Genomic DNA, 226,911 nt, shown 5'->3' with positions numbered 1-226,911 from the left:
TAGCAAGACATCGCCTCTACGAAAACCAGGGCTATCAGCGAGCCCTGGGGGTCGGCTGTAACTTGCGCTTCATACGCTGGCAGGCATTTCGCTGCGCTTGATGTGCGCCAGAATAGCAGGTGCCAGTCTTTTGGCAGCATAGAAAGTCTGAACGTGATCGGCATTGTCGATACGTACCAGGCGTGCCTCGGGAAGCTCACTGGAGAAACGCTCCACCTGCGGCAAGAGGGGATCGTTCTCGCCAACGAACATCAGGCAAGGGCAGTGCAGCTTGCTGGCGATACCCGCAAGCGCTGGCCGGTCGTATGCCACCGCGGCGGCGAGTGCTTGTGGATCGTTGGCTTGAATTCTCCGTATGCCACTATCCGTCATGTGGCCTCCCGCGGCCTGCTGCACGAGCCTTGCCCAGCGAGACATGCCGCCGGCGACGCCGATTCGGTAATGGCTCATGTCCTGGCCATAGGGATGGATGCCGCCAAGGGCCATGGAAAGCAGCCTGTGCGGTGCCGCATCGGCCAGGCCAAGGCCGATCCAGCCGCCCATCGAGTAGCCGAGGTAGTGCACGCGTTCGAGTCCAAGCGTGTCGATGACGGTCAGTATGTCAGCAACGCGATGGGCGAGCTCGTAGGCCGTCGGCGAATGCGGCTTGTCACTGAAACCGTGCCCGCGAGCATCGATCATGATCAGGCGGAAATGACGTCCGAGCCGTTTTACCCAGCCCGCTTCATACCAGCCGGAAATGCTGTCGCTGAAACCGTGCTGAAGGACCAGCGGCGGACCCTCTCCAATTTGCTGAAAGTGAATCTTGACGGGGTGATTGACGACATAAGGCATGGGGAGACTCCGTTTCATGGGTCAGGAGTCTTGGGATATAAAACCTGTGGCGTCCCCTGGTCGTCCTTTCAGGTGTTGCGGCGCGTTCCTGCCAGAGTCCCTAGAAAAACGTCCAGGTGGTGCAGGAGCGCACTGGTATCTCCGACCCACCACCAGTGATCGTCACCGGGGAGTTCCACCCATTGTGCATTGGGGATAGCGCTGGCCAGGAAACGGCCGTGCTCGACCGGGACCGCCTTGTCGTCGCGTCGATGCAGCACCAGGGTGGGGCAATCGATCTCTACGAGCAGAGGCCGCACGTCGATCGTCTTCAGCGCCTCGAAGACCTGTCTTACCGTGGCAGGGCTGGCAGCGAGCCGAAGCGCTCGCGCCCACCAGGCGCGCCGTTCGACATCGTGTGCCCAGCCGGGGGCGAAGCGTTCGATGCAGGCGGGCCCGCCCCAGTCGTCGATCAGTGCGTCGACGTGGGCATCGTAGCTCTCCTGTGGGTAGCCCCATGGGTAGTCGTCCGCTCGTAGAGCGCGGGCCAAGGTGCCGTAGAGAACCAATCCAGTGACTCGTGCCGGTGAGGATGCGGCCAGGGCAAGGGCAGCCGGGCCGCCCTCCGAAACGCCCAGCAATACCGCCTCCTCGATGCTCTCCGCATCAAGGATGGTCAGGAGGTCCACCGCCGTATGCTGCGGTGTCGCCGCATAGTCGACACGGTCGGATAGCCCCACGCCACGCTTGTCGAAGCACACCACCCGGGCCATGCGCCCGAGCGCCTGCATGAAGCTGGCAAGCTCCGGCTGGTCCCAATAGAAATCGAGATGCGATACAAAGCCAGGTAGGGCCACGAGGGTCAGCGGACCCGCCCCATGCAACCGATAGGCAACATGGACGCCGTCGCTGACCACATATCTGACCGGCGTCGGTGCGCTCATCGGCACGATGGCGAGGGGAAAGTCGCCATGCGCAATGGCCTGACGGATGTTCTCGGTGCTCGCCTGTGGCCTGACCCCGAGTTCCCGCATGAGTATTTCGCGACACTCTTCGTACCGGCGTAGGGCGGCTGCCGGTTGCCCTGATTCCGCATGTAGCCGCATGAGCAATTGGTAAGTTGGCTCGTGCAGGGAGTCGAGCGACAGCCTTCGATTTGCCTGGGCGATGGCCGCCTCGTAGTCGTCGGCCGCGGCTGCGGCATGCGCCAATTATGTCAGCGCTTCGCCGAATGCTTGGCGCAGCTCCTCGGCTACCCGGTCCTGCCAGTCTGCGAAGTCCTGACACTCGGGGATATGGAAGCCCAGGAGAAAGTCGTCGGCATACAGTGAGCTCGCATGACGTAACGCGACGAGCGCCTCTTTCGTGGATAATCGACCGCCGTGCCGTTCGAGCAATTCGCGAAAGGCGACGGCATCGGTCGAGGCCACGATTCTGGGCGCAAGAGCTATGGTTTGCGGTGTCGTGATGAACATGCCGTCGCCGAGCTGACGTACCAGTCGATGCAGGGTGCGACGCAAGCAGGCCCGACCGTCTCCGGCGGGTGCCTCGGGCCATAACAGCTCCGCCAGCCGGTCGCGACTGAGAGGCTTGCCGACCATGGCGAGATAGGCCAGCAGCGCCAGCCCCTTGCGCAACTTGATCGGCACGGTTTGGCCCTGTTGTTCCAACCGAGGATAGCCAAACAGGAAAAGGTTCAGCGGCACACTTTCGTCCTCTCAAGATGGCAGCCTGTGGGGCATGGCCAGGAGACGTACAGGCGACGCCAGCCAGGCAAGCTGATGCAGAGTCAGGAGTGGCAGGGCAGGGGTGGCGTCGTTGCGCAGCGATTCATCTCGAGTTTAAACAGTAAACGGCCCTATCGCGATCCGACTCTCCCATCCTCCAAGGATGCCAATCCATACCAACCAGGAGATGACAATGCGTTGGATAACGATGTTTTATGCAGCAGGAGCCTATCTATTGTTCTGGCTGTGCTCCGCCTATTTGATTGGCTTTACGGCCGATTTCCTTGTACCTCGAACGATGAATCGTGGCCCCGTCAGCGAAACGGGGTTGGCACTGCTGATCAATGCCGGTCTCATCCTGCTGTTCGGCGCGCAGCATTCGTTCATGGCGCGCCAAGGCTTCAAGCGCTGGTGTCGGCGCTGGCTGCCGGAACCGATGGAGCGCAGTACCTATGTGCTGCTGTCGTCCCTCATGCTTGGCCTGTTGTACTGGGGCTGGCGGCCGTTGCCGCAAACGCTGTGGTTGGTTGAAGGCGGCGGAGCCGTGGCACTGTGGCTCCTGTTCGGCCTGGGGTGGGCTCTGGTGGTACATGCCACCTTCCTGATCAGCCATGGGGAGCTGCTGGGTGTCAGTCAGGCCTATCGACATCTTCGTGGCAAAGCCTTCTGCGAGGTAGGGTTTCGCACGCCAGGGTTGCACCGTATCGTGCGTCATCCGCTGATGCTGGGGCTCCTGTTAGCGTTCTGGGCGACCCCGCACATGACCGCTGGCCATTTGCTGTTTGCGGCCGGCATGACACTCTACATATTCATCGGCATCCACTTCGAGGAACGTAGCCTGGTCAGGGCCTTTGGTGATCGCTATCTCGCTTATCGGGCCGCGACGCCAATGCTGCTGCCTAGCTTGAAAACACTGCATCGCTGGCGAGCGTCTCGCTCATAGGCCCCTTTGGGCCGAGGCACTCGGGACAGGGCTTTTTGCCATGCTCTCCATTCGCTGTTAGCGTTGGAAAGCAGTAGAACCAAGCAAAGGAGCGAAGGACATGGATTCAGCCGTCAATACCATCGTCGGCCAGTCGCTGGTCATGCAGCAGGCCCAGGCCGCGCAGCAGGTGCAGTTGGAGGTCTACAAGGAAGCTCTGGACATGCAGAAGGATCAGGTCGCCGCCCTGATGGCCTCGGCTTCGGTGGCACCGCAGTTGGCCAATGATGGCATGGTGGGCACCCACATCAACACCTACGCCTAGGCTTGGCCGAAAAGTGTCTGCGCTTGGCCATACGGCGTTAAAAATCAGCTCAAAGTACTCATTTACAACTTGTAAACTCCGTCTTTTCCCTGATTTTTGCCTTGTCTGGCCTTCGCTCGAAGACTTTTCAGCTCAAGCCTATCTCTGTAGTGCCCACTTCACCGATTCCTCGGCGTGAATGGCCGTGGTGTCGTAGAGCGGCACCGCGGTATGGCTCTGCTGCACCAGCAGGGCGATCTCGGTACAGCCGAGGATCACCGCCTCGGCACCCTGCTCGCGTAGCGACTCGATGATTTCCAGATAGTCCTGCCGCGACGCCTCCTTTACCTGGCCCAGGCACAGCTCGTGGTAGATCACCTCGTGTACGAGGTCGCGCTGAGCCTCGTCGGGCACCAGCACCTCGATGTCGAATCCTTCGGCGATACGCCCCTTGTAGAAGTCCTGCTCCATGGTGAAGCGGGTGCCGAGCAGGCCGACGCGACGAATGCCGTCGCCGGCCAGGCGCTGTGCCGTGGCGTCGGCGATGTGCAGCAGCGGAATCGAGACCGCTTCGGCAACCTGCGGAGCGACCTTGTGCATGGTGTTGGTGCCGATCAGCAGGAAGTCCGCACCGCCGGCCTCCACGCTGCGGGCAGCCTGGCTCAGGATCTCGGCGGTGGCGTCCCAGTCGCCGGCGTGCTGCAGCCGCTCGATCTCGGCGAAGTCGACGCTGTACAGGCACAACTTGGCTGAGTGCAGCCCGCCCAGGGCGGCTTTAACGCCCTCGTTGAGCGCGCGATAGTAGCTGGCGGTGGATTCCCAGCTCATGCCGCCGAGCAGGCCGATGGTCTTCATGGCGTTTCCGTGCTCCTCATCATTCCTCGATTTCCCAGACAGGGTTCCAGGCCACTTCCCACAGCTGGTAGTCGGGGCCCTGGAAATAACCGGCATAGCCGCCCCAGAAGGTCTCGTGAGCGGGTTTGGTGATCGTGGCGCCGGCGCTTGTCGCCTGCTCCACCCCGGTGAGGTGAAATTCAGGGTAGATCAAGTTGTCCCTGCGGGTAGTGCTCGGCTGCCTTCTCATCGTGCAGCCATGATACATCGTGTGAGCACCAGATATGCTGGACCGGCTTCGACCCGGGATCGTTATCGAGGGTAGCAACACGCAAGATGACATGCGGCTGACCGGGGCGTTCGGCCATCAAATGGGAGCCACAGTGCGAGCAGAAGTGACGCAGTTTGCCTGGTGAAGACTCGAAGGCGGCGAGTGCGTCGTTCCCCTTCAACCAGCGGAAGTGAGTGCGCAGCACGCCAGCGGTGGCAGCAAACGGAGCCGCATGGGCTTTCTGGCAGGTGCGGCAGTGGCAATGGATGATTGGCATGTCGAGCTGATCCACTTCGTACTCAACGGCGCCGCACAGGCAGCTTCCTTTCACAAGTTCTCCTTTTGAGTCCAGGATTGGCATGAGCGTGAGAAAGATGGCAACTCATGAGGGACGATCATCCGGCTTATCCGGGGTGCGCAGGTAAGCGAGCCAATACACGCCGGCGACCAGCAGGGTACCACCGACGATATTGCCGGCACTGACCACCACGAGATTGACGAGCGAGCCTGTGAGCGTCACCGTCGCTTGCCCATCCAGGGCGAGTCCGAGCGGCAGGAAGAACCAGTTGGCGATCGAATGCTCGAATCCCAGGGTCACGAAGGCGCTGATCGGCAGCAGAATGGCCAGGATCTTGTCGGTGACGCTGTGGCCACCCATAGCCAGCCATACCGCCAGGCATACCAGCACGTTGCACAGGATGCCTCGAGCGAAGGCCTCGCTAAAGGAGAGCGCTGCCTTTCCGCGGGCGATCTGAAGCGCTGTTTCCCCCACGTTGCCCCCGCCAAGGCTGGCAATGTCGGCCCACACCACCAGGAGCACCGTACCCAGGCAGCCGATCACGTTGCCTAAATAGACCAGCCCCCAGTTCCTCAGCACCTCGCGGGTAGTGATCAACTGGCTCGCCCAGGCCATGGCCAGCAGATTGTTGCCGGTGAACAGCTCGGCGCCGCCAATCACCACCAGTACGAGGCCGAGGCAGAATCCCAGTCCACCGAGCAGGCGGGTCACACCGAAACCCAGACCGGAATCAGTCATGATGACGGTGAACAGGAGGGCGCCGAGAGAAATGAAGGCACCGGCGAGCACGGCCAGTACCAGCAGGGTCAGGGCGTCCGCGCGGGCCTTGGCCACGCCCATGCTTTCCACGCGTCGTGCGATCTGGCTTGGCTGATAGGCGTCGCCAAACAGGTATCCTTTATCCATTGAGTCGACCCACCCATGTCAGGATATCGTGTGCCCTCACTATAGCGGGTCACGTCTCATACTCGTCGTGGCGACGGTTCCACACGTAGGGCGGCGTTTGCGGCCATCCTGGCGGTGAGACCTCCCAGCTCTCCTGGCGACCGTAGGGCGTCAGGTCCAGGTAGGTCCACAGGCTGCCGAGGTATTCCACGCCGCGTTTGCCGCTGAAGTAGGTCCGGTAGATACGCTCGCCGTCGCGCAGAAAGACGCTGATGCCATGGCGCTCGCCGCGATCGGTGTCGGGAGCATGACAGTTGCAGCTCGTCACGCCCATGTCCTGGTTGAAATCGCTACCGAGCGATGAGTACCACGTCGGGTGCTGCCAGCCCATGCGAGCCTGATAGCGTAGAAGCTTTTCCCTCGATGCACGGGAGACCAGCACCAGGGTGGTGTCGCGGGCGTGCAGGTGGGCGGGGTGGGTCATGGCGTCCACCACCCAGGAGCAGCCGTCGCAGCCGGCCTCCCAGTCGGGGCCGAACATGAAATGGTAGACGATCAGCTGGCGGCGCCCCTCGAACAGGTCGAGCAGGGTAGTTTGACCCTGTGGCCCGTCGAACATGTAGTCGGCGCGCACCTCGACCATCGGCAGGCGTCGGCGGGCGGCGCTGAGCCTGTCGCGTTCCCTTGTGTGAGCCTTCTCGCGGGCGATTTGCGCTTCCAGGGCGGCGCGCCATTCGCTCTCGGAGACGATCGGAGGCAGGGGCGAGGTCGTCATCGTGCCGCTCCTTCAAGCCAGGTTGAGCTGCCACGACACGCCGAAACGGTCGTTGAGCCAGGTGAAGCGCGTGCTGAAGCCGTAGTCGTCGGGTGGCATCAGCGTCTGGCCCTGTTCCGACAGCTGCTCGAGAAGCCGCTCGAACTCTCCGGCGCTTTCGCACTCGACGAACAGCGATATCGAAGGCGTAAACGTGAAATCGTGCTTAACCGGGCTGTCGATACAGGTGTAGCGCCGGCCCGCCAGGGTGAATTCGGCCTGCTTGATGCTGCCTTCCCTGCCCGGTTCCTCGGGGCCGTAGCGCTCGAGCCGGACGATGTCGGAATCGTCGAACAGCGAGACATAGAAGCGCATGGCCTGCTCGGCATTGCCTTCGAACATCAGCTGCGGGGCGACATGATGTGGCATCGGTACTCCTCCTCCAGGCGCTCGAAGGTGGGCCAGAAAGGGGCGGGGCGGCGGCCCTGCAGCACGCCTTCCAGCACGGTGAGGTGGGTATGCCAGCCGCTGGCCACGTTGACCATGGTGTCGTCATCGGCGAGGCGACGATGGGTCACCACCAGGCGTACCTGATCGCCGGCCTCGCTGAGTTCGAAGGTCACCTCCGATGGGGCTTCGTTGCCCCCGCCCCAGGTCCAGGCAAGCATGTGGGGCGGCTCGCAGCGCAGCACCTGGTGGTGCGTCGTGAAGCTGCCGTCGTACTGGCGAAACCGCTCGCTTGGTGGCGTCCTGTCGGGCGTCAGTTCGGTATTGTGGAAGTGCAGAGTGAAGGCGCTGCCTGCACGCGCTTCCATGGCGCCGGGGGCGAGCCACTGGCCACGCTTGTCGGATTCTGTGAGATAGGCCCACACCCGCTCGATGGGTCCCGGCAGCAGGCGCTCGAAGCGGATGCTGTCCTCGGTGATTGGCCGGCCGTGGTTAGCGTCGTTCATCTGCCTTTTCCTCCTCTGGCGGCTTGCCATCGGGTGCAGCCTTCAGCGCCGCTTCCAGCGCATTCAAGCGCTGGCTCCAGAAGCCTTCGTAGAAGCTTAGCCACTGTTCCGCCGCAGCCAACGGCTCCGGTTGCAGCCGACAGTAGTGGGCGCGTCCTTCGATGCGCCGCTCCACCAGGCCAGCCTGCTCCAGCACGCGAACGTGCTTGGAAACGGCAGCCAGTGACATGGGGAACGGCTCGGCCAGCTCGCCGACCTTGCGCTCACCGGCTGCCAGCCGCTCCAGCAGCAGGCGGCGGGTGGGGTCGGCCAGGGCGTGAAAGACCCGGTCCAGGACGATTGTCTGTTGTTCAACCATATGGTTTAAATAGATCATCGGTGAAGGCTTGTCAACCAACTGGTTGAGCATTGAGTGGTCATTGACGAGGGGGAGGCGATGTCGGTCGACTTCCTCGTGGGATGTGGCTTCGTGGCCCGCTATTCTGGAGTGGATAAATGGTGTCTCCTGCTTCACAAGCACTGTGTCAGTTAGTGTCGACTGAGGCGACCAAGAGAAACCCGAAAAAGCATGGCAGACCCTCGTTCCTGCATGGCATTGGGAGCAGCGAGGGCACGCTCCTCGCGGTGATGATGTGTAACCAGAGGCAGACATGATGGTAGCCGACAAAAAGACATACGGAAAAATCATCCGGGTGGGAATGCTGATGATGGCGGCGTTGATTACCCTGGCCACGAGCAAGGCCTGGGCCAATGCGGAGCCATATGTGGCCACGCCCGACGGCGACGGTGTACAACGTATCCGCCTCGTCGGTGGCAGTTATTTCTTCGAGCCCGAGCATATTCAGGTCAAGGTGGGCGTCCCGGTGGAACTGGTGGTGAGCCGGGAGCGCGGCCTTGCGCCGCATGACCTGGTGATCCAGTCGGAGGCCTTGGGGCTCGATATCGAAGAGGAGCTGGAGCGTGAGGAGAAGGTCATCCGCTTTACTCCCCAAGTGCCGGGTCGGGTGGTCTTCCATTGCGGGAAAAAGTTGCCGTTCCTGCCCAGCCACCGCAACAGGGGAATGTCCGGTGTGCTGGAGGTGGTGGAGTGAGCCGGTGACGGACAAGCCCCCCGGCGACGGTTCGCCAGAGGGCCTTGGGGTCTCAACCAAGCAGGGAGAAATGGCCCTGCCGGGCCTTGCGTAGCGCCCGGCGCTTCACCAGCGCCTGCTCCGCGTCTTCCTTCAGCGGCAGGCGCGATGCCCACAGGATGTCGTCGCGGTGATGGCCCATGTCCTCGAGGATATGGTCGTCATGGGCCAGCAGCGGCAGGAAGCGCTGGTGAAACTGCCGCCGGCGCCGGTATTCCCACCACTTGGTTTCGAGCTTGTGGATCAACCCCAGCGGGGGCATGGCCGGCATGAAGAAATCCGGCTGGGGCGGTGGGGTGGGGCGCTGCTTGTTGGCCACCGAGTTGGGCTGGCGAAGCGGTTCGTACTGGCTCATGTCGCACCTCCTGGCAGGCAGCCGCCATATGGGACGGTTGCCATGCACTCTTATGGATTAAGGGAGGGTCGCGACCTCTGGGGATAGCTTGGCTTGGCGAGTTTGATCAGGCAAACGAAAAGGTCTACATTGTGCTATAAGAAAAATTGAAAGGTTGCCCCATGACAGCTGTCACCCTGCCGAACGGCAATAGCGCCCTGCCGCTACTCGACTCGGATGTGTTGCGCACCTTCGTCGCCATTGCCGAATGCGGCAGCTTCACCCGAGCCGCCCGCCAGGTGTTTCGCACGCCCTCGGCGCTCAGCATGCAGATCAAGCGTCTGGAAGAGACGCTGGGCCAGGCGCTATTCGTACGCGAGGCCCGTCAGGTCAGACTCACGCCGGAAGGGGAGATACTGCTCGGCTACGGGCGGCGTCTGCTCAGGCTCAATGAGGAAGCAGTGACCCAGTTTCTGTCCCCTTCCTTGGAAGGGCGCATCGGTTTCGGCACGACCGATGATGTGGGCACACGAATCCTGCCAGGCGTGCTGGGTCAGTTCGCCCGCTCGCACCCGGCTGTGCAGGTCGATGTGGTCGTGGGCAGCAGTCGGGAGATGCTCGCCCGCCTGGACGCTGGCGACCTTGACCTGGTGTTGGTTACCGCCGGCAATCCGGGGCAGGAAGTACGCGGCGAGATCGTGCACAGCGAGGCGCTGGTATGGGCGGGGCGGGAAGGCGGTATCGCTGCACAGCGCTCGCCGCTACCGGTAGCCCTGGCACATCATGGCTGTGCCTGGCGGGGGATGGCTCTCGACGCGCTGGACCATGCCGGTATGAGCTATCGGATCGCTTATACCTGCGAGCATTGTGCCGGTCATGAGGCAGCCATGCTCGCCGACCTGGCCGTGTCGCCTTTTCCGCTCAGCTTGATTCGTCCACCGCTGCGACGGATCGACTCTAGCCTGCTTCCGCCGCTGGGTGACTACCAATTGGAGCTGGTCAAACGACCCGGTGCGGGCCAGGCCAGTGAGGCTCTGGTGGGGTATGTGATGGACGCCTTCCGCAAGACCTGAGCGTTCTCCCGTGGGTTGCCCTCAGTTGGCGGAGGCGACGTCAGGTCGGTAGAAGATGAAGGCCTCGGTTTCGATAGTGACCAGGAACTCGTTCGCCCAGTGGGGATGCACGGTGCGGTCGTGGAAATAGAGCGCTCCGTCCGTGTGGTCGGGTAGCTCCTGATTGAGAGCCAGGCGCGCCACCTCCTTGGCCACTTCGTAGGCGTCGCCCTCCACCACTTCATCGGGTCGGCCGTCACACCACCAGGAAAACTGGCAGGGGGGCTGCTCCGAGCCCTGTTTCACCACGTCGCAGATGGTGTTGGGGAAGGCCTCGTCAGCGAGCCGGTTCATCACCACATTGGCCACCGATTCCATATCGCGTCCCGGCACGCCCTTGGCCTCCCAGTAGATGGAGCGTGCCAGGCAGGTGAGGGGTTCTTCCAAGGGATCGATGCCCTCCGGATCGACGACCTGGGCCTCCTGCTCGCTTAGCGGTTCCGTGGGCTCGGTGACTTCCACATCGGGGGCCACCACCTGCTCCAGCACCTCGGCCTTGCGCACCGCCTCGTCTGCCTGCGGTGGAGGATTGACGACGGCGATTGCCGCTACGGGCAGGGCAAGGAGCAACCAGCCGAACAGCCGGGAAGAGATCATGGGGGAGAACCTTTTTACTATCGTTATGATCCGGTTCTATTGCGTGTCGCAGTTGTGCATATCGTAGCGAGTATAGCTGCCCGTGAGTCCTTGCATGGTACCAATGCGGCCGTGTATTCGGCTGTCAGCAGGCATCAGGCATTGCTACGAAAGAGTCGCTGTGGCACCCACCACAGGAAGATTGCCATGCCGATCAGCTCGACCAGTGACTGGAACACGATGGCCACCACCGCCAGCTCGTAGGAAGCGGGAAGAGAGAGTGCCAGGGGCAGCACGACGAAGGAGTTTCGCGTGCCCAGACTGAAGGCCAGCACGCGCCCTTGGGCAGGAGGAAGTTGCGCCACCTGTGCCAACAGTCGGGCCAGCAGCGCTGCGACGAGCAGAAAGCAGGCAAAGGCCAGCAGCAGCCCGCCGAGCAGAGGCAGTGAGCCGACGACGACATTGACCTGGGTGGCGGCGATGGAGAACACCACCAGGGCCAGCAGCGGCACCGGCAGCCAGGCTAGCCGCTCGATGTGCCGTTCCCGGGCGCGGTGGCGCTGCGTCCATTTCTGGGTGGCGAATGCCAGCAGCAAAGGCAGCAGAATCAGCCCCGCAAAAGCCATCAGCAGCTCCCGCTGCACCACGGCGACCAGCAGGCTCTGATCGAGGAACAGCCAGAGGTAAAAGGGCAGCAGCGCAAGCTGAAGCAGCAGGCTGATCGGCGAGAAGGCAATGGCATACTGCGCCCTGCCGCCGCCCAGATGGGAAAAGGTAATGAACCAGTCCGTGCAGGGCACCAGCAGCACCAGCAGCATGCCCAGGCGAACCGCCGGCTCGGCGGCGAAAAGGCTCGCCAACCCCCAGGCGACGAGGGGCAACAGCAAGAAGTTGCCGACCACCGCCGCGGTAAGAAAACGCGTGTCGCGCCATGCCGCGCGCAGCTGCGTCAGCGGTACCTGAGTGAAGGTGACGTAGAGCAGCGCCCCCAACAGCGGCCACAGCACTGCTTCCAGCACGCCAACCCGCCCCGGCAGGGCCGTGCCGAGTGCCAGGCCTGACGCGATCGCCGCCAGATAGGCCAGTACCTGGTATTTCTCGAGCGCCTGGCGTGTCAAGGCAGTGAACTCCGGAGATTTGGCGGCCCAGCATCGCGCAGCCGCTTCGTGTCTGTAAAGCGACTAGGAGAAAGGAGCATGATCTACCTTGACCTAAATTTTGCTTGTTTTTGCCTTGTCTTACCATCGCTCGCCGACTTTTCAGACAATGCCTAGGCTCCGACTGTGTAGCCACACAAAGGAGAACAGCCATGCGCCACGTTCAACCGGATATCTGGGAAACCGACGTGGAAAGCCCTTTCGCCGGGCTGACCGTTCACGCCTACCTGCTGACGCGAGACGAAGGCAACGTGCTCTTCTACAACACCGGTCATCAACATGAGATCGACAGGATGGCGGAGCTGGGCGGCGTGGCCTACCAGTACCTGAGCCACCGGGACGAACTGGGGGCAACGCTCGAGACGATCCACCAGCGATTCGGGGCCAAGCTGGGCGGCCACCGCGCCGAGCTTGACGACTTTGCCCGCTACCGCACGCCGGAGATTTTGTTCGAGCGGCGCGAGATGCACCTGGGCAACGTCGAGGTGATCCCCACTCCGGGGCACAGTCCCGGCAGTACCTGCTTCCTGGTGCACTCGCCCCACGGCAAGCGCTACCTGTTCACCGGGGATACGCTCTACCGTGGTGAGAGGGGCGACTGGCACGCCGGCTTCATTTCCGGCCACAACGACGAAAAGGACCGGGAACAACTGGCCGAGAGCCTCAGGCTCCTGCGTGAACTCGAGCCGGACGTGGTGTTCGGCAGCGCCTTCCTCGGCGACACGGGCTTTCAGGAAATGTCGCCGGGCGACTGGGCAGGCCATGTGGATGGTGCCCTGGCGCGCCTGCTGGGCTGAACCTTGGCAGGGGGCGACGTCGCAGGCCCCCTGTCCTTACCTGACCGCTCTTCGGCGCAGCTCGGGTACGACCAGCACGGCGAGGGTCAGGGCGGTGATCGGCAGCACGAAATAGAGCATCAGCGCGCTGAATCCGGCCTGGGCGTCATGGTGGGTGGCGGCCAGCACCAGGTAGGCGGTGTAGGCCACGTAGTAGCCCAGCAGTACGGTGCCCTCCCAGCGGCTGATGGCACTGGCGGTGAAGCAGATCGGCAGGCAGGCGATGGCCACGGCGATCATCACCGGCAGGTCCAGGCTGAGCATGGCCTCGGTCACGGCGATGCCGGCGGGGGCGAGCAGGCTGGTGAGGCCAAGCACGCCAAGCAAGTTGAAGATATTGCTGCCCACTACGTTGCCCACGGCAATGTCCCGCTGCCCACGCAGGGCAGCCAGGATCGAGGTCACCACCTCGGGTAGCGAGGTCCCCGCCGCCACCAGCGTCAGGCCGATCACCTGATCGCTGACGCCGAACCAGGTCGCCAGCACCACGGCCGAGTCGACGAACAGGCGTGAACCGGCCACCAGCATGGCGAGCCCGCCCGCGACGAACAGCGCATCGCGCCCCCAGTGACGGTTTTTTTTCTCATCCCCGGGCGTCGGCTCGGCGGCCGGTGCCTGGCGCCGCCCTTGCCACAGCAGAAAACCCGTGTAGGCGACCAGCCCCAGCACCAGCAGCCCACCCTCGTACCGGCCGATATGCCCATCGGTCGCCATCAGGAAGACGATCAGCGAGAGCCCGATCATCAGCGGGATATCCAGACGAATCAGCTGGTGGGCCACCGCGAGCGGCACGATCAGTGCCGAGACCCCCAGGATGAACAGCACATTGAAAATATTGCTGCCCACCACGTTGCCCATGGCGATGCCCGCCTGGCCGGCAAAGGCCGCCTTGAGGCTGACGACGAGTTCCGGGGCACTGGTGCCGAAAGCCACCACGGTAAGGCCGACGATCAACGGCGAGATGCCCAGGCGAGCAGCCAGGCGAGAAGCACCCTGCACGAGGCCCTCTGCACCGGCAATCAGCAGCGCAAGGCCGATCAACAACATCAGCAGTGTCAGCATTGAAGGAGTTCCAAGCATTCAAGATAGGGATGAAACACGTCTTCGACCGGGAGGCGTGGGCCTTCAAACCCCTGCTAGGCTGCCGGTGGCGCCGGGGCCAGCACGCGGGTGGCCAGGGTGGCCGTATCGAGCATCAGCATGGCTTCCTGTTCGTCTGCCAGGCTGGCGATACGCTTGCCGCGGTCGATCCAGGCCGCCGAGCGGCCCCCGCCAGATTCTCCGTCGCAGGGGCCCACGCAGTTGGCCATCAGGATCGTCATGGCTCGCTCGCGGGCGAAGGTGGCATAACAGGCATAGGCCTCATCCATCCCCGGTGCCAGCTTGGCCAGGCTGGCCAGGTACACATCCGCGCCGAGGCTTGCCGCCGTGGCGATATGATCGGGCTGCAGCGACTCATAGCAGATCGCCAGCGCCAGGCGGTGCTGGCGGGTCTCGATGAGCATCGGCCTCTCCCCGGAAGAGAAGTAGGGCAGCTCGTCGTCGTGCAGGTGCTGCTTGGCATAGGCTTGGCGCCCCGCGCGGGGCTGGAACACCACCATGCCGATCCGCGGCATTTGTGAGGTGACCAGCGGCAGCCCGGCACCGATCACGATGCCATGGGCATCGCTCAGGTGCTGGAACACATCCAGTCGCGGGTCCTCCTCGTGGGTGGCCAGGCTATTGGCCAGCGTCGGCTCGTAGCCGGTCAGCGAGAGCTCGGGGAAGAAAATCAGCTCGGCGCCATGCGTCGCCGCCAGTTCGACGAACTCGACATGGCGTGCCACGTTCCCTTCGATATCGCCCGTTGTCGAGGCGTACTGCACGGCACACAGCTTCATCGGTTCGCTCCCTCTCGCTGGCCCTCGGTAAGCGTACGACATTTTTCGTTGGGAGAGTGACGGTTGGCATCATGACGGAACAAGGCGCTGAGCTAGACTTCATTCAGGCACCGACGCGTCGAGGAGGAAGCCCACCATGCACACGCCCGTGCTCTCCGTTACCCGCACGCCGCTGGTGGCCGTGTACGGCACCCTGAAACGCGGCCTGCGCAATCATCACTGGCTGGAGGGTGCCGACTTCCTCGGCAGCGACCGGCTGACCAGCGCTACCCTCTACGATCTCGGGCCTTTTCCCGGCGCCAAGCCCGAAACCTCCCGTGGGGTAGAGGTGGAGGTGTTTCGCGTCGACGCCACTCTGCTTGCCGAACTGGACAGGCTAGAGGATTTTCGCCCGCGCCAGCCGCATGCCGGGCTCTATCGTCGGGCCATTCACGCCACCGCCTTCGGTCCCGCCTGGCTCTATCTCTACAACCCCGAAGTGGTCGGCTGCGTGGCGATCCGGCAGGGTGGGTGGTGACCAGTGCAGTATTCGAATGGGATGCGGCGGAAGCGACAGGTTGGTATGTCCTGTGGGTGTGATGTAAAGCTCAGCCCGTTGCGGGTTTGCGAGCAACCGACAGCGCAGGCGGATGCGCCAGCGTTTGGTAAACAACACAGTACCGCTCCGTCAAGCGCAGGAGAGTGTCGAGCTGCTCTTCCGAGGCATCCGTGTCGAGGGTGACTTGCAGCCGAATACTCTGGAAGCCGACGGGAACTTCCTTTGATACGCCAAGGGTTCCGCGGAAGTCGAGATCACCTTCCGCCTGGAGCGAGGCATCTCGCAACTCAATGCCGAGTGACGTGGCCACGGCGTTCAGCGTCACCCCCGCGCAGGCCACCAAGGCTTCGAGCAGCATGTCGCCCGAACACGCGCTCTGACCGCTCCCGCCCGTGGCGGGATGCAGCCCGGCCTCAACCAGCGCTTTGCCTGTCTCGACTCTGCAACTGACACCTTCACCGAGACGCCCTTGCGCGCGCAGAGTGATCAGCGCGGCATCCGGTGCTTCGCGATAACGCTCTTTCAGAGGCGTCTGGACGGACCGCAACTCTTCAGCCTTCATGGCACTCTCCTCATGATTGTTTTGGCGCCTCATGATTTTTTATAGCGCTCGGCAGGGATTGGACAGCACACTCTGAAATGGATGAACGCGCACGCGCTTTTGGCGGCGCGGCCGCGTTAGGTCGTGAGCTTTCTCGAGCATCTCATCAGGATAGGCGAAAAGTTCGCCAGCCAGGATCTTTGATACATTTTCCCCTGACGACAAATCGCATCGACAACCCGGAGCCCGCTCATGTCTCGCGCTATCGAAATCCCCGCTGCCGACGGCACCATCGACGCCTACGTATTCACGCCCGGGAGCGCCGAAGGCCCCCTTCCGGCCGTGGTGCTGTTCACCGATATCGGCGGCCTGCGCCCCTGCTATCACGAGAAGGCCCAGCAAATCGCGGACAGCGGCTATGCCGTGTTGATGCCCAACGTCTACTACCGCAATGCGAGCGGCTCCGTCGTGCCGGAGGGCAGATCCTTCCGCGATCCGGACGTGCGATCGAAGCTGTTCGAGTATGCCGGCCAGCTTACGCCCGAGGCACAATCCCGCGACTTCGCCGCGCTGCTGAAATGCATCGATAACGAGCCCGAGTTCGCGGACGGCAAGATAGGCGTGGTGGGCTACTGCATGACCGGCGCCTTCGCGCTGCGCATGGCAGCCGAACACCCCGACCGCGTCGCCGCTGCGGCAGGCTTCCACTCGGCCAACCTGGCCACGGCCGGCGACCCGAACAGCCTCGTGCACGTGGTCGGCACCATCGAAGGGCGCGTCTATCTCGGCCACGCCGACAAGGACGAGCTGCTGCCCCCCGAGCAGATCGCCCGCATGGATGAGGCGTTGGCCAAGGCCGGCGTGCATTTCACCACCGAGCTCTACAAGGGCGCAGCCCACGGCTTCACGGCCAAGGACGCCCCCAGCTACGACGCAGCCGCCGATGCGCTGCATCACAAGCGGTTGGCGATGTTGTTGGAAGAGACGCTGTAGCGGAAGCGGTGTCGTTTCTCAGCGCCTCCGGCATGATGCCTTGCCCCCAGTATTGGCGTGCCAGGACATATCCCATATCGACCATGTGGCCCCGAGGACGTGCATCGACCATCCCGATAGGTTCGTGCTCGTCATTGGTCAACGAAATGATATAGGGATATCGGATGTGCTCTTTTCAGGCCTGGATGCAGGCATCCACGTATTGCTGCGTCTCGGATGGTGCCTGATGAGGATGCCAGACCAGGTGGCGTGTCACTTCCGGGTCTATCGTGTATGCGCGATACAGGAGCGGCCCATCTGTGGGGCGTGGTTCTCGCAGGAGAAGCCGCTCTGTTTCGATACGTGGGGGGAGCATGGTTTGGCATTGCTTGCCAGGATGTTCACTCATCATACGGCTCATCTGACCGTGGTGCCTTGGGCGCCTGCTCATCCAGCGATTGCCGATACTTGATGCAGCCCCTGATGAATTCCGGCCATTCCGGTACCACGGGAACCGGATCGGACTTGTCGGGCAGCAACCCCCACAGGGCAGGATGATGCCAGCAGAGATCGTGTCCGCTGCAGTCGCGGTGTTCTCGGATACCCTGGCGTAGCCGCTTGGCTTCTTCAATCAGTTCCTCGCGGGTCATTCTCTCGAGGTCTTCGTCCATGAGGCGCTCCATGTTTTTCTCGTCTGGTTTGGCCGCACCATCCGCTGCAGTATGGCCTAGCTATCGGCAGCGGGCATACATGAAGCATGCTCTGGGCTCTGGACCGATATTCGGATGCAAGGCGTACCGCTCGAGCCGTCCTTCTCTCGAGAAGCCCGCTTTTTCCAATAGGCGAGCGGAAGCCAGGTTCTCGACATCGCATGTGGCCTGAACCCGATAATACTCGGGCTGTGCCAGGCAGCGCTCGGTCAGCTCGGCCAGCGCTTCTGTCATGATGCCTTGCCCCCAGAATTGGCGCGCCAGGACATAGCCCATATCGACCGTATGGCCCTTGGGGTGTGCCTCCACCATGCCGATGGGCTCTTGCTCATTACCGGCGAGAGTGACGACGTAGGGAAAATGCGTGCGATCTCCCCAGGCTTCGATGCAGGTGGCGATGAATTCCTCGGCTTCGGTTATCGCCTTGTGCGGGCGCCATACCAAGAAGCGCGTAACTTCCGTATCCGTGGTGTATGCGCGAAAGAGGCGGGAGGCGTCGGAGACGCGCGGTTCACGGAGGGAAAGCCGTGTCGTTACTATGTTGGTGGGCAACATCGCTTCAGCCTTTCATGTACAGATATCACGGACTATGGACATGAGCTCAGGGCTCAATAGGCTGATAATTCGCGATGTCGGCCTCGATTCCAAGTCGAGCCAGACAGGTGATGCCTGCCTGAGTGAGTTCGCTTACTCATGCTGCAAGACGTTGATGAGCTTGCCGAACGGGTCGCGGACATAGAATCGCCGCACGCCCCAGGGCTCGCTGGCAGGGCCGTACTCAATGGGCACGTTCGCCTTCTCGAAGCGAGCCAGCGCCGCTTCGATATCGTCGACTTCGATGGAGAGATCGGGCACCGGCGTGCCGGAGCCACCCTCGGTGCCGAAGCTCAACTGTACGGTCATCTTTTCATCAGAGCCGTATGTTCGAAACCAGCCGTGATCCATGAGCAGCTCGAGGCCCAGGATTTCCCCATAGAAGGCTGCAGCCTTGTCGATATCCGATGTCGCCGTGTTGGCCATGATGCGTTTGACTTTCATGGGTCACCCAATTTTTGGTTTGTTCTGGCTTCAGAAATTACTTTTTGGCAAAGCCCTTCTCAGTAGTGCTTGGCGCTTCGGTCGGGAGATGTTTAAACGTAGACGTCGTTCTTGTTGCCTGCCAAATAACCAGGCTAAATCTCAACTTGGAGCGCTAAGGAAACACTGCATAAATGTCTGCGCGATCGAATCACGGCGTTGCGCGGTGCTCGAAATCCTCACCTATACCCCATAGGCTCCGGTTTCTGTGCTCCGTGCGCCTTGTGCTTCATCCCGCTCGCCGATTTATTCAGCGCTTCCCTAAGTGTAATTGTTTATTCAACTATCGTGATCAATCGGCCATTACTTCGGTGATAAGTGAGGTGAGTCCTGTTCTGTCCCTCTTTTTCAAACCACAATGTCAGGCAACCACATGAACTCAAGGAGCTTCCCATGAGCGGCACTCTCTATCGCCTGGCGGCTTTTACCGATGCCCCCAGCGGCGGCAACCCCGCCGGGGTGTGGCTGGGCGATGTGTTGCCCGAGCCGGCCGAGATGCAGCGTATCGCTGCAGAGGTGGGCTATTCCGAAACCGCCTTCATTGCCCCGGCCAAGGGTGCGCGTCGGACGGTGCGCTACTACAGCCCCGAGGCGGAGGTGAGCTTCTGCGGTCATGCCACGGTGGCCGGCGGCGTGCAGATGGGCCGGCTGAGCGGGGCGGGCAGCTACCTGCTCGATACGGCGGTGGGCGAGGTGAGCGTCACCGTCAACCAGGTGGAAGGGGAGTGGCGGGCTTCGCTGGTATCGGTCGCGCCGGACTATCGTCCCGCCGAGCCTGAATTGGTCGAGACGGTGTGCGAACTGCTTGGCTGGCAGGTGGACGAACTCGATCTCGAGATTCCGCCGGCGCGGGCCTATGCCGGGGCCTGGCACCTGGTGCTGGCATGCAAGACGCAGCAGCGCCTCGAACGGCTCGAGTACGATTTCGAGCGTCTCAAGGCGCTGATGCTGCGTGAAGGGCTGACCACGCTGCAGCTGGTATGGCGCGAGAGCGAAGGGCACTTCCACGCCCGTGATCCGTTCCCGGTGGGCGGTGTGGTGGAAGACCCCGCCACCGGTGCGGCCGCCGCGGCGCTGGGTGGCTACCTGCGCGATGCCGGCCTGCTACAGGCGCCTGCCCAGTTGACGATCCGGCAGGGCGAGGCCATGGGCCGGCCCAGCCGCCTGCAGGTGGATGTCCCGCTTACTGGCGGCATCGTCGTCACCGGCCAGGCGGTGGGCCTGGAGCATTGAGCCGGGGCCGCAGAGCCAAACAGGGCCTTGTTGTCGGCGAACGGCTCAAGGCCTGAGCACCCAGTAGTCGTTCTGGATATCGTGGGGCAACTGGTGCACCTCGATGTTGCCAAAGCCGGCCTTGCCGAAATACTCCCGTGCCTTCTCCCGGCCCCACATCGTGCCCAGCCCTTCGCCGCCCTGGGCGAGGGAGACGCTCATGCAGTGCATGATCGACAGGGTGTAGAGCAGCGTGCCCATGGGGTGGTCGCGGTCGCCGTGGTGGTGGCTGGACGAGTGGATATCCTGGGCCAGGTAGACGCCATCCTCGCGCAGGGTGCGGCGGACACCCTTGAGCAGGTTCAGCGGGTGGGCCTGGTCATGGATGGCATCGAAGGTGGTAACCAGATCGTAGCGCTGTGCCGGAGCCGTGCGGTCGAAGTCGCTCAGGTCGCGCTCCTCGAAGCGCAGGTTGGCCAGGCCCAGGCGAGCGGCACGCTCCGTCGCCCAGCCGATGGCCTCCGCAGAGAGGTCGTAGCCCATAAACCGGCTGTTGGGGAAGCGTTCGGCGAGCTTCATCAGCGCCAGGCCGCGGCCGCAGCCCAGGTCGAGTACGTCGATGCCTTGCGCCAGCCTGTCCGGCAGCTCCGGTGCCAGGGGCAGGATGGCATCCAGCAGCACGGGCAGCACGGTCTGGCCGCTGTCCTGGGCCATGACCTCATGGAAACGGGCATAGCGCGAGTACGGCACGCCGCCACCGTGGCGGAAGCAGGCCAGCACGTCGTCTTCCACCTGGCCCATCAGTGGCAGGTACTGGGAGAACACGGCGAGATTGGCCTCGCCGCCGTCGGTCAGCAGCGTGGCGTGTTCGGGGGGAAGGCGATAGGTCATGGCCTGCGGGTTGTGCTCGACCAGGGCGGCGACCGTCGCGCCGCCCAACCACTCGCGCACGTAGCGCTCATCGAGCTTGGCCTTGGCGGCAAGTTCGCTGCTGGTCACTGGCTCGCCGTCGGCCAGGTGGCCAAGCAGGCCGCTGCGGTGGGCCAATGAAATCAGCTGCAGCATGGCGCCCTCGTTGAGGGCTCGAACAAAGCGGTTCTCGAAGTCGGCGGCGCGGGAGGCGTCGAAGGCGTCGTTAACGGAAGGTTTGGCTTGGGCAGTCATGGCGGTTCTCCACAGGTCTTGTTGTGTGCATTGGCGCATCCATTCTGGCGCTCCCGGCTGGGCTACACTGAAGTCCCTACGGACAAAAACCGGCGGTTTCCGCCATGTCGATGCAGAAACCCACCATCGCATTGCTGGCAATTCCTGAAGTGGCGGCTTCCACCCTGTACGGGGTTTACGATGTCTTCGCCGCGGCGGGACGCGACTGGCCCGCCCTGATCGAGGGCAAGGCCGGTGAGCCGCTGTTCGTGCCGCAGGTGGTCGCTCGTACCGGCAATCGTGAATTGACCATCGCCAATGGCGTGCGCATCGTTCCCGACGCCGGCCTGGATTGGGTGCCCGACGTGGTGTGCATCCCCGAGATCATGCTGCCGCCCGAGGCGGTGCTCGAGGGCCGCTATGCCGAGGAGGTCGAGTGGCTCAAGCGCTGCCATGCCAACGGCACCATCCTGGCGACCGCCTGTTCCGGCGCCCTGTTGCTGGCCGAGTCGGGGCTGCTGCGGGGCGAGGATGCCACCACGCACTGGGCCTACTGCGATGTGCTGGGTCGCTATCCGGACGTGCGGGTGCATCCGCATCGAGCCCTGGTGATCGGCGGCACCGGGAGTCGCCTGGTCATGGCGGGGGGCGGCACCTCCTGGAGCGACCTGGCGCTCTATCTCGTCGCGCGCCTGGCGAGTGTCGATGAGGCGATGCATCTCGCCAAGCTGTTCCTGATCGACTGGCATGCGGCCGGCCAGCTTCCCTTCGCCATGCTGGCGCGCACCCGCCAGGCCGAGGATGCCGTCATCGCGCGCTGCCAGACGTGGATCGCCGAACACTACGACGAGCCTTCGCCGGTGGCTGCCTTGATCGAGGTTTCCGGCCTCAGCGAGCGCAGCTTCCATCGTCGCTTCAGGAAGGCCACCGGCCTGACGCCCATGGAATACGTGCATACCCTGCGCCTGGAAGAGGCCAAGCAGATGCTGGAGACCGAGAAGACGCCGGTGGATGCCATCGCCGAGGCGGTGGGCTATGAGGACGGCGCCTTCTTCGGCCGGCTATTCCGGCGCAAGGTCGGCCTGACCCCGGCCCAGTACCGGCGACGCTTCGGGGGGCTGCGCAAGGCCCTGGTGGGTTGAGTTCTCGCGAGCGAGACATGGCATTGTGCCGCTCACAGGTAACGGTGCTGCAATGGAGTGATCATCATGCACGGTCATTGAGCGAGGCATTAACGGCCGCTATGGGGGCGATAGGACGATGCGGTATTGATATCAACTTAACTTGAGGTATTAGGCTCCGGATAATCGCCCGGCCTTGAATGGGCTGGCCAGGCATCGCCATCAGCGACGTGGTGTCGCGGGCATAAGGAGTCTTGGAACATGACAGCTACTACTCTTCTGCAATCCGATCTTCACGACACGGCCCAATGGGAGACATCGCCGCTCGACCTCGACGCCTACCTGGCGCGTATCGACTATCGCGGTTCGCTAGCGCCGACGTTGGATACGCTGCGCGATCTGCAGCGGGCGCATCTCGCGGCGGTGCCCTTCGAAAATCTGGAGATCGCCACCGGCGGCGAGATTCGCCTCGACCTGGAGAGCCTGCAGGACAAGCTGGTGCGGCGGCGGCGCGGTGGCTACTGCCACGAACAGAACACCCTGTTCGGGACAGTGCTGGACCGACTCGGCTTCGTCGTCGAGGGGCGCAGTGCGCGGATACTGATGGGCGATGCTGCGAGCAAGGTGACACCCCTTGGGCACACGATCCTCAACGTGACCGTGGCGGGGCGTCAGTGGCTGGTCGATGTCGGGGTCGGCAACGTTGGGCCGCGTGAGCCGATATCGCTCGAGGAGGGTGTCGAAGTACGCCATGGCCGCTGGGAATACCGTTTGGAGCGTTCACCGCTGGGGTACTGGCTGCTGCGTCACCGTCGTCATGACGGCTGGTTCAACCTCTACCAGTTCAGCGACGAGCCCTACTATCGTGCCGACTTTGAAGAGCAAAACTATCTCGTCTCCCATCATCCGGCCTCGCCGTTCGTGCGGCGCATCGTGGCCCAGCACAACGGGGCAGAGGAGCGCCTGGCGTTAACGGACCTGGAGTTGAAGGTATTTCGTCCGGGTGAGGCGCCGGAACTGCGTCGGATCGATGCAGACGCACTGCCCCAGGTACTGCGCGAGCGGTTCGGACTGGTGCTCGCACCGGAGCAGGAGACCGCGTTGCTGCGGCGGGCCAAGTCGCTCGCCGAGATGTCATCTGAAGGCGAGCAACTCGGTACCTGAGGTCGATCAGGGCATGGAGCGGCATACCACCGCTGTGTACAGCGAGGTATGCCTCTAAGTGTTACAGCGCCGATTGAGGACGTTTACCGACGAGCCGAATGGCGAGCAGGCTGTGAGCCTGGTGTACTGAGCCGATGGCGTAGGGTAACTCGCGACCAAATCGTCATGCGGGTTGGTAGTTGCCGGCATCGGCGGCAAAGCCGATGGCCAGACGGTTCCAGGCATTGATGGTACAGATGGCGAGGGTGAGGTCGGTCAGGCCCTTCTCGGAGAAGTGCTCGCGGGTAGCCTCGAACAGCGCCTCGTCGATGCCGCGGCCGGCGATGAGGGTATGGGCCTCGGCCCAGGCCAGGGCGATACGCTCGCGTTCGGTGTAGAAGGGCGTTTCGCGCCAGGCGCTCAGGGCATAGAGCCGCTGCTCGGTTTCACCGGCCTTGCGTGCGTCCTTGGTGTGCATGTCGATGCAGTAGGCGCAGCCGTTGATCTGCGAAACCCGGGTATAGACCAGCGCCAGCAGGCCATCGCTGAGTTCGCCATCTGCCGCTGTCTTGTGAACATGGTTCTGCAGGTCGAGCATGGCCTTGAGGCCGGCGGGGCTGGCGGCGAAATAATTCATGCGCATGGGTGGGGCTCCAGAAATGAATGGAGTCCCACCCTAGTCCGGCCGCTAGCGGCAGAATTGTAGTTTTTCGACCTGCTGGATCAGTGCAGCTTCATGCGCGGGCGAATGAAGCGGTTGAGCCCGTCCGAGAGCAGGATCAGCGCGGTCTTGGCCGTGCCGTGGATGGCGCGCTGGTGCATGCGATAGAGCGAGGCGTAGAAGAACTTGGCCAGACGCCCCTCGATGAACAGGCTGCGCGCCGAGGCGCCACGCATCAGGCTGCCGATCGCCTCGAAGTGGGCCAGTGAGATGAGCGAGCCGCGGTCGCGGTAGCGGAACGGCTTGAGCGTACCGCTCTCGAGCCGGGCGACCAGGTTCTTGTAGAGCCGTTGGGCCTGCTGGTGGGCGGCCTGGGCTCGCGGCGGCACCATGGAGCCGTCCGGCTGCGGGCAGCTGGCACAGTCGCCGAAGACGAAGATATTGGGGTCGTCGACGCTCTGCAGCGTCGGCTCCACCTTGATGCGCTGGTTGCGGTCCAGGGTCAGGCCCAGATCGCGCAGAACCTCGGGTGCCTTGATGCCCGCGGCCCACACGTTGAGGTCTGTCTCGATGCGCTGATCGTCGGCGGTGACGATGGCACCCTCCTCGACGGACACCACCCGGGTGCCGGTATGCACCTGCACGCCCAGGCGTTCAAGCTCGGTACGCACGGCCTCGCGAATGCGCTCGGGCAGGGCCGGGAGCACGTCCGGCGCCGCCTCGATCAGGTGGACTTCAAGGTGGCGGCTGTCCATCTCGGTGAAGCCGTAGCTGTGCAGCATGCGCGAGGCATCGTAGAGTTCCGCCGAGAGCTCTACGCCGGTGGCGCCGGCGCCGACGATACCGACGGTGAGCCGGGGGTGCAGGCGCCGTTCGGGGTCGCTATAGCGCAGGAAGGTATTGAGCATGTCGTGGCGGAAGGCTTCGGCCTGGGCCGGGCTGTCGAGAAAATGGCAGTGCTCGGCGACGCCGGGCGTGCCGAAGTCGTTGCTCACGCTGCCCAGTGCCAGCACCAGCAGGTCGTACTCCAGGGTGCGCGCCGGGAGCACCTCCTCGCCGTGGTCGTCGAGCACCGGCGCCAGGCGCAGCTGGCGGGCATCGCGGTCGAGGCCATGGAGCGTGCCTCGTTGGAAGCGATAACCATTGAGCTGAGCATGGCTCTGATAGGAGATCTCGTCGATGCTGGAATCCAGCGCCCCGGTGGCGACCTCGTGCAGCAGCGGTTTCCAGATATGCGTGGAATTGCGGTCGATGAGCGTGATCTCTGCCTTGCCGCGTCGTCCCAGGCGCCGGCCGAGGCGAGTCACCAGCTCGAGTCCGCCGGCGCCACCGCCGACCACCACCATTCGCGTTTTGTCCATGTATTGCTCCGTCAGGATGAGAGATTATGCAATTGAAAAAGGGGCCTCTACTTTACCGCTGGAATATGAGAATCGTTGTACATTTTTTCCCGATGTCAGGGACAGCGCCAGGTACGCTTCGATTGGCCGGCCCCGGACGGCACTCCCTTACGCTGAAAGGCTTCGAACATGAATGGAGTTCCCCGGTCTCACCTGACTGACAGCCTCGGGCATTTTGGGTCTGCGCCGCAGGTGTCCGCCTCTCTTGTGCTCCGGTGTTTCACGCCCAGTGCAGCGCTGCGCCCCTACGTGCAGTGCTACTGGCTGGCCAGGGGGAGGGGCGGCGACGAGCTGCTGCATCCGGACGGTGCCGCGGGGTTGCTGTTCAACTTCGGCGGTGCGCTCGAACGCGATGGCAAGCGGGTGGGAGGCGGTTGCTGGGTCGACGGCCCCAAGCAGCGCACGGCGCGGCTGGCGGTGGGGGAAACGCTCGACCTGCTCGGCGTGCACTTCCTGCCGGGCATGGCATATCCCTTTGTCGGCGAAGCGCTTGCAGCCCTGGCCGGTGGGGAACTGACACCGGGCGATGCCTTGCGCCGGCTCGAGCTCGAAGCGCTGCACGAGCAACTGCATGAGACGCCCGATCTGGCGGGTCGCATCGCGCTGCTGGAGGGCTACCTGCTTGAACGCCTACGGCGGCACGAAGCACCGGAGGTGCCGGCCCTGGTGGCATCGCTTGGCTGGCTGCAGCGTCGTCATGGCCAGGCCAGTATCGCTGAGCTGGTGACCGAACTGCCGTTCGGCCAGCGCCGGCTGGAGCGGCTGTTCCAGCACCACGTGGGGCTCTCGCCCAAGCGCTACGCCCGGCTGCTGCGCGTCGCCCACAGCCGCGAGCTGATCAAGCAGGGCGGGGCAGCCAGCTCACTGACCGATACCGCCTTTACTGCCGGCTACTTCGACCAGTCGCACTTCATTCATGACTTCAAGGCCGTCACCGGCTTTACCCCGGGCGGCTATCTCGACCATGTGCGGCGGCGCTATGGCTAGCCGCCTGGCCCGAATCGAGGGCAGTGCACTATGGCGCCTTGGCGGGTATGTGTAGTGCAACGCCGGCCATGACCAAGGCGATGCCGAGCATATCCTGACGGGTCGGAATCTGGGCGAGCATGATCGCCGCGATGAGGGTGGCGGTCGCCGGTAGGATGGCCAGGTAGAGGGCGAAGGTGGACCGCGGCAGGCGAGACATGGCGAGCTGGTCGGAGACGTAGGGAATGACGGAGGAGCATATGCCGACGGCGATGCCCGCGAGCACTAGTTCGATCGCGCCGAAAGCCCTGACGGCTTCGGCAAGGCCGATGGGAACGAGGATGACGAAGGCGATCGCCATGGCAGCGCCGAGTCGCTCGACGCCACCACTGGCACCGTCTCTGGCCGCCTTGTGCCCGAGCATCAGGTAGCCGACGAAAAGTGCCCCGTTCAGGCTGGCCCAGAACAGCCCCAGTGGGTCGGTCGCCCATTTGAGGTCGATCAACACGAAGACACCGATCACCGCCAGGCCGAGTGCCAGCAGGTTCCGGCATGTGCGCAGGCCGTAGAGAGCAACGGCGATGGTGCCGACGAATTCCATGGCCGCCACCAGGCTCATCGGCAGGCGTTCGAGGGCGAGATAGAACGAGGTGTTCATGATCGCCAGGCAAGCGCCGAGCCCCAACAGCAGCAGCCGTGTTCGGGCATCGGCCTGTCGAATCGTTCGCCATGGCCGGGTGAGAGGTGCGAAGAAGATGGCCGCCGTTGCGATCCGAAACCAAGCGACGCCGAGCACGCCGACGGCAGGAAAGAGCAGCACGGCGAAGGAGGGGCCGAGATAGTGGAAGATGGCGCTCACCCCGAACCAGGCATGGGGTGGGACGGCCTCGGCGAGTCGGTTGAGGGTAATATTCGGCAACGGCATGGCAACTCCTTTTCTCTTATTATGTAAAGAGCAAGAGCGGCAATGGCATGCATGAGATAAGAGAAAGGTGGGCTGATTCCTACGAATAAAAGGGGAGTTGCATGAAGCGCCTTCGATATGAAAATGGAGTGCCGGACGCGACGGATCGGAGGTTGTTGCAGGCGCTCGTCGCCGACGCGCGCATCAGTATTGCGGAGTTGGCGCGTCTCGTCGGCCTGTCGCCACCCAGCGTATCGGAGCGGATCAAGCGTCTGGAGGAGGCGGGGATAATCGAGGGCTATACCGTCAGGATCAATGCTCGGGCGCTTGGTTTGCCGCTCACCGCGTGGCTGCGCATCCGGCCAATACCGGGTCAGTTGCAGAGGGTCGCCGAGCAACTGAAGAAACTTCCGGAAATCACCGAGTGCGACCGTATCACGGGCGATGATTGCTTCATCGCCCGAGCGCATCTGGCATCGGTCGAGCACCTGGAGCGATTGATCGACGAAATCATTCCCTATGCGATGACCAACACCGCAATCGTCCAGTCCTCCCCGGTTGAACGTCGCTTGCCTCCTTGGAGCGGCTCCGAGGCGGGCGGCACTCTCTAAGTTGCCGATTCGTATTCGTCGTGGCGTTTCACCCAGTCCATCAGGTTGCGGTGAGGCCCCGTCTCGTTGCGGCCCTTGGGCGTCATGTCGAGCAGCATGTAGGTGCTATCGACGAGTTCGTCGCCGCGCCCGTAGGTTGAGTAGGTGTGGAACACATCACCCTTGTCGTTCCGGTAGAACACGCTGAGGCCGGACAGGTCCTCGATCGAGACGTTAGCCGTGGCGTAGTTGTAGGTGACCGTTCCCTGGACGATCGCTTCGGGGGTGAACGAGACCTGGTAGTCATAGTTGAAGTCGCTGCCGTGCGAGGAGACCCACTTCACCTGCCAGCCCATGCGCCGTCGGTAAGCCTCGATCTCGTCGAGCGGGGCGCGGGAGACCCGAACCAGGCTCACATCATGATGCTCGAGATGCACTCGCGTACCTTCGATGTGGTCGGCCGTGAAGGAGCAGCCGATACATCCCGCCCCCCAGCGGGGGCCGAACATGAAATGGTGAACGATCAACTGGCTGCGCCCATTGAACAACTCGGCGAGCGTCTTGCGGCCTTCTGGCGTATCGAAGACATATTCCTTATCGACCTTCACCCACGGCAAGGCGCGGCGCTTGGCGTTCAGGTCGTCGCGCAGGCGGGTGAGCTCCTTTTCCCTTGCCAGAAGCTCCTTGCGGGCGGTTAGCCATTTTTCACGGGATACGACGGGGTGGGACATTTTATCGTGCGCTGACATGAGGAGTTCTCCTGTTGCAGTCGTTGCACGAGGTAGTCGTCCTGGTGGGGGGCGGATTCGACAGGAGGGCAAGTGCGGCGCACGGGCTATTGACATATTTGCTTCAAGCAACTAATTATTTGCTTGAGGCAAGTTTAAGGGCTTTTTCCATGAGAACAGATCAGCTTCTTGAAGAGCGCGCCGGGGTCGTACGAAGCTTCAATCGCTTCTACACGCGGCAGATCGGGGTACTCCATGAGCACCTCCTGGAAAGTCAGTTTTCGCTGACGGAGGTTCGCATCCTGTATGAACTGGCGAACCGGTCATCGCTTACCAGTACCGACCTTTGCCGGGAGTTGGGCCTCAACGCTGGCTATGTGAGCCGAGTGCTGAAGGGCTTCGAAAAGAAAGGGCTCATTACCAAGACTCCCTCGCCCTCTGACAGGCGGGCGGCGCAACTGCAACTGACAAATCAGGGCCGAGCGACTTTCAAGCCGCTGGACGAAGCCTCGCAGAGCGAAGTCATTGCGATGTTGAAGCGGCTGTCGGAGGCTGAGCAGCATCACTTGGTCGAGGCGATGAACCAGATCCGGCGGCTGCTCGGCGAAGTCGGCACGAGCTATGTTCTGCGTGATCCGCAGCCGGGTGACATGGGGTGGATCGTCCATCGGCAGGCAGTGCTCTACGCGCAGGAGTACGGATGGAACGCAGAGTACGAAGCGCTGATCGCAGAAATCGTCGCCAAGTACCTGCGCGATTTCGATCCACGTTGGGAGCGGTGCTGGATCGCCGAAAAGGATGGAAATGTCGTTGGGTCGGTGTTCGTCGTTCGGGAAGACGAAGCGACCGCAAAGCTGCGGCTGCTTTATGTCGACCCCTGTGCCCGTGGCCTTGGAATAGGGCGCCGCCTCGTGGATGAATGCCTGAGATTCGCCCGCCAGGTCGGCTACCAAAAAATGGTCTTGTGGACCAACAGCGTTTTGACCGATGCGCGCAAGATCTATGAAAGGGCAGAGTTCGAGCTGGTGGAGGAAACGCCACATCACAGCTTCGGGAAGGATCTTGTCGGCCAAGTCTGGAGCCGAGATCTGTAACGCTCTTTCAGGCCATGCGGCGTAGAGCGGGCTGACGTGTCGGCTCGCACGATGCCGGTCGCTGCTTGACGCCTCGATCATCGAGGTATAAGTTTCAGCCATGACCCAAGCAAAGACCGAACCGGCCACCGGCCGCAGGATCCCCGACTACAGCGAGCCATCGTACTGGCGCGGCACGATCAAGATGTCGCTGTCGAAGTTCTTCGTGCTCAGCGTGCTGCACCGCAAGCCGATGCACGGCTACGAGGTGGTTCAGGCGGTGGAGAAGAGCACCAAGGGTTGCTGCAGCCCCTCGGAGGGAACGGTCTACCCGATGCTCAACGAGTTCGAGGCGGGCGGTTACCTGAGTTCGTCCGCGGAGGTGGTGCAGGGGCGCTCGCGCAAGGTCTACGCGCTGACGGAGAAAGGGCGGGAGGCCTTCCAGGTGGCGGTGGATGCCTGGCTGGAAGCCACGGACTGCATCCTCGAGAGCCGTCGCATGGCGGGCGGGGCGGCAGCGAATCGGGTGAATCAGGAGGAGCCGGAAGGATGAGGGCAAGGTGCTTTTCCAGGTCTCGATACCTCGTTGATCGAGGTATAAGATGAACAGCCGCACCCGCGTGGTCGTTGCCCTGGGCGTTTCCCAGACCCTGGCATGGGGCTCGACCTACTATCTGCCGGCGATTCTCGCCGTGCCCATGGCGCAGGATCTCGGCCTTTCCACCGGCACGGTATTCGCGGCGTTCTCCTCGGCGCTGGTGGTCTCGGCGGTACTGGGGCCTGCGGTGGGGCGGCGCATCGACGGCTTCGGTGGGCGCGACGTGCTGACGGTTTCCAGCCTGGTGTTCGCAGTGGGGCTGGTGCTGCTGGGGCTGGCCGCTGGGCCCATGATGCTGTGGGCGGGGTGGCTGGTGATCGGCGTCGGCATGGGCATGGGACTGTACGAATCGGCTTTCTCGACCCTGGCCGGGCTCTACGGCCGCGAGGCGCGTGGCCCCATTACCGGTATTACGCTGCTGGCGGGCTTTGCCAGCACCGTGTGCTGGCCGATCACCGGTTGGCTCAACGCCGAATTCGGCTGGCAGAACGCCTGCTTCACCTGGGCGGCGGTGCACCTGCTGCTGGGCCTGCCGCTCAACCGCCTGCTGGTTCCCTTCGGCATCCAGCCGCCCGCTCCCCATGCCGAGACGGCAACGGCCGAGGGAGAGACGACCTGGCTGCCCATGGCGCTGCTGGCCTTCGTCTTCGCCGTGACCTGGTTCGTCAGTACCGGCATGGCGGCGCACCTGCCGTGGCTGCTGCAGATCGCAGGCCTGTCGCCAGCCGGCGCCATTGCCGCCGCGGCGCTGGTGGGGCCGGCCCAGGTGGCGGCGCGTCTGCTTGAGTTTTCGCTGCTGCAGCGCTTCCATCCGCTGCTCTCGGCAAAGCTGGCGGTCATAGCCCACCCCATCGGGGCGCTCGGCGTGATAACGCTTGGAGCGCCCTTTGCCACGCTGTTTGTGCTGCTTCACGGCGCCGGCAACGGCATTCTCACCATCGCCAAGGGCACGCTGCCGTTGGCGATCTTCGGCCCGCACGGCTATGGCCTGCGCCAGGGCGTGCTGATGGTGCCGGCACGCTTCGGCCAGGCGCTGGCACCGCTGGCCTTTGCCCTGCTGATCGAGCGCTTCGGTACCCATGCGCTGCTGTTCTCCTCCGCCCTGGGGCTAGCGGCCCTGGTGGCGCTGTTCGTTCTGCAAACCCACGCCATGAAGGAGGCGACATGAGGCTTCGCATGCTGTCTGACCCTGACCATCTGCCGGCGCTCGATGAGCGCTTCGCTCGCCAGCCCCCTGGCCAGGGCCTGCCCGATCCGCTGGGGCATCCGCCGCGCATCCTGCTGCTCTACGGTTCGTTGCGCGAGCGCTCCTTCTCGCGCCTGGCGGTGGAGGAGGCGGCACGGCTGCTGCGCCACTTCGGCGCCGAGACGCGCATCTTCGACCCTTCCGACCTGCCGCTGCCGGACCAAGTGGCCGGCGACGATCACCCTGCCGTGCGCGAACTTCGCGAGCTGGCCATCTGGTCGGAAGGGCAGGTGTGGTGCAGCCCCGAGCGCCACGGCCAGATCACCGGCGTGATGAAGGCGCAGATCGACCACCTGCCGCTGAGCATGGGGGCGGTACGCCCCACCCAGGGGCGCACACTTGCGGTCATGCAGGTCAGCGGCGGCTCGCAGTCGTTCAATGCGGTGAACACCCTGCGCCTGCTGGGTCGCTGGATGCGTATGGTCACCATCCCCAACCAGTCCAGCGTGCCCAAGGCGTATCAGGAGTTCGACGAGGCCGGTCGCATGCGGCCCTCGCCGCTCTACGACCGCATCGTCGACGTGATGGAGGAGTTGGTGCGTTTCACCCTGCTGCTTCGCCCCCACGCCGAAACGCTGGTGGACCGCTACTCGGAGCGACGCGAAGCGGCCGGGGCCAAGGCCGACCCGGTGACGGACAAGGCGGCAGTGGGTCAGGCCTCATAGCGAATGGCAAAAGGCGGGGCGCTTTGCGCCCCGGTGTTCAGCTACCTCGAAGGGCAGTCATCAGGCCGGCTGCGATAGCCGCGGCACAGCCATTTCGCTGTGCAAGCGCTCCACCAACCGGTCGATACGCGCCAGGGCGCTTTCGGTCGAGGCGGCCAGTACGTCACCGCCTTCCTCCTGGTGCTCGATGGCGATGTCGTGGAAGCCGCCGATGCCGATGAACTGCAGGGCGGTGCGTACGCTCGGCTCCAGGTGGTTGAGCGCGGCAAGGGGGCGCCCCGGGTCGAAGTCGAAACCGCCGCGGGAAGAGAGCAGCACCGCGTGGCGTGAACGGTCGGCCAGCAACGGTACGTAGCCCTCCAGCGGCAGGTGGGGGTGGGCGCCGTACTGTGGATCGAAGTCGACGGTGCGATTTATGCGGATGATGTTGTCGATCCAGGCCTTGAAGACGGCCGGTGGCCCGAAGTTGTACATGGGCACGCCGAGCACCAGGATGTCGGCTCGTTCGACCTCGTCGACCAGCGCATCGCTCTCGGTGAGCAGTTCTCTCATCGGTTCGGTTTGCTGCTCGATGGGCGTGAAGGCGGCTTCGATCCATTCGACGCTGGTCAGCTGTGGCGAGGACAAGCCGATGTCGCGATAAATGATTTCGACATCCGGTTCCAAAGTGCGCCATCGGGAAACGAAGTGGTGGGTCAGCCGGCGGGTATGTGAACCGTGATCATGGCTACCGGCGCGGCCGGGTCGTGGGCTGGCATCGAGATGGAGTAGGCGGGTCATGGGATTTTTCCTTTGCTGGGTGTAGGATCGCTTGAATGAGTTGGTTTCAGTTGTGTTTGCTTGCTTAGGCCATCAAGCCAGAAGCCCAGTGGGGCGACAAACGACGATTCTTTTCCGCTAATGCAAAATTAAACTCAGCCATGACGCCACGCCGACTACCCTCTCTCTCCGCCCTGCGCGCCTTCGAGGCCGCGGCGCGCCACCTCAGTGCCAAGCGGGCGGCCGAGGAACTTTCGGTGACGCCGACGGCGATCAGTCACCAGATTCGTCAGCTTGAGGAGAGCTTGGGTATCGCCCTGTTCGTGCGCAGGCCACGGCAGCTGATACTGACGGCCCAGGGACAGACGCTGCTGGCGGTGCTGAGCGACTCCTTCGATGCCATCGCCGAGACGGTGACCAAGCTGCGACGGCCTCCCTCGCGCCATGGCGTGAAGCTCTCGACTACGCCGGCCGTGGCTGCGCGCTGGCTGTTGCCCTGGGTGTGTCTGCTGCGCGACGCCCACCCGCAGATCGACCTGAGCATCCAGGTCTCCCACGAGGCGGTCGCTCTGGACGGCATCGTCGCCGACATGGCGATTCGCTATGGCGTGGGCCCCTGGCCCGGGCTGGTCGCAGAGAAGCTGTTCGACAATGTCTTCGTACCCGTCTGCAGCCCCATGCTGAAGCTGCGTGAACCGGCCGAGCTGGTGCGCCATACGCTGCTCCACTTCTCGTCGCCCGCGCCGTTGGACTGGGCGGCCTGGCAGCGCCAGGTCCAGGTGCCAGGGCTCGACGTCAGCGCCGGGCTGATGTTCTCCGACGAAACCCACGGCATCACCGCTGCGCTAGATGGCCAGGGCATAGCCTTGATGAGCCGGTACCTGATCGAGGAGGAGCTGCGTCAGGGGAGCCTGGTACAGCCATTCGGTCCCGAGATACAGGCCGCTCCCTTCCAGCTCGTCTACCCGCCTGAGCGACTCGAGGAGCCGGCCATCGCTGCCGTGCGCGACTGGATCATGGGGTTGTTGGACTCTCCGTCTAGAGAGAGCGCCTGCCGTTCTATCGTCGAGCGCCACTCATAACGTAAGCCGTGCCAGCTTGTCGGGATTGCGCACGATGAAGATATCCGTGGTCTGCCCTGAGCGGTCGTAGCCGAAGGTAACCGTGGCGACGACGTTTTCTTCTCGATGCATCACGAAGCCGGGGCCGCCGTTGATATCGGTTTCGCGCCATTGGTAGTTGGACCAGTAGCCGCGTAGCCGACTCACCAGGAAGGCCAGCACTTCCTCCAGGCCGTGCAGCGGCTCGAGCAGGGTGGGCACCTTGCCGCCGCCGTCGGCGCTGAGGCGCACCTCGGCCGAAAGCAGGTTCGCAAGCCGCGTCGTGGCGCCCTCTGTGATGGCGAGCCGGAACGCTTCCAGCAGCGCCTGCTGGCGTTCCCGCGGTGGAGCATGGCGTTCCTCGACTGCCTGCAGATTGGCTCGCGCCCGGGAAACCAGCTTGCGACAGGCTGGCTCCTTGAGTTCGAGCATGGTGGCGATCTCGGCATACGGCGTGTCGAAGATTTCGTGCAGCAGATAGGCTGCTCGCTCCTTCGGCGACAGCCGTTCCAGCAGCAGCAGGAAGGCGGTGGAGAGCGAGTCGGCGATCAGGGCGCCATCCTCGGCGGCGGCAACGGCGAGCGTCGGGATGGGTTCGGGTAGCCAGGCGCCGACATAGTCGACCCTGGCCCGATGGGCGTTGCCCAGCAGATCGAGGCAGCGCCGCGTGCAGGTCGTGGTCAGCCAGGCGTTGGGTGCCTCGATCGCTTCCCGATCCACCGCTTGCCACTTGAGAAAGGTGTCCTGCACCGCATCCTCGGCGTCGGCGCGTGAGCCGAGGATGCGATAGGCCAGCCCCAACAGCATGGGGCGGGCCTCCTCGAAGCGAAGCAAGTCGGCGGAAGGCATCAGGCTGTCTCGGTTACCGGAGCCGCTTTGTCCTTGGCCCAGGCCACCGTGGCGGCGTGGATCACGGGCGGATGGGCAAGCAGGGGCGACACCGCGGCAATATAGGCGTCGTAGCCCGGTCCCTGCATGAAGGCTTGCGAATCCGCGCCGTCTGCATAGCGCTGGAAGACGCGGATCGTATCGGGGTCGCTGTCATCGTAGCAGTAGAAATAAGCGTCGTGGACCTGGCGCGCCTGGATGCTGGGCGCCAGGTGGGTCTCCCAGGCGCGCCGCACCTCGTCGCGCGTGCCGGGCAGTGCCTTGTGAGTGATGAAAAGCGTGCTCTGGCTCATGTTGTGGCTCCTGAATCGGTCGAGAATGAAGGCCGAGCGGCCGTCACTGTCATGACGATTCAGGAGGGCGTTGTGTGACACGTCAAAGGCGCTTACTGGCGAGGAGGTCAGGGCGGCCGTGTGCCCGTGCATCGGGAGGGTAGCCGCCCAGCGGCCAATGTATGTACCTTCTGCTCGCCGATCGGCTCAGGAGGGAAGCGGTACTGCGCTAGGCGGCAGCCTGCTCCTCCTTGTCGTAGTTGATCATCCAGGCGACGCCGAATCGGTCCACCAGCATGCCGAAGCGGTGCGCCCAGAAGGTCTCTTCGAGCGGCATCTGCACGGTGCCGTTGTCGGTCAGCGCACTGAAGAGGCGTTCGGCCTCTTCTATCGAGTCGACGCCGATCGCAATGCTCGCACCCTTGATGCCTTCGTAGGGCGCAGGGCTGCAGGGGGAGTTGTCCGACGCCATCAACAACTGGTCACCGATACGCAGTCGTGCATGCATGACAAGATTGCTGGCTTCTTCGGGTATCTCCATGCCTTCGCTGGCAGGCATTTCGGCGTAGGTAGCCATAGCCTCGAGCTTGGCGTCGAAGCAGCGCTGGTAGAACTCGAAGGCTTCGCGGCAGTTGTCGTTGAAGATCAGGTAGGTGGAAAGCTGCATGGTGGGTCTCCAGGAGAGTTATTTGTTGGTGATACTCCCTTCGTCGATTCAACGTAGACGATTTCGACACGCACCGATCAGTTTTCTTTCTGCCAGACGTTGGAGGCGAGCGGCCTGCTGGGCAAGAGCGTCGCAAAGCTCGGATGGGGCGAGGATTTCGAAGTCGTAGGGCTGATGGGCGAGCTGGCGAGCGAACCAGCTCAGGCTGTCGGTACGGGCATGCAGCATCACCCCGCTTTCGTCGGGGGTGAACACGCCGATATTGCGCCCCAGCTCTTCAACGGCATGGGTAAGGTCGGTGTGCAAGCGCACGCTGACGGCGGTGGCGCGGGGCAGGCTGGCGATGCTGCGGGCCAGATGCTCGGCCGGGTCGAAGTCGTCCGGCCTGTCGAAGCTGGCCTCGAGCGGTGTGGCCTCGGCGATGCGGTCCAAGCGGAAGCTGCGCAGGTCGCGACGCAGATGGCACCAGCCGCTGACGTACCAGCGCCCGCCGCGGAAGACGAGGCCGTAGGGGTTGAGCACGCGCCGGGTGGCTTGGTTGCGGTCGTCCCGGTAGTCGAGCCGGACCCGCTGGCGGGCCTGGGTGGCGGTGGCGAACAATAGCAGCAGGCGCTCGTCGCCCGGCGCCCTGGCCGAGGGCAATTCCAGCCGTGCGCTGTCGCTCAGGGCCTGTGCCTGCTGCTGCAACCTGGCGGGCATGACCCGCTCCAGCTTGGCCCGCGCGGTTTCCAACGCCGGGGCCGTCTCGGCGATGCCCAGCCCCTGGGCGGCGAGCAACCCCAGCGAGACGGCCAGTGCCTCTTCGCTGGTAAACATCAGCGGTGGCAGCTTGAAGCCCGGCATCAGGCGATAGCCGCCGTGCCGCCCCCGCTCGGTGGTGACGGGAATGCCGAGATCTTCCAGGACCTGGATGTAGCGCCGAAGTGTGCGGCGGTCGACGCCTAGCCGCTCGGCCAGCTCCCGGCCGCCCATGTGGCGGTGGGCCTGCAGCAGTTCCAGCAGCGTCAGCACGCGAACGGTGGGATTGGCCACGCTGAATTTTCCCGTTTTAAATAGGGCGTGATATGTCCTATTTAGCCATTACCTTGCTGACAAGGCCAGGCGCAGAGGGCGCTGGCTTTCACACCCGAATCAGCAAGGAGCAAGGCAATGGAACCCGTACTCTTCTATGGCGTACCGCAAGGCTGTTCGTTCGGCTCTGTCATGGCGCTCGAGTGGCTGGGGCAACCCTACCGGCTGTGCCGCATCGAGATGATGGAGCAGCCCTGGGACCCGCTCTATGCCAAGGTCAACTCGCTGTTCAAGACGCCGGCGCTGCTACTCGAAGATGGGGAGCCGCTTACCGAGAGCCTGGCGATCCTGCAGCACCTGGCGGCACGCGACCTCAGCACGCGGCTGGGCTTTGAACAGGGCAGCCGGGAACATGATCGCTTGAACCAGATGCTGGCCTACCTCACCACGGACTTCTTCGCCGCCTTCGGGCCACTCTGGACGCTCTATGACACCCAAGGAATGAGCGGCGTGGAGCAGGAGTTGCTGCGCCGGCTGGGCCGTGAGCAGGTCGCGGAGGGTTGCGCCTACCTCGACGGACTGCTGGCCAAGCGCGAGTGGCTGCTGGGCAATGCGCGCAGCATGGCGGATGCCTATGTCATGGGTATCGCTCGCTGGGCCGAATATCACCGGCTATTCGATCTCGGGAGTGACTATCCGAACCTGGCCCGGCACCTGGCGAAGCTCAGGGACGATCCGGCCGTGCGGTTCGCCGAGGCCATCGAGCGCGGCGAGCAGCCGGCGGGGCAGGGGCACTTCAAGGGGCATGTAAGCTTGCAGGAATTGGAGCCGCGCCTGGCCGCCTAAGGGGGTACGAACGGAGGAAGTCGATCGCCGCCGGGCGCGCTAAGATCAGCCAATGCCCTGGCGGCGACTCGACACCAAGGAGAATCGACATGTATCTATCGGCGCAGGATATCGAAGCCATGGAGGGCGTGAGGAAGGTGCACTTCCTCAATGCCAATGCCGTGCGCATCAACAAGTCGCTGGGCGATGCCGTCGGCATGACCCAGCTCGGGATCCACCAGATCAGCGTGCCACCCGGCCATTTCTCGACCGAGTACCACTGCCATCGCTACGAGGAGGAGGCCATCTACGTCCTTTCGGGGCGTGGCGTGGCCACCCTGGGTGAGTTCAGTCAGCCGATCGGCCCCGGCGACTTCATCGGCTGTCCCACCAACGGCGTGGCCCATGAGATGTTCAACGACGGTGACGAGCCGCTGGTGTGCCTGGTGGTGGGCCAGCGGCTGGCCCAGGACGTATGCAACTACCCGCGCCAGGGCAAGCGGCTGTATCGCAACAGTGGAGAACGAACCCTTGTCGATCATGACGATATCGAGTAAGTATCCCGCTAGCCGTGCATCGAGAAACTGTTGTGATCGAGCTTTTGCGGTTAGTAAGGGCTTACCGGGGCGCTACTGTTTTGGGGTTGCAGGGCGGTCGTGGCGCTCGCGGCTGTCCGCAGGCGCCTGCTCGCGTTCGTGCATGCCGTAGTCGCGCATCACCGTGGCGACGCGCAGGCGATAGTCGTCAAACACCACGTCACGACCCTGGGCCTGGGCGCTGCGGTGGCGCTCTAGCTGGCGCCATTGGGCGACGGCCTCCTCATCGCGCCAGAAGGAGAGCGAGAGTACCTTGCCCGGCTGAGTCAGGCTCTCGAAGCGTTCGATGGAGACGAAGCCATCGATCTCGTCGAGCAGCGGGCGCAGGCTGGCGGCGATGTCGAGGTACTGCTCGCGGCGGCCGGACTTGGGAATGACTTCAAAGATAACGGCGATCATTGGGAATTCCGTGTAGTCGTTGTGTGCTTCAGTTAGCGATCTCATCGTAACCCCGATTCAGAAACTGCACGAAACAGAAACCATGGCCGAAAGGGTCGGCCATAAGTGCGAGCTTGCCCCAATTATCGGTGACGATGGGCTGCTCCTGTATGGCACCGACCGCAAGGGCCCGCTCCACCGCGGCATCGATATCCTCTACTACCACGTCCAGATGCACCGGGGTCCAGTGGCGGGTGTAGTGGCGTTGAGCGCCGGGTGTGATCCCACCCGCTGCGTAAGCCGGCGATCCGGAGGTCTTGGCCAACAGATAGATGGGCGCCGGCCCACCGATCAGCTCGACGCCGTCGTTGCCGAAGCGGCGCCCGACTTCGAGGCCGAAAGCCTGTACATAGAAGTCGATGCCACGCTCGAGATCGTCCACGTCCAGGTTGACGAGAAAATTCATGCCGCCTCCTGTCTATGATTCACACAGATTCCGAACACTAGCGAAATAACCAGGCGCTACCCGGTAAGTAAGTGCTTGCGGGGGTAGTCGTTTGGAAAGAGTAGCAGCCTCCCAAGGGCAGCCGTTTAGGCTTACGTGCGATGCTATGCTGCGAATGTTGCGACGAGGCGGGTCCACTTTGAAAGCAAGGGACGGAGTGTGCCAGGCGGGTCCAGGGCGCATCCTGAACTCACGGAGAACGCCGAACCCACAGCGGAGGCCCGCCATGAACGAGACATCCACCCATTCATTTGCCACCTTCGATTCCGATGAGGCGAAGTGGGCAGCGGTATTGGCCCGCGATGCTGCGGCGGACGACGCCTTCGTCTATGCGGTGCGTACCACCGGGGTCTATTGCCGTCCTACCTGCCCATCGCGCCGGCCGCGCCGCGAGAATGCCGAGTTCCATTCCGACGCCGCGGCAGCCGAGCGGGCCGGCTATCGGCCGTGCCAGCGCTGCCGCCCCAAGGAGCTACCCTTGGCCCAGCGACACGCCCAGAGCGTTGCCAGGGCTTGCCGTCTCATCGAAACATCCGACGAACTCCCCTCGCTCGACGAATTGGCGCAAGCCGCGGGGCTGAGCCGCTTCCACTTTCATCGCGTCTTCAAGTCGGTCACGGGGTTGACGCCCAAGGCATATGCGGTCGCCTGCCGGGCGGAACGTGCTCGCCAGGCGCTGGCGCACCGAGCAACCGTCACCGAGGCGATCTATGAGGCAGGCTTCAATTCCAGCGGGCGCTTCTATGCCGGTTCCAATCGCATGCTCGGCATGACGCCGAAACGTTACCGTTCGGGAGGGAAAGGCATGGAGATTCACTTCGCCCTGGGAGAATGCTCGCTGGGCAACATTCTAGTCGCGACCAGCGAAAAAGGGATTTGCGCCATTTCCCTGGGCAGCGACCCGGAGCAGCTATTGCAGGAGTTCCAGGATCGTTTCGCCAACGCCAACCTGATCCCGGGGGGAAAGGATTTCGACGCTTGGGTGGCCAAGGTGGTGGGCTTCGTCGAGGCGCCTGGCGTCGGGCTGTCGCTGCCGCTGGACATTCGTGGTACCGCCTTCCAGCAACGGGTCTGGCAGGCGCTGATCGAGATTCCCGTGGGCACCACGATCAGCTATGCGGAGTTGGCGCAGCGGATCGGCTCACCCAAGTCGGTGCGTGCCGTGGCCAGGGCCTGTGCCGCCAATACCATTGCGCTGGCCATTCCCTGCCACCGGGTCGTGCGCAGCGACGGGGCGCTTTCAGGGTACCGCTGGGGCGTGGAGCGAAAGCGCACGCTGATCGAGCGGGAGCAGACTTACGAACTCGTCGATGGCTCGTAATGCTCTTCCTCCAGCGCTTCGGTAATGCCTGCCTGGGGCGTGCGCTCCAGATAGGTGGAGAGCACCACATAGCTACGCGTACCTTTGACACCGGGGATGGCATAGAGACGGGCGAGCAGGCCTTCCAGTGCTCGGCTGCTGGCGCAGCGCACCTTGAGTAGGGTGCAGGTGTCGCCGGCCACCGAATGAATCTCCTCCAGTTCGGGTAATTCGGACAGTGCCTTGAAGGTACGGCTCTTGCTGCCGCCGCTGGTATCGACATGCACAAAGGCCAGGAAGGGCTTGCCGGTGGCAGGGCCATCCAGCATTGCCACGGTACCGCGAATGCGCCCCGTGGCACGCAGCCGTTTCACCCGTTCATGCACGGCCGGCGCCGAGAGACCGGCACGATTACCCAGCTCGGCGTAGCTGAGCCCGGCATCCACGGCCAGTTCGCCTAATATTTTTCGGTCGAAGGCGTCCAGGGGGCGTGCCGCCTGGACTTTGTCCCGAACGGCTTCTGTTTTTTCAGGGTTCGGCATTATGGCGATTGCTCCGAATGACATTCCTTTCTTCAATGGTAGTGTCGAACCTCATCAGGAGCTAGCCGTGATCACTCGTCGCCTTCTGCTGCTGACCGCCGCCATTGCCGTGATCGGGGCCAATTCGCTGGCGCTGAGCCCTATCGCCGCAACGGTGGCGGTGTCCTTTCCGGGTCGCAGCGCCGCCGATGTGGTGACGGCCGCGGCGCTCTATGGCCTGGCCACGGCGGGAAGTGCCTTGCTGCTGGCTTCGCTGGCCGATCGTATCGGAGCCGAACGCGCACTGATGCGGGCGCTGTTGGTGCTGTCCGTGGGGCTGGGCCTCGCTGCGCTCTCGCCTGTACTTTGGACTCTGCTTGCCGCCCAGGCGCTGGCCGGCCTGGCGGCGGGCGTGGCATTGCCGGCGATCTATACCCTCACCGCCCAGGTAGCGGCGAAAGGGCGCGAGAGCCAGACGCTGAGCTTCGTGCTGACGGGGTGGACGCTGAGCCTGGTGGTCGGGGTCGGTCTTGCGGCGCTGCTGGCCGACCTGCTGCACTGGCGTGCCGTCTTCACGGTACTGGCGCTGGCTGCCGTGGTATTGGCATTGGGAATATCGCGCTGCCACGACTGGGGAACGAGAGCGGGCGGTGCGACACCGAGCTCCTCCCTCACGGCCTTGCGAATCCCCGGCATTCGTTCGGTGCTACTGAATGTCGCTGCCTACATGACCGCGTTCTACGGCCTGTACACCTATCTCGGCCCGCACCTGGGCGAGGCCCTGCAATTGCCCGCTTCCTTCGCGGGGCTGGCCATTGCCATTTATGGACTGGGCTTCGGTGCCGCGGCACCGCTGGGCCGGCTGGTCGATCGGCATGGTGCGAGCGCCGCCGCCTGTGTGACCTTTGCCGGCCTGATGCTTGTCTACCTGGGGCTGATGGGTGCCGCGATGCTTCCGCTGGTACTGCTGGCGCTCTGTCTTGTCTGGGGGGTGGGCAATCACCTGGGCCTGAACCTGCTCATGCGACAGCTTGCCGAGCTAGACCCGGCGCAGCGCGGTGCCATCATGGGGCTCTACAGTGCCATTACCTACCTGTGCGTCTTCGCCGGGGCGCTGCTCTACCGGCCGATCTTCATGCACTTTGGTTTTGCCGCCTGCGCCTGGGCGTCGGCGATGCTCGTACTGCCGGCCCTGGGCTGGGCGCTGGGGCAGTGGCGCAGGAAACAGGCTGCGCTACGCTGCCACTCGGAGACATGATGAATTCGGAAAGGAGGTGCACCAGTATGATTGCTTACACGATGGTGGGTACGCAGAATCTTGCTAAAGCACTGCAGCTCTATGACCCCCTTTTTACTGAAATGGGCTGGGATGTCTGCTGGAAAGATGATTCCTGCGTTTCCTATGGAAAGGAAGGTGATCTCGACTTTCCTCGCTTCTTCGTCGGTTATCCCTTCGATGGCCAGGCAGCCAGTGTAGGCAATGGCACCATGACAGCGTTCCAGTTCGTGGCCCCTGAACAGGTCGACAAGCTGTATGAAATAGCCATCAGCAATGGAGGCAGTGACGAGGGCGCTCCAGGTTATCGGCCGCAATACGCCGAAGGTTTCTACGCGGCCTATGTTCGTGATTGCGATGGCAATAAATTGGCGTTTGTCGTTTATCCGAGAAAGGCTGAGTGACTCAGTGACGTTACCCTTGTGCTGGAAGCCCTTCGCTTGCGCAGATGTCCGTACTCTCTGCCAGATAACGAACCGCCGCTCCTGGAGCGGCGGTTCGTTCGAGAGCGGAGTTTGGGTTCTCCCTCAGCCGAACAGCAAAGGATCGATCAGTCCGCTTGGGTATGTCAGGGTCAGCAGTTTCGCCATGCTTACCAGGAAGATCGCCACTCCGGCAGACATGGTGATGGCCCCCCACGGCTTGAGACGTGCGATGAACAACAGGAAGACCAAGCAGAACAGCGTTGCGGTGGTGATGAGGCCGAACATCAGGATCGCGCCAACCAGGGCGAAGAAGCCTACCAACCAGACAACTTGCTGAAGCAGAGGCTGGTGTTGCCACGTTGGCTTACGGATCAGGCTGCGAACGATTTCCAGTAGGCAGGCGATGCCCATGATCGCCAGGGCCAGGCGGGGCATCAGGCCACCAAGCAGGGTAAGGTCGGCAAGGTGGAACCAGCCATAGATGGCAATCCCCAGCAGAGCGGCGAAGATCACCAGGTCGATGCCACTAATGGTGATGGGCTTGCTGCCAGCCGCAGGGGCTTCTCCGGCACCAGCCGCAGGCGCTTGCTCGGTATCGTTCGACCGGAGCTTACGCCACAGCTGACGAAACATGGGCAAGAACAGGGCGGCGAGGATCATGGCGCCGATGATCAATACACCTGGGCGCATGAAGGCAGCGCTGCCTTGGAACTGTACGGCCTGATAGAAGTAGGCTTCGGCGCCAGGCGCCAGAACGAAGCCGATCAGGAAAGCGGGGCGTGACCAGCCGGCCTGCTTGAACAGGACGCCAAGGGCACCGATCACGCCGAGGGCCAGGAGGTCTCCCGGAGAGCGCGTGGCCTGGAAAGCCGCGAACATGATCAGCACCGTGATCAGGGGTGCCAGGATGACAAAGGGCACACGGGTCAGGCTGGCAACCGGCCGGGCCAGACCCAGGCAGAACGCTGCACCGATGATGTTGGCCAGGGCCAGCGACCAGATGATGGTATAGGTCAGGTCGAGATTGGTCTCGATCATGCTGACCCCAGGCTGCAGGCCGAGCAGTAGCAGGCCACCGAGGAAGACGGCGGCGGTGCCCGAACCAGGCACGCCGAACAGCAGGGTGGGCACCATGGCGCCAGAGGCGCAGGCATTGTTGGCGGCTTCCGGCGCGATGACGCCGCGGATGTCGCCCTGGCCAAACTGGGACTTGTCCTTGGCGCTTTGCACGGCATGGCCATAGGTCATCCAGTCCACCACCGAGCCGGCGAGGCCGGGAATCGTGCCCAGCAGGCTACCGATGCCTGCGCAACGCGCCACGAGTCCACGATTCTTGCCGACATCCTGGATGCCCTGCCGCCAGCCCTTGCCGAGCCGAGTGGGCTCTCCGGCGATGGCGCCGCGCTTGACCAGCAGATCGATGATCTCAGGGAGTGCAAAGATACCCAGGCCGATCACTACCAGCGGTATGCCATCGAAGAGATAGTTGATTTCGAAGTTGAGACGGAACTCCCCGGTGGCGGGCGCCATACCGATGGTACCGACCAGCAGACCCAGGCCGCAGGCGGCGAGTCCCTTGAGCAGGTCACGTCCGGAGAGTACCGCTACCATCGACAGCCCGAGCAGGGTGAGCATGAAGAGCTCGGAGGAGGAGAACGACAGCACCACCGGTCGGGCAATCAGAATGAATCCCGTCAACACGGCGGCGCCGATCAGACCGCCGATCATCGAGGAGAGGAAAGCACTGGACAGAGCCCGTGCGGCCTGGCCGCGCTTGGCCAGGGAGAAACCGTCGATGACGGTGGCCTGCGAGGCGCTGGAGCCGGGAATGCCCAGCAGCACCGAGGCGAAGGTATCGCCGGTGGGAATCACGGCGACCAGGCCCATCAGCATGCCGAGAGCGACACTCGGCTCCATGCCGTAGAGGAAGGGCAGCAGCAGCGCCATTCCGGCGATGCCACCGAGGCCGGGAATGATACCGACCACCAGGCCGACGAGCACGCCGAGGACCATGTAGAGCAGATGATCCAGGGTGAACAGCTGCCCTAGACTGGAAAGAAGAATGTCGAACATGAAATGCGGCTCTCGTGTTGTTCGGTGAGTTGAGCCCGAAGGCATCGGTCCTTGTTGCCAAGGGGCCGATGCCCGTTCTCACGCGTCAGATACTTGCGCCGTGCTTCGTTTTCAGCCAGTCAGCCAGCCACTCGCGAAGATCGTCATCCAGCGCCATGGCTTGTTCGAGATGTCTCTGTACGACATCGCCAACGATCGGGGTGTAGGGACCCAGATGGGCGTCAGCCTCCTGCTTGAACTGCTCGGTGTCGACGAACTGGAGGGCCGCTTCCCGGTAGGTCTTGACGAGTTCCTCGGGCGTGCCTTTGGGTACCATGATCAGCTTCTGCAGCGTGAAGCCCGAGGCGAAGAACTTAGCGTAGGCTTCGTTGGCGGTGCCGCTCGGGGCCTCACCGTTGAGGTTCTCATAGACTTCGGTGAAGGTAGGAAGGTCGGGGAACGCCGGGTCGCGCTCGATCTGACCTTCGTCGTTCAGTACGCCGAGCGAGAAGAGCGGGACGGCGCGGCCCGACGCCACCAGGGGTGCCACACTGCTCAGATAGGCGGAGGTGGTCTGGAAGTCGATGTCCGCTTCGCCGCGCTCGAAGGCCAGGCGACCCTCGCCACGGCCCTGCATGCCGGAGACTGCCTGAACATCGACACCCAGCATGTCAAGGGCGATCAGTACTGGCAGCTCGAGTCCGGTGTGACTCTGGATCGCCAGCTTGACCCGATTTTCCAGCAGGCCGGCGATTGCGCTCTCGGTGTCCTTACCCAAGCTGGGTTGTGCGTAGACGACACCTCCGGTCGGGGTAGCCAGGATCGGTGTCCAGTCGGCGTAGTCGTAGCGTACTCGCCTGTCCCCCAGCATGGCGGGGAACTGGGTCGAGGCCGAGGTGCCCAGCCAGTCGCTACCGTCGCTCCTGGCCCGCGAGGCAAAGAGGTTGGCACCGTTGATGGAGCCACCTCCCGGTACGTTGTCGATCATGATGGTTGGCTCGCCTGGAATGTGCTCGTTGAGCCAGGGAGAGAAGAAGCGGGCCCAGACATCGGTACCGCCACCGACGCCGAAGGGAATGGTCCACTTGATGTTACTGGGCACGTCCGCGTTCTGTGCGTGCAAGGGGGCGGTGGCCGTCAAACCGAGCCCGGCGATCACCAGGCCGAAGGCGGCTGCTTTTTTCAGGCGACTGAGTGATGTCGTGGCCTTGTGAGTGTTCATGGCATGCTCCTGGGTTGTTGTCGTTAGCGGGTGTCAGGTCACCCGATGGTAGCGATGATCAATTGGTCTGCAGTGCAGGCATTGTCTCACCGGGTGTCGTTGAGGCGGTGTAGAAGATCGTGCCGCTCATGATTTTCCTGGCGGTACGAATCAGCGAAACACGCGCGATATCGCAGGGCTTACCGTGGCGGTGTTCGACATCGAGGTCGATGAAGCCGGAGGGATGCTCCAGCCTCACCTGTGCCAGACATTCTCCTTCGGACATCCGTCCGCTTTCCACTGCGATGCGGTGGGCGATGGTGCCGGGAACGCTGACCGCCGAGGCGACGGCTATGGCACCGGTGACGGCGATGGCTTTGTGGCAGCGGTGGGGTACGAAGTAACGTGCGCAGAGGGTGCTGAGTCTGTCACGCGCTGCGGAGACCAGCACCGGCTTGGGCAAGACACTGTTGCTGACGTCGCCCAGTCCCATGCTCTGTCCTGCCGTGCGACGAATGATCTCAAGCCGCTCGAGAAAGGCGCTATTGCCATCCAGTTCGGCGGGGGACTCATCTCCGCTCAAGCCGAGGTCCGCAGCGTCGAGCATGATGATCGGAGTCGCTGCGTCGAGGCAGGTGACGTCGACACCTTCGATCAAGTCGCACGCCTTTCCGGTTGGCAGCAACGCGCCGGTCTTGGCGCCAACGATATCCAGGAAGCTGAGTTGAATGCCGGAGGCACGCCCGGGCACGCCGCTGATGGACGTATTGCCCTCATAGCAGACCTGGCGGCCCGGCGTTGGTACGTGACACTCAATCAGGCGCTGGGTGTTGAGGTTGCGTACCCGCACGACGGTCTTGCCGTCCTGCGGCTCCACCAGTCCCGTCTCGATCGCGTAGGGGCCGACCGCCGAGAGCATGTTGCCGCAGTTCGGGGTGAAGTCGACACGGCGATTGAGAACATCGACCTGTGCAAACAGGTAATCGACATCGGCGTCGGCATGAGTAGAGCGCTCCACGATGGCGATCTTGCTGGTCAGCGGATCCCCGCCGCCGATGCCGTCGATCTGCAGGGCGTGGCCCGAGCCCATCAGGCTAAGCAGGATCTCGGCTTGGGCGTCCTGGCCGCTGGGAAGATCGCTCATGCGCAGGAAGGGGCCTCGGGAGGTGCCGCCGCGCATGATCATGCAGGGAATGCTGTTTATCATCGTCATGCCACATCGCGTTGGGAAGTCGTGATGTGAGCATGTCAGCGGACAACTGATGCTTCAAATGCAAATAATTGCCATGATTGATGCGCTTATCGGATTAATGCACTATGTTTATCAATACTTATCACATCATGCAAGAGTGCATCCATGCTACATCGGCTCGAATTCCTTGATCTTCAAGCGTTTATACTGGTCGCAGAGCTGAGTTCTTTCCATGAAGCAGCGCAACGTCTGCATCTTTCTCAGCCGGCTCTATCGCGACGAATTCAGAAGCTCGAGGAGCTTTTGGAAGTGGAGTTGCTTGAACGAACCACGCGAAGAACGCAGTTGACGCCTATCGGGGCGGATTTCCTGCCACGCGCCAGGCGCATGATCGAGGAATACGAGTCATCGATTCTGAACATACGAGAGCTGGCGACGCACCAGAAGGGCACGGTCACGATCGCCTGCCTGCCCACCGCCGCTTTTTACTTCCTGCCAAGCGTGATTCGCGGCTTCAGCGAGGCTTGGCCGGGTATCCGCATACGCATCCTCGACGTCAGCGCCAACGAGGGGCTGCAGCGGGTCATCAATGGCGAGGCCGACTTCGGCATCAACATGTTCAGCGCACAAAGCCCGGAGGTTTCCTTTACACCACTATTACGAGATCCCTTCGTACTGGCCCTGAGGTCGGATCATCCCCTGGCGGCAAAGGAGATTATCGAATGGGCGGATCTCGAACAGGTCAGGCTGATCACCGTCAGTCGCGATAGCGGCAATCGCACCTTGCTGGACAATGCCCTCTCTGCCGAAGGCATCCGGCTGAACAGCTTCTACGAAGTTCAACACCTTTCCACCTCACTTGGCCTGGTCGAATCCGGATTGGGCGTGGCGATCTTGCCCAAGATGACGATGCCCGGCCCGGACCATGACACGCTCTGCTCACGTGAGCTTCCCGAACCGCGCATTCAGCGAACCATCGGTCTGGTCAGAAGCAGTTCGCACAGTATCTCCAGCACAGCCCAGTTGTTTATCGATATGCTCCTTGAGCATTGGGGAAGTACACCACCATCCTGAGATGCCGATGCTCGTCCACCAGCAGTGTGGCGTGTTCGTACTCCCTCGGAATCGATTCGGCGTCGAGAAGCGTGCCGATGCCGTAGCGGTAGGCCTCCAGGTTGGGTTGCTCCCACCAGCGACGAAAGTCCGGCGAGAGCTTGGCGAGCGTGTCGGTCAGCTCCTGCATGGCCGGGTCCTCGGGCGCGGCTGCCAGGTCGCAGCGGAACTGGGCGAGCAGGCGGGGGGCGTCCTGACGCCAATCGGGGAGCTTCCTGCGCAGCGCCGGGTCGGCAAACAGCAGGCGCATCATGTTGCGTTCGCCGGGCTCCCTGTCGCTGAAGCCGAGCAGGGCATCGGCCACGGCGTTCCAGGCGATGACGTCCCAGCGCAGGTTCATCACGTAGGCGGGCCTTGGCATGTCGTCCATCAGCGTCTGAACCAGGGGCGGTATTTCCTGCCATTGGTAGGCCTCCACCGGCGGCGGTCGGCGGTGGGCGAGCAGGAACAGATGACAGCACTCGGCGTCGTCGAGCTTGAGCGCCTTGGAAACGCTGAGCAGGAAGCTCTCCGAGACGTTGATGTCGCGCCCCTGCTCGAACCAGGTGTACCAGGTCAACCCCACGCCAGCGAGGGTGGCCACTTCCTCACGGCGAAGCCCCGGGGTGCGCCGGCGGCCGGTGCTGGGCAGGCCGACGTCGGCCGGCGTCAGCTTGTTGCGGTGAAGGATCAGGAAGTCGGTGAGTTCGCTGCGGGTTCTGTCGAGGCTGCGTCCGGCCATGGCTTTGTCCCAGATAGTGCTGCTGGTAATAGGATAACTGGCTATATTGTAACCCTATCAAGATGAGCCAAGACTACCATGCCAACCCTATGGAACAGGAGGCATGGCATGGTTTCCCTCAATGAAGCGTCAGGCTCGCGGCTCACCCGGCAGCAGGCGGGGATCAAGGCGTGGGCCGGCCTGGCGGTATTGGCACTGCCCACGGCATTGCTCGGCCTCGATGTCACCATCCTCTACCTGGCGTTGCCCGCCCTGGCGGCGGATCTGCAGCCGAGCAGTACCCAGGCGCTGTGGATCATGGATGCCTACGGCTTCATGATCGCCGGCTTTCTGATCACCATGGGTACCCTGGGCGACCGCATCGGCCGCCGCCGGCTATTGATGATCGGCGCCGTGGCCTTTGGCATTACCTCGGTGATTGCCGCCTATTCCACCAGCGCCGCCATGCTGATCGCCGCCCGCGCAGTACTCGGTGTGGCCGGCGCGACACTGATGCCGTCGACCCTGGCGTTGATCAGCAACATGTTCGGCGATGTGCGTCAGCGTGCCCTGGCCATCGGCGTGTGGGCCACCATGTTCGCCCTGGGCATGGCGCTGGGGCCGGTGGTGGGCGGCGTGTTGCTGGAGCGCTTCTGGTGGGGCTCGGCCTTCCTGGTGGCGGTGCCGGTGGTGGCCGTGCTGCTGATCGCGGCGCCGTTTCTGCTGCCGGAGTATCGTGCTTCTCGCAGTGGCCCGCTGGATCTCGCCAGCGTAGCGCTCTCGCTGGCTGCCGTGCTGCCGGCGGTCTATGCCGTGAAGGAGCTGGCCAAGTTAGGTCTTGAACCCGTTCCGGTACTGGCGTTGGCGCTGGGGGCGCTGATGGCGCTTGTCTTCGTGCGTCGGCAGCGTCGCCTGGCTGATCCACTGCTCGACATGCGGCTGTTCGGCAGCCGCACGTTCAGCGCAGCCCTGATCGTATTGCTGGTTGGCCTGGTTGGGGTTTCCGGCGTCATGCTGCTGGTGACCCAGTACTTGCAGCTGGTGGCAGGGCTCACGCCATTGGCAGCGGGGCTATGGATGGGGCCGCCGGCGCTGATGATGGTGCTGGCGGGCATCATGGCGCCGCTGATTGCCCGGCGTATTCGTCCCGGTTACGTGGTGGGCGCCGCGCTCACGCTCTCGACGCTGGGGTACTGGCTGCTGGCCAGCGTCGAAGTGAATTCCAGCGGAGTGGGCATGGCGATCGCCGGGTTCTCGCTGGTCTATCTCGGCCTGGGCACTATCGCCGCCTTGGGGACGGACCTGGTGGTGGGTGCCGCGCCTGCGGAAAAGGCCGGCTCGGCTTCGGCCATGTCGGAGATGGTGCAGGAGCTGGGCGTGGCGCTAGGCGTGGCGCTGTTGGGTAGCCTGGCCACCTTCGTTTATCGCGCACAGGTCAGCGCTACGATGGCCGATGGCGAAGCCGCCGAGGTGGCGGGCATCGTGGAGGAAAGCCTATGGGCCACCGTTGCGGCCGGCGAAAGCCTTCCTTCGGGCGTATTGCTGGAAGCCCAGCAGGCCTTCACCGCGGGGCTGAATGTGACCGCCACCGTGGGCGGCATCGCCATCCTGGCGCTGGCGGTGATCTCCATCGTCAGCCTGCGCCATGTCGGGGCCATTGGCGGAGAAGCTCAGGAGCGATCGGACGAGAAAGGTGAGCCCTGCTCGCTCTCTAGGCCCGGTTCCTGTTGAGCGAGTCAGGGCTTCCCAGCCCGTCATGGCGCAGTCGGCAATGGCCAGCAGCGTCTCGCGCGAGGCGCTGCCGGGGGGCTGGGTCGACAGGCCGTGCATGCGTTTATCAAGCAGGATCGGGAAGGCGGGTTGTCGTACCCAGGCTCGTCGCCAACTCTTCCACCAGCGCCTCGATGCGCCGCTCGGCCTGGGCCAGCGAGGCCTTCAGACGTTCGTCGCCGAACTCGTCGTACTCCACGGCGATACCGTGCACGTTCTCGATGCCCAGGTAGCCGAACACGGTGCGGATGTGCGGCTCGACATGGTTGGCGTGCGCGATGCGTTCTCCCGCCTCGTAACCGTAATCGCCGCGGGCCCCGAGAATGACCAAGCGCTTGTGCATATCGGTCAGCATCGGCCAGTAGGGCAGCCCCTGGCGCGAGCGGTCGAAGCCGAAGGTGCGCCCGACCCGCACGATGTTGTCGATATAGGCCTTGAAGCCGGCCGGGACGCCGAAGTTGTACATCGGCACGCCAGCGACGATCACATCGGCCTCCAGCAGTTCATCGACCAGCGCGTCGCTCTCAGCCAGGACGTTGCGCATCCAGGGTTCGCGTACCTCCGGCTTGGTGAAGGCCGCATGGATCCATTCGCCGGTGACGGGGTGGGGTGGGTGTTGGCCCACGTCACGATAGACGATGCGATCGCCAGGGCGTGCCTTTTGCCATTGCTCGACGAAACGAGCGCTTAGACGACGGGAATGGGAGCCGTGCGGATCGGTTCCGGAACGGCCGGAGCGGGCACTGGCATCGATGTGAAGTAGCGTGGTCATGAGCGTCTCCTGGCAAGTAGAATTCATCTTTGGTTGGTGCGTGGGAGACAGCATCTATCCATGGAGCATGGCTGACAAACGACCATTTCTTGTGAAATGGAATAGCTGAACTTGTCTATGATGGGCTTGGCCATGGCTGGGTTCTCAACCAGGAGACGTCAGTGAATCGACGCACGCTGCCACTATCGCAATTGCGCGCCTTCGAGGCGGCGGCGCGCCACCGTAGCTTCAAGCAGGCCGCCGAGGAACTGGCCGTGACACCGGCGGCCATCAGCCATCAGGTGCGCGAGCTGGAGGCGCTGCTGGGCGTGGCGCTATTCGAGCGGCGTATACGCCAGGTGGTACCGACGGCAGCCGCGGAGCATCTGTTCCCGGTGTTGCGCCGCGGTTTCGATGCCTTCGGCGAAGCGCTGGAAACGCTGCGCGAGCAGGGCGACGGTGGGAATGTCACGCTCTCCTGCACCTCGGCCTTCGCCAGCCAGTGGCTGTTGCCGCGACTGGCCGATTTCCATGCTAGGCACCCCGATATCGACTTGCGCATTCACGCCAGCGAAGCGCCTCTGGACCTGTCACGCGGTGCCTCGCTGGCGATTCGCTACGGCATGGGGCCCTACCCGGAGCATGAGGCCGAGGTGCTGGCCAATGACACCTTCGCCCTGGTGGCAAGCCCGCAGCTGGGGCTTAGCGGGTATGAGGATCTGCAGAGGGTCCGGCATATCGACTTCGACTGGTACAGCCCGGCGCTGGGGTTGCCCGCGTGGCAGCACTGGTGCCAAGCGGCGGGAGGCACCACTGCCGATCTGGGCGCGAGCCTGACCTTCTCCGAGGAGAGCCATGCGATCCAGGCCGCCATCGCCGGCCAGGGCGTGGCGCTGCTGAGCCTGACCCTGGTGAAGGCGGAACTCGAGCGCGGCATTCTGCTGGTGCCTTTCGGTCCGAGGCTGCCAGGGCTGCGTTACCACTTGATCCGACACCGCCGCTTCGCCGGCCATGCTGCCCTTGAGCGGGTGGCCGAGTGGTTGCGGGGGGCTTTTGCACAGGCGAACGACAGCGCCTGAATATCGCGTTTCGCCCATCCCTCGATTACGTTGTAGGAAAGCGATATCCCGGAGCGCCCATGCCGCTCGATGTCTTTCATCCCGCCGTCAGCCAGTGGTTCGAACACGACCTTGGTGCGCCCACCGAGGTGCAGGCGCGCGCCTGGCCGGCCATCGGCGAGGGCGACCATGTGCTGATCGCCGCGCCTACCGGCTCGGGCAAGACGCTGGCGGCATTCCTCGCCGCCATCGATGCCCTGGTGCGCCGTGGGCTCGAGCATGAGCTGCCCGACGAGACCGTGGTGCTCTACGTCTCGCCGCTGCGGGCGCTCTCCAACGACATCCAGCGCAACCTGCAGCTGCCCATCGCCGGTATTGGCGAGACACTGGCGGCCGCGGGGCAGCAGGCGCCGGAGATTCGCGCCTGGGTGCGTACCGGCGATACCACGTCATCGGAGCGCGAGCGCATGCGCAAGCGCCCGCCGCATATCGTCGTGACCACGCCGGAATCGCTCTACGTGCTGCTCACTTCCGAGTCGGGACGCCGCATGCTGTCGACCGTACGCACGGTGATCGTCGACGAGATTCATGCGGTGGCCGGTACCAAGCGCGGCTCGCACCTGGCGCTGTCGCTGGCGCGCCTGGCGGGACTGACCTCGCAGCCGCCGCAGCGCATCGGGCTCTCGGCCACGCAGAAGCCGGTCGAGGCGATGGCGGCATTTCTCGCCGGTGGCGCCGACTGCACGATCATCGACACCGGCCACGCGCGCGAGCGCGACCTGGCCATCGAGGTGACCGGCTCGCCGCTCACCGCGATCATGGCCAACGAGGTGTGGGAGGAGGTCTACGACCGCCTGGCGACGCTGGTGCGCGAGCATCGCACCACGCTGATCTTCGCCAATACCCGGCGGGTGTGCGAGCGGGTGGCGCGCCATCTCGCCGACCGCCTGGGCGAGGAGTGGGTGACGTCGCACCACGGCAGCCTGGCTCGCGAGCACCGCCTGGACGCCGAGCAGCGCTTGAAGCAGGGCGAACTGCGCGCGCTGGTGGCCACCGCCTCGCTGGAACTGGGCATCGATATCGGCGAGGTGGACCTGGTCTGCCAGCTCGGTTCGCCACGCTCCATGTCGGCCTTCCTGCAGCGGGTGGGGCGTTCCGGCCATGGCGTGGGGCGCGTGCCCAAGGGGCGGCTGTTCCCGCTGACCCGCGACGACCTGGTGGAGAGCACGGCACTGATGGGCGCGGTACAGGCCGGCGAGCTAGACCGGCTGCACATCCCCGAGGGGCCGCTCGACGTGCTGGCCCAGCAGATCGTCGCCGAGGTCGCCGGCGCGGGGGAGACCGACGAGATAGAGCTGCTCGGGCGAATCCGTCAAGCCTGGCCCTACCGGGCGCTGACGCAGGAGAGCTTCGACGCGGTGGTGCAGATGCTCGCCGACGGCTATACCACCCGGCGCGGGCGGCGCGGCGCCTACCTGCATCGCGACCGGGTCAACGGCCGCCTGCGCCCGCGGCGCAACGCGCGGCTCGTCGCTCTGACCAACGGCGGGGCGATTCCCGACCACTTCGACTACGACGTGATCCTGCAGCCCGAGGAGATACGCGTCGGCACCGTCAACGAGGACTTCGCCTTCGAGAGCATGCCGGGGGACATCTTCCAGCTCGGCAACCAGGCCTACCGTATCTTGAAGCTCGCCACCGGCAAGCTCTACGTCGAGGACGCCCGCGGTGCGCCGCCGAGCATTCCGTTCTGGTTCGGCGAGGCGCCGGCGCGCACCGCGGAGCTTTCCGAGGCGGTGTCGCGGCTGCGCGAGGGGATCGACCGGCAACTGGCCGAGGGCGATGAGAGCGATGCCCAGCAGTGGCTGGAAACCGAGTACGGCCTCACGCCCGCCGCGTCCGAGCAGCTGGTGCGCTATCTCGCCGTGGCGCGGGCGGCACTCGGCGTGATTCCCACCCAGCACCACCTGGTGCTGGAGCGTTTCTTCGACGAGGCCGGCGACATGCACCTGGTGCTGCATGCGCCGTTCGGCTCCAAGCTCAACCGTGCCTGGGGGCTGGCACTGCGCAAGCGCTTCTGCCGCAAGTTCAACTTCGAGCTGCAGGCGGCGGCGCTGGAGGACTCCATCGTGCTGTCGCTGGGGCCGACCCACAGCTTCCCTCTCGACGAGGTATGGGGCTATCTGAATACCAGGACGGTACGCGAGGTGCTGATCCAGGCGCTGCTCGACGCGCCGATGTTCGGCCTGCGCTGGCGCTGGAACGCCTCGGTGGGGCTTGCCGTGCCGCGCACCCGCAACGGTAAGCGGCGCCCGCCGCAGCTGCAGCGCCAGGATTCCGAGGACCTGCTCTCGGTGGTCTTTCCCGACCAGCTCGCCTGTGCCGAGAACCTGGCCGGCGCGCGGGAGCTACCCGATCACCCGTTGGTCAACCAGACCCTGCACGACTGCCTGACCGACGCCATGGACATCGACGCCCTGGAGCGGCTGCTGGCGCGTCTGGAAGCCGGTGAAGTCGCCGTCAGCGGGCGCGACCTGGCGGTGCCATCGCCGCTCTCCGAGGAGGTGGTCAACGCGCGGCCCTACGCCTTCCTCGACGACGGCGCCCAGGAGGAGCGGCGCACGCTCAGCGTTCGCACCGGCGACGCGCTCGACGTGGCGGAGGCCGCCGCCTCGGCGCGCTACGCCCCCGAGGTGATGGCGCGCGTGCGCGAGGAGGCCTGGCCGGCACCGCGCGATGCCTACGAGCTGCACGACGCCCTGGTCATGAGCGGCTTCATTGTCGAGGCGGAAGTCGGGTCTGACTGGTTCCTTTGGTTCGGTACGCTCACCGCAGCCCGGCGTGCTACTGCAGTCACCCCACCCGGCGGCAACACGCTGTGGGTGGCGGCGGAGCGCCTGGGCGAGCTGCTGGCGATCCATCCCGAGGCCGTGTTCGATCCGCCCATCGCGGCGGTGGGCGAGGTGCCGCAAACGCCCGACGAGGCGCTGATCGAGCTGCTGCGCTCGCGCCTGGAAACGCTGGGGCCGGTGACTGCCATACAGCTGGGCGCACCGCTCGGCACATCGCTGGACCTCACCATGGCGGCGCTTTCTCGCTTGGAGGTCGAGGGCTTCGTGTTGCAGGGCGCTTTCCTGGGTGGCAGCGAGGTGGCCTGGTGCGAGCGGCGCCTGCTGGCGCGCATGCATCGCTATGCCATCGACCGCCGCCGCGCCGAGATCGAGCCGGTAAGCATCCAGCACTACCTGCGTTTCCTGCTCGACTGGCACGGCCTTACCGAGCGGCCGGAGGGCCATGAGGCGCTGGCCGGGGCGGTGGAGCGTCTGGAGGGATTCCCCGTTGCTGCGGGCGCCTGGGAGAGCGACGTGCTGCCGGCGCGGGTGGCCGATTTCACCCCGCACATGCTCGATCAACTGCTCGCCAGCGGGCGCTTCATCTGGCTGCGCTTGCTGCCGCCCCGAGTCGCAGAGGGCGACGAGCGGCAGCGCCCCGGGCCGCTGCGCAATACCCCGGTCGCGCTGATCGATCGCCAGGCGTTGCCCGACTGGCGCCAGTCGGCACCGGCACCCGAACTCGATGGTTTGCCGCTCTCCGGCGGCGCGCGCCGGGTGCTGGAGGCGTTGCAGGGCGGCGGGGCGATGTTCTTTGCCGACCTGCTCGGCCCGACGCGCATGCTGCGCACCCAGGTCGAGGAGGCGCTGGGTGAGCTGGCTTCCTGGGGCTTGGTCACCTCCGACAGCTTCACCGGCCTGCGGGCGCTGATCGCCCCGGCCAGCAAGCGCCCGCCCATCGCGGCGAGTGGGCGAAGACGTCGGCGTCATGCTCCTGGGGTGGACGCCGCCGGGCGCTGGTCATGGCTGCCGGCACCCGAGCGCGAGCCCTCCGCCGAGAAGCGGCGCATCACGACCGACATGGAGAGCCTGGAGCATATCGCCTGGGTGCTGCTTGAGCGCTACGGCGTGGTGTTCCGTCGCGTGATCGAACGGGAGCCGGCGCTGCCGCCGTGGCGCGAGCTGCTCTACGTCTACCGTAGGCTGGAGGCCCGCGGCGAAATCCGCGGCGGGCGCTTCGTGCAGCAGTTTTCCGGCGAGCAGTTCGCCCTGGCCGAGGCGGTGGGGGGACTCAAGGCCATGCGCCGGCGCGAGCCGGACGATACGCGAGTCGTGGTGGCCGCCGCCGACCCGCTCAACCTGATGGGCATTCTCACCCCCGGTACGCGATTGCCGGCCGTCTCGGGCAATCGCCTGCTCTATCGCGACGGCGTGCCGGAGGCGGTGCTGCAGAACGGCGAGGTGCACTTCCTCGAGACGCTGCCCGCCGAGGAGAAGTGGCAGGTGCAGCAATTGCTTCGGCGTGGGCCGGGGCATGAAAAACCCCCGGCACCAGAGGTGCCGGGGGCTGCGATATCGATGCGTTGACGATCAGCCGCGCCGCGTGCGATCCCGATACGGGTCGCGCTCATCCTTCTCGATACGCACTTCCTTGCGAATGGGGTGCCTCTGCTTCTCGCTCATGGCGTAGGTCAATAGCGCCACTGCGGCCACGCTCAAGGTCAGCATTGTGATGATACCCATGTGCATGTCCTCCTGCGGGTGAATGGGGCGACCCTCGGGACTTCGCTGTCCCTACGAGAGGTGTGCCTACCCAATGGAGGATGGCAGTTTTCTCGCTGGCCGACAAAGGCTTTGACTCGATGTCAGCGACTAAGTTTTCACGCTTCGCGAGAAACCCTTCTTTATCGCTTCGCCATAAGGGTCCACGACCTTGCCGAATGGCCCGCCGCCGAGTCGCTTCTGGCCTGGCTGCCCGCTTGGCCTCATTGGTATTGCTTTTTTAATGGGTTTAGTGAAATATATTTCCAGGTATATACTTCTGGCTGATGCCCTAGGTGGTTTTACGTAGTTCTACGGATGCCCTGTCCGTAATAACGACTAAGAAATATCACTAGGGTGAATTGCGCAGTCTCTCGGATTTATTTTCTCCCTCACCAGTTTATTCTCCCCAAGGTCAGCTTTCTGACCAGTTCACGATTCAATCATTAAAATAAACAAGAGCGCTGCTTGGTAGTGCGCTTGATGCTATCAAGCACGCCGGGAGAAGGCACTTTCATGAGCGTCAACAGGCGTAATTTCCTCAAGTATGGTGGTGCTGCCGCGGTGGGTACCGTAATGGCACCGAGCATCGTCAAGGCCCAGGAAACTTTCAACTGGCGCATGACAACCAGTTGGCCCTCCGGCTTTCCGTTCTTCCAATCCGGCCCCGGCTCCGCGACGGATTTCGCCAAGCGTGTCGAAGAGATGTCGGGCGGGCGCATCAAGATTCGCGTCTATGGTGCCGGCGAACTGATTCCGGCATTCGACGGCTTCGATGCCGTTTCGCGGGGCCAGCAGGTCCAGCTGAACCATGCCTGCTCCTACTACTGGGCCGGGGAGTCGTTTGCCGCCCAGTATTTCACCACCGTGCCGTTCGGCATGACCTTCCAGGGCTTCAATGCCTGGCTGGCGCATGGCGGCGGCTACGAACTGTGGAAGGAAACCTACGAACCCTACAACCTGATCCCGCTGGCGGTGGGCTGTACCGGCGCGCAGCCGGTGGGCTGGTTCCGTGAACCCGTCACCAGCGTCGCGGATTTCCGCGGCCTGAACATCCGCATGCCGGGGCTGGCCGGCGACGTCTACAACGCCATCGGCGCCAATGCCCGCCTGCTGCCCGGAGGAGAGATATTCTCGGCCCTGGAGCGCGGCGCCATCGATGCGGCGGAGTGGGTGGGGCCCTACCTCGACCGTGCCCTGGGCCTGCACAATGCGGCCAAGCACTACTACTCCTCGGGCTGGCACGAGCCCTCCACCACCACCGAGGTCATCGTCAACAAGGACGCCTACGACTCCTTGCCCAGCGACCTGCAGGCGGTGCTTCACAACGCGGCCGCAGCCTGCAATATCACCTCCCATACCTGGATCGAAGCCCAGAACGGCGACGCCCTGGATGATCTGGTCAACAACCATGGCGTGGCGTTCGAGACCCTCCCCGACGACGTCATTCGGGCACTGTTCGAGGCCACGCGCGATATTCTCGCGACAGAGGCCGACAAGGACCCGTTGGTGAAGCGGATCAACGACAGCTTCTGGGCGTTCAAGAAGAAGCACGATGGCTGGCATGCCAACAGCGAGGCTGTGTTTGCCAACACCATCAGCCGCTACGGTCAGGGCATGATCTGACGTTGCCCCGGCGCTCGGCTGCGGTCTAGTCGTCAGCGAAGCCGGGCGCTTTCCTTCCAGGCCCTTCCGGGTCGCGCCTACCCCACCTTTGACGTCCGCTGGGTACCTGCCCAGAGGGGGAGTTGAGATGCTGCGTTTCTGTACCTCGCTCGAGCGTTTGCTCGAGCGTCTAACCGGCCTTGCCGGCTTCATTGGCTGTACGGCCATGCTTGTCATGGTCGCGCTGATCTTCGGCAACATGCTGAGTCGCTATGCTTTCGGCCTGGGAGCGGTGTGGGCCCAGGAGCTGGAGTGGTACCTGCTGTCGGTCATGGCGATGATGGGCATTGCCTATGCCATGAAGTTCGACGATCACGTGCGGGTGGATATCCTGTCGAGCCGCTTCAGCCCCGTTGGCATGCTGTGGCTGAACCTCATCACCGCACTGCTGGTGGCGCTGCCCTGTGCGCTGCTCATCATCCATTACAGCTTTCCTTTTGCCGAGACCTCCCTCATCCGCGGTGAGCGCTCGCCGAATTCCTCTGGCCTGCCCTGGCGCTGGATTCCCAAGTCGTTGGTGGTGGTCGGCTTCGTCTTCGTGGCGACCGAGTCGGTTCGCCAGGCGCTGGAGAACGGCAGGCGCCTCGTTCAACACTACGCCGGGAGTGCCTGAGTCATGGCCTTGGAATATTATGCGCTGGCCATGATCGTGGCCTTCTTCGTCCTGGTGATGACCGGCATTCCGGTTGGATTCGTGGTGGCCTTCGTCGGCTTCGTCTTCGGCTTCATCGGCTTCGATGGCTGGCTGTTCGAGCTGCTGCCTTCGCGGATCTACGGTGTCGTCTCCAACTACACCCTGCTGGCCATACCGCTGTTCGTCTTCATGGGCGTGATGCTGGAGCGCTCGAAGATCGCCGAGCGCATGCTCGACGTGATCGGCCACCTGTGTGGCGGCCTGCCGGGGGGCATGGCCCTGGCGGTGATCATCGTGGGCGTGCTGCTGGGGGCGGCGACGGGCATCGTCGGCGCGGCCATCGTCACCCTGACCCTGATGGCGCTGCCTACCCTGGTGCGGCGCGGCTACAAGAAGACGGTGGCCTGCGGCACCATCTGTGCCGCAGGCACCCTGGGGCAGATCATCCCGCCCAGCCTGGTGTTGCTGGTGCTCGCCGATATCATGAATCTCTCCGTCGGCAGCCTGTTCGCCGCGGCACTGGTGCCCGGCCTGCTGCTGGCCGGCATGTACCTGGCTTACCTGCTGGTACTGGCCTTCTTCTTTTCCGCCGATGTGCCCGCCATCGATGAGCAGGAGCGTGCCGCCGTCAGCAAGCGGGAGCTGTGCAAGGACTTCGCCAAGGTCGTGGTGCCGCCGCTGCTGCTGATCTTCGCCGTACTCGGCTCGATCATCGGCGGGGTGGCCGCTCCCACGGAGGCGGCATCGGTGGGGGCCGTGGGCGCCTTGCTGTTGACGATCGTCTCCGGTCGCATGTCGCTCCCGGTACTCTCCGATACCGTGAAGACCTCCCTGCGCATCAGCTGCATGATCTTCTTTGTGCTGATCGCCTCGCAGGTCTTCGCCCTGGCCTTCAGGGGCCTGGACGGCGAGTTCCTGATCGAGGCGATGTTCGAGTGGGTGCCGGGCGGCATGTACGGCACGCTGATCTTCATGCTGCTGCTGATCTTCTTCCTGGGGTTCTTCCTCGAGTGGATCCAGATCTCCTACATTGCCGTGCCACTGTTCTTGCCCTTCCTGGCAAGCCAAGGCGACATGTCCATGGTCTGGGTGGCCATCCTGATCGCCATGAACCTCCAGACGTCGTTCCTCACGCCGCCCTTCGGCTGGTCGTTGCTGTTCATGAAGGGCGTGGCGCCGCCGGGGATCACCACGGGTGATATCTACAAGGGTGCCATTCCCTTCGTGCTGATCCAGATCCTTGCCCTGGCGCTGATCATCGTCTTCCCCGGTGTGGTTCTGTGGTTGCCGGCGGTGGTAGGATGGTGAGTTGCCGCAAGCGTTAGTTACGAGTCTGAAAATCAGGCCCTGCCAATCCTTGTCCGGTAATTGAGGTTGGCGGGGCTGGTGGCTCGACAATAACTGTGGCTCAACAATAATAAGTAAACAGGTATACGCCAGTGTTCACGTTCAGAACCAAGCTGACACTGCTTACCTTGCTCCCGCTGTTGGTTCTCATCGTCGGCATGACTTTCCTGGCCATCCATCAGAGCGCGCGGTTGAGTGGGGTGCAGTCGGAAATCCTCAAGGACGGATTGCTGCAAGCCAAGAAGGCTGAACTGAAGAACTACATGGAACTCGCCTATACGGCGATCCGCGATATCTACGAAGACACTTCCCTGCCTGGAGACGTGGCTCAACGCCGGGTCGCGGATGCTTTCCATCGAATGGAGTATGGCTCCGATGGGTATTTCTTCGTCTACGACTACGAAGGACTGAGTATCGTCCATCCCCGGCTGGAGCATCTGGTAGGACAGGACCTGTGGAATTTTCGCGATGAGGATGGAAAATTCCTGATCCAGCGACTCGTCCAGCGCGCCCAGGAAGGGGGTGGTTTTACCGAATACCGCTGGGACAAGCCTTCCGGGGGGGAGTCGGTGCTCAAGCTGGGTTACTCCATTGGCCTGGATGAGTGGGGCTGGATGGTTGGCACCGGTCTTTACCTGGATGACATCGAGCAGGTCGTCAGCCAGATGGAGCACCATATGGTGGAGAACGCGCGCAAGACCATACTGCTGATGGCGTTCTTTACCGTCTCCTGCCTGCTCGTCATCGCCGTGATCGGCCTTGCGGTCAACATAAGCGAAGCACGAGTGGCGAATCGCAAGCTGGTCAAGATGGCGCAGAAGACCTTCAGTTTCCTGGAAAAGGAGCGGCGGCGGATTTCCCGTGAACTGCACGATGGCATCAACCAGCTACTGGTATCGGCACGCTTCAAGCTGGAGCGCATCGATGATGCCCTGGGCCGGGGCGACCATGTTGACGCCTCCTCCTCCCTGGCCGCGACCGATCGTATCCTTGAAACCGCAATTCAGGATCTCAGGCGGCTGGCCTATGACCTGCGCCCGAGCGTGCTCGACGACCTGGGGCTGGTCGCGGCTCTGGAGAGTCTCTGCTCGGACCTGGTGGAGCGCAAGCCGGTTCGGATCCATTTCGAGTCGAATATCGACAGCCGGCAGTGTCAGCCGGTGCTGGCAACGGCGCTGTATCGCATCACCCAGGAGAGCCTGCATAACATCGAGAAGCACGCCGGCGGGGCCCGCCAGGTCAAGGTGAAACTGGTGCGCCGCCGAAGCTGGGTCTACCTGGAAATTGCCGATGATGGCGAGGGCTTCGCCTGGCGTGCCGATCAGAGCCATGAGCAGGGGGGAACCGGCCTGGGGTTGCGCAACATTCAGGACCGGGTGGATCTGCTGGGCGGGCGCCTGACGATCGAGGCGGCGCCCGGCAGGGGCGTGTGTATCAGGCTCAAGGTGCCGTTTCACCGTGTTGCCGGCAAGACAAGCGGGGAGAGAGTCGATGGAAGGGTCTATACGCGTACTTTTGGCGGACGACCATCCGCTGGTGCTGGAAGGGTTGCGCTACCGGCTGGAGGCGCAGCAGGGCGTTGATCTCGTCGGAGTGGCCAGTTCAGGCCAAGAGTTGCTGGAGCGCGCCCGGGAGTTGCAGCCGGACGTGGTGGTGACGGACATCACCATGCCCGGTCTGTCTGGCCTCGAAGCGTGCAAGATTCTGAAGGAAACCTGTCCGGACATCCGGGTGCTGGTGCTGACCATGCACGACAACGAGGAGTACATCAGGCGCGCGGTGGCCTGCGGGGCGGCGGGCTACGTGCTCAAGGATGCGTCGGCGGAGCAGATGGTCTTTGCCCTGCGGGAGGTGGCAAGTGGGCGCAGCCATTTCGGCTCCGGCGTTTCCCGTGTGCTCCTCGAGGAGAAGCAGGATCGCCTGACGCCTCGCGAGACCGCCATCCTGAAGCTGATGTTCGAAGGCATGAGCAGCCGCGACATCGGTGAAGCACTCTCCATCAGTACCCGCACGGTGGAGTCGCATCGCAGCAATATCTATCGCAAGCTCAATACCAACTCCCTGGCGGGCCTGTTTCGCTATGCGATGCGGCATGGCCTGGTCGAGCTCGAGTAATCCCCGGACCACGGCTTCAAGCGGTTCTGCGGTCACCCATCGACCACCTGAGCGCGCAGCCAGGCGATCTCCTCGGCCCAGATCTCCGGCTCGATGGTCTCCAGCACCATGGGGATCTCGTCGATGCGCGGGTCTCGCATGATGGTGGCGAAGGCGTCTAGCCCGATATTGCCCCGGCCCAGGCTGTGATGGCGGTCGACCCGGCTGGCGTACTCGCTCTTGGCGTCGTTGAGGTGCATGCCGCGCAGGTACTCGAAGCCGACCACCTTGCCGAACTCGTCGAGGGTGGCGGTGCAGGCCTCGGGGGTGCGCAGGTCGTAGCCGGCGGCGAAGGCGTGGCAGGTGTCGATGCATACGCCGACCCGCGATTTGTCGTCGACCTGCTCGATGATTTCGGCCAGGTGTTCGAAGCGCCAACCCAGGTTGGTGCCCTGGCCGGCGGTGTTCTCGATCACTGCAACGACGCCGCGGGTCTCGGCCAGGGCATGGTTGATCGAGTCGGCAATGCGGGTCAGGCATTCACTCTCGCTGATCTTCTTCAGATGACTGCCGGGGTGGAAGTTGAGCAGGGTCAGGCCGAGCTGCTCGCAGCGCTGCATCTCGTCGAGAAAGGCGGCGCGGGACTTCTCGAGCCCCGCCCTGTCCGGGTGGCCGAGATTGATCAGGTAGCTGTCATGGGGAAGGATCTGCCCGGGCCCGAAGCCGTGCTGCTTGCAGGCGCTGCGAAAGGCCTCGATGGCGGTGTCCTCGAGGGGCTTGGCGCGCCACTGGCGCTGGTTCTTGGTGAACAGGGCGAAGGCGTCGGCACCGATCTCGACGGCGCGTAACACGGCCTGGTCGGGCCCGCCTGCGGCACTGACATGGGCGCCGAGGTATTTCATCTGACCTCTCCGTGGGTTGGGCAACGCCAATACGATAGCATGCACCCGCCATGGCCCTGCTAATATCAAAGGCAGGAGCCCGAGGAAACGTCTATGTTGCTGCTCGTTCTGGTGGCGATGAGCGCCTCTTTCGAGGAAGACCCTATCGCTGCGGCGCTGACACATGTCGATGCACTGTCGGGGTATCGTCTCACGCTGCGCAGCCAGGGCAGCGGTGGCGAGGAGGTCATCCGCTACAGCTATCAGCACCCCGGCTACATACGCATGGACATGGAAACGCCGTATCGTGGAGCGGTGCTGATCTATCGCCCCGATACCGGCAAGGTCCAGCTGTGGCCCTTCGGTTCGCCGGGCAGGCGGCCGGGGCTCTCCCTGCGCCCCACCAACCGCATGGTACGCAGCTCACGCGGGCATCGCGTGGACCAGTCCGACGTGGGCACGCTGCTGCGCAATGTGCAGCAGTTGCAGCAGCACGGCAGCGCACGCTTGCTCGAGCCGATGACGCTTGATGGACACTTGGTCAAGCATGTGGTGGTGGAGGCCGAACCCGGCCGAACGGTGCACGAGGTGGCGCGCTACGACCTGTGGCTTGACGAGGAGACGCTGTTCCCGCTCAGGGTGATCAGCTACGACCGGCGCGGCGAGCGCCTGGAAAGCGTGCACCTGGAAGACGTCGAGCTCGACCCTGCCTTCCCCCTCAATCATTTCTCGCCCTGACGTTCGTGCTGAGCAGCGCCCATGGCAAGTTTCGACTTCGATACCACCTGGCACATCGAGGCGCCGATCGGCGAGGTATTCAACGCCCTGACCGATTCGCTGCACTGGCCCGACTGGTGGCCTGGCCTGATCGACGTGCAGCCGCTCGTGGCCGGCAACGAGTACGGTATTGGGCGCACCCAGCACTTCGTCTGGAAGAGCCGGTTGGGCTATCATCTGCGCTTCGATATTCGCATCACCCGTGTATTCGAACCCTGCTTGATCGAGGGCATGGCGAGTGGCGATGTGGCTGGTCTTGGGAGTTGGCAGCTGCATGAGGAGAATCTTGGTACCCGGGTACGTTATCTCTGGCAGGTGCGTACGGTGCGTCCCTGGATGGGACTGCTGGCTCGGGTGGCGCGGCCGTTGGTCGTCTGGAATCATCAGGCCATGATGCGCGAAGGCCATGCGGGGCTGATACGACACCTGGCCAGGCTTGCGCCGCACCCGGACGGGGAGGTCGGGAGCTTGCCGCCGAGGGAGGGTTGGTAGCCATCAAGGCAAAAAGGTATGCTGCGTTCCACTCATTGAAGTGGCGATAGAGACGTCATGAAGGCCTCGCATAACAATAGCAAGCATGAGCGCCCGATAGGAGAGACCCATGATGGCGGCTCTCCCGCTGCCCCCTGTGAGCAGGTCCGGCGCGAACTCGAGGAGGCGCGCGCGGAGGTCGCACACCTCAAGCGCACCCTGCATCGTATTGAACAGGTCGCCCGGCTGGGTTATTGGCGAGCCAGCCTCAAGGCCAATGAGCTGTTCTGGTCCGAGGTGATTTACGACATCTTTGGCGTCGACCCCAAGACCTTCATGCCGAGTATTCATGCCTTCAAGGCCATGGTGCATCCCGAGGACCTGGAGAGTATCGAAGCCAGCATGGCTCGAGCCCAGGAGCATGGACACCATGATGTCGTGCATCGCATCATCCGTCCTGATGGCGAAATCCGCTGGGTGCACGAGCTGGCCGACTATGTGCCCGAGGGGGATGATCGGATTCTCATTGGCACGGTGCGTGACATCACCGAGCAGAAGAAACTCGAGCTGCGTCTGCGCCAGCTGTCGCGCACCGACGAGCTCACCGGACTATTCAACCGCCGATATTTCATGCAGCGGCTGGTGCAGGAGCTGGCTCGCTATCGCCGATACGACAGACCGACAGCGGTGGTGCTGTTCGACTTCGACCACTTCAAGCGTATCAACGATACCCATGGCCATCCCGCAGGCGATCAGGTGCTGGTGAGCGTGGGTAATCTGCTGCGCGAAAAGCTGCGAACGAACGATATCCCGGCACGGCTTGGCGGAGAAGAGTTTGCCCTCCTGCTGCCCGAAACCGATCTCGAGGAAGCCGTCGGTGTGGCGGAAAAAGTGCGCCAGCTGGTGCTTGCGCAAGCGTTCACCTCGGAGGAAGGGCACTGTTTCGGTGCATCGATTACCTGTGGCGTGTCGGCATTCCACGGCACCGAGGAGACGTTGGAGGCTATCCTGCATCGCGCCGACCAGAATCTCTATGAAGGCAAGCGAGCTGGGCGCAACCGGGTCGTTGCGGATGAGCGGGATCGTTAAGGGCGTGCCGTCCCGCGGATCTGCTCTCCTGGAACAGGCTGACGGACTGTCCGATGCGTTGGGCCTGGCGCTGGACAATCCATCGACACAACCCTTGACCTCGCGCCTCTATCACGCCATGCGCGAATGGATTCAGACGGGGCGACTGGGCAGCGGCCAGCGGTTGCCCTCCACCCGGCAGCTGGCCCAGGAGCTGGGCCTGGGGCGCAATACGGTACTGGCCGCCTTCGACCAGCTGCTGGCCGAAGGTTTCCTGGTAACCCGTCATGGTTCGGGCACATTCGTTGCCGACCTGCCGTTCCAGCATGAGACAACGGCTGACACCGCGTCATCGCCATCGGTAGTGGATGGCGACATGAGCCTCTCCGCACGTGGCACGGCGTTGCTTGCCTACTGTCCTACCCAGCAAGGGCGCCACCCGGCCTTCGTGCCCGGCGTGCCGGCGCTGGACCGCTTTCCCCATGCCCAGTGGCAGCGTTTGGTGCGCCGTCACCTGCAACACATGCCCATGGATTGGCTCGCCTATCAGATTCAGGGCGGTGTTCCGGCGCTGCGCGAGGCGCTGGCCGACTATCTGCAGCTGTCACGCTCGGTGCGCTGTCGCCCCGAGCAGATCCTGATCGTGCAGGGGGCCCAGCAGGGCTTCGAACTGATCGTGCGACTGTTGAGCGACAGCGGCGATGAAGTATGGCTCGAGGAGCCGGGCTACCATGGCGCCCAGGCCTGTTTCGCGGCGGCGGGGCTCGATATGCAGCCGGTGCCGGTAGACGATGAGGGCATGCAGATCGAGGCCCTCGACGATCCGGGGCATCCGCGGCTGATCTACGTGACACCCTCGCACCAGTATCCCAGCGGCGTGACCATGAGTCTCGCCCGGCGGCTGGCGTTGCTGGAAGCCGCTGAGCGACACGGGGCCTGGATCGTGGAAGACGACTACGACAGTGAATTTCGCTATGGCCAGCGGCCTGTTGCCGCCCTGCAGGGGCTGGTGGAAGACGCGCGGGTCATCTACGTGGGCACCTTCAGCAAGGTGATGTACCCCGGCCTGAGGTTGGGCTACCTGGTGCTGCCGGAGCCGCTGGTCGAGCCGTTTCGGCGGGCCAATGCCCGGCTCCATCGCGAGGGGCAGTACGCCGTGCAGGCCGCCCTGGCCGAGTTCATTGCTCGAGGCCATTTTTCTCGCCATGTGCGTCGTATGCGCGACTGCTACCGCAGGCGCCAGGCCCTGCTGCGCGAGGCCTTGGCGCCGGCCGTGGCACGGGGCCTGCGGTTATCCGAAGGGCAGGCCGGTATGCACCTGGTCGCCTGGCTCGACGATGCCGAACATGAGCGCAACCTGGTCGATCGGGCGGCGGGCGAGGGCATCTCACTGTCGCCGCTGTCGAGCTACTACCTGATCGCACCCGGCAGGCCTGGGCTGGTGTTGGGCTACGCCGGCACTATTGAGGCGGAGATCGAACGGGCAGGGCAGTGGCTGGCCCGAGAGTGGCTGAAACTGACGGATAATACCTAGCCTGCCATCAGCTTTGACAGCGAGCTCAGCTGCCTTCCCTCCGCATCGAAGTTCTCCGGCGCTAGCCAGCGCTCCAGGCGGGCCACGACGGCTGGCCATTCACTGTCGAGCAGGGAGAACCAGGCGGTATCGCGGCTATGCCCGTTCTCCACCCGATGCTGGCGGAAGATACCCTCGAAGCGAAAGCCCAGGCGCTCGGCGGCACGTCGCGAGGCGGCGTTGAGCGCATTGCACTTCCATTCGTAGCGCCGGTAGCCCAGTGCGAAGGCGTGGCGCATCATCAGCAGCATGGCTTCGGTGGCCGCCGGCGTGCGTCGTAGGGCTGGCGTGAAGTGAATGTGGCCGACCTCTATGCTGCCGTGCTCCGGAACGATATTGAGGTAGCTGGCCAGGCCCAGCGCCCGGCCGGGTGTCCGCTCGTCAGCCGTCTCGACGATGGCCTCAGTCGTCTCGACGATGGCATAGAACAGCGGGTCGTCGCTTTCCGACCTGGCCTCCAGCCAGGTGCGGTACTGGCCGGCATCGGCGAACGGCATGCCGCCGGAGTAGGTCCAGCGCGCCTCGGGGGCGTCGTGCGGGCCTTCGCCGGGGGCCAGGAAGGCGGCATGCAGCGAATCGGCATGACGTTCCGGCGCCAGTGGCTCGAGGCGAACCCGGCGACCCTGCAGCGCCATACGATCGGGCCGGCGTACCGGCTGCCAGGCGGGCAGGGCGGCGCCGACCGGTTGGCCATGCTCGTTGCGCTGCACATCGCTCGGGCTCATGTACCTTGCCCCTCTTTCGTCAGCTTCTGCATATGGCGCCATAGCTGGCGTGCCTGCGGATCGCGGCTTTCGGCCAGGGCCGCTTCGACGCCTTCCTGGTCGGCCCGGGAGCGCTGCAGGCCGAGCTTGGCCTTGCCCGTGAGCGTCTCGATGCGAAGGCGAAAGCCGACCACGCCGGCCTGCATCTTGGTCAGATACTCGTGCTCGCGGCCCAGCGAATCGAGCAGTGCGGGCTCGTAGTGCGCCAGGCTGCGGTCGAGCAGTGTCCGCGTGTCCTCTGTCCCCAGCAGTTCGAGGGTGCCTGTGGCATGCACGGCCAGGTAATTCCAGGTGGGCACGGCGGGCTGGCTGGCGTACCAGGACGGTGATATGTAGGCATGGGGGCCGCTGAAGATCGCCAGTGCCCGGTTGCCATCCAGCGTACGCCACTGGGGATTGGCCCGGGCGAAGTGGCCGTAAAGCGTGCCGAGTTCGCCTTCGCTGCGCTCCAGCATCAGGGGCAGGTGAGTGGCCGACAGCTCGGCATCGACCAGGGCGGCGAAGCCGTGCCGGTCGATCAGCTCCCAGGCCTGTTCGCGGTCGAGACGCATCGATGGGGGAACGTACATGGCGCCTCCGCTCAGCCCTGGTCTGCTTGCGTGTCGAACAGCAGGCCGTAGTGATAGAAGGTGGTATCGCGCTGCCAGCCCAATGACTCGTAGAGCGCCTGGGCGGTTCGATTGTCGATCTCGGTGGCGAGCTTGAGATGGCCGACGCCATGAGAACTGGCAAGCTCCCTGGCGGCCAGCATCAAGGCTCGGCCGACACCGCTGCTGCGTGCCTGGGGTGCGACGAACAGGTCGTTGAGCAGCCACAGCGGCGCCAGGCGCACGGTGGAAAGCAGCGGGTAGAGCTGAACGAAGCCCTGCAGCTCTCCCGCGGGGCTCTCGTGGACCAGGATGTACGAGTCGCCAAGCTCCAGGCGTGCCTGAAGGAATTGCCGGGCGCCCGCGAGGTCCGGTTTCTGGCGATAGAACTGCCGGTAGCCGTCGAGCAGTTCGCTGAGCGGGGCAAGGTCTTCGAGGGTGGCATGGCGGATGGACATGAATGGCTCCTCTCGTTTTCTGATGGGTGCCACCCAGTGTGAGGCGAAGTTGGCTCCTTGCTAAGGGCCAGTTCGAGGAGATTCTGGAGAGCCACTTAGCGTTGACATGCATATCTGAAAACCGCCAGCCATCCGCTGCGCTCGGGCTAGAATGGAGCCATGAATCTCTCGACCGAAACCGGGCGCCCCGGTGAAGCTTCCCACCTGCCCGAGCTGACGCTGCACTTGCCGTACCGGCCACCCTATGACTGGCAGGCGATACTGGCCTTTCTGGCGCGCCGGACCATTCCAGGGCTCGAGCGCATCGACGGGGAGTGCTATCACCGGGTCTTCCGGATGGGCGAGGTGGTCGGTAGCGTAAGCGTAAGCCATGTTCCCGCCGACAACGCCTTGCACGCTTCGATCCGGCTGCCCGAGGTCGCGGCCCTGTCGGGCGTCACGGTCCGGCTGCAGCGGCTCTTCGACCTGGAGGCCGATCCCGAGGCGATATGCCTGGGACTTGGCCACGATGTCACGCTGGCGCCGCTCGTGGCGAGCCGCCCCGGGCTGCGCGTGCCGGGCGGTTGGGACCCTTTCGAAGTCGCCGTACGGGCGATCCTCGGCCAGCAGGTCAGCGTCGATGCTGCTACGCGGCTGGCCGGGCGCCTGGTCGAACGTCTGGGTGAACGTTTGGCGGATCAGACGGAAACCGGCCTGGACCGACTGTTCCCATTGCCCGAACGCTTTACCTTCGACGAAATCAAGGCGCTCGGCATGCCTGGCGCGCGAGCCAATGCCCTGGTGGGGTTGGCGTCGGCCTACCGTGAGCGGCCGCAGCTGTTCGAGCGGCGGGATCTCGACGACACCGTGGCCCACCTGTGCGCCTTGCCCGGCATCGGCGCATGGACGGCCCACTACATCGCCATGCGCGGACTGCAGGAGAGCGATGCCTTCCTGCCTTCGGACGTGGCGCTGCAGCGGGCGCTGGCGGAACAGGGCCGGCGGCCCACACCGCGTGAGCTGCTTGCGCGTGCCGAGGCCTGGCGGCCCTGGCGCGCCTACGCCGTGATGCACCTATGGCACGCCGATGCGGGTACCACGGCAGCGCACCCACAACAGGAGATAAGCGATGCGACTCTGGCTTGACCTATTGCCGTCCCCCGTGGGCGAGCTGCGCCTGGTCGGCGACGACCAGGGCGCACTGCGAGCGCTGGAATTCGATAGCCACGATGAGCGACTGCACCGCCTGCTGGGTCGCCACTACCGCCACTACGAGCTCGTCAAGGGCACGGCGCCTGAAGCCATCCGACAGGCGCTGGAGGCCTACTTTGCCGGCGACCCGTCCCACCTCGATGCGCTGCCGGTGGCCACCGGCGGCACCGAGTTCCAGCGCCAGGTATGGCAGGCGTTGCGCGGCATTCCGGCCGGCACCACGATCAGCTATGGCGAGCTGGCCGCACGAATTGGTCGCCCCGGTGCCAGCCGCGCCGTGGGCCTGGCCAACGGCGCCAATCCGGTGGCCATCGTGGTGCCGTGCCATCGAGTGATCGGCGCCAACGGTACCCTGACCGGCTATGGCGGCGGGTTGCCGCGCAAGCGCTGGCTGGTGGAGCATGAGCGGGGGCTGGTGCAGGGGGAGCTGGCACTCGTCTAGCTCGGCCGCTCAGGTTTCATCGGCCAACCCTTCCAGCAGCTTGCCCAGCAGCTCACTCAAGGCTCGCTGTTCCTCGTGGCTGAGAGCGGCGAGCATCCTGGCTTCGTTCTCCACGTGACGTGGGACCATTCGGTTCATCAGCTCGAGCCCTTCCTCGGTCAGAGAGACCAAGGTGCCGCGCCGATCCTCGGGATTCGGCGAGCGCCGGATCAGACCCGCCTTCTCCAGCCGATCCAGCCGGCTGGTCATGCCCCCGGACGAGATCATCAGCGTCTCGAACAGCTGCGTCGGTCCCAGGCGATAGGGGGCTCCCGAACGCCGCAGCGTGGCCAGCACGTCGAACTCCCCCGCCTGTAGGCCGTACTCCTTGAAGAAGGACTGTAGCCGCTCCTGGGTGAGCGACTGCATGGTCTTCAAATACCCCACCACCTCCATCGGCAGCAGGTCGAGCTCGGGCATTTCCTGTTGCCATTGAGCAATGGCTTGCTTGACACGGTTCATAGGTGCGTTTATCTTTCCATCAAGATACTTTTTGGCAAGATTCTTTTTGCCGTTCTATAGGAGCCCATCATGGCGAACTCCACGACACCAAGCAACCGTACCGGCTGGTACGCCCTGGCCTGCCTGCTGCTGGTCGGCAGCCTGTTGGCTCTCTCGCTGGTCGTGGCCAAGCTCGCTGACAATGCCGGCGCGCCGCGCTTGAGCTTCCTGATGGTGGCGGTGGCCGGTGCCGGTCTACTGCTACTGGCGCTGGCTGCCGTACAGCGCCAGCCGATGAAGCTCAACCGACGCATCCTGGAGTACGGGGTGGTCTCGGGAGCGCTGTTCGCCCTGCCCAATGCGTTGGTCTTCCTGGCGGTACGCCACGTGGGTGCCGGCTTCATCTCCCTCAGCTTTGCCTTTCCGATTCTCCTGACCTGGATGCTGGCGGTAGGACTGGGCATGGAGCGCGTCAATGCGCTGCGGTTGCTGGGTGTCATGTTGGGTCTGACTGGCGGAGTGCTGCTGGCATGGGCCAAGGCGGGCGGTATGCAGGGCGCCCAGGGTTGGGCCGCCCTGGTTCTGGCGATTCCCTTGATCCTTGCGCTGGGCAATATCTATCGCACCCTGCGCTGGCCCGGTGAGACAGGGGCGGTGTACCTGGCGGCGCTGATGCTGCTGGGTGGAGCGCTGACGCTCGCCCCCTTCGTGCTGGTGTTCGAATCAGGGCAAGTACGGCAGCTGCTCGGCTGGGAAGTGATTCGTCTGCTGCTGGCGGAAGCCATGGTCTTCACCGTGCTCTACGTCTTCTACTTCGTGCTGCAGAAGATCGCCGGCCCCGTCTACCTCAGCCAGATCGGCATGGTGGCTGCCCTGGTCGGTACGCTGATCGCCGTCACGCTGCTTGGGGAGGCGGTACCTCCTTACCTGAGCCTGGCGGCGGCGCTGGTGGTCCTCGGCGCCTTCCTGTTTCACCGTGGCGCCTCGCGCCGCGACACCACTCCGCCTGCCACGGCGGACGCCTGACCCCTGGAGAAAATATTGCGAGGAAACTCATCCAGTGAACACGCTCTCTGAAGCGAGCTGTTGCTGACGAAGCACGGTGCTTCTTTATTTATCTGCTATCTTTCATTTCCAGTCGGGATGCGTGTTTAGTTGATACATAATAAACACAATCCCTTATTTATAGCGGATTATTATAATGCTTGATCTATTGCTGCTCCGTAGTTTCGTAACGATCGTCGAGGAGGGCAGTTTCACTGCCGCGGCCAACCGATTGCATCTTACCCAGCCTGCGATCAGTGGGCATCTGCGCCGCCTGGAATCACAGCTGGGCAAGCCGCTGCTGCAGCGAACGACGCGAAGTTTCCAACTGACCCCGGATGGAGAGAGTCTGCTGAGCTATGCCCGAGCAATGCTGACCCTCAATCGAGATGCCATAGCGCAGCTTGCGAGTTCGTCCTTTCATGGCTGCCTGCGTCTGGGAGTGGCTGAGGATCTTGCCCATGAGCGGCTAATGAAGACACTGAAGCGCTTTACGCAGCGTCACTCTCTGGCAAGCATCGAGGTGCGCGTTGGCATTCCATCGGACTTGCTGGCCTCTATGCGCCAAGGACATCTCGATATGGTACTGGGGGCGCAGTGCGGAGAGCAGGAGGCTGGCATCTGTCTTTGGCGGGAGCCGCTGGTCTGGGCCTGGGCCAAGGATGAGTCTTGGGAGCTTCCTTCGCCGCTGCCCCTGGCACTTTTCCCCGAGCCATGCCCGTATCGGGAAATCGCCCTGGCGCAATTGGCGATGGCGGGAATCGTCCAGCACACCGTCGTGCTGTGCATGAGTGGTGCTGGCATGCGCGCCGCCGCCGCCAGCGGTTTTGCCATTGCTCCCATGCCGCTCAGCCAGCTGGGGCCGGGGCTGGTCGCTCTTTCATCCGAACATGGACTGCCATCGCTGCCGGATGCCGAGGTCAGGCTGATCACTGAGGGTAGCGCCGATGAGCAGGGGTTGCTGGCGGCATTGACGGATGCCCTGGTCACCGAGCTGGCTCCGGCGCGGATGGTCGAGACGGCCTGAAGTCATCACCTGCGAGTCGCCTGGCCTGTCGATTCATCGTGCCGCCGTTCGATCTCTCATCAGGCAGCCATGAGGCTGCGCTTACCAGGAGACAATGCCATGCAATACATGCTGATGTGCTGTATCGACGAGGCGCTGTGGAACGGCCTGCCCGATGCCGAGCGAGACTCCGTCATGAACGATTACCACGCCCTGATCCAGGAGATGGTCACCAGTGGCCACTACCGTGGCGGCGCTCGGCTGCAGTCGGTGGATTCGGCCACCACCCTGCGCGAGCAGAACGGCAAGGTGGTGACGCTGGACGGCCCCTTCGCCGAGAGCCGCGAACAGCTGGGCGGCTTCCATGTGGTGGAGTGTCGCGACCTGGACGAGGCCCTGGCGCTGGCCCGGCGCATTCCGCCGCTGCGGGTCGGCGGTTCGGTCGAGGTAAGACCGGTGGACCCCGCCTATCGACTATGAGGGGCTTGAGTGACCCTGGACGATCTCTATCGCCGTGAGTATGGCCGTGTGTTGGCCAGCCTGATTCGCCGGTTCGGTCACTTCGAACTGGCGGAGGATGCCGTGCAGGCGGCCTTCGAGGCGGCGATGGTGCAGTGGCCGGCGCAGGGCTGGCCACCGAACCCGACCTCGTGGTTGATCTCCACGGCCCGCCACAAGGTGGTCGACCAGTTGCGTCATCAGCAGATGCGCGAGCGCAAGGGCGATGAACTGCGCCAGCACCTGGCGCTGCTGCTCGAGCGCGACCTCGAGGCCGAGCCGCTCGACAGCCTGCGCCTGATCTTCGCCTGCTGCCATCCGGCCCTCGCACGACCGGCCCAGGTAGCATTGACGCTGCATACCCTGGGCGGATTGCGTACCGAGGAAATCGCCCGCGCCTTCATGGTGCCGGTGCCGACCCTGGCCCAGCGGCTGGTGCGGGCCAAGGCCAAGATTCGCGACGCCGGCATTCCCTTCGAGGTGCCCGACGACACGGCCCTGGGCGAGCGCCTGGAGTCGGTACTGGCGGTGATCTACCTGATCTTCAACGAAGGCTACGCGTCCAGCTTCGGCGACGACTGGGTGCGTGGCGACCTCTGCGCCGAAGCGATTCGCCTGGGACGAATGCTGGTGCGGCTGCTGCCGGCGGAGCGCGAGGCGCGCGGCCTGTTGGCGCTGATGCTGCTGCACCATTCCCGGCGCGACGCCCGTACCGACGATAGCGGTGACATCGTGCTGCTGGAGGAGCAGGATCGCGCGCGCTGGTACCTCGATGAGATCGAGGAGGGGAGTGCCCATGTCCAGATAGCGCTGCGCGGTGGCGTGCCCGGCGGCTATGCGGTGCAGGCCGCCATTGCCGCGCTGCACGCTCAGGCGCTGACGCCGGCAGAGACCGACTGGCGGCGCATCGCCTCGCTCTACAGCCTGCTTTATGCCATCCAGCCCACACCGGTAGTGGCACTCAACCGGGCCGTGGCGATCGCCATGGCCGATGGGCTGGAAGCGGGCCTGGAACAACTCGAGAAGATCCACCTGCCCGATTATCACCTGTTGCCCGCGACACGCGCCGACCTGCTGCGACGGCTGGGCCGCCATGATGAGGCGGCGGCGCATTACCGCCAGGCGCTGAAACTCGTGACCCACGGTGCCGAGCGGCGTTTCCTCGAGCGCCGCCTGCGCGAGGTGCTGGCGAACGCCGCCGATGTCGATTCGTCGCTGGCTGGTTCGAAAGGGGGGTGAGTCTTCTTTTGGCTCATCCCAGACATCACTCAGGAGACATTCCCATGAGCTACGTCGATGGTTTCGTATTGCCGGTTCCTGAAGGTAACCTCGAGGCGTATCTGGACATGGCCCGGCGGGCCGGCGAGGTCTGGCGCGAGCATGGTGCGCTGGAGTACGTGGAGTGTGTGGCCGACGACGTCAAGCCGGGGGAGCACACTTCCTTCCCCCAGAGCGTCAAGCTGGAGCCGGGAGAGACGGTGATCTTCTCCTGGATCCTCTACGCCTCGCGGGAGGAGCGCGATCGCATCAATGCCAAGGTGATGGAGGACCCGCGCATGGCGGACATGATGGATCCGGCCAACCACCCCTTCGATGGCAAGCGCATGATCTGGGGCGGCTTCACGGAAATATTGCGGCTTCCCTGAGCCTGACCTGTAGCCGCCATGCCTGGAATCAAGGGTGGAAGGCGAAACCGATGGAAAAGTCGGCTGGAGGTCACTCCTCGTCTCTTAGATGCTGGCGGGCCTCCTGGGCGCTCTCGTAGATATGAGGAGCTACGGCGCGCTCCTCCAGGGCATGGCCGAGCTTCCTGCGCATGAAGCTGCTGGTGGTATAGCGGGTGACCCGATGATAGAAGCGATGCTCGAGGTCGCTGACCATGGCCGTGTACTCAGCGAGCAGGGATTCGTCGATACGGAAGTGGTCATAGTTGACGACGGCATACACCTTTCGACCCAGTGGCGCCAGACAGGCTTCCACGGTATCGCGGATCGTGGCGATATCTTCCCGAGACGTGACCTTGAGGTTCTCGAAGTTGATGAACAGCACGTCGGCGGCCTCGTCGAAGTGGAAGCGTTGCGCCAAGGGTAGCTCCAGCAGCAGCTCCCGAAGGCCCATGGGGGCGGTGCGAAAGATGCGTTCATCCATCATCCTGGGTGGCGTGGGCATCAGCGGCTTGAAATCCATCAAGGCCAGGATGTCACGTTCCATGTCGACGCCTGGAGCGATCTCGATCAGTTGGATGCCAGCCGTGGTGAGTTCAAAGACACAGCGTTCGGTGACGTAGCGCACCGGCTTGCCGTCCGCTGCGGCAAGCTGGCCGCTGAAGGTGCGATGCTCCACCTCAGTGACGAACTTGTGCATGCCGCCCTCGGGAAGCCGCAGCGCGCCGTCGATGATGGCGAGCGCTTCCTTCGTGGCCACGAAGGTGCCCATGAACACCACCTTGCGGGCATTCTGGCTGATATTGATGAAGCCTCCGGCGCCGGCCAGGCGAGTGCCGAACTTCGAGACATTGACGTTGCCTGCGGCATCGACCTGGGCCATGCCCAGGAAGGCGATATCCAGGCCACCACCGTCATAGAAGTCGAACTGGGCCGGCTGGTCGATGATCGCCTGGGTATTGAGCGCGGCGCCGAAGTTGAGCCCGCCGGCGGGCAGGCCGCCGATTACGCCGGGTTCGGCGGTCAGGGTCAGCAGTTCCAGGATGCGCTCTTCGCTGGCCACCGAGCTGATGCCCTCGGGCATGCCGATGCCCAGGTTCACCACGCTGTTGGGAATCAGTTCGAAGGCCGCGCGCCGGGCGATGATCTTTCGGGTAGAGAGCGCCAGCGTTTCGGGAACGGCCATGGGGGCCTTGATTTCGCCTGAGAAGGCCGGGTTATACGCGGTACTGAAGGTTTGCCAGTGATGTTCCGGCACATCGCAGATTACGATGCAGTCCACCAGGATGCCGGGTATACGTACGTCCTTGGGGTGCAGGGTGCCGCGCTCGGCGACTCTCTCCACCTGGACGATCACCACGCCTCCCGAGTTGCGCACCGCCGTGGCGATGGCCAGCGACTCCAGCACCAGGGCCTCACGTTCCATGGTCACGTTGCCCAGGGTATCGGCGGTCGTGCCGCGCAGCAGTGCGACCTGCAGCGGCAGGGCCGGATAGAAAAGGTATTCCTCGCCATTGATGGGCAATAGCGTGACCCGCTCCTCCACGGTCGCGTCGTTGATCTTGCCGCCGCCCAGGCGCGGGTCGACGAAGGTGCCGAGACCAACCCGCGTCAGGGTGCCGGGCTTGCCGGCGGCGATGTCGCGGAACAGGTGCGAGATCACGCCCTGGGGCAGGTTCCAGGCCTGGATGCTCCCCTTGATGGCGAGCTTCTGTAGCTTGGGTACCAATCCCCAGTGCCCACCGATCACCTTGGCCACCAGCCCTTCATGGCCAAGGTGATTGAGCCCTCGGGTCTTGCCATCTCCCTGACCCGCCGCATACATCAGCGTGAGGTCCCGTGGCTGACCGGTCTTGAGAAAGCGTTGTTCCAGGGCCACGGCCAGATGCTCGGCAAAGCCGATGCCGACGAAGCCCCCGGTGGCCACGGCATCGCCATCGCGGATCAGCTCGACGGCCTCCTCTGCGGTGACGACCTTGCCTTTCTCGTTGAAGGGGCGACGGGACAGCAGCGGGTGAGTCTGGCGGTTCATGGGCTTGGCTCCTGTTGTTGTCCCGATACGTTATCACCGGAGGTTGTCTTGTGGTGATAGCCTCATGGCAGAGATCGGGGTCGGGTGCCATCCTGAGGGAGACACCCCTATAGCCGAATGCCGGTAATCGAGGAGGCTTATGAGACTGCCACTGTTCTGGCGCTACCTGGCGTCACTGTGCCTGGGTGGCCTGCTGCTGCTTGGCGCGCACGCGGCCGGTGCCCGCGAACTCGCCGCCGAGCCCGAAGACATGGTCGAGGTCGAGATCGCCACCGTAGGCATGGCCGGCTTCGGTGGGCCGCCGGTGGTGCTCCTGCGCGAGCCGGGCAGCCAGGATGTCATACCGATATTCATCGGCCCCAACGAGGCCGGTGCCATCCTGCGTGGCCTGGGCGGGGAGCGCGCCCCGCGTCCCATGACCCATGAGCTGCTCGGTGACGTCCTCTCGGGCGTCGAGGTGACGCTGGAGCGGATCTATGTCGATGCCATCGTCGACAATACCTTCCTCGGCATGCTGGAGCTGCGCGTTCAGGGCCGCGAGGAGCCGGTACTGATCGACAGCCGTCCCAGCGATGCCATCGCCCTGGCGCTGTATGCGGGAGCGAGCATTCATGTCGCGCCCCAGGTGCTGGAGGCGGCGCGGCAGATCGAGTACGAAGGGTTGGACGATCAGGTGGTGGCCGCGCTGGGTATCACGGTAACGCCGGCGGACGATGATCTGCGCGAAGCGCTCGGCCTCCCCGATAGAGAGGGCGTGCTGGTCAGCGACACTCACGGCCCAGCCGCAGAGGCCGGTATGGAGCCCGGTGCCTTCATACTCGAAGTGAATGGCGAAGTGCCGACCACGCCCATGCAGTTTCTCGAACTGGTGCGCGACACCCCGCGGGGCGAAGATGCCCGGCTGCGCTACTGGCAGGCAGGGGAGGAGCATGAGCTGGAACTCTCCACCGACGTGCCGACCCCCCGCGCGGTGCCCCGCGAGCGCCCGGAGGAGCTTGGTATCCAGGCTTGATTCGACAACGTCACCGGGCCGCCTCCGCTCCCTTTGCAGGCGGCCCGGCTCCATGGCCGGTCATGAGCGCAAGCGAGTCAGGCCCTCCTGGGCGGTAGAGGCGACCAGCCGGCCGCTGCGGTCGAAGATGTTGCCGCGGGCCAGGCCGCGTGCGCCACCCGCCCAGGGGCTCTCCATGTCGTAAAGCAGCCAGTCGTTGATCTTCATGTCGTGATGAAACCACAGTGCGTGGTCGAGGCTGGCGATCTGAAGCCTGGGGTCGCGGAAGGTGATGCCGTGGGGCACCAGGGCCGTGGTCAACAGATTGAAATCCGAGCTGTAGGCCAGCAGGTAGCGGTGCAGGGCAGGGTCGTCGGGCAGTTTGCCGGTGAGGCGGAACCACAGCCGCTTGCGCGAGGGCTGGCCAGGTTCGGCTGCGTCACCCAGGTGCAGGAACTCGATGGGATGGCCGGGAAAGCGCTCCAGGCGAGCGTTCGGGTCCTGGACCAGTGCTTCGGGAAGGGTGACTTCGGGCATGGCCATCTGGTGGGCCATGCTCTCTTCGTTGCCATGGAAGGAAGCGCTGCAGAAGAAGATCGGGCGCCCCTTCTGGATGGCGGTGACGCGTCGCGTGGTAAAGCTGGCGCCATCGCGTACGGCATCGACCTGATAGACTACCGGGCGATGGGGGTCGCCGGGCCGCAGGAAGTAGCCGTGCAGTGAATGAACCTGTCGCTCGGCATCCACTGTCTGCGTGGCGGCCGAGAGCGCCTGGCCGAGTACCTGGCCACCGAACAGCTGGGGCAGGCCAAGGTCCTGGCTGTGGCCGCGAAACAGGTTTTCCTCGATCTCTTCCAGGCCGAGCAAGGCAACGAGAGCATTCAGGGCGTCGCTCATGGGCATCCTCAGGGGTGTATCATACGATTGTTTAATAGTATCAGCATACACGGAGTCCGAACCGATGCGCAGTGACGAATTCTACATGCATCGGGCGCTGGACCAGGCGCGGGAAGGGCTGGCTGCCGGCGAGGTGCCGGTGGGTGCGGTGGTGGTGGATGCGGCCGGCGAGATCGTTGGAGCCGGCTACAATGCGCCGGTGTCGTGCCATGATCCCAGCGCCCATGCCGAGGTTCGCGCACTGCGTGACGCGGGAGCCCGACTGGGCAACTATCGGCTCGACGGCTGCACGCTGTACGTTACCCTCGAACCCTGCCTGATGTGCACCGGGGCGATCATCCATGCCCGTATCGCGCGGTTGGTCTATGGTGCTGCGGAGCCACGTACCGGCATGGTGGAATCCAAGGCCAACCTCTTCGTCCAGCCCTGGCACAACCATCGGGTCGCGGTGGAAGGCGGGGTGTTGGCCACGCGTGCCGCCCGGCTGCTCAAGGACTTCTTCGAGGCCCGGCGCGAGAAGGGCACGGCCTCTTCAGGCTTTCTCGATGACGGTTAAGGCTGGGGCGACCCTGACCCGATTGCGTCCTTCGGCCTTGGCGCGGTAGAGCGCGTCGTCGGCGGCCTGCATGAGAGTGGCGACGTCAAGCGGGCCGTCGGCCAGGGTGACGACGCCGAAACTGGCCGTCAGGGGCTTGCCATCGTGATGCCGTAGCTCGGCGTCCTGCAGGCGTTGACGCAGTGTTTCGGCAATCTCCCGTGCCTGCGCAGGGGCGGTCAGCGGTAGGCAGGCAACGAACTCTTCTCCACCGTAGCGGGCGAACAATCCGCCGTGCGGTTCGAGCACTTCGCGTCCGATCCGGCCCAGTTGATCCAGGTAGCGGTCACCGATCAGGTGGCCCTGGTGGTCGTTGATGCGCTTGAAATGGTCGACGTCGCAGATCAGCACGCTCAGCGGACGCTGCGTGGCGTTGGCATCGAGTGTTTCCATGAACAGGCGGCGGTTGGGTAACTGGGTCAGTTCATCATGCCGGGCCAGCCACTCGACCTCTTGCTGGAGCTGGCTGCGGGTGCGAATTTCGCGTCGCAACTCGGTGTTGGCAGAGTGAACCTTGCGATGCTGGCGTGCGAGACGTGTGTAGCCGTGCAGTACCAGATAGAGAAGGTAGGCCAGGGTCAGTCCGATGACGAGAGTGACGACAGGATGCCGAGGCAGCTGCTGCAACAGGCGGGAGTGGCTGGGCTGAACGCTCAGGCCCAGCGGTGTGCCGGCCACGTCGAGCTGTACCTCGTGCTGCCAGGGGCCGAGGCGAGTCTCGGGCATGAGGCTGGCCAGGACCTGATCGTCCTGGGTGAGCAGAAGGCTGGTGTGTTGCTTGTCCACCTTGCTGAACAGCATTTCGGCCAGCATCGGCAGGCTGATGACCATGGCCACGGCCCCCAGGGTGCGCTGTTCATCCAGCGGGATCGGCAGATAGTGAATGATCCCGGGAACGCCCTGCAGCAGCATGATGACGTCCGTGCGCCCGATGCGCTGCTCGAGGAGTGCACGACTGACCGCTTCGCGCCCGGCAGGCTGGGCATCGAACAGGCGGGCGCCCAAGGCCCGGTGATTGATGTCGTTGAACGGGTAGATTCGCGTGAGGCGGCTGTCGGGGTCGACGAAGGCGATATTGAGCAGGTAGCGAAAGTCGCGGTGGTAGAGCGCCGCCTGCTTGGCCCACTCGGCCTGGCTGGGCGGGGTGTCGAACAGGGTCCAGATGTTGGCGAAGCGCTCCACGGCGGCCAGGTGGTCCTGGATATCACGCGTCAAGCGGTCGCCGAGCTGGCGGGCTTCCGTTTCGACGGTGGCATGCAGCTCACGCTCGGTGACGGCCTTCTGGTGATGCCACAGCAACAGCACGGCCAGGACGAGAATCAGTGACGGTGCCAGCGCGCGCCTGAGGGCGGCAGCATGAGCCCGCCAGCCCGGCAGGGCCGCCATGCCCAGGCCGACCAGCAGCGTTGCCATGGCCAGCGTGGGCCATGGCCCGGCCGCTGACCGCAGCAGTTGAGTCTCGAGGCCCGTTCTGCCAAGCAGGCCCTGTACGCCCAGCAGGAGCGCGGCCATGATCAGCAGCAGCGGGCCGCCCAGCGTGGAGCGGGTACGCGTGGTGATCAGTATGGCAAGCAGGATCAGGCTCAGGGTCGTCAGCAGCGACGGGCGCCAGGCCTCCAGCGTCAGCTCTGCGGCCAGGCCGCGACTCATGTCGTCCCAGCGCGACAGCGGCACCCAGTACTCCGGCAACGCATAGCTGGCCAGTGCCAGGGTCAACGGCAGCAGGCTGAACCCTACCAGTGTCTTCGCTGGCGCATGCCAGCCTCGCAGCCGCATCAGCTTGGCCAGGACGAGCATGCCGGTGAGCCCGAGTGCGACGCGCTCATGCAATGGTTGCCCATCATCTTCGAGCACGACACCGAAGACGAGGGGCACGATGGCCAGGCAGGTAAAGAAGGCGGCATGGCGATACATGGTCACGCTCTTCTAGAGAAGGGGGGAAATGATGTCGAACAGCGGGGCATCATCGTCCTCGCCGTTCGACAGTTCGTTGAGCTGAAGGTACTGCTGCTGGCTGCGATCGACGTAGGTCAGGATCTCGTAATAGCGTCGAATATTGCGTACGTAGATGACCGGCTCGCCACCACGGGCATAGCCGTGACGGGTCTGGCTGTGCCATTCACGTTTCTGCAGCAGAGGCAGGGCTTCGCGGACGTCTTCCCAGCGGTCGGGGTCGCCCTCGAGCTGCTCGACAATCCGGCGGGCATCGTAGAGGTGGCCCAGGCCGACATTGTAGGCGGCCATGGCCATGAACAGCCGGTCTTCACCCTGAATCGAGTCGGGCAAGCGATCCTTGATGTGTCGCAGGTAGCGGGCGCCGCCATCGATGCTCTGGGCCGGGTCCAGGCGGTCATCGACGCCCATCTCGCCGGCGGTGGGCAGGGTCAGCATCATCAGGCCGCGCACGCCGGTGGGGGAGGTGGCCTCGGGGTCCCAGTGCGACTCCTGGTAGCCCAGCGCCGCCAGCAGTTTCCAGTCGAAGCCGGTGTTGCGGGCGGCCTCTCGAAACAGCGTCGTATAGCCGGGCAGGCGTTCATGCAGGTGGGCGATGAAGACCCGGGCGCCGACGTACTCGAGGTAGTCGTCGTGACCGAAGTGGCGGTCGACCAGGTCGCCGAGAATGCCATCGTGTTGCAACTGCTGGAGGAACCGGTTGGCCTCCTGCTGCAGGCGCAGGCCGCCCAGTGCGGGGAAGGCCCAGGCCATGGAGAGAGGCTCGCCGATCGTGAAGCCGCGCTCGACGCCGGGAAAGAAGATGCGGTTGATCCGGAACTGATGGTCGTACACCACGGCGGCATCGAGGTTGCCGCTCTCCACCCGGCTGAGCAGTTCGGGGACCTCGACTTCCGGCGACTCACGCCAGCCAAGCTCGGGATATTCTGCCTGCAGTTCGCGTAGCGCCCGGTCGGCGCCCGAGCCGCGGATGGTGCCGATTTCCAGGCCGGCCAGCCCTTCCGGCCCCTTGACCGGCTGCAGGCCGCGCCGATAGACCAGCACCGGCTGCAGGTCGAGAATCGCCCGGCTGAAGATCAGGTCCTCCTGTGCCGGATCCAGGGGCAGAGTGGCGGCGCCCAGGTCCCCCTCCCTGCGCACGGCGTCGACCACGCTCATGATGTGGTGGCTGGCGTCCAGGGTCAGGCTGACGTCGAGGTGGTCGGCAAAGCGCCGCATCAGCTCGTACTCGAAGCCGGTCGGGCCATGACGCCCTTCGTAGTAGGTGGTCGGCGTGTTACGCGTGTGCACGCTGAGAAAGTCACGCTCGCGCACGGCCTCGAGGAGGTCGTCTGGCGGGGTGAAATGCCGGTAGGGCAGCAAGTACAGCACGACCCCCAGCAGCAGCAGGGCGGAAAGGCGCAGACGGTGCTGCGCGAGTCGACTCATGGGTGCAGGCATTTAGGCCACGATCGGCGATGAGGGCTTCACGATAACGTTACAAGGGGCATGTGTCATCCGCCGGATTTCGTCCCGCCCCCGCTTTCCAGTATCATGTCGGCTTTCTGCGCCGCGTATGCGGCCCCTTCCTACGCTTGCTTCAGAGGCTCCAAAGACATGCTCGAACTTCGAGGCGCGCCTGCCCTTTCCGCTTTCCGTCACGACAAGCTGCTGGCTGCCCTGCGCGCGCGGGTTCCCGAGGTCGAGTCCCTGCACGCCACCTACGTGCATTTCGTCGATCATGACGGTGAGCTGTCCGACGATGAGCGACAGGTGCTCGACCGTCTGCTCGACTATGGCATCCAGAGCGATGGACCGAGTGACACCAGCGCCGAGGGGCAGCTGTTTCTGGTGGTGCCGCGTATCGGCACCCAGTCGCCCTGGTCGTCCAAGGCCACCGATATCGTGCACAACTGTGGCCTGGCGCAGATCCGTCGCCTGGAGCGGGGCATCGCCTACCGTGTCGTGCTCAGGGCGCCGATGTCCGAGACCGCCTTTTCCACCATCGTGGAGACCCTGCACGACCGCATGACCGAAAACGTGCTGGCCGATGCATCCGATGCCGCCAAGCTCTTTGCCCATCATGAGCCGGCACCGCTGGGCCAGGTGAATGTCCTCGAGGGCGGCCGCGGCGCCCTGGAGGCGGCCAACGGCGAGCTGGGACTGGCCCTGGCCGACGACGAGATCGACTACCTGCTGGCCGCTTTCCAGGAGCTGGCGCGCAATCCCACCGACGTCGAGCTGATGATGTTCGCCCAGGCGAACTCCGAGCATTGTCGCCACAAGATCTTCAATGCCGACTGGGTGGTGGATGGCGAGGCGCAGTCGCACTCGCTGTTCAAGATGATCAAGAACACCTTCAATGCCTCGCCGGACGACATCCTCTCGGCCTACAGCGACAATGCCGCCGTGATCCGGGGCAGCGAGGCGGGGCGATTCTTTCCGGCGCCGCTGACCGGCAAGGCTGCCGAGCGTGCCGTCTACGGCGCGCAGCACGAGCCGATCCACATCCTGATGAAGGTGGAAACGCACAACCATCCCACGGCCATCGCGCCCTATCCCGGGGCCGCTACCGGTGCCGGTGGCGAGATCCGTGACGAAGGCGCCACGGGCATCGGCGGCAAGCCCAAGGCGGGTCTCACCGGCTTCACCGTTTCCAACCTGCGCATCCCCGAGTTCGTGCAGCCCTGGGAAGCCTTCGATTACGGCAAGCCGGACCGGATGCAGTCGGCGCTTTCGATCATGCTCGAGGGCCCCATCGGCGGCGCCTCCTTCAACAACGAGTTCGGGCGCCCCAACCTTGCCGGTTACTTCCGCACCTTCGAGCAGGATGCCATGGGCGCCGGGGGCATCGAGCGGCGTGGCTACCACAAGCCGATCATGATCGCCGGCGGCTATGGCAACATTCGCGATGGCCATGTCCAGAAGGGCGAGATTCCCGTCGGTGGCAAGCTGATCGTCATGGGTGGCCCGGCCATGCTGATCGGCCTGGGCGGCGGCGCCGCTTCCTCCATGGCCTCCGGCACCTCGAGTGCCGATCTCGACTTCGCCTCGGTACAGCGCGAGAATCCCGAGATCGAGCGCCGCGCCCAGGAGGTGATCGATCGCTGCTGGGCCCTGGGCGAGGCCAACCCCATTTGCTTCTTCCACGACGTGGGCGCAGGCGGCCTCTCCAATGCCTTGCCGGAGCTGGTCAAGGACGGCAACCGTGGCGGGCGCTTCGATCTGCGTGCCGTGCCCAATGCCGAGCCGGGCATGAGCCCGCTGGAGATCTGGTGCAACGAGGCCCAGGAGCGCTATGTGCTGGCGGTGGCGCCGGAGGATCTGGAGACCTTCGAGGCGCTCTGTGCCCGGGAGCGCTGCCCCTATGCGGTGGTCGGCGAGGCCATCGAGGCCCATCACCTGGAAGTGCGCGACGGCCATTTCGAAAGCCAACCGGTCGACCTGCCCATGAGCGTGCTGTTCGGCAAGCCACCGAAGATGCAGCGCGAATTCGAGCGGGAAAGCCGGGAACTGTCGGGCGTGATGCTCGACAACCTGGACCTGCGCGAGGCGATGGAGCGCGTGCTGCGCTTGCCCACCGTCGCTTCCAAGGGCTTCCTGATCACCATCGGCGACCGCTCCATCACCGGCATGGTGGCCCGCGACCAGATGGTCGGCCCCTGGCAGGTGCCCGTGGCCGACGTGGCGGTGACCACCGCCAGCTACGATACCCATGCCGGGGAGGCGATGGCCATGGGCGAGCGGCCGCCGGTGGCGTTGATCGATCCCGCCGCCAGCGCACGACTGGCGGTCGCCGAGGCGATCACCAACCTGGCGGCGGCGCCCATCGCCAAGCTGAGTGATATCAAGCTCTCCGCCAACTGGATGAGCGCCGCCGACCACGTCGGCGAAAACCAGGCGTTGTTTGATGCCGTCCATGCCGTGGGTATGGAACTCTGCCCGGCGCTGGGCATTGCGATTCCGGTGGGCAAGGACTCCATGTCGATGCGTACCGCCTGGACGACGCAGGACGACAAGGGCGAACCGGAAGAGCGAAGTGTCACCTCGCCGCTCTCCCTGGTCGTTACCGGCTTTGCCCCGGTCACCGATGCCATGGCCACCCTGACACCGCAGATCAATCTGGAGCAGGACGAATCCGACCTGATCCTGATCGACCTGGGGGCGGGCAAGAACCGCCTGGGCGGTTCGGCCCTGGCCCAGGTCTATGGCCAGGTGGGTGACGCCTGCCCCGACCTGGACGACCCGGAGGATCTCAAGGCGTTCTTCGCGGTGATCCAGGGCCTCAACCGCGACGGCAAGCTGCTGGCCTACCATGACCGCAGTGACGGCGGGCTTCTGGTGACCCTGCTGGAGATGGCCTTTGCCGCCCACGCGGGCCTCGAGATCAAGCTCGACTGGCTGATCGACGAGCCGGCCGACGCCGTGGATGCGCTGTTTGCCGAGGAGCTCGGTGCGGTGATCCAGGTCAATCGCCAGTACACGGAGGAGGTGCTGGCCCAGTTCACCGGCGCGGGTATCGAGACCTGTGGCGTCATTGCCCGGCCGCGCTACGACGATCAGGTCCGCGTGACCCTCTTCGAGGAACCGCTGCTGGAGACCACACGGCTGCTGGCCCAGCGCACCTGGGCCGAGACCAGCTACCGGCTGCAGGCACTGCGCGACAACCCGGAGTGCGCCAAGAGCGAGTTCGATGGCCTGCTCGACAGCCGCGACCCGGGTCTTTCCGCCAGCCCTACCTTTGACGTGGACGAGGATATCGCCGCGCCTTACGTCAACACGGCTCGGCCGGCGGTGGCAGTCCTGCGCGAACAGGGCGTGAATGGCCAGCTGGAAATGGCCTGGGCCTTCGACCGTGCGGGTTTCGAGGCCGTTGACGTGCACATGAGCGATATCCTCGAGGGGCGCGTCGGCCTCGAGTCGTTCAAGGGCCTGGTCGCCTGCGGCGGCTTCTCCTATGGCGATGTGCTGGGCGCCGGCGGCGGCTGGGCCAAGTCGGTACTGTTCAACGAGCGGGCACGCGAGGAGTTTGCCGCCTTCTTCGCCCGGGACGATAGCTTCGGCCTGGGCGTCTGCAACGGCTGCCAGATGTTCGCCCAGCTGCGGGAGCTGATCCCCGGCACCGAGAACTGGCCGCGCTTCGTGCGCAATGAGTCCGAGCAGTTCGAGGCGCGCGTGGCCATGGTCCAGGTGGAGAAGAGCCCCTCGATCCTGCTGGCTGGCATGGAGGGCTCACGCCTGCCGATCGCCGTGGCCCACGGCGAGGGGCGTGCCGAGTTCCGCGACAGCGCCCACCTGCGCAGCATGCAGGTCGGTACCCAGGTGGCGCTGCGCTACGTGGACAACTACGGCCAGGTGACCAGCCACTATCCGGCCAATCCCAACGGCTCACCCTCCGGCATTACCGGGCTGACGACGCCGGATGGCAGGGTGACGATCATGATGCCGCATCCGGAGCGGGTGGTGCGCGCCGTCACCAACTCCTGGCGTCCGGCGGAGTGGAGCCAGGACGGCGCCTGGATGCGGCTGTTCCGCAACGCTCGGGTCTGGCTGGGCTGACAGGCCACGTTGCGAAAGCACATGAGGCGACCGTCAGGTCGCCTCATTCGTTCCGGGTGGCTCGTTTCTCGCGAATCAGGACGCTTTCTTGGCCAGGTCCAGGCAGCTGCGAGTGTTCATGAAGCCCTCGAGAACGGCGTGTTCCGCCTGCTTCTGCTTGATGATCACCGACATGGCGGGATAGAGCGCCGGTATGGCGCTTGCCTCGCGAAGGTGCCGGTGGAACCGCAGCGAGTACTCCGCATCGATGATGGCCTGGGCCAAGACATCGCTCGCCATATCCGGGCTGCAGATGAAGTAGGGTTGGGCGGCCTCGACCTTTTCGCTGCTGGTGGGCAGGTCTGTCAGCCCAAACTGACGGGAAACACGCTGCAACTCTTCGATGCGCATCTCGCACTGGATGCCCAGGGATGCCATCAGGCGGCTCACCGAGGTATCGAAGGTCAGGAAGCTGAAGGCAAGCTGGCGGTAGCGGGACAGCTCGGTTTTTTCATGGGCCTCGGCTAAGGCCAATAATTCATCCAGCACCAAAACGAGCCTGGCGATCTTCGTATTGTTTTCAGGCATGGCAGTGTCCTCTAAACGGGAGCGAAGGGACAGCGGCCTCCCCACGAGAGAGACTGACGATCTCATCACCCGTTTTACATGATCTATGTCAAGCGCTGCGACGTTTCAAGCGGCTGCAGCGACGATTCCATTCGCTGAGCATGACGAAAATCACTAGTACCATTCCCCTAAGCGGGGTGAGTGGCTTACGGCTTTCGTCTGACACGGCATTGAATGCTCACTATAGACGAACGTTGGAAAAGCTGCCTGCAAAGGAAATAAAACAGATGTTTGAATATTTGCCTGGATGCCGCCAAACTGCATAAAAGCCCTTGAATGGAAAGGCGGTATGAAAAAGGAAATTTTTTGTGACCGAGTGATGCTCACCTTCGCGAGTCATGTGGCCGAGGTGACCCTGAAGCGCGCGCGAGAGCACAATGGGCTCGACTGGGCGATGATCGACGGCCTGCTCGCGGCGCAGCAGCGCCTGACCGAGCTCGACGGCCTGCGTGCCGTGGTGCTGGCTGGAGAGGGCAAGAGTTTCTGCGCAGGGCTCGACATGGCGGCCATCATGACGCAGCCACAGCGATTGCCCTCGCTACTGGCAGCCGATGAGCAGGGGATCAATCCGGTACAGCGCCTGGCGCTGGGCTGGCGTGACGCCGGGGTGCCGGTGATCGCCGCCCTGCATGGCCATGTCTACGGCGGCGGTCTGCAGATTGCGCTGGGGGCGGACATCCGGGTGGCGCATCCCGACGCCAGCCTGGCGCTGTTGGAAATCGTCTGGGGCATCATCCCCGATATGGCCATCAGTGTGACGGCGAGTGACATCCGCCATGACGTCCTGTGTGAGCTGGCCTGGACGGGGCGTAAGCTGGATGGAGCCGAAGGCCTGGCGCTCGGCATCGTGACCCGGCTTGCCGATGATCCGCAGGAAACCGCCCGGACTATCGCGGCTTCGGTCGCGGCGCGCTCGCCAAAGGCGGTGGCTGCCGCCCGCGAGCTTTTCACGCTTGCCCCCGGGCTTCCTCAGCGGGAGCGGCTGGCCCTGGAGGCGCGCCTGCAGGGTGGCCTGCTGGGCGGCGAGGAGCAGGTGGAGGCCGTGGCCGCCCGAATGGAGGGCAGGGAGCCCCATTTCCCCTGAGGCCCCGTCAAGCCTGACGATGGCTGCGTTGACCGGGTAAGATGGCGGCTTCGTGCCGCCATGCCTGACCTGCCCATGTCTGATCTGCCAATGACGTTGTCGCCCACTGTTTCGCTGCCTGTCCGTCAACCTGCGTTGCGCCCCTACCAGCAGGAGGCGGTGAAGCGGGTCGTCGAGTACTTTCGCGCCGGCCACGAGCCGGCCGTGGTGGTATTGCCCACCGGCAGCGGCAAGTCGCTGGTGATCGCCGAGCTGGCGAGGCTGGCCCGGGGGCGGGTGCTGGTGCTCGCCCACGTGCGTGAACTCGTCGAACAGAACCATGCCAAGTATCTCGACTACGGGCTCGAGGCCGATATCTTCAGCGCCGGCCTCGGACTCAAGGAGAGTGCCCGCCAGGTGGTGTTCGGCTCGGTGCAGTCGGTGGTGCGCAACCTCGACCGTTTCGCCGCCGGCGATCACCCCCGTGGCGCCTTCACCCTGCTGGTGATCGACGAGTGTCATCGTGTCTCCGCGGACGAGGATTCGAGCTACCGCCGGGTGATAGACCGGCTGCGCCAGCACAATCCGAGCCTCAAGATCCTGGGCCTCACGGCGACGCCCTACCGGCTGGGACAGGGGTTCATCTACCACCGTCACCATCACGGCATGGTGCGTGGTGACGATGACTGCTTCTTTCGCGATTGCGTCTTCGAGCAACCGCTGCGGCTGATGGTCAAGCAGGGCTACCTGGCTCCACCGACACGCATCGATGCGGCGCTTTTCAAGGATGGTAAAGAGCTGCGTTATGATTTCTCGGCGCTTCGGCCTGCCGACGGCGGGCTGTATCGGGAAGACGAGCTGAATCGAGTGGTGGCGGCCAGCCGCGCGACCCCGGGCATCGTCGCCGAAGTCATCGAGCGTGCCCGGGGGCGGCAAGGCGTGATGCTGTTCGCGGCCACGGTGGCCCACGCCGAGGAGGTGCTCGGCTATCTGCCGGCCGGTGAGGCGGCGCTGATTACCGGCGAGACGGCATCGCAGCAGCGCGAGGCGGTCATCGCCGCGTTCAAGGCCCGACGGCTCAAGTTCCTGGTCAACGTCGCGGTGCTGACCACCGGTTTCGATGCGCCCCACGTCGACCTGATCGCCATCCTGCGGCCCACCGAGTCGGTGAGCCTCTATCAGCAGATCGTCGGTCGCGGCCTGCGGCCTTCGCCGGGCAAGCGCGACTGTCTCATTCTCGACTACGCCGGCAATCCCTGGGACCTCTACGCCCCCGAGGTGGGTAGCCCCCGCCCGGCCTCGGATACCGAACCGGTACAGGTCGAATGTCCCGCCTGCGGCCACGCCAACCTCTACTGGGGGCGGCGCGACGGCGAGCTGGTCATCGAGCACTTCGGCCGCCGCTGCCAGGGGCTGATCGACAACCAGCAGTGCGACTTCCGCTTTCGCTTCAAGGTATGTGGCGACTGCGGCGCGGAGAACGACATCGCCGCCCGGCGCTGCCATGGCTGCGACACCCTGCTGGTGGACGCCGACGACAAGCTGAAGGAGGCGCTTCGCCTGAAGGATGCCCGGGTGCTTCGCGTCAGCGGGATGCAGCTCGAGGCGACCGTGAACGGCCGTGGCCTGCCGCGGCTCAAGGTGACCTACCACGACGAGGACGGGGCGAGTCTGAGTGAATGGTTCGCCCTGGAGACGCCTGCCCAGCGCGCCGCCTTCGGCGCCGTGTTCCTGCGCGACCACCTGCGCGCCCCGGGGGTGCCGTGGCGTCCGACTTCCCCGGATGAGGTGGTGGCCGAGCAGCGTCGCCTGCGGGCACCGGACTTCGTGGTGGGGCGCAAGATGGGCCGCCACTGGCAGGTGCGTGAGAAGCTGTTCGACTACACCGGGCGCTATCGCAAGGCTGAGGCGGCGGAATAAAGCTAGACACATGTCGGGGCAGCGCTGCTCGGGGCTACTCCGGCGGCAGGCTTACGAGGAGGCGCTGTGAACCCCTCCCTGGGCGCTACCGATTCCATCCCTGGAATCGGACCTCCTCTTCAGCCTGCCCCCGGCGCCCCTCGTTGCAGCTGGCGCCATGGCGCTGTTTCTCGATCCACCATCTTGCTAGACTGCCCCGTTGATCGACTCTTTCCCCGAGAGGCCAGCCCCGCGTGAGCGAGACGCCCCAGACGGACGCGCCTGAGCAGCGTGACATGCCGGATGCCGCCGTTCCAGCGGAGGCCCTGGCGCGGTTGTTCGACGAGCCGATCACCGAGCTGCCGGACGATCTCTACATTCCGCCGGAGGCGCTGCGGATATTCCTCGAGGCCTTCGAAGGCCCGCTGGACCTGCTGCTCTACCTGATCCGCCGCCAGAACCTGGATATCCTGGCCATCAACGTGGCCGCCATCACCCATCAGTACATCGAGTACGTGGAGCTGATGAAGGCCATGGAGATCGAACTGGCCGGGGAGTACCTGCTGATGGCCGCGATGCTGGCCGAGATCAAGTCGCGCACCCTGCTGCCGCGCCCGCCCAAGGCGAACGGCGACGACGAGGAGGACGACCCGCGGGCCGAGCTGATCCGTCGCCTGCAGGAGTACGAGCAGCTCAAGAGTGCCGCCGAGGCGTTGGCCGAGCTGCCGCGGGTGGGGCGCGACTGGTTCCCGGCTCGCGCCGCGTTGCCGCCGCTGCAGGCCCGGGTGCTCCATCCCGACGTGGAACTCGATGAGCTGCTCGGTGCCCTGGCCGGCATCCTGCGGCGCGCCGAACTCAATCAGGCGCACCATATCGGTCGCGAGACGCTCTCCACCCGAGAGCGGATGCTGGCGATCATGGAGCGGCTGACCCACGAGCACTACACGCCCTTCGAAGCGCTGTTCACGCTGGAGGAGGGCAGGGCCGGGGTGATCGTCACTTTCATGGCGATCCTGGAGCTGGCCAAGGAAGCCATGATCGAGATCGTTCAGAATGCACCGCTCTCGCCGATCCATGTGCGCGCGCGAGCGCCGCGAGAGGAGGCGGGTGAGGCGGCCTTCGACGATGAGGGAGCCGATGTCGAAAGCCCCTATGATGTCGAGAGCCCCTTTGAAGAGGAGGTCGACATGCCGCCGGAGGGAGAGGCATGAGCGCCATGGAGCTGCCGGACAGCCTCGACGAGATTCTCGAGGCGGCCCTGCTGGCGGCAGCGGAACCGCTGTCGCTGGAGCGTCTCGAGAGCCTGTTCGACGACAACGAACGGCCGCCGCGTCGCGCACTGCGTGAAGCGCTGGTGCGCGTCGAGGGGCGCCACGAGACGGGAGCCATGGAGCTGATCGAGACCGCTTCCGGCTACCAGCTGCGTATCCGGCCGCGTCTCTCCCCCTGGGTCTCCCGCCTGTGGGACGAGCGGCCTCAGCGCTATTCGCGGGCGCTGCTCGAGACCCTGGCGCTGATCGCCTATCGGCAACCGGTGACCCGAGGCGATATCGAAGAGGTGCGGGGCGTGGCGGTGAGCAGCTCGATCATGCGCACGCTGGCCGAGCGGGGCTGGATTCGCGTGGTCGGCCATCGGGATGTGCCTGGCCGGCCGGCGGTCTACGCCACCACCCGTTCGTTCCTCGACGATTTCGGTCTCAAGACCCTGGATGAGCTGCCGCCCATGCACGAACTGAAAGGGGTGGCGGAGCCCTTCTTCGAGGACGAGGCGCCGCCACCGCCCAGCCCCGTGCTGGCCCAGGCCGACGAGCCGGTCGAAGAGGACGAGGAGGGCCCCGGCGACGGGGGCGAAGCGGGTGCTGGCGCGGTGAGCGGCGAAGCGCACGAAAGCCAGGAGGAGACAGCGCTGGCGGCCACGCGGGAAAGTGGCGAGAATCACGACACGACGGCCGGGATGGCCGACGCGACACACGCCGGGAAGGCGTCCGACAGGCCCGGGCTGAGCTTTGCCGATCTGGAAGCCCGCCTGGCCGAACGTGCCCGCACCAGCGTCGATGATGACGGCGGGGCGGGGGCGGAATTCACACCTGATGAGACATCTGACGAACCATGACGACCACCACGGAAAAACTGCAGAAGGTACTGGCCCGCGCCGGGCTGGGTTCGCGTCGCGAAATGGAAACCGCCATCGCGGCGGGTCGCGTCAAGATCAACGGCAAGCTGGCCACCCTGGGCGACCGCATCGAGATGCGCGACCGGGTCAGCTTCGACGACCGCCCCGTCACCCTGCGTGGCGTCGAGGAGACTCCCCGGCGGGTGATCATGTACAACAAGCCGGAAGGCGAGCTGTGCACCCGCAAGGACCCGGAAGGGCGGCGTACCGTGTTCGAGCGCCTGCCACGCCTGAAAGGCGAGCGCTGGGTCGCCATAGGGCGCCTGGACATCAACACCAGCGGCCTGTTGCTGTTCACCACCGACGGCGAGCTGGCCAACCGCCTCATGCACCCTTCCACGCAGGTGGAGCGTGAGTACGCCGTGCGGGTCATGGGCGAGGTGAAGAAGGAGCAGATCGTGGCCATGGTCCAGGGCGTCATGCTCGAGGATGGCCCGGCACGCTTCACCGATGTGCAGGAGTTCGGCGGCGAAGGTATCAACACCTGGTTCCATGTGGTGATCACCGAAGGCCGCAATCGGGAAGTGCGGCGTCTGTGGGAGTCCCAGGGGCTGACGGTGAGCCGCCTGAAGCGTGTGCGCTACGGCAATATCTTCCTCGACAAGCGGGCCAAGGCCGGTGAGTGGGTGGAGCTCACCCAGGCCGAGATCGACGACCTGGCCGAGAGTGCGGGCCTGGCCTCGCGCAAGGTGCCGGAGTTGACGCCGGATGAGAAGAACCGCTGGAGCCGCGACAAGAACAAGCGTCGGCCGGTACAGGCGATGCGCAAGCCGAAGAGTCCTCGCGGTCGCTGAACCGGTCGGCGGGAAGCCGTTGGACAGGCTGCCAAAAATCCCTTGCTTTCAGGGGGCTGGATGGGTAATATCTGCCCCCGTTCGGACGGGTCGTTAGCTCAGTTGGTAGAGCAGTTGGCTTTTAACCAATTGGTCGTAGGTTCGAATCCTACACGACCCACCATCCGAACCTGTATGCTTGCACGCGAGCACCGGGTCGTTAGCTCAGTTGGTAGAGCAGTTGGCTTTTAACCAATTGGTCGTAGGTTCGAATCCTACACGACCCACCAGACATCGGTTTCAGTGAATCACTGGAACCCAACAAGAAAGGGCCCTGATGGGCCCTTTCTTGTTTGCTGACGTTTGTTTGCTGACGGTTGTGCTGCGCTCTCCTCAATCCTCCACTCGTATCCGGCCAAGGCTATAGTCGCCGCCATGATTGGCAAGTACGAAGCCCTGGAAGCGCTCGCGAAAACTGGTGTCCCGTGCCTGGATGACACGACGCCCGTCGACGCTGATTCGCATCTGACCGTCCTCGTCGCGGGTCCAGGTCAGGATATGGAAGCTGTCGTCCTCGAGGTGGATTGCCCCATCGCTGCTGGCGATCACGTCGCTTCCGTCGCTGGTGACCCTTATCAGGCTCAGCCCGGGGCGCGCACCGGGGCGATAGACCAGCCGGTAGCCGCTGCCCGGACGGCTGCCCTGAAAGACCCCCATCTCGAGACTACCCATATTTTGGCGGGAAGCCAGTTCCAGCTCCATTTCGAAGGCGTTACGGATCGGCGAGGAGACGAAGATCCTGGCGGATTCTGCGGCTGCCGGCGCCGCTTCGGGTCGAACATTGCCCCTCTGTTCGAGGAACAGTTTCAGCATGGCCAGGCCAATGTCCTCGGGCCGGTCGGAGTGCAGGCTCGGCCCCGTCGAGGCTCCCTCTTCCGGAATCTCGACCACGCTGCGCAAGCCGTTGCGATCGATGCTGAAGTCGCCGCTGAGCACCGTCCAGGCAGGATTGCGACGGTAGTCGCCATCGCTGAAGTCGTCGTCCAGGGCAATACGAGGTGAGGCCGTGGGTGCTGGCGGCGCGGTAGCCGTGACCGCTACCCTCTCCGTCTGGCGCAACCGTCTCAGCAGGTCAGCCGTGGCGTGGCCGTCCTGGGCCATGTCCATGTCGGCCTGGTACGCGTGTATCGCGTTGCGGGTCCGGCGCCCCATGACGCCATCCGCCGGGCCGGCGTCATAGCCGAGTCGATTGAGCTCGCGCTGTATTTCGGCCACGCCTTGCCGGCCCGACAGGGTCTCGATGTCGGGCCGCGATGGGGGTGTCGCCTGTGCGGAAGGTGCCTCTTCCGGCTGCCAGGCGCGGGCTGTCTGTTGAGCCTCGCTGATCTGCTGCGCGGTCATCCGTGCCGCCACTGCATCCCGCGCGGCGGCGGCACGGCGGTGCCCGCGAGCCGCCGCGAGGTTGTACCATTTGTGCGCTTCCACGAAGTCCTGAAGCGTCCCATGGCCGGCCTCGTGCATTTGCCCCAGCATGTACTGGGCTTCGGGGTCGCCGCTGGTGGCAAGCCGGTCGAACATCTGCAAGGCCTGGCGGTACTCCTGCCGCTCGTAGGTCTGCAGGGCCTCGGGGTAGCGGTAATCGGCACTGGCCAGCGCGATGTGGCTTACCAACAAGAGCAGGAGCACGCTTGCTTTGATCATCACGGGGGTCTCCAGTGAAAGGAGTCTGTGACCTGCAGCCGCCAGGTCTCACCGTGCTGCCTTGCCATTCCACTCGGTCCTGGCTTGTCTCAACGAAGGCCGAGGACGGATAGAATCACCAGCACGATGACGATGGCGCCGACGATGTAAACGATGTTGTTCATAATGGATTCCTCTGCGGCGCATGTTCCTGTTTCAGGATGCTGCGGGATGGTTCGTGTCCTGATGGCGTCGCAGTCCTTGCGACGCGTAGTGTAACTCCCTGTACCGGCTGTTCCTTGCCTCACTCACACCAAGGATATGTCTTAAGCAGACCTCGGTCTGTGCGCTGGCGTACACTCGACTAAAAATCGAAAAAGAGTTGCGACGCGTCGAGTGCCCGATGCACGCCCGGTTCGGTTCGTCTCCGCTGGAAGGGCAGGGTATTCATCTCGGCGGTGAAGCACTGGTGCCCATTTCGGCCATTCCGCTTGGTGTGATACATGGCCATGTCGGCATTGTGCATGAGGGCTTCGGCATCGTCGGCGTCATCCGGGTAGAGGCTGATGCCGATGCTGAGCGTGATGAGGAGTTCATGACCCTCGATACGGTAGGGCCTGCTCAGGACGGCAAGCAGTTTTTTCGCGACCTTGGTGGCGTCTTCTGGCTTCCTGATCTCGGCAAGCAGGATGGCGAATTCGTCGCCACCCTGACGGCAGACGGTGTCGATGTCGCGCATGCAATCGCGAAGACGGCCCGCAACAGCCTGGAGCAGGCTGTCACCCACGGCATGGCCGAGTGAGTCATTGATGGGCTTGAAGGCATCGAGGTCAAGATAGAGCAGGGCGACCAGGTGCCGGTGTCGTCGGGCTAGGCCTATGGCTTGGGAGAGACGTTCCGTCATCAGCGCGCGATTGGCCAGGCCGGTTAGCGCATCATGCTGCGCCAGGTAGGCCATCCTATCCAGCATGACCTGCGACATGGAAGCGTCGCGGAACACGATCACGGCGCCGGTGACGCGGCCGTCTCGGTCATGGATCGGCGCCGCTGAATCCTCGATCTCCAGCTCGCTGCCATCCTGGCGGACCAGCGCGCAATCCAGGGAGAGGCCTACCGCTCTGTTCTCTTCGATGGCCCGACGCCCGGAGGTGATGGTTGTTTGATGTGTCTTGCTGTCGACAAGGAGGAGCACACGGGAAAGTGGCTTGCCGATCGCCTCCGGTTCCGACCAGCCTGTCAGAATTTCAGCCATTCGGTTCATGTAGGTGATCGCGCCCTGAAGGTCGATGGTCAGGACAGCATCGCCAACGGTGTTGAGGGCCACGCGCGCCCATGCCCGCTCGGCGTCCAGGGCTGCTGCGACGTCCCGCCTCGAGGCGTGGATCTGGGTGTGTCCTAGCCGCACCGGATCCTGGGGGTGTAACGAGTGCAAGGAGGCTGAGGGTTGCTGTGGAACCAGCGATTCGTCCCTCATGCCGTCGGCCCGGGAGCTGGCAAAGTCCATGGCACGCGCGCCCAGACGGTGGGCAAGGTCGGCGTGGCCCAATGTGGCACTCGAGCCCGAGAGGCAGGAGACGAGATCATCAGAAACGTTGGCGTTGCCATGAGTCGATTTCCTTTTCCGCCTGCATATGAGCCCCGGTGGGGCGGCATGGCCTGACCGGGCGCGCGGCTTGGCCAGTATCCCGAGAGCGTAGTGGCGTGACGGCGTCGCTTCCGTTCGCTGGCGTACATAGCAATTGCTTGTTGTTCGCTATAACGTATGCGCCAGGACCACTATTTCTCCCGCGCTCGGGGAGCTTTCCCGATACAGGAGTGTCAGTCATGGCCCTGCAACAAGACCCGCGCCAGAATCACTTGCTGGCGGCCCTGCCGAAGGATGAATACCAGCGCCTGGCGCCCCACCTCAAGCGAGTAGAATTGACGCTGGGGGATTCGCTGGCCGAGTCGGGAAAGGTGATGCGCCATGTCTATTTTCCCGTGGATTGCATCGTATCGCTGCTGTGCGTCATGGACGATGGTGACTCGACGGAAATAGCCGTCGTCGGTAGCGAGGGTATCGTCGGCATCGCGCTGTTCATGGGAGGTGAGTCGACGCCGAGCCGTGCCATCGTGCAGAGTGCCGGCAGCGCCTATCGCCTCGATGGGCAGCTGCTGAAGGACGAGTTCGATCGCGCGTCAACGTTCCAGTATCTGTTATTGCGTTACACCCAGGCCCTGATCACCCAGATGGCTCAGACTGCAGTGTGCAACCGGCATCACAGCCTGGATCAACAGCTGTGTCGCTGGCTGTTGCTGAGCCTGGATCGCTTGCCGGTCAACGAGCTGGTCATGACCCAGGAACTGATCGCCAACATGCTTGGCGTCCGCCGAGAAGGCGTCACCGAGGCGGCCGGCAAGCTGCAGCGGGCCGGACTGATTTCCTACCGCCGCGGGCACATCAGCATTCTCGACAGGCCTGGCCTGGAAGCGCGTGTCTGCGAGTGCTACACGGTCGTCAGGAAGGAGTACGACCGCCTGCTGAGCTTCCATCGCCCCGGCTGAAGGCCCCTTTCCTTGTCGGGCCGGGTGGATTCTCGCGCAGTGCCCGTCCAGCGTATGTATCCTGGCGCACCGACGGCCTGATGAAGGACATGCCAGTGTTCTCTCAGCGGTCTATTGGTAATTTCTTGATCCCTTGCTTGCCATGTGCCCATTGCCGATGTTTCCACCGGGAGCGCGCCCATGAAGCCTTCACCCCCAAGCCCGATGACCAATCACCTTATCGACAGGTTGCCGCAACGGGAGAGGGCATCTTTCCTTGCCGATTGCCAGGCCATTGACCTGGTGTTCGGTGAAGTGATTACCGAGCACGGTGGGCGGATTTCGCATGTCCATTTTCCCCTCGACAGCTTCATCTCCCAGATTGCCAACCTGAGTAGTGACCGGGAGCAGCTGGAAGTGGCGATGGTCGGCAGTGAAGGGATGTTGGGAACGCCCCTGATTCTGGGGGTCGATGAGTCACCCTGGCTCGCCCTGGTACAGGGTGCAGGGCCGGCGCTGCGCATGCCGGCGGTTGTCTTTGGTCGCCACCTGGCGCAGAGCCCCACGCTTCAGGCGCTGCTCAAGCGCTATCTCTATGTGGTCATGCACCAGCTATCCCGGGTGGCGGCATGTACCCACTTCCATCAGGTCGAGGCCCGTCTGGCGCGCTGGCTGCTGATGACCCAGGATCGTGCGCACTCGGATGAGCTGCATCTTACCCACGAGTTCCTGGCCATGATGCTGGGGGTGCGTCGCGCAGGCATCACCCTGGCCGCCATGGCACTTCAGTCGCGCCGGCTGATTCGCTATCAGCGAGGAGACATCGTGGTGCTGGACCGAACGGGTCTGATCGAGGCTTCCTGCGGCTGCTATGCCTCCGATCGCAGCCTTTACCGTCGGTACATTACCTAAGGACGCGCATCATGAGATCGGCTGGCGCGCCCTGGGGTGCGCGCCCGCCGAAAAATCATGAGGTGACGATCGTGTTGAGATCCAGGCTCAGCCGAGACTGTCGCCGCCGGCGGCATGCCCGGCCGTTTCGTCGCCCCGCCGGTTTTGGCATCCTGCAGGCCGAGGATTACCGGCGTCGCCTCAGTGAGGAGTACAGCGCGCCAGCGATAAAGGCGATGCCAATGGACATCAGCGGGTTTTCGCGGACGTGGGTGCTCACGCGTTCGAGCACATCATCGGCCCGCTGGCGCCCATGGACGGCCACCTCGCGAACGCGCTCTTCGGCGCGGGATGCCTGCTCCCGAGTGTACTCCTCGGCCTTGCCAGCGGTCTCGGCTGCCCTGTCCACCGCTTCATGAGCCTTGCCCGCGACCTGATCGATGGTCTCGTGTCCGCTTGCTTTCATAGTCATGATCGTATCTTCCTTGTGGCTGTGTCGACGGGTGAAGATGACCTGTCAGGTAAGACGCTCATCGTCGCCAATGGTTTCTCTGACTATCTGCTGGTCGAGGGTATCAGGCCGGGTCGTGGTGGTTAGCCTGCTTTTCATGTGCTCCCCGAGGGTGAGGAGAAACGCTGTCAGGGGAACGGCGAGTATCATGCCGACGACCCCACCCAGCACCGTTCCCCAGAACAGGATGGAGATCACGACCAGGGCCGGGTGCAGGCCTGAGCGGTCGGCCATGATCTTGGGTGTGAGCAGCATGCTCTCCACCAGCTGTGTGACAGCGATGACCGCCAGCACCAGCATGACGAGCTGTGAGCCCCCTCCTGGCTGAAAATAGGCGATGGGTAGCACGGTGACAACGCCAACAATGAAGCCAAGGTAGGGCACGATGTTCAGCAGCCCCAGGGCGAGGCCCAGGAAAATGGCGGCCTCGAGGCCGATGACGGTAAAACCGACTGCCATCATCACGCCCATGATCAAGGCGATGGTCAGCTGTCCGCGGAAGAACGCGGTGACGTAATTGATAAAGAGCTGAACCAGGTACACGACTTCATTCTGCCGCTGCTTTGTGAACAGAAACAGCATCCCCTTGGCATGCTGTTTCATGCGGCCACCGGAGAGTAGCGCAAAGAAGAGGTACAGAGGCACGAAACCGAGGCCTACCAGGAAACCGATGTATTTCATGGTGCGGTCAGTGGCCTCCTCTGCATCCGGAAGCATCGATTGGATCTCCATTTCGGCTATGGCGTCTTCCACCATCGGCAATGCTCTCGGGAACCGGGCTGACAGGCTGGCGTGTCCGCGTTCGGCGATCTCAGGCACAGACTGGAAGAATTGGCTGCCCTGATGGATAGCCGTCGGCAGGACCAGCACCATCACCGTTAGAAACAGGCCGAACAGGATCACAAACAGGGAGATCACGGCGCCGAGCCGGTTCATACGTAGGTGGCGTTCGAAGAGTTCTACGATCGGGAGCAAGATCAAGGCCATCACCCCCGCAATGGCAAGGGGGAAGACCAAGGAGTGCAGGGCGCCGATGATTTGCCCAAGAACCCAGATGATGAACACGACGGTGCCAACCAGAGTAACGGCGCTGAGGGCGACAATGGTGTAGCGAAGCAGCCGTTGTTCGCCGGGTGCAAAGTCGATTTGCGTTCTCTTTTCGAAGCTCATGGGTTTCCTCTACCCTCTATATGCGGTCCTGGCACCCCTTGATCCATTTATGGATAGCGGTGTATGGGCACGAGATGTCGGCCCTCTTGGGTCTGGAGATCATGAAAAGAAAAGATATTTCAGCTTAGGCGCAAGCGGGCGATCCTTCGGTGCGCTACCACACAAAGCGTAGCCGTCCGGTGATGCAGCAACTCGCGGACCTGTCTAAAAATGGCTTCTCATAAGTTAGGCACCGCACAGACCAAGCCTGGATCAGCAACTATTTTCTCATTATCACCCTGTTTTTACATGCGTTCATGGTGAGATGAAGAGCTTAAATTTAACGAGCGTCTGGAGTGCAGGTCATGAACAAGGATCAGGTCAAAGATAGTTCGAGTAAGGATAAGGCTACGGAAGTTGCCGACGACACGCGCACGGAGAAGAAGGGTAAAGTCGAAAATCATGGCGACAAGGGGGGCTCCGTGTTGGGAAAAATCAATGACGATGCCAAGGAGGAAAAGAAATGAACGATCCAACAGTGCTATCAAGGGGAAGGCCTTGAAGCTCGATACGAAGAACAGACGGTTCATGCTTGATGTAGATGGCGAGCGCCTGAAGAACGCACCGGGCTTCGACAAGGATCAATGGCCGAACATGGCTGACGCTACCTGGAATTCGACCATTGAGTCCTACTACGCAGGTGATCGGATTTCTCAGTAGGCATAGTGCGGAAGGTCCGGGTAGTAGTATCTACCCGGATCCATCGTGCCGACGAGATTATTCTGGCCTTACCGTCACGATTGCAAATCCTTGCGCAGGGACTGTTCCAACTCCTTGGTCGCGGTGATATCCAAAAGGGTGATCACCACGCCGTCTATGACATTGTCTAGCCGGCGATAGGGCATGATCCGTACCGTAAACCAGCGGTCGTCAGTGGTAGTGATCTGCTTCTCGGAGAAGGCCAGGGTGCTCAAGGTGTTAAGGGCGTCGTCGTTAAGTTCCGGGTACTTCAGGGTGGTGGTAAGATCGCTAAGGGGGCGGCCGATGTCGCTTTCGCGAATGCTGATGATCTTTGATGCCCGGTCGGTGAAGCGACGGAGGTTCAAGTTCTGGTCGAGAAACAGAATGGCTATCTCGATGCTGTTGAGCAGGTTTTTCATATCGCTCTGAGCGAGGGCGAGATCGTCGAGCTTGGTCTGCATTTCCGCGTTGATGGTTTGCAGCTCCTCATTCATGGACTGCATCTCTTCCTTCGAGGTGGTCAGCTCTTCGTTGGTGGACTGCAATTCCTCATTGGTCGATTGCAATTCCTCGTTGGCTGACTGCAACTCTTCCCGGGAAGCCCGGTTTTCCTCACGCAGGGTCTGGATTTCATCCTGGCACTGTTGCAACTCGGCGGCATGGGCCCGCTGCGCGGCTGTTGTCGACTTGCTTTTGGTGGCCGGGTCGGCATGAGTCTGGGCGATGTCGCGGAATACGATCATCTTCATCCCGCGCAGGGCGGTGGGCTCTCGTAGTGCCTGCACGGTGATATCGACGCTCTGCATGCCACCGCCGGGCAGTTGCACCTGAAGACCTGGCAATTGCAGCGGCTCGCTCTGCTCCGCAGCCTGGCGCAGGGCGCTGCCGATGGGCGTCCGCAGACCTTCCCGCACCATGGCGTGAAAATTCCAGTTGGCCTTGCCGGCGGCAGGCTCCAGGTACTTTCCTGTGCGCCCGCTGATGTAGACGATATCACCCTCATCGTTGACCACCACCGCGGCGGGGGCGTAGACCTGCAGTAACACCTGGTCGGCCGCCGCTTGCAGGTTATCCTTTGGCTGGGAGGATGAGTGATTGGCGGGCACGGGAAGCTCCTTGGCTATCCAGGACAGGGGGGGGAACGCCTTCACCGGCAATCGGGTGTCACCGCTCTGGGCATTATCCTGGCGCCGATAAAGCCGTAGCTTGGGTTGAATGGGAGAAAACAGCTGAGTGTTGCGCCCTACCGTCTCCGAGCTCCCCAGTAACAGTACACCCCCAGCGCGCAAGCTGTAGTGAAACAGGGGAATGAGTCTGCTTTGCAGGCTATGATCGAAGTAGATCAGCAGGTTGCGACAGGAAATGAGGTCGAGGCGGGTGAAGGGGGGGTCAAGTACCACATCCTGCTGGGCGAACAGCACCAGATCGCGGATATGGCTGTTGATGCGGTAGCCATTCTGATGGGCGCTGAAAAAACGCGCCAAGCGTTCCCTCGAGACGCTGGTTTCGATATCGGCGGTGTAGTGCCCGCGGCGTGCGGTGGCAATGGCGTCCGGGCTCAGGTCGGAGGCGAATATCTGCAGGGTAATGTCATGGGCTTGTGGCAGCTTTTCCAGCACCTCGGTAAAGACCATTGCCAGGGAGTAGGCCTCTTCACCGGTTGAGCAGCCGACCACCCAGGCACGCAGCTGGGGCTCCCTGGGCTGTCGCGTCAGCAATTCTGGCAGGGTGGTTTCCGCCAGATGCTGCCAGACCGCGGCATCGCGGAAAAAACTGGTGACTCCGATGAGCACTTCCTTGAACAGCAGGTCGATCTCCTGGGGGTTGTGCTTGAGATAATCCGCGTAAAGCGACAGGGTGGCGATTTCGTGGATCGCCATGCGCCGCTCCATGCGGCGGTGCAGGGTGCTTGGCTTGTAGAGGGAGAAATCGTGTCGGGTGCGCTGTTGAAGCAGACGGAGAATGCGCTTCAAGGGCGTCGATTCGAGCTCGGGTTCTACCGCCTCCACGCCGGAGTTGCCTGGGGTGGACGCCTGGGTAACGCAGGCCAGTATACGGGTGGGCAAGTCGCCTGGCGGGGCAATGATATCGGCACAGTTTGCAGCGATGGCACTGTTGGGCATGGCATCGAACTGAGCCGAGTCGGGCTGTTGCGCTGCCGTGATACCGCCCACGGCCTTGATCGCCTGTAAGCCCAGGGTGCCGTCAGAACCCATGCCGGACAGCACTACCCCGATGGCTTGCTCCCCCTGGGCGATGGCCAGGGAAGAAAACAGCACGTTGATGGGCAGGCGCAGTCCCCTGGGTTCCATGGGCGCTGCGAGCTTCAGCAAGCCGTCGACAACGCTGATTTCCGCATTCGGCGGAATCACATACACGCAGTCGGGCTCGATGGGCATGCCGTGGGTGGCTTCCCGCACGGGCATCGGGGTGACGCGCTGGAGTAATTCCGGGAGCAACGCCTTATGGGTGGGATCGAGATGCTGCACCACCACATAGGCCATTTGGCTGTGGGGCGGGATCCGGGCCAGAAACTGTTCCAGCGGCGCCAGGCCACCGGCGGAGGCGCCAATACCCAGAATTCGCGTGGTCACCGGAGCGTCGCCGGTGGCTTGGCAGGTGTCGCAGCGTCCACAGCGAAGAACGGTAGGCCGGGGCTACTCTGCATTGGCGCACTCGCGGCAGACCAACAGAATATGCTTGCGTTCTGGTGAGAGGGATGCAAGGCACTGCATGTGCCGGGCACCCTGTGTGCTCCCGGCTGTCTCGGCTACGCAGGAACCCCTGGCGCCGCTCTGTGCGACCTGCTGCAGCAGGCCAAGCAGCTTTGGCCGGCTCTCGGCGAGCAGGAGAGTGCCGATGGAATGTCCCTCAAGCTCGTCTTGCCCAATGCCAAAAAGCTCCGCGGCGGCAAAGTTACCCTGAATAACGTTACCCTCGAGGTCGACGAGCAAGTAGCCAAGGGGGGCGGAGTCGAAAAGTGTCCGGTAAAGGCTCAAATCCTCGACAAGCGCACGTTCATTGGCGGCAATTTCCTCGTTCTGCAAGTCAAGCTCCACCTGGTGAACCTGCAATTCATGGAGCAGCTTGAGGGCGTCTGCCGCGTTGTCGGGATTACTGGACAGGCGATGGAGCAGGCGCAGGGCGTCAACGCCCACCGACCCGTGACTCGCTGCCGGTGTCGTGCCCGCCTGCAGCTGCGCTTCAGCCTTGTCTCGCAGCTGTATATAGGCATTGCATTCATTAATGGTTGAGGGCATGCCAGACTCCAATATTCCTCTCCGGATGTAGTTCTCATGGTAGCTTATCGTGACAGGGATTAGTATGGGGATTTCGGTCACCTTCGGGATGCGCGGCGGCCGTCGACAGGCTCCTGGGTTGACGATTTTCGTCACGCCGCCTAATTTTCTGCTCCTTGTTAAATATGTTAGTGAACTGATTGAACAGCTTCCGTTGCGTACTTTGGAGTCCCCTCTTTAATTCCAGGAATTCTGATGGTTCAGTTTTTCGTTAGTGATTCCGGAGAAATATTTCATGAGGAAATTGAATTGACTATTTTGTTCAGGTGGCAGGCCGGTTTGTAGGGGGCATATAAGCTACTTTCGTTTATATGCGTAGCCGTTGGCTGGGTAACGTAACCACATCATGCACTTCTGAGGAGCCGGAGCTGCGATTCGCTCCGTTCTCGCTCTCCGTGTGGTAGCGCACCGACGCGGCTAGCGTCCCGGCTGACACTGCCGGGTCTACACTCCAGGAATGATGCGGCAGGAGTTGCCGGTGGACTTGAAAAGCGGCTATCCGTTCTGGGCGGTCAAGAATGGCCTGATGTATGCCTTCCCGCAGGTTGATGCTGATCTGAGCTGCGATGTCGCGGTGGTGGGCGCTGGCATCACCGGCGCGCTGATCGCTGATGAGCTGGCTGGCCATGGCCACGATGTCGTCGTGCTCGATCAGCGCGACGTGTGCTGGGGCAGCACATCGGCCAGCACCGCCTTGTTGCAGTATGAAATCGATACCCATGCGATAGATCTCGCCAGGCGCTTCGACCAAGCCTCAGCACTGCTGGCTTATCAGTCCAGTTTGCGTGCGATCAGCATGATCGAAGCAGTCGCGCATGGGGTCGGCGATGTCGATTTCGCCAAGTGTGAAAGCCTCTACTACGCCAGTAATCGCGCCGATCATCCACGCCTGGCTGACGAATTTGCCTGGCGGAAACGGCACGGATTTCCGGTTCGCTGGCTGAGCCGTGCTGCGCTCAAGGATGAGTACGAACTGACGGCGCCATCTGCCATCCTCAGCTCGGTGGCCGCCAGGGTTGATCCCTACCGGCTCGCCTCGCGACTGCTGCGCAGAATGCAGCGACAGGGCACGCGCGTGTTCGATCGCACGCAGGTGAAAGCCATCACAGCGACGACGCGTTCGGTACAGCTCACTACAGCCAGTGGCGTGTCGATCAGGGCGAAGCACGCCGTGATTGCCAGCGGTTACGAAGCGCAATGCTGGTTGCGCCAGCGTGTCGCGACGAATCTCAGCAGCTACGCTTACATCAGCGACCCCGTCGATTCAGCCGAGCTGGGCTGGTTGGCAAACACGATGCTGTGGGAGTCCGCGCGACCGTATCTGTATCTGCGTAGCACCGGCGATGGACGGCTGTTGGTCGGCGGCGAAGACGACGACCGCGACATCCCGGCTCGGCGTGATCGATCGGTCGACCGCAAGGCGGCGACGCTGCGGCGCAAGGTCTCCCGTTTGTTCCCCCACCTTCATGCACGACCGGCGTTTGCCTGGGCAGGTACGTTCGCTGAAACCAGCGACGGGCTGCCGCTGTTTGGCGGCCATCCGCAGTACGGCACCCGTGTTCTGTTCGCGCTGGCATATGGGGGTAACGGCATCACTTACAGCATGCTCGGTGCCGAATTGCTGCGCGCGCAAATCGAACGCCGCCGGCATCCATTGACTGCGCTGTTCTCCTTTGCACGGTTGGAACGTCATTGACAGGGGGGCGAAAATCTATGCTCTGGGTTATCGGAGCCACTATTCTGGCCACCGGCCTGACACTGGTGTTGCTGCAGAATTTCATGACACCCGGGGATGTGATGGAGCGCAAGATCGAACACCGCCACGCTGTCTCGGATCCGCAGTTTCGGCGCGAGATGTCCGTCCTGCTGGGCCCGGCGATAGTGCACGGCAATCAAGTGACCGCGCTGCAAAACGGCGACGAGATTTTTCCGGCGATGCTGGAGGCCATTCGCTCGGCGCAGACTTCAATCACGTTCGAGACCTTCATTTACTGGTCAGGTGATATTGGTGAAGCCTTCTCGAAAGCGCTCTCTGAACGTGCCCGTGCGGGCGTGCCGGTTCGCGTCACCATCGACTGGGTCGGCAGCAACAAGATGGAGCAGTCGCTTCTGGACTCCATGCAGGCCGCCGGTGTGCAGCTGTATCGCTATCGGCCGCTGCACTGGTACAACCTGGGCCGCATGAACAACCGCACCCATCGCAAGCTGCTGGTGGTCGATGGCCGTATCGGGTTCACCGGAGGGGTAGGCATCGCGGATCTGTGGACTGGCGACGGAGGCGATCCCGAAAGCTGGCGGGACACGCACTTCCGGATTGAAGGGCCGGTGGTGGCGCAATTGCAAGCGGCCTTCAACGACAACTGGATCAAGACCACTGGCCAGGTGCTGAACGGCCCGAGCTATTTTCCGCCCCTACAGGAGGCGGGTAAGAAGGACGCGCATGTCTTCGTTGCCTCGCCATCCGGCGGGAGCGAGAGCATGCATCTGATGTTTCTGCTGGCCATCGCGGCGGCCGAGGCGACTATCGACCTGGCGGCATCCTACTTCGTGCCCGACAGCATGTTAATCGAAGCCCTGATCGCAGCCCGCGGTCGTGAGGTTCGCGTTCGCATCCTGTTGCCTGGGCCGCACATCGATGCGATGACGGTAAAGATCGCTTCCAAGTCGGATTGGGGCGCGCTGCTTGGCGCCGGTGCCGAGATCCACGTCTATCAGCCGACCATGCTGCACACGAAACTGCTGGTCATCGATAACGAGTTTGTTTCGGTGGGTTCAACCAATTTTGACATGCGTTCGATTCGGCTCAATGACGAAGCCAGCCTGAATATCTACAGCAACGATTTCGCCACTCAGATGACCGCAGTGTTCGAGGCCGATCTGCTGTCGGCTGAACCGTATTCCCTTGCTGACTGGAAGAGTCGTCCATGGCGCGAAAAGTTGTCAGAAAAGATTCTCATACCCATTAGATCGCAGCTTTGAAAACAGGGGGAAATTCAGTCCGGCGCCGATGTGCTGAGGTGTTTGTTGTCGGAGATTAATCTGAACAAAATCACCTCCCTTAAGTTAGCCGCCGCACGGACTATGCCTGGGGCTGTAACTATATTAAGAACCTCACCCTGCATCGCCATGAGTCCATGGTGAGAGGGAGAGCCCAAGTGCAGCGATCATCTGGAGGTCAGCTCATGAACAAGAATCAGGTCAAGGGCCATGCAAAAGAGGCGAAGGGAAAGGCCAAGGAGGTTGCTGGCAAGGTGACGGGCAACAAAAGCACGGAGTACAAGGGTAAAGCCGAAAAGCAGGGCGGCAAGGCTGAAGCAAAGTACGGCGATATCAAGAGTGAAATCAAGAAGTCAAAGAAATGAACGATTAATGGCACAATTGAAGCCCGGCTTGGCGGTCTCGGCCCGTAACCGCTGGCGTGACTGATCGGGGCCTGTTGTGTGTCAAAGGCCTACCATCGCGTCACTACCGTAGGAGGCACTCCGATGAAATCGGCTGGCGCGCCCGTTGAGGACGCGTCAGCCGAAGAATCATGAGGGTGCGTAGGGCACTGTCGCAAGCGGTGCTCCTCGCGCGCCGAGCCGATCTGGCAAAAGATCACGGCTTACCGGTCTGGTTTGCTGATCTCGTGGCCTATCACGCCGCCCACCGCCGCGCCTCCCACGGTGCCGATAGCGGAGCCGCCGGTGAGTACTGAGCCGCCAACGGCCCCCACGCCTGCACCCGCTACGGTGCCCTTGTCCTGTGTCGACATGCCGGAGCAGGCAGCGAGTGACAGCAGTGCCAAGGAAAAGGCAGTGCCAAGAATGAGATGTTTGATGTGTTTCATGATGGTGTCACTCGGGTTAAGAGGTCTTGCTCGCAGCGGGAGTTACCTGGGAAGCGGCGCGGCTACGACGGACCGCTATCCTCAGCATAAGGCAGAACGAGAGTGTCATCCGTTTGGTGGCGCACATAGTCCCCCGCCGCTGGAGGACAAGGGCCACGAGTCCCCTTGATCCTGACGGACGAAGCCCGCATTCTATTCGCATGCCATTTTAATCTGGCCGGAACTGGTCAATACCCCACTGTTCTGGTCTAGAATAAGTGAATGGGTCGAGATAGCGAGAGACGCAATCTGGGCCCCAGGCGCATCGCCTGCACGGATCGTGCAATTCGCGATGTACCCGATACATGCAGGGGGAGCCCCTGCCAGTCACAGTGGTAGACACGATGACGATCATGACTTCAAGAGCCGAGGTGCGTAGCCACCTCGCTCGCGCCTATTGCCCCACCCGGATTCCCGCCGAGGACGACGCTCGCGTCGCCGAGATCAAGCGGCTGCTCCAGGAGCAGAATGCCGTGCTGGTGGCCCACTACTATACCGACGATGCCATCCAGCAGCTGGCCGAAGAGACCGGCGGCTGCGTTGCCGACTCACTGGAAATGGCCCGTTTCGGCGCGCGTCACGAAGCCGACACCCTGGTGGTGGCCGGAGTGCGCTTCATGGGCGAGACCGCCAAGATCCTCTCTCCCGAGAAGCGGGTGTTGATGCCGAGCCTGGAGGCGACCTGCTCGCTCGACATCGGCTGTCCCGCCGACGAGTTCGGTGCCTTCTGCGATGCACACCCTGATCGCACCGTGGTGGTCTATGCCAACACCTCGGCGGCGGTGAAGGCGCGTGCCGACTGGGTGGTGACCTCCTCCATCGCGGTGGACGTCATCGAACACCTGCAGGCCCGCGGCGAGAAAATACTCTGGGCACCGGACAAGCACCTGGGTGGCTATATCCAGCAGAAGACCGGTGCCGACATGCTGCTGTGGGACGGTGCCTGTATCGTCCACGAGGAGTTCAAGGCCAAGGGTATCGAGGACTTGAAGGCGCTCTACCCGGAAGCGGCAGTCCTGGTGCACCCCGAGTCGCCGGCCGCGGTGGTCGAGCTTGCCGATGTGACGGGGTCGACGTCGCAGCTGATCAAGGCGGCCAAGGAGCTGCCCCATGACAAGCTGATCGTGGCCACCGACCGTGGCATCTTCTTCAAGATGCAGCAGGCGGTGCCCGGCAAGACCCTGTTCGAGGCGCCCACCGCCGGCAGCGGTGCGACCTGCAAGAGTTGCGCCCACTGCCCCTGGATGGCGATGAATGCGCTGGACAACATGGCCGGCGCCCTGCGCGAGGGCAGCGGCGAGATCTTCGTCGATGACGCCTTGCGTCACGCCGCCCTCAAGCCACTGGAGCGCATGCTCAACTTCCAGAAGTAGGGGCTCCAATTCCCAGTACGGCCCTGCAGCTGCCTCTGAGCCTGCGGCGCCGGGGACAGACAAAAGCGGAGGTCATCCTTCAGGGATGAAGGATGTAGCGCCCATGGATGGGTTCACAGCGCCTCCGCGATTGTCTGTCGACGGATAAGCCGCAGTCCTCGCTAGAACTTCTCCAGCGTTTCGCGGTAGCCCACGAAGTCCTCACGCCGCTGCGCGATGCGCGCCGCGGCGTTGCCATCGCTGTTTCGCTCGGCGACCTGCTTGGCTACGTCGAGCTGGCGAATGGCCTGGTCGATGCTGCCGGTCAGCTGCATATGCTCGGCCCGGGCGAGATGTCCCCAGGCCTCGCGATCGCTGCGGCCGGCGGCTTCGGCGAGCAGGGTGAAGACCTGGGGATCCTCCGGGCGCCGTTCGGCCAGGTCGCGGAGGAGGCGATACGCCTCGTTGGGGTCCCGTTGCAGCAGTGCTTCGCCCATGATGCGGGTGGCAGGCATGTAGCCAGGCATCAGCCGCAGCTGGCGTCGGCTCCGCTCGATGGCATCATCATAGCGGCCGGCATCGAAGGCGACCTCCGCGGCGCTGGCGGGAATCAGGGCGAGGTCGGGCAGCTCGCGAGCGAGGCCATCCAGGGTGCCGAGGGCGCTGTCGGCATTGCCCCGCTGGGCCTCGATCAGGGCGTCGAGGTAGCGTCTGGCCGCATCCGGGGCGCCGTCCTGTGCCAGGCGATTGACCGCTTGCTGCGGATCGCGTTGATGGATCGTCAGCAGGGCACGGGCGCGAATCAGGTGATAGGTTGGCTCACTGTTGCGTGAGTCGGCGGCTTCCAGCTGCGAGGCTCGTGATTCCGCGTCGCTGATGCGGGATTCGGTCAGCGGGTGGGTGAGCAGGAACTCCGGTGGGTTGCCGCCCTGGAGGCTGGCCTGTCGCTGCATGGCGCGGAACATGCGGACCATGGCCTGGGGGTCGAATCCGGCCTGTGACATGGCTTGCAGGCCGATGCGATCGGCCTCCTGCTCGAAGCGCCGGGAGTAGGTCAACTGATCCTGGATAAAGGCCGCCTGTGAGCCCATGGCGGCGGCGATGCCGGCGTCGCCGCCGCCGCTGGCGGCGATCAGCATGCCGGCCAGCATGGCCGCCATGGCGGGGATCTGGGTCTGGTCGGCGCGGGCCTGGCCGCGTGCATAGTGGCGTTGAGAGAGGTGGCCCAGTTCGTGGGCCAGTACCGAGGCCACCGCGTCCTCTTCGTCGGCGAAGGCGAACAGGCCGGCGTTCAGGCCAATGACGCCGCCCGGTACGGCGAAGGCATTGAGGGTGCGACTATCGACCAGGGTCACGACCGTGCGGGAGCCATCAACACCGCTGTGGGGAACCAGGCGTGACAGCAGCGACTCCACATAGTCCTGGGCGATGGGGTCCTGCCACTGAGGCGCACGGGCGCGGAACTGGCGCAGCCAGGCGCGGCCCAGGCGATACTCTTCACCGCTTATGGCCTGGCTGCCGGTGGTCAGGCTGGGCAAGCCATAGTCATCCGTGGCGCTAGCCGGACCGGTCAGGCCGAGTGCCAGCACCATGGCACTGCCGGTCAGGAAGTTGCGGATGTTACGCAGCATGGCCAACCTCGTCATAATGGGCAGTCGAATGCCTATCCGACATTGATTCGACCTGTAAAGTGCCTTTAAATCTCAAGGGTTTTGACGTTCGTTGCAAGAGCGTTACCCATTTTGCGTCAACCAGCATTCTCCCGGGAGTTACCATGGCTGTGCAACCAGATGACGTGCTCGATGCCTGCGGCCTGCCGTGTCCGCTGCCGCTGCTGAAGGCGAAGCAGGCCCTGGCGAGGCTCGAGGCCGGCCAACTGCTCGAGGTCATCGCCACCGATGCAGGGTCCTGGCGCGATTTCGAGACCTTTGCCGATCAGAGCATCCACGAGCTGGTGGAGCGTGAAGAGCGGGGCGAGGTCTTTCACTACTGGATTCGAAAGGGCGAGGAGCCTGGTTCATGACCCTGCGCCAGGTTTTCAAGGGCTGGATAGATCACTATTTCTCCGATGAGGAGGCAGTGATCCTGCTGGTGGTGCTGATACTGGGCTTCGCGGTGGTGATCCTGTTCGGTCGCATGTTGGCGCCTTTTCTCACCGCCCTGGTGATTGCCTTTCTGCTGCAGGGCGGCGTCAATGCCATGACCCGCCGAGGCGTGCCCCACCTGCTGGCCGTAGTCGTGGTGTTCCTTGGCTTCATCGGCATACTGTTGGCGTTGGCCTTTATCCTGATGCCGCTGATTTGGAATCAGCTGGTGGGGCTGGTCCAGGAGACGCCGCGCATGTTCGCCAGCAGCCAGCGCTGGCTGGGTGACCTGCAGGAGCGCTATCCCAACCTGGTGACGCCGGATCAGGTGCAGGAGTGGATCGGCGTTGCCGGGCGCGAGATGACCCAGTTCGGCCAGCGGATGCTGACGCTGTCACTGGCCTCGCTGGGCAATGTCCTGTCGTTGATCATCTACCTGGTTCTGGTACCCATCCTGGTCTTCTTCTTGCTCAAGGATCGCGATCAACTGGTCGCTTTCTCCCTCTCGCTGCTGCCGCGTAAGCGTCACCTGATGACGCGCATCTGGCATGAGATGGACGCCCAGATCGCCAACTACGTCCGTGGCAAGTTCATCGAGATCATCATCGTCGGCACCGTGGCCTTCTTCACCTTCGCCTTCTTCGGTCTGCCCTATTCGGCACTGCTGGCGGTGCTGGTGGGCTTCTCGGTGCTGGTGCCCTATATCGGTGCCGCCGTGGCGACGCTGCCGGTGGCGGCGGTGGCCGGCTTTCATTTCGGGCTCAGCGATCAGTTCCTCTATGTCCTGATTGCCTATGGCATCATCCAGGCACTGGATGGCAATGTGCTGGTACCGATCCTGTTCTCCGAGGCGGTCAACCTGCACCCGGTGTCGATCATCGTGGCGGTACTCTTCTTCGGCGGCATCTGGGGTTTCTGGGGCATCTTCTTTGCCATTCCGCTCGCCACCCTGCTCAAGGCGCTGGTCTATGCCTGGCCGCGTGGCATCCGGCACTATCAAGCAGAAGAGAAGGACGTTGAAGAGTGGGTCGAGGAGTGAGATGAGAGTGTGATGAGGCATCCGCCCGGCAGGCCGGACGGATGCTGCGGTTCAAGCGTCGGCATGAAGGGCCTGGGCGGCCTGGAGCACGTCATCGACATGTCCCGGGACCTTGACGCCACGCCACTCCCTTGCCAGCTTGCCTTCGGCATCGATCAGTAAGGTGCTGCGCTCGATGCCCATGTGCTCCTTGCCGTAGAGCTTCTTGAGCTTGATCACATCGAACAGCCGGCAGACGGTTTCATCCTTGTCGGATATCAGGTCGAAGTTGAAGGCCTGCTTGGCCTTGAAGTTCTCCTGGGCACGAAGGCCGTCACGGGACACGCCAAGGACGACCGTATTGGCGGCCTCGAAGTCGCTCATGCGGTCGCGAAAGTCGCCGCCCTCGGTGGTGCAGCCGGGCGTGCTGGCCTTGGGATAGAAAAAGAGGACCACCTGCCGCCCCTTGAGGTCGGATAGGGTGACGGTCGTATCGCCGGTGGCGGTGGCGGTGAAGTCCGGAGCGGGTTGGCCGATGGCAAGCGTCATGTGAGGGATCCTTGGCTTTGGTAAGGTCCTGATTACACGCAACCGAGCCACGTCTGTCAAAGTCTCCGGTGCGTGCCGCTGTACAGTCTTCGACCGCCTGAGTACCATTTACCCTTTGCATCGAGGGGTCTGCTGACATTCGGCGCCCGAGAGCGGCATGAGCGGAGAGGAACGAGAGGATGATCACTGGCAGTATCGTCGCCCTGGCGACGCCGATGAAGGTCAATGGCGACATCGACTGGGAGGCGCTGCGCCGCTTGGTGAACTTCCACCTCGACAATGGCACCGATGGCATTGTCGCGGCCGGCACCACCGGTGAGCCCACCACCATGTCGTTTGCCGAACATTTCGACGTGATACGCACCGTGGTGGAAGAGGTCGACGGCCGCATCCCGGTCATCGCGGGCACCGGGGCCAACGCGACCTCCGAGGCCGTCGAGCTGGCCCGCTATGCCAGCGAGGTGGGAGCCGACTACTGCCTCTCGGTGTGCCCCTACTACAACAAGCCGACTCAGGAAGGGCTGTATCAGCACTTCAAGGCGGTGGCCGAAGGCAGCCAGCTGCCGGTCATTCTCTACAATGTGCCGGGTCGTACCTGTTCGGATCTCTACAACGAGACCGTGCTGCGCCTGGCCGAAGTCGACAATATCATTGGTCTGAAGGATGCCACCGGCAACCTGGAGCGCGCCGAGGATCTGATCGGTCGTCTCAAGGGCAGCGGGTTCATGCTCTATTCCGGCGACGACGCCACCGCTTGCGATTTCATGCTGATGGGTGGCAATGGCGATATCTCGGTGACCGCCAACGTCGCGCCAAGGGCCATGCACGAGCTGTGCTTTGCCGCCGTGGCTGGCGATGCCGACAAGGCGCACCAGATCAATACACGGCTGATGCCGCTGCATACCAACCTGGGTATCGAGTCCAATCCGATTCCCGTCAAATGGGCCCTGCACCGCATGGGGCTGCTGGAGCCGGGTATTCGGCTGCCGCTGACATGGCTGTCCGAGAAGTACCACTCGACCGTGGGCGAGGCCCTGCAACTGGCAGGGGTGACAGACGACTGACGCTGCGCCCGGATCCGATAACCCGACGCCCCGACTAACACGATGCAAGGTGGACGCATGAATTCTGCGCTGAAATGGATGCCGCTGGCGGCGGTGATCGCCCTGGCGACTGCTGGCTGCGCACGCGATGGCTTCTATGATGACCGTAATATCGACTATGTGGAGGCCCAGCGCAGTGCGCCCCTGGCCCTGCCGGAAGGTCGCAATGTACAGCGCTATCGGGATGCCATGCCGGTGCCGGAGGCCAGTGGCACGCTACGCTCCAGCGAGCGCTTCAGTGCACCCAGCCCCGAGCGCCTGGTTTCCGGGCGTGCGACGGAGCGGGACTATGTCGAGCGCCGGGAAATCGGCAGCGACCGCTGGCTGGTGGTGGGGGCCGACCCCGGTGTGGTCTGGCCGCAGCTGCAGGACTTCGCCCGTGCCCGTGGCTTGCAGGTCCAGGCCAGTGACGATGCGCGGGGGGCGCTGGAGACCGATCAGGGCCGCTTGAGCGTGCGGCAAGGGCTGCGAGCCGGTGACAGCGAGGTGCGCTGCGACCGGGCGGGTCGTCCGGTCGCCGCCTGCCTGGACGCCTTGGAGCAGCACTTCAGTGCACGTACGGCAACAGCCAGTGCCGCCTCTCTGGCCGGCCAGCAGATCGCCGGTGAGGACCGCCTGCGCCTGGAACAGCGTGGAGATGACTGGGTCGTTCAGATTCCGTTGGATATCGATCGGGTCTGGGCCGAGCTCAATCACCAGCTTGAAGCCGACTTTACCGTGGAGGACCGCCGCGAGCTGCTCGAGCAGAACCCGCAGAGCCATGATTTCCTGGTCAGCTACATGACCGTGTCCGAGCGCGATCGTAACCCGCTGCAGATCATCTTCAGCCCCGACGTGCGACAGATGCCGCAGCAGATTCGCCTGGTGCTGGAGTCCGCCGGCCCCGAACGGACCGTGCTGCGGGCCGAGAACGCCAGCGAGCGCGCCTTCACCCCCGAGGATCAGCGCGAGCTGCTCGAGCGGGTGTCGGGCCTGCTGCGCTGATGGTGAGCCGGGTGGCCGAGTCACGCCCACCCGCCGGTACGCTGCGCTTTGCCTCCTTGGGCAGCGGCAGCAAGGGCAATGCCACCCTGGTCAGCGATGGCGAGGCCTGGGTGCTGGTCGACTGCGGCTTCGGCCTGCGCGAGACAGAGCGTCGACTGGCGCGGCTGGATATCCATCCGCGCCAGTTGGATGCCGTGCTGGTGACCCACGAGCATGGCGACCACTTGCGCGGCGTGGGGCCGCTGGCGCGACGCCATGGCGTGCCGGTCTATCTGACGCCGGGCACCTGGCTCTCCGGGCGCCTGGGGGAGGTGCCGCAGCTGCACTGGATCACACCCCAGTCGCGCTTCGCGATCAAGGGCTTGGTCGTCGATCCAATCACGGTGCCCCATGACGCACGCGAGCCGGTCCAGTTCCGCTTCGAATCTCGCGGCCGCCATCTCGGGGTGCTGACCGACCTGGGCTATCCCAGCGACCATGTGGCAGAAGCCTTCCATGGCTGCGATGCGCTGATACTCGAATGCAATCACGACCCGCACCTGCTGCAGACGGGACCCTATCCGCCGACGCTCAAGCGTCGCGTGGGCGGCAACTGGGGGCACCTGGCCAATGGCCAGGCAGCCACGCTGCTTGCCCGGCTGGGGCTGGATCGCCTGCAGCATATCGTCTGTTCGCACCTTTCCGAACACAACAACCGCCCCGAGCTGGCGCTCGAGGCCTTGACCCCACTGCTCGATGGCGATGCCTCTCGTCTGACGATTGCCGCTCAGGATCACGGGCTGCAGTGGCAGACGATCAGTTGAGAGCCACCCCTTTCGTCTTGCGATAACCCTTTCTGGAGACCCCCATGGAAAAGCGCCAAGAACTCTATGCCGGCAAGGCCAAGTCGGTCTTTGCCACCGATGATCCGGATCGTGTGGTCTTGCAGTTCCGCGACGACACCAGCGCCTTCGACGGCGAGCGCATGGAGTCGCTGGCGCGCAAGGGCATGGTCAACAATCGCTTCAACGCCTTCATCATGGGCAAGCTCGAGGCGGCAGGTATTCCGACCCACTTCGAGCGCTGCCTCTCCGACACCGAGAGCCTGGTCAAGACGCTCACGATGATCCCGGTGGAGTGCGTGGTGCGCAATATCGCCGCCGGTGGCCTGGTCAAGCGCCTCGGCGTGGAGGAGGGGCGCGAGCTCTCGCCGCCCACCTTCGAGCTGTTTCTCAAGAACGACGCCCTGCATGACCCGATGATCAACGAGTCGCTGGCCGAGACCTTCGGCTGGGCCACGCCGGAGCAGCTGGCCGAGATGAAGGCACTGACCTTCAAGGTCAATGCGGTGCTCAAGCAGCTCTTCGCTGACGGCGGCCTGCTGCTGGTGGACTACAAGCTGGAGTTCGGCCTGTTCAAGGGGCAGATCGTGCTGGGCGACGAGTTCTCACCGGATGGCTGCCGCCTGTGGGACGCCAAGACGCGGGACAAGATGGACAAGGACCGCTTCCGCCAAGGGCTGGGTGGCGTGATCGAGGCCTACGAGGAAGTGGGGCGGCGGATTGGTGTCGACTTCGACTGAGTCAGCCAGCTGCTGAAGAAACATTCCAGCATTATGACAGGAAGGCGGCCCCAGGGCCGCCTTCCTGTATTCGGGAGGCGCGTATCTGCTCTGCTGACGGCTCCTTATCCTTTGGTAGCAATTCAGACTCTCGGGTAAATCAGCCGATGCCAGGGCCAAACTCCAGCCCGCCGGGCAAGGCCGAGCGATGCATCGCTCCATAGACTCCTCTCTAGATGGCAACTGATTCCGACACGGCCATCGTGGAGAGCTGAATGAACTATTTCGAGCCAACCATGCGGGAGGGGCAGTCGGGCCAGATTGGCCGTCGGCAGCAGCGCGTCGAGGACGATACCCTGCTGCGTGGCCATGGCCGCTACGCCGATGATCTTGCGGTTATGCCGGGCACCCTGCATGCCGCGGTGTTGCGCTCGCCCCACGCCCATGCACGCCTGACCCAGGTGGATGTCACAGCCGCGCTGACCATGCCCGGCGTGCACGAGGTGCTCACCAGGGAAGACATCAAGCGCTGGGCGCAGCCGTTTCCGGTCGGCGTGCGGCAGCCAATGGAGCACTGGTGCCTGGCCGTGGACAAGGTGCGCTATGTCGGCGAACCGGTTGCCGTGGTAATGGCCGAGAGTCGTTATCTGGCTAAGGACGCACTCGACGTCATCCGCTTAAGCTATACTCATTTCCAGATGCAACCGATTCTTATTAAGCCATCCTGGAGAAGTCAATGAACGCTTTTAAGCCAACTATTCAGGAGGGCCAGTCGGGTCGGATTGGCCGACGAGAGCAACGCGTCGAGGATGATGCCTTGCTGCGTGGCCATGGCCGCTACGCCGACGACCTTGCGGTGGCGCCTGGCACCCTGCATGCCGCGGTGTTGCGCTCACCTCACGCCCATGCCCGCCTGGTCGCGCTGGATGCCGCAGCGGCACTGGCCATGCCTGGGGTTCATGCCGTGCTGACCGGCGAGGATGTCAAACGCTGGGCGCAGCCCTTTCCGGTCGGCGTGCGGCAGCCAATGGAGCACTGGTGTCTGGCCGTTGACAAGGTGCGCTATGTCGGCGAACCGGTTGCCGTGGTAATGGCCGAGAGTCGCTATCTGGCTGAGGACGCACTCGACGTCATCCGTGTCGACTATGAGACGCTGGCCGTAGCGGTTGATGCCGAGATCGCCATTGAGTCGGACGCTCCGCTGCTCCATGAAGCGGTGGGTAGTAATATCGTCAGTGAGCGTCACTTTCGTTATGGCGATCCTGAGCGGGCTTTCGCCGAGGCCGAGCGGCGTGTCGCACTCAAGGTGCGCGTGCCGCGCAGCTCCTGTACGCCGATGGAGTGCTACGTAGTCATCGCCGACTACGATGTGTCCAGCGGCAGCTATGATGTGTTGTCCAATTTTCAGGGCCCCTATGCATTGCACTCGGTGATGACCCGAGCGTTGAAGGTGCCCGGCAACCGCCTGCGGTTGCGCACCCCGCCGGATTCCGGGGGTAGCTTCGGCATCAAGCAGGGTGTGTTTCCCTACGTGGTGATGATGGGACTGGCAGCGCGAAAGGCCGGCGCTCCCGTCAAGTGGGTGGAAGATCGTCTCGAGCATCTGCAGGGGGCGTCTTCGTCGACCAATCGCGTGACCGAGATCGAGGCGGCGGTCACTGCGGATGGTCGTGTCACGGCGCTGCGCTGGGATCAGATCGATGACTGTGGCGCTTATCTGCGCGCACCCGAACCGGCGACTTTTTATCGGATGCACGGCAACCTGACGGGGGCCTATGCCATCCGGCATCTCGCGGTTCGCAATCGCGTCGTATTGACCAACAAGACCCCCAGTGGACTCAATCGAGGCTTCGGCGGGCCCCAGGTCTATTTTGCTCTCGAGCGGCTGATGCAGCGTATCGCCATTGAACTCGACCTCGAGCCTCTCGACGTGATCCGTCGTAACCTGATACCTGCCGGGAGCTTTCCTTACCGTGCCGCTGCCGGTGCATTGCTCGACTCCGGCGACTATCCCGCTGCTGTGGAGCAGGGGATTCGCGAAGGTGGGCTGGATGAACTGCTGGCGCGTCGCGAGAATGCTCGCCGCGAAGGGAGGCTCTATGGCATCGGCTACACCGTGGCGGTGGAGCCATCAATCTCCAACATGGGCTACATCACCACCGCAATGACCCCGGAGGAGCGGCGCAAGGCCGGTCCCAAGAACGGGGCGGTGAGCACGGCGACGATCAGCATCGGTCCACTGGGTGATATCACCGCCCATGTCTCGTCGACGCCGCAGGGACAGGGGCACCGCACGGTGGTCGCTCAGGTGATCGCCGAGGTACTCGGGGTGCCGCTGGAGTCGATCAGCGTCAATGTGGAACTCGACACTGGCAAGGACGCCTGGTCGATCGCCTCGGGCAACTACTCTAGTCGCTTTTCCGGTGCCGTGGCCGGTGCGGTCTACTTGGCGGCACTCAAGGTGCGTGAGCGCCTGGCCGGTATCGCCGCCGCCCAATGGGACGTCGATGTCGAGCGTGTCCGTTTCGCTGCCAGCCGCGTACTGGTGGAAGACAGCGAGTTGTCGATGCCGTTTGCGCGTCTCGCTGGTGCTACCCACTGGGCGCCGGGGACGCTACCGGATAACGAGCCGGGTGGGCTTCGCGAAACGGCCTTCTGGTCGCCGCCCGAACTGGCTGCCCCGGATGACAGCGACCTGATCAACAGCTCCTTGTGCTATGGCTTCATCTTCGACTACTGCGGTGTAGAGATCGACCGGATCACCGGCAAGTTGCATCTGGACCGCTACGTCACGCTCCACGATGCCGGGCGTATGCTCAATCCGGATCTTGTCGACGGCCAGGTGCGCGGTGCCTTCGCCCAAGGGTTGGGTGCCGCTCTCATGGAAGAATTCGCTTACGGTGATGACGGCAGCTTCCAGTCCGGGACCTTCGCCGATTATCTGGTTCCTACCGCAGTGGAAGTCCCTGAGCCGGTGATCCTGCACATGGAGACTCCGTCTCCCTTCACGCCGCTGGGCGCAAAAGGGGTCGGCGAGGGGAATAACATGAGCACCCCGGTGTGTGTCGCCAATGCAGCGGCCGACGCCCTGGGGCTCAAGGATATCGAGCTACCCCTGACGCCTGCGAAGCTACGCACTCTGATCGGTATCGAGGAGCCGCCGCGCCCCGAAGGCGTGGGTGAGGAAGGCGTCCAACCCGCCAGCGGTGGCGGTTCACGACTGACGGCAAGCGACTCGGTGGAACTGCCGGGCGACCCGCAGACGGTGTTCGATACGCTGCTCGACCCCGAGACCCTGCAGGCGATTATCCCCGGCTGCCATGCCCTGGAACTTACCGGCAACAATGCCTATCGCGCCGATGTCACCGTCGGCGTGGGGATGATACGTGCCCGCTTCGATGCCCGGGTGGCACTCTCCGAACTCGTCCCACCCCACAGCTTGCAGCTCTCTGGTGCTGGCACCAGCGCCATGGGGTCGGCGGAGGGCAGTGCGCGGATTCGACTGACCGAGATCGAGGGTGGCCGGACCCGCCTCGACTACGACTACGACGCCGCCGTGGGCGGCAAGGTCGCCTCGGTGGGCGGGCGCATGCTGCAAAGCGCCTCGCGAATGATCATCGGCCAGATCTTCGCACGCCTGGCCCAGCGCATGGGCGGCGCCGCACCACGGCTGTCGCTGTGGCAGCGCTTCAAGGTCCTGTTCGCCGGCCGGGGAGGTCGCTCATGAAACCTGCTGCTTTCGATTATCTGCGCCCGTCGAGCCGTCGTGAGGCCTGCGAGCTGCTGCATGAGGCTGGAGACGACGCTCGGCTGATCGCCGGGGGGCAGTCGCTGATGGCGGTGCTCAACATGCGCCTGGCCCAGCCCAAGCGGCTGATCGATATCGCGGGTATCGAGGACCTGCATTACATCGAGCGTCGCGAAGACCATCTGGCCGTGGGCGCTGGGGTGACCCAGGCCGAACTACTCGAGTACCCCGGCCTCGCCGGGGCGGTCCCGTTGCTGGCGCAGGCGATGCCCTGGATCGGCCATTGGCAGACCCGTAACCGCGGCACGGTATGCGGTTCGATCGCCCACGCCGATCCCAGCGCCGAGCTGCCGCTGTGTCTGGCCACCCTGGGGGGTGAGGTGGTGCTCGAGAACCGGCGCGGCAAGGTGCGGCGGGTGGCGGCTCGAGACTTCTTCCAGGGCGTACTGACCACCGACCGCCACCCCGACGAGCTGATCACCGAGGTGCGGTTTCCCCTGGCGAGACCGGGCGCAGAGTACCGCTTCCACGAAGTGGCTATGCGCCATGGTGACTTCGCCATTGTCGCGCTGGCGGCGGTGATCGACAGCGACCGCGTCACCCTCGGCGTGGGTGGCGTCGCAGATCGCCCAGTGAGTCGCGAGTTCGCCCGCCACGATGACCCGAGCGAGGCCCTCAACGCCCTCGCCTGGTCCTTGGGCGCCGAGGACGATGCCCATGCCACGGCGGCCTATCGCCGCCAGTTGATCCGTGAGCTCGGCCGGGAGTTGATCGCCGGCAGGCCAAGTGACGAGGAGATCGCCCATGCACGCCAGGGCTGACCAGCGCATTCGCGTGACCCTGACCCTCAATGGCCGCGAGCGCAGCGGCTACGCCGAGCCCCGTACCCAGCTGTGTGACTTCCTTCGTCATGAGCTGGGGGCCACCGGCACGCACGTGGGCTGTGAGCACGGCGTGTGCGGGGCCTGCACGGTGCGTGTCGACGGTCGTGCCAGCCGCAGCTGCCTGATGCTCGCGGTACAGGCCGAGGGTCGGCGGCTCGACACCGTCGAGTCGCTGGCAGGGGAGGAGGGCCTTTCCGATCTGCAACAGGCTTTCCGGCGTCATCACGCCCTGCAGTGCGGCTTCTGCACCGCAGGCATTCTGATGTCCTGCGAGGAGTTCCTGGACCGAGTGGCCGACCCCAGCGAGGCCCAGGTGCGCGACATGCTGTCGGGTCATCTGTGCCGTTGCACCGGCTATACCGGCATGGTCCAGGCGGTACTCGAAGTGGCCCGGACGCGCCGCGAGGCGGCCGTGCCTGACAGTCAACAGGAGAACAACGATGTTTGATCTTGGTCGCAGTTTTCTCGCCTCGGTGGAGCGTCGCCCTCGGGCGATCGCCATTTCCGATGGCGAGCTACGCAAGACCTATGCCGAATGGTTCGCCGATATCCAGAGCGTGGCCAGGAGCCTCGAAGCGATGGGCCTGGCCAAGGGGGACCGTCTGCTGGTGGTGATGCAGAACCGCTGGCAGATAGCGACCCTGCACTGGGCCTGCCAATTCGCCGGGATCGTGGTCACCCCCCTCAACTGGCGATCCACGGCCCGGGATCTGAGTTACTGCATCGAGGATGCCGAGGTCAAGGCTCTCGCCTATGACGCTTCGGTGGCCGAAGCGGTGAACGGCTGTCCCGAGGCACAGCGGCTGCCACGTATCACTGCCGGAGGGGTCGAGGACCTCGGTGCCCATGACTTCGACGCCCTTCTCGGTGTGGACGGTGAGCTGGTATTGCGTGCCGATGCCGAGGATGTCTCGCTGATGCTCTACACCTCGGGCACCAGTGGCAAGCCCAAGGGCGTGCCACGCCTGCATCGTGCCGAGCGTGCCGCAGCGCTGGCCCATGTGGCCCAGAACCTCTATCGCCACGACGAGTGCACCCTCGGCGTGATGCCGCTCTATCACACCATGGGCGTGCGCTCGCTGCTGTCGATGGCACTGATCGACGGCCACTTCGTCTGCGTGCCGAAGTTCGATCCCGCGGCGACGCTGGACTCCATCGAGCGTGAGGGCGTCACGAACCTCTATCTGGTGCCGACCCTCTACCACATGCTCATCGAGCATCCCGAGTTCTCACCGTCACGGGTGGTCAGCGTCGACAAGCTGGGCTTCGCCGGCGCGCCGATGAGTGCGGGGCTGATGGCACGGGTTCAGGAGGCCTTCCAGCCCAGCCTGTTCGTCAACCACTACGGCAGCTCCGAGATCTATACCTTCACCATCGACCAACGGGCCAGTGACAAGCCGGGGTCGTCGGGGCGGCCGTCGCTCAACCAGCGCATCCGGGTGGTCAGGGTGGGCGCCGAGTCGCCGGACGCGATCCTGGGCGTGGGGGAAGAGGGCGAGATCATCGCCGACATGGCCGGCGACGAGGCCTTCCAGGGCTACTGGCACCGCCCCGATGCCGACCGCAAGGCGCTCAAGGAGGGCTGGTACTTCACCAGCGACACCGGCTACTTCGACGCCGACGGCGACCTGTTCGTCACGGGGCGGGTCGATGACCTGATCATCACCGGCGGCGAGAACGTCAGCCCGGTGGAGATCGAGAATGTGCTCTCGGTGCACCCCCAGGTGGAAGAGGTCGTGGTGGTGGGGCTGGCCGACGAACAGTGGGGCGAGGTGGTCACCGCCTTCGTCAAGGCCCGACAGGCCATCGATGAGGGCGAACTCGACCGGCACTGCGTCGATTGTGGCCTGGCCCGCTTCAAGCGCCCGCGGCGCTACGTCTTCGTCGACGAGATTCCCAAGTCCCCCGTGGGCAAGATCCTGCGCCGCGTACTGCGCGAACAGGATACCCCCAGCGCACAACCCCACTGACCAGCAAACCGACAAGGAACCAAGACATGACGACTACCGACGTGAACACCATCCTGGCCAGCGACTTCGACGGCTTCAGGGTCCAGGTCGATGCCGAGGCCGAGCGCGCCGACATCATCCTCGGCCGTCCACCGCTCAACGTGATCTCGATGCCCCAGCGCGACGAGCTGCGTAGCGTGTTCGAGGCACTGGACGCCCATGACGGCGTGCGGGTCATCGTGCTGCGCGCCGAGGGCGAACACTTCTCCAGTGGTGGCGACATCAAGGGGTTCCTCGAGGCCTCGCCCGAGCATGTCTCGAAACTCGCCGACAACGTGGCCGCCCCGGCGCGCTGCTCGAAGCCGGTGATCGCCGCCAACCGTGGCTACACCTTCGGCGTCGGCTTCGAGCTGTCGCTGGCCTGCGATTTCCGCATCGCCTCCGAGACGACCCTCTATGCCCTGCCGGAGCAGAAACTGGGGCAGATCCCAGGTTCCGGGGGCTCGGCCCGCCTACAAAAGATCATCGGCATCGCCCGGACCAAGCACATGGTGATGCGCGCCAAGCGCATCGGTGGTGCCCAGGCACTGGCGTGGGGTATCGCCACCGAGTGCGTGCCCGATGATCAGCTGGAGAGCGCTACCCAGGCGCTGGTGGATGAGCTGCGCGGCTTCTCGCCGCTTGCCCAGCGCACCGCCAAGCGCCTGATCAACGACAACGAGGATGCAACGCTGTCGGTGGCCATCGAGATGGAAGGTCACTGCTACAGCCGGCTGCGCACCTCCAGCGACTTCCGCGAGGGTGTCGAAGCCTTTCATGGCAAGCGCAAGGCTGCATTCACCGGTGAGTGATCATCGGCCCCATGACGCAACAACCTCATGGAGAGATCCCATGCAAGCTCACAACAACAATGGGGCAAGCCCCGTGCCAGCGGCTCCGGCGGATACCCGTCGCCCGCTGCTAAAGGACCTGCCCCGAGTCTTCACGGCCAAGTCGATCAGTACGGGCACCGTCGCCGCCTTATTCGGCTGCTCGGGGCCGGCGCTGATCGTGATCAGCGCCGCCGAGGCCGGCAACCTGAGCAACGGCCAGACGGTGGCCTGGCTGTTTGCCATCTACTTCCTGGGCGGGCTGATCAGTCTGATCATGGCCTTGCGCTATCGTCAGCCGATCACCGGCGCCTACTCGATTCCTGGGGCGGCGATCATGATAACCGCCCTGGCCACGATTCCCTTCACCGAGGCGGTCGGCGCCTTCATCATGAGCGGGGCCATCGTGCTGGCCCTGGGCGTCAGCGGGGTGGTGGGGCGCATCATGCGCTGGCTGCCGATGCCGATCGTCATGGCGATGATCGCCGGCGCCCTGATCCGCTTCGGCATCGGCGCGGTGAATGCGGTGGGCGCGGCGCCCTGGATCGCTGGCACGGCGGTGGTGGCCTTTTTCCTCAGCTCTCGCTTCATCAAGTCGGTGCCACCGGTACTGGTGGCCGCGGTGGTTGGGTTCATCGTGGCCTTCGCGATGGGCGCCGTGCAGCCCGCTGATGTGGACATCGCCTTCGTCGCCCCGGAATTCACCGCACCGAGCTTTACCCTGGGGGCCTTCCTGGCCATCTCCGTGCCGCTGGCGGCGCTGGTGATCGGGGCCGAGAACGCTCAGGCCACCGGAGTGCTGCTGGCCGAGGAGTATCGTCCCCCGGTCAATGCCATGACCATCATCAGCGGAATCGGCGGTATGCTCGCGGGGCTTCTCGGGGGACACAACGCCAATATCGCCGGGCCGATGACCGCTATCTGCTCGTCCGAGCAGGCCGGCGACGACAAGAGCACGCGCTATGGCGCCACCTTGGTCAATGGCGTGCTGTTCTGTGCCTTCGGCCTCTTTGCCGGTGCGGCGGTGCCCTTCATCCTGGCGCTGCCCGGCGCCCTGATCGGCAGTGTGGCCGGCCTGGCGATGATCGGGGTGCTGCTGGCGGCCTTCCAGCATGCCTTCTCCCGGCACCGCGGGCACCAGATCGGCGCCTTCGTGGCCCTGGTGGTGGCGATGAGCAATATCAGCCTGCTGGGCATCAGCTCGCCGTTCTGGGCGCTGGTATGCGGCATTGCCATCTCCCTGCTGTTGGGCGAGAAGACGCTGGACCCCGATACCGAGACGACCCGGGTGGCCGATTGAACGCGGCTGAACCACCGATGGCCATGAGAGGGCGGAGCGATGCGTGACCTCGATCATCAAGTGATCACCCAGGCACTGGCCTGGGTTCGTGAGGGGCACCCGATCTGGCTGTGCACGGTGCTGGCGACCTACGGGTCGGCACCCCGTGGGCCGGGCGCAATGCTCGTCGCCCGGCGCGATGGTCAGCATGTCGGCTCGCTGTCCGGCGGCTGTGTCGAGGAGGCCTTCCTCGAGGAAGTTGTCGCCGGCCACTTCGACCGGCCGGTGACCCTGCGTCGCTATGGTGAAAGTCGCGAGGAGAGCCAACGTCTCGCCCTGCCCTGCGGCGGTGTGCTCGAGGTGCTGATCGAGCACCGTGCCCCCGACGCCGCCTGGCTGGCGCACCTCGAGGTGCTGTACCAGGCCCTGCAGGGGCAGCGCCGACTGGTGCGGCGAGTCGATATCGAGGCCGGCGCCTTTCAGGCTCGCGATGATGACGTTGCCGAGGGGCCATGCGTGGTGCACAGGCCCGTGTCCGTCGAAATCCGTATCGGCCCCGTGCTGCGCCTGCTGCTGGCCGGCCTCTCGCCGGTGGCCGAGGCCTGTGCTCGCTTCGCCCAGGCGTTGGGCCACGAGGTGATCGTCTGTGACCCTCGCCCGGAGATGCGTGGAGGCTTCGTTGTCGAGGGAGTGACGGTGGTACCACAGTTGCCGTCGGCCTTCATCGCCGCCGGGGGCTGCCATGCGGCAACCGCGGTGGTGGCCTTGACCCACGATCCGCGCATCGACGATCTGGCCATGATCGAGGCAGTGCGTACCGAGGCCTTCTATATCGGCGTGATGGGCTCGCGCCGGACCTCGGATGCCCGTGCCACACGGCTGCTGCGTTCCGGAGGGCTGTCCCAGCCCGATATCGATCGCATCCACATGCCGATCGGCCTCGATCTCGGCAGCAAGACCCCGACCGAGATTGCCCTGGCGGTGGTGGCCGATATCGTGCGGGTCTACCACGGGAAAGCGCGCGATGCCCTCTGACACCGTCGTTGCCCTGGTATTGGCGGCAGGCAGGGCGCGTCGCTTCGGCAATGACAAGCGCAGAGCCTGCCTGCCTGGCCGGGGGACGCTGTTGGCCGCCACGTTGTCCACCCTCGGCCCGCACTTTACCGATATCCGGGTGGTACTGGGCATCGAGGATGATCCCGCGTGTCTGGGTATTGCCAAGGGCATCGGCACTATCGTTGCCGAGAGGGCAGAACAGGGGATGGGAGAAAGCCTCGCCGCTGGTATCCGCGCGCTGAGTACCGAGAGCCAAGCCTCGGCAGTCGCAGTGATGCTGGGCGATATGCCTTGGTTGAGTGAGGAAACCTTTACGCTATTGTGCTCAAGGGCCTGTGACCAGTCCATCGTATGGCCCGTCTACTGTGGGCAGGCTGGACACCCGGTGCTGTTTGGCCGGCGCTTCTGGGGCGCGCTTGAGCGGCTCACCGGTGACCGGGGCGCTCGCAGCGTGGTGCGGCACCATCGAGATGCCTGTATCGAGATCGAGGTTCAGGACCCGGGCGTCGTGCAGGATGTGGACCGGCCAGTGGATCTTGCCTGGGCAAGGCATAGTGGCCACTGAGTGACTCGCCATGCGACTTTGGTCTGGCTGTGGCCGGTGCGCCGGTAAGAGATGGTACGCTGGGTTGTACCAGCATGCCCTTACACTTCCACTGACGAGGACGTCATGTCGAGTGCCCACCGCATCTTGCATGGCGGTTTTGGTCGCGTTGCCCTGCTGGACATGGACGAGTCGCTGGTGCCCCACGCCCATTCCGAATGCCATGTACTGCTCAAGGTCTCCGGGGAGGATACCTACTTTTCGGTGCGCGATCGCCGGTTGCCGCTGACGGATAGGACGGCTGTGCTCGTCAATGCCTGGGAGCCTCACTTCTACGATCACCAGAACGGTGCCGCCGACACCCTGATCCTGGCCCTCTACATTGAGCCGAGCTGGCTGGCAGCCTTACAGAAGGAGCTGGCGCTCAGTGGCCGGCCCGACTTCTTCTCCAGTCCCTGTATCGAACTCACCCCTCGCATGCGCCATCATGCGGACTTGTTGATTGCCGCCATGTTCTCCTTCGGGCTGGTGCCTCAGGACAGGCTGGAAGAGCTGCTCTTTGATTTGCTGATCGGGATCACCGAGAAGCATTCCGACTGGCGCCACCTGGCCAGGCTGCGTGTCGGTGTCGCTAGCGATTTCTACGATGCGCGTATCCGCCAGGCGATCCAGTTCATTCTCGACCATCCCCGAGGGGAGCTGGACATGGAGGGCATAGCCCGACAGTGTGGGTTGTCTCGGGCGCACTTCTTTACCTTGTTCAAGAAGAATACCGGCATGACCCCGCAGATGTTTGCCAATATTGGCAAGATGCAGATGGCGTTCTGTTGTCTGTCCGACAATCGGACCGGCACTCTGGGGAACCTGGCCGAATCCCTAGGCTTCTCCGAGCAGGGCCACTTCACGCGCTTCTTTCGCCGCCATATCGGCGCCTCACCCAGCCAGTACCAGAAGGTGACCGATAGCTACAGGCTCCTCTCGTGAGTCCTGTCCACCGACAGCTCTTCAACCAAGTGCCACCAGTTCGATCACCTGCATCCATGATGGCCCTTCGGTCTGCTCCATCCTGAAGCGGACGTCCACGTCGCGCAGCCGCACCCCATAGACCCGTGCTTCGCCCTCCTGGCGCCCCGCGGCGTGATAGGCGGGTCGCGGGTCCTGGGCCAGGACCTGGATGATCAGCTCGCGCAGCGAGGCGCCATCGGGCCGTGCTGCCAGGGCGGCTTCCGCATCGGCCGAGAAACCCACCGCAAGCCGTGGCGGCGCCTCCGGTGCAAAGCCGGCGCGGGCTTCGGGGCGTGCTTCCGCCCAGGGAAGGTAGGGTTTGATATCGAGCACCGGGGTGCCGCTGACCAGATCGCAGCCGCGCAGCTCGAGGCATACCCCGCGCCGGGTATCGATGTCGATCAGTTCCACCAGCGATAGCCCGAGGCGGTTGGGGCGGTGGGTGCTGCGGCTGGCGAAGACGCCGACCCGGGCATTGCCCCCCAGCCGGGGCGGGCGTACCAGCGGCACCCAGCGCCGATCGGGGCTAAGGTGGAAGATGAAGGTCAGCCACAGGTGGCTGAACTCCTCCAGCCCGCGTACGGCGAGCGGGTCGTCGAAGGGGGGAGAGAGCACCAGGCTGGCACGAGCGGCCGGCGCCAGGCCCGGCTGTCGGGGGATGCCGAACTTGTCGGGGAAGTCGCTGGCGATATGGCCGATGGGCTGCATCGCGAAGTCGGCGTCAGGCTGTGGAGGAGTCATGGCGCCGATTATGCCCACCATTGGCCGCGACAGCGAGCTTGTGTAACCTGCGTGCCGGGTTTGTCACTTACAGCAGGAACAACGGGGTGGAAACGATGACGACCAAGGAAGCGCCATCGGCGCCTGCCCAGTCTCCACGGATTATCTATCGCCAGGCCATGGCCCGCGACGGAGCCGACCAGGCTGAAGTCTTCCACCATGCTGTCATGCAGGGGGCGGCGGCGCACTATAGCGTGAAACAGCGGGAGGCCTGGGCGAACTCGCTGCCGCGCGAGGCGAGCGTATGGGGGGCGCGCCAGGCGCTCTATACGACCCTGGTTGCTGCCTGCGACGGTCGCTGCGTGGGCTTTCTCGAACTGAACGTTTCCGATGCCCATATCGAGACGCTCTATGTCTGGCCCTCGCTGGCACGGCGGGGTATCGGCACGACCCTGCTGGTCCACGCCAAACGACTGCTGCTGGAGAACGGCTGCGAAAGGGTCACCATCGACGCCAGCCTGATGCTGGCCGACAGCCTGCTTCGTTGCGGCTGGCAGGACCGTGGTGAGGAGTGGGTGGAGCGTGCCGGTGAGCGTCTTCTGCGTCGACGACTGGAGAAGCGGCTGGTAGCGGTGGAGACCTGAGGACGCTGGGCAGGGGAGTGGCCGTGCAACGCCATGCAGCCAAGGCAAGGGCAGGGCGTTGCACCAGCGAAGGACTAGGCGTCGTGCAGGTCGACGATGCGCATCGACAGGTCGATGGCCTTGATGTCCTTGGTCAGGGCGCCGCTGGAGATGCAGTCGACGCCGGTGTCGGCGATGGCGCGCAGGGTGGTCTCATCCACATTGCCTGACGCCTCCAGCGTGGCACGCCCGGCATTGCGCTTCACCGCTTCGCGCATGTCGTCGAGCGAGAAGTTGTCGAGCATCACGATGTCGGCACCGGCGGCCAGAGCCTGGTCGAGTTCCTCGAAACTCTCCACCTCCACTTCCACCGGCAGGTCACTGGCGATGCGGCGGGCGGCCTTGACCGCTGCCTCGATTCCGCCGCAGGCAGCGATGTGGTTCTCCTTGATCAGGAAGGCGTCATAGAGTCCGATACGGTGGTTGTGCCCGCCGCCACAGGTGACCGCATACTTCTGTGCCAGGCGCAGCCCGGGCAGGGTCTTGCGGGTATCGAGCAGGCGCACGCCGGTGCCTTCGAGCAGCGTCGCGTAGTGGCGGGTGCGGGTAGCGGTGGCCGACAGCGACTGCAGCAGGTTCAGTGCCGCGCGCTCGCCGGTGAGCAGGCTGCGGGCGGGGCCTTCGAGTTCGAGAAAGCACTGGCCCGCTTCCAGCGGGTCGCCGTCGGCAGCGCTCCAGCGCAGGGTGACGCTGACGTCGAGTCGGCGAAAGAGCTCCTCGACCCAGGCCATGCCGCAGAGTACCGCCGGCTCGCGGGTGATCACCCGGGCGCTCGCCCACTGGGTGTCGGGAATCAGCTGAGCGGTGATGTCGCCGGGGCCGACATCTTCAGCGAGCAGGTGAGCCGCGCTGGCGCGGATCTCTTCGATAAGGGCATCCTGATAATGCATGGCAGGCCTTTTCGGGTTCATGGAGCGCATGGGCAAGGAGCTGCAAGACCGTCATTATAGGGAACTACAGCGAGGGCGTCAGGGGAGCGAGATGAGAATCGACAACGGCTGGTTACAGGGAGCGCGACAGGTGCCGTCACCGAATCAGGACGGGCGGCCCGAGCATGAAATCTCGGCGCTGGTGCTGCATTCGATCAGCCTGCCTCCCGGCGAGTACGGCGGCGACCATATCGAGCGCCTGTTCACCAACCGCCTCGATCCCGACGCGCACCCCTTCTTTCCGGCCATTGCCGAGCTGAAGGTATCGGCGCATCTGTTGATTCGCCGCGATGGCGAGTGCGTACAGTTCGTGCCCTTCGATCGCCGCGCCTGGCATGCCGGTCGCTCCTGCTGGATCGATGGGGGGCGTGCACGGCGTGCGCTCAATGACTTCTCCATCGGCATCGAGCTGGAAGGCGATGAGGTCAGCGCCTACCGGGAGGCCCAGTATCGGGCTCTGGCGCATACGGTACAGGCGCTGATGGACCGCTATCCGGACATCACGCCAGGGCGTATCACCAGCCACGCGCGCGTGGCTCCGTTGCGCAAGACCGATCCCGGGCCGGCCTTTGACTGGGCCTATTTTCGCCACTGTCTGCGCTGATCGAATGACGCTGAAGGATACCGGGAAGTGCTGTGCTGACAGTCACCTGGATTGAATCATACGGTAGTTTTATTACATTGGTGGACACGAGCCGAAGACCAGTGAGGAGTACGGCGTAAGGGCTTGTGTTGCAATGCAATGCAGTTGTTATGGAAACGTTTTCCATTCTATTTTAATTGGCAGGGAGCCCACTTTCCGGTATGTTCTACGCCATTAGTGGTATTCGATGCCACCTCGTTATGTAATTTGACTACAAGAGCCGCCTGGCGGCCTCGCTTTTCCCTGATCGTCAGTTACCACAGGCCCCATCGATCCGGTTGGGGCTTCCTGACATCACATTGTCACTCGGAGAGACGTCTATGAGTCTTGAGGCAAGAGAAGATTTCGATCCGGTCGAAACCACGGAATGGCTGGATTCCCTGGAGTCGGTCATGGATCGTGAGGGCGAAGACCGTGCCCGGTACCTGCTGACGCGCCTGGCTGACCGGCTGCGCCGCGATGGATTGCAGGCTCCCTTCTCTGTGACGACACCGCATCGCAACACCATACCGGTGCATCGCGAAGCGCCGATGCCGGGCGATCTGTTCATGGAGCGTCGCATCCGCTCCCTGATTCGCTACAACGCCATTGCTCAAGTCATTCGTAACAACCGGGCCAATCCGGGGCTGGGCGGTCATATCGCCAGTTTCATGTCGGCGGCAACACTGTACGACGTCGGCTTCAACCATTTCTTCCGCGCCCCCGATGGCGACTTCGAGGGTGACCTGGTCTATATCCAGGGCCACGTGGCGCCGGGCGTCTATGCCCGTGCCTACCTGGAAGGGCGCCTCACCGAGGCGCAGATGGACAAGTATCGCCAGGAAGTCGATGGTGACGGTCTCTCCTCCTATCCGCACCCCTGGCTGATGCCGGACTTCTGGCAGTTCCCCACGGTCTCCATGGGCCTGGGGCCGATTCAGGCGATCTACCAGGCACACGTGATGAAGTACCTGGATTCGCGTGAGCTCAAGAACATGTATGACCGCAAGATCTGGTGCTTCATGGGTGACGGCGAGTGCGACGAGCCGGAGTCCCTGGGTGCGATCTCGCTGGCCGGTCGTGAAAAGCTCGACAACCTGATCTTCGTGATCAACTGCAACCTGCAGCGTCTCGATGGCCCGGTGCGCGGCAATGGCCGGATCATGGACGAGCTCGAGGGCGTCTTCCGCGGCGCCGGCTGGAATGTGCTCAAGGTGGTCTGGGGCCGGCTCTGGGATCCGCTGTTCGAGAAGGACAAGAAGGGCATCCTGCAAAAGCGCATGGATGAGGCGGTTGACGGCGAGTACCAGAACTACAAGGCCAACGGCGGTGCCTACACCCGCGAGCACTTCTTCGGCAAGTATCCGGAAACCGCCGAACTGGTCAAGGACATGTCCGACGAGGACATCTGGAAGCTCAACCGCGGCGGCCACGACCCCTTCAAGGTCTATGCGGCCTACAACGAGGCGGTCAACAACCCCAACGGCAAGCCTACCGTGATCCTGGCGCATACGGTCAAGGGCTACGGGATGGGTAGCGGCGACGGCGAGGCGGCCAACGAGGCGCACCAGGTCAAGACCATGGAGTACGAGGCGCTGCGGAAATTCCGCGATCGCTTCGGCATTCCGCTCACCGACGAGCAGCTCAAGGAAGTGCCCTACTACAAGCCGGAGGACGACTCCCCCGAGCTCAAGTACATGCACCTGCAGCGTGAGCGCCTGGGCGGCTACCTTCCCCAGCGGCGCAGCGACTTCGAGGCGCTCGAGATTCCCTCGCTGGACGACAAGATATTCGCCTCCCAGACCGCTGGCTCCAAGGGGCGGGAAGTCTCTACCACCATGTCGTTCGTGCGCATTCTCAACGGCCTGGTGAAGCACAAGACGCTGGGCAAGCAGGTGGTGCCGATCATCCCCGACGAGGCTCGCACCTTCGGCATGGAGGGGATGTTCCGCCAGCTTGGCATCTATACCTCGGAAGGCCAGAAGTACGAGCCCGTCGACAAGGGCCAGATCATGTTCTACCGCGAGGACAAGCAGGGCCAGATCCTCGAGGAGGGCATCAGCGAGGCGGGTGCCATGTCGGCGTGGATCGCCGCTGCCACCTCCTACAGCAACAACAACCTGACGCTGCTGCCGTTCTATATCTACTACTCGATGTTCGGCTTCCAGCGTATCGGCGATCTGGCCTGGGCCGCCGGTGACCTTCAGGCACGTGGCTTCATGGTGGGCGGTACCGCGGGGCGGACCACCCTGAACGGCGAGGGGCTGCAGCACCAGGATGGCCACAGCCACCTGCAGGCGTCCACCATCCCCAACTGTCGCAGCTACGACCCCACCTATGCCCACGAGGTGGCGGTGATCGTCCAGGATGGCCTGAAGCGGATGTTTGCCGACAAGGAAAACTGCTTCTACTACCTGACGGTGATGAACGAGAACTACGAGCATCCCGAACTCGACGAACTGCCGGCCGAGGACATCATCAAGGGCATGTACCGCCTGCGCGAGGTGAAGGGCGACAAGGGGCATGTCCAGCTCCTGGGTTGCGGCACCATCCTGCGCGAGGTCGAGGTGGCAGCCCAGATGCTGGCCGACGAGTGGGGAGTGGGTTCCGAGGTTTGGAGTGTCACCAGCTTCAACGAGCTACGCCGCGAGGCGCTGGGCCTGGAGCGTGAGGCATTCCTGAATCCGGATGACGAGCCGGTCAAGCCGCATGTCACGCGCTGCCTCGAGGGTCGCGAGGGGCCTGTCATTGCCTCGACCGACTATATGCGCCTGTTCGCCGATCAGGTCCGTGCCTGGGTTCCGACCGACTACCATGTGCTAGGGACCGATGGCTATGGGCGCTCCGACACTCGCGAGAAGCTTCGCCATTTCTTCGAGGTTGACCGTTACTTCGTGACCGTCGCTGCTCTCAAGGCATTGGCCGACCGCGGCGACCTGGACCGCAAGGTCGTCGCCGAGGCGATCAAGAAGTACGGCATTGATCCCAGCAAGCCTAATCCGCTGACCAGCTGATTCCAGTGGCCAGGCGGGCCCAGGGCCCGCCTGCTCCAGGCACGATTTGGAAGGAGCGCGACCTTGAGTAGCGAAATCATCAAAGTTCCCGACATCGGCGGTAGTGAAGATGTCGAAATCATCGAAATCGCGGTGTCCGAAGGCGACGTCATCGAGGCCGAGGATACCTTGATCACCCTGGAGTCCGACAAGGCCAGCATGGACGTACCCGCACCCAAGGGGGGCAAGGTACTGAAGGTGCTGGTCAAGGAGGGCGATACCGTCTCCGAGGGCGACGACATCGTCGAGCTCGAGGTGGAAGGGGCCGACAGCGGCAAAGACGACGCGCCTGCGAAGGCCGAGTCGAGCGAGGAGAAGGCTGCTGAAGCACAGGCAGCCGAGAAGAAGGGTGCCGAGGAGAAGCCGGCGGCCAAGGCTTCCGGGGGCGGCGGCTCGCGCACGGTGGAGATCACGGTGCCCGACCTGGGTGGCTCCAGCGATGTGGAGATCATCGAGGTGGCCGTGGCCGAAGGCGACGACATCGAGGCCGAAGATACCTTGTTTACCCTGGAGTCCGACAAGGCCTCCATGGATGTGCCGAGCCCCCATACCGGCAAGCTGATCACGCTGACGGTGAAAGAGGGCGATACGGTTTCCGAAGGCGATGTGGTCGGCACCATGCAGATCGCCGGTGAAGGCGGCGACAGCGAGGCGACACCCGCCGCCGAGTCCACGTCGGCAGCGACCGAGCAGGACGAAGAGGAAGCGGGTTCGGCGGAAGAGCAGCCTGCCGCCACGGGGGAGCCGGAGCGCAAGGAGGTTCGCGTACCGGATCTGTCTGGTGCCAGCGACGTGCCGATCATCGAGATGGCCGCCAGCGTAGGCGACGAGGTCGACGAGGAAGATCCGCTGATCACGCTGGAGTCGGACAAGGCCAGCATGGACGTGCCGAGCCCCTACAAGGGCAAGCTGGTGGAGCTCACCGTCAAGGAGGGCGACACCGTCTCCGAAGGCGACCTGATCGGCTATATCGAAGTGGCCGGTGCCAAGCCGGCGGCGGGCCAGGCGAGCAAAGAGCCGAGCAAGAAACCGGCCGAACAGAAAGCGTCAGCGTCGTCGGCCAAGGCGGACAAGCCGGCATCGACGACGCCCACCGGCACGCCGAGCCCCGAAGCGCAGATGGCCGCTCACAAGCCGCGAGACGGCAAGCTGGTGCATGCCGGTCCGGCGGTGCGCATGCTGGCCCGCGAGCTGGGCGTGGACCTGGGGCTGGTCAAGCCCAGTGGTCCGAAGGAGCGGGTGCTGAAGGAGGATGTTCACGCCTACGTCAAGCAGGTGATGGCCGGGACGGCCAAGGCGCCGAGCCAGGCCGCGGCTCCGGCGGCTACCGGTGGTGCCGGTATCCCGCCGATTCCTGAAGTCGACTTCAGCCAGTTCGGTGAGGTGGAAGAGAAGCCCATGGGGCGCCTGCTCAAGATGGGGGCCACCAACCTGCATCGCAGCTGGCTCAATGTGCCCCACGTGACCCAGTTCGACGAGGCGGATATCACCGAGCTGGAGGCGTTCCGCAAGGCGATGAAGGCGGAGGCCGAGGCGCAGGGCGCCAAGCTCACGCCGTTGCCCTTCCTGGTCAAGGCCTGCGCTTTCGCACTGAGGCGCTTCCCGCAGTTCAACGTCAGCCTGAAGGGTGACGGCGAGACCCTGGTGTGGAAGAAATATGTCCACATCGGGATCGCGGTGGACACGCCGGACGGGCTGATGGTGCCGGTGGTGCGCGATGCCGACAAGAAGTCGCTGGTCGAGATCGCCACCACCATGGCCGATCTCGGCAAGAAGGCGCAGACCAAGAAGCTCAAGCGTGAGGAGATGACCGGCGGTTGCTTCACGATCTCGAGCCTTGGCTCCATTGGCGGCACGGCCTTCACGCCCATCGTCAACGCGCCGGAGGTGGCCATCCTCGGCGTCTCCAAGGCGCAGATGAAGCCGGTCTGGAACGGCAGCGACTTCGAACCGCGGCTGATGATGCCGCTGTCGCTCTCCTACGACCACCGGGCGATCAACGGTGCCGATGCGGCACGATTCACGGCCTTCCTGGCCGATGTGCTGACCGACATCCGTCGACTGTTGCTATAGATTGTCGCTGTAAGCATTTGGTTCGACCCCGATCACCGGCGGCGCCTCCTTGGGGCGCCGCCGGTGTTTCCGTAAGGCTGGCAGGCCACAGGGAAGACCAAAGTGCAAGTTGCGTGTTAATTGGCTGAAAAGACTGATGCTTTGTCTCTCATGAACCTCATCGTCAGCGTATTCGAGGTTGTCTGGCCGAGGCCACACGGTTATCGTTCTTTTCCACTCTTTTTTCACCCCAGAATTTATCACTCTCTCAAGGAGCAGCCAGATGCGTTTGATCCTGTTGGGCGCCCCGGGTGCCGGCAAGGGCACCCAAGCCCAGTTCATCTGCGAGCGCTACAATATCCCGCAGATTTCCACTGGCGATATGCTGCGCGCCGCCGTCAAGGAAGGCAGTGAGCTTGGCCTCAAGGCCAAGGAGATCATGTCCAGCGGTGGGCTGGTTTCCGACGATCTCATTATCGCCCTGGTCAAGGAACGCATCGCTCAGCCCGACTGCGAGAACGGCTTCCTCTTCGATGGCTTCCCCCGCACCATTCCCCAGGCCGATGCCATGAAGGACGGCGGTGTGAAGATCGACCATGTGCTGGAGATTGCCGTGGCCGACGAGGAGATCGTCAAGCGGCTGGCGGGACGTCGCGTGCATCCGGGCTCAGGCCGGGTCTATCACATCGAATACAACCCGCCCCGGGAAGCTGGTAAAGACGATGTCACCGGTGAGGCGCTGATCCAGCGTGAGGATGACAGCGAGTCCACGGTGCGTCACCGCCTGTCGGTCTACCATGACCAGACCGCTCCGCTGGTCGATTACTACAAGCAGTGGGCCGAGAAGGATCCCCAGGCGGCTCCCGCCTATCATCGGGTCGATGGCGTGGGCAGTGTCGATGACATCACCGCTCAGGTTCTCAAGGCCCTCGAAAGCTGACCCGCCCCCCGGATCCTCAGCTGCTCCTGTGATGGCCCGCCTGTGCGGGCCATCGTCGTTTAACGGCCGGCGGCGTATAATGGCCATCCACTTCCCGTCACGATGTCCACCTATGCCGATTCTGCTGGCCCTTGATGCCTCCTCGAGTGCCTGTTCCGCCGCCCTGCTGCTACAACGCGAGGGTGACGATGACATATTGGTCTCGCAGTTCGCGCTCACGCCTCGCGAGCACACTCGCCGGCTGCTGCCGATGATCGACCAGGTCCTGGCCGAAGCCGGGCTGGCGCCTGCCGAACTGGACGCGGTGGCCTATGGCCATGGCCCGGGCTCCTTCACCGGGCTGCGCATTGCGGCAGGCCTCGCCCAGGGGCTGGCCTACGGCCTGGATCGTCCCCTGCTCGGGGTCTCCACCCTTGAGGCGTTGGCCCTGGGTGCCCATCGTCGCCATGGGTTATCGCATGTCGTGACCGCACTGGATGCGCGCATGGGTGAAATCTACGTGGCGGCCTGGCGCTGCCATGAGGGGCTCACCGAGGCGCTGACGCGGGAATCGGTCATGCCTCCGGAACGCCTGCAGCTTCCGCCTGGCCACGCGGCCTGTGATTGGGTCGGCGTGGGTTCCGGCTGGACGCTGCGCGAGGCGATGTCGGACGACATTCGTGCAACGGTCCGCCAGGGCGACACGGCGCTGGAACCGGCCGCCGAGGAGATGGTGCTGCTGGCGGCCCGTGCCTATGCCGCCGGTGAACGTCATGCTGCCCATGACGTCCAGCCGGTCTATCTGCGCGATCAGGTTGCCTGGAAGAAGAGTCGGTGAGGTGTGTGGACCCCGAACGTCGGGTCGCGGTGGAGGGCGAGACGCTGGCACCGCTGGCGCAGCGGCTGGGGCTGCCGCTGGGCGCTGCGAGTGATGCCGAGCTGATACTGCGACGCCAGGATGGGACTCTGGTTCTCTGCGGCGATGAGCAGCGCTACGGCAAACCCCTGGTGGTGGACTTCGTCGCCGGCCGGGCGGCGCACCGGCGGCGCTTCGGCGGTGGGCGCGGACAGCTGATCGCCCGGGCCTGTGGCCTGGGCGGCGGCGTCACGCCCAGCGTGGTGGATGCCACCGCGGGGCTGGGGCGAGATGCCTTCGTGCTGGCGAGCCTCGGTGCCCGGGTGCTGATGATCGAGCGCGTGGCGGCGATCCATGCGCTGCTGGAAGACGCCCTGGCCCGAGCCTGCCGCGATGCCGAGACGGCCGAGATTGCCCGGCGGCTGACGCTGCTCCATGGCGATGCCGCACGAAATCTGGCTGACCTGGTAGCCGATAGCAGCGTGGCGCCGCAGGTGGTTCATCTCGACCCCATGTTTCCCCACCGCGAGAAATCGGCCCTGGTGAAGAAGGAGATGCGGCTGTTCCGGCTGCTGGCCGGCGATGACGACGATGCGCCACGTCTGCTCGAGGCGGCACTGGATGTGGCCACGCACCGGGTGGTGGTGAAGCGGCCGCGCAAGGCCCCGCCCATTGCCGGCCCGCCCCCTCGCCATATCATCGAGGGCAAGACCAGCCGCTACGATCTTTACGTGCACCGCTCACTGGCCTGACTCATGGCGCTGGGTCCCGTCGGCCTACCCCCGTGTGACCAGCTGGAGCCGGTGGCGAAGCTCGGTGTCGAACAGGGCCCGCGAACGTTGGGCCGCCTCTCGCAGCCGCTGGTCGAACCACAGCCTGTCACTGGCTTCCCATACCCAGCCTTCGGCCTCGAGGCTCCCGATCAGGCCGGCGAACAGATTGCGGTCGAAGAACTCCGGGGCATCGCGGCCCGAGAGTAGCGCCAGTCGCTCGGCCATCTGCCGGCTGCACTCGGTGAGGTCGTCGCGTCCCTGACTGCCCGGTGGCTGGTCCAGGAGAATCGCCAGCAGCAGGTAGCCGCGCTCCAGCGGGGGCTGCATCAGCCGTCCCAGCAGGTTGAGCTGCTCGCCGGCCTCCAGCTCCTCGCTACGCCGCCAGGCGGTCTCTTCGTTAGTCACTAGCCCCGCCTGGCGGAGCGCGTCGAGCATGGCCGGTAGGGTGCTGGCCAAGGTTTCCTTCTCCAGGAACAGCTCCCTGGCGAGGACCGGCCAGGCGGGTTCGAGAAGGTGGAGCAGGCTGTCCAGGTCGTGCTGCGGGGCATGCCGGAAGGCGAAGGCGGTGAGTCCCGCGAGGGCGAAGAGGTGCAGCACGTTGTTGCGGTACCACACCAGCAGGCTGGCCTGCTCCGGCTTGGCCACCAGAATGTCGCCCAACGGATGAGTGCGGCGCTCGATCATGCCCAGGGCGATGACCTGTTCTATCCAGTCGCTTGGCTCGCCCTCCGGCAGGCTGAGGTGCAGGCCCCCCGGGCAGTGCTGCTGCAGTCGGGCGAGCAGTGCCAGCTGGCGCGTCATCAGGCTCGCCTCGAGGGCATTGTGGGGCGTCGCCAGGAGCACCAGGGCAACGAGGTTGACCGGGTTGAGGGCGGCGGCGGCATTGATGCGCCTGGCCAGTTCGTTGCCCAGGCGCGGTACCGCCTCGCCGAGCCAGTCGGGCTTCGGTTCGATCGGCGCGTTGCGCCAATTCGGGTCGAGGCCGTCGAGATAGTCGCCGAGCAACAGCGGGTCACCGACGCTGACCGTGACCTGGCCGAAAGGCTGGCGCAGCTGACCGAGCACCCGCAGCAGTGCCAGTGGGCTCTCCTTGCGTTTCTTGCCGCCACGCAGCTCACGCTGGTAGCTGGCGTTCTCGATGATCCGTTCGTAGCCGATATAGACCGGTATGAAGGCGAGTTTCGGCGGGCTGGTGGCGGCGGCGCTGCGGTGAAAGGAGCGCAGGGTCATCGCCAGCATGCCGGGCCGTGGCGTCAGCATGCGGCCGCTGCGGGAGCGGCCTCCCTCGATGAAGTACTCCAGCGGGTGGCCACGGGCCAGCAGGCGATGGAGGTACTCGTTGAAGACCGCGGCGTAGAGCGGCTTGTCGCGAAAGCTGCGGCGCATGAAGAAGGCGCCTCCGCGTCGCAGCAGGGGGCCGATCAGCGGAATGTCGAGATTGCGCCCGGCGGCGACGTGAGGCGGCATCAGTCCATCGCGGTAGAGCACGTAGGAGAGCAGCAGGTAGTCGATGTGGCTGCGGTGGCAGGGCACATAGACCAGAGTGTGGTCGCCGGCCAGCTCCTTGACGCGCGCCAGGCCCTGCACGTTGACGCCGTCGTAGAGGCGGTTCCATAGACGCCGCAGGAGCCCGTCCATGAAGCGCAGTACCGGGTAGGTCATGCTGGAGGCGATCTCGCAACCGTAGCGCAGGGCGCGCCGCTCGAGGCGCTCTGGCGAACTCTTCTCGCTTCTGGCGAACTCCTCGATGACGCGGCGGACCTCTGGGCTTCTGGCGACCCCTTCGATCAGGGTGCGGCGATGAGAGAGGTCGGGGCCCAGCACGCGGGTACGCATGCGTCGGAAATGAACGCGCAGCAGGCGGGCGGTCTTGCGGTTGGCCAGCGCCGGGCCGCGTGCATCGAGCAGGTCGCGAAGGCGCAGCGGCGCCCCGAAATGGACCTCAACGTTGCGCCCATTGACCAGCACCGACAGGGCGCGGCGCATTCTCCCTGTCAGCCGCCAGCTATCGGCGGCCAGCATGCGCCAGAAACCGAAACGCTTGCCCGGGGCGCGGCCCCAGAACACGCTGACCGGCACCAGCTGCAGGTCGGCATCGGGATCTGCCGCGAGCTGCTCCAGCGCCGTGAGGAAGGGGGCAGGGTGTGCCGCTCTGCGTCGCCACAGGCGTCGCCGTGGGGCTGGCAGCGGCAGACAGGCCGGCAGCTCCATGCCATCGATCCGGCGTCTTCCGCTGGCCGGCGGCAGGCCATGGCGCTGGCACAGGGCTTCCAGCAGCAGGGTATCCGAGAGCGACGGGCGTGGCAGGACATAGAGGGTCGGCAGGTTCGGGTCGAGTGCCAGCGCGTCGGGGGCGGGCTCGATCAGCCGAGTGGCTACCCAGGCGTTGACCAGGCGTCTCAGCGGGCTGCGCAGGGGCGCGAGCAGGGTGCGAGCAAGGGCCATCCGGTTGCCTCTGCTGGGGGCGAGGCGCCAGTATAGCCTTGCCCCGCCCATCGGGTCAGGTGCTTTCCCTCGGCGTGCAAACGTGCGTCAATTCAGCCACGCAAGTGAACACGGGAGACATGCCATGCATGGCGTGTGGCGGGATGGTAATCGGTTCCAGCTGCTGGCGGAGTCATCGCGCTTCTTGCCGGCGATGTTCGATGCCATCGAGGAAGCGCGCCATTCGATACTGATCGAACTCTATCTGATGGAGTCGGGCCGCCTGACCACGGCACTGCTCGATGCCCTGTCGCGCGCTGCCGAGCGCGGGGTGAAGGTCGCCCTGATGCTGGACGGCTACGGTGCCAGGGGCCTGGGCAGGGAGGATCGGCAGCGCATCGAGTCGGCCGGCATTGCGCTTCGGCTGTTCAACCCGCTGGGCTTCCACTCCCTGGCGCGCAACCTGACCCGGGACCATCGCAAGGTCGTGGTGGTGGATGGCCGGGTGGCCTTCACCGGCGGCTTCGGCGCCGTCGACGAGTTCCTGAGCGCCTGGTACGAGGTGGCGGTGCGTATCGAGGGCCCGGTGGTGGCCGACTGGGTGCGGCTGTTCTCCCGGCTTTGGGACTCCCCCTTGACGCGTGGTGAAGGGTCGCCTTCCCTGGTGCGGGAGGTGGGGCTCAGCCTGACGGAGAGAGAGGACTATCGCGGCATGCGCGGCCGGGTGGTGTGGGGGCAGGGCTACCGCTATCAGGCGATCCGTCACTCCCTCTATGGCCGGGTTTCCTCGGCGCAGCGGCGTATCTGGCTCTGTACCCCCTATTTCGTGCCGACCTTCAGCCTGCGCTTGCGCCTGGTGCGTGCGGCGCGGCGTGGGGTCGATGTGCGGCTGCTGCTGCCGGGGAAGGATCACGACCATCCCGGGGTCCGCTATGCGGGGCAGCGCTTCTACCGTCGCATGCTCAAGGCCGGGGTGCGGATCTTCGAGTTCGAGCCCAGCTTCATTCACGCCAAGTTCACCCTGGCAGACAACTGGTCGAGCGTGGGCTCCTGCAATTTCGACCACTGGAGCCTGCACTGGAACCTCGAGGCGAACCAGGAGGTGGACGATGCCCGCTTTGCCGGTGAGGTCGCCGCCCTGTTCGAGCGTAATTTCTCGGCCAGCCGGGAGATCACCCGGCAGGAGTGGGCGCGGCGCCCCCGCTGGCAGCGGATCAAGGAGTGGGCCTTCGGCAGGCTGGACGGCTGGCTGACGCGGCTGCGGTAGTCAACCGATAGGCGCCGCGTTACCAAAAACTATCGCTTGCCGCCGGGCTTGCCCTTGCCGGGGCTGCGGCCGGCGGGCTTCTTCTTGCGCGGCATGGGCTTGGGCGTCTCCGGCGGTACCCGGTAGTGCAGGTAGAGATCCAGCACCAGTTCCGGCAGCTGGTCGACGAGCGACTGCAGCCGTGCCGTGTCGGTGGCGAGCTCCGCCATGTCGGGTTCGTCCTCGAAAAGGCCGGAAAGCGCCATGAAGGGCAGCAGCAGGGTGGCCACGGTCTCTTCGTCCTGCTCGAACCAGGACGCCTCATCCAGGAAGACGCCTTCCATGAATCCGGCACACCAATCACCGATGGGTGTCTCCTCCGGAGCCAGGCCGTCCAGGGCCGTATCGAAGGGCAGCTCCGGGAGCCCGCCCTGCTCGAGGGTGTCGATGGCGTTGTGGCGGAGCCGCTCCAGCAGTCCGAGGATTTCGTTGCGCTCGGCATCGTCGGCGAAGGTGGGCTCGCCCTGGAAGAGTTCGGCGATCCAGGCGGCGCTCTCGACTTCGCTCGGGGCGACGGCCAGGGCTACCAGGAAGCCGTGGGCCGAGATAAGGTCCAGGGCATCGGGGTCGACGCGGTCGGAGTCCAGGTACTCGTCGAGCCGTTCGAGCGCTTCATCCTCGAGCAGTGGCTGGGGCTGGGGCGTATCGGACATGGGGCCTCTCGCTGGCGGCGGGTCGGATAAGGGCGTGTCGGCATCGGAAAAGGGCCTTGCGCCGGCCTGGGCTGGACGTCGCCTTCCCGGGCCGCCATTCTAGCACCCTGGTCTCGTCCGGTCCTTCTCATGCGCTGCCCGCCGAGCCAGGAATCTGCTCCAGGAACCCGTCTGCACCAGGAAGCCCTTCGTTTCGCCATGAACCATCCCGCTACTGCTCTCAAGCGTCCCATTGCCGCTTCGAACCGGCCGGCACTTCCCGACCCCGGGGCGACCTGGCTGACCCAGCTCGACGAGGCGGCGTTGCAGCAGGCGCTGCGCGACCGGGTCGAGGCCGCCTGGCGGCTGTGTTGCGAGTTTCACCCCGACCTGCCGCGGCCACGGGTATGGTTCGACCTGCGTGGCAAGGGCGCCGGACAGGCGCATTATGGCCGCGGCGGACTGCGCTTCAACCCGGTGCTTTACCGGGAAAACCGCCACGCCTATCTGGTCGAGGTAGTGCCCCACGAGATGGCTCACTGGCTGGTGCGCCATCTCAGCGATGGCCACCGGGCGCGTCCCCATGGCCGCGAGTGGCGCACGGTAATGCAGCAGCTTTTCGGTCTCGAACCCCGGGTGACCCATGCCTTCGATACGGGACGGGCCAGCCCTGCACCCTACCGCTACGTTTGCCACTGCCGCGAGCACGCCTTCACCGCACAGCGTCATTCCCTGGCGCGCCGGGGCAGGGGCTACCGCTGCCGCCATTGTGCTCAGACCTTGGTCTATCAACCGTTTGTACAGCGCTAAAAGTCTATTCAACTAACTGAAAAGAAAAAGAAAAATCTTGATACCAATGTCTAAGGGGAAGGCTGTCACAGGAGGTATATGCTGGAGAGACATCATGGTGCCGGCGCAACCAACAATAATGCTGCCGGCGGTATCCACAGTGAGGCTTCACCTCCTGGAAGAGGCTATTCAATGACCGAACAGCAGAAAGTCCATCCGGTAAGCGACGACTTTGCCGCCAACGCCTGGGTCGACAAGGAAAAGTACCAGGCCATGTATCGGCAGTCCCAGGACGACCCCGAGGGTTTCTGGGCCGAACAGGCCAAGCGTCTCGACTGGGTACAGGCACCGACGAAGATCAAGAATACCTCCTTCGCTTCCAACAATGTCGATATCCGCTGGTTCGAGGATGGCACGCTCAATGCCAGCACCAACTGCCTGGATCGGCACCTGGCAACCCGTGGTGACCAGACGGCCATCATCTGGGAAGGGGACGACCCCAACGATGCCAAGCACATCAGCTATCGTGAACTGCACGCCCAGACCTGTCAGCTGGCCAATGCCCTGAAGGCCCTCGGCATCGGCAAGGGTGACGTGGTGACCCTCTACATGCCGATGATTCCCGAAGCCGCCATGGCCATGCTGGCCTGCGCCCGCATCGGTGCGGTTCACTCGGTGGTGTTCGGCGGCTTCTCGCCGGACGCCGTGGCCCAGCGGGTGGTGGGGGCGGACTCCAAGCTGATCATCACCGCCGACGAGTCCGTGCGGGGTGGCAAGCAGGTCCCGCTGAAGGACAACGTCGACGCAGCGCTGACGCGTCCCGGTACCGAGGTGTGCGAGAAGGTGCTGGTGGTCAAGCGTACCGGCGGCGAGATCGAGTGGAAGGAGGGCCGTGACGTCTGGTATCACGACCTGGTCGAGAAGCAGTCCAGCGACTGTGCGGCCGAGGAGATGAATGCCGAGGACCCGCTCTTCATTCTCTATACCTCCGGCTCCACCGGCGCGCCCAAGGGGCTCAAGCACACGACCGGCGGCTATCTCACCTACGCCAGCCTGACCCACCAGTACGTCTTCGACTATCACGATGGCGAGGTCTACTGGTGCACCGCCGACGTGGGCTGGGTCACCGGTCACAGCTACATCGTCTATGGCCCGCTGGCCAACGGTGCCACCACGCTGATGTTCGAGGGCGTGCCGAGCTATCCGACCCACGGCCGGATGGGCGAGATCGTCGACAAGCATAGCGTCAACATTCTCTATACCGCCCCGACCGCGGTCCGCGCGCTGATGGCCCATGGCGACAGCGTGATGGATTCCAGCAAGCGCGACAGCCTGCGCCTGCTGGGTTCGGTGGGTGAGCCCATCAACCCCGAGGCCTGGGAGTGGTTCCATCGCGTGATCGGCAACGCCAAGTGCCCCATTGTGGACACCTGGTGGCAGACCGAAACCGGCGGCATCATGATCACGCCCCTGGCCGGGGCCATGGATCTCAAGCCGGGCTCGGCCACCCTGCCGTTCTTTGGCGTGGCGCCGGCACTGGTCGACAACGAAGGCCACCTGCTGGAAGGCGCCACAGAGGGCAACCTGGTCATTCTCGACTCCTGGCCAGGGCAGGCGCGCTCCATCTGGGGCGACCACGCACGCTTTATCCAGACCTACTTCTCCACCTACGAGGGCATGTACTTCACCGGTGACGGCTGCCGCCGCGACGAAGATGGATACTACTGGATCACCGGGCGTGTCGACGACGTGCTCAACGTCTCCGGCCATCGCATGGGCACCGCCGAGATCGAATCCTCGCTGGTGGCCCACGAGGCCGTGGCCGAAGCCGCCGTGGTCGGGTTCCCCCATGACATCAAGGGCCAGGGGATCTACATCTATGTCACCCTGACCGATGGCGTGGAGCCCAGCGATGCGCTCAAGAAAGAGCTGACCCAGTGGGTGCGCAAGGACATCGGCCCCATTGCCTCGCCGGACGTCATCCAGTGGGCGCCTGGCCTGCCCAAGACGCGTTCGGGCAAGATCATGCGTCGTATCCTGCGCAAGATCGCCGCCAACGAGTGCGATGGCCTGGGTGACACCAGTACCCTGGCTGACCCGAGCGTGGTGGATGAGCTGATCGAGCATCGCGCCATCCGCTGAGGCGCTGCCAACCCGCTCCGTCTTCGCCGGCCCTTGTGGCCGGCGTTTTCGTTTCAGCCGGCGCGTGGTGAAACCTATACGGAGCGCTCCTTCAAGCGCGATGACTGGAATATTGAGGTTAATACTCGTACCACTCTGAGCTGTCCGGAGAAGGCCTTTCATATCCCTGCGTGGCAGATGGGCAAGCAGGAAGTTGACCTGGACCGAGAGATTGTTGACAAATATGGTCATGTGCTTGGGAAAGCCGCGGCGCATGGGGTAACATGCTGCTATCGATTGATGAGCCCAGTGTGTCGGTCCTTGGCCCACTGCTCGAGGAACCGGAGGAGAATCCATGGCGTTTGCCCAGAAATTCATCGTTGCCGATGATCATCCGCTGTTCCGTGCAGCCCTGACCCAGGCGCTGCGCCAACTGGCGCCCCAGGCCGAGATCGTCGAGTCCGACACCATGGCGGCGACCAATGAGGTGGTGACACGCCATCCCGATGCCGACCTGATTCTGCTCGACCTCCATATGCCCGGCGCTCATGGCTTTTCCGGATTGATCCAGCTGCGTGGCCAGACCCCCGACATCCCGGTGGCGGTGGTGTCCGGCAGCGACGAACCCTATGTGGTGCGCCGGGCCATCGACTATGGCGCTTCCGGTTTTATTCCCAAGTCATCCTCCCTGGCGCTGATCGCGGAGGCGGTGGGCGAGATTCTGGATGGTGAGGTATGGCTTCCCAAGGAACTGGCCGATGCCATGGGCGACTCCAACGAGGAGGAGACTCGCTTCGCCGAGGCCATCGCCTCGCTGACCCCGCAGCAATTCCGGGTTCTCAACATGCTCACCGAGGGCCTGCTCAACAAGCAGATTGCCTATGAGCTGAGCGTCTCCGAGGCGACTATCAAGGCCCATGTCACGGCCATCCTGCGCAAGCTGGGCGTACACTCCCGTACCCAGGCGGTGATCGCCGCCCAGAAGCTCGAGGTGGAGCCACCCAAGGTCGAGTCCTGAGCGACTCGCGCCGAGCATCGATGCAATAACAAAACCGCCGGATGGCAACATCCGGCGGTTTTTTTGTAGCAGGCGCCTGGTGGAGGCCGCCGCGTTGGCGGTGATCGTTGGCGTCGGCAATACCGCCAGGAGGCTTGCGCCTCCAGTCGTGAGCTGAAGCTACTCCAACGGCGGCGTGGCAACGTTGGTGGAGAAAGCCGCTGTTGGAGCGCTGGTCCCCATCGCGACTGGCGCCGATAGGCGCCTCGGCGGAGGCTGAAAGGTTGGTTGTCGTCGCGAATACCGGCAACACCGCCGGGAGGCCTGCGGCCTCCAGTCGTGAGCTGAAGCTACTCCGACAGCGGCGTGGCAACGTTGGTGGAGAAAGTCGCTAAGGGAGGACGATTTATACCGTCTTGACCATCCGAGCTCTTTCAGTGTGGCTCAAGATTGGCCCGATGGCTGATCAAGGTGAGTAATCAGGTCGCACTTTGCCGGGGGAGGGCGAAACGGAGGTCATTCGCCATGGATGGCGAATGTAGCGCCCAGGGATGGGTTCACAGCGCCTCCGTGGAGCCCTCCTCCGGTCATGGTAATGATGGCCTGCGCTAATTCTCCTGCCTGGTGGCACGGCTGGCTTGTAGTGTGCGGGTCAGCAGGGCGCGCAGGGCGGCAGGGCGCACCGGCTTCTGCAGCAGGTGGTAGCCCGAGCGACGGATCACCTCGGCTACCTCCTCGGTGCGGTCGGCGGTGATCACGATGCCTGGCACGGCGCCCTCGAGGCGTTCGCTCAATGCCTCCAGGGCCATCAGGCCGGTCACCTCGTTGTCCAGGTGATAGTCCGCCAGGATGGCATCCGGTTCGCCGTCCAGGTTACGCAGGACCGACTTGGCACCGCCGATGCTGGTGGCGGTGAGCACGTCGCAGCCCCAGCCGGAGAGCATCGCCTTCATGCCCTCCAGGATGAGTGTCTCGTTGTCGATACAGAGGATACGGGTGCCAGCCAGCTTGTTTCCGGTGCGCCGCGCCATGGCCTGGCTCGAGGCGGCTTCCTGGGGGCGCGCCTCCACCACCGGGACGCTGACGGAGAAGACCGTGCCGTACCCCTCACGCGAGCGGACCCGAATCGGGTGATCCAGCACTCGGCTCATCCGGTCGGCAATGGAGAGGCCAAGCCCCAGGCCCTTCTCGCTCTCCTTGTGGCGGGTGGTCTGGTCGAGGCGCCGAAACTCCTGGAAGATCTCCGACTGCTTGGACTCGGGTATGCCGGGGCCGCTATCCCATACCTCGATGGAGAGCCGCTGCCCCTGGCGCCGACAGCCGAGCAGCACCCGGCCCTCCTGGGTGTAGCGAATGGCATTGGACAGGAAATTCTGGACGATGCGTCGCAGCATCTGGGGGTCGCTGTCGACCCACAGGTTCGTCGGCACCATCAACAGGTCGAGGCCCCGGTCCTCGGCCATGACCGCGAACTCGGCATAGAGCGGCTGGAGGATGTCGGCCAGGGCAAAATGGCTGCGGCGGGGCGTCAGCGCCCCGGCATCGAGCTTGGAGATGTCGAGCAGGGTGCCCAATAGTTCCTCGGCGGCCTGCAGCGAGTTGTCGATATGGCCGATGGTGCGGCGCATGTCCGCGGCCACGTCTTCCTGGGAGAGCGCCGAGGTGAAGAGACGAGCGGCGTTCAGGGGCTGCAGCAGGTCGTGGCTGGCCGCCGCCAGGAAGCGTGTCTTGGAGGCGTTGGCGTCCTCGGCCACCTGCTTGGCCTGGCGCAGGGCCAGTTCGGCCTCGGCGCGTACCCGGTTCTCCTGACGCAGGGCGGCATTGGCCTCCGACAGCGCCTGGGTGCGCTCGCGGACCCGCTCCTCGAGCGTCTCGTTGGTCTCCTTGAGGGCGATTTCCGCCACACGACGCTCGGTGATGTCCTGGTAGAGGGCGAAAAAGCCGAGAATGGCACCGCTGTCACCGAAGTGGGGCGTATAGGTGACCAGCATATAGCGGATGCCGTCGCTGCCCTGCATGGAGACCTCGAAGCTGACCCGCTCTCCGGCTAATGCCCGTTTAATCCAGGGGGCGCGCTCGCGAGCCATCTCGTCGGTGATCACCGTGTCCACCGATTGCCCGATGACCTCGTTGCGATCGATGCCGAAGGCCTGCTCGTAGGCGCGGTTGGTAAAGAGGTAGCGGCACTCCTTGTCGAAATAGGCGATCAGCGCCGGCACGTTGTCGGTATAGATACGGATATTGTTCTCGGAGCGGATCAGCGCTTCCTCGATGCGCTTCTGCTGGGTGATGTCCTGGTAGGTGTAGACGAAGCCGCCCCCCGGCATGGGGTTACCTTGCACCTCCAGCACGCTGCCGTCCTGGCGATAGCGTACGTAGCGGTGGGGCTGGCCGTCACGAATATTGTCGATCAGCAGCTGGACGTGCTCTTCCGGGTCGCCGGGCCCGTATTCACCGTTGTGGGCGTTGTAGCGGAAGATCTTGTCGATGGGAGCGCCGACCCGTATCAGGTGGTCGGGGAAGCGGAACAACTCCAGGTAGCGCTGGTTCCAGACCACCAGGCGCAGGTTCTGGTCGACCACGCTGATGCCCTGATTGATGTTCTCGATGGTGGCCTGCAGCAGGGCGCGATTGAACTCGAGAACCTGCGAGGCCTCGTCGACGATGGAGATGACGTCCGAAATGCCGATGCCGCGGCCCTGGAGCGCCGAGTTGACCACGATCCGCGCTGACGACGCCCCCAGCACCGAGGCCAGGAAGCGCTCGGTGAACTGGATCACGTCGATGGAGGCTCGTGCGCCGTCCTCCAGGGGCTTGCCGGTGCGTCGGGCGTAGTCGTCGAAGCCGCGCTGTACCTGCTTGGCCCCCAGGAAACGTTCGCACAGGACCTTGAGGTCGCCTACGGTGGTGGCGCCGGTCCAGGGGCGGTTGACCGAGGTCTGGCGCGTTTCGACGCTGTCAACGAACAGCGAGGCCTGGATCCGCTCCACCACGCGCTGCGAGGTAACCTGGGAAACGAAGATGTAGCAGAACAGGTTGACCCCGAGCGAGAGCATCACTCCATGGGTGAAGCTGTCGCCGAAATTGAGCCCGAACAGCGCGGTGGGGGTGAGCCAGGCGTGACCGAAGGGACCGCCATCGAGCCAGTGGGCCGGCAATACCCCGGCCTGGATCATGGCAGGCATCAGCAGGCTGTAGGCCCAGATGGCGAAGCCGGCATTCATGCCCACGACCACGCCCAGCCGGTTGCCACGCTTCCAGTAGAGGCCACCCAGCAGGGCGGGGGCGAATTGGCCGGCGGCGGCGAAGGAGAGCATGCCGATCGAGGCCAGCGAGGTGAATTCGCCGATCAGGTGATAGAAGCCGTAGGCCAGCGCCAGGATGACGCAGATGGTGATGCGTCGTGCCTGGAGCACCAGGCGGCCGTAGTCCCGGGGCCGGGCATCCAGCCAGCGCAGCCTGAACAGCAGCGGGATCACGATCTCGTTGGAGATCATGATCGATACCGCCACCGTGGCCACGATCACCATGCCGGTCGCCGCCGAGAAGCCCCCGATATAGGTGAACAGGGTCAGCCATTGATTGCCTGCCGCCATCGGCAGCGCCAGTACGAAGGTGTCGGGCTCCACCGAGCCGTCGGGGAACATGGCCAGGCCGGCGGCAGCGATCGGCAGGATAAAGAAGGCGAAGGCCACCAGGTAGAGCGGAAACAGCCAGCGCGCATTGGTGGCGTCATCGGGGTGGGTGTTCTCCACGACAGCCACATGAAACTGCCGGGGCAGGCAGAAGATCGCCAGCATCGCCAGCAGGGTCTGGGCCCAGAAGCTGCGGCCGAAGTCCTGGTCGGCCAGCTGTCGCTGGAGCTCCATCTGGTCGTCGGCCCGGCTGAGCAGGTCGCCGAGCCCGCCGAACATCCCCCAGGTCACGTAGGCGCCGAGGACCAGGAAAGCCAGCAGCTTGACCAGGGACTCGAAGGCCACGGCGTGGATCAGGCCCTCGTGGTGCTCGGTGGCGTCGGTGTGCCGGGTACCGAAAAGGATGGCGAAGGCCGCCATGACGATGGCGACGAAGAAGGCCGTATCGGCGAACAGCGGGGTATGGGTGATGTCCGTGGCATCGGTGAGGACGGCAAAGGAGGTGGAGACCGCCTTCAACTGCAGGGCGATATAGGGCAGCGTGCCGATCAGGGCCACCAGGCTGGCGAAGGCGGCCAGCGACTGCGCCTTGCCATAGCGCGATGCGATGAAGTCGGCGATCGACGTGATGTTCTGTCGCTTGGCGACGCGGATCATCTTGGCCAATACCGGCCAGAACAGCAGGAAGGTAAGAATCGGCCCGACATAGATGCTGGCGAAGGACCAGCCGGCCGTGGCGGCCTGGCCGACCGCCCCATAGAAGCTCCAGGAAGTGCAATAGATGGCCAGTGCCAGGATATAGATGATGGGCCGGCGGCGGCTCGCACCGTGCTTGCGGGCATGGCGATCTCCGCGCCAGGCGATGGCGAACAGCACGGCGATATAGAGCAGCGAAACGACAATTAGTTGCCAACCGGCGAACATGTACTCTCTCCCTCGGATCTGCGGACCATTCTATGGCAATGGCGGCCGGGAGGGCAGTCAGTCGATGATCAGGGCAGCCGGAAGCCGGGTGTCAGGGTCGGGATGGCCGGCCTACCGTTGGCAAACCGGCGGTGGGTAGGTGCTGGCGGGTTCAGCGGTCGCGACAGACCGCCTGGTACAGCGGCGTATCGCTGTCGACGCTACGCAGGGCAGAGAAGCGGGGCTCGCGCTCTTCGCCGATAAGCGGCAGCTTCTCCTGCGAGGTGCAGTTCATCAGGAACGCCTGATGCGTCAAGCGGTCCACGTAATCCTTCTCGAAGCGATAGAGGATGAACTCCACCAGCTGTTGATCGTCTGCCTCTCTCGGCACCATGCTGCTTCGATCCACCACGCTGAAGGCCGTGGTCATGGGAAAGAAGTACGTCCAGGGGCGCCAGAAGGCTTCACCCTCCTCGGTAGATACCACCTGGGCCGTGGCCGGTAGCTGGCCCTGCTTGTGGCTCAGCCAGGAGTACTCGTAGTGAATCTGGTAACTCAGCATGCCCAGGCCGGCACAGGCCGGAACGATCCAGCGGGGCAGGCGCTTGCCGCTGATCAGCCGCAGTAGCAGGCCAATGCCTGCGGCCCCCAGTCCGGCAAATATCGCTGCAACCAGATGCCATATCATAATGTAGCCTTCTGAAAGCAGTCGGGCTTCCTGGTGGAAGCCCGACTTGGTTTTGATTCCACAACAGCCTTGCTGTGTCAGGAATCCATTATGGCTTAGTGGTCAACCGCACCGCCAGCGCCTTTGGGGTAGCGAACGCTTTCCACCAGGTCCTGGATTTCCTGCGGAGGCTCTTCGGTTACAGAAGAGACCGCGAAGGCAACGGCGAAGTTGATCATCGCACCGATCGCACCGAAGGAGAGCGGCGAGATGCCCGCGATCCAGTTGTCCGGCGTGTTGGGCAGCATGTTGGTGCCGGGAATGAAGAGCCAGCCCAGGTAGGTGAAGATGTACAGCAGGGTGGAGATCAGGCCTGCCAGCATGCCGGCTACGGCGCCCTTGCTGTTGATCCGCTTGGAGAAGATACCCATCATCAGTGCCGGGAAGAGCGAGGCTGCGGCAATGCCGAAGGCCAATGCCACTGTCTGGGCCGCGAATCCGGGCGGATTCAACCCCAGGTAGGTAGCAAGCAGGATGGCCCCGGCCATGGAGATCCGCGCCGCCAGCATCTCGCCCTTTTCGGTGATGTTGGGGTTGATGGTCTTCTTGATCAGGTCATGGCTGATGGCAGAGGAGATCGCCAGCAACAGGCCCGCCGCGGTGGAAAGCGCCGCCGCGATGCCGCCGGCCGCGACCAGACCGATAACCCAGCCCGGCAGGTTGGCGATTTCCGGGTTGGCCAGTACCAGGATGTCGTTGTTCACCACCAGCTCGTTACCTGCCCAACCACGCTCTGCGGCCGTATCGGCGAAGGCGGGGTTGGCATCGTTGTAGAGCTGGATGCGGCCATCATTGTTCAGGTCGTTGAAGGTGATCAGGCCGGTGTCTTCCCAGGTGCGGAACCACTCCGGGCGGTTCTCGTAGAGGATCGGCTCGGCCATCGCTTCTTCATAGTTTTCCACCTGGCCGGCAGCTTCCGGGTAGACGGTGGTCAGCAGGTTGAGGCGTGCCATGGAGGCCACGGCGGGGGCGGTCAGGTAGAGCAGGGCGATGAAGACCAGGGCCCAGCCGGCCGACCAGCGCGCATCGGCGACTTTAGGTACGGTGAAGAAGCGGATGATGACGTGGGGCAGACCGGCGGTACCGATCATCAGCGACAGGGTGAACAGCACCATGTTCAGCTTGTTGTCCACGTCAGCGGTGTAGTCCCGGAAACCGAGTTCCACCAATACTTCGCTCAGCTTGGCCAGCAGCGGTACGCCGGATTCACTGTGCGTGCTGAACATGCCGAACATCGGGATCGGGTTGCCGGTGAGCTGCATGGCGATGAACACGGCCGGAATGGTATAGGCAATGATCAGCACCACGTACTGCGCCACCTGGGTATAGGTGATGCCCTTCATGCCACCGAATACGGCGTACAGGAAGACGATGGTGGCGGCGATCCAGATGCCCCAGGTGTTGCTGACTTCCAGGAAGCGGGAGAAGGCGACGCCGGCACCGGTCATCTGGCCGATAACGTAGGTCACCGAGGCCACGACCAGGCAGACCACCGCCACCAGGCGTGCGGTGCTGCTGTAGAAGCGGTCACCGATGAAGTCTGGCACGGTGAACTTGCCGAACTTGCGCAGGTAAGGTGCCAGCAGCATGGCCAGTATGACGTAGCCGCCGGTCCAGCCCATCAGGAAGGAGGAGTTGGCGTAGCCGCCGGATGCCAGCAGGCCGGCCATGGAGATGAAGGACGCGGCCGACATCCAGTCGGCTGCAGTCGCCATGCCGTTGGTGATCGGATGGACGCCGCCGCCGGCGACGTAGAAGTCCTTGGTCGAGCCGGCCCGTGACCAGATCGCAATGCCGATATAGAGGGCAAAGGAGCCGCCCACGAACAACAGGTTGATTGCAAATTGACTCATGCCGGCTTACTCCCCAAGGCCGTATTTTTCGTCGAGCTTGTTCATTTTCCATGCGTAGAAGAAAATGAGTCCGATGAAAGTGAGGATGGAGCCCTGTTGGGCAAACCAGAAGCCGAGGTCCGTGCCGCCGATGGGGATACCGGACAGTAGCGGCCGCAGGAGGATGGCGAAGCCATAGGAAACCAGTGCCCACACAATCAGGCACCCGGTTATCGTGCGAACGTTCGACTTCCAGTACGCAGCAGCATTGGATTTATCATCTGCCATAGTGTTGCTCTCCACTTGTTTTTGAGGTTGGGAAGTTGCACAGAGAGAGAAAAGGATTCACCAGGGTCGTCCTGCATGGTCAACCGTGCGTTGATCACCTCGACAATGGCGCCGGCTAGCACCTCTTTTTATCGTTACCCCTGCGCGGCCAAGCCACTCTTCCCACCATGTCTCTTGCCGGTTGTCGAAGTGTATTACCGACGTGCAATTGCCCTGCATGACTCACCGGCAATAGTGGTCAATAAATGAGAAAATTAAATCCCAGACTTTGGTATCATGAGTAAACTGTGATTGAACGATTCAAAATTTTATTCTTTAATTTCAATGTGTTGTGAATGATTTTTGGCCAGGTTTGCAAGGCATCTACTGCAGGCATAGGACGATTGTCTAGCCTCCGACTGTATAAACTTTTGTCTAACTCTTATTTAAATAGACTATTGTCTAAGGTTGAGGCGCTGGATTATTCCGGCCTGTAGGACGATGGTCTAGGTTATGCCGGAAAAGATGATCTTGTTATCCTGCCAGAGGACCTCTTCGTGACGTGGGTGAGTCCAGGGAGGCGCTGGAAGGCCTGGTTGGAGAACCCGCTGCCGGAACGGTTTGGAGTCCACTTGCGTTTGTGTTTTCGTCCTTGCTGGTCCAGCCATGGCCCCGAATCATCCTGAGCATAACGGCCGCACAACGAGGGCAGCAGCATGGTCGATGTCGATCTCTCTCAACCGCCTTTTTCCTTTCTTGATGATGAGGGGCGTGACCGCGTTCGCAGTGGCATCGACCTGGCCTATTTCGATCGTGATGAAATCATTCTCGAGACCGGGCAGCCCGGCGAGTACGTCTTCATCATTCACAAGGGTGAAGTCGCCGAACTGGACACCACCCTGCCCGGTGCTCGCGAACGGATCGGCCACTATACTGCCGGCGACCTCTTCGGTGCCATCAGCATCCTCAACGGCAAGAGCCGCTATCGCTTCCGCGCCGAGCAGGAGAGCCTGTGCTACCTGCTGCCCAAGAAGCTGTTCCTGCAGCTGTGCGACGAATTTCCACCCTTCGCCGAATTCTTCCGCCAGACCCTGGCCCACAAGGCGCGGCTGCTGACCGAACAGCGCGCCGAAGGCGGCGTGACCATGGCTGGCTTCATGCTCGCCAAGGTCAGCGAGTGCATGCGCACACCGCTCTGCGTCGGCCGGGAAGCGACCATTGCCGATGCGGTGACCACCCTGCATGACAGCCACGCCGATAGCCTGCTGGTGGACGGCGATCAGGGCGCCGGCATGGTCACCAAGACCAACCTGCTCAATGCTCTGGTGCTGGAGGGACGTGATCAGGCCAGCCCGGTGCGTGAGGTCGCCAGCTTCGAGCTGGTCACGGTGGGCCCCGATCAATATCTGTTCGAGGTGTTGGTCAAGATGACGCGCTTCAAGGTGGAGCGGGTCGTGGTCATGGAGAGTGAGCGGCCGATCGGGGTGGTGGAGCTGACCGATGTGCTCAGCTACTTCTCCAGCCGTAGCTATGTGGTCAGCCTTCAGGTGGAGCAGGCCGACAGCCTCGATGCCCTGTTCCGTGCCAGCCATCGCACGCCGGAGCTGGTCAAGGCGCTGATGGCCCAAGGGGTCAAGCTTCGCTTTGCCATGGGCCTGCTGGCGGCACTCAATGGCCGCATCATGTCCAAGGCCTGGGGTTTCCTGGTCGATGAGCGCTACCACGGCGATAGCTGCCTGATGGTGATGGGCAGCGAAGGGCGTGGCGAGCAGATACTCAAGACCGATCAGGACAACGGGCTGATCCTCGCCGATGACCTCGACTGGCCTGACGTCAATGACCAGATGCAGCGCCTCACGGAGACCCTGATCGAGCTGGGCTACCCGCCATGCCCGGGCAACATCATGGTGTCCAATCCCGAATGGGTGGGCAGTGTGACCCAGTGGCGCGAACGTATCGCACACTGGGCCCGAGCCCGCGACGGTGACAGCCTGATGAAGCTCGCCATCATGCTCGATTCCCACGCCGTAGCCGGCAACCCGGCGCTGCTCGACCGAGTGCGAGAGTCGCTGTTCGCGGCCTGCTCCCGAGACGAGATCCTGCTCTCCTACTTTGCTCGTGCTGCGCTGCGCTTCTCCACGCCGCTGACGCTGTTCGGTTCGCTGAAGAAGCCCCAGCACGGCATCGACATCAAGAAGGGCGGTATTTTTCCCATCGTGCACGGCGTGCGGACCATGGCGCTGGAGCGGCGTATCAAGCCGACCTCGACCCTGGAGCGCCTGGAGGCGCTGGCCGCCGATGGGCGCCTGGAAGAGCGGGTTGCCGAGGATCTGTCGGAGGCGCTCTCACTGTTTACCGAGCTGCGTCTCAAGCAGCAACTGGAGCGCCTGGATGGCAGTGCCGACGATGCGAGCCCGGACCGGGTCGTCGTACAGCAGCTGTCGTCGCTCGAGCGAGACCTGCTGCGGGAAGCGCTGCATATCGTCAAGGAATTCAAGCAGAGCCTGTCACAACGCTACCACCTGGAGTACTCCTGAGAGAACGGAACATCGGGTAGCGCGCAGGCCAGTAACAGGCCAATAGCTGGTCACCAACGGGTTGATAGCCCGTGAATAACAACAGGAGGCTACATGCTTCGAGCATTGCGTCGGGCCAAGGATCGTCGCCGCCACGCCAGCGGCGAATATGGCTGGCTGTTTCACCCTTATACTGGCGATGAACTGGTCGCCATCGACTGTGAAACCACCGGCGTCGACACCCGCACGGCAGAGCCGGTTTCCATCGCCGCCGTGAAGGTGCGTGGTGACCGGGTACTGGCCAGTGAGTCGCTCGACCTGCGTCTCCGGCGTCCCGCTTCGCTCACGGGGGACTCCATTCGCGTTCACGGTCTGCGTGGCATCGATCTTGACGACGGCGAGAGCCCCGGCGAGGCGCTGGCGAAGCTGCTGGAATTCATCGGTAATCGTCCATTGTTGGGCTGGCACCTCGATTTCGACCTCGCCATTCTCAATCGCCAGCTACGCCCACGGTTCGGTTTCGAGCTGCCCAACAGCGGGATCGACGTGGCCCAGCTCTACCATCGCCAGCTCCGCCGCAGTGCCATGGAGCCGGATCCGACGACGATTCGCTTCGATACGGTGGCGGAAGCGCTGGGAGTGCCGGTCATGGGGCGTAACACCGCACTGGGGGATGCCGTAACCACGGCGCTGATGTATCTGAAGCTGGAGCGTGGGGCCATGCAGGCCCGGCGGGAGGCATGACCGTGCCGGTAGGGCTGGGCGTCGCCAGTAGCGGGCGGCGATGGTAGGATGGGCACCGATATCCACCACACGCCCTGGCAGCGCCGTGACCATGCAAGACGCCATGACAATCGACCCACTCGCCCTGCAGGGCCACTCAGACAGGCCCTCACTCCCTTCTGCAGATGAGTCCGGCTCTCCGCTGGATGGCCTGGATGCCAAGGCCCGGCGGGAGTTCAACAAGCTGCAAAAGCGCCTGCGTCGCCAGGCAGGCAATGCCATCATCGACTACGGCATGATCCATGAGGGCGACCGGGTGATGGTTTGCCTTTCCGGTGGCAAGGATAGCTACACGCTGCTGGAGATACTTCGCAACCTGCAGCGCAACGCGCCAGTGAATTTCTCCCTGGTGGCAGTCAACCTCGACCAGAAGCAGCCCGGCTTTCCCGAGCATGTATTGCCGCGCTACCTGGACGCCATCGGCATCGACTACCATATTCTCGAGCGTGACACCTATTCGGTGGTCAGGGAGAAGACGCCGGAGGGCAAGACCACCTGTGCGCTCTGCTCGCGACTGCGGCGTGGCTCGCTCTACGGCTTCGCCGAGGAGATCGGTGCCACCAAGATTGCCCTGGGGCATCACCGTGAGGACATACTCGAGACGCTGTTTCTCAACCTCTTCTTCGGTGGCAGCCTCAAGGCCATGCCGCCCAAGCTGCTGTCCGATGATGGCAAGAATATCCTCATTCGCCCGCTGGCCTATTGTCGCGAGGCCGATATCGCCGAGTTTGCCCGGCTGATGCAGTTCCCCATCATTCCCTGCAACCTGTGCGGTTCACAGCCCAATCTTCAGCGCCAGGTGGTCAAGGAGATGCTGGCCGAATGGGAAGCCAAGCACCCTGGCCGGCTCGAGACCATGTTCAAGGCGGTGACCAACGTGGCCCCTTCGCAGCTGGCGGACCGCGACCTGTTCGACTTTACCGGCCTCGAGGAGAAGCAGGCGAGGCGTCAGGCGAATCACATCGATGCCCTCGACCTCGGCCAAGGGGGCTGAAGAAGCGGCCTGGCCGCTTTCGTTCCGGTCGACATCGTCATGGGGCGGAGAGGGATCGATAAAGCAGCGGCCCGTCGCGCTTTGCTCGACGGGCCGTTGCTTTTACCCAAGGCGGGTGCACGAGGTGGACTGGGCTCAGGGCTCTTCCTGGGCCTGGGCTAGCAGGGCTTCCAGGTTGAGGATGTTCACTTCACGCCCGGAGACCTCCACCAGTCCCTGCTGCTGGAAGCGTCCCAGGATGCGGCTGACGGTCTCCACTGCCAGGCCCAGATAGTTGCCGATATCGGCCCGCGACATGGAGAGCCGGAAGCTGTAGGGCGAGTAGCCGCGACGGCGGAAGCGGTCCGACAGGCTGGAGAAGAAGCTGGCCAGGCGCTGGTCGGCGGTCTTGCGAGACAGCAGGCGCATCATGCGACGATCGTCTCTGAGCTCCTTGCTCATGCTGCGGTAGAGTTGACCACGCAGCTCGGGCAATGCCTCGGATAGCGTATCGAGACGATCGAACGGAATCTCGCAGACCGTGGTGGTCTCGAGTGCGATCACGCTACCGGGATAGGCCTGCTCATCGATACCGTCGAGCCCGACCAGTTCACTGGGGAGGTAGAAGTTGGTGACCTGATCGTCGCCGGAGCCTTCCGTGGTGACCTGTTTCAGGCTGCCTGAGCGTACGGCATAGACGCTGTTGAAGGCGCTACCCTGACGGAACAGGGATTCGCCTTTCTTCAGGGGGGCACGACGGCGGATGATGGCGTCGAACTGCTCCATGTCCTCCAGCTCGAGCGCCAGTGGCAGGCACAGGGAGCTCAGGCTGCAGTTCTGGCAGCGGGTTTCATGCAGCAAAGAGCGCCGCTTGTCGATCGCGTTGGCCGCATGGACAGCCATGGTCACCTCCTTGATCGTGATCATAGAGGCATTATGGAGCATTCTTTGGCCCGGGAAAATGCCCGTTGTGACGATTAGCCGCAACACACTGATAACCCAAGTTAACCTGCGGCCTGTTTGTCGGACTAGCTGGAGGAGTCAGGAGGGCGTGAATCCGGCAGGCGCGAGTCGAAGGCCATGGCGAGATGGCGAATCAGCAGTCGCCCGATCGGTGTGGCAACGAGGAGATCTCCCTCCCATGCCAGCAAGCCATCCCGCGCCGGCGCTTCCAGTCGGGTCAGGGCATCCGCCAGGTAGCGCGTTGCGTCGATGCCGAAGCGCTCGCCCAGCTTGCCCAGGTCCAGTTGCATATCGCATATCAACCGCTCGATGGCGTGGTGGCGAACGCGGTCGTCGAAGGTCTGGCGAATACCCCGTGTCGTCGCCAGGTGGCTGGCGTCCAGGGCCGCTTCATAGGCGCCCAGGCTAAGCGGGTTCTGGGCGTAGACGCCGTCCACGTAGGAGATGGCCGACACCCCAAGCCCCACCAGGTCACAGCGGCCATGGCTGGAATAGCCCTGAAAACCGTGCTGCAGCGTACCCTGGCGCTGGGCTGCCACCAGGCTGTCTCTCGGCCGGGCGAAGTGACCGATGCCGATATGGACGTAGCCGGCATCGGTCAGCATGGTAATGGCGGCTCTCAGGATGGCCAGTTTCTCTTCCGGGCCGGGAAGGTCCTCGCGACGGATGCGTCGCTGCGAGCCAAAGCGGCTGGGCATATGGGCATAGTTGAATATCGACAGGCGGGCAGGCGCCATGGCGATAACCTGCTCCAGGGTGGCGGCAAAGCTGTCGCGGGTCTGGAAGGGCAGGCCATAGACCAAGTCGAGGGTCAGCGAACGAAAGCCCAGCCGGTCGGCTTCATCGAGCAGGGTTTCGGTCAAAACGCGTGGCTGTACGCGATTGATCGCTCGCTGCACCTTGGGGTCGAGGTCCTGGACGCCAAGTCTCAGGCGGTTGAAGCCCAGGGCCTGCAGGTGACGCAGGGTAAAGACGTCGGCCTCGCGGGGATCGATCTCGATGGAGTAGTCGCGATCCCGGGAGCTGGAGAGTCCGAAGCGGGCGTTGAGCCGGTCGATGAGATCGCTCATCTGGTCGAGGCTGAAGAACGTCGGCGTGCCGCCGCCCCAGTGCAGCTGGGTGACCTCCCTGCGGGTATCCAGGTGTGACCTGACCAGGACCATCTCCCGATCGAGCCGGGAGAGATAGGGTTCGGTGATCCGGGTGGCCTTGGTGATGGTCCTGATGCTGGCGCAGTGGTGGCAGGCCTTGCGGCAGAACGGGAGGTGGACATAAAGCGATAGGGGACGGCCGCTGTCGTTGCTACGCGCCAGAGCCCTTTGGTAATCCACTTCGCCGATGTCGTTCTGGAAGGAGTGCGTAGTCGGGTACGAGGCGTAGTTGGACCCATGGATATCATAGCGGCGCAGCAGGGCCTCGTCCCAGGCGAAGGGATCGGCCAGCATTCCATGCAGGAACATCGCGGGGACGGACATGAGGGCGCTCCGGCGTCTCGTAAGATGCCCTCATGCTAGCGGTACCGCCCCGGTAGCGGTTTGAGCTGCGTCAAGCGAAACCACAATGAGCTGAGGCGTCGCTCCTTTCAGTGCGACACGCCGGAGCCCAGCAGCGAGGCGAGCTGCCATATCGCAAAGGCGATGATCGAGAGTGCCGCCAGGGTGCGTGTGGCTGGGTGCCGAATGAGCGCGCCCAGCTGGCGCGCGGCGAAACCGGTGACGAGTAGTGCGGGCAGGGTGCCGAGCCCGAAGGCGGCCATCAGCAGGCCGCCGCGGAGGGGGTCGGCGATGGCCAGGCTCCAGGCGAGCATCGAGTAGACCAGGCCGCAGGGCAGCCAGCCCCAGACCGCACCGAGGCCGACCGCCTGGGGCATGCTGACCACGGGCATGAGGCGCCTGCCGATGGGCTCGAGGTGACGCCAAAGCCGCTTTCCCACTGCCTCGACCCTGAGCAGGCCTTTCCACCAGTTGGCGATATAGAGCGCCATCAGGATCAGCATCACGGCGGCAAACAGCTGCAGTATCATCCGCGCCGTGGAGGACAGCGCGATCACCGTGCCCAGAGAGGCCACCAGGGCGCCGGCGGTCATGTAGCTGAGAATTCGTCCCAGGTTGTAGCCGAGCAGCAGCCCGGAGAGCCGTGCCGGGCTGCGCATGCTGGGGGGGACGGCGAAGGTCAGGGCGCTCATGATGCCGCCACACATGCCGATGCAGTGGGCGCCGCCGAGCAGGCCGAAGACGAAGGCTGCCAGCAGCGGTGGCAGGCCGAGTCCGGTGGGATCCATCAGCGGTCGGGATGCTTGTCGTCGTCGGAAGCAGCGGCGTTGCGTTCGGCTGCCTTGCGGCGCTGTTCACGGGCTTCCGGCGTCAGGTCGTTTTCATCGTCATCGAACAGGATGCGATGCGCCGGCCCCTCCAGGTCTTCGAACTGATCGTTCTTCACGGCCCAGAAGAAGGCCCAGAGCGCCAGCCCGAGCAGCACAAGCGAAAGCGGTATGAGCAGGTACAGGATGGTCATGCGTTCACCAGGCGAGCGGGGTTGGCCGGGGCCGGCGGCGATGCACTGCGGTAGCGGCTCAGGCGAAGGGCATTGCCCACCACCACCAGAGAGCTGGCCGACATTCCAAGGGCAGCCACCCAGGGCGGTACGATGCCGATGGCGGCCAGGGGTAGCGCCGAGAAGTTGTAGCACACCGACCAGATCATGTTCTGGCGCATGATGCGCCGTGTGGCATTGGCGATCTCGATGGATTCGACGATACGCATCAGCCGGGGGCTGAGCAACACGGCATCGGCACTGGTGCGCGCCAGGTCGGTGGCGCCGTTCATGGCGATCGAGACGTCGGCACCGGCGAGTACCGGCACATCGTTGATGCCGTCTCCGATCATTGCCACTTTCTCGCCGCGTTCCTGGCACTGCCGGATATGGGTCAGCTTGTCCTCGGGGCTGGCGCCGGCCCGCCAGGCGTCGATGCCGAGGGCTTGGGCAAGGCTTTCCACGGCGCCGGCATTGTCGCCGGAGAGCAGCTCCACCGACAGCCCGCGGGCCTTCAGCGCCGACACGGTGGCGGCGGCGTCTTCGCGGACCCGGTCATGGAGCGCGAACCAGGCGCGGGGTTCGCCGGCCTCGGCGAGCAGTAGCCATTGCCCCTTCCCCGGAAGCGACAGCTGGCGTTCCGGCGCGGCGAATTCGGGGCGGCCCAGCCGCCAGAGCCGGCCATCGATGCTGCCCTCGACGCCCTGCCCGGTATGGCTCGACCGTTCGCTGGCCTGGACGGTGGACTGGCGCCAGGGGCGGAAGGCCCGAGCGATGGGGTGTTCGGAGTGTGCCTCGAGGGCCGCTGCGATCACCCGTGCGCGATCTATCGACAGGTCGCCGGTTGGCCGCGTCTCGCGCAGCTGCATTTCGCCGCTGGTCAGGGTGCCTGTCTTGTCGAAGATCACCCGGTCCACCTGGGACAATGACTCGATGGCGTCGGCGCGGGTAATCAGCACGCCGCGGCGTCGCAACTGGCCGTGTCCAGCGGTCAGTGCCGTGGGCGTGGCCAGTGCCAGGGCGCAGGGACAGGTCACCACCAGTACCGAAAGGGTGACCCACAGCACCCGGGAGGGGTCGATGAACCACCAGGCAATGGAGACACAGGCGGTCACCAGCAGCAGCCGCAGCACGAACAGGTGGGACATGCGAGCGGCCATCTGGGCCAGACGTGGGCGGCTGGCGAAGGCGCGGTCGGTGAGATCGACGATACCGGCTACCCGGGCCTGCTTGCCGGCATGGGTGACCCTCACGATCAACGGGCTCTCGATGTTCTGGCTGCCGCCGACCACGCTGTCACCCACCCGACGGCTCACCGGCAGGTACTCTCCGGTGAGCATCGACTCGTCGAGACTGGACTCGCCCTCCTCGATCACGCCGTCGGCGGGCACGCCATGGCCGGGCTTGATCACGACCCGGTCTCCGGTGGCGAGTTCGCTGGCCGGCAGGATGCGCTCTTCGCCACTCTCGGTCAGTCTCGTCGCCGACAGCGGCAGGGCACCGGCCATGGCGTTGCCGGTATGGCCGCTGCGCCGCCGGGCCCGGGCCTCGACATAGCGGCCGAACAGCAGAAAGAAGGTGAACATGGCCACCGAGTCGAAATAGACCTCGCCGGTGTCGGTGATCACCGCATAGCCGCTGGCCAGATAGGCGCCGCCGATGGCGATGGAGACCGGTACATCCATGCCCAGCACCCGGCTGCGCAGATCGCGCACGGCGTTGCGAAAGAACGGCATGGCCGAAAAGAACACCACCGGCGTGGCCAGGGCAAAGGAGAGCCAGTGGAAAAGGGCGTAGAAGTCCTCGCTGATCTCGCCGGGGCTGCTCATATAGATGGGAATCGAGAACATCATGACCTGCGCCATGCCCACCGCGGCCACGATCAGCCGGCGGATGTTCATGCGCTCCTCGAACTGCAGCCGCTGTTGGGCGGCATCGGGCTCGTAGGGCTGGGCGCCATAGCCGATGGCAGCCATCTCGGCGAGGATGCGCGATAGCTTGAGCCGGGCCGGATCCCAGGTCACACGGACTCGGTGGTGGCTCAGGTTGACGGCACTGACGCTGACGCCATCCAGTGCGTTCAGGCGATGTTCGATCAGCCAGGCACAGGCCGCACAGGTAATGCCGTCTACCGCCAGGGTGGCGTGCACCAGGCCGCTATCGCCTTCGGGGTGGACGAATTCCCGCTGCAGCCCCGGGTCGTCGAAAACCGCCCAGGTCTCGGCCTTGATCTTCTGGCGATCGTCCGGGCGCTCGGGCAGCTCGGTACGAAAGCGGTAGTAGCTCTCGAGCCCGCCGTTGACGATGGCGTGCGCCACCGCCTCGCAGCCGGGGCAGCAGAGCGGGTGTGCCTGGTCGTCGAGGGTGATCGTCCAGGGCGCACCCGTCGGGACCTGGCTGCCGCAGTGATAGCAGTCCGCCAGCGCGTGCGCTGCCGTGGTGGCGTGCTGGTTCATGGCCCCTCGGAGGCGTGTGTCGATACGTAGGCCATCAGCCGCGGTCCACGATGCCTGGCGTCAGGTCGAATTCGTCCTCGCTGGGGAAGCTGCCTTCGCCCACCAGGCGCCAGGCCGGCTCGACCTCGCTGGGGTGAAGCTGCAGGTACCAGCGATAGCGCAGGTTGTCGGGCGCCTGTCCGAGATAGCGCCCATCCCGCACGTGCTCTAGAACGATGTCCTGGTCGCGGCCGCCCACGGTGGGGAAGATCAGCTTCAGATAGAGCCGCTCGGGGCGTTCTTCACCTTGGAGCTGAACGATGATGTCGCTGGTCATGGGATCGATGCGCAGCTCGGCCGCCAGATCGAGTTCATGGGCACGCTGCTGCTTCGCCAGCACCATGTTGATGGCCCGGCCGTGCTCGTAGTAGTCCTGCTGTACCAGGCCGTCGGCGGTTCGCACGGCCATGACGGCCAGGGTCGAACTGCCGAAGATCGAGGTAAACAGCAGGCCTAGAAGGAACCAGGGCCAGAACTGCTTGTACCAGGGGGTGGGGGTCGTCATGGTCATCTCCGTGCTTCACCGATGAAGCGGGTGTCACGCTCAAGGGCGATGCGTTCGTTCTGTTGGGACTGCACGTGCAACTGGATAGGGTGGCTGGGCAGTTCGAGTACGCCGGGGTCGGCGGTTACCTGCACCGCGAACATGCGCGAGGCGCCGGCCGGGACACGCAGCGTGTCGGTATCGATCTCCAGCCCCGGAAGGCCGCTCACTTCGAGGCGAAACTCATGGTCCTCGCGATCCTGATTACGCAGGGTCAGGGTGAAGACATTGCTGATGCGTCCGTCGCGGGTCATCTGGTAGAGCTGACCGCGTTCCCGTTCGACTTCGAAGTCCAGCGGCATGCGGTCACTCAGGGCCCAGATGAAGAGGCCGATCATCACCAGCAGTGCCGCCAGGTAGCCCATCAGCCGTGGTCGCAGGATGTGCGACGGCTTGCCTTCCAGGGCGTTCTCGGTGGTGTAGCGGATCAGCCCCCGCGGATAGTTCATCTTGTCCATCACGCTGTCGCAGGCATCGATGCAGGCGGCACAGGTGATGCATTCGTATTGTAGGCCGTCACGGATGTCGATGCCGGTGGGGCAGACCTGTACGCAGAGATCGCAGTCGATGCAGTCGCCGTATCCGGCCTCCCGTGCCTCCTGGTGGCTGAGATTCTTCTTGCGCGAGCCGCGGGGCTCGCCGCGAGCCTCGTCGTAGGAGACGATCAGGGTGTCGGCGTCGAACATCACCCCCTGGAAGCGGGCATAGGGGCACATGTAGATGCACACCTGCTCGCGCAGCCAGCCGGCATTGAGGTAGGTGAAGACCAGGAAGAAGCCCGACCAGAAGTAGGCCCAGCCGTGAGCCTGGAGGGTGGGCAGTTCCACCACCAGTTCACGGATCGGTGTGAAGTAGCCGACGAAGGTGACCCCCGTGGCCAGGGCGATCGCGAGCCAGACGAGGTGCTTGGCCGTCTTGCGCCATGCCTTGTCCAGGTCCATGGGCTGGCGGTCGAGCTTGATGCGTCGATTGCGGGAGCCCTCCAGGCGATGCTCGACCCAGATATAGAGGAAGGTCCAGACGCTCTGGGGACAGGTATAGCCACACCAGACCCGGCCGGCGAAGACGGTGATGAAGAACAGGCCGAAGGCGCAGATGATCAGCAGCCACGACAGCAGGATGAACTCCTGAGGATAGAAGGTGGCGGCGAAGATATGGAATTCCCGCCCCGGCAGATCGAACCAGATCAGCGGGCGGTCGTCCCACTGGATCCAGGGCAGGCCGAAGAAGGCCAGCATCAGCAGCCAGTTGGCACCGCGCCGCAGGCGTTGGAACAGCCCCTTGATCTCGCGCACATAGATATGCCGTCGGCTGGCGTACATCTCCTGCTGGACGGCGGCTCGCGGTTCGTGGTGTCCCACGGGGTCCGGGGTCACATCGCGGGCGGGTATCTTCTCACTCATGGCGGACTCGTGGCGGGCAGAGACGACCCGCAGAAGGGAGGCAGTGAAACGATTTCATTGTATCGAGGCCTCGTCACCAAGAGAAAGGGTGCGACCCCAGGCCGCACCCTCCTACCGCTCGGATACGTCCTCAGTCGCGGAAGCGCAGGCTGTAGACGTAGGCGGCGACCAGGTGCACGCGCTCCTCGCCGATATAGGCTTCCTGAGCCGGCATGTGGCCGTTGCGGCCGTTGCGCAGGGTTTGGCGAACCGAGTCGGCCACGCTCTGGCCGGGCGCCTGATAGAGCCAGATGTCGTTGGTCAGGTTCGGCGCGCCCAAGGCCTGGTTGCCGGTGCCGTCCGGCGTATGGCAGGCGGCACAGACCGAGGCATAGACCGAGGCCCCCTGTTCGGCACGATCGGCCTCATGCTCGAGGTCGGAAAGCGACAGGACATACTGGGTGACGTTCTCGATGTTGTTCGCGCCAAGCGTCTGGAACGAGGGCATCAGCCCGTTACGCCCCCTGACCAGGGACGTCATGATCTGCTCGGGCTCGCCGCCGTAGAGCCAGTCGTCGTTGGTGAGGTTGGGGAAGCCGTAGCCGCCCTGGGCGTTGGCGCCGTGACACACTGCGCAATTGTTCTGGTAGATGCGCTCGGCCACCTGCATGGCTTCTTCATCCTGGGCCAGCTCCGGGATCGGAATCTCCTGATACTGGGCAAAGATCGGCGTGAAGCGCTCCTCGGCCCGAGCAACCTCCTCTTCCCACTGGCCTTCCTGGGTCCAGCCGAGCAGGCCGGCGAAATTGCCAAGCCCAGGATAGAGCAGCAGGTATCCCAGCGAGAACACGATGGTGGCCACGTAGAGCTGGAACCACCAGCGGGGCAACGGGTTGTCGTACTCCTCGATCTCGTCGGCGGCATGGCCGGTGGTCTCTACGTTGCCATCGGCGTCCGGCACCTTGTCGGTCTTGCGGTTGGCGTAGAGGATCCAGAAGGCGAAGGCAATGGATCCCAGCGTGATGACGATGATCCAGGCGCTCCAGAACCCGGAAAGGGAGTCATCCCAAAGATTGTTCATGTGTTTCTGTCTCCCTTGTTCGTACGGGAATCGCCGTTGTCGCCCGGCTCGCTGCTCGAGCGGGGCGAGGCGCTGCTGTCACGTATTGGCTGCTCATCCTCTTCGGCGAAGGGCAGGTTGGCCGCTTCGTCGAAGTCAGGCTTGCGTCGCCGTGAGTAGGCCCACCAGGTGATGCCGAGAAAGGCGACGATCAGCAGGAAAGTGATAATGCCGCGAAAGGTGCCGGTATCCATGATCAACGGGTGCCTTCGAGCACGGTGCCCAGCTGCTGCAGGTAGGCGACCAGAGCGGTGATTTCCTGCTGGCCGCGTACCTCGCGTGTGGCGTTCTCGATCTCTTCGTCGGTATAGGGCACGCCGAGGGTGCGCAGGGCCTCCATCTTGCGTGGCGTATCGTTGCCGTCCAGGGTGCGCTCGAACAGCCACGGATAGGCCGGCATGATCGAACCCGGGACCACGTCACGCGGGTTGTACATGTGGGCGCGATGCCAGTCGTCACTGTAGCGGCCGCCGACGCGGGCCAGGTCCGGGCCGGTCCGCTTGGAGCCCCACAGGAAGTTGTGCTCGTAGATGAATTCGCCGGCCACGCTGTAGTGGCCGTAGCGCTCGGTCTCGGCGCGGAAGGGGCGGATCATCTGGGAGTGGCAGCCCACGCAGCCCTCGCGGCGGTAGATGTCACGGCCTTCCAGCTCCAGGGCGGAGAGCGGACGCAGGCCCTCGACCGGCTCCGTGGTCTGCTTCTGGAAGAACAGCGGCACGATCTCGGCCAGGCCGCCGAAACTGATCACCACCAGGATCAACACGGCGAGCAGGCCTACGTTCTTTTCGACAATCTCGTGTTTCATCGGTGTCGGTATCCCCGGTTGCTCAGGCGGTCTGCGGAATCGGATGTTGCACGGCTTCGCTGCGCTGGATGGTCTTGAAGACGTTGTAGGCCATGATCAGCATGCCAACGACCCAGAACAGACCACCGATCAGGCGCACGATGTAGCCCGGGCCGCTGGCCTCGACGGATTCCATGAAGGTGTACATCAGGGTGCCGTCGGGGTTGATGGCGCGCCACATCAGGCCCTGCAGGATGCCATTGACCCACATGGAGGCGATGTAGAGCACGGTGCCGATGGTGGCCAGCCAGAAGTGCACCGCGATCATGCCCACGGAGTACATTTCGGTGCGTCCGAACAGGCGCGGAATCAGGTGGTACATGGAGCCGATGGTAATCATCGCCACCCAGCCGAGCGCGCCGGCATGGACGTGGCCGATGGTCCAGTCGGTGTAGTGCGACAGTGCGTTGACAGTCTTGATCGCCATCATCGGCCCTTCGAAGGTGGACATGCCGTAGAATGACAGGGCAACCACCAGGAAACGCAGGGTCGGGTCGGTGCGCAACTTATGCCAGGCGCCGGACAGGGTCATCATGCCGTTGATCATGCCGCCCCAGGAGGGCGCCAGCAGGATGATCGACATGACCATGCCCAGCGACTGGGCCCAGTCCGGCAGGGCGGTGTAGTGCAGGTGGTGTGGGCCTGCCCACATGTAGATCATGATCAGCGCCCAGAAGTGGACGATGGAGAGACGGTAGGAGTAGATCGGGCGTTCGGCCTGCTTGGGCACGAAGTAGTACATCATGCCGAGGAAGCCGGCGGTGAGGAAGAAGCCGACCGCGTTGTGCCCGTACCACCACTGCACCATGGCATCGATGGTGCCGGAGTAGATGGAGATCGAGTACATGGCGGTGACCGGGATTGCCGCATTGTTGACGATGTGCAGCACGGCCACGGTCAGGATGAAGGCGGCGAAGAACCAGTTGGCCACGTAGATATGCGAGGTCCTGCGCTGCTTTACGGTCATCAGGAAGACGATGGCATAGCTGACCCAGACCGCGGCGATCAGGATATTGATCGGCCACTCCAGCTCGGCGTACTCCTTGGTGGTGGTGTAGCCCAGCGGCAGTGTGATCACCGCCGAGACGATCACCGCCTGCCAGCCCCAGAAGGTGAACGCCGCCAGCCTGTCGGAGAACAGCCGTGTCTGACAGGTACGCTGCACGACATAGTAGGAGGTTGCCATCAGTGCCGAGCCACCGAAGGCAAAGATGACGGCATTGGTGTGCAGCGGCCGCAGGCGGCCAAAGCTCGTCCAGGGTAGATCGAGGTTGAGTTGCGGCCAAACCAGCTGTGCGGCAAGGATGACACCGAGGAGCATGCCCACGATGCCCCACACGACTGTCATGATCGCGAACTGCCGAACTACCTTGTAATTGTAGGTCGGGTGCTCTAATGCTGTGCTCATGTCAGGTTCCCATCGAACGCGTATCGAGAGCCGGCCGTTATGGATGCCGCGGCCGACGCTCACGGTTGGGTGAAGCAGGTCAGAAAACAGAGTGGATTCTATCGCAGCCGCATCGCAGACTGAAACATGCCCAAGGGCGAAACTCACACAGGAGTTTGACCGGTGTCGGACTTTGCACGACTTGATCGGGTAGCAATTTCTTCGGTACGCCTCCGCGAACGCCTCCTCGAGGGAGAGGTAGGGCGCTGGCGTATCGAGGGGCTGGGTCCGCTGGAGGTCGAAGGTGACGGCAGTGCCGGCCGTCTGCTGATCGCCCATGGGGCGGGGGCTGGGCAGGGGTCGCCCTTCATGAGCCAGTTGCGTGGCGATCTGGCGAAGCATGGTGTGCAGACCCTGGCGATCGAGTTCGCTTACATGCAGCGCATGCAGAAAGAGGCCAAGCGTTTTCCGCCGCCACGTATCGATCGTCTGGTGGATGAACTGAATGCCTGGTGCGACATTCTGACACATCCCGAACTGGGTAGCGTCTGGCTGGGCGGGAAATCCATGGGCGGCCGCGCGGCCAGCCTGCTGGCGGCCCGCGACCAGGCCGCGGGCCTGGTACTTTGCGGCTATCCATTCCACCCGCCGGGCAAGCCGGAGAGCCTGCGCCTGTCGCACTGGCCGCTGCTCGGCTGTCCGACCCTGGTGGTCCAGGGCAGTCGTGACCCTTTTGGCAACGGCGAGGAGGTCGCAGGCTATCGGCTGGGCGACGACATTGCGGTGCATCTGCTGGAGGATGGCGATCATGACTGGAAGCCGCGGCGTGCTTCCGGTTTCACCCAGGAGGGGCTGATCGAGGAAGCGGCGGGGGTGATCGCCGCCTTCATGCGGCAACACTCTGAAAGGCATTGACAACCAACCGGATCCCTGTAGAATTCAGCGCCACGTGACCGGGGGTGGTTAGCTCAGTTGGGAGAGCACCAGCCTTACAAGCTGGGGGTCACTGGTTCGAACCCAGTACCACCCACCATCGCTCTTGAGCATCAAGCGATGGCGAGTGATCACGTAGGAAGCACGCAGCGGACCGGTAGTTCAGTTGGTTAGAATGCCGGCCTGTCACGCCGGAGGTCGCGGGTTCGAGTCCCGTCCGGTCCGCCAACTGTTTTCTGATGTCTTGTCGTCTTGTGGACCGGTAGTTCAGTTGGTTAGAATGCCGGCCTGTCACGCCGGAGGTCGCGGGTTCGAGTCCCGTCCGGTCCGCCACGATGACTGGCATGCAGTATCGAGTAGAGTTGTATCGAGCAGGGCTGTATTAGTAAATGAAGTGCGGTATCCGTGGGTGATTAGCTCAGTTGGTTAGAGCACCAGCCTCACATGCTGGGGGTCACTGGTTCGAATCCGGTATCACCCACCACGCGGACCGGTAGTTCAGTTGGTTAGAATGCCGGCCTGTCACGCCGGAGGTCGCGGGTTCGAGTCCCGTCCGGTCCGCCAACACGATTTTCCAGACCCCGAGCCGAATGGCTCGGGGTCTTTCGTTTGTGCATGGTTTTTTCCTCTCCTGCCTCCTCTTGCTCTCCCGCTGCGCTATGCTGCTTTCGCCTATGGTGCATCATTATCTTTGCGCATCTCGTCTGGCTATCATACAGTTGTTTGAAACCTTGACCAGCAGGAGGAGTTCGGCGTGCGCTACCCTCATCTCTTTCGTCCGCTCGAAGTGGGTCACCTGACGCTGCCCAACCGGGTGCTGATGGGCTCCATGCACACCAATCTCGAAGAGGCGCCCAACGGTTTTTCCCGTCTGGCCGCCTTCTACGCCGAGCGGGCCCGTGAAGGCGTCGGACTGATCGTCACGGGTGGTATCGCCCCCAACCCGGAGGGTGCCGTCTTTCAGGGTGCGGCAACCCTGGAGCGGAGCGAGCAGGTGGCGAATCACCGCGGCGTGGTCGAGGCGGTGCATGCCGAGGGCGGGCATATCTGCATGCAGATCCTGCATGCCGGCCGTTACGCCTACTCCCCTGAGCTGGTGGCGCCGTCGCCGGTCCAGGCGCCCATCAACCCGTTCGCCCCACGGGAGCTCACCGGGGAGGAGGTCGAGGGCCAGATCGCCGACTACGTGCGCTGCGCTGCGCTGGCCCGCGAGGCAGGCTACGACGGCGTCGAGGTGATGGGCTCCGAGGGTTACCTGATCAACGAGTTTCTCTGCCTGCGTACCAACCATCGCAGTGATGAGTGGGGCGGCGGGTTCGACAATCGCATGCGTTTTGCCGTCGAGATCGTGAAGGGGATCCGCGCGGCGGTGGGCGAGGATTTTCTCATCATCTTCCGCCTGTCGATGATCGACCTGGTGGAGGAGGGCAGCACCTGGGAAGAGGTCGTCACCCTGGGACGGGCTCTCGAGGTGGCAGGCGTCAACCTGATCAATACCGGCATCGGCTGGCACGAGGCGCGCGTACCCACCATCGTCACCAGCGTGCCGCGGGCGGCCTTCACCGAAGTGACCCGGCGCATGAAGGCGGAACTCAGCGTGCCGCTGATCACCACCAACCGCATCAACATGCCGGACGTGGCCGAGCGGGTGCTGGCCGATGGCCACGCGGACATGGTTTCCATGGCGCGCCCCTTCCTGGCCGACCCGGCCTGGATCACCAAGGCGGCCGAAGGACGTAGCGAAGAGATCAATACCTGTATCGCCTGCAACCAGGCGTGTCTCGATCACACCTTCCAGGGCAAGTTGACCTCCTGTCTGGTCAATCCCCGGGCCTGCCACGAGACCGAGCTCGAGATCCTGCCGGCAGAAACGGCACGCGATATCGCCGTGGTCGGCGGTGGGCCGGCGGGCCTGTCGGCTGCCGTCACCGCGGCAAGGCGTGGGCATCGCGTGGTGCTGTTCGAGCGCAACAGCGAACTGGGTGGACAGTTCAACCTGGCGCGAAAGATCCCGGGCAAGGAGGAGTTCGACGAGACCCTGCGCTACTTCAAGGTCATGCTCGACAAGTACGGCGTCTCGGTGCGACTCAATTCCGATGCCAATCTCCACAGCCTCAAGGGCTTCGATGCCGTGGTGCTGGCCAGCGGCGTCCAGCCCCGCCAGCTGACGCTGCCGGGCCATGACCACCCCAAGGTGCTCAGCTACCCCATGGCCATCCATCATCCCGAGCGCGTAGGGCGTCGGGTGGCGATCATCGGCGCGGGGGGAATCGGCTTCGACGTGGCCGAACTGCTCACCCATGTGGGCCATCCCGCCATGAACACCGAGGCCTGGTGCGCCGAATGGGGGGTGGACCTCAGCGTCTCCAAGCGGGGCGGTATCGCTCCGCCGCAGCGTCCCGAGACGCCCCGTCAGGTCTTTCTGCTGCAGCGCAAGGCCTCCAAGCCAGGCAAGGGGCTGGGCAAGACCACGGGCTGGGTGCACCGCGCCTCGCTGAAGCATCGCGGTGTCGAGACCCTGGCTGGCTGCGAGTACATGGGCATCGATGACCACGGACTCCACATCCGCCAGGATGGCGAGCCGCGACTGCTCGAGGTCGACAGCATCGTCGTCTGCGCCGGCCAGAACCCGGTGCGCGAGCTCCTCGAGCCGCTGCAGGCGTCTGGTGTCGAGGTGCACCTGATCGGCGGCGCCGACGAGGCGGCCGAGCTCGATGCCAAGCGGGCCATTGACCAGGGCACCCGGGTCTCTGCCAGCCTGTAACAGGCCGTGTCGAATCGTTTCAGGGCAGGGTGACCGACATCGAGCCGGAGAGCACCAGGGCGATCAGGTCTGCCTGGCGATGGGTGTCGGTCTTCTGGAACAGGTTGCGCAGGTGGAAGGCGACCGTGGTGGTGGAGATCGACATGCGCTCGGCAATCTCCTCGCTGCGCAGACCTTCGGCCAGGGCCAGGGCGATACCGGCTTCGCTCGGAGTAAGTCCAAACAGGCTGGCCAGTATCTGCCGGGGCACCTGGGCGCGTTTTTCCGGATCCGAGAGCAGGACCACCACCGCTGGCTCATGGGGTGAGCCGTCGGTGCTGCCCAGTGAGCAGGCCAATATCAGCAGGTCACGACGTTCGCCCGGGCGGTTGAGCCGCAGGCATGTCACCTTTTCCTCCCCCTCCTGGCTGCTTTTCAGCGCGGCCCGAATGGTCTTGCGCAGGTCCTGGCCGCTGCCGGCGGCGGACAGGACCTGGCCCAGCTCCAACTGCTCGGTATCCTGCGACAACCGATGAGCCGCCCGGTTGGCAAAGAGTATCTGCCCGTCTCGCCCCAGCAGGACCATGCCGGGTGCTACCAGGTCGAGGGCTCGTGTGGCGGCCACAAAGGCCTGGCTGCTCGCCTCCTGGCGCAGGTCGGCCATGGCCTGGCGAAGTTCGGTGATCTCCCCGACAGCCTTGCAGCGCATGCGCCTCACCTGGCGTAGCCGGGCATCGAGGGTGGCCAGCATGAGGTCGAAGTCCACGGGCTTGACCAGATAGTCGTCCGCGCCGGTGCGCTTGCCATCGACGACGTCCCGCGGGTCGGAGAGGGCGGTGAGAAAGATGAAGGGGGTGTCGGCCAGGTCGGGGCGGGTGTTGCGAATTTCACGCAATACCTCGTAGCCGTTGCAGCCCGGCATATTGATGTCGCAGAGGATCAGGTCCGGGGCCACGGCGTTGATCTGGTCGATGGCTTCTCGCCCGTCGGCGGCCTCGATGACGGCGTAGCCGGCCTCTTTCAGTTCCTCGCAGATATCCCCCCGCAGTTCGGCATGATCCTCGGCGCAGAGAATCAGCGCCGGCATGGCAGTTGCTTGTGGCGTCGGGTCGATCATGGCGCGGCCCCTCCAGCGGCGAGTGGTAGCGTGAGCGTGAAGGTCGTGCCGTCTCCCTCCCGGGAGTCCACGGTGATGTCGCCATTCTGGAAGCGGGCCAGATGCCTGGCGATATTCAAGCCCAGGCCGATGCCTGGCATCGCAGCGACATTGCGTGCACGAAAGAAGCGCTCGAAGAGCTGAGGCATGTCCGCCTCCGGTATGCCGATCCCCCTGTCTTGCACGGTGCAGGTGGCGTGTTCGCCGTGGCGGTCGAGCCGAACCGTGATGGGGGCGTCCGGTGCGGAATACTTCAAGGCGTTGGATACCAGGTTGGCGAGGATCTGTTCGATCAGTGACCTGTCGCAGAGTACGACCAGCGGCGGCGAGGCCATGGACTCCAGTCTGATGCGTCGGGAGCCAGCGGCCTCCTCCTGGAGCTGGCATACCTGTTGGGTGATGGCTACCAGGTCGCAGGGAGCCGCCTCGGCCTCTACCTGGCCGCCATCCAGCCTTGCGGCGGTCAGCGCGCTCTCCACCAGGCGGGTCATGTGCGCCACGGCGTCACGCAGCCGGGTATAGCGCCGCTGTCGATCCTCGGGCGTCATCTGGTCACCGCGGCGCAGCAGTCGCTGCAGGCCGGAATCGATCACCGCCAGCGGTGTGCGGAACTGGTGCGATACCGTGGCGGCAAAGCTGCGATAGAAGTCGCTGACGCCACGCTGGCGGCGCAGGGCACTCTCCAGCGAGAGGGCGGCCTGCTTGTAGCGAGTGATATCGGCAACCCGCAGCACGTGCCCGCCATCGTCGGTCTGGCGAATCATCATCTGGCGCCAGCCCTGGTCGCGGATTTCCATATCGCATTGCAGGCTGCCATTCAGGGTCGTGCCGAGGGTGTCGCACTGGGTCTCCTCTGGCCGGGTCAACCCCCGTATGTCCCGCAGTATCGAGGCAAGCGGGCTTCCATGCTGAAGGCTGGTAGCCGATATCGGCAGCAGCTCGGCCAGCTGCGGGTTGGCCAGAGCCAGTCGGCCCTCGGCGTCGAAGGCGGCGAATCCATCCGGGGCGGTCTCGATGGCCGCGGCGAGGCGCTGGCGCTCCGCGTCGAGATCCCGTGTCCTGCGCTCCACCTCATTCTCGAGCTCATTGCGGTGCCTGGCCAGCGCCCGCTGGGCGCTGGCTCGCTGGCGCAGTGCCGACAGCAGCAGGGCGACCAGCACCAGGCCGCTGAGCATGATGCCCACCACCGAGGCAATGACCTGCAGCGTGCTGTCGCGGTGCTCGTCCAGCCGTTCGCCGGTGACTTCCCACTCCTCGATCATCACCGCGTTGGCGATGCGGTTGAGCTGCATCAGCATGGGCTTGAGCTTGCCATGAATACGGTCGGCGATGTCGAGGGCGCCGGGCTGTACCTGCTCCAGCAGTGGTTCGATGGCGTCCAGCTGGTCGAATGCCGTGGCGATGTCCTCACCGAAGCCCAGTCTTGCCAGGTAACGCTGCTGGGGGCCCTCATCCAGCAGCACCAGGCGGCTGGTCAGTACATCGAAGCGCAGGCCGGGCCGTGCAGCGTCGTCTCCCAGGGCGCGCCGGCTGACCGCCTCGTCAAGCCGGTGGCTCGCCACCTGGGCCTGGGTGATGACCCACAGCATGTTGTCGCTGACGTTGGAGCGCATGTCCTGCTCGACCTGGTAGAGCCGCACCAGGGAAAACGTCAGAAAGGCCACGAAGGCCAGAATGACGACCAAGGGGGCAGCAAAGGCGGGCATGCGTCGGGTCAGGGGCATCATCGAATCTCGAGACTCTCCAGCTGCCAGACCCAGCGATAGTCGTAGCGGATGTCCTGCAGCTCACCGTGATCATCCCTGGGGTAGACGATCCATAGCGGGCCCTTGTCACGGGGCGTCAGGCGCTCACCGTCCATGCTGTCCGCCACCAGTACCTCGAAGTCGTGGAAATCCTCGAGTGGAATATCCACCACATAGTCGTTCAATGCCGTAGCCACGGCGCTCTCTCCCTGGGCTCCAACGTGTGCGAGGAGGTCGCGCATCAGGAAGCCCTCGAAGTGATTGACCCCATCGGTCACCACGGTCGAGGTATCCAGGGTCTGGCGCGGCAGGTCCTCGAGCATGGTGCGATCGAAGTGAGCTTCGCTGTCTACGTTGGTCTTGCCGATCTCCCCGCTCACTCGCAGCAGTACCGGGCCCTCTGGTGCCGGCAGTGGCTCGGCGATGGCCAGCATGGCCGGCATCAACAGGGCTCCAGTCAGGCTCAGGCAGGTAAGGCGGCGTTTCATCATGGAAAGCTCCTTGGCGCTCTATGCAGGATGTAACGGGTTACCAGGCTGTGTCCCCGTTCGTTCGAACGGGTGCGGCCCGGTTTCAGCATTCGATGCTGCCCTTCGATGACTATAGGGAAACATGGCTTACAGCAGTGAAACATGCGAGGCGTGACATGGTTACCCCTGTAAACGAACGGGGCTATGGGAAAGGGGTGCACCTAGACTGTTGGTAACAAAAAGCACGAAAAAGGCAAAGAAGGTGAAATATACGGTTACTTCAGCCGTCTGTCTTCGACGCGCCTGTGGAAATTGAATGGCAACATATCTTGAAGGAACACACTTCATGCAAAGCACGCGAATCACCGCGAAAGCCAGCGTCTGGATATTCTTGCCCGCAATCGCAGCAGCCGTATTGCTCGCCCACGATGCGGTCGCACAAAGCACTCGTACCATGACTGTTCTCGGCTCGATCGACGGCACTGCCGATGGCTTCGAACGGAGCTGGCTGACCATCTCGGGCGAGGTCGAAGGTAGGCACATGTCGTCCGCCGCCTGGCGACCGCATTCAATGGCCAACATGATGGAAAGTGTCCTTGGGGGTATGAGTGAACAACAGCGTGCTCGAATGGCACAGGTATTCGGTGGCGACGGGGAAGAGCAAGTCGCCCTGAGGATCATGGGCGTTGACCCCGAGGCAGAAAGTATTCTAAGGCAAGGTGGCCTGACGATCGAACTTCCCCCGTTTTCAGCCGACGAGGCGGAACAGATGCTGAACGGACGAAACGAGGCCGAAATTGCCTATCACAAGAACTTCGGTGAGCAGAGGGGCTATTTCGTGTCCTCGCATGACGTCGGGACCGACGCCACGGTCACATTCGACCGGCTGGAGATCGTCACCGGCGGCGGTTTCGCGGCCGGAGCGTTCGAGGGCAGCCTTTGCCCTATCAGTGCTTTGATCGGGTCAGAGCCCAGCCTTGAGGGCTGTATCCTAGTCGAAGGCCGCTTCGAGACGGAACTCGGCGAGGAAGAGGCCGACAATCCAGCGCCTGCGGCTGCTGATTGATGGGGGCGGTCCGGTGATGCGCACTTTGATCTCGATTGCCCTGTTCCTTTCGGTGCTCTCGTTCGGCGGTGCCGCTCAGGCGCAACTGACGCTCGAGATCCCTGAAGAGGAATTCGAGGCCGCCGAGGACTACAAGCCCATTCCGCCACCCAGCATGGATATCGATTTGACCGGCACCCTGCCCGAGGCGGTTCTGGAATCGATGCTGGGCAAGACACCCTACGACTTTGTTGACGTGGTATGGGGCATGGAGGTGACCGGCAACTGGACCGATGCCATAACCGGCACCGGCACGCTGCAGGTCACCAACTTTACCGAAGGCCGCGGGGCGTCGACCCAGGTTGATCCGGAAAGGTACACGGGCCAGCAAGGCTTCCGCATGTACAATGCCCGCCTGCAATCGGAGGGAGACCACGTATTCAGGCTGTTTGCTGCATTTCCGCCTGATCACGGCGGGGTGGCGTTCGGCACCGAGCTTGATGACGTGAAGGGCCTGTTCGAAGTTTTGCTATGCCACATGTTCGAGCCGGACCGAAGAGGCTGCATCGATTACCCCGACGAGTACTACGAGACGGAATTGCCCGAGCTCAGCAAGATGCACATCATGCTCAAAGGCAATGCCTACAAGATAGAGTTCGCCGCCCGAGTCCGGGAAACGCGTACCCATCGGGAGCGGGGATATTCCTCGACCGATATGACGGGTCGGATCGGCGATGTGCGTGGTTGGGTCTGTGATAGGGCATCTTGGGAAGAGGACCCCGAGGCATGCGCGGCGACTGAGCCTCTGGAGGTCGCGTCGAACAGCCCGCCGCATCAACGGGAGAATGTCCATCTCGAAACGCCAAAGATCGAGATCGAGTTCAATTTTCCGGTCGCGGCAGATGTCCTTGACGCAAATTTTTCCCTGACCACGCGCGACATCCGCAGCGAGGCTCTAGAGATGACAGGCCGGATCGTGCCGGTCTCAGACACCCTCTTCCGGTTCGACCCGGATTTCGACCTTGAATCCGGCATCATCTACGAGGCCCGCATCAAGGGTGGCAAGGACGGTGTTGAAAGCCGCAACGGCGCGACAATGACAAGCAGCGCGCATTGGTGGCGGTTCACCACGCTTGTTGATCTCGACAACCATGGCGGGCCGGTCGACGAGCCGCTGCGCAGCCATGTCTACCAGACGGTTCGCGATGCGCCGCTGGTGGTGGGCAAACCAGCCCTTCAGCGTATCTATGTAGATTGGGAACCACACGGTCACATCCACAAGGGCTGGCAGCCGGAAAGTTTTCCTGCGGAACTGGACATCAGTGTCGTGGATCAGAGCCAATGGCGCATCGACCCCCAGGCGGGCGGGTCCATCGATGGCAACGTCGTGCGTGTTGTGCGAAGCGATCTGCTTGAACAGGGTGAGATCGAGCGCCATGCCCGCAATACAATCAACGTCTTTGGCTGGTCGCCCGACGCGCAGGGCGGAACATCGGTGATCGAAACGCGGCTCACCCCGCACGATCCGCACCCGAGCTCGGTGGCGGCGCAAGACGTGATCGCCGAACGTGATGTGCAGCACTGGCACACGGACCCCGCACCCCTGGTGTTCCGCTACACATTTCTGAAGGTCGGATCATGGTCGGACGGCGTGCCCGAGGCCGAGCGGCAGGCGGCCCTGACCATGGTCGGGATGGCGGAAGACTTCGCCGTGCAGCTGATGCCCATCAAGGAAGCCTACGGGATCGGCACCGGACGCGACGCAGACCAGAAATACGCGAATATCTACCGCGACGTTGTCCTTGGCATTATTGATAAAGCGGTTCAGGCGGCCGATTTGCAGTCCGCCACGCTGGGCTGGGTTGCCGAAAACGATCCGCGCAGACTCTTCCGGGAAGAGCCCGAAATCGACCTTGAAGACGACTCAAGTCTTTTGCAAAGGCTTGGAGCATTCTTTGCCGACAATCCGCCAAACGAAACGATCCCGACACTGGCGGAACTCTACCTGGTGATGAACGACTCGGTAACCCCGCAGTTGCGCATGGGAATCAATGAGCAGGCTCTAAAAAACACCATCCGCGCCGTTCGGGAGGAGATCGGCAGCTTTTTCAGCGGAAACGACATTCTCGTCGTGTTTTACCCGCCAGATTTCTACGGTGCGGGGCAATCATTCGGACAAACGCCTCATTCTGACGGACGCCATGGCGTTGCGATGCCGATTACACTGGATCGGTCTCCCTCGGCGCTGGCAGAAGGCCTTGTTCATGAGCTCGCACACTATTTCGGCCTTCCTCATCGTCCGGGTGAAGCATCCGATATTTCTTACCCGGCCTCGGAGTTTTCCGGGGGGCGCTTTGACGGATTTCGTTTGGCCCTTGACGGCATGTCCGGCCATAACAAGTCATCCATCGAGGGAAACGGAGAACATCCCACGACGCTGGCACCCCTGATGTGGCCATATTTGATTGAGAGGCGATTGGCATTTGTCAGCAGGGACGAATACCTGACCCTGCTGCGTGCCTTTCAAACCAGGTAAGTGAAAACGCGATGTTTTCCGGCCCTTAAAATATCGAAGGAGCACCCCCCCATGTACCCCGGCTATGTAACTCACCCCCGGTTTGCATCGATTTTGACAGTATCGGCCGCCGTTGGGGTCGCTGTATTGCTGACGGCTTGTGGCGGCGATGACGCGCCTGGCGACACCCAAGAGCAGGAGGCCAATGCTGGTGCCATGATCGAGGCTCGTGCAAAGGAGGACACTCCCACCGGGGAAAGACTGGAAGGGCTCTACGCCGAGAGTTTGCACAGCGGTATCGAGGCCGCCACCACCGGTACGGCGTACATCGAAATCGAAGGAGAACGCCTGGAATTCAGCGGCATTGAATGCAAGATCACAGAGCGCGACGATGGCGAGGCGTTGCAGTTCAACGTTAAGGGTGAGACCACGCGCGGCACCACTGAACTCTCCGTACTTCGCGGCATCGGCTGGGGGGTTGGCTTCGACTACGAGGAAGAACTGGTGCAGGTGACGCATCTAGCCGACAGCGATGGTCGCGACCTGGATTCCGTGGATATCTCGATGGCGCAGAACTCCGGGGACGAGGCTGGCGTCAAGCGGTGGCACCGCGGAAATGGCCCTGACCCAATGTTTCGAATCGTGGGCGCCAACGTGACCGCCACCGGGAGGCTCAGCGGGCACCGAGGGTCCGAGAACCCGCAGGAGGGGGACTTCGTGCTTGCGGCCAACTGTGGCGAGGCGTAGCCGGGCTGGCACGCCCACCTCCGATGATGTGACGCTCATGGAGGGTAGGTGGGAGTGTCGAGATAAGCATCGAGGCTTGAGAGATACCCCTGCAAACGAACGGGGCTACCAGCTGGCAGCGTGCCTAGACTGCTGGTAACAAAAAAGTACGAGGGGATAAGAAGGTGCGAGTTGCAGTTACATCAGTCTCCTGCCTGCTGACACTGCTGCTGGCCGGCAGTGCGGCAGCCTTCCCCAGGATGGTCTTCGAGGAGGAGCCCAACGATACCCCCGAGCAGGCGCAATCGTTCCGTGGCGAAGCCCGCCTGGTGGGGGAGGTGTCGAGCGATGATCGAGACATGTTCCGCTGGGTGCTGGACGATGCCGAAACGGACCGTCTCTGGCAACTCGAGCTGCAGGGTGATACGCCGGACGGTATCGCGGCACGTTTTTTCTGGCCCGCCGTGGAAGAGCCGGAGCCGAGCGGGGTGGCCGAATTCGGTGCCGCCGAGCCCGAGGAGAGTACCCGCGAGGCGACAGAGTTGCTCAGTCTCGGCATCAGCGCCGACCAGCCAAGGCGGCATCGCCAGCAACTGATCGTCCCGCCAGGGGAGCATCTTGTGAGCTTCCTGCCCCAAGGGGCGGGCGGTGAGTACCAGTTGACCTTGACCGAGGCGGGGCGCATGCGCATCCGCGGCCAGGTTGGCCCCGACGAGGCCGATGACCTGGAAGTGACCCCCGGGCGGCTGTGGTTCTTTCACCTTGATGTCGCCGAACATGCCATTCCCCTGGTGCCGGAGGATGAGGCGGCCGAATACCTGTGGCGACTCGATCTGCTCGGCGAGCTGGGCGTGTCGCTGGAGGCCTGGATCGAGAATGACGCCGGCGAACGACTCGCCGAAGTACACGGCGACTCCCCAGTGCAGCAGCAGTGGAGCCGCCTGGATCTCGCCGGGGGAGGGCGCCTGTACCTGCGTAACCCGCAGGGAGACGCCATCGGGCGCGTGGGGCTGGAGCTGGAGGAAGACGGCCAGCGTCCCGCGCCGCGAGCCGATGACCCGGCGGCGCAGGAGACGATGGAGGCGGAACCAGAGGCCGTGGCCACCTCGGAAGAGGAGGCTCTGTGGTTCGCCCTCGGCGAAGCCGCGACGCTGGATCTGATTCCCCACCAGCGTCACTACCTGGCCTTCAGCCTGGATGAGTCAGCGCCCGGCCAGACCCTGGACGTGATTGGCGATACTGACCGCGATATCGATGTCTGTCTCAGTCGCCATGACGACCGTGACCCGGTGTGCCGAGAGGGGCCTGCCGAGGCGCTGTTCGCCCAGATGCAACTTCCCGCTGGCGACTACCTGCTGCAATTGAGATTGTCGCGGCGTGCCGATGGCCCGGTGCCCACCGAGGTGCGGCTGACCGAGGCGGAGCTGCCGGATCGAGAAGGTTGGGTCAGCGAACCCAATGACCAGCGTGACTGGGCCGCTGTGCTGAGGCCCGGAGCCGTCCGTCAGGGCCGGCTCGAAGGCGGCGATACCGCCTGGTTCGAGCTGCTGGTCGGAGGTGAGACCCAGGTCTGGGAATTCCTGGCGGAGGGCGATCCACTCGAGCGCCTGGCCCTTTACCGTGATGGTGATAACCGCCCCTTCCTCGACAGCAGGCAGTCTCGCCGCGGTGACCCGCTGCAGCAGCGGCGCTTGAGCCCGGTGCGCCTGCTGCCGGGTCGTTACCAGGTGCGGATCGAGGGGGAAAATACCGATTACCGTCTCCAGGCCGAGCCGCTAGGTCGGCCCCAGCCCGGCAGGGAGATGGAGCCCAACGACACGCCCGAGGAGGCCAATCCGCTATGGCTGGGCGAATCCATCGAGGGACATTTCCACAGCGAGGATGACGCGGACCATTTCCACTTTCATCTGCCCGGCGAGAACCGCCTGGTGCTGGATCTTGAGCCGCCGGCAGAAGGGCGCCTCGAGGCCCGGCTGTTCTGGCAGGGAAATGAGCTACTGCGTACCCTCGACCTTGAGGAGGCCGCGCGCATCAGTCGGAGACTGCCCCCCGGGGACTATACGCTGAGGCTCGTCGGGAATGGCCCCTCGCAGGATCCCTACCGCGTCCGGCTGGACATCGGCGATCCCTGGCACCATCAGGGTGCGGTAGGACTGCTGCGGAATCTCGAGCAGGCGCCCCTGTTCCCCAGGGACGGAGTCATCGATGAAGAGACGGGTGGCGTGGATGACACCACAGGCTATCTTCGCCTGCCCGTCATCGAGCAGGCGCGCACCCTGCACATCGAGGTGCGACGCCCCAGAGACAACCTGCGCTTCGTCAACGCCGAGGGCGATGAGCTCGAGATCGAGGAGACAGACGAGCGGCGCCGCTATGCGGTGACCGTGCCGGCAGCCGAGCAGTGGTACCTCTGGGCGTCCATCAGTCGTCGCATGAACAGCCTCACGCTGGAGGACCCGGCGCAGCCTTTCACGCCGGAGATATCGCCCATCACTGCCGAGCTGGACAGTGAGAGCGTTCGCCTCCCGCCCTTCCTGCCCCATGCCCAGCGCCTCGAGGCCCGCCTGACGGTCCGCAATGAGGGAGAGGAATCCCTGACGCTGCCCTTGAAGGCCCACGCCAGCCATTCGGGCTGGTCGCTTGACGGACTGCCCGAGTCACTCTCCCTGGCCCCCGGGGAGCGTCGTGAAGTACCCCTGACCTGGACGCTGCCGTCCGAGATGCTGGAGAGCGATCCATCATCGCTCTTCGTGGCGGTGGGCGAGCATACGGCGCGCCGTGACCTGGAGCTGGATCCCTCGGCAGCGGCCCTGGACCCGCAACCAGCACCCCCCGTCCCCGAGGCGCTCGATGGAATGGTCGACCTGGCCTGGAGTGCCCTGGGGGCGCACTTTGTCGATGCCGATAGCGGCGAGCCCATCGATGGCCTGCCCCAGCGGCGCGGAGGCTCGGCACGCTTCCTGATTGACGGTATGGCCAGCGCCGCCAGCTCCATCGAGGTCGATGCCGACCCGGGGGAGGCCTTGCCGCCGATCCGCCTGGCCGGTGAGGGAGGCACGGTGCATGGCCTGGCCTTCAATCAGCGCTCCCTGCACGATCACAGCTACCGGTGGCGGGAGGTCGAGATCGCCCTGGGCGAGTCCCGGGATGCGCTGAACACCCGGATGACCGTCGAGCTGGACAGTCGAGACGGCGAGCAGTTTTTCCTGCTCGACGCCCCGGTCGAAGCACGCTACGTACGGCTGCGCCCTCTGGCGATCTTCCTCGAAGAGGACGAGCGCCGGCGTTCCCGCCATGGCAGCGGCGAGCTGCGGGTCCTTGGGGAGCCTTTCGGAGAGCTGGCCGAGCGGCGCCACGACCTGCTGGACCGTGACCTGGGCGGACACTGGCTATACACCCTGCCGGATATCGACCGCCTGTACGGTTTCCAGGGGCAGCGGCACACCCATCGCAGCGTCACCGGCGAGCGACGTGTGCGCCGGGGGCAGCGTATCAGTGACGAGCGCATCGAGATGGTCTTCGCCTTCCTCCAGCATCGGGCGGCGCGGATCGACGAGCTACGCTGGGTCGAGAACCTCGACTGGGACGGCCTGCCGGTGGAAGAGGTCTCGGTATACAGCTCCCTCGAGTCACCGGCGGGCCCCTGGGAGCACCGGGCCGACTGGGCCCTGGAGCGTGACGGTGAGGGTTTGGCAATTCTCTCGCTGCCTGACGCGCCACGGGTTCGCTACCTGCGCCTGGTGTTCGACGAGCCCGCCGTGCCCGAGGGCGAGCGGCGAGCCAGCTGGCGGATTCCCGAGGCCCTGCAGGCCTTCGAGGCCGATGCCCTGGGCAGCAGTCGTTCGATTCTCGGCCACTGGGGACTGGACAAGCCCCGCGGTCCGCTGGAAGCGGAGCAGGGCGGTGACGGCCTCAGGGTTCGAGAGATCGAGGATCCCGATAGCCACGCCGAGTCCCCCTATTCCCTGGCGGAGCGAGTGGTGGGACGGGTCGATGAGCCGGGGGATACCCGTCATTATCGGGTGAGCCTTGATGCACCGGACAATACCCTGGCATTCGAGCTTGAGGAGCCGGCTCGGGATCGCCTCGTGGCCACCCTCAGCAATGCCGATGGTGAAGCGGTGCCTCTCGACTGGTCATCGGTCGGTGGGGGGCGCCGCCAGGCCGAGGCGGTGGATATCCCTGCTGGCGATTATCGCCTCACGGTCAGCGAGCCGCCGCGCTCCATCGTCTTCCTGTGGGATGGCAGCGGCAGTATTTCCGAGCACCAGCCGGCGATCTACCAGGCACTAAACCGCTTCGCCGAGGGGTTGGAGCCCGGCAAGGAGGTATTCAACATGCTGCCCCTGGGAGGCCCACTGCTGATCAATGGCTGGGCTGACCACCCTTCCCAGGTTGCCCAGACCCTCGCCGCCTATGACGACGACTTCAATAGCTCGAATTCGGAGCCGGCCCTCGAACTGGCCAGCCGTGCCCTGGCCCAGCGGGAGGGACAGCGGGCGATCTTCCTGATTACCGATGCCGAGCAGACCGATCGCGACCTGGAGTCCTGGGAGACCCTGGCCCGGGTTCGCCCGCGGGTCTTCACCCTGGAGATCACCCATGGTTCCAGCCGGGACACCGAGGTGAATCGCTGGTACCAGAACCAGATGCTTAGCTGGGCCCAGATCGCCGATGGGCGCTATCGCTATACCGTGGATCGTACCGACCTGATTCGCGGCTTCGAGGCGGGCATGCGTGAGCTGCGCCAGCCCAGCGAGTTCGCGCTGGCGGTGGAGCGGCGCTATCAGGAGCCACCCGAGCCCGGCAGCCTGCGGGTGGTCAGCGCCAACCCCGAACAGCCGGCGGTGGCCGGCGGCGTGGTGCACCTGATCTTCGATGCCTCGGGCTCCATGCTGCGCCAGATGGAGGGCGGACGGCGCATCGAGGTGGCGCGGCGCATCGTCCAGCAGACCCTGGATGAGCGGATTCCCGATGAGGTGCCTATGGCGCTACGCGCCTACGGCCATACCGAACCCCACAGCTGCGAAACCGAGCTGCTGGTCGAGCCCCGTGCGGACAACCACGACGAGGTGCGCGAAGTGGTGTCAGGTATCCGGGCCATCAACCTGGCACGTACGCCGTTGGCCGCCTCGCTGGATGCCGTACTCGATGACCTTTCCGATTTCGCGGATCAGCCTCGCCTGGTGGTGATGCTTACCGACGGTGAGGAGACCTGTGACGGCGATGTGGCCGCCTCCGTGGAGGCCCTGGTCGAGGAGGGGGTGGACGTGCGCCTCAATATCGTCGGCTTCCATATCGACGAGATCGGCCTTCAGGCCGAGTTTGAGCGTTTTGCCGCCCGTGGCGGCGGCGAGTACTTCGATAGCCACGACGGCGATGAGCTGATTGCCGGCCTGTCCCAGGCCTTGGCGGCCACCTGGCGAGTGCTGGACAGCGCGGGCGACGAAGTTGCCCGGGGGCGGGTGGACGACGCCCCCGTCGAACTGGACGTGGGTCAGTACGAGCTGGTGGTGGAGACCCAGGAGGGTGAGCGGAGCAAGACCTTCAAAGTGGCACCGAGCCAGTCCGTCGAGCTGGGACTTTGATCCGGGAGCAGGAAATGGCGATGACGACAGCTTGTCGTGACGGCAACAGGTGCCTCAGGGGCGGAATGGCAATGATCAGCCTGCTGGCTGTGGTGCTGCTGGCGGCACTGGTAAACGGTGCGTCGGCCTACGCTTACCCCCGAACCCTGGTGGCCGAACCCCTGGCTGAGGGCATGCCGCCTTCCCAGGGCTTTCGCGGGGCAGCCCGTGTCCTGGGAGAGCTGGCCGAGGGGGAGCGGCACGCCTTCACCTGGTCGATCGATGACCGTGAGGTGGGTTACCTGTGGCAGATATCGCTGCGCGCCACCACCGCTGAGCGATTGCGGGTAAGCCTGCACGCTGACCAGGCTTCGGCAGGGCAAGGGGAACCGCAGGGTGTCACGACGTTTGGCGAGGCGCCGGCAACGTCGACATTTGGCACCGCCGATGAGGCGTCGGACGACGCGTCGCATGCTTCAGGCCCTGCTGCCGCTGAGGGGCGCGCGACCGACGAGCCGCTGCTGACCCTTGAGGCCACGCCCGATACCGCCGGTGATCGCGTGACCTCCCTGCTGGTGTCCCATGGCGACTATCGGATCGAGGTCGAGACGCACGGAGGGCAGGGCGAATATCAGCTCACCGTCGAGCCTGCCGATGAGATCACCCTTCATGGCACGGCAGAGGCTCCATCGAATGCCGACGCCCTGGTCATTGGCCCGGGCCGCGACTGGTTCTATCAGCTCAATGCATCGCGCCTGCAGCTCCCCCTTGAGCTCGATGAGAACGACGCCCGGCTCTGGCGGCTCTCCCTGCTGACCGAACTTGGCCATGCGGTAATGGCGCAGCCGGTGGATGCATCGGACGAGCCCCTGGTGGCGTCCACGGGGCCTCTGCCGATGAAGCAACAATGGGACCAGCTGGCCCTGGAAGAAGGCGCCGCACTGGCCCTGGCGCGTGATGAGGAAGGTGAGGCCATCGGCCGGGTGCGGGTGCGCCTCGAGCCGGGCGAGGCCCTTCCGGAGCCGGCGCCTGAGCCGGTGGCAGCGACACGGGAAGACGCCCTGGCTCTGCCCGCCCAGGCCACTCAAGTGCTTGAGCTGCTGCCCGGTCAGCGTAGCTACCTGGCCTTTGAGCTCAACGATGAAGAGGCTCAAGGGCAGGGCTGGGCGCTGGATCTGCTTGGCCCGGAGGATCCGCCGATCGAAGCGTGCCTGGCGGACGCCCTGGGTCAGGAGGCGATCTGCCGCACGGGCCCGCGGGAGGCACTCTTCGATCGGCTACGTCTCGACCCTGGCCGTCACTACCTGGCGCTGACGCCGTCGCAGCAGACGGAGGAGGCTGGCGTCGCGGTGGAGGTGATTCGCCGATCCGTTCCTCGGCCCACTCCACAGGAAGTGGCGGAGCCCAACGACAGCCGCGAGGTGGCAACCGCCTTATCGCCAGAGCAAGAATTACAGGGCACCTTCAATGGCCCGCGAAAGGGGGTTTTCCGGCTCGATGTGCCGCGCTCTGATCAGGTGTGGCGCATTGTGGCCAGTGGCGATGACCTGGATGACCTTCGCCTCTACCAGGCCGGCCATTCGGGGCGCTCCCATTTCGCCAGGTCCCAAGCCTACGGGCCTGTAGGTGAAAAGGAAGGCCTTGGTTTTTCTCGTCTCGAACTGATGGCGGGCACCTATTACCTGGAGCTCTCCGGGAGCGACAGTGACTATCGAATCCTTGCCGAGCGTCTGGAGGCCGATGAAGAAGGCTGGGAGCGCGAGCCCAATGACACCCGCAGCCAGGCCAATGCGCTGACTTTCGGAGAGGTCATGCGTGGCGATCTTCACGACGCCTCCGACGAGGACTGGTATCGGTTCACCCTGCCAGGCGACAACCGTATACGGCTGAAGATTACCCCGCCCGATGCCGGGCGTGTTCAGCCCATTCTCTACCGGGACGAAGAGCGTATTGCCTCCGTGCATCCACGTCGCGCACTGGATACATCGCCGCTGATACTCACCGGTCGGCTGCCGGCCGGCAACTATTATCTCTGGCTGGGAGATCGGGAGCCAGCCGGTCCTTATCGAGTCCGGCTGGACTTACAAGCGCCCTGGGAACCGATGGCGGGGCATGCCATGGCGACGCGCCAGGAACTGGCCGCCGAACCGCCACCTGACGGTCGCATTGAGCTTCCCCACAGCGGATTGGGTAACGACTACCAGTGGTTCCGTCTCCCGGTGGGCGACAGCCCCAGGGAAGTGCGAATCAAGCGGCTGGGGGACAATCGCCTGAGTCGCGCCCAGGTCGAGCTGATCGATGAGCAGGGTGAGGCGCTACCCACACGGGAGGTCGAGACGCAGCGTGACGACGCCGAAGCCGTGGCGATGCAGGTTCCGGCACGGGCAAGGGTCTACCTGCGGGCGAGCCGTGCGCGCCTGGGGCATATCGACCTGATCCTCGAGGATCCCCTGCTCGCAGAACGACAGGCCGAATCGCAGAGGCGCAGTGATGCCATCGAAGCCCGCTTCGAGGCAGACGGCCCCCTGACCGCCTGGCATGACGCTCCCCAGCGGTTGGAGAGCCGACTGGTGCTGAGCAACGGCGCCGAGGCGCCGGTGACCCTGCCGCTCGAGGCCCATGCCAGCCATGCCGGCTGGCGCATTGACGCGCTGCCCGACACCCTCACATTGGAACCCGGCGAGGAGGTCATTCTGGCCCCGACCTGGACGCTGCCGACCGGGCTGGATGACGAGGCGCCGGTGTCACTCTTCATCGGCCTTGCGGGCCAGACGCTCGAGGCGACCCTCGCTGTCGGCAGCGCCGATGCCGAGGCCGGCGTCAGCCCGGGGGACGCGACCCTGCGCGATCGGGCTCAAGGACTGGTGGACCTGGCTTGGTGGGGCCTCGGTGCCTACTTCGAAGACCCCGACAGCGGGGAGCCGATCATTGATGATGCCACCAGCGGCTGGGGTACCCATCGCGTGGCTTCCGAGCCCCGGCTGGTGCACCTGATCGACGGCATGAGCTCGATGGGCAGCCATCTCCGCTATCGCGGCGAGCCGGGGGAGGCCCTGCCCCCCCTGCGCCTGGCCGGCGACGGCGGCGACGTCGAGATGCTGGTGATCAACCAGCGTTCGGGTCAGCCTCCTGAGCACCGCTGGCGCGAGCTCGAGGTGTCGCTGGGCGACACTCCCGACGACCTGGAGGTGGTCACCACCCTCGAGCTTGACGCCGCCGACGGCGAGCAGTTCTTCGCCCTGGCGTCTTCCCGCCAGGCCCGCTACCTGGGGCTACGTCCTCTCGGTTTCTGGGGGGAGACGGGGCGGCTGGATGACACCGGCATCGGACAGCTTCGTGTGCTGGGCGAGCCCGCTGATGAGCTGGCGCGCCAGCGCCCTGATCTGCTGGCGGATCGTCGCGGTGGGCACTGGATCACTACGCGGCCCGAGGTTCCCGCCCTCAACGAGATGACCCTGCCGGAGCGCAATGCGTTCCAGGGCCATGGCGCCCATGGGGATCGCCTTGGACGAGGTCTGGAGCGGGGCGGTGAATGGCAGCCGGGCGGCGTATCGTTGGTCTTCGGCTTCCTGCAGCAGCGCGCGGCAAGGCTCGGGCAACTGGGCTGGCAGGAGGCGCCTGAACACCGCGGTCAGTCCATCGAGACGATAAGGGTCTATTCCAGCACCGAAAGCCCGGTTGGCCCCTGGCAGCATCAGGCTGACTGGCGCCTAGAGCGCGATGCGCAGGGGCTGGCCGAGCTGAGCCTGGACACCCCTGTCTGGGCGCGCTATCTGCGCCTCGAGGTGCTGATGCCCGAGCCGGACCCGGACCCGGAGCAGGCAGAGCGTCGCTGGCGGCTGCCTGCCGAGATCCGTGCCCATGAGGCGGAACCGTTGGGCGGCGGCGAGTCGATCCTGGCCTACTGGCCGGAGCAAGGCCGGGAAGGGCAGTCGGGACCCTATGAGCTGACGTTGAGCGAAGAAGCGCTTCCGGACGCGGTGGACGACGACGCCAGTCATCCCGACGCGCCCCGGCGGCTGGAGGAGCCCGTCACCGGACGCCTGGCGCAGCCGAATGATACTCGCAGCTATCGGGTGAGGATCGAGGAGGAGCACAACACCCTGGTGGTGCGGCTGCGTGAGACGCTTCGCGGCAGGATCCAGGCCAGCCTGGTAGCGCCCGATGGTGAGACGTTGTCTCTCGACTGGCAGCGTGAGCCCGAGGGGTGGCGCCGCGGCGAGGCCGTTGGCATTCCCCCCGGGGAGTATCGCCTGGACATCACCGAGCCGGCTCGGGCCATCGCCTTCTTGTGGGATGCCAGCGGCAGCCTGGAAGCGCTTCAGGCCCCGATTCTGCAGGCCATCAACCGCTTTGCCGAAGGGCTCGACCCCGACCAGGAAGTCGCCAACCTGATGCCGCTAGGCGGCCCCATGCTGCTCGATGAGTGGAGCGGGGAGCCGCGCATTCTGCGCCATACCCTGGCTGCCTACGACGGACGCTTCGAGAGCTCCGATGCCGAGCCGGCGCTTCAGGGCGCGACGCGCGCACTGGAGGCGCTTGACCGGGAAAGGGTCATCTTCCTGATCACCGATGCCGAGCAGATGGGACGGGCTATCAGTGTCTGGGACGACCTGGAACGGGTACAGCCGCGCATCTTCACCCTGGAGATTTCCCATGGACAGCAGCGTCTGGCCAGCGAGACACGCTGGTACCAGAACCAGATGCGCAGCTGGGCCAATGTGGGGGGCGGTCGCTATGCCTATACCCTGGACCGCCGCGATCTGGTGCGGGCCTTCGAGGTCGGCATGCAGGAGGTTCGTCAGCCCACGACCTTTGCCCTGGAGGTGACATCCCGTTACCAGGCACCTCCAGAGCCCGGCACCTTCCAGGTGGTCAGCGGCGAGCAGCCGGCGGTGGCCGGCGGAATAGTACACCTGATCTTCGATGCCTCGGGCTCCATGCTGCGCCAGATGGAGGGCGGTCGTCGCATCGAGGTGGCGCGGCGCATCGTCCAGCAGGTACTCGATGAGCGCATTCCGGAGCAAGTGCCGGTTGCGCTGCGTGCCTACGGCCATACCGAACCCCATAGCTGCGAGACCGAGCTGCTGGTCGAGCCCCGTCCCGGGAATCATGGCGAGGTGCGAGAGGTGGTATCGGGCATCCAGGCCATCAACCTGGCGCGCACCCCGCTGGCGGCCTCCATCGATGCGGTACTGGAGGACCTTTCGGGCTACGAGGACCAGCCTCGCCTGGTGGTGATGCTTACCGACGGTGAGGAGACCTGTGACGGCGATGTGGCCGCCTCCGTGGAGGCCCTGATCGAGGAGGGGGTAGACGTGCGCCTCAATATCGTCGGCTTCCATATCGATGAGGTCGTCCTGCAGGCCGAGTTCGAGCGCTTCGCTGCCCAAGGCGGCGGTGAGTACTTCGATAGTCACGACGGCGATGAGCTGATCGCCGGCCTGTCCCAGGCGTTGGCGGCCACCTGGCGGGTGCTGGACAGTGATGGGAGCGAGGTCGCCCGGGGACGCGTGGACGGCGAACCGGTCAAGCTGGATGTCGGCGAGTATGAGCTGGTGGTGGAGACCCAGAGCGGGGAGCGGCGCCAAGCCTTCGATATCTCGCCCAGGCAGTCACGTGAGATTCGTCTGACACCATGATATCTCGGCGGGCTGACCTGTTAGGCCGTTGTTTATCCTTCGCCGTTCGGGACGAAAGGAGGATTCAGTTGGAGGGGATACCGTGAACATGAGTTGCTGCAAGCCTTGGCACTATCTTCTGCTGGCCTTGGGGCTGTCGATGTCGCTGCCGTCCTGGGCAGAGTCCCAGTGTCGGGCACCCGCGGATCGTTACCAGGCCCTGGAGCAGGCGCTCAACGCAACCTATTCCCGGGCCGCCGACGCCCTTGGTCGGCTTCCCGAGGAAGCGTGGTCGATAACGGCGCGCCAGGAAGACCTGGGGGGGTCGGTTGCGTCGCTTTATTCCTGGGTGCGTGACGAGACCCGCTGGCTTCCCTACAGCGGGAAGCTGCGTGGAAGTCGTGGCGCACTGATCGATCGCTCGGGCAGCCACCTGGATCGTGCCCTGCTGCTGCATGACCTTCTGGAGGCTGCAGGGCATCGGGTCAGGTTGGCCCGTGCCAGCCTGGAAGAGGAGGCGCTCGAGGCGTTGGAGGAATACTGGTTCTTACCGAGGGCCGAATCGCTGCACCAGGAGCAGACCCTGGACGAGATGACGTTACGGCGAGCCACGGATGAGCTGGGTATGCCCAGTGAAGCACTGCGCCAGGCGCTGGCACGCGTTGATCGTCAGGGCGAGGCGATGGAGCGCGCCGTACGCCAGCGCACCGATCAGCAGACCCGGTCGCTCTGGGCCCTGCTGGAGGCGGAGGCCGGCCGGAGCGACGTCATCCAGTACCTTGATGAGTGGCAGGCGGCCTTGAGCGATCACTGGTGGGTCCAGGTGCGTGAGGGTGATGACTGGTTGGACCTGGATCCAGCGCTGCCCGGGCTAGGTGTCGGTGAGCGCCTCCACAGGGGTGAAATCGTGACCCTGTGGACCGAGGATATCCCTGACGAGCAGCTACACCGACTGACCTTGGAGGTGGTGGCGGAGCGGCTTGAATCGGGAGGCCTTCGCGAGCGCACGGCGCTGGAGGTGGAGCTCGAGGCGGCCCAGGCAGCGCGGCACTCCCTGGTTCTCGATCTTCAGCCCTTGGGGCTGCCCTCTGCTGAGGACCTTATGGGCGGCTCTGAGCGCTTTTCCAGAGAGGAGCTGCCGGCACTACTGAGCTCGCGGGAGGAGTGGCTGCCACTGTTGATGATCGGCGACGAGCCGGTAGTGCAGCACAGCATCCTGGATGATGGAGGTCTGGGCGACCCTGAGGGAGGCACCGGCGTGGGCGAGGCATTCTCGGAGGCCGCCCAGGTGCTGGGGAGTATCGGCACTGGAGGGCGCCAGGCGCAGGAAGAAGACGATACGGCTGAACTTACTGCCGTGTGGCTGCGCCTGCATGTTGCCGCCCCCGGAAGGGAAATCGAAACCTTCCAACGGCCGCTGATGGATATCCTCGGTGCCGAGCAGCGCCAGGGTGATATCGGAGAGCTGGTATTCGACGAAGCCACGCGAGAGGCCAGGGCACTGAGCATGCTCTCCACCACCGAACTGCTGGCCCAGGGGCACTGGTGGTCGAACCCCTATACGGCGGCACGTCTGCTGGGGGGGCTGCTGGATAACCGCATGGCAGCCCTGGGAGCCGTGCATGCCGTGCGTCGCGACGATCCCGGCCGGATGGGGCTGGCCATGGAGCGCCTTACACCCTACCCGGCAGAACTGTTTGCTCTGGCTTATCACCGACATGGACGAAGTGAGCACCGGGAGCGGCTGGCCCTGACGCGCCTCAACCTGCTGTCTACCTTCGAGCGCCTGGTCCCCCAGGCGGGAGAAGTCGCCATCGAGGGAGGCTTGGACATCATTGACAACCGGGTGGCGGTATTACCCGGGGAAGCCCCTGCAATCAGGGTTCGCCTTGCCCAGGGTGTGCTGGATACGGTCCTCGAGGCCGAACTACACCCGGGGCAAGGGCGTGGCGTCAATACCAGCCTGGCCTACGCCGAGGCCTTGGAAGCGGAAGAGAACTGGCAGCTGGTGGACAGCATCGCACAGCTTCCCGAAATGAGTGCGGCGAGCCGTGGCGCCATGGCAATGGCCCTGTCGTCGGGCCAGGTAGTGGTAATGCCGGAGAACCCCGGGATGGCACCCACCTGGTGGCGTCTCGATCCGGTCACCGGGGATGCCTTGGGCATGGGGCCCGACGGTCGCGGTCAGATGGTAGAGCAGGTGCTGGTGCTGATGAACAGCATCGACAACGCTGCCTCTGCAGTGGAGATGGTCCAGGCGGTCTGGAGTTGCATCCTGACCAAACCCAGCCCTGGCGCCATGCAGTGCTGCATCCTGCGTGAAGGTGCCTCAGCGGCCGCGGAGGGGGCCTTGGGCAAGCTGGCCGACCAGTGGGTCGAAATCGCCAAGTTTGCGACCGAATCCAAGATCTATCTTGCGGCCCTGGATTCTTACCTCGGCGAGGTCAATAGCGCCATCGTCGAGGACCTGATGCCCGACCCCTGCTAGAGGAGCCTCATCAATGACACGTGCGCTTATTTCACGGCATAGGCTGGCTGCACTGGCGCTTGCGGCTACTCTCGCCGCCTCTTCGGTGTGGGCAGGCTCTCCACCGAAGCTGAAGTCCGCCGAGCTGACCGGGGGGAATCGCGGTGCATTGGCCGCCGAGGGCTGCAACCGCGCCCTGCACCTCCGTGTCACCGAGTGGGCCTTGCATGAAGAACTGGAGGGCCAGGCGGCACCTGCGGGTAGACACTGGTTGACCCTGGGCGTGGAGGTGGAAAATATCATGCCCGCCGACCTGATATTCGATATCGGCTACCCGGAGGCAGTGCTGATCGGTTCCTTCGAGCGCCAGGGGTACCTGCTGGTCAACGGCGACACCGTGGTACGACGGGCGCATCTGGGCCAGGCGGCCATCGATGATGAGCTGGTGCTGCCGCATAACGGTGCGGTGGTCGCTGGAGAGCTGACCTATGCCATTCCCGAAACGGGCCTTGAGAGCCTTTCCCTGCACTATTACCACGACCAGTATGCTCCCCTGACGGTGCCGTTGCTGGGAAAGGCCGAGCAGCCCCAGGCCTTGCGGCAAGCGGCACAAGACGTCGACGGCCACGACCTGCTGTCCCTGGGGGTGCACGAGGTTGGTTTGCACAGCGCCTGGCTGGGCGAATCGGCCCCCGAAGGTATGCAGTGGCTGGTAGTTGACGTGCGCGGCCAGGGGGAGTGGCGAACTTCCGTGGATTCGCTGGCGCTGGATCGCGATGCCAATCCCCAGGAGCAGGACAGTCTGCGACGGGTCATGGAATATATCGAGGGGCCTGGCTTGCTGCAGGCGGTAGTGGATGGCCGGCACGCCTATGTCCGTGAGCTTCTGCTGAGCAGCCTTGAGGATAATCCAGCCCTGCTGCCCGATGCCTGGGCGGGAGGCCAGGCGGTGTTCCCGGTGCCGAAGGATGCCCAATCCCTGGAGCTCGTTGCTTATATGCCCCAGTTCCGCGGCACCGATATCTCTTCCGACATCCGCCCGGCACTGCGCTTCCTGCTGCAAGAGGGTAATTCGGTGCCAATCGAGAGTGAGCCGGTGGCCGTAATCGAGGATGACCCGATCCGTGTAACGCTTCACGCACTCGAGCATGTCGACGGCTTTGCCGGTCACACGACCGAAGGGGACGAGCGCCTGGCGCTGATCGAGGCCTCGATGAGCAACCTGAGCGGGGTGGGCGGCATGATGACGGCTGCCGATCGATTCCGGCTACAAGAGCCGGCAGGAGAGCTGGTCGCAGCCTATCAGCGGGGCCCTCTCGTGCTCGAGGAGCCCTTCTGGCTGCCCGCCGATGATGAGCCTCGTCACTTTCAGCTGCTCTATCGCCTTGATGCGGCGGCCGGCGAACTCGAGTTCGAATATGGCGGTGTCTCGGTCACCGAGCGGGTCAGGCTCCCCGTGGAACCCTGACCGAAGAGGAGTCCCAGCCTTTGGGCGAACGTCTGGAAGGATGCTCACATGCGGGTGGTGGATTGGAACCAGCAGTGATCACTGACTTCAGGAGGTGAAGGTGTCACATCGTAATTCATATGGCGCACGGTCCTGTGCGGGCGTCTGGGGCGGGGCTTTCGTTCTTGGGTTGGTGGCAGGTGGCTGGCTTGGCCCCGCCATGGGAAACACGACGCCGGGCTGGACGCAGGCCCAACTGCTGCATGAGATAGAGGTCGAGGGGGAGCGCGTCGAGCAGTTGGCGCTGTCATCGGATGGTGCTCGCGTGGCGATCGCCGCACACGGAAATCTCGAGATACGCGAGGCGTCGACCGGTGAGCTGGTGCATCGGCTGGAGGGCCACCACTCTCCGGAGGTGGACCGGCAGCTGCCTGTCACCGGGCTGGCCTTCAGCCCCGATGGCGGGAGCCTGGTGAGCGCCAGCTGGAATCCGGGCGTGGCGGCCGACGCGTCGCTCAAGCTCTGGGATCTGGCCACGGGCAAGCTGCTCCAGGACCTGGCCGGGGACCAGGAGTGTCGCGAGGTGGCCTTTTCCGCCGATGGGGCCAGCGTATGGGCTGCCTGCGGTGCGGATGTGCAGCGTTATGCGCTGGAGACGGGCCATGTTGCCGAGCGGGCGGAGTCCTTTCCTGCCGAATTGCAGCATGGGCCTGATGCCGAAACCGCGGCAGATGCCCTGCCGATGCCCCGGCAGGGCCCGGCCCATGCGCTGGCCTTGAGCAAGGATGGCATTCGGCTGGCCTGGGCGGGAAAGCCGCCGACCTTCCCCGCAGCACTGGTGCGATTGTGGCAGGCCGAAGCATCTCCGGCAGGTGGTGGCACACTGCCGGCCAACGACTATCAGCTCATCGAGTTACCTGAGGTGGAAGCGACCGAAGATCCCGTGGCTCTGGCGCGCAGGCACTACGGTATGCGCGAGTTCAACCCGGTCACCGTGGAGACGGTCACCCAGCGTATGCGCCAGGACGGCGATATCCTGGTCACGCTCAGCCTTGATGGACTCAAGGATGATTCGGTTCGCGCCATGCGCTACAGGCTTATCTTCAACCCTGCAAGCAAAGGGCGCTGGCAGCTCGGCGAAGTCGGGCGGCAGCAGCAGTGCCGACGAGGTCCCACCGAGCCGGACGCCTGGACCACGGCGCTATGCCATTGACACCGGCCAGCTTCGGCTGGGAAGCGGCATTCCCCCTCCAAACGAACGGGGTCACGTCGCACCAGCCTGGCTAACCTACTGGAATCAGTCGAAAGCAGTAACGCGAAACAACGACAACACTCATCCTCAGCAGGGGGCGACATGTGGGATTTCAAGATTGGCCAGGCCCTTGGCCTGATGCTGAAGACGCTGCCTTTCATTCTCTTCCGCCTTGCCGTCTACTTCGGCGTAGCACTGGCCTACGTACTGATGACGGGGGTCGGTGCCGGCGTGGGGTGGGGCGTCGGGGGCCTGGGCGACGAGGGCTTCCGCGCCGCTTCCACCTTCTGGGGCGGCGTCGTCGGCTTCGGGATCGTCGGCGCCATCATGTACATCCTGCGTGAGTACCTACTGTATATGGTCAAGGCGGGCCATATTGCCGTGCTGGTGGAGCTGATGGACGGCAAGCCTCTGCCCCAGGGACGTGGCCAGATCGAGCATGCCAGCACCGTGGTGAAGGCGCGCTTTGCCCAGGCCAGCGTGCTGTTCGGGGTGGATCAACTGATCAAGGGCGTGCTGCGTGCGATTACCGGCCTGGCTCGCGGGATATTCCGGCTGTTGCCGATCCCCGGTGCCCGTCAGTTCCTCCGGCTCGTCGAAATGTTCCTGCGCATCGCCGTGGGCTTCATCGACGAAGTGATCCTGGCCTACTGTATTCGCACCCGCTCCGACAACGCCTGGGCTTCCTCCCGTGATGCGCTCGTGCTCTACGGCCAGAATGCCAAGCCGATGCTGAAGAATGCCGCCTGGCTGGCACTGATCGTCTACGGCCTCTCGTTCCTGGTCTTCCTGGTCATGCTGGCGCCCGCTGCCCTGGTGGCCTATCTCATTCCCGGTGGCTGGTCGGCGACCGGGGTCATCGTCGCACTGCTGTTCGCCTGGAGCGTCAAGGTGGCGGTACTGGAGCCCTTTGCCATCACCTGCATGATGCAGGCGTATTTCAAGGCCATCGAAGGCCAGCAGCCGGACGCCGAGTGGGAGGCCAAGCTGGATGGCATGTCGGCCAAGTTCCGCAAGCTGAAGCTGCGTGCCACACAGACGACGACAGGCGACGACACGCAGGGAGCAGAAGTTACGCAGTGACACCGCGGGGCAGGGAAATGCGCTGAGACCAGAACAAGATGCAGATAAGGTGCGATATGAGCATGAGTCGGGGAAGCCAAGGTACGTGGCTGGCAGGCATGACGCTTGTCGGCCTGGGATTATTGACGGCATGCGGTGATGAATCCGCTTCCAGCGCCGTGCAGACAGACGATGGCGCTTCGCAGCAGGGCGGTGTGCAAAGTGACGGCGGCGGTGAGCTTGCTGGCCTGCTGGAGCGGGTGGAAAGCGGCGAGTCGATGATCAGCATCAGCGGGGCCGCTACCTCGACAGGTGAGTACACCACGGCGGATGATCCGCGCTACGGCGGTGTCAGCAACGATATCTTCCGGCCTGCTCTGGGAGGTGGCTCTTCCCGTCGAGGTAGCAATGCCGAAGGGCCGTATGTCATTTCAATCTACACCGATGCGACCCACGAGGATGATCCTGACAATGTTGTGCGTGCCTGGGTCTCGCTGGTGCTGCCGGCAGCCGCAGAGGCAGGCAAGAACTACGAGGTGGCGAGTTTCGCCGACGCCGAGGACCACCAGGTGCAAGCCCATGTTCGGGGTGACGGCATGGGGTGGTCATTCTCGCGGCAGGTCTCGGGCAGCGTTTACCTGGAAGCGTTCGGGGAAAGGGTCAGTGCTGCCTGGCTGCTGGAGGCCGCCGATGGGCGTGGCGAGGAGGCAAGCCGCGTGGCAAGCGAAGGTGCCGTCAAGGACCTCCCGCTGACGCTGCAGTCCGAGGCGGAGTACGACATAACCGTTAACGGCGAAACCGAGACCACACTTTCCCGTATTACCGCGCGCGACAACATGCTGATCGTCGGCCACGGGATCTATCTCTACCTGCCTGCGGGTGCGACAGCGGGAAGCTATCCGGTACAGGAAGGGCGCGGCGATGATGCCGTGCGCGCCCAGTTCACCCAACATGACATCGATGAGGTCAGCGGAGAGCTGACACTGGTGGCCAACGGCGAGCGCTACGATGCCGAGTTCAACATCGATGCCAGCGGGGAGGATGACGTGGCGCTGGCCGGCGACCTGCGCTGGATTGCGCTGGATGAGGGGTGAGCCGGCCACCTGAAACGGTTGCCGCATGGGTTGGCAAGACGGGGTAGGAAAGACGGGATAGGCAAGATTGGCTAGACAAAACAACGAGGAAAACGAATATGCGCAGTAAACGCTCTCTTGGGGTCGCCCTGTTGGGTGCCACGCTGGCAATGCCATTCACCGCTTCAGCGCTGGCCGATGAGGTCGTCGAACAGATCGAACTGGGTCTCGAGCTGTATCAAGAGGAGGATTATGGCGGGGCGGTCACCGAGCTGGAGTTCGCCATCAACGACATCCGCAAGCTACTGTCGGGACGCATTGCCGAAACCTTCCCCGACGCCCCCGAGGGCTGGACCGCAGGTGAAGCCGAATCCGCCGGCGGTGGCGGCGCGGCGGCCCTGATGGGGGGCGGTGGTTCCATGCTGCAGCGCAACTATCGCGAGGACGAAGGGGAGGGACGCCTGGAAGCGTCTTTGATGATCGACAACCCCATGGTCCAGGGCATGGCTGCGATGTTCAACAATCCCGCCATGATCGCTGCCCAGCCCAACATGGAGCGTGTCCGAATGGGGCGCGAGTCCGCCATCGTCAAGTGGGAGGCGGAACGCTCCCGGGTCGAGGCGACGCTGCTGCTCGACGGACGGATCCTGATGCAGGTGAAGGGGCAGGGAGTCGAGTCACCCGATGTCGCCGTCGAGCTGCTCAAGGCCTGGGACCTGGCCGATGTGCGCGCGAAGGCGGCACGCTGAAACCGATGCCAGGGCATTGAAGCCATTCTTGCGTCCAGCCAGCGAAAGCGCGGTCGACGTCAATCAGTCCTTCGTTCCGGCCGGCACCAGGGTGCCGGCCAAGCTCTTGCGTTGAACCCGGCGCTGAACCTTGAGCCAGCGTGAGGGAATATCCGGCTGCGCACGGAGCGCAGCGAAGGTTTTCTTCGGATGGGCTGCGGCGCCTTGAACCTGGAGGGCAGCCCGCTACTCTTTTCCTCGATGGCCCTGAAACGACGGGCGCCGCCGCAGGAGCATGATCGATACGCCTCCCAAGGCGCTCTGGCCCCATTGCCGTACCAGACGGGCGTTTCGGCGAGGTGTCGAGCGATTTTTTAGCTTTGCGTCCATGCATCGTTAAATCAGCATACGTTTCTTCATCGAACCCTCGGCGGTCCCTGCGTTCTCATGGATAGTCATTCACTGCGTTGACAGTTCCCCCGGCCGCTCCGCCGGAAGCTGACTAGGCTGATGAGTAACCCGGTGAGGTCATCGACTGTGGCGGTGGCCGTCAGGGTGGGCAAACAGGAGGCTTCGATGAGCATCTTCGATCATGTGCAGAACCGCTTCTCTCGTGTCCAGCAGGAAGAAATGTCCCTGCAGGAATATCTTGAGCTGTGTCGCGAAGACCCCATGGCCTATGCCAGCGCTGCCGAGCGCATGCTCCAGGCAATTGGCGAGCCCGAGGTGATCGACACTGCCAAGGACTCAAGGCTCTCGAGGATCTTCTCCAACAAGGTGATTCGTCGCTATCCCGCCTTCGCCGAATTCTACGGCATGGAAGAGGCAATCGAGCAGATCGTTGCCTACTTCCGCCATGCCGCCCAGGGATTGGAGGAGCGCAAGCAGATCCTCTATCTGCTGGGGCCGGTGGGGGGCGGCAAGTCGTCGCTTGCCGAGCGGCTCAAGCTGCTGATGGAGCACATCCCCTTCTATGCCATCAAGGGCTCGCCGGTCTACGAGTCGCCCCTGGGGCTCTTCTCGCCCGAGGAGGATGGCGAGCTGCTCGAGAAGGAGTACGGCATCCCCCGGCGCTACGTGAAGAGCGTGATGTCGCCCTGGGCCTCCAAGCGGCTCAGGGAGTACGGCGGCGACATCTCCGAATTCAAGGTGGTCAGGCTCTATCCGTCCCGGCTCAACCAGATCGCCATCTCCAAGACCGAGCCCGGTGACGAGAACAACCAGGACATCTCCTCCCTGGTGGGCAAGGTGGATATCCGCCAGCTAGAGCTCTACTCCCAGGATGACCCGGATGCCTACAGCTTCTCCGGCGGCCTGTGCAAGTCGAACCAGGGGCTGATGGAGTTCATCGAGATGTTCAAGGCACCGATCAAGGTGCTGCACCCGTTGCTGACCGCCACCCAGGAGGGTAACTACAACCCCACGGAGGGCATGGGGGCGATTCCTTTCGAAGGCATCGTGCTGGCCCACTCCAACGAAAGCGAGTGGCAGGCCTTCCGCAACAACCGCAACAACGAGGCTTTCCTCGATCGGGTCTACATCGTCAAGGTGCCCTACTGCCTGCGGGTCACCGAAGAGATCAAGATCTACAAGAAGCTGCTCGAGCACTCATCGCTCGACCAGGCACCCTGTGCACCGGACACCCTGCGCATGCTGGCCCAGTTCTCGGTGCTCTCGCGGCTCAAGGAGCCGGAGAACTCCAGCATCTACTCCAAGATGCGGATCTATGACGGCGAGAACCTGAAGGACACCGACCCCAAGGCCAAGTCGATCCAGGAGTACCGCGATACGGCGGGTGTCGACGAGGGCATGTCCGGGCTGTCCACGCGCTTCGCCTTCAAGATCCTCTCCAAGGTGTTCAACTTCGACAATCACGAGATTGCCGCCAACCCGGTACACCTGCTGTATGTGCTCGAACAACGCCTGGAGCAGGAGCAGCTGCCCAAGGAGACCTTCGAGCGCTACCTGCGCTTCATCAAGGAGTTCCTGGCGCCGCGCTACGTGGACTTCATCGGCAAGGAGATCCAGACCGCCTACCTGGAGTCCTACTCCGAATACGGTCAGAACATCTTCGATCGCTACGTGACCTATGCCGACTTCTGGATCCAGGATCAGGAGTATCGAGATCCCGAAACCGGGGAGCTCTTCAACCGCCAGTCTCTCAACGAGGAGCTCGAGAAGATAGAGAAGCCGGCGGGTATCTCCAACCCCAAGGATTTTCGACACGAGGTGGTCAACTTCGTGCTGCGGGCGCGGGCCCAGAACAATGGCATGAACCCCAGCTGGCAGTCCTACGAGAAGCTCAGGGGGGTCATCGAGCACAAGATGTTCGCCAATACCGAAGAGCTGCTGCCGGTGATCTCCTTCAATGCCAAGGCGTCCACGGCAGATCAGAAGAAGCACGAGGACTTCGTCGAGCGCATGAAGGATCGCGGTTATACGGAGAAGCAGGTAAGGCTGCTCTCGGAGTGGTACCTGCGCGTGCGCAAGTCGCAGTAACCGGCGCTGGCCTGGGAGGTCACCATGACCTATTTCATCGATCGACGCGCCAATGCCAAGCACAAGAGTGCTGTCAATCGGCAGCGTTTTCTCGACCGCTACCGGACGCATATCAAGCGTTCGGTGGAGGAGGCGGTCAATCGCCGCTCGATCACCGATATGGAGCGCGGCGAGAAGGTGTCGATTCCGGCTCGCGACATCTCCGAACCGGTATTTCAGCACGGCCCGGGCGGCAAGCGGACCATCGTCAGCCCCGGTAACAAGGAGTTCGTCGAAGGCGACCGCCTGCGCCGCCCCGGCGGGGGGGGCGCAGGCGGGGCGGGTGAAGGCGGGGCCTCAAACCAGGGCGAAGGCATGGATGAATTCGCCTTCACCTTGAGTCGAGAGGAGTTCCTTGACTTCGTCTTCGACGGCTTGGAATTGCCGCATCTGGAGCGCAAGGCGCTGGTGGATCTCGACGAGGTGCGGCCGGTGCGAGCGGGGGTGTCCCGAGATGGCGTGCCGGCACGCATGAATATCGTGCGTTCCATGCGTGAGGCCTACGCGCGGCGGATTGCCATGCGTGCGCCCATTCGACGGGCGCTGCGTGAAGCTCGCGAAGCGCTTGATATGGAGGAGGGCAAGGACCCGGTATTGCGCAACCCGGCGCGCATCGCCGAGCTCAAGGCCGAGATCGAGCGCCTGGAGAAGCGCCTGGAGGCGGTGCCGTTCATCGATACCTACGACCTGCGATACAACAACCTGATCAATCAGCCCCAGCCGTCGAGCAAGGCGGTGATGTTCTGCGTCATGGATGTCTCGGGCTCCATGACCCAGGCCCACAAGGATATCGCCAAGCGCTTCTTCCTGCTGCTCTACCTGTTCCTGGAGCGCAACTACGAGAAGGTCGAGCTGGTCTTCGTGCGCCACCATACCGCCGCCAAGGAGGTCGACGAGGAGGAGTTCTTCTACTCCCGGGAGACCGGCGGCACCATCGTCTCCAGTGCCCTGACCCTGGTCGACGAGATCATCACCAAGCGCTACCCCCCCGGGCAGTGGAACCTCTACGTGGCCCAGGCCTCGGATGGTGACAACTGGGACGACGACTCCATCACCTGTCGGGAGCAGCTGATGAAGTCCCTCATGCCACGGTTGCAGTACTACACCTACGTGGAAATCACGCCCCATGCCCACCAGGCGCTATGGGAAGAGTACGAGACGGTGGCCGACGAGTTTCCCGACCGTTTTGCCATGCGCCAGATCGTAGAGGCCGGCGATATCTACCCGGTTTTCCGTGAGCTGTTCAAGCGCCGCTCCGCCCACTGATGCGGACAGGAGGCACCATGACCCGACGCAAGCCCATTGCTACCGGCTCCGACTGGAATTTCGAGGTGTTGGAAGCCTATGAGCGGGAGCTGGCGTGTCTGGCCGATGAGTATCGCCTGGATACCTATCCCAATCAGATCGAGATCATCACCACGGAACAGATGATGGATGCCTATGCCAGCGTGGGTATGCCGGTGGGCTACCATCACTGGTCGTTCGGCAAGCAGTTCCTGGCGGTGGAACAGGCCTATCGGCGCGGCCAGATGGGGCTGGCCTATGAGCTGGTGATCAACTCCGATCCCTGCATCGCCTACCTGATGGAGGAGAATACCCTGATGATGCAGGTGCTGGTCATGGCCCACGCCTGCTACGGCCACAACTCCTTCTTCAAGGGCAACTACCTGTTCCGGGCCTGGACGGACGCCAGCTCGATCGTCGATTACCTGGTCTTCGCCCGCAAGTACGTGGCCGACTGCGAGCAGCGCCACGGCGTGACGGCAGTGGAGCAACTGCTGGACGCCTGCCATGCGCTGCAGAACTATGGTGTCGATCGCTACAAGCGCCCTTCACCGATTTCTGCCGAAGAGGAGGCCAGGCGTCAGACTGAACGCGAGGCGTACCTGCAGGCCCAGGTCAACATGCTGTGGCGAACCATTCCCGATCGTCCGCTAGACGATGCCCTGCCCGGCTCCCTGAGCGATGGCGAAGACCCGCTGGGCCTGCGCGAAGGCGGGCGCTATCCACCGGAGCCTCAGGAAAACCTGCTCTATTTCATCGAGAAGAACGCGCCGCTGCTGGCCCCCTGGCAGCGCGAAATCGTGCGCATCGTGCGCAAGCTGGCCCAGTACTTCTATCCCCAGCGGCAGACCCAGGTAATGAACGAGGGCTGGGCATCATTCTGGCACTATACCCTGATGAACCGCCTCTACGACGATGGGCTGGTCGATGAAGGCCTGATTCTCGAATTCCTGCAGTCGCACACGGCGGTGGTCAATCAGCCGGACTTCGACAGTCCGTACTACAGTGGCATCAACCCCTATGCACTGGGGTTTGCCATGTTCAGCGACATCAAGCGCATGTGCGAAGCCCCCACCGACGAGGATCGCGAGTGGTTTCCCGATACGGCGGGTGGGGATTGGCTGGAAACGGTGCATTTCGCCATGCGCAACTTCAAGGACGAATCCTTCATCCAGCAGTTCCTCTCACCCAAGGTGATCCGTGACCTGAAGCTCTTCACCATCGTGGATGACGACCAGGACGAAATGCTGGAAGTGACGGCGATACACGATGAGCGGGGCTATCGGCGCGTCAGGGACGCCCTGGCCACCCAATATGCGCTGTCGGTTCGCGAGCCCAACATACAGGTCCATGCTGCCAATATCCGCGGCGACCGCTCCTTGACGCTGCATCATGTGCAGGACAGCCGCCGCCCCCTGGGACGCAGCGTCTATCCGGTGCTGCGCCACCTGTATCAGCTGTGGGGATTCCCCGTGAGGCTGGAGTCCATCATGGATGACGATTCCGTGGGGCGGAGCCTGCAATGGCCGCTACCGGACGAGGAGGCGAAGTGAAGGAGACGGTTGGCAGGCAGGCGGGTCGGCGAACTCCAACAAGAACAGGCGCCCGAACAGGCGCCTGTTGTCCAGCATCGAGCCAGCGGCTCAATCCATCGGTGCCCAGGACTGGCACCAGCCTCGAGGTTCAACACTGTTCTGCGGAAACAGCTGACACCCTTCTGTCCCCGAATCAAAGAACATGCAGTTGTCGCAGTACTCACCCGCCTCGAAGGCAGGATGATCGCTGGCGTCTTCGGCCACTTCGACGTAGTTCAGCGCCTGGGCCTGTTCGTCGTTGGGGTCCAGCCGAGGCAGCGTCTGGGCAAAGGCCTGTTTCGACAGGATACCGGCCCCCAGAGGCAGGGCGGCTACACCGAGCAAGCTGTTGCGCATGAAGTCACGGCGGCTCTGATTGGCCATGGGTTCTCCTTTTCGTCACGGTCCTGAAGTTATCGGTGTCTGGCAATGATAGCCCTTTGCCGGGCATCTCGTAGCCTCGACCAATGGGCGGACCATGCGTCCGCCCACCTAGTGTGCGACAGGATTGGGCCCGCCGAGTTCGCTATGATCATACAGTCAGGATGACTTTCTTGAACCGACGGAGGGGATGCCATGCCGATCTTTACCCGATTTGCTTCGCCCATGGGCGACATTCTGATTGAAGCCGACGAGCAGCAGCAGGTCAGCCGCCTGGTCGTGGCGGCCGACGACGAACCGGATCCGGCTGAGGCGCGCCGGGATGACGCGGCACTGGCAGAAGCCCGTGAACAGGTCGAGGGGTATCTGGCCGGCCGCCGGCGCAGCTTCAGCCTCTCCCTGGCGCCGGGGGGCAGCGACTTCCAGCGGGATGTCTGGTCGGCGCTGCTGCGCATTCCCTACGGCGAAACCCGCACCTACGGCGAGCTGGCTCATCGGCTGGGCCACGAGGGGGCGGCGCGGGCCGTGTCGGCGGCGGCGCTTGCCAATCCCGTCCCGCTGCTCATTCCCTGCCACAGGGTCGTGGCAGCCGACGGGCTAGGCAGCTACAGCGGGGGACAGGCACTCAAGGACTCGTTGTTATCCATGGAGCACTCGGCAATGGTGGAATCCCTCCCCCACCCTAGGTAGGGTGAGGGAGACACTGCAACTGCAAGGACGCTGTCATGCCGTGGATAAAGATCCTGCATATCGCCAGCCTGCTCTGCTGGTGTGGCGCGCTGCTTTACCTGCCGGCTCTGCTGCTTGGCAGCGCCATGTCGCGGGGCGTCTCGTCCTTCCGTGCTCCCGCGCCGGTCATTCTGCGTTTCCTCTTCACCCATGTTGCAACGCCATTCGCCCTTGTGGCGATCATGAGCGGGACCCTGCTGTTCATTGTCGGGCAGCTCACCGGGGGGTGGCTGGTGCTCAAGCTGGCGGCGGTGACGGGCATGGTGTTCTGTCATGTCCTGTGTGGTGGGCTGATCGTGCGCCTGGAGCAGGCGCGCCTGCGGGGCATGATCCCGGCGAGCGCGCTGGTTGCTGCCGTGGCGGCATCACTGATGCTTGCCGTACTGATCCTGGTGCTGAGCAAACCCTTTGGCTGAGGCATGACAAGGAGAGTCACGATGCGCCACTCGATCCATGCACGGTCTGCGTCATTTGTCGTCGATGTCGACGCCCACCGCCTCGTCGTAGACGAGCATGCCGCCGAGAATGCCGGCCAGGGCGATCAGGGCCGCCGTCATCAATGTCAGGGCAACGGCCCAGGGGAGCAGGTCGACGGGGTCCTTGAAGCGCCACAGCCAGTTGAGGGAAGCCAGCGACAACATCATCACCGCCAGGATGGCATGGCACCAGCCGAGTACCATCTGGCGTATGCGCTTCACCGTGACCAGGTCGATCAGGCCGGCAGCGCTGGCGACCCAGCCGCCCAACGCCCCGACCCCGGCCAGCCACAGGCTGACACGAGCCCAGAACGGTTCTGCGGTATAGAGGAAGGCGGCATCGCTGGCAACGAGCAGCATCAGGCAGGCGATGGGGAAGTGGATCATGACCGGGTGGAGGGGGTGCCCGGCGATGGCGGCGCGGCTCCTGATCGAACGTTTCGGTTGGTCAGCCATGTTCGCGTCCTTTGCGATCGATACAGTTCTCTTTTCCGCATTCAACGCCCTGGGCGCCGCCGGGTCAACCGCACAGGCCGACTCTCCTGGTGGGCGGTGCCGATGGCGGGCGCGTTGGCCGGCTGCGCCGGGGAGATGTCGATCCTCGATCCGGCCGGGCCGGCGGCAAGCGCTCAGTTCTGGGTCTGGTGGGCCATGCTGGGGGTCAGTATCGTCGTTGCGCTGGTCCTCTTCACGCTGTGGCTCTACACCTTCCGCCGCCGCGAGCAGCCGAAGCGAACGCCGCGGGAGGAGCAGCGGATCATGCTGCGCTGGGTCATTGGTGGTGGCGTCCTGCTGCCGGTGGTCAGTATCGTTGCACTACTGCTCTTTGCCGCCCCCACCGGCCGCGGCATGCTGCCCTTGCCGCTGCCGGTGGGTGAAGCCGAGCTCATCGAGGTGGTCGGCCACCAGTGGTGGTGGGAGGTGCGCTATCCCGGAGAGAACGGCGAGGGCGACGTGGTCACCGCCAACCGGCTGGTGATGCCGGCCGGCGAGCCCGTCGATTTTCGCCTGACCAGCGCTGACGTCATCCACGCCTTCTGGATCCCTCGTCTCGGTGGCAAGCGTGACATGGTGCCGGGGCGCTATACCACCATCCGCCTCGAAGCCGATGAGCCCGGCGTCTTCGGCGCCCAGTGCGCGGAATTCTGCGGTGCCCAGCATACGGGGATGCTGCTCCACGTCGAGGCAATGGAGCGAGACGATTACGATGCCTGGCTGGCGGAGCGGCGTGTGCCGCCCGAGCCGATCGGTGACGAAGGCGATGCGGTTCGCGCCTTCGGAGAGCACTGCGCGGCCTGCCACACGGTCGCAGGGTTCCCCGAGGCACTCATCGTCGATGACGTGACTCACGATATCGTCGGGCCCGACCTGACCGACATCGGTTCCCGCCCCACCCTGGGTGCCGGTGTGCTGCCCATGGAGGAGGGCGCCATCGCCTACTGGCTGCAGCACCATCAGACGCTTAAACCCGGCAACCGCATGCCGCCTCATAACCATGTCGATACCGAGACACTGCAGGAGATCGGCGCCTGGCTGGAGGCAATGGACCCATGAGCGATATCAAGGATGCGACGCTGACGCCTGAGATCCAGCGGTTGCACAAGGGAATGGACGAGGTCTGGGGCAATCCCAAAGGCCTGCGGGCCCTGACCGTGGTGAACCATACCAGCATCGGGCTGCGCTTCATGGTCACCGGGGCGATCTTCTTCCTGATCGGCGGCCTGCTGGCGATGCTGATCCGCACCCAGCTGGCCTTCCCCGACAACGACTTCATGTCGCCGGAGATCTACAACCAGGTCTTCACCATGCACGGCACGGTGATGATGTTCCTGTTCGCCATCCCCATCCTCGAGGGACTGGCGATCTACATGATCCCCAAGATGATCGGCGCCCGCGACCTGGTCTGCCCGCGACTGACCGCCTTCGGCTATTTCTGCTACCTGTTCGGCGGCCTCATTCTCGCCTCCAGCCTGGTGCTGGAGATGGCGCCGGCCAGCGGCTGGTTCATGTATACCCCCCTGAGCAGCGGTGAGTATGCGCCGGGGCCCGGGTCGGATTTCTGGCTGCTGGGGATCACCTTCGTCGAGATATCGGCGCTCTCCGCCGGGGTGGAGCTGGTGGTATCGATATTGCGCACCCGCACCCAGGGCATGGCGCTGCACAAGATGCCGCTGTTTGCCTGGTACATCCTGGCCATGGCACTGATGATCGTGGTCGGCTTCCCGCCGCTGATTCTCGGCAGCATCCTGCTCGAGCTGGAGCGCGCCACCGGGATGCCCTTCTTCGATGTGGCCGGCGGGGGCGACCCGGTGCTCTGGGCGCACCTGTTCTGGCTGTTCGGCCATCCCGAGGTCTATATCATCTTCCTGCCCGGGGCGGGTATCGTCTCGACGCTGATCCCGGTCTTCGCCGGGCGCCCCATCGTTGGTTACGGCTGGGTGGTGGCGGCCATCGTCATCATGGGCTTCGTCAGCTTCGGGCTGTGGGTACACCACATGTTCACCCTGGGCATCCCGCAGCTGGCGCTGGCGTTCTTTTCGGCGGCGAGCATGCTGGTGGCGATCCCCACCGCCATCCAGATATTCGTCTGGCTCTCGACGCTGTGGCTGGGCAGGCCGAGAATGACGCTGCCGATGCTATGGATCGTCGGCTTCCTGGTGATCTTCGTGCTGGGTGGGCTGACCGGTGTGATGCTGGCCCTGGTGCCCTTCAACTGGCAGGTCCACGATACGCATTTCGTGGTGGCCCACATGCACTACGTGCTGGTGGGCGGCATGCTCTTTCCGCTGATGGCCGGCCTCTACTACTGGCTGCCCCAGGTGTCGGGGCGCATGCCTTCGGAGCGGCTGGGCAAGTGGAGCTTCTGGCTGATCTTCCTCGGTTTCAATGTCACTTTCCTGGTCATGCACTGGACCGGGCTGTTGGGCATGCGTCGGCGAGTCTTCACCTACGATACGGCCATGGGCTGGGACCTCTACAACCTGATCTCCTCCGTCGGCGGGTTCATGATGTCCATCGGCGTGGCACTCCTGATCCTCGATATTGCGCTCCACTTTCGCTTCGGCAAGAAGGCGCCGCAGAATCCCTGGGGCGCCGATACCCTGGAGTGGGCCATGCCCAAGCCGCCCACGGCCTACAACTTCGTCAGCCTGCCCGAGGTCGAGACGCGCCACCCGCTGTGGGAGAACCCCGAACTCTCACGCACCATCTACGAGGGCAGGCATGGCCTGGCCAACATCCAGCACGGCCGGCGGGAGACCTGGGGCAGCGATGCCCTGACCGGCAAGCTGCGCGAGACCGTCCACCTGCCGAGCAACTCCTGGTGGCCGTTGTTCTCCGCCCTGGCCCTGGCCGCGGTGTGTGTCAGCCTGCTGGTGCGCGTCTACTGGGTAGGGGCCGTCGCTGCCCTGGTGGCTGTCGTGCTGCTGCTGCGCTGGTCCTGGGAAAACGGCGCGCATCCCAAGATGGCTCCCGAGGCCTCGTTGGAGCCCACCGAGCCGCCGTTGCACTATCGCACCATGAATGGGCCGGGCGTATGGACCATGTCGGTCTCTCACCTGGCCAACGGCTCGCTCTATCTCTCACTGCTGTTCGGTTGGTTCTACCTGTGGACGGTGGCGCCGGAGTGGCAGATGCCGGAAACGTCGCCGCTTTCGATGCCGCTGCTGGTATTGGCGGGCGCGGCCCTGACCCTCGGGACGTTCGTGCTGGCCGGGCGGGTGCGGCGTTTGCGCCGACGCAACGATGCGGGGCTCGGCGGTGGTATGTACCTGACCGGTGTGCTCGGGGCGCTGCAATCGGCGCTGATCGGTGTTGTGATCTGGCAGGCGGAGTTGGCGCCCACCGAGAGTGCACACGACGCCACGCTGCTGGTAGCGCTGATCTACGTGCTGCTCCATGCGCTGCTGGGCGCCATACTGTGTCTGTTGCAAGGGCTGCGGGTCGGCTATGGCCTCGTCAGTGCCGAGATGCCCCTGGAGCCGGTCGTGGTACTGCGCTTGTGGCACTACAACCTGGTGGTCTACTGGACCCTCTTCGTGGCCATCTGGGTCATGCCGACCCTATTGGGGGGCGCGTGATGAAGCACCTGTTTAGCCTGACCCATCCGATCCACCTGGTGGGCGGCCTGATTCTCTGGGCCGTCTGGTTCGTGGCGATCTATGCCGGACTGTCGGTGGCCTGTTCGATGGCGCCACCCGACCCTCAGCGTGGCATGCTAACCGGCATCAATATTGGCGTGGGTCTATCCACGCTGGTCACTACCCTGTTGCTGCTCTGGCTGGCCCGGGCCGGGTTGGTGGCGGCGCGCAGGACCTCGGTTCTTCGCGAGCGCTACTTCGCCCATGTCTCCGCGGGTATCTACCTGTTCTCGGCGGGTGGCACGCTGTTCGTTGGCTACCCGGTGATATCCCTGCCCCCCTGCCTGTGAGCGGGCAGGGCGTTCGATGTCGGCGCCGATTCTGTCGACACGGCTTGCCTGCTATACTCGCGCCAGGTCGCGGCGATGCGCTTGCCGCAGGACGTTCCAGTTCCAGGGGGAGTTCCCGATGCAGAATGCCGTGATCCTGATCAACACCGACAAGGGGCAGGTCAAGGCGGTGGCAGAGCGTCTCGCCGATGTCGAGGGTATCAGCGAGGTCTACTCGACCTGTGGCCGCTATGATCTGGTGGCGATAGCCCGTACCCGGGACTTCGAGAGCCTGGCCGAACTGGTGACCGAGCGCCTCAATGCCGTCGAGGGCATTCGCGACACGGAGACCCTCAATGCCATGCAGGTCCACTCCCGTCACGATCTCGAGACCATGTTCTCCCTGGGCTGGTAAGCCGGCGAACGCTTTTCCACTCCCTGAACACTGAGTGCCGGTGCCGATGCGTGCCGGCAGTGGCACCATCCGGATCGACTCATGGCTCTAGCACGCTCCCGCAGCCGGCGAAGGCGCCGGCGCTCGCCGCTGTCAGGCTGGCGCTCACGCACCCGCCAGTTCGGTATCACCCTCGTTTTCGTCGTCGTCGGCAGCGGCCTTTGGTACACCCAGGAGCAGGAATACCGCGACCAGTTGAGCTGGATGGGGGTGCCCACCTGGGAGAGCCTGACACCCTTGACCCTGCACCGCGTCCTGCGCAACGACGGTTTCCTCGTCGGCTGGTCCGACATTCGGGTCAACCCGCTCTGGGTCAGCTACCTGTTGCACGAGGTGGACGACCCGCGTGCCGGTCCCAGGCCCGGCTTCCGTCGTGACTGGCGTACGCTCTGGCCGATTGCGGCGGACAGTTACTCCGGCAGCGGCTACGACCGAGGGCACCTGGCACCCAACTATGCCATTGCGGTGGTGCATGGTTACGAGGCGCAGCAGCACTCTTTCCTGATGAGCAATATGTCGCCGCAGCGGCCGGACCTCAACCGCCGCCTCTGGCAGCGGCTGGAAGAGGTGGTGATCGATCACTTCGTACCGCGCTTCGGCGTGGTGCAGGTGATCACCGGCCCGGTTTTTCCCGAGCGCTTCTTCGATAACGTGACCAACCGGGTGGGGCTCGTCGAGATTCCCGAGGCATTCTACAAGATCATTGTCGTGCCGGCCGATGAGCCCATGGGGCTGGCCTTCATCATGCCCCAGGATGTACGCGGCGACGAGCCGCTGGACGACTACCTGGTGAGCATCGACGAGGTGGAAGCACGCACCGGCCTGAACTTCTTCCCGCGCCTGCCGGAAGAGGTCGCCGAGGTGCTGGAAGGGGAGGTGGTGGCCGAAGGGTGGGCACTGGAGGAGGTGGCGCGGCTGCCGGGGCGGTTTCAGTAAGCCCTCGGTGATTGGCGGGCACAAAAAAACCGCGCTCATGTCGCGGTTTCTTGGGTGATTCCATTTCGCTCTGGAGATGCTTCAGCCTGCATGACGCGATGTGCTCATTGAGAGCGGTGGTGCCCAGGAGAGGACTTGAACCTCCACATCCTTACGGATACTAGCACCTGAAGCTAGCGCGTCTACCAATTCCGCCACCTGGGCGCATCATGCTGTCGATCTATCGTCGTGTTCGCGAGCCTGGGATGGTGCCCAGGAGAGGACTTGAACCTCCACATCCTTACGGATACTAGCACCTGAAGCTAGCGCGTCTACCAATTCCGCCACCTGGGCGAACACGAGACTTTCGAGCTGACAAAGCACTTGGGCGCCTACCCGACCACCGTCTCCCGAGAGAGCGATGGTGCCCAGAAGAGGACTTGAACCTCCACGTCCTTACGGACACTAGCACCTGAAGCTAGCGCGTCTACCAATTCCGCCATCTGGGCAGGCGAGGCGTATCTTACCCAAACTGTGGCCCAATGCAAGAGTAGCGGTCAAATTTTCGCCCGGCGCCCAACATGATGTGGATCAGGCCGCCGAGGGTCGATAACGATAAATTTTTTCTCATGCAGCGTGCCATATCCCCCCTGGATCAGGCAGGATGAATACAGCTTATGCGCTGATACTCCCGTGGTTGGTCAAGGAGCTCGATGTGCTCAAGTACGCCGTCAGCCTGACAGGCATCATGGCCGCCATCTGGCTGCTGCTCTCCGGTCAATGGACCCATGCCATTCTGGTCCCGCTGGGGGGGGTATCCGTTGCCCTGACGGTGTACCTGGCATATCGCATGCGCATTCTGGACCGGGAAGGGCTTCCCATCCATCTGCTGATCCCCATCCTCAAGTACCTGCCTTGGCTGCTGATGGAGGTGGTGAAGGCCAATCTGGTGGTGGCCCGTCATATTGTCTTGGGGCGCAAGAGCCTGAGCCCGCGAATCTGCCGGCTGGACACCACTCAGGAAACCGATCTGGGCCGAGTGTTTCTCGCCAATTCCATCACGCTGACGCCGGGTACGGTGACCGTCTATGTCCGCGAGAAGGAGGTCTGGTTCTACGCCTTGACCGAGGAGCTGGAGCAGGGTGTTCTGAGCGGTGAAATGGACCGGCGGGTGACTCGACTCGAGGGGGAACCCTGATGCTGGTTGCCATCGCTCTGGCCGTTCTCTTCAGCCTGGGCTGCGCGCTGATCCGCGCCTACCTTGGGCCGACGCTCTTCGACCGACTCCTTGCGGTCAATGTCGTCGGCAGCCTTACGGTACTGCTCATTGCCCTGCTTGGCTTCATCGTCGGCCGCCCCGAGTTCATCGACATCGCCATTGTCTATGCACTGCTCAACTATATCGGCGTAGTGGCTGTCCTGCGGTTCTTCGAGTCGGGCCGCTTCGGTGCGTCGCGCCGGCGCGGTGAGGAGGAGTCGCCATGAGCCTGGTGCTGGATCTGCTCAGCGGGCTGATGCTGGTCAGCGGCGCCATACTGGTGGTGATAAGCGGCGTTGGCCTGCTGCGCTTTCCCGATTTCTACTCCCGCATCCAGGCGGCCGGCATGACCGATACCCTCTGCATGATCCTGATCCTCGGCGGCCTGATGCTGCAGGCTGATTCCCTGGGGGTGGTCGCCAAGCTTCTGTTTACCCTGGTGTTTCTGTTCTTTACGGCGCCTGCAGCCAGTCATGCACTGACCAAGACGGCGCGCCAGTGCAAGTTGTCCCCCTGGCGGTCCGACAAGGAGGGTGACTCATCGCAGCCCTGATCGACCTCGTATTGCTGGCCTTCATGGCCCTGGTGGCGATTGCCGCGGTGAGGATTCGCAACCTCTTCGCGGTGATCATGCTTACTGGCATTTACAGCCTGCTGGCGGCATCGCTGTTCGTGCTGCTCGACGCCGTTGATGTCGCCCTGACGGAAGCTGCCGTCGGCGCCGGGATCATGATCATTCTCATGTTGGCCACGCTGGCGTTGACCACCAGTGAAGAAAAAGTCCGCATTACGCGTCAGAACCTGCTGGCGCTGGTGGTGGTGGTGATCACGGGTGGGGCTCTCATCTACGGCACCCTGGACATGCCAAAGGTCGGCGATCCGCAGGCTCCCGCTCATAACCACCTGGCGCCGCATTTCACCCAGCAATCGGTGGAGGAAATCGGCATCCCCAATATGGTGACCTCCGTGCTGGCCAGCTATCGGGGTCTGGATACCCTGGGCGAAGCCGTGGTCGTGCTCACCGCCGCCGTGGCGGTGATCTTGATCATCGGCAGCGGCCGGGCTCGGCAGCGCAAGCGTCGCCGGGAGACGCCCAGTCGCAGGGAGACGCGTTTGTGAAACATCACATCGTGCTGCGGATCGTTACCAAGATCATGATTCCTCTGATTGTGATCTACGCGCTTTATATCCAGTTTCATGGCGAGTATGGCCCCGGGGGCGGCTTCCAGGCTGGCATCATCTTCTCCGCGGGCTTCATCATCTTCAGCCTCATATTCGGGCTGGATGTGGCGCAGGAGGCCATCCCCCCTGAGGCGGCCCGGCTTCTGGCCGCTTTCGGCGTGCTGCTCTACATCGGTATTGGCCTGGCTTGCATCGTGCTGGGTGGGCAGTTTCTGGAATACAAGGTCCTGCTTGAGAATGATCAGGCAGGTGAAAACCTTGGGATCATCGGCATCGAACTGGGCGTGGGCATTACCGTTGCTGCCGTCGCTCTCACCCTGTTCTATGCCTTTGCCGGTCGGGAGCGAGAGTAATGGAGTGGTTCGGACTCTATAACTACTGGATCGTTGTAGTGCTCATGATGGTGGGGTTCTACATCGTCATTGCCCAAGGCAACCTGATCAAGAAGATCGTTGGACTGAATATCTTTCAGACCTCCGTGTTCATCTTCTTCATCAGTCTGGCCAAGCTGGAGGGGGGGACCGCGCCGATTCATGTGGAGGGCGTGAGCGACTACTCCAACCCTCTGCCTCACGTGCTCATCTTGACCGCCATCGTGGTGGGCGTCGCCCTGACCGCCGTGGGCCTTGCCCTGGTGGTGCGCATCCATGAGCTCTACGGCACTATCGAGGAAGATGAGATCCACGCTCAGGACGAGGCGTAGTGATGGGGTTGGTTCAGCTTCACCTGCCGGCATTTCAGGTCATCGTGCCCATGCTGGCGGCACCGCTGGTGATGCTCATGGCTCGCTCGCCCCGCGCTGCCTGGGCCACTGCCACCCTGACCAGCTGGCTCACCCTGGCCATCTCCCTTCTGCTGTTGATCCGCGTCCGGGCGGAAGGGGTCGTGGCCTACCACATGGGCGGCTGGTTGCCGCCGGTGGGGATCGAGTACCGGGTGGACTCCGTCAATATTCTGGTGCTGCTGGTGATCTGTTTCATCAGCGCGGTGGTCATGCCTTTCGCACGGCTCAGCGTGGCGAGCGAGGTTCGGGAAGACAAGCATGGCTACTTCTATGCCGCCTTCCTGCTGGCCAATTGCGGGCTCCTGGGGATCGCCATCACCGGTGACGCCTTCAACATCTTCGTCTTCTTCGAGATTGCCGCTCTGGCATCCTACTCACTGATCGCCACGGGCCGCGAGCGACAGGCCGTGATGGCTTCCTACCAGTATCTGATGATGGGGACGATCGGAACCACTTTCCTGCTCATCGGCATCGGCTTTCTCTACATCATGACCGGCACCCTGAACCTGTTGGACCTGGCGGAGAGACTGCCGGCAGTCAATGACACCAGGACGGTGCGTGCTGCGCTGGCCTTTATCGTGGTGGGCATCTCGCTGAAGCTGGCACTCTTTCCGCTACACCTGTGGCTGCCCAATGCCTATGCCTATGCCCCGTCCATGGTCACCGTGTTCCTCTCCGCCACGGCAACCAAGGTGGCCATCTATGTGCTGATGCGCTTCATCTTCGGCGTGTTTGGCCATGAGCTGAGCTTCAATGTCCTCGAAATGAACCTGCTGCTGATGCCCCTGGCAATGCTCGGCATCCTGATTCCGTCCATCGTTGCCATCTTCCATACCAATATCAAGCGGATGCTTGCCTACTCCAGCGTGGCCCAAGTGGGCTACATCATCCTGGGCATCAGCTTTGCCAGCACCCTGGGGCTGATGGCATCACTACTTCACCTCTTCAATCACGCGATTACCAAGGCGGCGCTGTTCATGGCGCTGGGCTGTATCGCCTATCGGCTCGGCGGCGTTTCGCTGATCCACATGACCGGTGCCGGGCAGCGGATGCCCTGGACCATGACGGCCTTCGTCATTGCAGGGCTGTCCCTGATCGGTGTCCCGCTGACAGCAGGTTTCGTCACCAAGTGGCATCTGATTCTTGCGGCCCTGGACGGAGGGCTATGGCCGATAGCCGTGTTTGTGCTGGGAACGTCGGTGCTGGCCCTGCTCTATATCTGGCGGGTGGTGGAAGTGGCCTTTTTCCGTGCTCCGCTAAGGCGAATCAGGGTGCGTGAAGCCCCCTTGTCGCTGCTGCTTCCCACCTGGTTTCTCACGCTCTCCTGCCTCTACTTCGGCATCGAGACATCCCTGCCGGTGGGCCTGGCCGAGCGTGCCGCCGAGGCATTGATGGGAGACTACCGGTGAGTCCGTTCCCGTTCATGGAGGCCACAGTGGCCATTCCGCTCACCCTGGTCATCCCGGCATTGGGAGCTGTGCTGATTGCGCTGAACGGCCGCCATCCCAATCTTCGCGATGGCCTGATGGTGGCCATCGCGGCGCTGCTGTTCGCCACGGTCCTGCAGATATTGCCTGCTGTCCTGTCGGGCGGGCGGCCCGCCATTACGCTGATCGAGTTGCTGCCGGGCCTGAGCATGGCCTTCGAGGTCGAGCCGCTCGGCATGATCTTCGCGCTGGTGGCCTCCAGCCTCTGGATCATCACCTCGCTGTACGCTATCGGTTACATGCGCGGCGCTAACGAGAGCAAGCAGACACGCTTCCATGCCTGTTTCGCAGTGGCCCTGTTCTCGGTAATGGGCATTGCCTTCGCCGAAAACATGTTCACGCTTTTTATCTTCTATGAGGTGCTGACGCTATCCACCTATCCGCTGGTAGCCCACAAGGGCAATCGTGAAGCCCAGCAAGGGGCGCGTACCTACCTGGTGCTGTTGCTGGGTACGTCCATTGGTTTCCAGCTGGTGGCGATTGTCGCCACCTGGTGGCTGGCCGGGTCCTTGAGCTTCACCGAAGGCGGGATCATGGAAGGCCACGTCAGCCACGCCCTGGGGGGGCTGTTGCTGCTGCTCTATATCTACGGTATCGGCAAGGCTGCGTTGATGCCGTTTCACCGCTGGCTGCCTGCCGCGATGGTGGCGCCCACCCCCGTCTCCGCGCTGCTGCACGCCGTGGCGGTGGTCAAGGCCGGGGTCTTCACCGTGCTCAAGGTGAGCACCTACATCTTCGGTCAGGATTACCTCAGAGAGCTCTGGAGTGCGGACCTGTTGATGTATATCGCCGCCTTCTCGTTGCTGTCGGCATCGCTCGTGGCGCTGCAAAAGGACAACCTCAAGGCCCGGTTGGCCTACTCCACGGTCAGCCAACTCTCCTACATCACGCTGGGTGCGATGCTGGCCCATGAGTTGGCGGCCATCGGCGGGAGCATGCACATCGTCATGCACGCCTTTGGCAAGATCACCCTGTTCTTCTGTGCCGGCGCCATCTACGTGGCCAGCAAGAAAACGAATATCAGTGAGATGGATGGTATTGGTCGACGCATGCCTTTCACCATGGGCGCCTACCTGCTCGGAGCGCTGGCGGTGATCGGCGTACCTCCCATGGGCGGGCTATGGAGCAAATGGCATCTGGTGCTGGGGGCGGCCGACAGCGGGCAGCTCCTGATGGTCCTGGTCATCATGCTCAGCACGCTGCTCAATATCGCCTATCTCTTGAGGCCGGCAGTGAGGGCGTTCTTGATGCCGCCAAAGGAAGGGGAAAGTCGTGGGATCCGGGAGGCACCGCTGCTGTGCGTGGTGCCACTGTGCATCACGGCGCTGGGCTGCATGGCGCTGTTTCTGGCGGCGGACCCGCTACGCGCCATGCTCGGCGGAATTTTTGGAAATTGATACCCAGGAACCGGGGGTTACATGCTCGTCAAACTGCTCGATCGACTGGTACGCAATGCCACACGGTTGAAACGGACGCTGCTGGCTGCCATGGCGGCATTGGTCATCGCGGACCTGCTGATCCCATCCGGCTATGATCGCTTTGCCTGGGAGTCCTGGGGGGGATTCGGCGCCCTGTTCGGGGCTCTGGCATGCCTGATTCTCATCGGTTTGGCCAAGGTATTGGGCCTGGGGCTGGCCTATCGTCGGGAAGGGTACTACGACGATGAGCTGACGCCATACCGAGCGCTTGATGATGTCTCCGATGAACGCAGTTGAGCCGATCTCTGGAGGGCCGGCGTCATGCATGAGTGGTTCGTGATCGACTGGCCTCTTGTCGAGTGGCTCTCACCCTCCCTGCTGCTGATCCTCGGCGGGTTGCTGGTGTCGGTTCTGCGTGGGGTGCTGCAGAAGCTGGTCCTCCTGGCTGTGCCCACGCTGGCCCTTCTCGCAGTGCTTGGTACCGCTCCTGGCACCCATGCCAGTTTTCAATTCCTGAACATGGAGTTGATCCTGGGTCGTGCGGACGCACTGAGCCTGGTCTTTGCCCATGTGTTCGCCATCATGGCGCTGATCGGCGCCATCTATGCTCTCCATGTGCGTGACACTATCCAGCACGTGGCCGGCTTGATTTATGCCGGCTCCGCCATGGGAGTCGTGTTTGCCGGTGACCTGGCCACGCTGTATATCTTCTGGGAGCTCATGATGCTCTCATCGGTCTGGCTGATATGGCGAAATCGCCGGGCAGCCTCTCTGGCGGCCGGCTTTCGCTACCTGATGGTACATGCGGTCAGCGGTGTCCTCCTGCTGGCCGGCATCGTGATTTATTACACTCAGACCGGGAGCCTGAGTTTCAACGACATCAGGGCCGGGGGGGCCGCATTCTGGCTGATCCTGATCGGCTTCCTGATCAATGCCGCCGTGCCTCCTCTGCACGCCTGGCTCACCGATGCCTACCCGGAGGCCACGGTGACCGGGGCAGTATTTCTGTGTGCCTTCACCACCAAGACGGCGGTCTACACCCTGATGCGGGGGTTTCCCGAAACCGAAGTGCTGATCTGGCTGGGAGCGGTCATGACGCTCTGGGGGGTCACCTATGCGGTGCTGGCCAACAATATCCGCCGGCTGCTCGCCTATCACATCGTCAGCCAGGTCGGCTTCATGGTGGCCGGCATCGGCCTGGGCACCGCCATGGCCCTGAACGGCTCCGCGGCCCATGCCTTCACCCATATTCTCTACAAGGCGCTGCTGTTCATGAGCGCCGGGGCCATCATCCATATGACTGGGCGCACGAAGCTGACCGAGCTGGGCGGGCTGTACCGTTACATGCCGCTGACGTTCGTTTTCTACATGATCGCCGCATTCTCGATTTCAGCGCTGCCGCTGACGAGCGGTTTCGTCAGCAAGACGATGATCCTCGAGGCCTATGCAGACCACCAGGCGGCGCTTGTCTGGCTGATGCTCTCGCTGGCGTCGGCAGGCACCTTCCTGAGTGTGGGCCTCAAGCTGCCCTGGTTCGCCTTCCTGGGGCGTGACAGCGGGTTGCGCCCCCGGGAAGCACCGACCAATATGCTGGTTGCCATGGGGATCGCGGCTTTCCTTTGCATTTTCATCGGCGTGTATCCGCAGTGGCTGTACCAGATGCTGCCGAATCAGCCGGTCGGCTACAACGCCTATACGCTGGCTCATGTGTTCTGGGACCTGCAGCTTCTCTCCTTCGTGGGCCTGGTCTTTTTCGTCCTGCTGAAATTCATGACGCCCAAGGACAAGATCACCCTCGACACGGACTGGTTCTATCGCGTGGCGGCCCCGCATGCCGTCGGCTTGATCCACCGCCACGGCACGAGCGCATGGCACAACCTGCTTGCGGCCATGCGCTGGCCCTTGCGCCGCATCGTCGCCCAGGCCCTGCGTTACCATGGTCCAAAGGGCATTCTGGCGCGCACCTGGCCTACCGGCAGCATGGTGCTCTGGGTGGCCGTATTACTGACCGCTTCGCTGCTGCTCTACTACATCTGACCCCGCCTGAATCTATCCGCGATTGCGTTGCGGTTTTCCGATGTGCGACCGGATCGCGCCGCCATGGTTGGGCCAAACCGGTACCGGCGCTATACTGCGCCAATGACAATAGACCCTAATAGCAAGACCCTACGCCCGCGGCGCACTGCCTGCGCCCTCTCGAGAACGCTGTCCCCGATGTTGCCAAGGATGCCCTACGCATGACCCACTGGACGCTCAGCGACGACCCGCACGCCAGCCGCGAGGCCCATAAGTACGACAAGCCCGCCCCCAGCCGCGAATACCTGCTGGCCCGAATGGAAGAGCACGGCAAGCCGGTTACCCATGAAAACATGAGCCGCATGCTGGGCCTCGACGATGAGGAGCTCCAGGAAGCGGTGCGCCGTCGGCTGGCCGCCATGGAGCGCGACGGCCAGGTGCTGCGCAACCGCGCCGGTGCCTACGCGCTGATCGACAAGCTGGACCTGATCAAGGGCAAGGTGCTTGGCCACCGTGACGGCTTCGGCTTCCTGCTGCGCGACGACGGCAAGAAGCCGGACCTGGTGCTTCCGCCGCGGCAGATGCGCCGCGTCTTCCACGGCGACGCCGTGTTGGCGCGGGTCAGCGGTCGCGACCGGCGCGGTCGCGACGAGGCGACGATTGCCGAGGTGCTCTCGCGCAATACCCAGACCATCGTCGGCGTCTACCGCGCCAACACCTCCGAGTTCGGCGTGCTGATTCCGGAGAACCCGCGTATCACCCAGGAGGTGATCATCCCCCATAGCGCCTGTGGCGGCGCCAAGGATGGTCAGGTGATCTCGGCGAAGATCGTCAAGCAGCCCGAGACCCGGGTGCAGCCAGTCGGCGAGGTGGTCGAGGTGCTCGGCGAGCGCATGGATCCGGGGATGGAGATCGATATCGCCATCCGCAGCTACGAGATCCCCTCGGAGTTCCCGCCGGACGTGCAGGACCAGATCGCCGGCATGTCGGCCGAGGTGGTGGACGCCGACAAGCAGCATCGCATCGACCTGCGCGACGTACCCTTCGTGACCATCGACGACGAGTCGGCCAAGGACTTCGACGACGCCGTCTGTGCCTGGAAGACCAAGTCGGGCAGCTGGAAGCTGCTGGTGGCCATCGCCGACGTCTCCCACTATGTGAGACCCGGCAGCGCCCTGGACGAGGAGGCGATCACCCGCGGCAACTCGGTCTATTTCCCCGGCCAGGTCGTGCCCATGCTGCCGGAGCTGCTCTCCAACGGGCTCTGCTCGCTGAATCCCAGCGTCGACCGGCTGGCGCTGGTCTGCGAGATGAATATTTCCCAGTCCGGCGCCATCAGTCGCTATCGCTTCTACGAGGCGGTCTTCCAGTCGCATGCGCGGCTGACCTACAACAAGGTCGCCGCCATCCTCGACGAGGGGAGCGACGAGGGGAGTGCACTGCGCGAGGAGTACCGCGCCCTGGTGCCTTCGCTGCAGAACCTGCATTCGCTCTATCGGCTGCTGCGCGAGGCACGCGTGGCCCGTGGCGCCATCGATTTCGAGACCACCGAGACGGCGATTCTCTTCAACGAGGAGCGCAAGATCGAGAAGATCGTGCCGCGCTCGCGCAACGATGCCCACAAGATCATCGAGGAGTGCATGCTGGCCGCCAACGTGGCCACCGCCCGCTTCCTCGACAAGCACGATCTTCCGGCGCTGTACCGTATCCACGAAAAGCCCTCGCCGGAGCGCCTGGACAAGCTGCGCCTGTTCCTCAATGAACTGGGGCTGTCGCTTGGCGGCGGTGACGACCCGAGCCCCGAGGATTACCGCGACCTGGCCGAGGTGATCAAGGATCGTCCCGATTCCGACGTGATCCAGACCGTGATGCTGCGCTCCATGAGCCGGGCGGTCTATTCGCCGCACAATGAAGGCCACTTCGGCCTGGCCTATCCGGCCTATGCCCATTTCACTTCGCCGATCCGCCGCTATCCGGACCTGCTGGTGCACCGGGCCATCCGCTCGGTGATCCGCGGGCCGCGCCAGACCGCCACGGTGCTGCGCGCCGAAGGCGGCAAGGTGGAGCCGCCCAGCAAGTGGTGTCCCTATACCTTCGAGCAGATGCTCGAGCTGGGGGAGCACTGCTCCATGACCGAGCGTCGCGCCGATGACGCCACCCGCGACGTGGAGGACTGGCTGAAGTGCGAGTTCATGTCCGACAAGCTGGGCGAGGTCTATGAGGGCACCATCGCCTCGGTGACCCAGTTCGGCATCTTCGTGCGCCTCGATGAGGTCTATGTGGAAGGCCTGGTGCACGTCACCTCGCTGCCCTCGGACTATTACCACTACGAGCCCGAAAAGCACCGTCTCAAGGGTGAACGTACCGGCATGAGCTATCGCCTCGGCGACGGTGTCACCGTGCAGGTGGCGCGTGTCGACCTCGACGATCGCAAGATCGATTTCGCCCTGGAGGACGAGAAGCCGCGTCCCAAGCGACAGCCTCGCAAGCGGCGTGGTGCCAACGAGCCGGACAGCGCCACACCGCCGGCTGCCGGCAGCGGTAAAGGTGACGCCAAGGTCGGCAAGGATGACGCCAAGGGCGGCAAGGGCAAGGGCGGCAAGCGTCGCCGCGGTCCGCGCAAGCCCAAGGCACGCAGCTGATGGGAGTCGGACGCAGGGGGCCCCGCCAGCAAGCCAGGGGGCGCCCCGATACCCGGGAGCGCCATGGTGGCGGCAAGCGTCCCGCCCAGGGTGCGAGCGGGGCGCCGGCTGGCCTCGATGCCGTCTTCGGCGTGCATGCCGTGCGTGCGCTGCTCGACCGCGGTGACACGCCCAGAGAGCTCTGGGTGCAGGAGGGCGATGCCGAACAGCGCCTGGCCGAGCTGGTCGAGATGGCTCGCCGGGGCGGCGCCCGTGTTCTGGTGCGACCCCGTGACGACCTCGAACGCCTGGCCTCGGGCGCTTCGCATCAGGGGGTCGTGGCGTTCTGTCCGCCGCTGTGCGCCGAGAGCGAGGCCTCGCTCTGGTTCAAGCTGGAAGCCTGGCCACTGGCGGCGCCGCCGCTGCTGCTGGTGCTGGACGGGGTGACCGATGTGCACAACTTCGGTGCTTGCCTGCGCAGTGCCGATGCCGCCGGTGCCCATGGCGTGATCGTGCCCAAGGACAAGTCGGCGCCGCTCAATGCCACGGTGCGCAAGGTTGCCAGCGGGGCGGCGGAGAGCGTTCCGGTCTACCAGGTCACCAACCTGGCCCGCGCCCTGGCTCGGCTCAAGACGCTTGGCGTCTGGGTGCTGGGCACCGCCGGGGAGGCCGAGACGGCGCTGTTCGATGCCGATTTCACCGGCCCGGTCGCGCTGGTCATGGGCGCCGAGGGCAAGGGCATGCGTCGACTGACCCGTGAGGCCTGCGACACCTTGATCAAGCTGCCCATGGCCGGCAGTGTGTCGAGCCTGAATGTCTCCGTGGCGGCGGGGATCGGCCTCTTCGAAGCCGTGCGTCAGCGGCGTGGCGGCCAGCCTTGAACGGATACCTGCCGTAGCGTCCTTGCAAGTGGCGCCGCAGCTCTCTAGAATGCATGCGCCCGTTCCTGTGTGAGCGGGCGCTTCCATTTGACTATCACTCCTTGCTTCCCCTGAAGGCCCGAAGCGGCCTCACGCGGAAGCTGCCAACCCGCAAGGAGACTCCATGCGTCATTACGAAATCGTATTTATGGTCCATCCGGACCAGAGCGAGCAAGTGCCGTCCATGGTCGAGCGTTACTCCAGCATCGTCACTGAAAGTGGTGGCACCGTGCATCGTCTGGAGGACTGGGGCCGTCGTCACCTGGCCTACCCGATCAACAAGATCCATAAGGCTCACTACGTGCTGATGAACGTCGAGTGCAGCGGCGAGACTCTCGATGAGATCGAGAACATCTTCCGCTTCAACGACGCCATCATTCGCAGCCTGGTGGTGCGCTGCAAGGAAGCCATCACTGAAGCTTCGCCAATGATGAAGCCGGCAGACGACAAGCGTGTGCGTCGTGACGACAGGTCACGTGACACCGAAGAAACTGCCGAAGCCAACTGATCCGCACCGCCTGAAGGAGTCTTTACATGGCACGCTTTTTCCGCCGTCGCAAGTTTTGCCGTTTCACCGCCGAAGGTGTGAAGCAGATCGATTACAAGGATCTGGACACGCTCAAGGCCTATGTCACCGAGACCGGCAAGATCGTTCCCAGCCGGATCACGGGTACCAAGGCCCGCTATCAGCGCCAGCTGGCGACTGCCATCAAGCGCTCGCGCTACCTGGCACTGCTGCCCTACACCGATAGCCACCAGTAAGCCACGTAACCGATGCTACCGATTGCCCGCTGGTTGATGCGCGGCACGCCCTATGCCGCAGGCGGGGCTGCCTTGGCCGCCATCATTCCCTGGCTGTTCTGGTTCAGTGCCGCCATCGTGGCACTGGCGACCCTGCGGCGGGGGCTCGCTCCGGCGCTGCCCGTGCTCGTGGCGGCTGCCGTCCCGGCCGGATGGTGGTGGACCCAGGGGGATGCCATTCCGCTGGCCAGCGTATTGCTGGTCACGCTGATGGCGGTGGTGCTGCGAGAGCGCATGCGCTGGAGCGAAGCGCTGATCGTCGGCACCCTTGCCGGGGCGATGATGATCCAGCTGGGCATCTTCATTCCACCGGGTGGCACCGAGCAACTGCTGGAGCAGCTACGCCAGGGCTCGGCCGAGATCGACCGTATGCTCACCGAGCTGGCGCGCCAGGGCTTCGACACCCAGGAGCTGGCCACCTTGCTGATCGGTGGTATCACCGGCCTGGTGGTGCTGGTGGCCGCTATCGGCTGCCTGGCCCTGGCCCGCGCCTGGCAGGCGGGACTCTATAATCCCGGCG

The 226,911-nt window shown here is 63.9% G+C and carries 209 protein-coding genes and 10 tRNA genes (1 of these 219 running past the window's edge); 133 read left to right on the top strand and 86 right to left on the bottom strand.

The annotated features are described in order from the left end of the window. Positions 1-69: 69 nt before the first annotated feature. The 3 genes from LY622_RS19375 to LY622_RS19365 all read right to left on the bottom strand — a co-directional run bounded on the left by LY622_RS19375 (position 70) and on the right by LY622_RS19365 (position 2,519). Complete coding sequence (locus LY622_RS19375; RefSeq protein WP_234292373.1) at positions 70-834, bottom strand: alpha/beta fold hydrolase; 765 nt, start codon at positions 832-834, stop codon at positions 70-72. A 68-nt stretch (positions 835-902) separates the two neighbouring features. Continuing rightward, positions 903-2,024: a bifunctional AfsR/SARP family transcriptional regulator/alpha/beta hydrolase gene (locus tag LY622_RS19370; protein WP_255762643.1), complete on the bottom strand. Its 1,122-nt coding sequence runs from the start codon at positions 2,022-2,024 to the stop codon at positions 903-905. Next, on the bottom strand, positions 2,025-2,519 hold the full coding sequence (locus LY622_RS19365; RefSeq protein WP_234292371.1) for an AfsR/SARP family transcriptional regulator: 495 nt from the start codon (positions 2,517-2,519) through the stop codon (positions 2,025-2,027). It lies immediately after the preceding gene. A 214-nt stretch (positions 2,520-2,733) separates the two neighbouring features. On the opposite strand from LY622_RS19365, the gene mddA reads away from it, so the two are divergent. Then, on the top strand, positions 2,734-3,483 hold the full coding sequence (gene mddA, locus LY622_RS19360; RefSeq protein ID WP_234292370.1) for a methanethiol S-methyltransferase: 750 nt from the start codon (positions 2,734-2,736) through the stop codon (positions 3,481-3,483). 100 nt (positions 3,484-3,583) lie between these two features. After that, the gene (locus LY622_RS19355; protein ID WP_066451583.1) at positions 3,584-3,787 is read left to right on the top strand and encodes a putative motility protein; all 204 of its coding nucleotides are present in this window, start codon (positions 3,584-3,586) and stop codon (positions 3,785-3,787) included. Positions 3,788-3,925: 138 nt separating this feature from the next. Here the strand turns inward: LY622_RS19355 and LY622_RS19350 are convergent, their stop codons facing one another. From LY622_RS19350 to LY622_RS19315, 8 genes are read right to left on the bottom strand one after another with little or no spacing between them, the layout of a single operon-like run. Then, positions 3,926-4,621 carry an aspartate/glutamate racemase family protein gene (locus LY622_RS19350; RefSeq protein ID WP_234292369.1) on the bottom strand — a complete coding sequence of 232 codons (696 nt, stop codon included), beginning with the start codon at positions 4,619-4,621 and terminating at the stop codon, positions 3,926-3,928. 19 nt (positions 4,622-4,640) lie between these two features. Next, positions 4,641-4,814 (bottom strand): VOC family protein, encoded by a 174-nt coding sequence (locus LY622_RS19345; RefSeq protein ID WP_234292368.1) that lies wholly within the window; start codon positions 4,812-4,814, stop codon positions 4,641-4,643. Then, the gene (locus LY622_RS19340; protein WP_234292367.1) at positions 4,801-5,202 is read right to left on the bottom strand and encodes a GFA family protein; all 402 of its coding nucleotides are present in this window, start codon (positions 5,200-5,202) and stop codon (positions 4,801-4,803) included. The genes LY622_RS19345 and LY622_RS19340 overlap by 14 nt, the downstream gene beginning before the upstream one ends. A 51-nt stretch (positions 5,203-5,253) precedes the next feature. Then, the gene (locus LY622_RS19335; RefSeq protein ID WP_114478419.1) at positions 5,254-6,075 is read right to left on the bottom strand and encodes a formate/nitrite transporter family protein; all 822 of its coding nucleotides are present in this window, start codon (positions 6,073-6,075) and stop codon (positions 5,254-5,256) included. Between the two features lie 49 nt (positions 6,076-6,124). Further along, positions 6,125-6,829, bottom strand: a complete 705-nt coding sequence (locus LY622_RS19330; protein ID WP_234292366.1) for a DUF899 domain-containing protein — start codon at positions 6,827-6,829, stop codon at positions 6,125-6,127. A 12-nt stretch (positions 6,830-6,841) separates the two neighbouring features. Further along, on the bottom strand, positions 6,842-7,237 hold the full coding sequence (locus LY622_RS19325; protein ID WP_234292365.1) for a VOC family protein: 396 nt from the start codon (positions 7,235-7,237) through the stop codon (positions 6,842-6,844). Then, positions 7,210-7,761, bottom strand: coding sequence for an SRPBCC family protein (locus LY622_RS19320; RefSeq protein ID WP_234292364.1), 552 nt, complete (start codon positions 7,759-7,761; stop codon positions 7,210-7,212). The genes LY622_RS19325 and LY622_RS19320 overlap by 28 nt, the downstream gene beginning before the upstream one ends. Continuing rightward, a complete protein-coding gene (locus tag LY622_RS19315; protein WP_234292363.1) occupies positions 7,748-8,119 on the bottom strand; it encodes an ArsR/SmtB family transcription factor in 372 nt (123 codons plus the stop codon). Before LY622_RS19315 ends, LY622_RS19320 begins: the two co-directional genes overlap by 14 nt. A 292-nt stretch (positions 8,120-8,411) precedes the next feature. Here LY622_RS19315 and LY622_RS19310 point away from each other — a divergent pair, with 292 nt between their 5' ends. Then, entirely contained in the window at positions 8,412-8,852 is a 441-nt protein-coding gene (locus LY622_RS19310; protein ID WP_234292362.1) for a cupredoxin domain-containing protein, read from the top strand. A 52-nt stretch (positions 8,853-8,904) separates the two neighbouring features. On the opposite strand, the gene LY622_RS19305 is transcribed toward LY622_RS19310, so the two are convergent. Further along, positions 8,905-9,246: a hypothetical protein gene (locus LY622_RS19305; protein ID WP_234292361.1), complete on the bottom strand. Its 342-nt coding sequence runs from the start codon at positions 9,244-9,246 to the stop codon at positions 8,905-8,907. Between the two features lie 161 nt (positions 9,247-9,407). On the opposite strand from LY622_RS19305, the gene LY622_RS19300 reads away from it, so the two are divergent. Next, positions 9,408-10,298 (top strand): LysR family transcriptional regulator, encoded by an 891-nt coding sequence (locus LY622_RS19300; protein ID WP_234292360.1) that lies wholly within the window; start codon positions 9,408-9,410, stop codon positions 10,296-10,298. A gap of 21 nt (positions 10,299-10,319) precedes the next feature. On the opposite strand, the gene LY622_RS19295 is transcribed toward LY622_RS19300, so the two are convergent. Together LY622_RS19295 and LY622_RS19290 are read right to left on the bottom strand one after the other, a co-directional pair. Continuing rightward, on the bottom strand, positions 10,320-10,934 hold the full coding sequence (locus LY622_RS19295; RefSeq protein ID WP_234292359.1) for a cell wall hydrolase: 615 nt from the start codon (positions 10,932-10,934) through the stop codon (positions 10,320-10,322). A gap of 134 nt (positions 10,935-11,068) precedes the next feature. Further along, positions 11,069-12,031, bottom strand: a complete 963-nt coding sequence (locus tag LY622_RS19290; RefSeq protein ID WP_234292358.1) for an arsenic resistance protein — start codon at positions 12,029-12,031, stop codon at positions 11,069-11,071. Between the two features lie 191 nt (positions 12,032-12,222). Here LY622_RS19290 and LY622_RS19285 point away from each other — a divergent pair, with 191 nt between their 5' ends. Continuing rightward, positions 12,223-12,867, top strand: a complete 645-nt coding sequence (locus tag LY622_RS19285) for an MBL fold metallo-hydrolase (RefSeq protein ID WP_234292357.1) — start codon at positions 12,223-12,225, stop codon at positions 12,865-12,867. Positions 12,868-12,903: 36 nt separating this feature from the next. Here LY622_RS19285 and LY622_RS19280 read toward each other — a convergent pair whose 3' ends face one another. Both LY622_RS19280 and LY622_RS19275 read right to left on the bottom strand, forming a co-directional pair. Next, the gene (locus tag LY622_RS19280) at positions 12,904-13,968 is read right to left on the bottom strand and encodes a calcium/sodium antiporter (protein ID WP_234292356.1); all 1,065 of its coding nucleotides are present in this window, start codon (positions 13,966-13,968) and stop codon (positions 12,904-12,906) included. 74 nt (positions 13,969-14,042) lie between these two features. Next, positions 14,043-14,786 (bottom strand): carbon-nitrogen hydrolase family protein, encoded by a 744-nt coding sequence (locus LY622_RS19275; RefSeq protein ID WP_234292355.1) that lies wholly within the window; start codon positions 14,784-14,786, stop codon positions 14,043-14,045. A 136-nt stretch (positions 14,787-14,922) separates the two neighbouring features. Here LY622_RS19275 and LY622_RS19270 point away from each other — a divergent pair, with 136 nt between their 5' ends. Next, on the top strand, positions 14,923-15,303 hold the full coding sequence (locus LY622_RS19270) for a gamma-glutamylcyclotransferase family protein (protein ID WP_234292354.1): 381 nt from the start codon (positions 14,923-14,925) through the stop codon (positions 15,301-15,303). A 70-nt stretch (positions 15,304-15,373) separates the two neighbouring features. Here LY622_RS19270 and LY622_RS19265 read toward each other — a convergent pair whose 3' ends face one another. Continuing rightward, a complete protein-coding gene (locus LY622_RS19265; RefSeq protein WP_234292353.1) occupies positions 15,374-15,886 on the bottom strand; it encodes an OsmC family protein in 513 nt (170 codons plus the stop codon). A gap of 231 nt (positions 15,887-16,117) precedes the next feature. Between LY622_RS19265 and LY622_RS19260 the strand changes: the two genes are divergently transcribed. Next, on the top strand, positions 16,118-16,858 hold the full coding sequence (locus LY622_RS19260) for a dienelactone hydrolase family protein (RefSeq protein WP_234292352.1): 741 nt from the start codon (positions 16,118-16,120) through the stop codon (positions 16,856-16,858). On the opposite strand, the gene LY622_RS22695 is transcribed toward LY622_RS19260, so the two are convergent. From LY622_RS22695 to LY622_RS19245, 4 genes are all read right to left on the bottom strand, one after another. Beyond that, the gene (locus LY622_RS22695; RefSeq protein ID WP_369413805.1) at positions 16,770-17,006 is read right to left on the bottom strand and encodes a GNAT family N-acetyltransferase; all 237 of its coding nucleotides are present in this window, start codon (positions 17,004-17,006) and stop codon (positions 16,770-16,772) included. The two genes, LY622_RS19260 and LY622_RS22695, sit on opposite strands and share 89 nt — an antisense overlap. 232 nt (positions 17,007-17,238) lie before the next feature. Further along, positions 17,239-17,520 (bottom strand): hypothetical protein, encoded by a 282-nt coding sequence (locus LY622_RS19255; protein ID WP_234292351.1) that lies wholly within the window; start codon positions 17,518-17,520, stop codon positions 17,239-17,241. Between the two features lie 48 nt (positions 17,521-17,568). Then, entirely contained in the window at positions 17,569-18,102 is a 534-nt protein-coding gene (locus LY622_RS19250; RefSeq protein WP_234292350.1) for a GNAT family N-acetyltransferase, read from the bottom strand. Between the two features lie 132 nt (positions 18,103-18,234). Beyond that, a complete protein-coding gene (locus LY622_RS19245) occupies positions 18,235-18,585 on the bottom strand; it encodes a VOC family protein (protein WP_234292349.1) in 351 nt (116 codons plus the stop codon). A gap of 432 nt (positions 18,586-19,017) precedes the next feature. Between LY622_RS19245 and LY622_RS19240 the strand changes: the two genes are divergently transcribed. Beyond that, positions 19,018-19,857 carry a PhzF family phenazine biosynthesis protein gene (locus LY622_RS19240; protein WP_234292348.1) on the top strand — a complete coding sequence of 280 codons (840 nt, stop codon included), beginning with the start codon at positions 19,018-19,020 and terminating at the stop codon, positions 19,855-19,857. Positions 19,858-19,902: 45 nt separating this feature from the next. Here LY622_RS19240 and LY622_RS19235 read toward each other — a convergent pair whose 3' ends face one another. Further along, a complete protein-coding gene (locus LY622_RS19235) occupies positions 19,903-21,000 on the bottom strand; it encodes a methyltransferase domain-containing protein (RefSeq protein WP_234292347.1) in 1,098 nt (365 codons plus the stop codon). A 104-nt stretch (positions 21,001-21,104) separates the two neighbouring features. On the opposite strand from LY622_RS19235, the gene LY622_RS19230 reads away from it, so the two are divergent. Beyond that, entirely contained in the window at positions 21,105-22,121 is a 1,017-nt protein-coding gene (locus tag LY622_RS19230; protein ID WP_234292346.1) for a GlxA family transcriptional regulator, read from the top strand. Between the two features lie 240 nt (positions 22,122-22,361). Continuing rightward, entirely contained in the window at positions 22,362-23,264 is a 903-nt protein-coding gene (locus LY622_RS19225; protein ID WP_234292345.1) for an arylamine N-acetyltransferase family protein, read from the top strand. Between the two features lie 163 nt (positions 23,265-23,427). Here the strand turns inward: LY622_RS19225 and LY622_RS19220 are convergent, their stop codons facing one another. Then, positions 23,428-23,886, bottom strand: a complete 459-nt coding sequence (locus tag LY622_RS19220; protein ID WP_234292344.1) for a carboxymuconolactone decarboxylase family protein — start codon at positions 23,884-23,886, stop codon at positions 23,428-23,430. Between the two features lie 80 nt (positions 23,887-23,966). Next, a complete protein-coding gene (locus LY622_RS19215) occupies positions 23,967-25,265 on the bottom strand; it encodes an NAD(P)/FAD-dependent oxidoreductase (RefSeq protein ID WP_234292343.1) in 1,299 nt (432 codons plus the stop codon). A 246-nt stretch (positions 25,266-25,511) separates the two neighbouring features. Here LY622_RS19215 and LY622_RS19210 point away from each other — a divergent pair, with 246 nt between their 5' ends. Beyond that, on the top strand, positions 25,512-26,291 hold the full coding sequence (locus LY622_RS19210; protein ID WP_234292342.1) for a helix-turn-helix domain-containing protein: 780 nt from the start codon (positions 25,512-25,514) through the stop codon (positions 26,289-26,291). 28 nt (positions 26,292-26,319) lie between these two features. Here the strand turns inward: LY622_RS19210 and LY622_RS19205 are convergent, their stop codons facing one another. Beyond that, the gene (locus LY622_RS19205) at positions 26,320-27,195 is read right to left on the bottom strand and encodes an EamA family transporter (RefSeq protein WP_234292341.1); all 876 of its coding nucleotides are present in this window, start codon (positions 27,193-27,195) and stop codon (positions 26,320-26,322) included. A 101-nt stretch (positions 27,196-27,296) separates the two neighbouring features. Here LY622_RS19205 and LY622_RS19200 point away from each other — a divergent pair, with 101 nt between their 5' ends. Then, positions 27,297-27,785, top strand: coding sequence for an Lrp/AsnC family transcriptional regulator (locus LY622_RS19200; RefSeq protein WP_234292340.1), 489 nt, complete (start codon positions 27,297-27,299; stop codon positions 27,783-27,785). On the opposite strand, the gene LY622_RS19195 is transcribed toward LY622_RS19200, so the two are convergent. Further along, positions 27,782-28,513, bottom strand: coding sequence for a DUF899 domain-containing protein (locus LY622_RS19195; protein ID WP_234292339.1), 732 nt, complete (start codon positions 28,511-28,513; stop codon positions 27,782-27,784). The genes LY622_RS19200 and LY622_RS19195 overlap by 4 nt on opposite strands. Before the next feature lie 149 nt (positions 28,514-28,662). Between LY622_RS19195 and LY622_RS19190 the strand changes: the two genes are divergently transcribed. The 4 genes from LY622_RS19190 to arsH all read left to right on the top strand — a co-directional run bounded on the left by LY622_RS19190 (position 28,663) and on the right by arsH (position 32,074). Then, on the top strand, positions 28,663-29,586 hold the full coding sequence (locus LY622_RS19190) for a bifunctional helix-turn-helix transcriptional regulator/GNAT family N-acetyltransferase (RefSeq protein WP_234292338.1): 924 nt from the start codon (positions 28,663-28,665) through the stop codon (positions 29,584-29,586). A 100-nt stretch (positions 29,587-29,686) separates the two neighbouring features. Beyond that, positions 29,687-30,118 (top strand): PadR family transcriptional regulator, encoded by a 432-nt coding sequence (locus LY622_RS19185; RefSeq protein ID WP_234292337.1) that lies wholly within the window; start codon positions 29,687-29,689, stop codon positions 30,116-30,118. Between the two features lie 49 nt (positions 30,119-30,167). After that, positions 30,168-31,331: an MFS transporter gene (locus LY622_RS19180; RefSeq protein WP_234292336.1), complete on the top strand. Its 1,164-nt coding sequence runs from the start codon at positions 30,168-30,170 to the stop codon at positions 31,329-31,331. A gap of 8 nt (positions 31,332-31,339) precedes the next feature. After that, positions 31,340-32,074 carry an arsenical resistance protein ArsH gene (gene arsH, locus LY622_RS19175; protein WP_439649602.1) on the top strand — a complete coding sequence of 245 codons (735 nt, stop codon included), beginning with the start codon at positions 31,340-31,342 and terminating at the stop codon, positions 32,072-32,074. A gap of 60 nt (positions 32,075-32,134) precedes the next feature. Here the strand turns inward: arsH and LY622_RS19170 are convergent, their stop codons facing one another. Continuing rightward, the gene (locus LY622_RS19170) at positions 32,135-32,854 is read right to left on the bottom strand and encodes an FMN-dependent NADH-azoreductase (protein ID WP_234292334.1); all 720 of its coding nucleotides are present in this window, start codon (positions 32,852-32,854) and stop codon (positions 32,135-32,137) included. A 140-nt stretch (positions 32,855-32,994) separates the two neighbouring features. Between LY622_RS19170 and LY622_RS19165 the strand changes: the two genes are divergently transcribed. Then, positions 32,995-33,915 carry a LysR substrate-binding domain-containing protein gene (locus tag LY622_RS19165; RefSeq protein WP_234292333.1) on the top strand — a complete coding sequence of 307 codons (921 nt, stop codon included), beginning with the start codon at positions 32,995-32,997 and terminating at the stop codon, positions 33,913-33,915. On the opposite strand, the gene sigJ is transcribed toward LY622_RS19165, so the two are convergent. The 4 genes from sigJ to LY622_RS19145 form a co-directional block, all read right to left on the bottom strand. After that, positions 33,910-34,782, bottom strand: coding sequence for an RNA polymerase sigma factor SigJ (gene sigJ, locus LY622_RS19160; RefSeq protein ID WP_234292332.1), 873 nt, complete (start codon positions 34,780-34,782; stop codon positions 33,910-33,912). The genes LY622_RS19165 and sigJ overlap by 6 nt on opposite strands. Then, positions 34,782-35,114, bottom strand: a complete 333-nt coding sequence (locus LY622_RS19155; protein ID WP_234292331.1) for a putative quinol monooxygenase — start codon at positions 35,112-35,114, stop codon at positions 34,782-34,784. Before LY622_RS19155 ends, sigJ begins: the two co-directional genes overlap by 1 nt. Before the next feature lie 208 nt (positions 35,115-35,322). Next, positions 35,323-35,760, bottom strand: coding sequence for a VOC family protein (locus tag LY622_RS19150; protein WP_234292330.1), 438 nt, complete (start codon positions 35,758-35,760; stop codon positions 35,323-35,325). Between the two features lie 48 nt (positions 35,761-35,808). Then, on the bottom strand, positions 35,809-36,792 hold the full coding sequence (locus tag LY622_RS19145) for a helix-turn-helix transcriptional regulator (protein ID WP_234292329.1): 984 nt from the start codon (positions 36,790-36,792) through the stop codon (positions 35,809-35,811). Positions 36,793-36,909: 117 nt separating this feature from the next. Between LY622_RS19145 and LY622_RS19140 the strand changes: the two genes are divergently transcribed. Then, positions 36,910-37,617 carry a glutathione S-transferase family protein gene (locus LY622_RS19140; protein ID WP_234292328.1) on the top strand — a complete coding sequence of 236 codons (708 nt, stop codon included), beginning with the start codon at positions 36,910-36,912 and terminating at the stop codon, positions 37,615-37,617. Between the two features lie 89 nt (positions 37,618-37,706). Next, positions 37,707-38,153 carry a cupin domain-containing protein gene (locus tag LY622_RS19135; RefSeq protein ID WP_234292327.1) on the top strand — a complete coding sequence of 149 codons (447 nt, stop codon included), beginning with the start codon at positions 37,707-37,709 and terminating at the stop codon, positions 38,151-38,153. Positions 38,154-38,225: 72 nt separating this feature from the next. Here LY622_RS19135 and LY622_RS19130 read toward each other — a convergent pair whose 3' ends face one another. Beyond that, positions 38,226-38,591 carry an antibiotic biosynthesis monooxygenase family protein gene (locus LY622_RS19130; RefSeq protein ID WP_234292326.1) on the bottom strand — a complete coding sequence of 122 codons (366 nt, stop codon included), beginning with the start codon at positions 38,589-38,591 and terminating at the stop codon, positions 38,226-38,228. A 28-nt stretch (positions 38,592-38,619) separates the two neighbouring features. Continuing rightward, the gene (locus tag LY622_RS19125) at positions 38,620-39,036 is read right to left on the bottom strand and encodes a VOC family protein (protein ID WP_234292325.1); all 417 of its coding nucleotides are present in this window, start codon (positions 39,034-39,036) and stop codon (positions 38,620-38,622) included. Positions 39,037-39,301: 265 nt separating this feature from the next. On the opposite strand from LY622_RS19125, the gene ada reads away from it, so the two are divergent. Beyond that, positions 39,302-40,396, top strand: a complete 1,095-nt coding sequence (ada, locus tag LY622_RS19120) for a bifunctional DNA-binding transcriptional regulator/O6-methylguanine-DNA methyltransferase Ada (RefSeq protein ID WP_234292324.1) — start codon at positions 39,302-39,304, stop codon at positions 40,394-40,396. Here the strand turns inward: ada and LY622_RS19115 are convergent. Further along, positions 40,372-40,917: an Lrp/AsnC family transcriptional regulator gene (locus tag LY622_RS19115; protein ID WP_234292323.1), complete on the bottom strand. Its 546-nt coding sequence runs from the start codon at positions 40,915-40,917 to the stop codon at positions 40,372-40,374. The two genes, ada and LY622_RS19115, sit on opposite strands and share 25 nt — an antisense overlap. 67 nt (positions 40,918-40,984) lie before the next feature. Here LY622_RS19115 and LY622_RS19110 point away from each other — a divergent pair, with 67 nt between their 5' ends. Both LY622_RS19110 and LY622_RS19105 read left to right on the top strand, forming a co-directional pair. Then, a complete protein-coding gene (locus tag LY622_RS19110) occupies positions 40,985-42,154 on the top strand; it encodes an MFS transporter (protein WP_234292322.1) in 1,170 nt (389 codons plus the stop codon). 26 nt (positions 42,155-42,180) lie between these two features. Then, complete coding sequence (locus LY622_RS19105; protein ID WP_234292321.1) at positions 42,181-42,576, top strand: VOC family protein; 396 nt, start codon at positions 42,181-42,183, stop codon at positions 42,574-42,576. A gap of 123 nt (positions 42,577-42,699) precedes the next feature. On the opposite strand, the gene LY622_RS19100 is transcribed toward LY622_RS19105, so the two are convergent. The 3 genes from LY622_RS19100 to LY622_RS19090 all read right to left on the bottom strand — a co-directional run bounded on the left by LY622_RS19100 (position 42,700) and on the right by LY622_RS19090 (position 47,063). Beyond that, on the bottom strand, positions 42,700-44,670 hold the full coding sequence (locus LY622_RS19100; protein WP_234292320.1) for a tripartite tricarboxylate transporter permease: 1,971 nt from the start codon (positions 44,668-44,670) through the stop codon (positions 42,700-42,702). Between the two features lie 85 nt (positions 44,671-44,755). Continuing rightward, positions 44,756-45,871, bottom strand: coding sequence for a Bug family tripartite tricarboxylate transporter substrate binding protein (locus LY622_RS19095; protein ID WP_234292319.1), 1,116 nt, complete (start codon positions 45,869-45,871; stop codon positions 44,756-44,758). Between the two features lie 58 nt (positions 45,872-45,929). Continuing rightward, a complete protein-coding gene (locus LY622_RS19090; RefSeq protein WP_234292318.1) occupies positions 45,930-47,063 on the bottom strand; it encodes a 4-oxalomesaconate tautomerase in 1,134 nt (377 codons plus the stop codon). A 144-nt stretch (positions 47,064-47,207) separates the two neighbouring features. Between LY622_RS19090 and LY622_RS19085 the strand changes: the two genes are divergently transcribed. Continuing rightward, complete coding sequence (locus LY622_RS19085) at positions 47,208-48,116, top strand: LysR family transcriptional regulator (RefSeq protein WP_234292317.1); 909 nt, start codon at positions 47,208-47,210, stop codon at positions 48,114-48,116. On the opposite strand, the gene LY622_RS19080 is transcribed toward LY622_RS19085, so the two are convergent. Then, on the bottom strand, positions 48,070-48,876 hold the full coding sequence (locus LY622_RS19080; RefSeq protein WP_234292316.1) for a helix-turn-helix transcriptional regulator: 807 nt from the start codon (positions 48,874-48,876) through the stop codon (positions 48,070-48,072). The two genes, LY622_RS19085 and LY622_RS19080, sit on opposite strands and share 47 nt — an antisense overlap. Positions 48,877-48,984: 108 nt before the next feature. Here LY622_RS19080 and LY622_RS19075 point away from each other — a divergent pair, with 108 nt between their 5' ends. Further along, the gene (locus tag LY622_RS19075) at positions 48,985-50,586 is read left to right on the top strand and encodes an MFS transporter (protein ID WP_234292315.1); all 1,602 of its coding nucleotides are present in this window, start codon (positions 48,985-48,987) and stop codon (positions 50,584-50,586) included. Positions 50,587-50,692: 106 nt separating this feature from the next. On the opposite strand, the gene LY622_RS19070 is transcribed toward LY622_RS19075, so the two are convergent. Next, a complete protein-coding gene (locus tag LY622_RS19070) occupies positions 50,693-51,397 on the bottom strand; it encodes an FMN-dependent NADH-azoreductase (RefSeq protein WP_234292314.1) in 705 nt (234 codons plus the stop codon). Between the two features lie 161 nt (positions 51,398-51,558). Between LY622_RS19070 and LY622_RS19065 the strand changes: the two genes are divergently transcribed. Further along, on the top strand, positions 51,559-52,455 hold the full coding sequence (locus tag LY622_RS19065; protein WP_234292313.1) for a LysR substrate-binding domain-containing protein: 897 nt from the start codon (positions 51,559-51,561) through the stop codon (positions 52,453-52,455). Positions 52,456-52,514: 59 nt separating this feature from the next. Continuing rightward, the gene (locus LY622_RS19060) at positions 52,515-56,852 is read left to right on the top strand and encodes a DEAD/DEAH box helicase (protein WP_234292312.1); all 4,338 of its coding nucleotides are present in this window, start codon (positions 52,515-52,517) and stop codon (positions 56,850-56,852) included. 3 nt (positions 56,853-56,855) lie between these two features. Here the strand turns inward: LY622_RS19060 and LY622_RS19055 are convergent, their stop codons facing one another. Further along, complete coding sequence (locus LY622_RS19055; RefSeq protein WP_234292311.1) at positions 56,856-57,008, bottom strand: hypothetical protein; 153 nt, start codon at positions 57,006-57,008, stop codon at positions 56,856-56,858. Positions 57,009-57,542: 534 nt separating this feature from the next. On the opposite strand from LY622_RS19055, the gene LY622_RS19050 reads away from it, so the two are divergent. The 5 genes from LY622_RS19050 (at position 57,543) to LY622_RS19030 (ending at position 62,787) form a co-directional block, all read left to right on the top strand. Next, positions 57,543-58,652 (top strand): TRAP transporter substrate-binding protein, encoded by a 1,110-nt coding sequence (locus LY622_RS19050; RefSeq protein ID WP_234270774.1) that lies wholly within the window; start codon positions 57,543-57,545, stop codon positions 58,650-58,652. A 127-nt stretch (positions 58,653-58,779) separates the two neighbouring features. Further along, on the top strand, positions 58,780-59,304 hold the full coding sequence (locus LY622_RS19045) for a TRAP transporter small permease subunit (protein WP_234292310.1): 525 nt from the start codon (positions 58,780-58,782) through the stop codon (positions 59,302-59,304). Between the two features lie 3 nt (positions 59,305-59,307). Continuing rightward, the gene (locus tag LY622_RS19040) at positions 59,308-60,633 is read left to right on the top strand and encodes a TRAP transporter large permease (RefSeq protein WP_234292309.1); all 1,326 of its coding nucleotides are present in this window, start codon (positions 59,308-59,310) and stop codon (positions 60,631-60,633) included. Positions 60,634-60,764: 131 nt separating this feature from the next. Next, positions 60,765-62,255 (top strand): cache domain-containing protein, encoded by a 1,491-nt coding sequence (locus LY622_RS19035; RefSeq protein WP_234292308.1) that lies wholly within the window; start codon positions 60,765-60,767, stop codon positions 62,253-62,255. Further along, positions 62,164-62,787, top strand: a complete 624-nt coding sequence (locus LY622_RS19030; RefSeq protein WP_234292307.1) for a response regulator transcription factor — start codon at positions 62,164-62,166, stop codon at positions 62,785-62,787. The genes LY622_RS19035 and LY622_RS19030 overlap by 92 nt, the downstream gene beginning before the upstream one ends. A 32-nt stretch (positions 62,788-62,819) precedes the next feature. Here the strand turns inward: LY622_RS19030 and nfo are convergent, their stop codons facing one another. Continuing rightward, positions 62,820-63,668, bottom strand: coding sequence for a deoxyribonuclease IV (gene nfo / locus LY622_RS19025; RefSeq protein WP_234292306.1), 849 nt, complete (start codon positions 63,666-63,668; stop codon positions 62,820-62,822). Positions 63,669-63,761: 93 nt separating this feature from the next. Here nfo and LY622_RS19020 point away from each other — a divergent pair, with 93 nt between their 5' ends. From LY622_RS19020 to pdxR, 4 genes are read left to right on the top strand one after another with little or no spacing between them, the layout of a single operon-like run. After that, on the top strand, positions 63,762-64,385 hold the full coding sequence (locus LY622_RS19020) for a LolA family protein (RefSeq protein WP_234292305.1): 624 nt from the start codon (positions 63,762-63,764) through the stop codon (positions 64,383-64,385). A gap of 21 nt (positions 64,386-64,406) precedes the next feature. After that, positions 64,407-64,916, top strand: coding sequence for an SRPBCC family protein (locus tag LY622_RS19015; protein ID WP_234292304.1), 510 nt, complete (start codon positions 64,407-64,409; stop codon positions 64,914-64,916). Positions 64,917-64,973: 57 nt separating this feature from the next. Further along, a complete protein-coding gene (locus tag LY622_RS19010) occupies positions 64,974-65,984 on the top strand; it encodes a GGDEF domain-containing protein (protein ID WP_234292303.1) in 1,011 nt (336 codons plus the stop codon). Continuing rightward, on the top strand, positions 65,968-67,497 hold the full coding sequence (pdxR, locus tag LY622_RS19005; RefSeq protein ID WP_234292302.1) for a MocR-like pyridoxine biosynthesis transcription factor PdxR: 1,530 nt from the start codon (positions 65,968-65,970) through the stop codon (positions 67,495-67,497). Before LY622_RS19010 ends, pdxR begins: the two co-directional genes overlap by 17 nt. Here the strand turns inward: pdxR and LY622_RS19000 are convergent. Genes LY622_RS19000 through LY622_RS18990 form a run of 3 tightly spaced genes read right to left on the bottom strand, consistent with a single transcriptional unit; the run spans position 67,494 to position 69,345 of the window. Continuing rightward, positions 67,494-68,261 (bottom strand): GNAT family N-acetyltransferase, encoded by a 768-nt coding sequence (locus tag LY622_RS19000; protein WP_234292301.1) that lies wholly within the window; start codon positions 68,259-68,261, stop codon positions 67,494-67,496. The genes pdxR and LY622_RS19000 overlap by 4 nt on opposite strands. Continuing rightward, positions 68,258-68,869, bottom strand: a complete 612-nt coding sequence (locus LY622_RS18995; protein ID WP_234292300.1) for an FMN-binding negative transcriptional regulator — start codon at positions 68,867-68,869, stop codon at positions 68,258-68,260. Before LY622_RS18995 ends, LY622_RS19000 begins: the two co-directional genes overlap by 4 nt. A gap of 11 nt (positions 68,870-68,880) precedes the next feature. Beyond that, complete coding sequence (locus tag LY622_RS18990) at positions 68,881-69,345, bottom strand: GNAT family N-acetyltransferase (protein WP_234292299.1); 465 nt, start codon at positions 69,343-69,345, stop codon at positions 68,881-68,883. 159 nt (positions 69,346-69,504) lie between these two features. Here LY622_RS18990 and LY622_RS18985 point away from each other — a divergent pair, with 159 nt between their 5' ends. Continuing rightward, entirely contained in the window at positions 69,505-70,470 is a 966-nt protein-coding gene (locus LY622_RS18985; RefSeq protein ID WP_234292298.1) for an AlkA N-terminal domain-containing protein, read from the top strand. Further along, the gene (ogt, locus tag LY622_RS18980) at positions 70,454-70,978 is read left to right on the top strand and encodes a methylated-DNA--[protein]-cysteine S-methyltransferase (RefSeq protein ID WP_234292297.1); all 525 of its coding nucleotides are present in this window, start codon (positions 70,454-70,456) and stop codon (positions 70,976-70,978) included. The genes LY622_RS18985 and ogt overlap by 17 nt, the downstream gene beginning before the upstream one ends. A 9-nt stretch (positions 70,979-70,987) precedes the next feature. On the opposite strand, the gene LY622_RS18975 is transcribed toward ogt, so the two are convergent. Beyond that, the gene (locus LY622_RS18975) at positions 70,988-71,479 is read right to left on the bottom strand and encodes a MarR family winged helix-turn-helix transcriptional regulator (protein WP_234292296.1); all 492 of its coding nucleotides are present in this window, start codon (positions 71,477-71,479) and stop codon (positions 70,988-70,990) included. Between the two features lie 69 nt (positions 71,480-71,548). On the opposite strand from LY622_RS18975, the gene LY622_RS18970 reads away from it, so the two are divergent. From LY622_RS18970 to LY622_RS18950, 5 genes are all read left to right on the top strand, one after another. Further along, the gene (locus LY622_RS18970; protein WP_234292295.1) at positions 71,549-72,484 is read left to right on the top strand and encodes a DMT family transporter; all 936 of its coding nucleotides are present in this window, start codon (positions 71,549-71,551) and stop codon (positions 72,482-72,484) included. Positions 72,485-72,659: 175 nt separating this feature from the next. Next, a complete protein-coding gene (locus LY622_RS18965) occupies positions 72,660-73,529 on the top strand; it encodes a LysR family transcriptional regulator (RefSeq protein ID WP_234292294.1) in 870 nt (289 codons plus the stop codon). A gap of 99 nt (positions 73,530-73,628) precedes the next feature. After that, complete coding sequence (locus LY622_RS18960) at positions 73,629-73,988, top strand: YciI family protein (protein WP_234292293.1); 360 nt, start codon at positions 73,629-73,631, stop codon at positions 73,986-73,988. 9 nt (positions 73,989-73,997) lie between these two features. Next, positions 73,998-75,245: an RNA polymerase sigma factor gene (locus LY622_RS18955; RefSeq protein WP_234292292.1), complete on the top strand. Its 1,248-nt coding sequence runs from the start codon at positions 73,998-74,000 to the stop codon at positions 75,243-75,245. 44 nt (positions 75,246-75,289) lie between these two features. Beyond that, complete coding sequence (locus LY622_RS18950) at positions 75,290-75,652, top strand: DUF1428 domain-containing protein (protein WP_234292291.1); 363 nt, start codon at positions 75,290-75,292, stop codon at positions 75,650-75,652. 70 nt (positions 75,653-75,722) lie between these two features. Here LY622_RS18950 and LY622_RS18945 read toward each other — a convergent pair whose 3' ends face one another. Next, positions 75,723-77,702, bottom strand: coding sequence for an acyl CoA:acetate/3-ketoacid CoA transferase (locus tag LY622_RS18945; protein ID WP_234292290.1), 1,980 nt, complete (start codon positions 77,700-77,702; stop codon positions 75,723-75,725). A gap of 139 nt (positions 77,703-77,841) precedes the next feature. Here LY622_RS18945 and LY622_RS18940 point away from each other — a divergent pair, with 139 nt between their 5' ends. After that, the gene (locus LY622_RS18940) at positions 77,842-78,714 is read left to right on the top strand and encodes a bifunctional nuclease domain-containing protein (protein ID WP_234292289.1); all 873 of its coding nucleotides are present in this window, start codon (positions 77,842-77,844) and stop codon (positions 78,712-78,714) included. Between the two features lie 60 nt (positions 78,715-78,774). On the opposite strand, the gene LY622_RS18935 is transcribed toward LY622_RS18940, so the two are convergent. Then, positions 78,775-79,590, bottom strand: coding sequence for an acyl-CoA thioesterase (locus LY622_RS18935; protein ID WP_234292288.1), 816 nt, complete (start codon positions 79,588-79,590; stop codon positions 78,775-78,777). Positions 79,591-79,654: 64 nt separating this feature from the next. Between LY622_RS18935 and tadA the strand changes: the two genes are divergently transcribed. Then, positions 79,655-80,146 carry a tRNA adenosine(34) deaminase TadA gene (gene tadA / locus LY622_RS18930; RefSeq protein WP_234292287.1) on the top strand — a complete coding sequence of 164 codons (492 nt, stop codon included), beginning with the start codon at positions 79,655-79,657 and terminating at the stop codon, positions 80,144-80,146. Here the strand turns inward: tadA and LY622_RS18925 are convergent. Further along, on the bottom strand, positions 80,123-82,099 hold the full coding sequence (locus tag LY622_RS18925; RefSeq protein ID WP_234292286.1) for a GGDEF domain-containing protein: 1,977 nt from the start codon (positions 82,097-82,099) through the stop codon (positions 80,123-80,125). The genes tadA and LY622_RS18925 overlap by 24 nt on opposite strands. Positions 82,100-82,111: 12 nt before the next feature. Continuing rightward, complete coding sequence (gene mltF, locus LY622_RS18920; RefSeq protein WP_234292285.1) at positions 82,112-83,566, bottom strand: membrane-bound lytic murein transglycosylase MltF; 1,455 nt, start codon at positions 83,564-83,566, stop codon at positions 82,112-82,114. Positions 83,567-83,734: 168 nt separating this feature from the next. Between mltF and purL the strand changes: the two genes are divergently transcribed. Further along, a complete protein-coding gene (gene purL / locus LY622_RS18915; RefSeq protein WP_234292284.1) occupies positions 83,735-87,676 on the top strand; it encodes a phosphoribosylformylglycinamidine synthase in 3,942 nt (1,313 codons plus the stop codon). Positions 87,677-87,751: 75 nt separating this feature from the next. Here the strand turns inward: purL and LY622_RS18910 are convergent, their stop codons facing one another. Further along, positions 87,752-88,243, bottom strand: a complete 492-nt coding sequence (locus tag LY622_RS18910; protein ID WP_234292283.1) for a hypothetical protein — start codon at positions 88,241-88,243, stop codon at positions 87,752-87,754. A 328-nt stretch (positions 88,244-88,571) separates the two neighbouring features. Between LY622_RS18910 and LY622_RS18905 the strand changes: the two genes are divergently transcribed. The 7 genes from LY622_RS18905 to LY622_RS18875 all read left to right on the top strand — a co-directional run bounded on the left by LY622_RS18905 (position 88,572) and on the right by LY622_RS18875 (position 94,480). Continuing rightward, positions 88,572-89,366, top strand: coding sequence for a crotonase/enoyl-CoA hydratase family protein (locus LY622_RS18905; protein ID WP_234292282.1), 795 nt, complete (start codon positions 88,572-88,574; stop codon positions 89,364-89,366). Positions 89,367-89,441: 75 nt separating this feature from the next. Further along, positions 89,442-91,265, top strand: coding sequence for a DNA repair helicase RadD (gene radD / locus LY622_RS18900; protein WP_234292281.1), 1,824 nt, complete (start codon positions 89,442-89,444; stop codon positions 91,263-91,265). A gap of 233 nt (positions 91,266-91,498) precedes the next feature. After that, positions 91,499-92,455, top strand: coding sequence for a segregation and condensation protein A (locus LY622_RS18895; RefSeq protein WP_439649601.1), 957 nt, complete (start codon positions 91,499-91,501; stop codon positions 92,453-92,455). Beyond that, positions 92,452-93,357 (top strand): SMC-Scp complex subunit ScpB, encoded by a 906-nt coding sequence (scpB, locus tag LY622_RS18890; RefSeq protein ID WP_234292280.1) that lies wholly within the window; start codon positions 92,452-92,454, stop codon positions 93,355-93,357. The genes LY622_RS18895 and scpB overlap by 4 nt, the downstream gene beginning before the upstream one ends. Continuing rightward, complete coding sequence (gene rluB / locus LY622_RS18885; RefSeq protein WP_234292279.1) at positions 93,354-94,211, top strand: 23S rRNA pseudouridine(2605) synthase RluB; 858 nt, start codon at positions 93,354-93,356, stop codon at positions 94,209-94,211. Before scpB ends, rluB begins: the two co-directional genes overlap by 4 nt. Positions 94,212-94,298: 87 nt before the next feature. Beyond that, positions 94,299-94,374, top strand: a tRNA-Lys gene (locus LY622_RS18880). Positions 94,375-94,404: 30 nt separating this feature from the next. After that, positions 94,405-94,480 (top strand) — tRNA-Lys (locus LY622_RS18875). A 103-nt stretch (positions 94,481-94,583) separates the two neighbouring features. Here the strand turns inward: LY622_RS18875 and LY622_RS18870 are convergent. After that, a complete protein-coding gene (locus LY622_RS18870; RefSeq protein WP_234292455.1) occupies positions 94,584-95,891 on the bottom strand; it encodes a peptidoglycan-binding domain-containing protein in 1,308 nt (435 codons plus the stop codon). Between the two features lie 343 nt (positions 95,892-96,234). Beyond that, complete coding sequence (locus LY622_RS18865) at positions 96,235-97,416, bottom strand: diguanylate cyclase domain-containing protein (RefSeq protein WP_234292278.1); 1,182 nt, start codon at positions 97,414-97,416, stop codon at positions 96,235-96,237. Positions 97,417-97,694: 278 nt separating this feature from the next. On the opposite strand from LY622_RS18865, the gene LY622_RS18860 reads away from it, so the two are divergent. Both LY622_RS18860 and LY622_RS18855 read left to right on the top strand, forming a co-directional pair. Continuing rightward, positions 97,695-98,414, top strand: coding sequence for a Crp/Fnr family transcriptional regulator (locus LY622_RS18860; protein ID WP_234292277.1), 720 nt, complete (start codon positions 97,695-97,697; stop codon positions 98,412-98,414). 180 nt (positions 98,415-98,594) lie between these two features. Further along, a complete protein-coding gene (locus LY622_RS18855; RefSeq protein WP_234292276.1) occupies positions 98,595-99,305 on the top strand; it encodes a Crp/Fnr family transcriptional regulator in 711 nt (236 codons plus the stop codon). A gap of 166 nt (positions 99,306-99,471) precedes the next feature. Here LY622_RS18855 and LY622_RS18850 read toward each other — a convergent pair whose 3' ends face one another. Both LY622_RS18850 and LY622_RS18845 read right to left on the bottom strand, forming a co-directional pair. Then, the gene (locus LY622_RS18850) at positions 99,472-99,756 is read right to left on the bottom strand and encodes an ElaB/YgaM/YqjD family protein (RefSeq protein WP_234280067.1); all 285 of its coding nucleotides are present in this window, start codon (positions 99,754-99,756) and stop codon (positions 99,472-99,474) included. Between the two features lie 45 nt (positions 99,757-99,801). Beyond that, on the bottom strand, positions 99,802-100,965 hold the full coding sequence (locus tag LY622_RS18845; RefSeq protein WP_234292275.1) for an AI-2E family transporter: 1,164 nt from the start codon (positions 100,963-100,965) through the stop codon (positions 99,802-99,804). 344 nt (positions 100,966-101,309) lie between these two features. On the opposite strand from LY622_RS18845, the gene LY622_RS18840 reads away from it, so the two are divergent. Beyond that, the gene (locus tag LY622_RS18840) at positions 101,310-101,471 is read left to right on the top strand and encodes a hypothetical protein (RefSeq protein ID WP_234292274.1); all 162 of its coding nucleotides are present in this window, start codon (positions 101,310-101,312) and stop codon (positions 101,469-101,471) included. A gap of 31 nt (positions 101,472-101,502) precedes the next feature. Next, the gene (locus LY622_RS18835; protein WP_234292273.1) at positions 101,503-101,664 is read left to right on the top strand and encodes a hypothetical protein; all 162 of its coding nucleotides are present in this window, start codon (positions 101,503-101,505) and stop codon (positions 101,662-101,664) included. A 74-nt stretch (positions 101,665-101,738) separates the two neighbouring features. On the opposite strand, the gene LY622_RS18830 is transcribed toward LY622_RS18835, so the two are convergent. Together LY622_RS18830 and LY622_RS18825 are read right to left on the bottom strand one after the other, a co-directional pair. Further along, positions 101,739-104,279: a chemotaxis protein CheB gene (locus LY622_RS18830; RefSeq protein WP_234292272.1), complete on the bottom strand. Its 2,541-nt coding sequence runs from the start codon at positions 104,277-104,279 to the stop codon at positions 101,739-101,741. 63 nt (positions 104,280-104,342) lie between these two features. Then, positions 104,343-104,945, bottom strand: coding sequence for a PAS domain S-box protein (locus tag LY622_RS18825; RefSeq protein WP_234292271.1), 603 nt, complete (start codon positions 104,943-104,945; stop codon positions 104,343-104,345). A gap of 517 nt (positions 104,946-105,462) precedes the next feature. Between LY622_RS18825 and LY622_RS18820 the strand changes: the two genes are divergently transcribed. From LY622_RS18820 to LY622_RS18810, 3 genes are all read left to right on the top strand, one after another. Continuing rightward, positions 105,463-106,680: an NAD(P)/FAD-dependent oxidoreductase gene (locus tag LY622_RS18820; RefSeq protein WP_234292270.1), complete on the top strand. Its 1,218-nt coding sequence runs from the start codon at positions 105,463-105,465 to the stop codon at positions 106,678-106,680. A 17-nt stretch (positions 106,681-106,697) separates the two neighbouring features. Continuing rightward, positions 106,698-107,963, top strand: a complete 1,266-nt coding sequence (locus LY622_RS18815; RefSeq protein ID WP_234292269.1) for a phospholipase D-like domain-containing protein — start codon at positions 106,698-106,700, stop codon at positions 107,961-107,963. Positions 107,964-108,166: 203 nt separating this feature from the next. Further along, complete coding sequence (locus tag LY622_RS18810) at positions 108,167-108,346, top strand: CsbD family protein (RefSeq protein ID WP_234292268.1); 180 nt, start codon at positions 108,167-108,169, stop codon at positions 108,344-108,346. Positions 108,347-108,588: 242 nt separating this feature from the next. On the opposite strand, the gene LY622_RS18805 is transcribed toward LY622_RS18810, so the two are convergent. Next, positions 108,589-108,813, bottom strand: a complete 225-nt coding sequence (locus LY622_RS18805) for a YMGG-like glycine zipper-containing protein (RefSeq protein WP_234280080.1) — start codon at positions 108,811-108,813, stop codon at positions 108,589-108,591. A 383-nt stretch (positions 108,814-109,196) separates the two neighbouring features. On the opposite strand from LY622_RS18805, the gene nadA reads away from it, so the two are divergent. Continuing rightward, positions 109,197-110,225 (top strand): quinolinate synthase NadA, encoded by a 1,029-nt coding sequence (gene nadA, locus LY622_RS18800; protein ID WP_234280081.1) that lies wholly within the window; start codon positions 109,197-109,199, stop codon positions 110,223-110,225. A 161-nt stretch (positions 110,226-110,386) separates the two neighbouring features. Here nadA and LY622_RS18795 read toward each other — a convergent pair whose 3' ends face one another. Beyond that, positions 110,387-111,835 (bottom strand): M48 family metalloprotease, encoded by a 1,449-nt coding sequence (locus LY622_RS18795; RefSeq protein ID WP_234292267.1) that lies wholly within the window; start codon positions 111,833-111,835, stop codon positions 110,387-110,389. A gap of 143 nt (positions 111,836-111,978) precedes the next feature. Here LY622_RS18795 and LY622_RS18790 point away from each other — a divergent pair, with 143 nt between their 5' ends. Both LY622_RS18790 and LY622_RS18785 read left to right on the top strand, forming a co-directional pair. After that, the gene (locus LY622_RS18790) at positions 111,979-112,227 is read left to right on the top strand and encodes a sulfurtransferase TusA family protein (RefSeq protein WP_234292266.1); all 249 of its coding nucleotides are present in this window, start codon (positions 111,979-111,981) and stop codon (positions 112,225-112,227) included. Further along, the gene (locus LY622_RS18785) at positions 112,224-113,327 is read left to right on the top strand and encodes an AI-2E family transporter (protein WP_234292265.1); all 1,104 of its coding nucleotides are present in this window, start codon (positions 112,224-112,226) and stop codon (positions 113,325-113,327) included. The genes LY622_RS18790 and LY622_RS18785 overlap by 4 nt, the downstream gene beginning before the upstream one ends. Before the next feature lie 51 nt (positions 113,328-113,378). Here the strand turns inward: LY622_RS18785 and LY622_RS18780 are convergent, their stop codons facing one another. Continuing rightward, complete coding sequence (locus LY622_RS18780) at positions 113,379-113,855, bottom strand: peroxiredoxin (protein WP_234292264.1); 477 nt, start codon at positions 113,853-113,855, stop codon at positions 113,379-113,381. Between the two features lie 179 nt (positions 113,856-114,034). Between LY622_RS18780 and dapA the strand changes: the two genes are divergently transcribed. The 14 genes from dapA to LY622_RS18710 all read left to right on the top strand — a co-directional run bounded on the left by dapA (position 114,035) and on the right by LY622_RS18710 (position 128,795). Next, a complete protein-coding gene (gene dapA / locus LY622_RS18775; protein WP_234292263.1) occupies positions 114,035-114,919 on the top strand; it encodes a 4-hydroxy-tetrahydrodipicolinate synthase in 885 nt (294 codons plus the stop codon). 57 nt (positions 114,920-114,976) lie between these two features. Then, entirely contained in the window at positions 114,977-115,942 is a 966-nt protein-coding gene (locus LY622_RS18770) for a lipoprotein, NlpB (RefSeq protein WP_234292262.1), read from the top strand. A gap of 11 nt (positions 115,943-115,953) precedes the next feature. Further along, entirely contained in the window at positions 115,954-116,745 is a 792-nt protein-coding gene (locus LY622_RS18765; RefSeq protein WP_439649600.1) for an MBL fold metallo-hydrolase, read from the top strand. Between the two features lie 44 nt (positions 116,746-116,789). After that, positions 116,790-117,503: a phosphoribosylaminoimidazolesuccinocarboxamide synthase gene (purC, locus tag LY622_RS18760; protein ID WP_234292260.1), complete on the top strand. Its 714-nt coding sequence runs from the start codon at positions 116,790-116,792 to the stop codon at positions 117,501-117,503. A 254-nt stretch (positions 117,504-117,757) separates the two neighbouring features. Continuing rightward, positions 117,758-118,222, top strand: a complete 465-nt coding sequence (locus LY622_RS18755) for a hypothetical protein (protein WP_234292259.1) — start codon at positions 117,758-117,760, stop codon at positions 118,220-118,222. Continuing rightward, positions 118,219-121,209: a xanthine dehydrogenase family protein molybdopterin-binding subunit gene (locus tag LY622_RS18750; RefSeq protein ID WP_234292258.1), complete on the top strand. Its 2,991-nt coding sequence runs from the start codon at positions 118,219-118,221 to the stop codon at positions 121,207-121,209. The genes LY622_RS18755 and LY622_RS18750 overlap by 4 nt, the downstream gene beginning before the upstream one ends. Continuing rightward, on the top strand, positions 121,206-122,051 hold the full coding sequence (locus LY622_RS18745) for an FAD binding domain-containing protein (protein ID WP_234292257.1): 846 nt from the start codon (positions 121,206-121,208) through the stop codon (positions 122,049-122,051). Before LY622_RS18750 ends, LY622_RS18745 begins: the two co-directional genes overlap by 4 nt. Beyond that, entirely contained in the window at positions 122,035-122,562 is a 528-nt protein-coding gene (locus LY622_RS18740) for a (2Fe-2S)-binding protein (protein ID WP_234292256.1), read from the top strand. The genes LY622_RS18745 and LY622_RS18740 overlap by 17 nt, the downstream gene beginning before the upstream one ends. After that, entirely contained in the window at positions 122,555-124,084 is a 1,530-nt protein-coding gene (locus tag LY622_RS18735) for an AMP-binding protein (RefSeq protein ID WP_234292255.1), read from the top strand. Before LY622_RS18740 ends, LY622_RS18735 begins: the two co-directional genes overlap by 8 nt. A 26-nt stretch (positions 124,085-124,110) precedes the next feature. Further along, positions 124,111-124,914 (top strand): enoyl-CoA hydratase/isomerase family protein, encoded by an 804-nt coding sequence (locus LY622_RS18730; RefSeq protein WP_234292254.1) that lies wholly within the window; start codon positions 124,111-124,113, stop codon positions 124,912-124,914. Between the two features lie 40 nt (positions 124,915-124,954). Continuing rightward, positions 124,955-126,232 carry a benzoate/H(+) symporter BenE family transporter gene (locus LY622_RS18725; protein ID WP_234292253.1) on the top strand — a complete coding sequence of 426 codons (1,278 nt, stop codon included), beginning with the start codon at positions 124,955-124,957 and terminating at the stop codon, positions 126,230-126,232. 39 nt (positions 126,233-126,271) lie between these two features. Continuing rightward, positions 126,272-127,246 (top strand): XdhC family protein, encoded by a 975-nt coding sequence (locus LY622_RS18720; protein ID WP_234292252.1) that lies wholly within the window; start codon positions 126,272-126,274, stop codon positions 127,244-127,246. Next, on the top strand, positions 127,236-127,832 hold the full coding sequence (locus LY622_RS18715) for a nucleotidyltransferase family protein (protein ID WP_234292251.1): 597 nt from the start codon (positions 127,236-127,238) through the stop codon (positions 127,830-127,832). The genes LY622_RS18720 and LY622_RS18715 overlap by 11 nt, the downstream gene beginning before the upstream one ends. A gap of 105 nt (positions 127,833-127,937) precedes the next feature. Next, the gene (locus tag LY622_RS18710; RefSeq protein ID WP_234292250.1) at positions 127,938-128,795 is read left to right on the top strand and encodes a helix-turn-helix transcriptional regulator; all 858 of its coding nucleotides are present in this window, start codon (positions 127,938-127,940) and stop codon (positions 128,793-128,795) included. Between the two features lie 21 nt (positions 128,796-128,816). Here the strand turns inward: LY622_RS18710 and tsaA are convergent, their stop codons facing one another. Next, positions 128,817-129,557, bottom strand: a complete 741-nt coding sequence (tsaA, locus tag LY622_RS18705; RefSeq protein ID WP_234292249.1) for a tRNA (N6-threonylcarbamoyladenosine(37)-N6)-methyltransferase TrmO — start codon at positions 129,555-129,557, stop codon at positions 128,817-128,819. Positions 129,558-129,652: 95 nt separating this feature from the next. Between tsaA and LY622_RS18700 the strand changes: the two genes are divergently transcribed. Next, a complete protein-coding gene (locus tag LY622_RS18700) occupies positions 129,653-130,180 on the top strand; it encodes a GNAT family N-acetyltransferase (protein ID WP_234292248.1) in 528 nt (175 codons plus the stop codon). Positions 130,181-130,254: 74 nt separating this feature from the next. On the opposite strand, the gene nadC is transcribed toward LY622_RS18700, so the two are convergent. After that, positions 130,255-131,109, bottom strand: coding sequence for a carboxylating nicotinate-nucleotide diphosphorylase (nadC, locus tag LY622_RS18695; protein WP_234292247.1), 855 nt, complete (start codon positions 131,107-131,109; stop codon positions 130,255-130,257). 91 nt (positions 131,110-131,200) lie between these two features. Between nadC and ampD the strand changes: the two genes are divergently transcribed. The 6 genes from ampD (at position 131,201) to LY622_RS18665 (ending at position 139,402) form a co-directional block, all read left to right on the top strand. Beyond that, positions 131,201-131,752, top strand: coding sequence for a 1,6-anhydro-N-acetylmuramyl-L-alanine amidase AmpD (gene ampD, locus LY622_RS18690; RefSeq protein ID WP_234292246.1), 552 nt, complete (start codon positions 131,201-131,203; stop codon positions 131,750-131,752). Between the two features lie 359 nt (positions 131,753-132,111). After that, positions 132,112-134,784, top strand: a complete 2,673-nt coding sequence (gene aceE, locus LY622_RS18685; protein ID WP_234292245.1) for a pyruvate dehydrogenase (acetyl-transferring), homodimeric type — start codon at positions 132,112-132,114, stop codon at positions 134,782-134,784. A gap of 63 nt (positions 134,785-134,847) precedes the next feature. After that, positions 134,848-136,896 (top strand): pyruvate dehydrogenase complex dihydrolipoyllysine-residue acetyltransferase, encoded by a 2,049-nt coding sequence (gene aceF, locus LY622_RS18680; RefSeq protein ID WP_234292244.1) that lies wholly within the window; start codon positions 134,848-134,850, stop codon positions 136,894-136,896. Positions 136,897-137,158: 262 nt separating this feature from the next. Next, positions 137,159-137,815 carry an adenylate kinase gene (gene adk / locus LY622_RS18675; protein ID WP_234292243.1) on the top strand — a complete coding sequence of 219 codons (657 nt, stop codon included), beginning with the start codon at positions 137,159-137,161 and terminating at the stop codon, positions 137,813-137,815. 112 nt (positions 137,816-137,927) lie between these two features. After that, positions 137,928-138,632, top strand: a complete 705-nt coding sequence (gene tsaB / locus LY622_RS18670; RefSeq protein WP_234292242.1) for a tRNA (adenosine(37)-N6)-threonylcarbamoyltransferase complex dimerization subunit type 1 TsaB — start codon at positions 137,928-137,930, stop codon at positions 138,630-138,632. A 65-nt stretch (positions 138,633-138,697) separates the two neighbouring features. Further along, positions 138,698-139,402: a class I SAM-dependent methyltransferase gene (locus tag LY622_RS18665; protein ID WP_255762654.1), complete on the top strand. Its 705-nt coding sequence runs from the start codon at positions 138,698-138,700 to the stop codon at positions 139,400-139,402. 24 nt (positions 139,403-139,426) lie between these two features. Here the strand turns inward: LY622_RS18665 and plsB are convergent, their stop codons facing one another. Further along, positions 139,427-141,868 carry a glycerol-3-phosphate 1-O-acyltransferase PlsB gene (gene plsB, locus LY622_RS18660; protein ID WP_234292241.1) on the bottom strand — a complete coding sequence of 814 codons (2,442 nt, stop codon included), beginning with the start codon at positions 141,866-141,868 and terminating at the stop codon, positions 139,427-139,429. A 124-nt stretch (positions 141,869-141,992) separates the two neighbouring features. Between plsB and LY622_RS18655 the strand changes: the two genes are divergently transcribed. Next, positions 141,993-143,114 carry a phospholipase D-like domain-containing protein gene (locus LY622_RS18655; protein ID WP_234292240.1) on the top strand — a complete coding sequence of 374 codons (1,122 nt, stop codon included), beginning with the start codon at positions 141,993-141,995 and terminating at the stop codon, positions 143,112-143,114. Positions 143,115-143,143: 29 nt separating this feature from the next. Here LY622_RS18655 and LY622_RS18650 read toward each other — a convergent pair whose 3' ends face one another. Next, a complete protein-coding gene (locus tag LY622_RS18650) occupies positions 143,144-143,806 on the bottom strand; it encodes a YecA/YgfB family protein (RefSeq protein WP_234292239.1) in 663 nt (220 codons plus the stop codon). 198 nt (positions 143,807-144,004) lie between these two features. On the opposite strand from LY622_RS18650, the gene LY622_RS18645 reads away from it, so the two are divergent. The 3 genes from LY622_RS18645 to LY622_RS18635 all read left to right on the top strand — a co-directional run bounded on the left by LY622_RS18645 (position 144,005) and on the right by LY622_RS18635 (position 147,713). After that, positions 144,005-144,595 carry a SprT family zinc-dependent metalloprotease gene (locus tag LY622_RS18645; RefSeq protein ID WP_234292238.1) on the top strand — a complete coding sequence of 197 codons (591 nt, stop codon included), beginning with the start codon at positions 144,005-144,007 and terminating at the stop codon, positions 144,593-144,595. A gap of 171 nt (positions 144,596-144,766) precedes the next feature. Beyond that, positions 144,767-146,716 carry an acetate--CoA ligase gene (gene acs, locus LY622_RS18640; RefSeq protein WP_234292237.1) on the top strand — a complete coding sequence of 650 codons (1,950 nt, stop codon included), beginning with the start codon at positions 144,767-144,769 and terminating at the stop codon, positions 146,714-146,716. 334 nt (positions 146,717-147,050) lie between these two features. Next, positions 147,051-147,713 (top strand): LuxR C-terminal-related transcriptional regulator, encoded by a 663-nt coding sequence (locus LY622_RS18635; RefSeq protein WP_066444975.1) that lies wholly within the window; start codon positions 147,051-147,053, stop codon positions 147,711-147,713. Between the two features lie 587 nt (positions 147,714-148,300). Here the strand turns inward: LY622_RS18635 and LY622_RS18630 are convergent. The 4 genes from LY622_RS18630 to LY622_RS18615 form a co-directional block, all read right to left on the bottom strand. Next, positions 148,301-152,251, bottom strand: coding sequence for a hybrid sensor histidine kinase/response regulator (locus LY622_RS18630; protein ID WP_234292236.1), 3,951 nt, complete (start codon positions 152,249-152,251; stop codon positions 148,301-148,303). A 151-nt stretch (positions 152,252-152,402) separates the two neighbouring features. Next, complete coding sequence (locus LY622_RS18625; protein ID WP_234292235.1) at positions 152,403-152,918, bottom strand: hypothetical protein; 516 nt, start codon at positions 152,916-152,918, stop codon at positions 152,403-152,405. Between the two features lie 95 nt (positions 152,919-153,013). Further along, complete coding sequence (locus tag LY622_RS18620; RefSeq protein WP_234292234.1) at positions 153,014-154,810, bottom strand: sodium:solute symporter family protein; 1,797 nt, start codon at positions 154,808-154,810, stop codon at positions 153,014-153,016. Positions 154,811-154,816: 6 nt separating this feature from the next. Further along, entirely contained in the window at positions 154,817-155,077 is a 261-nt protein-coding gene (locus LY622_RS18615; RefSeq protein WP_234282206.1) for a DUF4212 domain-containing protein, read from the bottom strand. 695 nt (positions 155,078-155,772) lie between these two features. On the opposite strand from LY622_RS18615, the gene LY622_RS18610 reads away from it, so the two are divergent. The 3 genes from LY622_RS18610 to ttcA all read left to right on the top strand — a co-directional run bounded on the left by LY622_RS18610 (position 155,773) and on the right by ttcA (position 159,349). After that, the gene (locus LY622_RS18610) at positions 155,773-157,593 is read left to right on the top strand and encodes a putative nucleotidyltransferase substrate binding domain-containing protein (RefSeq protein WP_234292233.1); all 1,821 of its coding nucleotides are present in this window, start codon (positions 155,773-155,775) and stop codon (positions 157,591-157,593) included. Between the two features lie 93 nt (positions 157,594-157,686). Next, a complete protein-coding gene (locus tag LY622_RS18605) occupies positions 157,687-158,316 on the top strand; it encodes a 3'-5' exonuclease (protein ID WP_234292232.1) in 630 nt (209 codons plus the stop codon). 103 nt (positions 158,317-158,419) lie between these two features. Beyond that, positions 158,420-159,349, top strand: coding sequence for a tRNA 2-thiocytidine(32) synthetase TtcA (gene ttcA, locus LY622_RS18600; RefSeq protein WP_234292231.1), 930 nt, complete (start codon positions 158,420-158,422; stop codon positions 159,347-159,349). A 135-nt stretch (positions 159,350-159,484) separates the two neighbouring features. Here ttcA and fnr read toward each other — a convergent pair whose 3' ends face one another. From fnr to ccoN, 11 genes are all read right to left on the bottom strand, one after another. Further along, positions 159,485-160,231, bottom strand: a complete 747-nt coding sequence (gene fnr, locus LY622_RS18595; protein ID WP_234292230.1) for a fumarate/nitrate reduction transcriptional regulator Fnr — start codon at positions 160,229-160,231, stop codon at positions 159,485-159,487. Positions 160,232-160,356: 125 nt separating this feature from the next. Continuing rightward, positions 160,357-161,766: an oxygen-independent coproporphyrinogen III oxidase gene (gene hemN / locus LY622_RS18590; protein ID WP_234292229.1), complete on the bottom strand. Its 1,410-nt coding sequence runs from the start codon at positions 161,764-161,766 to the stop codon at positions 160,357-160,359. Positions 161,767-161,873: 107 nt separating this feature from the next. Continuing rightward, positions 161,874-162,572, bottom strand: a complete 699-nt coding sequence (locus LY622_RS18585; RefSeq protein WP_234292228.1) for a sulfite exporter TauE/SafE family protein — start codon at positions 162,570-162,572, stop codon at positions 161,874-161,876. Continuing rightward, on the bottom strand, positions 162,572-162,805 hold the full coding sequence (gene ccoS, locus LY622_RS18580; RefSeq protein WP_234292227.1) for a cbb3-type cytochrome oxidase assembly protein CcoS: 234 nt from the start codon (positions 162,803-162,805) through the stop codon (positions 162,572-162,574). The genes LY622_RS18585 and ccoS overlap by 1 nt, the downstream gene beginning before the upstream one ends. Continuing rightward, positions 162,802-165,279, bottom strand: a complete 2,478-nt coding sequence (locus LY622_RS18575; protein WP_234292226.1) for a heavy metal translocating P-type ATPase — start codon at positions 165,277-165,279, stop codon at positions 162,802-162,804. The genes ccoS and LY622_RS18575 overlap by 4 nt, the downstream gene beginning before the upstream one ends. Before the next feature lie 34 nt (positions 165,280-165,313). Continuing rightward, positions 165,314-165,829 (bottom strand): FixH family protein, encoded by a 516-nt coding sequence (locus tag LY622_RS18570; protein WP_234292225.1) that lies wholly within the window; start codon positions 165,827-165,829, stop codon positions 165,314-165,316. Next, entirely contained in the window at positions 165,826-167,265 is a 1,440-nt protein-coding gene (ccoG, locus tag LY622_RS18565; protein WP_234292224.1) for a cytochrome c oxidase accessory protein CcoG, read from the bottom strand. Before ccoG ends, LY622_RS18570 begins: the two co-directional genes overlap by 4 nt. Before the next feature lie 130 nt (positions 167,266-167,395). After that, positions 167,396-168,325, bottom strand: a complete 930-nt coding sequence (ccoP, locus tag LY622_RS18560) for a cytochrome-c oxidase, cbb3-type subunit III (RefSeq protein ID WP_234282186.1) — start codon at positions 168,323-168,325, stop codon at positions 167,396-167,398. Then, positions 168,322-168,558 (bottom strand): cbb3-type cytochrome oxidase subunit 3, encoded by a 237-nt coding sequence (locus tag LY622_RS18555; protein WP_223136280.1) that lies wholly within the window; start codon positions 168,556-168,558, stop codon positions 168,322-168,324. The genes ccoP and LY622_RS18555 overlap by 4 nt, the downstream gene beginning before the upstream one ends. A 2-nt stretch (positions 168,559-168,560) precedes the next feature. Beyond that, positions 168,561-169,169, bottom strand: a complete 609-nt coding sequence (gene ccoO, locus LY622_RS18550) for a cytochrome-c oxidase, cbb3-type subunit II (RefSeq protein ID WP_234282182.1) — start codon at positions 169,167-169,169, stop codon at positions 168,561-168,563. A 22-nt stretch (positions 169,170-169,191) separates the two neighbouring features. Beyond that, the gene (gene ccoN / locus LY622_RS18545) at positions 169,192-170,616 is read right to left on the bottom strand and encodes a cytochrome-c oxidase, cbb3-type subunit I (protein ID WP_234282180.1); all 1,425 of its coding nucleotides are present in this window, start codon (positions 170,614-170,616) and stop codon (positions 169,192-169,194) included. A gap of 162 nt (positions 170,617-170,778) precedes the next feature. On the opposite strand from ccoN, the gene LY622_RS18540 reads away from it, so the two are divergent. The 7 genes from LY622_RS18540 (at position 170,779) to LY622_RS18510 (ending at position 174,292) form a co-directional block, all read left to right on the top strand. Then, on the top strand, positions 170,779-171,510 hold the full coding sequence (locus LY622_RS18540; protein ID WP_234292223.1) for an alpha/beta family hydrolase: 732 nt from the start codon (positions 170,779-170,781) through the stop codon (positions 171,508-171,510). A gap of 42 nt (positions 171,511-171,552) precedes the next feature. Further along, positions 171,553-171,628: transfer RNA gene (locus LY622_RS18535), tRNA-Val, on the top strand. A 51-nt stretch (positions 171,629-171,679) separates the two neighbouring features. Further along, positions 171,680-171,756: transfer RNA gene (locus LY622_RS18530), tRNA-Asp, on the top strand. 28 nt (positions 171,757-171,784) lie between these two features. Next, positions 171,785-171,861: transfer RNA gene (locus LY622_RS18525), tRNA-Asp, on the top strand. A gap of 74 nt (positions 171,862-171,935) precedes the next feature. Continuing rightward, positions 171,936-172,012: transfer RNA gene (locus LY622_RS18520), tRNA-Val, on the top strand. Positions 172,013-172,015: 3 nt separating this feature from the next. Continuing rightward, positions 172,016-172,092 (top strand) — tRNA-Asp (locus LY622_RS18515). 256 nt (positions 172,093-172,348) lie between these two features. Next, entirely contained in the window at positions 172,349-174,292 is a 1,944-nt protein-coding gene (locus LY622_RS18510; RefSeq protein ID WP_439649603.1) for an FAD-dependent oxidoreductase, read from the top strand. Positions 174,293-174,311: 19 nt separating this feature from the next. Here LY622_RS18510 and LY622_RS18505 read toward each other — a convergent pair whose 3' ends face one another. From LY622_RS18505 to LY622_RS18495, 3 genes are read right to left on the bottom strand one after another with little or no spacing between them, the layout of a single operon-like run. Then, positions 174,312-175,388: a response regulator gene (locus LY622_RS18505; protein ID WP_234292221.1), complete on the bottom strand. Its 1,077-nt coding sequence runs from the start codon at positions 175,386-175,388 to the stop codon at positions 174,312-174,314. Then, positions 175,385-177,154: a sensor histidine kinase gene (locus LY622_RS18500; RefSeq protein ID WP_234292220.1), complete on the bottom strand. Its 1,770-nt coding sequence runs from the start codon at positions 177,152-177,154 to the stop codon at positions 175,385-175,387. The genes LY622_RS18505 and LY622_RS18500 overlap by 4 nt, the downstream gene beginning before the upstream one ends. Beyond that, positions 177,151-177,663, bottom strand: coding sequence for a putative pterin-binding protein (locus LY622_RS18495; protein ID WP_234292219.1), 513 nt, complete (start codon positions 177,661-177,663; stop codon positions 177,151-177,153). The genes LY622_RS18500 and LY622_RS18495 overlap by 4 nt, the downstream gene beginning before the upstream one ends. Before the next feature lie 295 nt (positions 177,664-177,958). Between LY622_RS18495 and LY622_RS18490 the strand changes: the two genes are divergently transcribed. The 14 genes from LY622_RS18490 to LY622_RS18425 all read left to right on the top strand — a co-directional run bounded on the left by LY622_RS18490 (position 177,959) and on the right by LY622_RS18425 (position 206,520). Next, positions 177,959-178,708, top strand: a complete 750-nt coding sequence (locus LY622_RS18490) for a hypothetical protein (RefSeq protein ID WP_234292218.1) — start codon at positions 177,959-177,961, stop codon at positions 178,706-178,708. 16 nt (positions 178,709-178,724) lie between these two features. Next, on the top strand, positions 178,725-181,223 hold the full coding sequence (locus LY622_RS18485; protein WP_234292217.1) for an Ig-like domain-containing domain: 2,499 nt from the start codon (positions 178,725-178,727) through the stop codon (positions 181,221-181,223). A gap of 51 nt (positions 181,224-181,274) precedes the next feature. Then, a complete protein-coding gene (locus LY622_RS18480; protein ID WP_234292216.1) occupies positions 181,275-181,949 on the top strand; it encodes a hypothetical protein in 675 nt (224 codons plus the stop codon). A 164-nt stretch (positions 181,950-182,113) separates the two neighbouring features. After that, positions 182,114-187,516 (top strand): VWA domain-containing protein, encoded by a 5,403-nt coding sequence (locus LY622_RS22690; protein WP_234292215.1) that lies wholly within the window; start codon positions 182,114-182,116, stop codon positions 187,514-187,516. Between the two features lie 65 nt (positions 187,517-187,581). Further along, positions 187,582-193,137, top strand: a complete 5,556-nt coding sequence (locus LY622_RS18470) for a vWA domain-containing protein (protein ID WP_234292214.1) — start codon at positions 187,582-187,584, stop codon at positions 193,135-193,137. A gap of 88 nt (positions 193,138-193,225) precedes the next feature. Then, entirely contained in the window at positions 193,226-195,604 is a 2,379-nt protein-coding gene (locus LY622_RS18465; protein WP_234292213.1) for a hypothetical protein, read from the top strand. Between the two features lie 13 nt (positions 195,605-195,617). Next, on the top strand, positions 195,618-197,051 hold the full coding sequence (locus LY622_RS18460) for a hypothetical protein (RefSeq protein WP_234292212.1): 1,434 nt from the start codon (positions 195,618-195,620) through the stop codon (positions 197,049-197,051). Between the two features lie 100 nt (positions 197,052-197,151). Next, positions 197,152-198,243 (top strand): WD40 repeat domain-containing protein, encoded by a 1,092-nt coding sequence (locus tag LY622_RS18455; RefSeq protein ID WP_234292211.1) that lies wholly within the window; start codon positions 197,152-197,154, stop codon positions 198,241-198,243. Positions 198,244-198,384: 141 nt separating this feature from the next. After that, complete coding sequence (locus tag LY622_RS18450; RefSeq protein WP_234292210.1) at positions 198,385-199,365, top strand: hypothetical protein; 981 nt, start codon at positions 198,385-198,387, stop codon at positions 199,363-199,365. A gap of 98 nt (positions 199,366-199,463) precedes the next feature. Then, positions 199,464-200,438, top strand: coding sequence for a hypothetical protein (locus LY622_RS18445; protein WP_234292209.1), 975 nt, complete (start codon positions 199,464-199,466; stop codon positions 200,436-200,438). Positions 200,439-200,536: 98 nt separating this feature from the next. Continuing rightward, positions 200,537-201,166 carry a hypothetical protein gene (locus tag LY622_RS18440; protein ID WP_234292208.1) on the top strand — a complete coding sequence of 210 codons (630 nt, stop codon included), beginning with the start codon at positions 200,537-200,539 and terminating at the stop codon, positions 201,164-201,166. Positions 201,167-201,721: 555 nt separating this feature from the next. Continuing rightward, positions 201,722-203,644, top strand: coding sequence for a PrkA family serine protein kinase (locus LY622_RS18435; RefSeq protein WP_234292207.1), 1,923 nt, complete (start codon positions 201,722-201,724; stop codon positions 203,642-203,644). 24 nt (positions 203,645-203,668) lie between these two features. Then, the gene (locus tag LY622_RS18430; RefSeq protein ID WP_234292206.1) at positions 203,669-204,949 is read left to right on the top strand and encodes a YeaH/YhbH family protein; all 1,281 of its coding nucleotides are present in this window, start codon (positions 203,669-203,671) and stop codon (positions 204,947-204,949) included. Positions 204,950-204,966: 17 nt separating this feature from the next. Then, complete coding sequence (locus LY622_RS18425) at positions 204,967-206,520, top strand: SpoVR family protein (protein ID WP_234282170.1); 1,554 nt, start codon at positions 204,967-204,969, stop codon at positions 206,518-206,520. A gap of 90 nt (positions 206,521-206,610) precedes the next feature. On the opposite strand, the gene LY622_RS18420 is transcribed toward LY622_RS18425, so the two are convergent. Next, positions 206,611-206,925 carry a high-potential iron-sulfur protein gene (locus LY622_RS18420; protein WP_234282168.1) on the bottom strand — a complete coding sequence of 105 codons (315 nt, stop codon included), beginning with the start codon at positions 206,923-206,925 and terminating at the stop codon, positions 206,611-206,613. A 192-nt stretch (positions 206,926-207,117) separates the two neighbouring features. On the opposite strand from LY622_RS18420, the gene LY622_RS18415 reads away from it, so the two are divergent. Then, positions 207,118-207,612: a methylated-DNA--[protein]-cysteine S-methyltransferase gene (locus tag LY622_RS18415; RefSeq protein WP_234292205.1), complete on the top strand. Its 495-nt coding sequence runs from the start codon at positions 207,118-207,120 to the stop codon at positions 207,610-207,612. 35 nt (positions 207,613-207,647) lie between these two features. Further along, on the top strand, positions 207,648-208,067 hold the full coding sequence (locus tag LY622_RS18410) for a CopD family protein (protein ID WP_234292204.1): 420 nt from the start codon (positions 207,648-207,650) through the stop codon (positions 208,065-208,067). A gap of 51 nt (positions 208,068-208,118) precedes the next feature. Here the strand turns inward: LY622_RS18410 and LY622_RS18405 are convergent, their stop codons facing one another. Next, a complete protein-coding gene (locus LY622_RS18405; RefSeq protein WP_234292203.1) occupies positions 208,119-208,583 on the bottom strand; it encodes a DUF2231 domain-containing protein in 465 nt (154 codons plus the stop codon). A 102-nt stretch (positions 208,584-208,685) separates the two neighbouring features. On the opposite strand from LY622_RS18405, the gene coxB reads away from it, so the two are divergent. From coxB to LY622_RS18380, 5 genes are all read left to right on the top strand, one after another. After that, the gene (gene coxB, locus LY622_RS18400; RefSeq protein ID WP_234292202.1) at positions 208,686-209,681 is read left to right on the top strand and encodes a cytochrome c oxidase subunit II; all 996 of its coding nucleotides are present in this window, start codon (positions 208,686-208,688) and stop codon (positions 209,679-209,681) included. Further along, complete coding sequence (ctaD, locus tag LY622_RS18395; RefSeq protein WP_234292201.1) at positions 209,678-212,206, top strand: cytochrome c oxidase subunit I; 2,529 nt, start codon at positions 209,678-209,680, stop codon at positions 212,204-212,206. Before coxB ends, ctaD begins: the two co-directional genes overlap by 4 nt. Continuing rightward, on the top strand, positions 212,206-212,556 hold the full coding sequence (locus tag LY622_RS18390) for a hypothetical protein (RefSeq protein WP_234292200.1): 351 nt from the start codon (positions 212,206-212,208) through the stop codon (positions 212,554-212,556). Before ctaD ends, LY622_RS18390 begins: the two co-directional genes overlap by 1 nt. A gap of 118 nt (positions 212,557-212,674) precedes the next feature. Then, a complete protein-coding gene (locus LY622_RS18385) occupies positions 212,675-212,950 on the top strand; it encodes an Lrp/AsnC family transcriptional regulator (protein ID WP_043510462.1) in 276 nt (91 codons plus the stop codon). Positions 212,951-213,031: 81 nt separating this feature from the next. Beyond that, positions 213,032-213,925, top strand: coding sequence for a DNA/RNA non-specific endonuclease (locus tag LY622_RS18380; protein ID WP_234292199.1), 894 nt, complete (start codon positions 213,032-213,034; stop codon positions 213,923-213,925). 117 nt (positions 213,926-214,042) lie between these two features. Here the strand turns inward: LY622_RS18380 and LY622_RS18375 are convergent. The 3 genes from LY622_RS18375 to LY622_RS18365 all read right to left on the bottom strand — a co-directional run bounded on the left by LY622_RS18375 (position 214,043) and on the right by LY622_RS18365 (position 214,413). Beyond that, a tRNA-Leu gene (locus LY622_RS18375) sits at positions 214,043-214,129 on the bottom strand. Between the two features lie 42 nt (positions 214,130-214,171). Then, positions 214,172-214,258 (bottom strand) — tRNA-Leu (locus LY622_RS18370). 68 nt (positions 214,259-214,326) lie between these two features. Continuing rightward, positions 214,327-214,413: transfer RNA gene (locus tag LY622_RS18365), tRNA-Leu, on the bottom strand. Between the two features lie 155 nt (positions 214,414-214,568). Here LY622_RS18365 and LY622_RS18360 point away from each other — a divergent pair. The 15 genes from LY622_RS18360 to LY622_RS18290 form a co-directional block, all read left to right on the top strand. Continuing rightward, positions 214,569-215,102, top strand: a complete 534-nt coding sequence (locus LY622_RS18360) for a Na+/H+ antiporter subunit E (protein WP_234292198.1) — start codon at positions 214,569-214,571, stop codon at positions 215,100-215,102. Continuing rightward, on the top strand, positions 215,102-215,389 hold the full coding sequence (locus LY622_RS18355; protein ID WP_234292197.1) for an MrpF/PhaF family protein: 288 nt from the start codon (positions 215,102-215,104) through the stop codon (positions 215,387-215,389). Before LY622_RS18360 ends, LY622_RS18355 begins: the two co-directional genes overlap by 1 nt. Beyond that, positions 215,386-215,715, top strand: a complete 330-nt coding sequence (mnhG, locus tag LY622_RS18350; RefSeq protein ID WP_234292196.1) for a monovalent cation/H(+) antiporter subunit G — start codon at positions 215,386-215,388, stop codon at positions 215,713-215,715. The genes LY622_RS18355 and mnhG overlap by 4 nt, the downstream gene beginning before the upstream one ends. Before the next feature lie 23 nt (positions 215,716-215,738). Then, positions 215,739-216,281 carry a DUF4040 domain-containing protein gene (locus tag LY622_RS18345; RefSeq protein ID WP_234292195.1) on the top strand — a complete coding sequence of 181 codons (543 nt, stop codon included), beginning with the start codon at positions 215,739-215,741 and terminating at the stop codon, positions 216,279-216,281. Then, positions 216,278-216,697 (top strand): Na(+)/H(+) antiporter subunit B, encoded by a 420-nt coding sequence (locus LY622_RS18340; RefSeq protein WP_234292194.1) that lies wholly within the window; start codon positions 216,278-216,280, stop codon positions 216,695-216,697. Before LY622_RS18345 ends, LY622_RS18340 begins: the two co-directional genes overlap by 4 nt. Further along, a complete protein-coding gene (locus LY622_RS18335) occupies positions 216,697-217,047 on the top strand; it encodes a cation:proton antiporter subunit C (protein ID WP_043510469.1) in 351 nt (116 codons plus the stop codon). The genes LY622_RS18340 and LY622_RS18335 overlap by 1 nt, the downstream gene beginning before the upstream one ends. A gap of 2 nt (positions 217,048-217,049) precedes the next feature. Then, positions 217,050-218,537, top strand: coding sequence for a monovalent cation/H+ antiporter subunit D family protein (locus LY622_RS18330; RefSeq protein WP_234292193.1), 1,488 nt, complete (start codon positions 217,050-217,052; stop codon positions 218,535-218,537). Further along, positions 218,534-220,012 carry a monovalent cation/H+ antiporter subunit D family protein gene (locus tag LY622_RS18325; RefSeq protein WP_234292192.1) on the top strand — a complete coding sequence of 493 codons (1,479 nt, stop codon included), beginning with the start codon at positions 218,534-218,536 and terminating at the stop codon, positions 220,010-220,012. The genes LY622_RS18330 and LY622_RS18325 overlap by 4 nt, the downstream gene beginning before the upstream one ends. 21 nt (positions 220,013-220,033) lie before the next feature. After that, the gene (locus LY622_RS18320) at positions 220,034-220,330 is read left to right on the top strand and encodes a hypothetical protein (protein ID WP_234292191.1); all 297 of its coding nucleotides are present in this window, start codon (positions 220,034-220,036) and stop codon (positions 220,328-220,330) included. 24 nt (positions 220,331-220,354) lie between these two features. After that, the gene (locus LY622_RS18315) at positions 220,355-222,070 is read left to right on the top strand and encodes a Na(+)/H(+) antiporter subunit D (RefSeq protein WP_234292190.1); all 1,716 of its coding nucleotides are present in this window, start codon (positions 220,355-220,357) and stop codon (positions 222,068-222,070) included. 200 nt (positions 222,071-222,270) lie between these two features. Beyond that, positions 222,271-224,691 carry a ribonuclease R gene (rnr, locus tag LY622_RS18310; RefSeq protein ID WP_234292189.1) on the top strand — a complete coding sequence of 807 codons (2,421 nt, stop codon included), beginning with the start codon at positions 222,271-222,273 and terminating at the stop codon, positions 224,689-224,691. After that, a complete protein-coding gene (gene rlmB / locus LY622_RS18305) occupies positions 224,691-225,551 on the top strand; it encodes a 23S rRNA (guanosine(2251)-2'-O)-methyltransferase RlmB (protein ID WP_255762641.1) in 861 nt (286 codons plus the stop codon). Before rnr ends, rlmB begins: the two co-directional genes overlap by 1 nt. A gap of 163 nt (positions 225,552-225,714) precedes the next feature. After that, a complete protein-coding gene (gene rpsF, locus LY622_RS18300) occupies positions 225,715-226,098 on the top strand; it encodes a 30S ribosomal protein S6 (protein ID WP_043512854.1) in 384 nt (127 codons plus the stop codon). Between the two features lie 26 nt (positions 226,099-226,124). Beyond that, positions 226,125-226,352, top strand: a complete 228-nt coding sequence (gene rpsR / locus LY622_RS18295) for a 30S ribosomal protein S18 (protein WP_027967732.1) — start codon at positions 226,125-226,127, stop codon at positions 226,350-226,352. A 12-nt stretch (positions 226,353-226,364) separates the two neighbouring features. Further along, positions 226,365-226,911 carry the 5' portion of a YybS family protein gene (locus LY622_RS18290; RefSeq protein WP_234282131.1) on the top strand. Its footprint extends 308 nt past the window's final position, so the window shows 547 of its 855 coding nt (coding positions 1-547); its start codon is at positions 226,365-226,367; its stop codon lies beyond the right edge, outside the window.

Source organism: Halomonas alkalisoli (assembly GCF_021412585.1).
Taxonomy (GTDB): domain Bacteria; phylum Pseudomonadota; class Gammaproteobacteria; order Pseudomonadales; family Halomonadaceae; genus Halomonas; species Halomonas alkalisoli.
Note: the sequence above shows the minus strand (reverse complement) of the source record. Positions and strands in the feature narration are given on the sequence as shown.

Bases quoted from the DNA above. Each gene is read 5' to 3' on its own strand.
- LY622_RS18985 (WP_234292298.1), top strand. From the start codon at position 69,505: ATGAATCTCTCGACCGAAACCGGGCGCCCCGGTGAAGCTTCCCACCTG.
- LY622_RS19355 (WP_066451583.1), top strand. From the start codon at position 3,584: ATGGATTCAGCCGTCAATACCATCGTCGGCCAGTCGCTGGTCATGCAG.
- LY622_RS18715 (WP_234292251.1), top strand. From the start codon at position 127,236: ATGCCCTCTGACACCGTCGTTGCCCTGGTATTGGCGGCAGGCAGGGCG.
- LY622_RS18825 (WP_234292271.1), bottom strand. From the start codon at position 104,945: ATGCCCTCAACCATTAATGAATGCAATGCCTATATACAGCTGCGAGAC.
- rluB (WP_234292279.1), top strand. From the start codon at position 93,354: ATGACGACCACCACGGAAAAACTGCAGAAGGTACTGGCCCGCGCCGGG.
- LY622_RS18780 (WP_234292264.1), bottom strand. From the start codon at position 113,855: ATGACGCTTGCCATCGGCCAACCCGCTCCGGACTTCACCGCCACCGCC.
- plsB (WP_234292241.1), bottom strand. From the start codon at position 141,868: ATGGCCCTTGCTCGCACCCTGCTCGCGCCCCTGCGCAGCCCGCTGAGA.
- LY622_RS18925 (WP_234292286.1), bottom strand. From the start codon at position 82,099: ATGTATCGCCATGCCGCCTTCTTTACCTGCCTGGCCATCGTGCCCCTC.
- LY622_RS19255 (WP_234292351.1), bottom strand. From the start codon at position 17,520: ATGGAGCGCCTCATGGACGAAGACCTCGAGAGAATGACCCGCGAGGAA.
- adk (WP_234292243.1), top strand. From the start codon at position 137,159: ATGCGTTTGATCCTGTTGGGCGCCCCGGGTGCCGGCAAGGGCACCCAA.
- LY622_RS19320 (WP_234292364.1), bottom strand. From the start codon at position 7,761: ATGAACGACGCTAACCACGGCCGGCCAATCACCGAGGACAGCATCCGC.
- rpsF (WP_043512854.1), top strand. From the start codon at position 225,715: ATGCGTCATTACGAAATCGTATTTATGGTCCATCCGGACCAGAGCGAG.
- ttcA (WP_234292231.1), top strand. From the start codon at position 158,420: ATGACAATCGACCCACTCGCCCTGCAGGGCCACTCAGACAGGCCCTCA.
- LY622_RS18510 (WP_439649603.1), top strand. From the start codon at position 172,349: ATGGGCTCCATGCACACCAATCTCGAAGAGGCGCCCAACGGTTTTTCC.
- LY622_RS19015 (WP_234292304.1), top strand. From the start codon at position 64,407: ATGGCAAGTTTCGACTTCGATACCACCTGGCACATCGAGGCGCCGATC.
- LY622_RS19375 (WP_234292373.1), bottom strand. From the start codon at position 834: ATGCCTTATGTCGTCAATCACCCCGTCAAGATTCACTTTCAGCAAATT.
- LY622_RS18500 (WP_234292220.1), bottom strand. From the start codon at position 177,154: ATGATGCCCCTGACCCGACGCATGCCCGCCTTTGCTGCCCCCTTGGTC.
- ampD (WP_234292246.1), top strand. From the start codon at position 131,201: ATGAGAATCGACAACGGCTGGTTACAGGGAGCGCGACAGGTGCCGTCA.
- LY622_RS18485 (WP_234292217.1), top strand. From the start codon at position 178,725: ATGCGCACTTTGATCTCGATTGCCCTGTTCCTTTCGGTGCTCTCGTTC.
- LY622_RS18440 (WP_234292208.1), top strand. From the start codon at position 200,537: ATGCGCAGTAAACGCTCTCTTGGGGTCGCCCTGTTGGGTGCCACGCTG.
- LY622_RS18905 (WP_234292282.1), top strand. From the start codon at position 88,572: ATGAAAAAGGAAATTTTTTGTGACCGAGTGATGCTCACCTTCGCGAGT.
- LY622_RS18860 (WP_234292277.1), top strand. From the start codon at position 97,695: ATGGCCCTGCAACAAGACCCGCGCCAGAATCACTTGCTGGCGGCCCTG.
- LY622_RS18450 (WP_234292210.1), top strand. From the start codon at position 198,385: ATGTGGGATTTCAAGATTGGCCAGGCCCTTGGCCTGATGCTGAAGACG.
- LY622_RS19060 (WP_234292312.1), top strand. From the start codon at position 52,515: ATGCCGCTCGATGTCTTTCATCCCGCCGTCAGCCAGTGGTTCGAACAC.
- LY622_RS18790 (WP_234292266.1), top strand. From the start codon at position 111,979: ATGGCTGTGCAACCAGATGACGTGCTCGATGCCTGCGGCCTGCCGTGT.
- dapA (WP_234292263.1), top strand. From the start codon at position 114,035: ATGATCACTGGCAGTATCGTCGCCCTGGCGACGCCGATGAAGGTCAAT.
- fnr (WP_234292230.1), bottom strand. From the start codon at position 160,231: ATGGCTGTCCATGCGGCCAACGCGATCGACAAGCGGCGCTCTTTGCTG.
- LY622_RS19155 (WP_234292331.1), bottom strand. From the start codon at position 35,114: ATGAGCCAGAGCACGCTTTTCATCACTCACAAGGCACTGCCCGGCACG.
- LY622_RS18755 (WP_234292259.1), top strand. From the start codon at position 117,758: ATGAACTATTTCGAGCCAACCATGCGGGAGGGGCAGTCGGGCCAGATT.
- ccoG (WP_234292224.1), bottom strand. From the start codon at position 167,265: ATGAGTGAGAAGATACCCGCCCGCGATGTGACCCCGGACCCCGTGGGA.
- ctaD (WP_234292201.1), top strand. From the start codon at position 209,678: ATGAGCGATATCAAGGATGCGACGCTGACGCCTGAGATCCAGCGGTTG.
- LY622_RS19130 (WP_234292326.1), bottom strand. From the start codon at position 38,591: ATGATCGCCGTTATCTTTGAAGTCATTCCCAAGTCCGGCCGCCGCGAG.
- LY622_RS18555 (WP_223136280.1), bottom strand. From the start codon at position 168,558: ATGGATACCGGCACCTTTCGCGGCATTATCACTTTCCTGCTGATCGTC.
- sigJ (WP_234292332.1), bottom strand. From the start codon at position 34,782: ATGCCTTCCGCCGACTTGCTTCGCTTCGAGGAGGCCCGCCCCATGCTG.
- purL (WP_234292284.1), top strand. From the start codon at position 83,735: ATGCTCGAACTTCGAGGCGCGCCTGCCCTTTCCGCTTTCCGTCACGAC.
- LY622_RS19350 (WP_234292369.1), bottom strand. From the start codon at position 4,621: ATGAAGACCATCGGCCTGCTCGGCGGCATGAGCTGGGAATCCACCGCC.
- rlmB (WP_255762641.1), top strand. From the start codon at position 224,691: ATGGGAGTCGGACGCAGGGGGCCCCGCCAGCAAGCCAGGGGGCGCCCC.
- LY622_RS18805 (WP_234280080.1), bottom strand. From the start codon at position 108,813: ATGAAACACATCAAACATCTCATTCTTGGCACTGCCTTTTCCTTGGCA.
- LY622_RS19205 (WP_234292341.1), bottom strand. From the start codon at position 27,195: ATGCCGTTGCCGAATATTACCCTCAACCGACTCGCCGAGGCCGTCCCA.
- rnr (WP_234292189.1), top strand. From the start codon at position 222,271: ATGACCCACTGGACGCTCAGCGACGACCCGCACGCCAGCCGCGAGGCC.
- LY622_RS18845 (WP_234292275.1), bottom strand. From the start codon at position 100,965: ATGAGCTTCGAAAAGAGAACGCAAATCGACTTTGCACCCGGCGAACAA.
- LY622_RS19090 (WP_234292318.1), bottom strand. From the start codon at position 47,063: ATGACGATGATAAACAGCATTCCCTGCATGATCATGCGCGGCGGCACC.
- LY622_RS19150 (WP_234292330.1), bottom strand. From the start codon at position 35,760: ATGCAGCTTTCCACCTACCTGATCTTCAACGACAACTGCCGCGAAGCC.
- LY622_RS19125 (WP_234292325.1), bottom strand. From the start codon at position 39,036: ATGAATTTTCTCGTCAACCTGGACGTGGACGATCTCGAGCGTGGCATC.
- LY622_RS19030 (WP_234292307.1), top strand. From the start codon at position 62,164: ATGGAAGGGTCTATACGCGTACTTTTGGCGGACGACCATCCGCTGGTG.
- LY622_RS18420 (WP_234282168.1), bottom strand. From the start codon at position 206,925: ATGGCCAATCAGAGCCGCCGTGACTTCATGCGCAACAGCTTGCTCGGT.
- LY622_RS19270 (WP_234292354.1), top strand. From the start codon at position 14,923: ATGCACACGCCCGTGCTCTCCGTTACCCGCACGCCGCTGGTGGCCGTG.
- mnhG (WP_234292196.1), top strand. From the start codon at position 215,386: ATGAGCCTGGTGCTGGATCTGCTCAGCGGGCTGATGCTGGTCAGCGGC.
- LY622_RS18960 (WP_234292293.1), top strand. From the start codon at position 73,629: ATGCAATACATGCTGATGTGCTGTATCGACGAGGCGCTGTGGAACGGC.
- LY622_RS19040 (WP_234292309.1), top strand. From the start codon at position 59,308: ATGGCCTTGGAATATTATGCGCTGGCCATGATCGTGGCCTTCTTCGTC.
- LY622_RS18965 (WP_234292294.1), top strand. From the start codon at position 72,660: ATGCTTGATCTATTGCTGCTCCGTAGTTTCGTAACGATCGTCGAGGAG.
- LY622_RS19315 (WP_234292363.1), bottom strand. From the start codon at position 8,119: ATGGTTGAACAACAGACAATCGTCCTGGACCGGGTCTTTCACGCCCTG.
- LY622_RS18410 (WP_234292204.1), top strand. From the start codon at position 207,648: ATGCCGTGGATAAAGATCCTGCATATCGCCAGCCTGCTCTGCTGGTGT.
- nadA (WP_234280081.1), top strand. From the start codon at position 109,197: ATGACGATCATGACTTCAAGAGCCGAGGTGCGTAGCCACCTCGCTCGC.
- LY622_RS19215 (WP_234292343.1), bottom strand. From the start codon at position 25,265: ATGGACAAAACGCGAATGGTGGTGGTCGGCGGTGGCGCCGGCGGACTC.
- ada (WP_234292324.1), top strand. From the start codon at position 39,302: ATGAACGAGACATCCACCCATTCATTTGCCACCTTCGATTCCGATGAG.
- LY622_RS18710 (WP_234292250.1), top strand. From the start codon at position 127,938: ATGTCGAGTGCCCACCGCATCTTGCATGGCGGTTTTGGTCGCGTTGCC.
- LY622_RS18950 (WP_234292291.1), top strand. From the start codon at position 75,290: ATGAGCTACGTCGATGGTTTCGTATTGCCGGTTCCTGAAGGTAACCTC.
- LY622_RS19200 (WP_234292340.1), top strand. From the start codon at position 27,297: ATGAAGCGCCTTCGATATGAAAATGGAGTGCCGGACGCGACGGATCGG.
- LY622_RS18615 (WP_234282206.1), bottom strand. From the start codon at position 155,077: ATGGCAGATGATAAATCCAATGCTGCTGCGTACTGGAAGTCGAACGTT.
- LY622_RS18635 (WP_066444975.1), top strand. From the start codon at position 147,051: ATGGCGTTTGCCCAGAAATTCATCGTTGCCGATGATCATCCGCTGTTC.
- LY622_RS18720 (WP_234292252.1), top strand. From the start codon at position 126,272: ATGCGTGACCTCGATCATCAAGTGATCACCCAGGCACTGGCCTGGGTT.
- LY622_RS18970 (WP_234292295.1), top strand. From the start codon at position 71,549: ATGGCGAACTCCACGACACCAAGCAACCGTACCGGCTGGTACGCCCTG.
- LY622_RS18570 (WP_234292225.1), bottom strand. From the start codon at position 165,829: ATGACCATGACGACCCCCACCCCCTGGTACAAGCAGTTCTGGCCCTGG.
- scpB (WP_234292280.1), top strand. From the start codon at position 92,452: ATGAGCGCCATGGAGCTGCCGGACAGCCTCGACGAGATTCTCGAGGCG.
- LY622_RS18480 (WP_234292216.1), top strand. From the start codon at position 181,275: ATGTACCCCGGCTATGTAACTCACCCCCGGTTTGCATCGATTTTGACA.
- LY622_RS18940 (WP_234292289.1), top strand. From the start codon at position 77,842: ATGAGACTGCCACTGTTCTGGCGCTACCTGGCGTCACTGTGCCTGGGT.
- LY622_RS19235 (WP_234292347.1), bottom strand. From the start codon at position 21,000: ATGACTGCCCAAGCCAAACCTTCCGTTAACGACGCCTTCGACGCCTCC.
- LY622_RS18390 (WP_234292200.1), top strand. From the start codon at position 212,206: ATGAAGCACCTGTTTAGCCTGACCCATCCGATCCACCTGGTGGGCGGC.
- ogt (WP_234292297.1), top strand. From the start codon at position 70,454: ATGCGACTCTGGCTTGACCTATTGCCGTCCCCCGTGGGCGAGCTGCGC.
- LY622_RS18850 (WP_234280067.1), bottom strand. From the start codon at position 99,756: ATGACTATGAAAGCAAGCGGACACGAGACCATCGATCAGGTCGCGGGC.
- LY622_RS18355 (WP_234292197.1), top strand. From the start codon at position 215,102: ATGCTGGTTGCCATCGCTCTGGCCGTTCTCTTCAGCCTGGGCTGCGCG.
- LY622_RS18795 (WP_234292267.1), bottom strand. From the start codon at position 111,835: ATGCTGCGTAACATCCGCAACTTCCTGACCGGCAGTGCCATGGTGCTG.
- LY622_RS19140 (WP_234292328.1), top strand. From the start codon at position 36,910: ATGGAACCCGTACTCTTCTATGGCGTACCGCAAGGCTGTTCGTTCGGC.
- LY622_RS18945 (WP_234292290.1), bottom strand. From the start codon at position 77,702: ATGAACCGCCAGACTCACCCGCTGCTGTCCCGTCGCCCCTTCAACGAG.
- LY622_RS19260 (WP_234292352.1), top strand. From the start codon at position 16,118: ATGTCTCGCGCTATCGAAATCCCCGCTGCCGACGGCACCATCGACGCC.
- LY622_RS19050 (WP_234270774.1), top strand. From the start codon at position 57,543: ATGAGCGTCAACAGGCGTAATTTCCTCAAGTATGGTGGTGCTGCCGCG.
- LY622_RS18630 (WP_234292236.1), bottom strand. From the start codon at position 152,251: ATGTTCGCCGGTTGGCAACTAATTGTCGTTTCGCTGCTCTATATCGCC.
- LY622_RS19335 (WP_114478419.1), bottom strand. From the start codon at position 6,075: ATGGATAAAGGATACCTGTTTGGCGACGCCTATCAGCCAAGCCAGATC.
- LY622_RS19275 (WP_234292355.1), bottom strand. From the start codon at position 14,786: ATGAAGCTGTGTGCCGTGCAGTACGCCTCGACAACGGGCGATATCGAA.
- LY622_RS19085 (WP_234292317.1), top strand. From the start codon at position 47,208: ATGCTACATCGGCTCGAATTCCTTGATCTTCAAGCGTTTATACTGGTC.
- LY622_RS18735 (WP_234292255.1), top strand. From the start codon at position 122,555: ATGTTTGATCTTGGTCGCAGTTTTCTCGCCTCGGTGGAGCGTCGCCCT.
- LY622_RS18460 (WP_234292212.1), top strand. From the start codon at position 195,618: ATGACACGTGCGCTTATTTCACGGCATAGGCTGGCTGCACTGGCGCTT.
- LY622_RS18575 (WP_234292226.1), bottom strand. From the start codon at position 165,279: ATGAACCAGCACGCCACCACGGCAGCGCACGCGCTGGCGGACTGCTAT.
- LY622_RS18605 (WP_234292232.1), top strand. From the start codon at position 157,687: ATGCTTCGAGCATTGCGTCGGGCCAAGGATCGTCGCCGCCACGCCAGC.
- LY622_RS19165 (WP_234292333.1), top strand. From the start codon at position 32,995: ATGACGCCACGCCGACTACCCTCTCTCTCCGCCCTGCGCGCCTTCGAG.
- LY622_RS18505 (WP_234292221.1), bottom strand. From the start codon at position 175,388: ATGATCGACCCGACGCCACAAGCAACTGCCATGCCGGCGCTGATTCTC.
- LY622_RS19020 (WP_234292305.1), top strand. From the start codon at position 63,762: ATGTTGCTGCTCGTTCTGGTGGCGATGAGCGCCTCTTTCGAGGAAGAC.
- LY622_RS18415 (WP_234292205.1), top strand. From the start codon at position 207,118: ATGCCGATCTTTACCCGATTTGCTTCGCCCATGGGCGACATTCTGATT.
- radD (WP_234292281.1), top strand. From the start codon at position 89,442: ATGTCTGATCTGCCAATGACGTTGTCGCCCACTGTTTCGCTGCCTGTC.
- LY622_RS18335 (WP_043510469.1), top strand. From the start codon at position 216,697: ATGGAGTGGTTCGGACTCTATAACTACTGGATCGTTGTAGTGCTCATG.
- LY622_RS18740 (WP_234292256.1), top strand. From the start codon at position 122,035: ATGCACGCCAGGGCTGACCAGCGCATTCGCGTGACCCTGACCCTCAAT.
- LY622_RS18320 (WP_234292191.1), top strand. From the start codon at position 220,034: ATGCTCGTCAAACTGCTCGATCGACTGGTACGCAATGCCACACGGTTG.
- LY622_RS18645 (WP_234292238.1), top strand. From the start codon at position 144,005: ATGAACCATCCCGCTACTGCTCTCAAGCGTCCCATTGCCGCTTCGAAC.
- LY622_RS18990 (WP_234292299.1), bottom strand. From the start codon at position 69,345: ATGTCCATCCGCCATGCCACCCTCGAAGACCTTGCCCCGCTCAGCGAA.
- LY622_RS18470 (WP_234292214.1), top strand. From the start codon at position 187,582: ATGGCAATGATCAGCCTGCTGGCTGTGGTGCTGCTGGCGGCACTGGTA.
- LY622_RS19135 (WP_234292327.1), top strand. From the start codon at position 37,707: ATGTATCTATCGGCGCAGGATATCGAAGCCATGGAGGGCGTGAGGAAG.
- LY622_RS19250 (WP_234292350.1), bottom strand. From the start codon at position 18,102: ATGTTGCCCACCAACATAGTAACGACACGGCTTTCCCTCCGTGAACCG.
- LY622_RS18610 (WP_234292233.1), top strand. From the start codon at position 155,773: ATGGTCGATGTCGATCTCTCTCAACCGCCTTTTTCCTTTCTTGATGAT.
- LY622_RS19080 (WP_234292316.1), bottom strand. From the start codon at position 48,876: ATGGCCGGACGCAGCCTCGACAGAACCCGCAGCGAACTCACCGACTTC.
- purC (WP_234292260.1), top strand. From the start codon at position 116,790: ATGGAAAAGCGCCAAGAACTCTATGCCGGCAAGGCCAAGTCGGTCTTT.
- LY622_RS19305 (WP_234292361.1), bottom strand. From the start codon at position 9,246: ATGAGCCAGTACGAACCGCTTCGCCAGCCCAACTCGGTGGCCAACAAG.
- LY622_RS19295 (WP_234292359.1), bottom strand. From the start codon at position 10,934: ATGATCTCTTCCCGGCTGTTCGGCTGGTTGCTCCTTGCCCTGCCCGTA.
- rpsR (WP_027967732.1), top strand. From the start codon at position 226,125: ATGGCACGCTTTTTCCGCCGTCGCAAGTTTTGCCGTTTCACCGCCGAA.
- LY622_RS18380 (WP_234292199.1), top strand. From the start codon at position 213,032: ATGGCTCTAGCACGCTCCCGCAGCCGGCGAAGGCGCCGGCGCTCGCCG.
- LY622_RS18425 (WP_234282170.1), top strand. From the start codon at position 204,967: ATGACCCGACGCAAGCCCATTGCTACCGGCTCCGACTGGAATTTCGAG.
- LY622_RS18840 (WP_234292274.1), top strand. From the start codon at position 101,310: ATGAACAAGGATCAGGTCAAAGATAGTTCGAGTAAGGATAAGGCTACG.
- LY622_RS18725 (WP_234292253.1), top strand. From the start codon at position 124,955: ATGCAAGCTCACAACAACAATGGGGCAAGCCCCGTGCCAGCGGCTCCG.
- LY622_RS18345 (WP_234292195.1), top strand. From the start codon at position 215,739: ATGGCCCTGGTGGCGATTGCCGCGGTGAGGATTCGCAACCTCTTCGCG.
- LY622_RS19310 (WP_234292362.1), top strand. From the start codon at position 8,412: ATGATGGTAGCCGACAAAAAGACATACGGAAAAATCATCCGGGTGGGA.
- LY622_RS18770 (WP_234292262.1), top strand. From the start codon at position 114,977: ATGAATTCTGCGCTGAAATGGATGCCGCTGGCGGCGGTGATCGCCCTG.
- LY622_RS18855 (WP_234292276.1), top strand. From the start codon at position 98,595: ATGAAGCCTTCACCCCCAAGCCCGATGACCAATCACCTTATCGACAGG.
- LY622_RS18435 (WP_234292207.1), top strand. From the start codon at position 201,722: ATGAGCATCTTCGATCATGTGCAGAACCGCTTCTCTCGTGTCCAGCAG.
- LY622_RS19070 (WP_234292314.1), bottom strand. From the start codon at position 51,397: ATGACCACGCTACTTCACATCGATGCCAGTGCCCGCTCCGGCCGTTCC.
- LY622_RS19190 (WP_234292338.1), top strand. From the start codon at position 28,663: ATGAGAACAGATCAGCTTCTTGAAGAGCGCGCCGGGGTCGTACGAAGC.
- LY622_RS19000 (WP_234292301.1), bottom strand. From the start codon at position 68,261: ATGAGCCCGAGCGATGTGCAGCGCAACGAGCATGGCCAACCGGTCGGC.
- aceE (WP_234292245.1), top strand. From the start codon at position 132,112: ATGAGTCTTGAGGCAAGAGAAGATTTCGATCCGGTCGAAACCACGGAA.
- tsaB (WP_234292242.1), top strand. From the start codon at position 137,928: ATGCCGATTCTGCTGGCCCTTGATGCCTCCTCGAGTGCCTGTTCCGCC.
- LY622_RS19010 (WP_234292303.1), top strand. From the start codon at position 64,974: ATGAAGGCCTCGCATAACAATAGCAAGCATGAGCGCCCGATAGGAGAG.
- LY622_RS19045 (WP_234292310.1), top strand. From the start codon at position 58,780: ATGCTGCGTTTCTGTACCTCGCTCGAGCGTTTGCTCGAGCGTCTAACC.
- LY622_RS18655 (WP_234292240.1), top strand. From the start codon at position 141,993: ATGCATGGCGTGTGGCGGGATGGTAATCGGTTCCAGCTGCTGGCGGAG.
- hemN (WP_234292229.1), bottom strand. From the start codon at position 161,766: ATGTCCGTCCCCGCGATGTTCCTGCATGGAATGCTGGCCGATCCCTTC.
- ccoO (WP_234282182.1), bottom strand. From the start codon at position 169,169: ATGAAACACGAGATTGTCGAAAAGAACGTAGGCCTGCTCGCCGTGTTG.
- LY622_RS18405 (WP_234292203.1), bottom strand. From the start codon at position 208,583: ATGGCTGACCAACCGAAACGTTCGATCAGGAGCCGCGCCGCCATCGCC.
- mddA (WP_234292370.1), top strand. From the start codon at position 2,734: ATGCGTTGGATAACGATGTTTTATGCAGCAGGAGCCTATCTATTGTTC.
- ccoP (WP_234282186.1), bottom strand. From the start codon at position 168,325: ATGAACAATCTTTGGGATGACTCCCTTTCCGGGTTCTGGAGCGCCTGG.
- mltF (WP_234292285.1), bottom strand. From the start codon at position 83,566: ATGAGTCGACTCGCGCAGCACCGTCTGCGCCTTTCCGCCCTGCTGCTG.
- LY622_RS19170 (WP_234292334.1), bottom strand. From the start codon at position 32,854: ATGACCCGCCTACTCCATCTCGATGCCAGCCCACGACCCGGCCGCGCC.
- LY622_RS18650 (WP_234292239.1), bottom strand. From the start codon at position 143,806: ATGTCCGATACGCCCCAGCCCCAGCCACTGCTCGAGGATGAAGCGCTC.
- nfo (WP_234292306.1), bottom strand. From the start codon at position 63,668: ATGAAATACCTCGGCGCCCATGTCAGTGCCGCAGGCGGGCCCGACCAG.
- LY622_RS18810 (WP_234292268.1), top strand. From the start codon at position 108,167: ATGAACAAGAATCAGGTCAAGGGCCATGCAAAAGAGGCGAAGGGAAAG.
- LY622_RS19280 (WP_234292356.1), bottom strand. From the start codon at position 13,968: ATGCTGACACTGCTGATGTTGTTGATCGGCCTTGCGCTGCTGATTGCC.
- LY622_RS18785 (WP_234292265.1), top strand. From the start codon at position 112,224: ATGACCCTGCGCCAGGTTTTCAAGGGCTGGATAGATCACTATTTCTCC.
- tadA (WP_234292287.1), top strand. From the start codon at position 79,655: ATGCGCAGTGACGAATTCTACATGCATCGGGCGCTGGACCAGGCGCGG.
- LY622_RS18625 (WP_234292235.1), bottom strand. From the start codon at position 152,918: ATGATATGGCATCTGGTTGCAGCGATATTTGCCGGACTGGGGGCCGCA.
- ccoS (WP_234292227.1), bottom strand. From the start codon at position 162,805: ATGACCATCCTGTACCTGCTCATACCGCTTTCGCTTGTGCTGCTCGGG.
- LY622_RS19100 (WP_234292320.1), bottom strand. From the start codon at position 44,670: ATGTTCGACATTCTTCTTTCCAGTCTAGGGCAGCTGTTCACCCTGGAT.
- LY622_RS18910 (WP_234292283.1), bottom strand. From the start codon at position 88,243: ATGCCTGAAAACAATACGAAGATCGCCAGGCTCGTTTTGGTGCTGGAT.
- LY622_RS18730 (WP_234292254.1), top strand. From the start codon at position 124,111: ATGACGACTACCGACGTGAACACCATCCTGGCCAGCGACTTCGACGGC.
- LY622_RS18330 (WP_234292193.1), top strand. From the start codon at position 217,050: ATGGGGTTGGTTCAGCTTCACCTGCCGGCATTTCAGGTCATCGTGCCC.
- LY622_RS19325 (WP_234292365.1), bottom strand. From the start codon at position 7,237: ATGCCACATCATGTCGCCCCGCAGCTGATGTTCGAAGGCAATGCCGAG.
- nadC (WP_234292247.1), bottom strand. From the start codon at position 131,109: ATGCATTATCAGGATGCCCTTATCGAAGAGATCCGCGCCAGCGCGGCT.
- LY622_RS18870 (WP_234292455.1), bottom strand. From the start codon at position 95,891: ATGATCAAAGCAAGCGTGCTCCTGCTCTTGTTGGTAAGCCACATCGCG.
- LY622_RS19055 (WP_234292311.1), bottom strand. From the start codon at position 57,008: ATGGGTATCATCACAATGCTGACCTTGAGCGTGGCCGCAGTGGCGCTA.
- LY622_RS19075 (WP_234292315.1), top strand. From the start codon at position 48,985: ATGGTTTCCCTCAATGAAGCGTCAGGCTCGCGGCTCACCCGGCAGCAG.
- LY622_RS19180 (WP_234292336.1), top strand. From the start codon at position 30,168: ATGAACAGCCGCACCCGCGTGGTCGTTGCCCTGGGCGTTTCCCAGACC.
- LY622_RS18745 (WP_234292257.1), top strand. From the start codon at position 121,206: ATGAAACCTGCTGCTTTCGATTATCTGCGCCCGTCGAGCCGTCGTGAG.
- LY622_RS19330 (WP_234292366.1), bottom strand. From the start codon at position 6,829: ATGACGACCTCGCCCCTGCCTCCGATCGTCTCCGAGAGCGAATGGCGC.
- coxB (WP_234292202.1), top strand. From the start codon at position 208,686: ATGGCGGGCGCGTTGGCCGGCTGCGCCGGGGAGATGTCGATCCTCGAT.
- LY622_RS19240 (WP_234292348.1), top strand. From the start codon at position 19,018: ATGAGCGGCACTCTCTATCGCCTGGCGGCTTTTACCGATGCCCCCAGC.
- LY622_RS18815 (WP_234292269.1), top strand. From the start codon at position 106,698: ATGCTCTGGGTTATCGGAGCCACTATTCTGGCCACCGGCCTGACACTG.
- LY622_RS19300 (WP_234292360.1), top strand. From the start codon at position 9,408: ATGACAGCTGTCACCCTGCCGAACGGCAATAGCGCCCTGCCGCTACTC.
- LY622_RS19285 (WP_234292357.1), top strand. From the start codon at position 12,223: ATGCGCCACGTTCAACCGGATATCTGGGAAACCGACGTGGAAAGCCCT.
- arsH (WP_439649602.1), top strand. From the start codon at position 31,340: ATGCTGTCTGACCCTGACCATCTGCCGGCGCTCGATGAGCGCTTCGCT.
- LY622_RS19225 (WP_234292345.1), top strand. From the start codon at position 22,362: ATGACAGCTACTACTCTTCTGCAATCCGATCTTCACGACACGGCCCAA.
- LY622_RS19115 (WP_234292323.1), bottom strand. From the start codon at position 40,917: ATGCCGAACCCTGAAAAAACAGAAGCCGTTCGGGACAAAGTCCAGGCG.
- LY622_RS18995 (WP_234292300.1), bottom strand. From the start codon at position 68,869: ATGTACGTTCCCCCATCGATGCGTCTCGACCGCGAACAGGCCTGGGAG.
- LY622_RS19185 (WP_234292337.1), top strand. From the start codon at position 29,687: ATGACCCAAGCAAAGACCGAACCGGCCACCGGCCGCAGGATCCCCGAC.
- LY622_RS18445 (WP_234292209.1), top strand. From the start codon at position 199,464: ATGACGCTTGTCGGCCTGGGATTATTGACGGCATGCGGTGATGAATCC.
- ccoN (WP_234282180.1), bottom strand. From the start codon at position 170,616: ATGAGCACAGCATTAGAGCACCCGACCTACAATTACAAGGTAGTTCGG.
- pdxR (WP_234292302.1), top strand. From the start codon at position 65,968: ATGAGCGGGATCGTTAAGGGCGTGCCGTCCCGCGGATCTGCTCTCCTG.
- LY622_RS18620 (WP_234292234.1), bottom strand. From the start codon at position 154,810: ATGAGTCAATTTGCAATCAACCTGTTGTTCGTGGGCGGCTCCTTTGCC.
- LY622_RS18385 (WP_043510462.1), top strand. From the start codon at position 212,675: ATGCAGAATGCCGTGATCCTGATCAACACCGACAAGGGGCAGGTCAAG.
- LY622_RS18490 (WP_234292218.1), top strand. From the start codon at position 177,959: ATGGCAACATATCTTGAAGGAACACACTTCATGCAAAGCACGCGAATC.
- LY622_RS19220 (WP_234292344.1), bottom strand. From the start codon at position 23,886: ATGCGCATGAATTATTTCGCCGCCAGCCCCGCCGGCCTCAAGGCCATG.
- LY622_RS19105 (WP_234292321.1), top strand. From the start codon at position 42,181: ATGATTGCTTACACGATGGTGGGTACGCAGAATCTTGCTAAAGCACTG.
- acs (WP_234292237.1), top strand. From the start codon at position 144,767: ATGACCGAACAGCAGAAAGTCCATCCGGTAAGCGACGACTTTGCCGCC.
- LY622_RS18750 (WP_234292258.1), top strand. From the start codon at position 118,219: ATGAACGCTTTTAAGCCAACTATTCAGGAGGGCCAGTCGGGTCGGATT.
- LY622_RS18315 (WP_234292190.1), top strand. From the start codon at position 220,355: ATGCATGAGTGGTTCGTGATCGACTGGCCTCTTGTCGAGTGGCTCTCA.
- LY622_RS19095 (WP_234292319.1), bottom strand. From the start codon at position 45,871: ATGAACACTCACAAGGCCACGACATCACTCAGTCGCCTGAAAAAAGCA.
- LY622_RS18465 (WP_234292213.1), top strand. From the start codon at position 193,226: ATGAGTTGCTGCAAGCCTTGGCACTATCTTCTGCTGGCCTTGGGGCTG.
- LY622_RS18935 (WP_234292288.1), bottom strand. From the start codon at position 79,590: ATGAGCGACGCCCTGAATGCTCTCGTTGCCTTGCTCGGCCTGGAAGAG.
- tsaA (WP_234292249.1), bottom strand. From the start codon at position 129,557: ATGACTCCTCCACAGCCTGACGCCGACTTCGCGATGCAGCCCATCGGC.
- LY622_RS19245 (WP_234292349.1), bottom strand. From the start codon at position 18,585: ATGAAAGTCAAACGCATCATGGCCAACACGGCGACATCGGATATCGAC.
- LY622_RS18975 (WP_234292296.1), bottom strand. From the start codon at position 71,479: ATGAACCGTGTCAAGCAAGCCATTGCTCAATGGCAACAGGAAATGCCC.
- LY622_RS19230 (WP_234292346.1), top strand. From the start codon at position 21,105: ATGTCGATGCAGAAACCCACCATCGCATTGCTGGCAATTCCTGAAGTG.
- LY622_RS18360 (WP_234292198.1), top strand. From the start codon at position 214,569: ATGAATACAGCTTATGCGCTGATACTCCCGTGGTTGGTCAAGGAGCTC.
- LY622_RS18585 (WP_234292228.1), bottom strand. From the start codon at position 162,572: ATGGATCCCACCGGACTCGGCCTGCCACCGCTGCTGGCAGCCTTCGTC.
- LY622_RS18495 (WP_234292219.1), bottom strand. From the start codon at position 177,663: ATGATGAAACGCCGCCTTACCTGCCTGAGCCTGACTGGAGCCCTGTTG.
- LY622_RS18430 (WP_234292206.1), top strand. From the start codon at position 203,669: ATGACCTATTTCATCGATCGACGCGCCAATGCCAAGCACAAGAGTGCT.
- LY622_RS18700 (WP_234292248.1), top strand. From the start codon at position 129,653: ATGACGACCAAGGAAGCGCCATCGGCGCCTGCCCAGTCTCCACGGATT.
- LY622_RS19265 (WP_234292353.1), bottom strand. From the start codon at position 15,886: ATGAAGGCTGAAGAGTTGCGGTCCGTCCAGACGCCTCTGAAAGAGCGT.
- LY622_RS19195 (WP_234292339.1), bottom strand. From the start codon at position 28,513: ATGTCAGCGCACGATAAAATGTCCCACCCCGTCGTATCCCGTGAAAAA.